Here is a 185,187-nt window from a genome sequence, read left to right as displayed (position 1 = left end):
GGTCGTCGTCGTGGTGCGCGGCCCCCGCCCCGCGCCCGCAACCCCGGCCGCCCGTGTCCCCGGCCCGCCCGCCGGTCACGCCGCACCCCGCGGTGGTCGCGCACCCCGTCCCGCAGCCCCGCCCGCCGGTGGCGCCGCGCGGCGCGGCCCCCGTCCCGCAGCCCCGCCCCATGCCCCAGCACAACCCCATGGGGTACGCGCGACCGCCCGCCCCCGCACCGCCCCGGCGCTCCCGGTCCGGGCTGTGGACGACGGCGATCGTGGTGGCCGTACTGGTCATCCTCTGTTCGGGCGTGATTTCGTTCCTGTACCGGAAATACGGTGCTACCGCATCCGCTCCGGCGAGTGTGAGCGTGACCTCCGGCGCGGTGCGGCCGTACGGAGGCGACTATCCGGTCCGCACGTCGTACCGTCGTGAGGTACGCCTCCTGCCGGCCGACGGCGGTACGACGACGAGCGAAGGACGAGAGACGCGATGACAGCGCAGGCCCGCCTGCTCGGTGGCAGGTACCAGGTCGGCGAGCTGCTGGGCTACGGCGGCATGGCGGAGGTGCACCGCGGCCGTGACCTCCGGCTCGGGCGGGATGTCGCGATCAAGATGCTCCGTACCGACCTGGCCCGGGATGCCACCTTCCAGATGCGGTTCCGCCGTGAGGCGCAGAACGCCGCCTCGCTCAACCACCCGGCCATCGTCGCCGTCTACGACACCGGCGAGGAGACCGCCCCCACGGGCGAGACCCTGCCGTTCATCGTGATGGAGTTCGTCAACGGCCGGACCCTCAAGGAGGTCCTCGGCGTCGAGGGGCGGCTCCAGCCGCGCCGGGCGCTGGAGATCTGCGCCGACATGTGCGCGGCGCTGGAGTTCAGCCACCGGCACGGGATCATCCACCGGGACATCAAGCCCGGAAACGTGATGCTCACCCAGACCGGCCAGGTCAAGGTGATGGACTTCGGCATCGCCCGGGCGCTCGCCAGCGGCGCCACCACGATGACGCAGACCAGCGCGGTCATCGGCACCGCGCAATACCTGTCTCCCGAGCAGGCGCGCGGCGAGGCGGTCGACGCCCGCTCCGACGTCTACGCGGCCGGCTGCGTGCTGTTCGAGCTGCTCTGCGGCCACCCGCCGTTCGTCGGGGACAGTCCGGTCAGCGTCGCCTACCAGCACGTACGGGAACAGCCGCCGACGCCGAGCACGATCAACCCGGACGTCAACCCCGCTGTCGACGCGATCGTGCTCAAGGCGCTGTCGAAGAACCCGCTCAACCGCTACCAGAGCGCCGGCGAGATGCGGGCGGACCTGCTCCGCGCCGCCGCCGGACGCCCGGTGCTCGCCACCCCGGTGATGCCGGCCGACGAGACCATGGCGATGGGTTCCGCCGCGGGCGGCGGCTACCAGCAGGCGCAGCAGACCCAGATGATGGGCCCGCAGACCCGCCAGCAGCCGGTGGCGCGGGTCGGCGACCCGGGCAAGCGCAAGACCTCGTCCTGGGTCATCGCCGCGTTCGCCACGCTCGGTGTGCTCGCGGTGATCGCGCTCGGCACCGCGCTCTGGCTCAACCAGGCCGGCAACGAGAAGGTGTCGGTGCCGCAGTTGGTGGACCGCACGCAGGCCGACGCGCAGGCCGCGCTCAGCCAGGCCGGGCTGCGTTTCGCCCCCGGGGACCCGGTCAAGAACGCCGAGTGCAAGAAGGGCACCGTGGTCGAGCAGAACCCGCCGTTCGGCCAGCGGGTGGAGAAGAACAGCGAGGTCACGGTCCAGATCTGCGCCGGTCCGGACGACGTCACCATCCCGCAGGCCCTCAAGGGTGGCACCTTCACCAGCGTGAAGGCGACCCTGGAAGGCCTGGGGCTCACCGTGGTCCGCAAGGACGTCACCGACAGCGCCCCGAAGGAACAGGTGGTCAACGTGTCGCCCGACGAGGGCAGCACGGTGGCCCCGAACACCAAGGTGACGCTCGAGGTCTCCAAGGGCAACGTCGCCGAGGTGCCGGACGTCCGCGGCTTCACCGAGGACCAGGCGAGGAAGCAGCTTGAGAACGCCGGCTACCGGGTCAAGGTGGTCGACGGCGAAGAGGTCGAACCGGCCCAGGTGGGCAAGGTCAGCGGTCAGTCCCCGTCGCCCAATAGGAAGCTGGCCAAGGGCGAGACGGTGACCATCGAGGTCGACGTGCCGCGCGAGGAGGAGCCCACGAGCCCGACGCCGAGCGTCACCCCCAGCACGTCCCCGAGCACGCCGGGCAACGGCGGCGGCAACGGCGGCGGCAGTGGCTTCCCGTTCCCGACCATCGCGCCGACACGTACCGACCGCTGACCTTCACCTGACCGACCGACGCGGCGGCGTCCCCGATCCCGGGGCCGCCGCCGCGCTCGCATCTCCGCCCTGCTTCTCCCGTTGACCATGAACTTAGCGGCACTGAGCGTCCGATTTATCCCCGCCAACTTCATGATCGACGGAGAGGGAGGCGGATGGGGGCGGGCGGGAGGCGGCCGTCAGGCTGGGGAGAAGGCCGCCTGGCGGCGGGCGTCCACCTCGGCGGCCAGCTCCGGGGCGCGCTCCAGCGCCGCCGGGAAGCCGCAGGCGGCCAGCCAGTTCGCCAGCATCAGGTGACCGCCCTCGGTCAGCACCGACTCCGGGTGGAACTGCACACCCTCGATCGGCAGCGAACGGTGCCGCATCGCCATCACCACGCCGGAGGCGGTCCGGCCGGTGACCTCCAGCTCGTCGGGGAGCGTCTCGGGCAGTACGGCAAGCGAGTGGTAGCGGGTGGCGGTGAACGGGTCGGGCAGGCCGGCGAGCACGCCCACGCCGTCGTGGCGTACCTCAGAGGTCTTGCCGTGCAGCAGTTCCGGCGCGCGGGCGACGGTCGCGCCGAACGCCTCGCCGATCGCCTGGTGGCCGAGGCAGACGCCGAAGATCGGGAGCTTGCCGGCGTACTCGCGGATCACGTCCAGGCAGATGCCGGCCCGATCCGGGCTGCCCGGACCGGGCGACAGCAGGACGCCGGCGGCACCGGCGCGGCCCACCTCGGCGACGTCGATCTCGTCGTTGCGCCGCACGTCGCATTCGGCCCCGAGCTGGCCGAGGTACTGCACGAGGTTGAAGACGAACGAGTCGTAGTTGTCGATCACCAGAACGCGCATCGGGTCACCTGTTCGGGGTGGAGGGTGGGGCGTTGTTCGTCTCGGTGCTGTACGGCAGCTCCTCGCCGGGCGGCCCGCCGTCGCCCGGCACGCCGGAGTCCTGGGTGACCTGCACGTCGTCGAAGGGCAGCAGCGGCTCGGCCCACGGGAAGACCACGAACCAGAGCAGCGCGACGGTGGCGGTGGCGAGCAGCAGCGAGCCGATCAGCTTTCCGGGCAGCCCGAACGGCAGTTTGCGCCAGATCCACGCGTACACGGATCACGCCTCCAACTCGGCCGGGCGGCCCGCCGACTTCGCCTGCGCGTGGTCCAGCCGGGCATGGATGATCAGCCGCTGGTAGTTGTCGAACTTCGGGTTGCAGGTGGTCAGCGTGAGCAGCTTCTCGGTGGCCTTCTGGTCCGGCTTGCCCGGCACCGGCGCGACCACCTCCACCTGGGAGGGCTTGACGATCCGCTGCTCGTAGACGCGGTAGACGAGCCAGTCGGACCTGGTCTCGACCACTATGGCGTCGCCGGTCGTCAGCTCGTCCAGCCGCCAGAACGTGGAGCGGATGCGGTGACCGGCGACGGAGAAGTTGCCGACCCCGCCGGGCAGGGCGCTGTCCGGGTAGTGGCCCGGGGCGTACCGGATGTCCTCCGGGTCGACCCCCTCGACCACTACCCAGTGCTTGTCGAACTTGGGGATGTAGAGGCCGGCGACCGGCTGTCCCTTGGCCGGTGGCTTCGGCGTGGCGGCCGGGCGGCTGGTCGGGCCGACAGTCGGGTCCGCGGGAGTGTCCCACTGCTGGGCGAGCTGGCTGCTCAGGTCGTTCTGGTGAGCCTCGACGAGGACCGACTTGCCCCAGATCTCGTACCCGACGAAGAGGAGCACCACGAGGCCGAAGGTGATAAGCAGCTCGCCGGTGCCGCGCACGACGGTGCGCACCCGGGAGCCGACTGTGGGACGGGTCAGCTCGGAGTGGACGCTGCGGTAGCCGTCGCCGGTCTGCTCCGGCCGCAGTCGCACCACCCGCTCGCCGCGACGGGGACGGGGCGGCTCGGCCGGCGGGCCGTCGTCACCGGCGTCCGGCGCCGGGGGCACCGCGCCCATCAGCCCGGTCGCGTCCAGGCGGGGATCGGCGGGCGGGCGGGGAACGGCGGGCAGCACCGTTGTCGCTCCGGGGTCGACCGGCGGATTGCGGTCCGCGCCGGTCGGCCCGCCGAAACGGGGTACGCCGGGCGGCCGGGGCGTACCCCCGGAAGGCTCGCGCGCCGGTGGGCGGCGCCGGGGGTCGGCCTCCGGGTGGGAGGCGCCGATCGGCTGATGTGCCCGGCTGCCCGGCCACGGCGGCGGCGGGCCGGGCGGCGGAGTGGCCCGGGGCGGTGCGGGCGGTGGGCGGTGCGGCCGGGCGGCCGGGCCGCGCCGGACCGGGGCGGTGTGTGCGGGGCCGGCCTCGGGCCAGGGCAGGTCGAGCGGCCGTGGCGACGCCGGGGCGGGTGCCGGACGCTCGACCCGAGGAAGGAACGCGGTGGGTTCCTCCTCGCGGTCGTGACCGGCACGTGCCCGCGGGTCGCCGCCGGTCACCGGGGCACCGTCGCCGACTGCAACGCGGTGGAGTCCTCGAAGGCGGGCACGGTGACCGTGGAGACGCGTTCGACGTACCCGAGTTGGTAGTGGTCGGCCACTTCCTTGAACACCCGCACTCCCTCAGAGGCGGCGAGCGCCCGCTGGAGTTCCGCGGGATCGCCGATTGCCACGATCTTGAAAGGAGGGGAGTAAACCCGGCCGTGCAGCAGCAGGGTGTTACCGACGCAGCGTACCGCGCTGGTGCTCAGCACGCGGACGTTCATGATTGACATGGCTTCCGCGCCGCCGGCCCAGAGCGCGTTGACCACGGCCTGGACGTCGCCCTGGTGCACCACCAGGTCGTCGTTGCTGGCGCCCTTCGGCAGCGGCTGGTCGGGCCGGCGGTCGGCGTCGTTCAGCTCGACTGTCACGCCGCTGCCGGTGAGCGCGGTGAATCCGGCCGCCTGCCGGCTGGCGGCGGCCCGGTCCCGCTCGGTCTTGATCGGCCCGTCGGCGCCGGCGAGCGCTTCGGTCTGCTCCTCCACCTCGGCGCGGAGCCGGGCGGCCTTGGCCTCGCTGGCGGCGACCTCCTCGCGCCGGTCCTCGATCAGCTGGGTGAGCTGGGGCCGGCGGTCCTCACGCAGCGAGGTGCCGCCCGCGGTGGTGGCGGTCGTGGTGAACAGCAGACCGGCCGCGGCGGCGATCAGGGGTACGCCGACGGACCAGCCCGGGCGGCGCTGGCGTGCGCGCCGGGGCAGCAGGGCGGCTGCCGCGCGGCGGAGGACCTTCTGCCAGGAGGCGGCACCGGACGTGTACTCCACCGGGCGTTCCCTTTCCCGTCGTCTCGTTTCCGGCCCGCGCCGGTGCGAGCCGACCTGCTCGACCCGGAAAGTCCGCTCTTTCCGGTTACTGAGTGCACCGTCCTGGCCCCATTCATGGCCTGGACGGTCCGTCGGGACTACGCTAGCTGTCGAACATTATTGGCCATGGACCGTCGCCCTCGCGCCCGGTTGTCAGGCCGGACGAGGTCGTACCCCCCTCTGGAGAGCGTCGTGCCCAAGTCTCAGGTCCGCAAGAAGAAGGTGTACACCCCGCCGACGGACGTTCGTCCGACGGCGACGGCGTCGACGCGCAAGCCTAGCCCGATCTGGCTTCCGGTCACCGCTGTCGCGTTGATCGTGGTGGGCATCGGCTGGCTGGTCGTCTACTACCTCTCGGAGCAGGCGTATCCGGTCGCCACCTGGGGTTACTGGAACCTCGCTGTGGGGTTCGGCGCGATGGTCTCGTCGCTGATCCTGCTCTCCCGCTGGCGCTGATCGGGCGCTGCCCCGCCACGGCGTAGGTCACGCCACGCCGCCCCTGCCCGGCACTTCGGTGCCGCTGCACCTAAGGTGTGCGCAGGGCGGCGTGGCCTGGTGCGAGAAGACTCACGTTACTGCTGGGTAACCTTGCGCGTAGGCTGCACGGACAAAGCAGCAGACCGGGAGGCCAACTCGATGGGCAGCGTCCAGATCGTCACCACGATCCTCGCGGCCGCCATCACCGCCGTTGCGGTGTGGCTTGCGGTGCGCGCGGTCATGAAGATGACCGCCGTCATCCGGCTCGGCCAGCCCGCGCCGGAACGGTTCGGCGACAAGGGCGCGCGTACGAAGCAGATGCTGGTGGAGACCGCCGGTCACACCCGCATGTTGAAGTGGAGCGTGGTCGGGGCCGCCCACTGGTTCGTGATGGTCGGCTTCATCGTGCTGTCGCTGCTGGTGCTGGAGGCCTACTTCGAGGTGGTCTCGACCGGCGGCGGGCTGCCGATCATCGGGCACTGGACGATCTTCGGCCTGGTCACCGAGTGGATCGGCATCCTCGGCCTGATCGGCATCGTCGTGCTGATGGTGATCCGGCTGCGCAACCGGCCCGGCCGCGCGGAGAACCGGTCCCGGTTCACCGGCTCGACCATGTGGCAGGGCTACTTCGTCGAGTGGGTCGTCCTGCTGGTCCTGATCTTCGGGTTCGTGATCCGGGGCTTCAAGGTCGCCACCGACCACTTCGAGTACCCCGTCTGGGCCGCCCCGCTCAGCCACGCGGTCGGCTCGGTGCTCCCGAGCTGGGAGGCCGGCGTCAGCGTCGCCGCGCTCATCAAGATCTGCATCTCGATGACCTGGCTCATCGTGATCTCGCTGAACGTCACGATGGGCGTGGCCTGGCACCGCTTCCTGGCCTTCCCGAACATCTTCTTCAAGCGCGACCCGGAGAAGCCGGCCGGCTCCGGCCTGGGCCCGCTGCGCCCGATGACCAGCGAGGGCAAGCCGCTGGACTTCGAGGAGGCCGACCCGGAGAAGGACCAGTTCGGCGTCGCCCACGTCGAGCAGTTCACCTGGAAGGGCCTGCTCGACTTCAGCACCTGCACCGAGTGCGGTCGCTGCCAGTCGCAGTGCCCCGCCTGGAACACCGGCAAGCCGCTGTCGCCGAAGCTGCTGGTGCTGAGCCTGCGCGACCACGCGTACGCCAAGGCGCCGTACCTGCTGGCCGGCGGCGGCAAGGACCTGACCGGCGAGGAGAAGGCCACCCAGGAGCAGCTGGCCGGGGTGGACGTGCTCGCGATGGCCGAGGCGGACCGGCCGCTGATCGGCACCGCCGAGGAGGGTGGTGTCATCGACCCGGACGTGCTCTGGTCCTGCACCACCTGCGGCGCCTGCGTCGAGCAGTGCCCGGTCGACATCGAGCACGTGGACCACATCGTCGACATGCGCCGCTACCAGGTGCTGATCGAGTCGAGCTTCCCGTCCGAGGCCGGCGTCATGCTGCGCAACCTGGAGAACAAGGGCAACCCGTGGGGCGCCCCGCAGAACACCCGCGAGGACTGGACCAAGGGCCTCGGGTTCGAGGTGCCGCGCGTCGGTGAGGTCGACGACTTCGAATACCTGTTCTGGGTCGGCTGCGCCGGCGCGTTCGAGGACCGGGCGAAGAAGACCACCCGCGCGGTCGCCACGCTGCTCAACGAGGCGGGCGTCAAGTTCGCCATCCTGGGCGAGGGCGAGACCTGCTCCGGCGACCCGGCGCGGCGTATCGGCAACGAGTTCGTCTTCCAGATGCTCGCCCAGCAGAACGTCGAGACCCTCAACGAGGCGTTCGAGGGCCGGGAGAAGAACAAGCGCAAGATCGTCGCCACCTGCCCGCACTGCTTCAACACCCTGGGCAACGAGTACGGCCAGCTCGGCGGCGAGTTCGAGGTCGTGCACCACACCCAGCTGCTGGCCCACCTGGTCAGCGCCGGCAAGCTCACCCCGGTCCAGCCGGTCGACGGCGGCGTGACCTACCACGACCCGTGCTACCTGGGCCGCCACAACCGGATCTTCGCGGCCCCGCGCGAGGTGCTCGGTGATTCGATCCAGGGCGAGCTGACCGAGATGCCGCGTAACAGCGAGCGCTCCTTCTGCTGCGGCGCCGGCGGCGCCCGGATGTGGATGGAGGAGAAGATCGGCAAGCGGATCAACGTGGACCGGGTCGAGGAGGCCATGTCCACCGGCGCGAAGACCATCGCGGTCGGCTGCCCGTTCTGCTCGACGATGCTGAACGACGGCGTCAACGGCAAGGGCGCGGGCGAGCAGGTCGAGGTGGTCGACGTGGCGAGCGTGCTGCTGCGCTCGGTCAAGCCGGAGGCCCCGGCCGGTGAGCCGGAGGTCGCACCCTCCGCGAGCTGAGGCGTACCCCGGCAGGAGCCGGACCACGACGGCGGCGGCACCAGTGCGGTGCCGCCGCCGTCGCGTCTCAGCCGGACGAGGCGGCGGCCACCGCGGCCGTGCTGGCGACCAGCAGCGCGGCCTGCATCTCCTCGATGGCCTTCTTGGCGGCGTCCGAGGCCCAGTCGCCGGCGGCGATCTCCTCGATCCGCGCCTTGACCCGCTGCCTGGGCAGCTCACGGAAGATCTTGCGATCCAGGCCGACCGCGCGGGTCAGCGTGAGCAGCGCGGCGGTCCGGGCGTCGACCGGGCCGTCGGTGGTGAGCGCCGCCGCCATCCGCTGCCGGGCCGCCGTCTCCGCCGGCGGCTGGGCGCCGGTCGGCGAGGGATAGCGGGTACGCGGGAAGACCAGCAGCACCTTGCCGGACTCCCGGCGCAGCACCCCGGCGTCGACGAGCCCGCCGAGCACCCGGTCCGGCAGCCCCCGGGCGAGCTTGCCGATCCAGTCCTTCGGCTTGCGCGCGCGGCCGGTTCCCACGGTCGCCAGCGCCTCGTCCAGCAGCGGTACGCCGGTCGGGGCGGGATCGGTCACCACGAGCCGCTTGTCCGCCACCTCCACCCGGCCGGCCAGGGCCAGTTCCAGCAGCACCGCCCCGGCGAGGCCGTAGCCGAGGTGCGGGCTGCCGAGCCGGTTGACGCCGTCGTCGTCGTACGCGAGCAGGACCAGTTCGTCGGTGAGCAGCAGACCGTCCATGCACACCACGCTACGGGGGGTCCACCATCGCCGTTCGCGTGCCACAATCACGCGCATCGACGGCCTTCTGCTTCTGACGCTGTTGCCACTGGTCGGTTTCGTGCTGCTGACCGCCGGCAACGCCTTCTTCGTCGCGGCCGAGTTCGCCCTGGTCACCGTCGACCGGGCGGAGATCGACAGGCGGGCCGACGAGGGCGACGGCCGGGCCGCCACGGTACGCCGCGCGCTGCGCGAGCTGTCCTTCCAGCTCTCCGGCGCGCAGCTCGGCATCACGCTCACCGCGCTGCTCACCGGCTACCTGGCCGAGCCCGCCCTGGCCCGCCTCTTCGCGCCGCTGCTGCACCCGTTCGGCGGCGCGGAACGCTTCACCGGCCTGCTCGCGCTGGCCCTGGCCACGCTCATCTCGATGCTCTTCGGCGAGCTGGTGCCGAAGAACCTCGCGCTGGCCCGCCCGATGCCCGCGGCGCTGGCCACGGCCGCGCCGATGCGGGCCTTCTCGCGCACCTTCGGCTGGCTGATCCGGCTGCTGAACGAGTCAGCGAACCGGCTGGTGCGCCGCCTCGGCGTGGAGCCGCAGGAGGAGCTGGCGAGCGCCCGTTCCCCGGAGGAGCTGGGCCTGCTCGCCGCCATCTCCGCCCGCGCGGGCGCGCTGCCGCCGGACACCGCGATGCTGCTGCGCCGGACCATCCGCTTCGGCGACAAGCGGGCTGCCGAGGCCATGACGCCCCGGGTCGACGTGACGGCGTTGCGCGCCACCGCGACGGTGGCCGAGTTGCTGGAGGCGTCCCGGCGGACCGGCCGGACCCGGTTCCCCGTCTACGAGGAGACGCTCGACCTGGTCACCGGTGTCGCGGGGGTGCCGGACGCGCTCGGCGTGCCGCTGGCCCGCCGGGCGGCCACCACTGTCGCCGCCGTGGCCCGGGAACCGGTGTACGTCCCGGAGAGCCTGAACCTGAACGGGGTGCTGGCCGCGCTCAAGGCCGCCGGGGCGGACCTGGCGATCGTGGTGGACGAGTACGGCGGCACCGACGGCGTGGTGACCGTGGAGGACCTGGTCGAGGAACTGGTCGGGGAGATCGCCGACGAGTTCGACCCGGACGCGCTGGACGGCTTCGGGCCGGTGGAGCTCACCGTGCCCGGCGGCGAGCGGACCGTCCTGGCCGACGGCGTGCTGCGCGCCGACGAGCTGGTCGAGCAGACCGGTTTCCGGCTGCCCGACGGGCCGTACGAGACGCTCGGCGGCTTCCTCATGGCGCGGCTCGGCCACATCCCGGTGCCGGGCGAGACGGTGGACGAGGCCGGGTACGAGTTCACCGTGGTGGAGGTCGACCGGCACCGGATCGAGCAGGTGCGGGTGGTACGCCCCGAGGAGCCCGACGACGGTGCCTGAGTTACTCGTCGCAGTGGGCCTGCTGCTCGGCAACGCGTTCTTCGTGGGCAGTGAGTTCGCGCTGATCGCCTCCCGCCGTACGGTGATCGAACCGCTCGCGGCGACGTCGAAGCGGGCCCGGTGGGCACTGGCCGCGATGAACCAGATCCCGCTGATGATCGCCGGGGCGCAGCTCGGCATCACCGTCTGCTCGTTGGGCCTCGGCGCGATCGCCGAACCGGCGCTGGCCCAACTGCTGGAGCCCTCGTTCGCCGCGCTGGGACTGCCCGCCTCGGCGGTGCACCCGGTGGCGTTCGTCATCGCGCTGGCGTTGGTGGTGTTCCTGCACACGGTGGTCGGCGAGATGGTGCCGAAGAACATCACGCTGGCCGGCCCGGAGCCGTCGGCGCTCTGGCTCGGCCCGGCCATGCTGGCGTTCTGCCTGGCCACCAAGCCGCTGCTGCTGGCGATGAAGTGGGCGGCGCGGCAGGTGCTGCGGTGGTGGCGGGTGGAGGCGACAGACGCCGTGAAGACCGTGTTCACCGCCGAGGAACTGGCCGGTCTGGTCTCCCAGGCGCGTACCGAGGGGTTGCTCGACGCCGAGGTGCACGCCCGGATCACCGGCGCGCTGGCCCTGCACAGCCGTACCGCCGCGGACGCGCTGCAACCCTGGTCCACGGTGACCACAGTGGCCGAGGACGTCTCACCGGCGTCGCTGGAGGTGCTGGCGACCCGTACCGGCCGGTCCCGCTTCCCGGTGGTGCAGCGGGCCACCCGCCGGGTGCTTGGGTTCGTGCACGTCAAGGACGTCCTCGGGTACGCGGGGGCGAGCCGCCGGGCGCCGGTGCCAGCCGCCGTCTACCGGCCGCTGGCGGTGGTGCCGCCGGACCGTACGCTGGCCGACCTGCTGCTCGCGATGCGCCGCGAACGCCGCCACATGGTGCTGGTCAGCGACGGGCGCCGGCCGATGGGTGTGGTCACGCTCGACGACGTATTGACGGCCATCGTCGGAAGATGAAACGAATACCCTTGGTGTGCAAACGATTGCGGAAACGTGATTGAGTAAACGGTCGCCTTGATTCCACCGGACGCCTTCCCTAATGTGAGGCACCGACCGCTGTGGGTCGTCTGCCTCGACCTTCCCTCTCGCGAGGCGCCCGGCGGTCGGTTGCAAAGGAGTCCGTGCCGGTGGCAACCACGCCCCCTCAACGTCACGCCCCGAGCGCGCCACCCGGCCGGCGGGCCGGGTTCCGACGGGTGGTTCACCGTCTGGTCACCCTGGTCGCGGCCGCCGCGGTCGGCGCCGGAATGCTGACGGCCCCGGCGCACGCGGCGCCGTCGGTGGACGAGATCGACGCGCAGATCGACAAGCAGTGGCAGCAGCTCGAACCCACCATCGAGCAGTTCAACAAGGTCCGCTCGCAGCTGCGCGCCAACCAGAAGAAGTCCAAGGCGCTGAAGGACAAGATGGTGCCGCTGGAGCTGGCCTCCACGCTCGCCATGAACAAGGTCGGCGACATCGCGGCCCGCTACTACATCCAGGGCCCGTCGCAGGAGCTGGGCGCGTTGCTGGTGAACTCCAAGCCGGGCGCGCTGGCCGAGCAGCTGGTCATGCTGGACCGGATCGCCGAGGACCAGCGCCGCCAGATCGCCGGTGTGCTCAAGGTGCGTGACGAGTACAACAAGCAGAAGGAGAAGCTCGACGCGCTGATCGCGCTGGAGATCAAGCAGCAGAACGATCTCGCGGCGAAGAAGAAGCAGATCGACACGGAGATCAAGCGGCTGACCGCCATGCTGCCGGTCACCTCGATCCGCCCGGCGGGCTGCCCCGCCGTCGACGGTGTGGTGAGCAGCGCCGCGCGGACCGCGATCAAGACGGCGTGCGCCCAGGTCGGCGACCCGTACGTGTGGGGTGCCACCGGCCCTAACTCGTTCGACTGCTCCGGCCTGACCCAGTACGCGTACAAGGCGGCGGGCATCTCGCTCACCCACTTCACCGGCGCGCAGTGGAACGAGGGCCGCAAGGTGTCCCGCTCCGAGGCGAGACCGGGTGACCTGGTGTTCTTCGGCTCCGATCTGCACCACGTCGGGCTCTACCTCGGCAACGGCGTGATGGTGCACGCGCCACGTACCGGTAAACCGGTCCAGGTGTCGAGCATCAGCACGATGCCGATCGCCGGCTTCGTCCGGGTCGCCTGACCGTACCCCGTACCACCGAGAGGCCCCCGGTCCGTCACGGACCGGGGGCCTCTCGCCGTGCGGTGACAGGTCAGCGCGGCGCACCGACCGGGGACGGCAGGATCAGCACGTCGTCCAGGTTCACGAACATGATCCGGTGGCCGAACTGGACCTGCACGTAGCGGTTCTCGCCGCGTACCACGGTCCGGTCACCCGGGGCCGAACCGTCGAACGAGACGGCCCGGTAGTACTCGCCGGGCAGCACCCCGCCGACCGCGTACCGCTGGCCGGCGGCGAACGTGTACTGAAGCGGCGAGATGGTCTGGTACGGGATGGTGTCCGGGTAGGCGGCCTGCTCCGGGTAGGCCCGCCCGTACACCGGGATGGTGGCCTTGCCGGGCCGCGGGGTCACCACGAAGCCGGTGGCCCACTTCGCGGTCGGCGCGGAGGCCGGGTTGAGGAACCACGCCTTCTGGCCGAGATACCAGATCGCCGTCCAGTCACCCTGCCGGCCGGCGAGCGCGTACGTCTGACCGGCCGAGGCGCGGGCGCCGTGGTCGGAGATGTACATCGTGTCCGGCGTGCCGTCCGGGCGCAGCCCGAGGTCGTTGACGAGCGGGGCGTCCGGGCTCGGCGCGGTCCGCAGGATCACCGCCGAGGAGCCGCGCGACGGGCACGGCTCGGCCGGCGGCCTGGGCGTCGGGACGCCCGGCGGCTGCTGGTTGCAGCCGGTGAACGCCGGCCGGTTGGTGGCGAAGTCCGGGTCGATGGTGACCAGGCCGGTCCGCGCGGTGCCGGTGGTGCGGAACGGCGCCTTCATCAGGTCGAAGTAGTGCGACCAGTCCCAGTACGGTCCCGGGTCCCAGTGCATGCCGCCCACCGCGCCGGCGTTGATGCCGGGCACGTTGTCGTGGCCGATGATGTGCTGCCGGTCCATCGGGATGCCGAGCTTCAGCGCCAGGTGGCGCACCAGCTTGGCGGAGGTGCGGTACATCGCCTCGGTGTACCAGGTGCCCTGACCGGCGAAGCCCTCGTGCTCCAGGCCGATGGACTTCGCGTTGACGTACCAGTTGCCGGCGTGCCAGCCGACGTCCTTGGTCTTGATGTGCTGGGCGATGTAGCCGTCCACCGAGCGCAGCGTGTAGTGCCAGCCCAGGTAGTCGGCCCGCTTCACCAGGTCGACGCTCGGGCCGAAGTAGCCCTCGGTGTCGTGGATGACGATGTACTCGATCTTCTGCTGCTTCGGCCGGTCGCCAAGATCGTGGTTGCCGTAGTCACCCGGGTCGTCGCTGAGCTGCTCGTACGGCGCGGGGATCCACTCACAGGCCAGCCGCACCGGGCACTCCAGCCCGTCCGGCCGCTCGGCGTTACGCAAACCGAGCCGGGCCAGCCGGGAGCGGTCCGGCGTCGCGGCGGTGGCGGCGAGCGTGACCCGCTGGCCGTCGTCGGTGGTCCGGCTGGCGCCCTGGCCGAGCTGGTCGTACACCTCGTCGGCGAAGGCCGCCGCGCCGTCGGTGGTGTCCGCGCCGGAGTACCGGGCCACCGCGCCGTACCAGGCCGCCGGGTCGGTGCCGGCGCCGACCGGCCCGCCCAGAGCCTTCTGGTACGACGCCAGCAGCGCCGCGCCACCGCGGATGTTCGCGGCCGGGTCGGTCCGCAGCGTCCCGGCGTCGAGCCCGGTGAGCGCGGCGGCGGCGTCGAGTGTCTGGAGCGAGGCGGGCGGCAGCGGGGCCTCCCGCTCCGGCGTGGCGGCCGTGGCCGGGTCGAGCTTCAGCGGACGGGAGTCGTCGCCGCGCGGGTCCTCGTCCTCGTCCACGTGGGCGCTGCCCGGCATGGCCAGGATGTGCGCGGCGTCGGTCAGGTGCATCGGGCCGTAGCCGCCGCTGGTGCTCGGCTGCCCGGTGTGGGTGTCCCAGCGGGACTCCAGGTAGGAGACACCGAGCAGCACGTTCTGCGGGACGCCGTACTCGGCGGCCGCGGCGGCGTATTGTTGTTGCCTGTCGCTCGCGGGCGGGGACGTGTCCGGCGCGGCGGTCACCGGGCCGGTCGTCGCCAGCGCGGTGGCGGTGGCCACGGCGGCGGCGAGCAGTATCCGTCTGCCCGACGGCGGGGCGGAGAGGTGCATCGAACCTCCTGGACAGGGATGGGGGTCACTGCGTCTCCACCCTCACTCCGCACACCCGTGATGGTCAATACCTTTCCAGTAAGTAATCAGCCGTGAAAGAAAATTTCACCTCCGTCAGTGGTTCGCCGCCGGATCGCGTACGGAGTGTCACGTCGCTGGAAGTTGCGGATCGATAACGGTGGTCCCTACTCTGGTGAATCGTCGGCCGTACGTCTCACCGTCCAACCCGGTCGGTGACGGACCGGCACCGCCGAGTCGCCAGTGGGCGAGCCGGGGAACCAGGTACCTGGGGTGAATCCGCAGCGATGCGGTAGGGCGGCTCCCTTCCCGCCCGAATCCGTCAGCTAACCCGGTAGGCGGAACTGAAGAAGGAGTACGGACGCCGGTGGCACTCCATGCCCCGCGGCCGTCGTCGAGCCGGTCTGTCGACCGGTCCACGGCTGTGCCGCGTACCCGCTGGTCCCGCTTCACCACCGCCCTCGCCGCCCTGGTCGGCACCGCTGTCGTCCTGACCGGTGGCGCCACCGCGGCACACGCCGAACCCTCGGTCGCCGAGATCGAGGCCCAGATCGACCGCGACTGGAACAAGCTCGAACCGGTCATCGAACAGGTCAACGCCGTACGCGAACAGCTCGCCGCGCGGCGCGAGCAGGCCGACGCGCTCGGCCGGCAGATCGCACCCCTCCAGGCCCGGGTGGACGCCGCGCTCGGCCAGGTCGGCGGGCTCGCCGCCGACGCCTACAAGGGCGACAACCTCTCCACCGTCAACGCGCTGCTGGGCAGCCGCTCGCCGGGTGACCTGGTCAACGGCCTGGAACTGCTCGACCGCTTCGCGCACCGCCAGCACGAGCAGGTGCGCTCCGTCGCCGCGCTGCGCGACGAACTGGCGGCGAAGAAGAAGCCGCTGGACGAGATGATCGCCGGGCTGGCGCGCACCGAGGCCCAGCTCGCGGCGAAGAAGAAGCAGATCGACGCCGAGATCGCCCGGCTGCAGAAGCTGCGGCTCAAGGTGTACGGCAAGGGCGGCGGCGGCCCGCTGCGCCCGGCGCCCTGCCCGGCCGGCTACCCCGGTGGCGCGGCCGGTGCGGCGGTCAAGTTCGCCTGCGCCCAGATCGGCAAGATCTACGTCTGGGGCGCGGCCGGGCCGGACCACTTCGACTGCTCGGGCCTGACCCTGGCGGCGTGGGCCAAGGGCGGCGTGTCGCTGCCGCACAACGCACGCCAGCAGCACGGCGTGACGAAGCGGGTCAGCCGTGCCGAGCTGCGTGCCGGTGATCTCGTCTTCTACTACGGCGACCTGCACCACGTGGCGATGTACGTGGGCGACGGCTGGGTGGTGCACGCCTCCCAGTCGGGCAAGCCCATCACGATGAAGCGGGTCGACGACGGCGACATCAACAGCTACGGCCGGGTGTAAGGAAGGGCCCCCTCTTAACGCCTCCGGTAGAGGAGGGGGCCCTTCTTAACAACTGCGGGCGTCCGTCAGCGCGTCGGCCAGGTGCGCCAGCTCTGCCAGGACCGGCTCGGCGTCGGGCCGCGCTGCCCCTGGTAACGCGAGCCGTAGACGGCCGAGCCGTACGGGTGCTCGGCCGGCGAGGAGAGCCGGAAGATGCAGAGCTGGCCGATCTTCATGCCCGGCCAGAGCGTGATCGGCAGGTTCGCCACGTTCGACAGCTCCAGCGTGACGTGGCCGGAGAAGCCCGGGTCGATGAATCCGGCCGTCGAGTGGGTCAGCAGCCCCAGCCGCCCCAGGCTCGACTTGCCCTCCAGCCTCCCGGCGAGCTGGTCGCCCAGCGAGATCACCTCAAGCGTGGAGGCGAGCACGAACTCGCCCGGGTGCAGCACGAACGGCTGTCCCTCCGGCACCTCGACCATCGAGGTCAGGTCGTCCTGCTGCTTCGACGGGTCGATGTGTGTGTAGAGATGGTTGTTGAAGACCCGGAACAGCCGGTCCAGGCGTACGTCGATGCTCGACGGCTGCACCAGCGTCGGCTCGAAGGGCTCCAGCGCGAGCGTGCCGGCCTTGATCTCGGAGACCAGGTCGCGGTCGGAGAGCAGCATCCGAACACCATAGCGACCGGTATGGGTGACCTGCGTGTCGCACTACATCTTCGTACACGTGTTCGATAGAGTGTCCACATGGCTTCCTGGTCCGAATTCGCCGCCGACGAGCCCCGCCTCGCCGACGAGATCCGCCTCCTGATGCAGCAGTATGGGCCGGGCTTCGGCTACCTCGCCACGGTCCGCGCCGACGGCGGCCCCCGGGTCCACCCGGTCTCCCCGGTGATCACCGCCGACGGGCTCTGGTGCTTCGTCGTCGACTCGCCGAAGCGCCGCGACCTCGAACGCGACGGCCGTTATGCGCTGCACTCGTTCCCGCCGGAGGAGAGCGACGACGAGGCGTACATCGCGGGGCGCGCGCGGCAGGTGACCGACCCGGCCACGGTGACGCGGCTGGCCCGGATCGCCCGCGCGGCGCCACAGGGCGACTGGCGGCTGTTCGAGTTCACTGTCGAGGCGGCGATGCTGACCCGGCGCGACCCGGTGGCCCAGCCCGGCGCCGCCCCGCCGCAGGTGCGGGTGTGGCTCGATCCGCGCGGGGCCGAACCGGCCCGGCGTGACCCGGTCGCCGCCGAGGGCCTTCGCGGCCGGCACGGCTTCGACACCCGCCGCCCGGCCGCCTGACCCGGCTCACGACGAACGGTGCCGGCCCGTCCGAGGACAGGGCCGGCACCGGTGTACGCGGTACGACGGTCAGGCTGCGCGGTAGGCGTTCCACGCGGTGAGCATGCGGCTCGCCTGGCCGGCGGTGAACTGGTACATGCAGGAGTCGTACGTGTAGTCCATGAAGTTGGTGATCGGGTCCTTGCCGGCGGTCGAGCAGGTGTCCCGGCCGGTCGGGCACTGGTACGCCGGGGACGCCTCGGCCGGGGTGTCGGAGACGCTGTCGCCCGAGCCGGAGCAGCCGCCCTGGAAGGTGTGGTAGAGGTTCAGCCAGTGGCCGACCTCGTGGGTGCCGGTGTCACCCTGGTTGTAGTTGGTCGCGGTGCCGCCGGGCAGCGACTCGTTGAGCACCACCACGCCGTCCATCTTGTCCAGCGTCCGCTTCGGGAACGTCGCCCAGCCCAGCAGGCTGTCGCTCAGCTCGCCCAGGTAGATGTTCAGCGTGTTCTTGCCGCCCTCACGCAGCGAGGTCTTCATCGAGCGCTCGGCGGAGGAGCCCTGCACGATCGGGTACCACGACGGGTTCGTCACCCGGTTGATCTTCGTGAGCTGGAACCCGAACGCGGTGGCGGCGCCGCCGGTCGAGCCCGCGTACGACTGGTTCAGCACGGTGATCTGCTGGTTGATCATCGAGTCGGTGATGTTGCCACCGGCCCGGGTGCTGTTCTCCTGGATAACGTGCACGACGACCGGGATCGTCACGGTGGCCAGCGGGGCCACGGCGCCGGTCCGGAAGTTGGCCCGCTCGCGCTGCGCGGCGGCGAGGTCGGCCTCACGGTCACGGACCTGCTGGGCGGTCAGGTGGTTGGGGTCGAGCTTGGCGTTGCCGCCCTTCGCGACGCGGGCGTTCGCGTGCTCGTCGGCGTGGGCGTCGGCCGGCTCGGCGCAGGTGCCGGCCGGGGCGGCCGAGAAGGCCGAAGCAGCGGGGACGACGCCGACGGCGGCGGTGCTGAGCAGCAGCGCGAGGGTCGACGTCGCGACACCGGCGGTACGCCGGGTCAGCAGGTTGGGACGGAGTCCCATGGGCCCACCTCTTTCTGACGGCGTGCCAGGGGGTGTGTCACGCCGGTTCGGAAACGTGGGGCAGACGTTACATCCCATCGACGCATTTGAGAACGCCCATACGTTTCCGACGTGCAACTTCGCGCGGGCCGGCTCCGGTGGGTGCTTGACTCACTCCAGTTCGGGGAGGTGGCGGGGTCAACCGCCCGCCGACGCCGCCACCTCGTCGAGGTGGGGCGCGCACCTGACTGCACGGGAGCGGTGACCTTCAGGTAGAGTGGTGCCGCCTGCGGGTGTAGTTCAATGGCAGAACATCAGCTTCCCAAGCTGACAGTGCGGGTTCGATTCCCGTCACCCGCTCCAACGTGAGGCCCCAGCTCAGGACAGGTTCCTGGCTGGGGCCTGTTCGTGTGCTGCCGCTCCGTGCCCGGCGCCTCGGCGACGGTCGCGGAGCGGCTGAGGCGCCTCGCCGGCGGAAGCGCCCCGGCTCCGGGACGGCGAAGACCGTCGACAGCCGCCGGGCCTGTGGAGGGGGCGGGAGGTCGTCCCGCTTGCGTTGACTCCGGCAAGCCGAGAGGGTCGCCGCCCGGCCGCCAGAGTCCCCACTTGCCTCGAAGTGTGCTTCCCGGCGGCGGCCAGGGGAAGTTGCGGGCAGGTGAGACCCTGCTGACGTGCCTACCGCGCATACCTTGAGCGTCGCGATCTCAGTTTTCGCCGCGATCCTTTCTGTCGTCAGCCTCGGCATCTCTGTTCTGATTTATGGACGACAGAGAACCAGGCTCGGTGTCCGGGTGGGGTGGGCGGTGGGAAGGTATCCCGATGGCACTCTTACCCGAGGACTGCAGTTTGAAGTAGCCAACGACGGTCCGGCCGCCGTTCAGATTTCGAGCATCGTCCTTCGGGCGGGCTCCACACTGGGCAGCTCCATGTCCGGGGGGTTGATGATCGGGCCGGATCTCCCGGTCACCATCGAGGGCCACCACTCGCAGAGCTGGACGCTCTTCGTGCCTTCCATGCTGGCCTCGATGACTGAAAGAGACATGTTGTCCCGCCAGTTCAAGGTCTCGGTGTATCACGACGGAGGGCAGCCGGCCATGCTTCGTTTCTCCGGGTATGACTTCGGTGCCGACCTGCGAAAATACAAGGAAATGACGGCGAAGCACGGCAGTCCGCCGACCGTGGAATTGACCTAGCGACTCGATGGGTCAGGTAGACGACTGGTCGTCGCCGTTGCCCGGGGTAGCAGATTCCGAAGCTCCCGCACGATGCTCTCCTTCGGGTCCTCCCCCGCCTCGACATGACCTCCCGGCAGGTCGCACACATTGGGGTAGTGACGGCGTGGCCGTCAGCGGAGATGCCCCCACGGTCGGCGGCTCGACTGACACAATGCGGCGTGCGCTCACGTCTGCGGATGATCAGGGTGACGACCGAGCCGGTCCGCGTACGGGAGACGGCCACCGTCGACCTGCCCACGAGCGCGGAGGCGGCCTTCGGCTTCCTGTGGGACCCGGCCTCGTCGGTCGCGCTGCACGATTCGGTGGAGCTCGGCGTGACGCTGCCCGGCCCGAAGGGAGTCGGCGAGATCCAGGCGTTCGTGCATCGGACCCCCACCGGCCGGATGGGCGTCATCCACGAGGTCGTCGAGATGGAGCCGGGCCGTCGTGCCGTCACCCGTACCCTCATGGTCGGCTGCCCCAGCGGCGGCGAGCTCACCGTTGTGCCGCTCGGACCCGGCTCGTGCCGTCTCACCCAGGAGTTCTGGGTGGAGCTCCCGGCGGGCATGCCGGTGGATGCCGGCGCGCAGATGCGCCGCGAGTACCGGACGCGGCTGGCGGAACTGACCCGGCGGCTCGCCGCCTGGGCCGGTCAGGCGCCCCGGGGCACCGCGCTCTGACACTCCCCCGGGGGAAACTCACTCCGGTCTGCCTCCACGGTGCTCAGCCGGATTGCGATCTCGCGGCCTGCGGCACCCGAATGCGGCGGTGTCGATGCGATGAGTCGCGGGCCGCCGCCGGGTCTGACCGGGAAAGAGCGGCAACCGGAGGAGCGGACCCATGGGCAAGTTGATCGTGACCGAGTTCCTGACCCTTGACGGCGTGGCGCAGGCGCCCGGCGAACCGGACGAGGACCGCGAGGGCGGCTTCAACCACGGCGGCTGGCAGATGCCGCTGCTCGACGACGAGTCCGGCGCGGTGATGTTCCAGCAGGCGAGCAGCATGGACGCGCTGCTGCTGGGCCGCAAGACGTACGACATCTTCGCCGGCTACTGGCCGAAGGCGTCGGATGAGATCCCCTTCACCGGCCTGCTGAACGGCGTGCCGAAGTACGTGGCCAGCCGTACGTTGGCCGAGCCGCTGGCCTGGGCGAACTCGACGCTGGTAAACGGTGACCTGGCCGGGCGCGTCGCCGAGATGAAGGACCGGCACGACGAGGTCCACGTGATCGGCAGCCTGGACCTGGTGCAGTCGCTGCTGCACCTCGGCCTTGTCGACCGGCTCAACCTGTGGCTGTACCCGGTCGTGCTCGGCACCGGCAAGCGCCTGTTCGGCGAGGGGACGGTGCCGAGCGCGCTGCGGCTCGCCGAGTCGGTCACCCACGCCCACGGCACGCTCCAGCTGACGTACGAGCCGGCCGGCGCTCCCGCCTACGGGGACGCCGCCGCTTAGGGCGCGCGGAGGTCGAGCACGTGGCGCAGGCCGGGCTCCCCGGCCAGCTCCACCGGACCCTCGGGTACGAAACCGGCACGCTTGAGCACCGCCAGCGAGGCCGGGTTCGCCAGCGCCGCCGAGGCGACCAGCCGGCGCAGCCCGTACTCGGTGCGGGCCAGTTCGCAGACGCGCCGTACGCCTTCACTCGCGAGCCCGCGCCCGGCGGCGCGTTCGGCCACCCGGTAGCCCAGCTCGGCGCTGCCGTCTGCGACGTCGACCAGGTTGAACCGGCCGAGCACGGTGCCGTGGTCGCCGACCAGCACGTGGAAGTGGCAGGTGCCGCGTTCCTGCTCGTCCAGCAGGGCCGCGTGCCGGGCGGCGTACCCGGTGAAGAAGTCGTCGCCCCGGTCGGGGACGTACCGGGCGAAGTAGGCCCGGTTCTCCCGCTCGAACCGCAGTACGGCGGGCGCGTGGTGGGCGGCGAGTCGTTCCAGCTGCGGCATCGGCTCAGGCTAGGCGCCGGCCGGGTAGCAGCGCAGTTCGATTGTGTTGCCGTCCGGGTCGCTGACGTAGATCGAAGTGGCGGTGCCGCGCGCCCCGAAGCGCGGTACCGGGCCGGCCAGCACGGTGAACACCCCGGAGTCGATCACTCGCTGCCAGTCGACCGGCTCAACCACCAGGCAGAAGTGGTCCACGTTGGACCCGCTCGGGTCGCCCTTGATCAGGTCGATGATGGTGCCGGCGTCGACGCGTACGGAGGGGAAGGGCACCTCACCGGCCCGCCACCTGTCGACCCGAACCGGGGCCAGGCCGAGCGTGCCGCAGTAGAAGTCGAGGGAGCGCTCGATGTCGCTCACCGAAAGCACGAGGTGGTCGAACCCGGTCACCGTCACGAGATGGTTCCGCATGCCGTCTACCCTGGTCCGGCACGCCGACCCGGCCAAGCCCGATCCGGACTACGATCGTTGACCCGCAGGCAACGACGGAGGTGCCCGGTGCTGGAGCGGTACGAGGTCGAGACGTTCCTGACCCTGGCCGAGGAACTGCACTTCGGGCGGACCGCCGCGCGGCTGCGGGTGAGCACCGGCCGGGTCAGCCACGTGGTGCGCAAGCTGGAACGCCGGATCGGCGCGCCGCTGTTCGAGCGCACCAGCCGGGTCGTCCGGCTCACCCCGATCGGCGCCCGCCTGGCCGAGGAGATGCGCCCACTGGTCGCAGGCATCGAGGCGGCGGTGCGGCGGGCCGTGGATGCCGGGCGCGGGCTGACCGGTGAGCTGCGGGTGGCGTACGTCGGCGAGTCGACGGCACCCGTGCTGCTGCGCGCGGTGGCCCTGTTCACCGAGCGTCACCCGGACTGCGAGGTGCGCGTGCACGAGGCGCCCCTGGCCAGCACCCGGTCGAGCCTGATGGACGGCACGATCGACGTGCTGATCGCCTCGTACCCCTTCGACGGCATGGCGAACGGCCCGGTGCTGGTGCGCGAGGGCCGGGTGCTCGCGGTGCCCGCCGATCACCCGCTGGCCCGCGAGGAGTCGGTGTCGCTGGAGGTGCTGGGTGACCATCCGGTGGTGCGGTACCCGGCGGTGACCTCGGCCGCGTTCAAACAGGACCGCACGCCGGACCGCACCCCGTCCGGCCGTCCGGTGCCGAAGGGTCCGGCAGGTGGCAGCTTCTCCGAGATGCTGGCGCTCGTCGCGCTGGGGCGCGGGGTGCTGCCGGTGGGCGAGCAGGCCCGCCAGTTCTACGCCCGCCCGGACGTGGCCTACGTGCCGATCCACGACGCGCCGCCGATCTGTCGCGGTCCGGTGTGGCCGGCCGGGAACACCACCTCCCGGGTACGCGAGTTCGTCCGCGCGGCTGCCGACGCCAACCCGCTTCCGCCGGACTGACGTGTCGTACCCGGATGGCAGCATCGGCCGGATGCGGGACGAGATCCGGGCACTGGTCGAGGAACTGCCACCGGGGGACGATCTGGAGGCGCGGCACCGGGAGGCGGCGCTGGCCTGGCTGGCCGGCACGGAGGACATCTTCCGCCGGGCCAAGCCGCGTACGCCGTCGCCGCACCTGGTCGCGTACTTCCTGCTCCGCGCCCCGGCCGACGGCGCGGTGCTGCTGGTCGACCACCGCCTTGCGGGGATGTGGCTGCCGAGCGGCGGTCACGTCGAGCCCGGTGAGCACCCGGCCGACACGGTGCGCCGCGAGCTGCGGGAGGAGCTGGGCGTGGCGGCGGTCTTCGCGCCGCCGTTCGGTGAGCGCCCGGCGTTCCTCACCGTCACCGAGACGGTCGGCCCGCCGGAGCAGCGGCACACGGATGTCAGCCTCTGGTACGTGTTGTCCGCCGACCGCGGCCAGCGGTTCACGCCCGATCCGGTGGAGTTCGCCGGCATCCGCTGGTGGACGCCGGCCGAGGTGGCAGACGCACCGGCCGGCACGATCGAGCCGCACCTGGGCCGGATGCTGACCAAACTGGCGGCAGCGACGCCTTGACCCGTCCCCTGCGGCAAGGCCCAGCGTGACCGGTGCCGGTCGCGGTGACCGGCACGAGGAGCGCGAGGGAGACACGGTGCGACTGCTGACCATCGGGGCGTTCGCCCGCGCGACCGGCCTGAGCGCCAAGGCGCTGCGCATCTACGACGACTGCGGGCTGCTGCCCCCGGCCGCTGTGGACCCGCACTCGGGCTACCGCTACTACGCGCCGGAGCAGGCGGACCGGGCGCGGCTGATCGCCGGGCTGCGCCGGGCCGGGATGCCGCTTGCCGACATCCGTACCGTCTGCGGTCTGCCGCCCGCTGCCGCCGCCGAGGCGCTCGACGCCTGGTGGCGGCGGGTCAGCGCGGACACCGCGGCGCGCGGCCGGGCAGTCGCGCTCCTCGTCGGCACGCTCAGCGAGAGGGGCACCACCATGTCCGAGACCACCTTCCGGTACGCGACGCGCTGCGAGACCGGCGCGGTCCGCGACTCCAACGAGGACACCGCGTACGCGAGCGCGGCGCTGCTCGCGGTCGCCGACGGCGTACGCGGTCCCGCCGGGTCCACTGCCAGTGCGGCGGCGGTGGACGCGCTGCGGCCGCTGGCGGAGGCGGACGCGTCGCGGGGCGACCTGCTCGGCGCGCTGGCCGACGCGGTGAGCCGGGCCGATCAGGCGGTACGCGCGCACGCCACCGACGCCGACCAGCCCGCCACCACGCTCACCGCGCTCGTGCGGCGCGGCACCCGGCTCGCGCTCGCGCACGTCGGGGACAGCCGGGCGTACCTGCTGCGCGGCGGCGAGCTGTCCCGGCTCACCCAGGACCACACGTACGTGCAGACGCTCGTCGACCAGGGGCGGCTCACGCCGGCGGAGGCCCTGGCGCATCCGCGGCGGGCGCTGCTGGCCCGGGCGCTCGGCGCGGGCGGGGAGGTGGAGGCGGATCTGGCGCTGCGTACCGCGCTGCCCGGTGACCGCTACCTGCTCTGCTCCGACGGCCTGTCCGCGGTGGTGGGGCCGGGTGCGCTGCACGCCGCGCTGACCGAGGCGGACGATCCGGAGGCCGCCGTCGCGCGCCTGGTCGAGCTGGCGTACGCGGCCGGCGCACCGGACAACATCGCCTGCGTGGTCGCCGACCTGGCGACGTGATCCCCGCGACCCGGGTCGGACTGTCCGACCCGGGTCGTACCCTGGCGCTCATGCGAATCGGCATCGTGATCCTGCCCGACCAGCGCTGGTCGGAAGCGCGCCGGCGGTGGGCCCAGGTGGACGAGTGGGGCTTCGACCACGCCTGGACCTACGACCACCTGGGCTGGCGTGACCTGGTCGACGGGCCGTGGTTCGACTCGTGGACGACGCTCACGGCGGCGGCCGGCGTGACGTCCCGGGTGAAGCTGGGGACGCTCGTGGCCTCCCCGAACTTCCGGCACCCGGCGGCGTTCGCCCGGCAGGTCACGGCGCTCGACGACGTGTCCGGCGGCCGGGTGCTGCTCGGCCTCGGCGCGGGCGGCATCGGCTTCGACTCGGCGGTGCTCGGCGGCGAGACTTTGCCCCCACGGCAGCGCGTCGACCGGTTCGCCGAGTTCACCGAGCTGCTCGACGCGATCCTGCGGGAGGACGGCACGACCTGGCGCGGGGAGTGGTTCACCGCTGTGGACGCCCGCAACAACCCGGGGTGCGTCCAGCGGCCCCGGGTGCCGTTCGTGGTCGCCGCGAACGGTCCCCGCTCGATGCGGCTGGTCGCCCGGTTCGGGCAGGGCTGGGTGACCACCGGGCTCGGCGGCGACGACATCGAGGCGTGGTGGGGCACCGTGGCGGAGCTGTCCGACCGGATGACGCGGACGCTGGAGCAGGCCGGCCGTGACCCGGCGACGCTCGACCGCTATCTGTCGCTCGACTCGGCGCCGGTGTTCTCGCTGACCAGCGCCGACTTCCTCGCCGAGCAGGTCGGGCGGGCGGCCCGGCTGGGCTTCACCGATGTGGTGACGCACTGGCCCCGGGCCAGCAGCTGGTACGCGGGTGACGAGGCAGTGCTGGTGGAGGCGGCGGCGCTGCTGCCCGAGCTGCGCCGGGCCGGTTAGGTGCCGACGCCGCCTTCGGTGGAGACGAGCCGGAACCGGAGGCAGACGACGGCTGTGTCGTCGGTGACCGGCGTGCCCTGCCGGGCCCAGTAGGCGGCGTGGCCCTCGCGCCACTCCTCGATCGACCGGTCGCCCTCGCCCTCGGCGCGGGCGAAGTCCCACGGCACGTCGGCGAAGCGCACCACCCCGACGCCTGTCACCTCGATCACGGCGACGAACCGGTCGTCGTCGTCGACGAGCACCTGCCGCTCGCCGACGGTCTCCAGTTCCTCGCCCTCCTCGTCGTACTCCCGCACGAGACCGGCGGTGGCGGTCTTCACGCCGGAGAGCACGAGGGTGTTGAGCCGGGTACGCAGCTCGCCGGGCGTGCCGAGGGCGAGTGCGCGCAATCCACCGATGCGGGGCCACATGCCGCCGACGCTACGGCACCGTACCGCCGGCGCTCACCCGGTTTCCCGGCGTCTCACGGCAGTTCGTCGCCGGTGAGCAGGGCGCGCAGCCTCAGCCGCCCGGCCACCTCGGGTGGGCAGGTCGCCACGAGCGCGGCTGCGCCGATCAGGTCGGCTCCGGCGTCCGCGACGACCCGGCGCAGCGCGTCCAGTTGCGCGCCGGTGTCGACCCAGTCGTCGACCAGCAGCACCCGGTCGCCGGGGCCGAGCCGCCTCCCGTCCACGCCGACCCGCAGCCGCCGTCCCCGGTAGTCGGGGGGTGTGTCGGCCCAGCGCGTCGGCCCGGGCCGGCGTCGCCCGCCACCGTCCTTGTACGCGGGCAGGAAACCCGCGTCGGCGGCGACCGCGACGAGCGGGCCGAGCAGCAGCCCGGTCACCTCCGGCGCGATCACGACGGTCGGACTGGTGCCCGGGAACAGCCCGGCCAGGGCCGGCCCGACCTGGGCCAGCACCTCCGGGTCACGCCACCAGCCGGAGATGTCGCTGACCAGGTGGGTGCTGCCCGGCCCGGGGTCGATCCACCGGAACAGCTCGACCAGGCGACGAGTCAGCACGGGTTCCATCCTGGCGGATCGGTGGGCCGTTCGGCCGATCGACTCTGGCGTGATCGGCTACACGTACCAGGGTAAATGCGGGCATAGCACCATGATCACGTTGACTTCGGAAGTGCTTCTCTCGTTACGGTCCGGGCCGGTTTGTTCAGTTGACGAAAGGACCGGGCCGGTGGCTGCTAGGCACCTTCGTACCCGCAAGTTCTCCTCGCCCGCCGCCATCGCCGCGACCGCCGCGGTCGGTGTGGCCCTCGCGGTCGGCGGCACCGTCGGCGCCGTGCGGCTCACCGCCGGCGAGCCGCCGGCCGAGCCGGTCGCGGTCGAGGCCCTGCCCAGCACTCCCGCCCCCACCTCGGCCGCCCCCTCGCCGAGCGCGTCTGCCTCGCCGAGCGCGAGCCTCAGCCCGTCGCCGAAGGCCACCCCGAGCCCGAAGGCGAGCCGTACCCAGGCGGCCTCCCGGAGCAAGCCCCGCACCACCGCGCCGTCGCCGACGGCGAAGAAGACGAGCGGCCCGAAGGTCGTGAACAGCGGCTCCTGCGGCGCCTCCTTCTACGCCGAGGGCCAGATGACGGCGAACGGCGAGACGTTCAACCCGAACGCGCTCACCGCGGCGCACAAGACGCTGCCGTTCAACACGAAGGTCCGGGTCACCAACCCGGCCAACGGCAAGTCGGTGGTGGTGCGGATCAACGACCGCGGCCCGTTCATCGACGGACGGTGCCTGGACCTCTCCCGCGCCGCGTTCGCGACCATCGCCGCCACCGGCCTCGGCCACGTGAACGTCCGGTACGAGGTGCTGGGCTGACCGGCCACTCGGGCAGAACTTCCACAACCGACGGGCCAGGTTCATTCTCCCGCTCACATCCATCAGGCATGCTGTCCGATGTACGCACGCAACCCTTCCAGCCGGGCCGCGGCCCGCTGAGTCCCGGATCCCGCGCCGGCCTCGGCGCGGCCCTCGCGCTGCTCGCGATCGTGGTGGCGGTGGAGCTGGCCGACGGCCGCCCGGCGCACTACCTCGCGCTGATGGTCGTCGCGCCGTTCCTCGCGGCGGCACTGGCGTCCTGGCGGGTGGTGCTCGCAGTGGGCGGCCTGGCCACCGCCATCGGGATCGCCTTCGCCTTCGCCGAACGGGGCAGCCCGCTGGTGACAGTCGTCAACGTGACGGCGGTCGGGGCGGCCACCGCGATCGCGGCGGCCACGGCGGCGATACGCCAGCGCCAGGCGGAGCGGATCGCGGAGCTGACCCGGCTCGCCTCGGTCGCCCAGCAGGCGGTGCTGAGACCGCTCGGACCGCAGGTCGGCACGCTGGCGGTGGCGGCGCGGTACATCTCCTCCACCGCTACCGCCGAGATCGGCGGCGACCTGTACGAGGTGATGGACACCCCGTACGGCGTCCGCATGATCATCGGTGACGTACGCGGGAAGGGGCTGGACGCGGTCCGCCTGGCCAGCATCGTGCTCGGCTCGTACCGGCACGTCGCGTACGAGCGGGCCGACCTGCGCGCGGTGGTGACCGACCTGGACCGCGCGGTGGCCCGCAACGTCGGCGACGAGGACTTCGTCACCGCGGCCCTGGTCGAGGAGCGCGGCGGCACGCTGACCATCGTCAACTGCGGGCACCCGCCACCGCTGCTGCTGCGCAGGGGCGCGGTGATCCCGTTGGAGCCGCCCGCGCCCGCGCCGCCGCTCGGGTTCATGCCCGTGGTCCGGCCCCGGGTGGAGCGGCTGGAGCCGGGTGACCGGCTGCTGCTGTTCACCGACGGGCTGGGCGAGGCGCGCCGGGACGGCGAGTTCTTCCCCACCGCCGACCGGGCCTGGCGGCTGCTCGGCCACGGCACCGTCGCCGACGGGCTGGCCTCGCTGGAGACCGCCCTGGTCGAGTGGGTGCACGGGCGGCTCGACGACGACATCGCGCTGGTCCTGATGGAGTACGTCGGCCCGCGCAGCGCCCCCGCCGCGGCGGTGCCGAGCTGGGAGGTCGGCGCCGCTGACGGATGAACGGGAAGTGTGTAATCGCTGTCACTTCCGAGATCCGCTTGTCGTTGCCTACCGGCGAGTAATACAGTCTGGAGTTACTGATCGGTAACACCTGTCCGGAAGCGGGGCCAGCGAGCATGACCCACTACAAGAGCAATGTGCGGGACCTCGAGTTCAACCTGTTCGAGGTATTCGGGGCGGACCGGACGCTCGGCCAGGCCCCGTTCACGGACCTGGACGTCGACACCGCCCGCAGCTTCCTCGGTGAGGTCGACCGCCTCGCCCGCGAGGACCTGGCTGCCAGCTACTCGGACAGCGACCGCAACCCGCCGGTCTTCGACCCGGCGACGTTCACCGCGCCGCTGCCGGAGTCGTTCAAGAAGTCGTACAAGGCGTTCATGGACTCCGAGTTCTGGCGCCTGGACCTGCCGGAGTCCCTGGGCGGCACCAACGCCCCGCGCGCCCTCTGGTGGTCGCTCGCCGAGCTGGTGCTCGGTGCCAACGCACCGATCTGGATGTACGCCTCCGGCCCGTCCTTCGCCCACGTGCTGCACGTCGAGGGCACCGAGGAGCAGAAGAAGTGGGCCCGGCTGTTCATCGACAAGCAGTGGGGCTCGACCATGGTCCTCACCGAGCCGGACGCCGGCTCGGACGTGGGCGCCGGCCGTACCCGCGCGATCCAGCAGCCGGACGGCTCGTGGCACATCGAGGGCGTGAAGCGCTTCATCACCTCCGGTGAGCACGACCTGAGCGACAACATCGTCCACTACGTGCTGGCCCGTCCGGTCGGCGTCGAGGGCGTCGGCGGCCCCGGCACCAAGGGCCTGTCGCTGTTCGTCGTGCCGAAGTACCACTTCGACCCCGAGACCGGCGAGCTGGGCGAGCGCAACGGCGTCTACGCCACGAACGTCGAGCACAAGATGGGCCTGAAGGTCTCGAACACCTGCGAGGTGACCTTCGGCGAGCACGGCGTACCGGCCAAGGGCTGGCTGCTGGGCGAGAAGCACGACGGCATCCGCCAGATGTTCATGATCATCGAGTACGCCCGGATGCTGGTCGGCACCAAGGCGATCGCCACGCTCTCCACCGGCTACCTCAACGCGCTGGAGTACGCCAAGAACCGGGTGCAGGGCGCCGACCTCACCCAGATGGCCGACAAGACCGCGCCACGGGTGACCATCACCCACCACCCGGACGTGCGCCGCTCGCTGCTGCTGCAGAAGTCGTACGCCGAGGGCCTGCGCGCGCTCGTCTGCTACACCGCGACCTGGCAGGACAAGGTCTCGATCGCCGAGGCGGCCGGTGACGAGAAGGCCACCAAGCTGGCCAAGCGGGTGAACGACCTGCTGCTGCCGCTGGTCAAGGGCGTCGGCTCGGAGCGGGCGTACGAGCTGCTCGGCCACGAGGCGCTGCAGACCTACGGCGGTTCCGGCTTCCTCCAGGACTACCCGCTGGAGCAGTACGTCCGGGACGCCAAGATCGACACCCTGTACGAGGGCACCACCGCGATCCAGAGCCTCGACCTGATCTTCCGGAAGATCGTCCGGGACAACGGCAAGGCCCTGATGGCGGTCGCCGCCGAGATCCAGGAGCACATCGCCTCCGAGGCCGGCAACGGCCAGCTCAAGGAGGAGCGTCAGGCGCTCGGCAAGGCGCTCGCCGAGATCCAGAACATCCTCGGCGTGATGACCGGCTGGCTGGGCGAGGCCCAGGGCGGCGACACCCGGGCGCTCTACAAGGTCGGCCTGAGCAGCCGCCGGTTCCTGCTGGCGATCGGCGACCTGGTGGTCGGCTGGCTCCTGCAGAAGCAGGCGGACGTGGCGCTGAAGGCGCTGGCCGGCGAGGTCTCCGCCGCCGACAAGTCCTTCTACGCCGGCAAGGTCGCCGCCGCCCGGTTCTTCGCCCGCGAGGTGCTGCCCCGCATCGGCGCCGACCGGCGGATCATCGAGGGCACCGACCTGGAGATCATGGACCTCCCGGAGGACGTCTTCTGAGCCCTTCCGGGGGCTTTCACCCCTGAAGCGTCACTCTCCCCCTCATGACGACGGCCGGCGGGCACCAGCCCGCCGGCCGTCGTCGTGCGCGCGCCAGGGGGTGGATAGGCGGCCCGGTGGCGGGTAACCGTCGCGGACCACGACCGAGTACGCCCAAGGCCATCGCACGGGGGAGTGCAGCGCACATGGGCATTGGTAGCGCCATCTTTCTCATCGCGCTCGGCGCGATCATGACCTTCGCCATCCGGGCCAACGTCTGGTGGATCGACCTGCGTGCGGTCGGCTGGGTGTTCATCCTGGCCGGGCTGGGCGTCCTGCTGACGACGCTGTGGTTCTGGCAGGACCGCCGCAAGCGGGCCCGCACGCTCATCGTGGAGGAGAACCGGCTGTCGCATCCGACAGCGATGATGCCGCCGCCGCCCGACCCGCCGCCGCCGACCGCCCCGCCGTCCTGAGGTCGCCTCTCAGCGGCCGATCCGGTCCAGCTCGGCGAGGTCGTCGCCGGAGAGGGGCAGGCCGGCGCCGGCGACGTTCTCACGCAGGTGCGCGACGGACTTCGTACCGGGGATCAGCAGGATGTTCGGCGAGCGCCGCAGCAGCCAGGCCAGGGCGACGCCCATCGGCGTCGCCCCGAGGCGTGCGGCCACCGCGGACAGCGCCGAGGACTGCAACGGGGTGAAGCCGCCGAGCGGGAAGAACGGCACGTAGGCGACGCCCTGCCGGGCCAGCTCGTCGATCAGGTCGTCGTCGCCGCGGTGGGCCAGGTTGTACTGGTTCTGCACGCAGACGATCGGCGTGATGGTCTGTGCCTCGGCGACCTGTTCCGGCGTCACGTTGCTCAGGCCGAGGTGGCGGATCACGCCCTCCTGCTGGAGCGCGACGAGCGTCTCCAGCGCCTCGGCGAGCGAGCCGGGCTGCGGCCCCGTGGCGTCGCCGAGCCGCAGGTTGACCAGGCCGAGCGCGTCCACGCCGAGCGTCTCCAGGTTCTCCCGGACCTGCCGGCGCAGGCTCTCCGGATCCCGGGCCGTGGGCCAGCCGCCCTGCTCGTCCCGGTCCGCGCCGACCTTCGTGACGACGTGCAGCGATTCCGGGTACGGGTGCAGCGCCTCCCGGATCAGCCGGTTGGTGACGTGCGGCCCGTACGCCGCGCTGGTGTCGATGTGGGTGATGCCGAGCGCGACCGCCTCGCGCAGCACCGCCAGGGCGCCGTCGTGATCGGCCGGCGGCCCCATGACCCAGGGCCCGGCGAGTTGCATGGCGCCGTAGCCGAACCGGGTGACGGTCAGGTCGCCCAGGGTCCAGGTGCCGCCGGGAAGGGTGGTGGGTGCCATACGTGTACCTCTGGCTCTCGTCGTCCGTTGGCGGCTCCGCCGGGGTGACGGCGCCGAGTTCCACTATTGGCGTGTAAGTTTCTGGTGGGAAGTAGGCACCTGAAAGTGCGTAGCTCGCCGGACGGCAGGAGCAGGGATGAGCAAGGCGGAGTACGACGCGTTCCTGGCCCAGTGCCCCAGCCGGCAACTGCTCGCCCGGATCACCGACAAGTGGGTCACGCTGGTGCTGGCCGCGCTGCGCAGCGACGGCTCGCACCGGTTCGGGGCGGACTGCGCCGGTGAACCGTGCCCGAGGCGGTACTCCGAGTTGGCCCGCACCCTCCCCGGGGTCAGCCAGAAGATGCTCACCCAGACGCTGCGCGCCCTGGAACGCGACGGCCTGGTCACCCGCACCGTGGAGCCGACAGTGCCGGCGACGGTCACCTACGAGCTGACCGGCCTCGGGCTCTCCCTGCACGAGACGATCCGGAGCCTGAAGGTCTGGGCGGAGGCGAACATGGACGACGTGCTCGCCAACCGGGCGGCCTACGACAGCCGGGTCGGCTGAAGCCGTACCGCTCAGGCGCGGGCGGTGTGCCGGGCGGTGAGTGGCGCGCCTCCCGGGGCCAGGTCGGCCCACCCGGTCGTCGGCAGGTGCACCACGAGATCCGTGGTACGCAGCCCGTCCGGGTCCGCCCGCTGCGGGTCGAGCAACGCCGAGAGCAGCGAGACGCCCGGGTTGTGGGCCACGAGCAGCACGGTGCCGGCGGTCGGGTCGACCGTCCGCAGCAGATCCAGCAACTGGGCCGGGTGCGCGTCGTACGCGGTCGTCTCGTACCGCACCGCTGGGAGCGGTCCCGCCGGGCCGCCCTCCGGCGGTGAGCCGGTCATGCCCGTCGCCACGTCGTGCCAGGTCTGCCGGGTGCGCCGGGCCGGTGAGCAGAGCACCACGTCGGGAAGCAGCCCCTGCCGGGCGAGCCAGGCGCCGGCCACCGCCGCGTCGGCGTGTCCCCGCGCGGTGAGCGACCGCTCCGCGTCCGGGCCGTTCGCGGACTGCTCGGCCTTGGCGTGCCGCAGCAGCACCAGCGTCCGCTGCCCGTTCCTGCCGTCCGTCATACCGCCCAGCTTGCCTGATTGACGATCAAAGCGCCTGGGTATGTCGATGGGTGCCGCTACCTCATCCATGGCCGCGGCGGGCAGGAAACGCCAGCAGGACGCCAAGGAGGCGACGTCATGGGCATCGGTGCCAGCATCTTTCTCATCGCGCTCGGCGCGATCTTCGCGTTCGCCGTGGACGCCGACCTGGGGTGGCTGAACCTCAACGTGGTGGGCTGGGTGCTCATGCTCGCCGGGGTCGCCGGCCTGCTCACCACGCTCTACTTCTGGAACAGCCGCCGCCGGGTGGTGGCCGCCCCGGTGCGCGAGCAGGTGGTCGCCGAGCCGGTGGTGCCGGTGCGCGACGACCGCGTCGTGCGCGAGGAGTACCGCGAGGTGCGCCGTCCGGGCTCGGGCTACCCGGCCTGACCCCCCGAGAACCCGAGGGCCCCGCAACGGCGCGGGGCCCTCGCGCATGCCCGGGGAGCCGCGCCGGTGACGCGGCCCGGCTCAGGCGAACAGGGCGAAGTAGATCGCGATGTGGTGGCAGATCGCCGCGACGAGCGTGCAGGCGTGGAAGAACTCGTGGTGCCCGAAGACGGTGGGCCACGGATTCGGCCGGCGCAGCGCGTAGAACACCGCGCCCACGCTGTAGATCGCGCCGCCCGCGCTCAGCAGCACCAGCGCGGTGACGCCACCTTCGCGCAGGATCTGGGGCAGCATGGCCACCGCGACCCAGCCGAGCGCCAGGTAGAGCGGGGCGGACACCCAGCGCGGCGCGTGCGGCCAGATCAGCTTGACCGCCACGCCGGCGATCGCGCCACCCCAGACCAGGCTCAGCATGATCGTGGCCTGCCGGGTGTCCAGCAGCAGCGCGCAGAACGGCGTGTAGGTGCCGGCGATGAACACGAAGATCATCGAATGGTCCATCCGGCGCATGATCTGGTAGCCGCGTTCGGACCAGACCCGCCGGTGGTAGAGCGCGCTGGTGCCGAACAACCCGCACACGGTGAAGCTGTAGATCAGGCAGCTCACCAGCGGCGCCCAGCCGGGACGACCGGCGGCGATCGAACAGAGCACGATGCCGCAGACGAGAGCGGCGAAGAACGCGTACGCGTGCAGCCAGCCGCGCATACGCGGCTTCCCGATGTCGGCCGGCCGGAGCCGGAACGGTGCGGAGGTCGTCACCTCAATAGGTTACGACGGCGTAGGTTACTTGTAAGTAGTGTGGACCGTCACCTCACCCGACGGGAGGATGACCGGATGCGGATCCGGCCGGTCGGGGCGTACGCCCTGCTCCTCGACTGTGACGACGCGGCCCAGGCGCAGGCGTGGCGGGCCGAGCTGTGGCACCGGCGCGAAGCGGGCGAGCTGACCGCCACCGAGATCGTCCCCGGCGCGGTCACCGTGCTGCTCGACGGCGTACCGGACCCGGAGGCGACCGCAGTCCGGATCACCCGCTGGCACCCCCGCACCACCGGCTCCGGCACGGCCGCCGCCGAGGTACGGGTGCCGGTCGTGTACGACGGCGACGACCTCCCACTGGTCGCGGAACACTGGCACGTCGACGTGCCGGCCGTCGCCGACCGGCTCCGGCGCACCGAGTTCCGGGTCGCGTTCTGCGGGTTCGCGCCCGGGTTCGCGTACCTGACCGGGCTGCCGCCCGAGCTGGCGGTGCCCCGGCTCGCCACGCCGCGTACCCGGGTGCCGGCCGGCTCGGTCGCGCTCGCCGGCCCGTACGCGGGCATCTACCCCACCGCGTCCCCCGGCGGCTGGCTGCTCGTCGGCCGCACCGATCTGCCGCTGTTCGACGTGCACGCCGACCCGCCCGCCCGGCTCACCCCCGGCACCCGGGTCCGGCTGGTCGACCCCCCGTGATCGAGGTGCTGCGGGCCGGAGCGCTCACCACCGTCCAGGACCAGGGCCGCCCCGGGTGGGCGCACCTCGGCGTCCCCCGCTCCGGCGCCCTCGACCCGGCCGCCCTGCGCCTGGCCAACCGGCTCGCCGGCAACGACGAACGCGCCGCCGGCCTGGAGATCACCATGACCGGCTGCGTACTGCGGTTCACCCGGGCCGTCGCCGTCGCGCTCACCGGCGCCCCGGCCGACGTGACCGTCGAGTGGCGGGCCGGGGACACACAACCGCGCCCGGGGGACGTGGGACGGGCGCTCTCGCTCCCGGCGGGCGCGGTGCTGCGCGTCGGACCGGCCCGCGCCGGGGTGCGGACCTGGTTGGCGGTCAGCGGCGGGATCGCCGTCGAGCCGGTGCTCGGCAGCCGCGCCACCGACACGCTCTCCGGCCTCGGGCCGCCGCCGCTGCGCGACGGGGACCGGCTGCCGCTCGGCACCCCGGCCGGCCCACCCGCACCCGTCGACCTCGCCGTCACCGGGCCGGTCCCCGACGAACTGCGGCTGGCCGTGCGCCCCGGGCCCCGGCAGGACTGGTTCACCCCCGAGGCGCTCGACCTGCTGTGCCGCGCCGCGTACACGATGAGCCCGGACAGCAACCGGGTCGGCGCGCGACTGGCCGGCGCGGCGCTGCCCCGCGCGGTCGCCGGTGAACTGCCCAGCGAGGGTCTGGTGCTCGGCGCGGTGCAGGTGCCGCCGGACGGCCGGCCGCTGGTCTTCCTGGCCGACCACCCCACCACCGGGGGGTACCCGGTCATCGGGGTGGTGGACGACGTGACAGCGCTCGCCCAGGCCCGGCCAGGCACTACGGTGACGTTCCATGGACCTCAACGCTGACCTGGGCGAGGGATTCGGAAGCTGGCGGCTGGGCGACGACCACGCGCTGCTCGACCTGATCAGCTCCGCGAACGTCGCCTGCGGCTTCCACGCCGGTGACGCGGCCACCATGCACCGGGTCTGCGCCGGCGCCGCCGAACGCGGCGTCGCGGTGGGCGCGCAGGTCGGGTACCGGGACCTCGCCGGCTTCGGCCGGCGGCACATCGCGTACGACTTCGCCGAGCTGCGCGACGAGACGATCTACCAGCTCGGGGCGCTCGACGCCTTCTGCCGGCTGTACCGCACCCGGGTCCGCTACCTCAAACCGCACGGCGCGCTCTACCACGCGGCAGCCCGCGACGAGGGCCAGGCCGCCGCGCTGGTGGCGGCGATCAGCGGGTACGACCACGAGCTGCCGGTGCTCTGCCAGCCCGGCACCGTGCTGGCCCAGTTGGCGGCCGGCGCGGGCCTGCGCGTGGTGGCCGAGGGCTTCGCCGACCGCAACTACCTGCCAAACGGCACGCTGGTGCCGCGCGGCTCACCGGACGCGTTGGTGACCGACCCGGAGCAGGTGGCCGCCCGGGCGGTACGGATGGCCGTCGAGCGGACCCTGGTCGCTGTGGACGACACGGTGATTCCCTGCCCGGTCGAGTCGATCTGCCTGCACGGGGACACGCCGGGGGCGGTGCGGTGTGCGGAACTCGTGCGGGCCGCGCTCGTCGACGCGGGGGTCACGCCCACTCCGTTCGCGTGAAAGGAAGGGCCCCCTGTTAACGCCCTCGGTAGAGGAAGGGGCCCTTCTTAACACGCGCCGTCAGGCGTCCATCCCGCGCAGGACCAGCGGCACACGGGTCGCGCCACCGGTGACCACCCGGACCGGCACGCCCCAGTCCTGCCGCGTCAGGTGGCAGGCCGCGTGCTCCACGTCGGCGTCGCAGGTCGCCGCCTGGGCCGTCACCTGAAGCACCCCCTGCGCCACGTCGCCGCTGACCACCAGCCTGCGGGACAGGTCGGTGGTGGTGCCCGCGCCCTCGATTAGCAACTCCGGCGGGGACGCCGAGACCACCAGCCGGGTCGACGGCCCGTACGTCTCGTCGAGCTTCTGCCCCGGCGCCGGCGTGAAGATCACGTCCAGGGTCAGCTCCCCGGCCGCCACGTCGGTCGGTTTCCGTTCCAGCCGGTGCCGGGGGCCGTCCACCGTGTTCGCCCCGGCCGACGTCAGCGCGCCCGGCGCCAGCCGGGTCAGCCGGTGCGCGGCCGACTCGACCACCAGCACGTCGCCCTCACCGGTGAGCACCAGGTCGCTCGGCTCGGCCAGCCCGTCCGCCACGGTGCCCACCCGCCCGGTCTCCGGGTCGAAGCGGCGCACCGCACCGTTGTACGTGTCGGCGATCAGCACCGAGCCGTCGGGCAGCGCGCACACGCCCAGCGGGTGCTGGAGCAACGCCTGGTCGGCCGGGCCGTCCACGTGCCCGAAGTCGAACAGGCCCTGCCCGACGGCGGTGTGCATCACGCCGCCGGAGACCCACCGGATCGCGCTCGTCTCGCTGTCCGCGACCCAGAGCCGGCTGCCGTCGGCCGACACCGACAACCCGGACGGCTGGGCCATCCACACGTCCGGCAGCGGGCCGTCCCGCAGCGCCTCGACGGTGGTGCCGGCGTACATGCCGGCGGTCCGCTTGATCGGGTCGAACCACCAGAGCTGGTGGATGCCGGCCATCGCGACGACCACCCGGTCGTCGTACCAGGCCACGTCCCACGGGGACGACAGGTCGACAGCGCGGGCGTCGTGCGCGTGGTCGTCGACGGTCGAGCGCCACTGCCGCCCGCTGCCCGCCACCGTGACCACCTCGCCGGAGGACAGCCGTACGCCGCGCAGCAGGTGGTTGACAGTGTCCGCGACGACCACGTCGTAACCGGCCACCTCGGCCACGTGCGGCGGCAGCAGGCAGAGCCCCTGCGGCTCGGCGAACGTGGCGGCGGAGGGCGGGCCGTCGGTCCGGCCCCGGGCACCGGTGCCGATGCGGCGGACCACCGTCTCGCCGTCGGCGGCCAGCTCGACCAGGGAGTGCCGGGCCGAGTCGCTGACCAGTAGGTTCCCGCCTTCGAGAGGTACGGCCTTGCCGGGGAACCGCAGCACGGTGTCCGGCTCGGCGGGAGGCACGTACGGGCCCTCGCCCCGGTGCAGCGTGCCCTTCGCCTCGTGGGTGGCGATCAGCTCGTCGACCAGCCGGGCCAGCCCTTCGGCGTGCCCCTCGCCGGCCATGGTGGCGACCACGTACCCCTCGGGGTCGACCACGGCCAGGGTCGGCCACGCCTTGGCCGCGTACTGCTGCCACATGTCCATCTCGGCGTCGTCGAGCACCGGGTGGTGCACGCCGTACCGCTCGACGGCCGCGGCCAGCGCCGCCGGGTCCTTCTCGTGCTCGAACTTCGGCGAGTGGACCCCGATCACGACCAGGACGTCGCCGTACTTCTCTTCGAGCGGGCGCAGCTCGTCGAGCACGTGCAGGCAGTTGACGCAGCAGAACGTCCAGAAGTCGAGCAAAACGATCTTGCCGCGAAGATCGGCCAGCGTGACGGCCTTGCCGCCGGTGTTCAGCCAGGCCCGACCCCGCAGTTCCGGTGCCCGTACGCGTGCGCTCATGCCCTCCATCGTGCCGCACCGGCGCGGCGCGCTCCCGGCGATCCGGGGGTGAACAGACGCACACCGGAAACGGCGGAGCGCCCACCCCGGCGAGGGATGGGCGCTCCGCGTACGTGCGGTTACTGGCCGGCCGGCTTCAGGCAGAGCACCCGGGTGGTCCCGCCGCCCTCCACCGAGACCGATGGCTGCGCCTGGTCGGCGCACTTGTCCTTGTTGTCCACTTTCGACACCACGCTGAACGCGCCCGGCTCGCCGCAGTCGGCGGCCACGGCGCTCGTGCCGGACTGCTTCACGCAGGAGCCGACCGCCGGGTCGAAGCCCGCCGACTTGTCGTCGCCGACCTTGCCGAGCAGCGTCAGCAGACCCAGCGGCACGGCGAGGATGAGCACCGCCGCGATCAGTACGGCGGCGAGCACCCGGCCGTTGCGCACCTTCGGCGGGGGCGCCTCGGTCTGCGACTCGACGGCATCCGGCTTGAACGCGTCGAAGCGGCCCTGCTCCGGCTCGCCGCCGGGGCCGTCCTGCGCCCAGGCGGGCGGGGCCTGCTGGGGCGGGGGCGGGAAGGCGTTCATCCCGCCGGCTGGGCCCTGGCCGGGCACGGCTACCGAGGCACGGCCCCCGGCCGACGGCCCGAACCGGTCCGGCTCGCCGAACGGCTCCGGCCGCCCGGCCGGGCTGCCGAACGCATCCGGCCCGCCGAACGGCTCGGGCCGCGCGGCCGGGCTGCCGAACGGTGCCTGCTGCCCGCCCGGCCCGTCGAACGTCTCCGGCCGGCCGCCCGGGCCGCCGAACGCGTCCTGGCCGCCGGGAGCGCCGTACGAGCCCGGGCCGCCGAATGCGTCCTGGCCGCCGTACGGGCTCTGCGGACCGCCGAACGGGTCACGCACGTCGGGCTGCTCGCCGCCCGGGTGCACGCCGTTTGCGGGACGGGTGTTGCCGGGCGGGTCCACGAAGGACGGCACGCCGACCGGGAACGACGGCGGCGCGGCCGGCTCGGAGGGCGCTCCGGCGTACCCGTGCGGGCCGTCGGCGTCCTCGGACCTCGCCTGCCGGCCCGGCCCAGGGAAGCCGTTGCCGTGCGGCCCGTCCTGGCCGGGGTACCCGGTCTCGTCGGGCTCGTGGGCGTCCTCGGGCTCCGGGCGGGCGGGCCGGCCGTACACCCGGGGCTGCGGCGTCGGGGCGCTGGTCGGCAGCGGCTGGTCGGACGGCGGGGTGACCCGGCTGGCCACCGGGACCGACGCGCTCGCCGAGACCGGGCCGCCCTCCGGGGAGGTACGCGGCGTGGGAACGGCGGGCGACTGCGGCTCCTCCGGGCGGGACGCCCCCCAGGCGCCGTCGCCGCGCTCCGGCTCGTACCCCTGGGGTTCGGTGCCCGGCTGGTCGGCGGGCGGCGCGGCGGCCAGCGCGGCGCCCGGCACCCGCTGCTGCTGCGCCGGCAACGGCACCGCGTTGCCGGGGGAGATGCCCGGCGCGGGCGCTGGCTGATAGGCCGGAGCGGAGTCCTCGGACCGGCCCCACGCCTCGGCCGGCGACCACGGCTCGGGCGACGGTGCGGCCGGACGCTCGTCCTGGTTGCCGCCCCAGCCGGAGGGCGCGTCGGGAGACGGTGCGGGCACGCTCGCGCGGGCCTCGGCCGGCGCGGCGGCACCCCAGGCGGGCTGCGCCGGTTCGTCAGCCGGCCGCCCGCTCTCGTGCTGCCGCGGTACGGCGGCGCCACCCCAGGCACCGCCCTGCTCGCCGGAGTCACGCTGCTGCGGTGCGGCGGGGCCGTCGTTCCAGCCACCGGCCTGCCGGCTCTGGTTCGGCTCCCAGCCGCCCGGCTGCGCCTCGGCCGGGCTTGCGGCGCGACCGGCGGCCCAGCCGCCGGAACGGTCCGGGTCCTCGCTGCGGGCCGGCTCGTCCCAGCCGCCGGACCGGTTCTCGGCCTGCGGGGCGGGCCAGCCGCCGGACCGGTGTCCCTCGTCGTGTTGCGGCGCACCCGACTGCCGCCAGCCGCCGCTGTCCTCCGGCGAGCGGCCGTCCTGATCGGACTGCTCGGCAGCGGACCAGGCGTTGTCCGGCCGGGCGGCGCCGGGCACCGGGACCGCGGCGGCGGCCCGGGCGGGCGGCGACGGGTCGGCCGGCGGCCAGGTGTAGCCGGTCTGCTGACCCGGTGCCCAGGCCGGCTGGCTCTCCCGTGGGTTCCAGCCGCCCGAGCGGTTCGGGTCGTCGGACGCGGCGGGCTGCTCGTCGCGCGGGTTCCAGCCGCCGGAGCGGTTCGGGTCGTCCGGCGGCGGCGCGGCGGCCCAGCCACCGGCGCGGCCGGGAGCGTCGTCGTGCTGCCCGCCGGTGGGCGCGAAGCCGCCGGAGCGGTGCGGGTCGTCCGCCGGGCTGGGCGTGACCCAGGTCTCGTTCGGCACGGTGGCCGGGGCGGGCACGTAACCGGTGCCGCGTGCGGCCTGGTCACCTGCCGGCGACCAGCCCGGCTGATCGCCGGAGCCCCGGCCGGGACGGTTCTGCTCGGCGGTCCAGGGGGCCTGCGCCGGCTCGGCCGGGCTGCCCGGCGGCGTGGCGGCCCAGGCGGGCGGCGACGGGTCGGCGGCGCGGTCCGGTCCGGGCTGCTCCTGGTTGCCCCAGGCGGGGCCGCCGGAACCGGCCCAGGCGGGGTTGCCCTGGTCGTTGCCGCCCCAGGCGGGCTGCGGGACCTGGGCGGTCGCCCGCCCGGTCACCGGCTGGCCGGCGGGCGGGGCCCACGCGGGTGGCTGGTCGTCGTTCGCGGCCCAGGCAGGGGCCGGCTGCGCGGGCCGGCCGGCGGGCGGGGGCGGTGCCCAGCCGAGGTCGGGTGCGCCGTTGTACCCGTTGTCCTGCTGCGCCGGCTGATCGCCGTACGGCACCGGTCCGCCGGTGCCCGGCGACACCTCGCCCGGCTCGTGGCCGGGGCGGTGCGGAGCCTCGGACGTCATGGGTGCGCCTCCTCCATCACAGGTCGGCCGCCGATGCCGGTCGGGAGACCGTCGGCACGGCTGCCGGCGTCGCCGGCGGGTACCGGCCGTGCGGGCTCCCCGCACCGTATCCGGTGGTCGCCCGAGGCCGCTCGGGGGAGCATCAGCGGTCACCGAATGTCACCGGACGACGTCGATGGGTTTCGCTGTCTCTCGTGCGTCCGGAGTCAGCCGGTTGGCGACCGTGCCAACCGTACCGGGCGGTGGAGCGAGGTGGAATCCCGGTGCCGAGCGATACCGATACGCCGAAGACCCGCCCGGTGCCGGGCGGGTCTTCGGACTGGAGGAGGTGAGAAAGGTGTGTGGCGTCAGCTCAGGTGACGCTGGGCGATGGCGAGAAGCTCCTCGCGGACCGCGGGCGAGTTGGCGGACCGCAGCGCGTGCTCGATGGCGCGGGCGCGGCGGTTGGCGTCGCGGCGGGTGCGGATTCGCTCGATCATGCTCATCTCGGGTCTCTCCTCCTGGCTATTCGGTTGTCAGCCCCTTGATGTCTCTATTTAAGCGCACCGGGCCGCCGATCGCCATCGATTATTAGGTGAGCTGAACCACGTACCTAAGGATCGTAGGTCCACACGACTGCGGACCCTTTGATTCTGTTCCCTCAACGGCCGCGGCCGGTGTGCCGGGCGTTCACCCGTGGCACACCGGCCGTGACCGGAGCGGTGGTACGTCAGGTCCAGGCGAGCAGCGCCGCCTCCGGGTCGGCCAGGAAGTCCCCGATGTCGCGGAGGAACTTCGAGCCCAGCTCACCGTCGATGATCCGGTGATCGAAGGACAGCCCCAGCGTGGTCACCAGGCGCGGCTTGACCTTGCCCTTGTGCACCCACGGCTGCTCGCGTACCGCGCCGAAGGCGAGGATCGCCGACTCGCCCGGGGGCAGGATCGGCGTACCGGTGTCGACGCCGAAGACGCCGACGTTGGTGATGGTGAGCGTGCCGCCGGACATGTCCGACGGGGACGTCCGGCCCGACTTCGCGGTCCGCACCAGCTCCGTCATCGCGTCCGCCAGCTCGCGTAGCGAGAGTCGCCCGGCGTCCTTGATGTTCGGCACGATCAGACCGCGTTCGGTGGCCGCCGCGATGCCGAGGTTGACGTACTCCTTCACCACGATCTCGTCGCCGGCCCAGGTCGAGTTGACCATCGGGTGCCGCTTGACCGCCAGCAGCACCGCCTTGGCGACGAGCAGCAGCGGTGAGACGCGTACGTCCCGCCACTCGCGCCGGTCACGCAGCCGGTCCAGCGCCTTCATCGCCCGGGTCACGTCGACGGTCAGGAACTCCGTGACGTGCGGGGCGGTGAATGCCGAGCGGGCCATGTTCTCGGCGGTGAGCTTGCGTACCCCCTTGACCGGGATGCGCTGCTCGCGGTCCGCGCCGAAGCTCGCCGCCGACGCGGCCGGTGCCGCGACCGTCAGCGGCTCGGCCGCCGCCGGGGTCGCCGTCGCCGCCCGCTGTACGTCCTCGCGGGTGATCGAGCCGAGCGGACCCGAGCCGGTGAGCGTGGCCAGGTCGATGCCGAGATCCTTCGCCAGCTTGCGGACCGGCGGCTTGGCCAGCACCGGACCGGAGACCCGGCCGTTGCCGTTCACCGCCGGCGTCACCGGCGCGGGAGCGACAGGCGCGGGTGCCGCCGGGGCGGCGGCCTGAGCCGGTGCGGCCGGCTGCGCCGGCACGTCGCCCCTGCGCGGACGGCGCTTGGCCGGGGCGTTGCGCGGGCCGTAGCCGACCAGCACGGCGGTACGCCCACCCGGGGCCACACCACCGATCAGGCCCGGCTCGACCATGCCCTCGGCGGGCGCGACCTGCACCGCCGCCAGCGACGCGGCCGACGGGGTGGGCAGCTCCGACGTGGGGACGGCGGTGGTCGACTCCTCGATCGGCCCGGCGCCCGGGTCGGTGTCGATCGCGATGATCGGCACGCCGACCTCGACGGTCGACCCCTCCGGGTGGAAGATCGCCTGCACCCGGCCGGCCCACTTCGCCGGGATCTCGACCGCCGCCTTGGCGGTCTCCACCTCGACGATCGGCTGGTTCAGCTCGATGTCGTCGCCGACCTTGACGAGCCAGGCGAGGATCTCGCCCTCGGTCAGGCCCTCGCCGAGGTCGGGAAGGTTGAACTCCTTGATCCGGGACATGCCGCTCACCAGCCGAAGGTGCGGTCGACGGCGTCGAGCACCCGGTCCAGGTCGGGCAGGTACTCCTCCTCCACCCGGGCGGCCGGGTAGGGGGTGTCGAAGCCGGTCACCCGCAGCACCGGGGACTCCAGGGAGTAGAAGCACTCCTCGGTGATCCGGGCCGCGATCTCCGACCCGAGACCCAGGTTGCCCGGGGCCTCGTGCACCACCACGCAGCGGCCGGTGCGCCGCACCGACTCGTACACGGCGGTCAGGTCCAGCGGCGAGATCGTGCGCAGGTCGATGACCTCCAGCTCGCGGCCGTCCTCGGCGGCGGCGGTGGCCGCGTCCAGCGCGGTGCGGACCATCGGGCCGTACGCCAGCACCGTCGCGTCGGTGCCGGCCCGCACGACCCGGGCCGAGTGCAGCGGGTACGCGTCGGCGACCGGCGCGTCCAGGTCCACCGGACCCTTCTCCCAGTAGCGCCGCTTCGGCTCCAGGAACACGATCGGGTCGTCCGACGCGATGGCCTGCTGGATCATCACGTACGCGTCCTGCGGGTTCGCGCAGCTCACCACCTTGAGACCGGCGGTGTGCGCGAAGTACGCCTCGGGCGACTCGGAGTGGTGCTCGACAGCGCCGATGCCGCCGCCGAACGGGATGCGGATGACCATCGGGATCCGCACCTTGCCCTGCGAGCGGTAGTGCATCTTCGCCACCTGCGACACGATCTGGTCGTACGCGGGGTAGACGAAGCCGTCGAACTGGATCTCGCAGACCGGCCGGAAACCACGGATGGCCAGGCCGACGGCGGTGCCGATGATGCCGGACTCCGCCAGCGGGGTGTCGATCACGCGCTGGTCGCCGAAGTCCTTCTGGAGGCCGTCGGTGATCCGGAACACGCCGCCGAGCTTGCCGACGTCCTCGCCCATGATGACGACCTTGGGGTCGTTCTCCAGGGCCCGCCGCAGGCCGGTGTTGAGTGCCTTGCCGAGGGTGAGCGTCTCCGTGGCCATCAGTGCGCGCTCCCCTCGAAGGACTCCATGTACTGCGTGAACCGGGCCCGCTGCTCGTCCAGCTCGGGAGAGCCGTTGGGGTAGACGTGGTCGAACATGGTCACCGGCTGCGGGTCGGGCATGGCGAGCACGCGCTCGCGCAGGTGCACCGACTCGGTGCGGGCCTGCTCGTCGACCTCGGTGAAGAACGACTCGTCGGCGATCTTCTGCTTGGTGAGGAACGCCTTCATCCGGGCGATCGGGTCCTTGGCCTGCCACGCCTCGACCTCGCTGGCGATGCGGTAGCGGGTCGGGTCGTCCGAGGTGGTGTGCGCGCCCATCCGGTAGGTGTACGCCTCGATCAGGCTCGGGCCCTGGCCGTTGCGCGCGTTGTCCAGCGCGTGCCGGGTCACCGCGTACGACGCGAGCACGTCGTTGCCGTCCACCCGGACGCCGGGGAAGCCGAAACCGCCGGCCCGCCGGTACAGCGGCACGCGGGTCTGCCGCTCCAGCGGCTCGGAGATGGCGTACTGGTTGTTCTGGCAGAAGAACACCAGCGGGGCGTTGAAGACGCTGGCCCAGACGAACGACTCGTTGACGTCGCCCTGGCTGGTGGCGCCGTCGCCGAAGTAGGCGATGACCGCCTCGCCGTCCTCGCCGCCGGTCTTGCCGTCCATGGCGACGCCCATGGCGTACCCGGTCGCGTGCAGGGTCTGCGCCCCGATGACGATCGTGTACATGTTGAACTTGAACTCGTTCGGGTCCCAGCCGCCCTGGTCGACGCCACGGAACAGGCCCAGCGGCATGATCGGGTCGATGCCGCGGCAGTAGAGCACGCCGTGCTCGCGGTAGGTCGGGAAGGCCATGTCCTGCGTACGCAGCGCCCGGCCGGAGCCGACCTGCGCGGCCTCCTGGCCCAGCAGGCTGGCCCACAGGCCCAGCTCGCCCTGGCGCTGCAGGGCGGTGGCCTCGGCGTCCAGCTTGCGGACCAGCACGAGGTCGCGGTAGAGCCCGCGGTACTCCTCGTCGGTGAAGTCGACGCGATACTCGGTCCCGTCCGGGCCGAGCGCGGTCTCGATCCGCTCACCCTCGGGGGTCAGCAGCTGTACGAGTTCCGGTTCACCGGTCGCGGCGGCGCGTCTGGTGCGGGGTGCGGCCCGCTTGCTGCGGGTGGCGGCCCCGGGGTCGCCCTTTGCCATCCGTCTCTCCCTGTCTGTCTGCGCCGGCGCCGGGGGTGACCCGAGCCGAGCACCTCGTGCGCCGCCCGGCTGGTGCCGGGTCGGTCCCTGGCGACCGCGCCTCACCCCGGTAGGGGTTGCCGCGCGGCGTGAGCCGGAGTCAGTCGGGGACGGACCCTGGCCCGGGAGCGCCGGCATCGTTCCGCACCAGCCGCGGGGTACGCGGAGGTGCCGGCTGCGTTGCCGTCATGCCTGAATGATTGCAGAGGAGGTGAGCGGGCCCACAGTATGGCCTCCCTCGCAGGTGAGGTTCGGTCGGGTTGACGACGGATAAGCGGGTTTGTCCGCAGTGGCGGGAGGGCCCGACGTACAAAATGTGTGTCGACACGCGGTTGCGGCTGGTGAACTGAGCGTCACTGGGTCAAGCTGACGTCGAGCCCTAGCGCGGCATTTGTCCTAATATCCGCGCGCGCTCTCCCGTCCTGTCCGCACGTGAGGAGTGTGCCGGTGTCCGAACCAGAGGGTCCGCCCGGTACGCCCCTCCTCGGCCGGCACCGGGCGCTGCCCGCCTCGCCGTACCGCCGGATCGTGGGCGCGCACCGCGCCTCCGGAACCGGCGGTCCCAGCCGCGGCTACCTGCTCACCGTGGCCCTGCTCGCCGGCACCGCGTCGATGCCGATCCTCGCCGCGATCAGCACCGGCTCGGCCACCGTCGGCAACAGCGCGCTCCCCGACACGAGCACCCCGTTCCTGCCGACCCCCTCCGTCGGACCGGTGGTCATCCCGATGCCGCACGGCACCCAGGCCCCCGTGCCGTCCACACCCACGCCCGCCGTCGACGTGACCTCGGTGCCCCCGGCGCGACCGTTCATCCCGGTACTCCCGGCGGCGCCGGCCCTGCCCGACGACAGCGACCTCGGCTCCCGGCGCCGGTCCCGCCCGGTCGCCGTACCGCCGCCGCCGTCCACGCCGGTCCGTCCCACGCCGGTACGCCCGCCGCGCCCGTCTCCGGTGCCCTCACCGTCGCCGTCGCACCCGGGTACGCCCGAGCCCAGCCGGACCCCGAGCCCCAGCCCGAGCCCCGAGCCGTCCGTCACGACAGTCGAGCCGACCTCCGAGCCCTCGGACACCGCCGAGCCGACGTCCGAGCCGCCCTCGGACCCCACCACCGAGCCCACCGCCACGTCGTCGTCGGGTTCCACCGCCGAGCCGACAACACCAGCCGATACGCCGACGCCCACAGCGACCGCCTAGGGGCGTGGCCACGCGACGACGGGGCGCCTCGGGTCAGGCCGGGTCGTCGGTGAGGCGGTGACGGTTCGCCTCGATCCACGCGTTCAGCGCCTCCGGGTCGTCCGGGTCCACCCCGTCCGCCATCAGCTGGGCCACCGCCGCGGTGGCCGGACTGCGCCGCTCGCCGGTGCTGTAGAGCCGGGCGAACTCCGGGACCATCTCGGTGATCGCCTCGTCCGTCCGGGCGGCGGCCGGCTGCGACAGCCCGCGTTGCCGGGCCGCGTACGCCGCCCAGGCGCGCAGCACCCGGGGAAGCATCGCCGCGTCGTCCATGTCCAGCACGGCGCGGCGGTGCACCCAGTCGAGCAGGAACAGCTCGGCCACCATCGGGCTCCACCGCATCGGGTCGGCATCAGGGAAGCTGGCCGCGTGGTCGAGCAGCAGGCCGAGGCAGAAATGCAGCGAGGCCAGCTCGCCGTCGGCCACCTCGGGCAGGCCGAACCGGGCCGCCTCCGGCGAGTCGAGGAAAACCCGGACCAGGCGGGTGCGTTCCTCGTCGGTGGGCGGCGGCACGACCGCCGGACCGGGCGGCGGCGTCGGCCCCGGCAGCGCGGCCAGCCGGGCGCCCACCAGCGCCCGGTCGGTGGCGAGCGAGCCCTGCGCGGGCAGCTCGGCGAGGTCGTCGGTGACCGCCAGGTGACGGCTCACCTCGGCGTGCATCCGGGCCGGGTCCTCGGTGCGGAACCAGGTGAACTCGTCCTCGGTGCAGATCTCCCGGGCCTGCTCGACGATCCGTCCGGCCGGACCGCCGACGAAGACGTCCTTGGTGATGCCGATGTTGTGGTCGACGAGGGCCACCAGGGCGTGCTCCGGGCCGCCTTCCTCCTCGTCGTCGTACGCGAAGGTGGCGAGGTAGGAGGTCTGGTCGCCGTACACGTCGCCGTAGGCCCAGGCGCCCGTCACGCGCACCCGGCCGAGCTGGCCGGCCCACGACGGGGCGTACGCGCCGGGCCGGACCCGGGCGGCGCCCTCGGCGTCGGGCACCAGGGCGGCGAAGACGGCCCGCAGGGTGGTCGCGGCGGCGCTGCGGCGCCGGGACGTGGCGGCGAGGAAGCCGCTGACGAACTCGCGGACGGCCTGCTCCCGGTCGTGCTCCGCGACGGCGTAGACGCTGCCCAGCAACGCGGCGCCGAGCATTTCCGCGTCCAGGGCCGAGTCGAGCCTCGTCACGTCGCGCGCGGCGTGCAGCACCGCGTCGTAGGGGGTCTGTGGCGTGGCCATGCGTCGACCCTACGCCGCACGCGCCGCCCTCACACCGGTCAGCACGCCGGGCTCAGCGCCGTCCCGCCTCGCGCAGCGCGTCCCGCGCCGTGCCGTAGCGCGCCAGCACCGCCCAGACCGGGTCCAGCACGTACTTCTCGCTGACGCTGCCCACCGACGTGAGCAGGCGTTCCTCGGCCCGCGACCGGGCCCGCCGGGCCGCCCACCCGACCACCGGCCGGGTCACCGCCGCGATCAGCAGCCCGGCCAGCAGGCCGCCGAGCAGCAGGACGGTCGGCCACGGCACCACGCCGAGCGTCGGGTGCTCCAGCGGCGGCAGGCCGAGCAGGCGCACCGCGTACCCGAGGAGCAGCCAGACCAGGCCGGCCAGCGCGGCGAGGGTGACCACCCACTGGAGCGCGCCCACCACCCGCCACCAGGCCGGTCGCCGCTCCATGCCCAGGTCGGTCGCCGCGACCGCGTGGTCGAGCGCGCCCGGCAGGTCGGCCTGCCGGGCCCGGGCCGCGGCGGTCACCGCGGTGGGCCACGGCACCGGCAGGCCGGCCCCGGACCGCTCGGCCACCGCGCGGATCGCCAGCGTGACGGCGGAGCGCTGCGCGGCCGTCGGATCGGGTACGGAGGTGGCCGCGACCAGGCTCTCCGCCGGCGCGTCCGGATCCCGGCCGGACAGGTGCAGCCGGCGCAGCGGATCCGGCCGCAGCTTGCGCCAGCTCCGCAGCAGCGGCCAGCCGGTGTTGCCCACCGCCCGGTGCCGGTACGCGCCCTCCACCGCCGCCGCCACCGTCGGCACCCCGGCCGCCCCGGCGAGTGCCCGGGTCAGCTCCTGTGCCGAGGCGTCACCGGGCCGGGTGCGCGGCGGCTCCGGCCCCACGAGCGGTTCGAGATCGGCCACCACGGCGTCCACGTCGCCGGAGAGCCGGCGCAGCGCGGCCTGCCGCTCGGCGACCGTGCGCTCCAGCTCGGCCCGCAGCCCGTCCAGCCCGTTCGGGTCCACCGCGACTGTGGGCAGCAGCGGCACCCCGTCCAGCCCGTCGGCGTCGAGCAGCCGGCGCAGGTCGTCGAGGACCTTGGGCAGCTCGGTCGGGTGCAGCCGGTCGGCCTGGTTGAGCACCACGACCGTGACGTCCCGGTGCCTGTGGAACTCGCGCAGGTAGCTGGTGTGGATCACGCGGTCGGCGTACTTCTGCGGGTCGACCACCCAGACCACCAGGTCGACCAGGCCGAGCAGGCGGTCGACCTCCAGCCGGTGGCCGTGCTGCACCGAGTCGAAGTCGGGCAGGTCGAGCAGCACCAGGCCGTGCAGGTTCGACTCGTCGTCGCCGTCGAGCGGGCTCTCCCGGACGAACCGGTGCCGGGGCAGCACCCCCACCCAGTCGAGCAGCCGGACCGCGCCGTCCAGGGGGCCCCACACGCAGGCGTGCGCGACACCGGTGGTGGGCCGGCGCACGCCGACCGGGGAGAGGTCGAGCCGGGCCAGCGAGTTGAACAGGCTCGACTTGCCGCTGCCGGTCGCGCCGGCGAGCGCGACCACCGTGTGCCGGCCGGAGAGCGCGAGGCGGTCACCGGCGCGCTCGACCACCGTGTGGGCGGGGACGAGCTGGGCGTCGGGCACGTGGCCGTCCACCGCGCCGAGGAACCGCTGGATCGCGGTCAGCCGTTCGATCAGGACGTCCGGGTCGACCCGCTGCTCACCCCGCATCGCCTCGCGTATCCGTCCCACGATGTTGCTCACGGTGCCGTCCTTGCCTGCGCTCACGGGCGGCCGTCCTGCTCGGGGGTCGGGAACAGACCGCTGCGGTGCCGGGCCCGCTCGACCTCGACGGCGGCCCAGCGCAGCGCCGCGCCGGCGTTCGCGGCCGGGCGTTCGGCCTCGGTGCGGGTCAGGTAGCGCGCGGCCTCCTCGGCCAGCAGCTTGCCGACCCGGTCGAGCAGGTCGACGCGGGCCGTGCGGGCCAGGTTGCGGACCGCTTGGTCGCCGAAGATCGCCTGGAGCACCGTCTGCCCGGCCACCGCGGTGCCGGTGCCGGCGGCGACCTCCAGCCCGGTGGGGATGAACGCGGTGGAGGCGAACACGCCGATCATGACGGCGAGGCCGGTGGCGTTCACCGCGTACGCGGCCGTGCGGGCCACGAACCGCCGGTCGCCGCCCTCGACCCGGACCAGCTCCAGCACGCCGCGCTGCCAGTCGCGGACGAGCTGCTCGGCCCGCTCGGGCAGGTCGGCCGAGGGGTGGGCCAGGTCCGGTTCCAGCAGCGCCGCGCCCGCCGGGTGCGCCTTCCAGCTGGTGTACGCGTTCTCCGCCGCCTCGGCGGTCACCCCGCGCAGCAGCGTGACGAGCTGGGACTCGATCGCGGTACGCAGTTCCGCGGCGGGTGCGGGCCGTCCGGTGACCGCGGCGACCACCCGGTCGCGCAGCCGCCCGATGCGGGCCTCCAGCCCACGGAAGAACTCGCCGGTGCCGACGAACTCCTGCCAGCGGGCCAGCACTTCGCCGCGCAGCAACCGGCCGTCCTTGAGCCCCTGGTCGACGCTCCGCTCCGCGCCGCGGTACGCGGCCCGCACCCGCTCGTCCAGCGCGTCGGCGGCGGTGACCTGCTCGTCGGCGGCCTCGGCCAGCACCTCCACCACCGGGTGCAGCGCGGCGAGCGCGCCGTCGAGCGTCTGCCGGACCACCGCGGCGCGGGCCTCGGCGTCGGCGGCCAGCCGGGTGAACCAGTCGCTCAGCGGTGCGGTGATCCGGTCCGGCAGCAGCCCCTGCCCGTCCACCCAGGTCTCCGGCAGCACGAACAGCGGCGCGGCGCCCAGTTCCTGCTCGGCGAGCATCTCGGACAGGTGGGTGGCGATCTCGTCGGCCGCCTCCGGGGGTACCCGGTCCAGCACCATCGCCACCGCGGTGCCCCGGGCGCTGGCGCTGCGCAGCAGTTCCCAGGGGACGGCGTCGGCGTAGCGGGCGGCGGTGGTGACGAACAGCCAGAGGTCGGCGGCGGCGAGGAGCTGGCCGGCGAGCGCCCGGTTGGCGTCGACCACCGAGTCGATGTCGGGTGCGTCGAGGAAGGCCAGGCCGGGCGGCAGCGCCGGGGCGGTGACCAGGTGCAGGGTGCCCGGCTGGTCGCTCGGTTCGGTGGTCCGGGTCAGGCCGGGCAGCAGCTCGCCCTGCCGGAACCAGGAGGCGTCGGCCGGGCTGCACACGAGCACCGGGGAGCGGGTGGTCGGGCGGAGCACACCGGCCGCACTGACCCGCGCCTTCACCAGGCTGTTGACGAGCGTCGACTTGCCGGCACCGGTGGAGCCGCCGACGACCACCAGGAGCGGGGCGTCGAGGCGGGCCAGCCGGGGCAGCAGGTAGTCGTCGAGCTGGTCGGTGACGCTCGCCGCGGCGTGCCGGGCCGGCTCGGCCGAGGGCAGGGCGAGCGGGAAGCGGGCCGCGCCGATCGCGGCCCGCAGGCCGGTGAGCGCGGCGGGCAGGCCGTCGGCGGCGTGAGCAGGCTGGTCGTCGCCGGTGGTGGCTCCGGTGCGGGCTGCGACGGCGGGCGCGCCGGCACGGGTGGCGGAATCGCCATGCGTCGTCACCGCTAAAGCGTGCCCGACCGACGCAAGGTAAGACAACCGGACGGTAGTAACGGTCGGGTTGCGCCGGGTCGGCTCAACCTCGACTTGCGGATTGGCGAACGCGTGGCACTATTGAGTCAAGTTCACTCAACTTGTGGTGCGGTCGCTTCCGGGCGGCCCGCCGGGCAGGCCGTCTGACCTGCTCACCCGTTACGAAGCGAGGAAGCGAACATGGCACGTGCGGTCGGCATCGACCTCGGCACGACGAACTCCTGCGTCAGCGTTCTCGAGGGCGGTGAGCCCACCGTCATCGCCAACGCCGAGGGCTCGCGTACGACTCCCTCGATCGTCGCGTTCGCCCGCAACGGCGAGGTGCTCGTCGGTGAGGTCGCCAAGCGCCAGGCGGTGACCAACCCCGACCGGACCATCCGGTCGGTCAAGCGTGAGATCGGCACCAACTGGACCGTCGACATCGACGGCAAGAAGTACACCCCGCAGGAGATCTCGGCGCGCACGCTGATGAAGCTCAAGCGGGACGCCGAGGCGTACCTGGGCGAGCAGATCACCGACGCGGTGATCACCGTCCCGGCCTACTTCAACGACGGGCAGCGCCAGGCCACCAAGGAGGCCGGTGAGATCGCCGGCTTCAACGTGCTGCGGATCGTGAACGAGCCGACCGCGGCGGCCCTGGCGTACGGCCTGGACAAGGGCTCCAAGGAGCAGACCGTCCTGGTCTTCGACCTCGGTGGCGGCACCTTCGACGTGTCGCTGCTGGAGCTGGCCGAGGGCGTGGTGGAGGTCAAGTCCACAAGCGGTGACAACCAGCTCGGTGGTGACGACTGGGACCAGCGCATCATCGACCACCTGGTGAAGACGTTCCGCGGCGAGCACGGCATCGACCTCTCGCAGGACAAGATGGCGATGCAGCGGCTCAAGGAGGCGGCCGAGAAGGCCAAGATCGAGCTGTCCGCCGCCACCACCAGCAACATCAACCTGCCGTACATCACCGCCGGCTCGGCCGGTCCGCTGCACCTCGACGTGACGCTCAGCCGCGCCGAGTTCCAGCGCATGACGCAGGACCTGCTGGACCGCTGCAAGGGCCCGTTCGAGCAGGCCGTGAAGGACGCCGGGATCAAGATCTCCGACGTCGACCACGTCATCCTGGTCGGCGGCTCGACCCGTATGCCGGCCGTGACCGACCTGGTCAAGCAGCTCACCGGCCGCGACCCGAACAAGGGCGTCAACCCGGACGAGGTCGTCGCCGTCGGCGCGGCCCTCCAGGCCGGTGTGCTCAAGGGCGAGGTCAAGGACGTCCTGCTGCTCGACGTGACCCCGCTGAGCCTGGGCATCGAGACCAAGGGCGGCATCTTCACCAAGCTCATCGAGCGCAACACCACCATCCCGACCAAGCGCTCCGAGGTGTTCACCACCGCCGACGACAACCAGCCGTCGGTGCTGATCCAGGTGTTCCAGGGCGAGCGGGACATCGCCGCCTACAACAAGAAGCTCGGCACCTTCGAGCTGACCGGTCTCCCGCCGGCCCCGCGCGGCGTGCCGCAGATCGAGGTCACGTTCGACATCGACGCCAACGGCATCGTGAACGTGCACGCGAAGGACCTGGGCACCGGCAAGGAGCAGAAGATGACGATCACCGGCGGCTCCTCGCTGCCGAAGGACGACATCGAGCGGATGCGCCGGGACGCCGAGGAGCACGCCGACGAGGACAAGCGTCGCCGTGAGGAGGCCGAGACCCGCAACGTGGCCGAGGCGCTCCAGTGGCAGACCGAGAAGTTCCTCGCCGAGAGCGGCGACAAGCTGCCCGGCGAGAACCGCGACCAGCTCAACGAGGCGCTCGGCGAGCTGCGCAGCGCCCTCGGCGGACAGGACATCGAGAAGATCAAGTCCGCGCACGAGAAGCTGGCGCAGGTTTCCCAGCAGGCGGGCTCGCTGCTCTACGCCCAGCAGCAGGAGGGCGAGCAGACCGCCCCGGGTGCGGCCGGGCCGGGCGCGGGTGCCGGCGCGGGTGCGGCCGGTGGCCCGAAGGCCGGTGGCGCCGACGACGTGGTCGACGCGGAGATCGTGGACGAGGACAAGAAGTGACATCCGGTCCCGGACACGATTCGCACGGCAGAGGGATGAGGTAACCGCATGACGGACAAGCCACGAGCGGCCGACCCGGGTGCCACCGGGTCGGCGCCGGGCGCCGGCAAGGACACCGGCGACGAACCCCGGGTCGTCATCCGCGACAAGCGCAAGCTCGGCAAGGCGACCGAGCAGTCGGCGAACGACGCCTCGGCGGCCGACGCGGCCGCCGACGCGCCCGCCGAAGGGCTGGTCGAGGAGGCCGAGGTCGTGGTCGACGAGATCGGCGGCGAGGCCGAGGTCAGCGGTCCGGCAGTGGTCGACTCGCCCGCCGAGCCGAACGGCGGGACCGGCACGGACGCGCCACTCGGCGCCGAGCTGGAGTCGCTGCGCACCGACCTGGAGGAGCGCACCCGCGACCTCCAGCGGGTGACGGCGGAGTACGCCAACTACCGCAAGCGGGTCGACCGGGACCGCAACCTGGTGCAGGAGCAGGCCACCGGGGCGGTGCTGACCGCGCTGCTGCCGATCCTCGACGACCTGGACCGGGCCCGCGAGCACGGCGACCTGGTGGGCCCGTTCGGCAGCGTGGCCGAGCAGCTCACCGGTGCGCTCGCCAAGTTCGGCCTGACCGCGTTCGGCGAGAAGGGTGACCCGTTCGACCCGACCCGGCACGAGGCGGTGGCGCACCAGACCTCCGCCGACGTGACCGAGCCGACCTGCGTACAGGTCATGCGCCGGGGTTACCAGCTCGGCGAGCGGCTGCTGCGGCCCGCCATGGTCGCGGTCGCGGACCCGGAGTAGTGCCGACCCGTGACGTCCCGCCCGCCCGCACCGGGCGGGCGGGACGACCGGGATTCGACCCGTGGAAGGGGGTGGACCGGTGAGTTCCAAGGACTGGATCGAGAAGGACTACTACGCCGCGTTGGGCGTGGACAAGTCCGCCTCCTCGGACGAGATCAAGAAGGCGTACCGCAAGTTGGCCCGGGAGTCGCACCCGGACCACAACCCCGGCGACAGCGGGGCCGAGGAGCGGTTCAAGACCGTCTCCGAGGCGTACGCGGTGCTCGGTGACGAGAAGAAGCGCCGCGAGTACGACGAGATGCGCTCGCTGTTCGGCTCCGGCGCGTTCCGGCGCAGCGCCCGCGGCGGGGGCCAGCCGGGCGGCATGCCGTTCGACGTCTCCGACCTGTTCGGCGGCGGCGCCGGCGGCGGCGACAGCCGGTTCAGCGGCGGCGGTTTCACCGACCTGTTCAGCACGATCTTCTCCGGTGGCGGCGGGGGCGGTGGCCCGGCGCGTCCGCGCGGCCCGGCCCGTGGCCGCGACGTCGAGGCCGAGGTGGCGCTCGACTTCACCGACGCGGTGAACGGCGTCACGCTGCCGCTGACGCTGCGCGCCCCCGGGGTCTGCGAAACCTGCCACGGCAACGGCGCCAAGCCCGGCACCCAGCCGGTGGCCTGCCCGGTCTGCCACGGCGCCGGGGTGACCACCCGCAACCAGGGGTCGTTCAGCTTCTCCGAGCCGTGCCGCAACTGCCAGGGCGTCGGCACGATCGTCGAGGAGAAGTGCCCGGAGTGCCACGGCACCGGCGGGGTCACCAAGACCCGCACGCTGACCGTGCGCTTCCCCGCCGGGGTGGCCGACGGGCAGCGGATCCGGCTGGCCGGCCGGGGCGAGCCCGGCGAGCGGGGCGGTCCGGCCGGTGACCTGTTCGTGCAGGTGAAGGTCCGTCCGGACGAGCTGTTCGGGCGTACCGGGGATGACCTGACCCTGAACGTCCCGATCACGTACGCCGAGGCGGTTCTCGGCACGGACCTGCGCGTACCGACCCTGGACGGGACGGTGACCCTGCGGGTGCCACCGGGTACGCCCAGCGGGCGGGTGCTGCGCGCCCGCGGCAAGGGCGTCGTACGCAAGGACGGCCGCGCCGGTGACCTGCTGGTCACGCTCGACGTGGTGGTCCCGGCGAAGGTCTCGGACGAGGCGCGGGCGGCGCTGGAGACCTTCGCGGCGCAGACCCCGCCCGCCGCGCGGGAACATCTCGAGGCGCGGGTACGTCGATTCAGTTGACGGCGGCAGCGGAGGTGAGCGGGCATGTCGGAGGAGTACGTCGGCTCGGGTGACCCGGCCTACGAGGCCAAGGTCTTGATGATCTCGGTAGCCGCGCGGATGGCGGGGATGCACCCCCAGACGCTGCGCCAGTACGACCGGCTGGGCTTGGTGCAGGCCGGCCGGGCGTCCGGCGGCGGTCGCCGGTACAGCGTCCGGGACGTGGTGCTGCTCCGCGAGGTGCAGCGGCTCAGCCAGGACGACGGGATCAACCTGGCCGGGGTCAAGCGGATCATCGGGTTGGAGCGGCTGCTCGAAGAGGCGCAGCAGCGGGTGGCCCGGCTGGAGGCGGAGCTGGACGCCGCGTACCGGCGGATCGCCGAGCTGGAGTCGCTCGGCGGCTTCCCCCGCGGTGACCTCGTGCCCACAAACCGCACGTCCACAGCGCTCGTCGTCTGGCGTCCACGCCGCGCTCCCGACCGCTGACCTCCTCGTACCGGAAGGCCGGCGCGCCCCGCTCCCCCGGGGCCGCGCCGGCCTTCGTCGTGCGCGGGCCGGTCGGCGGAAACCGGGGTGCGGCAGGGTGGGGTCCACTACGCTTTCCGCAGGGGTAAAAGCCTCAAAGCGGACTCCGGACTGGCGGGGGGAGTCATGACGGAACCGGCGAAGAAGGTGGCCGAGCGCGCGGAAGAACGGCTGGAGAAGGTGGCCGAGAACGTCCGCGAGCGGTTCGACCGGGTCACCGAGGGACGCTTCAGCGACAAGGTCAAGGAAGGGCGCTTCGCCGACCAGACGGACCACGGCGTGGACCGGGCGCGGGACGACGAGCGGCGCCGTAAGCAGGGCGGATCGACCTGACGATCCGCCGACGTGCGGGCCGGGATCCACGGGGGATCCCGGCCCGTTCGTATCCGGGGGATCGCGGCCCGTTCGTATCCGGCGGCGAGGGTCAGAGGCGGCGGTTCTCGCGGACCAGGCCGCCCTCGCACCAGTCCCGGTAGACGAAGAGATCCGGTCGGGCCAGCAGCACCCGGCTGTTGTGCGCCCAGTTGCGCATCAGGTCGTCGCCGGACTTCTCGGCCTGCTCGACCAGCTTGCGGAACCGGCGCTTCGGGTGGGCGCGGAAGTTCGTCCGGATGCCGTCGGCGGCATAGATGTAGAGGCAGTGCAGGGCGAACCGCCGGGCCGGGCAGCTCTGGTCCATCGCCAGGTCGAACAGCGTCTGCACCAGGTGGTCACCGGCGACCAGCAGGTCCCAGTCCGGCGGCATCGAGGTCAGCGGCACCGAGTCCGGTTGATAAGCCCACGCCCGCAGTTCGGTGGGCGAGGGATCGACGGGGTTGGCGAAGCCGCGGAACGTACCTTCCTGCACGCTCACCGGCCGACCTTCCGCTTGCGCTGGCGGGGGGCGCAGGCCACCCGCGGACCCTGGCTGCTGGGCCGAAACGTTAACGCGGTTGGACGGAGCAGTGGTAGACCTTCCCGGGATCAATTTGACAACGCCGGGCCGGATCTGCCCTGCGGCTGATCCGGCCCGGCACCGGGGTCAGTCGCCGGAGCCCAGGGGTAGCGGCGCGGGTGGCCGTACGGCTGCGGCGCGGGTGCGCAGCCACTGCTTGAACCACCGGGTGTCGGGCAGCCGGGCGAGCAGCGGCCCGGTCACCACCGTGATCAACACGTACGCGGTGGCGAGTGCGGCGAGCTTCGGCTCCACCGGGTAGACGGCCGCGACGGCCAGTCCGGCGATGACGATCGAGAACTCGCCGCGCGGGGTCAGCGCCAGCCCGGCCCGCCAGCGTCCGGGCTCGGCGATCCCGACCCGGCGGGCGGCCAGGTAGCCGGTGGCCACCTTCGTCGCCATGGTCACCACTGCGAGCAGCAGCGCGGGCAGCAGCACCGGAGGCATGTCCAGCGGGTTGGTGACCAGCCCGAAGAACACGAAGAAGACCGCGGCGAACAGATCGCGCAGCGGGGAGAGCAGTTCGGTGGCGTGGTGCGCCACCGGCCCGGACAGTGCGATGCCCACCAGGAACGCGCCGACCGCCGCCGACACCTGGAGCTTGGCCGCGACGCCGGCGACGAGCAGGGTCAGGCCGAGCACCCCGAGCAGCAGCGCCTCCGGATCCTTCGCGGAGAGCGCGGCGGAGATCAGGTGGCCGTACCGGATCGCCACGGCCAGCACCACGACGACGGTGAACACCGCGATGGCGAGCGCGATGCCGCCCTTCATCAGGCCGACCCCGGCGAGCAGCGCGGTGACCAGCGGCAGATAGAGGGCCATCGCCAGGTCCTCGATCACCAGGACGGAGAGGATCACCGGGGTCTCCCGGTTACCGACCCGGCCCAGGTCGCCGAGCACCTTGGCGATCACGCCGGACGACGACACCCAGGTCACGCCCGCCAGCACCACGGCCGCCACCCAGCCCCAGCCGAGCAGGAGCGCGAAGGCGAAACCGGGCAGCGCGTTGAACACCGCGTCGATCACCCCGGCCGGCGCGGCCGAGCGGAGGTTGCCCACCAGCTCGTTGGCGCTGTACTCCAGACCGAGCATGACCAGCAGCAGGATCACGCCGATCTCCGCGCCGACGGCGAAGAACTCCTCGCTGGCGTTGAGCGGCAGCAGGCCGCCGTGCCCGAACGCCAGGCCGGCGAGCAGGTACAGCGGGATGGGCGAGACGCCGACGCGGCGGCTCAGGCGGCCGAGCAGGCCGAGCAGGAGCAGCAGCGCGCCGACTTCGATGAGCAGGATTGTGGTTTCGTGCATACGCGTCAGCCGTCCGGATCGGTCTCGGCGAGGATCGCGGTCACGCCGTCGAGGCCCTGACGGGTACCGACCACGACGATCACGTCGCCGGCTTCGAACCGGAAGGTGGGTTCGGGCGAGACGTTCACGGCGCCCTGACGCAGCACGGCCACGATGGACGCGCTGGTCCGGGTGCGTGCCTTGGTGTCCGCGAGCCGCCTGCCGACGTACTTCGAGCCCGCCGGGATGGCGACCTGTTCGGTCAGCAGCCCGGCGGCCTGCTCGCGCAGCCCGGAGAGCTGACCCAGCATCAGCGACGCGCCGAGGATGTCGGCGAGCGCCTCCGCCTCGTCGTCGGTCAGCGGTATGTCATGTTGGCAGGAGTCGGGATCGTCCGGGTCGTAGAGGACCAGGTCGCGACGGCCATTGCGATGGGAGACCACGCCGAGCCGGCGGCCGGACTCCGTCATCAGATCATGACGTACGCCGATCCCGGGCAGGGCGGTCTGTTCGACACGTACTCGCACGCCGGTGAGGCTACCGCTGCGGCGCACGCGCCGATCCCGGGGCCGAACTAAAGATCGGTCGATACGGCTCGTCTAGACCCGCTCGGCCACGAACACGCCGACGCCCTCGAGTGTTTCGGTGAGGCCGGTCGCGCGGAGGATCATCATCGCCTTGCCGACGACCGTGTCCGAAACGCCGTACTCCTTGCACAGCTGGGCGCGGCTCGGCAGCTTGGTGCCGGGTGGCCACTCTCCCGAATCGATCTTGCTCTTCAGCTCGTCTGCGAGCACTTGGTACTGCTGCTTGGGCATACACACTCCCCGGATGGCACGCCCATTCGACCACGCACCCACCTCCAACCTCAAGCAATTGTGGGTCGGTCGTTGACCTACAACTGGTACCGATTGTAGGTTGCTGAGGAACGCTCCCGGATGGCACCTGGAGCTTTCCAGGGTCGGGGCGGGCATCCCCGTGGCTCGTCCCGACCCCCGGTCCTCGGCGAGAAGGGACAGTGTCGTGCGTAATCTCCTGCGAATACGTTCGCGGCGGCGGAACGTCGGTCCGCCCAACTCCGCGCCGGTCGGCGCCTACCGCTCCACGTCGTACCTTCCGCTCCGGCCCTGGCAGGTGCGGGGCCACAGCTTCACGACATGCCGTCGGGGGTTGGACCCCGCCGAGGTCGCCGCGTTCCTCGACCGCGTCGCGGGGGACCTTGCCGCCGCGTACGCCGAAATCGCCCGGAGCCGGGAGGAGACGGCCCGGATCAAGGGTGCGTTGCGCGAGTGGCAGTCCCGTCAGGCTCCGTCGATGCGCGACCTGGCCGGGCGGCAGTGACCGGGCGGTACGTGATCCATCTGCCGGTGCGCGCGGCGGACCTGGCCCGGGCGAAGATGCTCGGTCGCACGGCCGGGCGGTCGTTGGCGTTCCTCGCGGTGGTGGAGATGGGCGGGATCACCGTCTCGGCCGAGGACGACCAGGCCGTACGCCATTGGGTGTTCTGCGACCGCAAGCTGGACGGCGGCCGGCGTTGCGTGCTGCGCGCCGACCACGAGACCCCTTGCCTCGCGCGCCTTCCACGTCGTTGAGATCTTGGTACGAAACGGCCCCTCCAGGGGCCTTTTTGTACCAAGATCTCTCCGGTCGGACCGGCGGACGGTGACTCAGGTCACAGGGGTGGACTTGAGCGGAATAGACTCAACTCTGGTTGTGTCATGTCCAGTGGACACGCCGATCCGGGGGAGCCCATGAACACGGAACGTCTCACCACCAAGAGCCGCGAGGCCATCACCGGTGCCGTCGCGCTGGCGAACCAGCGCGGTCACGCCACCGTGGAGCCCTGGCACCTGCTGCTGTCACTGCTGGACACCGAGGGTTCGACCGCCGCGGGCCTGCTGCGCGCCGTCGGTGCCGACCCCGCCGAGCTGCGCCGCGTCGCGCTGCGTTCGGTGGACGCGCTGCCCGCCGCGCGCGGATCCAGCATCGCCGAGCCGACGCTGGCCCGCGAGTTCGTCAACGCCATCGGCGCCGCCGAGCAGATCGCCCGGCCGCTGGGCGACGAGTACACCTCCACCGAGCACCTCCTGGCCGGGCTGGCCCGGGTCGGCGGCGCGGTCTCGGTCGCGCTGAAGAACTCCGGCGCCACCGAGGAGAACCTGGTCGCCGCGTTCCCGACCGTGCGCGGCGGGGACCGCCGGGTCACCACCGCCGACCCGGAGCAGACCTACCAGGCCCTGGCCAAGTACGGCGTGGACCTCACCGCGAGCGCCCGCGACGGCAAGATCGACCCGGTGATCGGCCGGGACTCGGAGATCCGCCGGGTGATCCAGGTGCTGTCCCGGCGTACCAAGAACAACCCGGTGCTGATCGGCGAGCCGGGCGTCGGCAAGACCGCGATCGTGGAGGGCCTGGCCCAGCGGATCGTGGCCGGCGACGTGCCGGAGTCGCTGCGGGACAAGAAGCTGGTCTCGCTCGACCTCGGCGCGATGGTCGCCGGCGCGTCCTACCGGGGGCAGTTCGAGGAGCGGCTGAAGTCCGTGCTGGAGGAGATCAAGAACTCCGACGGCCAGGTCATCACGTTCCTCGACGAGCTGCACACGGTGGTCGGCGCCGGCAAGGGCGAGGGCTCGATGGACGCCGGCAACATGCTCAAGCCGATGCTGGCGCGCGGCGAGCTGCGGATGGTCGGCGCCACCACGCTCGACGAGTACCGCGAGCACATCGAGAAGGACCCCGCGCTGGAGCGGCGCTTTCAGCCGGTGCTGGTCGGCGAGCCGACCATCGAGGACACCATCGGCATCCTGCGCGGGCTCAAGGAACGCTACGAGGTGCACCACGGCGTACGGATCACCGACGCCGCGCTGGTCGCCGCCGCAGCGCTCTCCGACCGGTACATCACCGACCGGTTCCTGCCGGACAAGGCCATCGACCTGGTGGACGAGTCCGCGTCCCGGCTGCGCATGGAGATCGACTCGCGGCCGGTCGAGGTGGACGAGATCGAGCGGGCGGTACGCCGCCTGGAGATCGAGGAGATGGCGCTGGCGAAGGAGCCGGACGCCGCGTCCGCCGAGCGCCTGGAGCGGCTGCGCAAGGAACTGGCCGACAAGCGCGAGCAGCTCACCGCGCTGTCCGAGCGCTGGCAGACCGAGAAGAGCCACATCACCAAGCTCTCCACCGCCAAGGAGGAACTGGAACGCCTCGGCGGCGAGGCCGAGCGGGCCGAGCGCGACGGCGAACTGGAACGCGCCGCCGAGCTGCGGTACGGCCGGATCCCCGCGCTGCGGACCGAGCTGAAGCAGGCCGAGGAGGAACTGGCCCGGCTCCAGGCCGACGGCGCGATGCTCAAGGAGGAGGTCGGCGCGGACGACATCGCCGCCGTGGTCGCCTCCTGGACCGGCATCCCCGCCGGGCGGCTGCTGGAAGGCGAGACCGCCAAGCTGCTGCGGATGGAGGAGTCGCTGCGCGCCCGCGTGGTCGGCCAGGCCGAGGCGGTCGGCGCGGTCTCCGACGCGGTACGCCGCGCCCGGGCCGGCGTCGCCGACCCGGACCGCCCGACCGGCAGCTTCCTGTTCCTCGGCCCGACCGGCGTCGGCAAGACCGAGCTCGCAAAGGCACTCGCCGAGTTCCTCTTCGACGACGAGCGGGCCATGGTCCGCATCGACATGAGCGAGTACGGCGAGAAGCACTCGGTGGCCCGCCTGGTCGGTGCCCCGCCCGGATACGTCGGCTACGAGGAGGGCGGCCAGCTCACCGAGGCGGTACGCCGCCGCCCGTACTCGGTGATCCTGCTCGACGAGGTGGAGAAGGCGCACCCGGACGTCTTCGACGTGCTGCTCCAGGTGCTCGACGACGGCCGGCTCACCGACGGTCAGGGCCGTACGGTGGACTTCCGCAACGCGATCCTGATCCTCACCTCGAACCTGGGCTCGTCGGTGATCAGCGACCTGACGCTGACCGAGAACGAGCGCCGGGAGGGTGTGCTGGCGGTGGTCCGGTCGCACTTCAAGCCGGAGTTCCTCAACCGGCTCGACGACATCGTGGTGTTCGCCGCGCTCCAGGGCGAGGACCTGCGGTCGATCGTGGACATCCAGCTCGACCGGATGCGAACCCGTCTTGCGGACCGCCGGTTGGCGCTGGACATCAGCGACGCCGCCCGGACGTGGCTGGCCGAGCACGGGTACGACCCGATCTACGGCGCCCGCCCGCTGCGCCGGCTGGTGCAGTCGGCGATCGGCGACCAGCTCGCCAAGGCGCTGCTGGCCGGTGACATCCGCGACGGCGACACGGTCCGCGTCGACCTGTCCGACTCCAAGGAGTCCCTGGCGGTCACCGCCGCCTGACCCGTCCCACCCGCGAAGGCCCGGCCGTCCCTGGCCGGGCCTTCGCCGTCCCCGGCCGCGCCGGCCCGCGTGCCGCCGGCGCTGCATGCCGTGGGTGCTCCGTGCTGCGGGTGTTAACAAGGGGCCCTTCCTCTACCGGAGGCGTTAACAGGGGGCCCTTCCTTGTGGTTGGAGGGGTTGGTGGGGTGGGCACATAGTGGGGTATGAGCGGGACGTGGGAGCGGGAACTGGACGAGGCGGCGCGGGAACTCGACGGCGCGGACACCCTCGCCTTCGGCGGGGTGGGGCTGGCCGGGCAGGTCCTGCCCGCGACCGAGGCGTACCGGCGGCTTGAGCAAGGGCTGCGCGAGCACCCGGAGGCGGCCCGCAAGCGGATCGACAGGTTGCTCCGCAAGGGTTCGCCGGCCGGCCGGGCGTACGCGGCATCGCTGCTGGAGGCGGTCGACCCGGCCGCCGGGCGGGCGGCGTGGATCCGGCTGCGCGACCACGACGGCGAGTTCACCACTTTCTCCGGCTGTCTGATGGGCCGGGCCACGCTGGGCGAGTACGCGGCCGACCGGCTCGCCGGCCACGCCGGTAACTGAGCGGATACTCAGCGTCCAGGACTTCAGCAGGCGTGCGTGCGGTTGTTACCGTTCCCGCCGAGCACGTTGGGGAGGCGGCTGTGAACGGTTCAGTGGCGTGGCTGGTGACGACGCTCGGGTGCCTGGTCGGGGTGGCCGGTGTGGTGATCGCCGTGATCGCGGTGCGGAAGTCCCGGTCCGCGTCCGGCCCGAAGACCAAGGCGGCGCCGGGGGACCCGTTCCGGGACCGGGACGCCGACGCGCTGCGCGGCGACCCGCGCGGGCTCAAGCCCGGCGACATCGTCGAGATCCGCACGGTGCCGTACACCGTGCGCGGCTCGGTGCACCTGGTCGAGGGCGGCTGGAGCTGGGCGGAGCACCTGCTCGACGACGCGGGCGGGGTGAAGCGCTGGCTCTCCGTCGAGTCCGACCCGGACCTGGAGCTGGTGCTCTGGACCAGCGAGCCGGGGGCCACCGTGACGCCGGGCGCCCCGACGCTGGAGATGTCCGGCCGCCGCTACAACTGGGACGAGTCCGGCCAGGCGCGGTACACCGCGACCGAGGGCACCGGCCTCGATCCGCACGGCACCATGCGCTACCACGACTACCAGGCGCCCGGCGGGGCGCGGCTGTCGTTCGAGGCGTACGGGGAGTCGGGCTGGGAGGTCAACCTCGGCGAGGAACTGCGCCGCGCCGAGGTGATGATCTACCCGCAGGGTGGTCCGGAAACGGTGCGCTGACGTGCTCGTCTGCCTGGACGCGCCCTACGTCGACACCAGCGCCGCCGACCTGAGCCTGGCCCTCGGCGGCCCGGAGCTGCCGGCGCTGGCCGTACGCGACCTCGACCTGCCCGGCCTGCCCCGGCTGCGGCTGCGCCTGCTCGGCGCCTCCCATCAGGTGGTGCTCGGCGGGCTCACCGAGACCGTCGCCTGCCTGCCCGGCCGCCCGCCGCACCTGCCGGACGCGCTGCACGACGAAACGGCCGGCTACCGGTTCATGGCCACCGTGCTCCGGCCCGAAGGCGACGGCCTGCGTAGCCGGGTCGCGGCGCTGCGCGCCGAACTCGCGGGCGACCCCTACGCGCTGATCGGGGTCTTCCCCGGCGACGAGGACGCGGTCACCGCGCTCTCCGTCCGGCCCCGGCCGCCGGACGGCGTGCTCGCCTGGCGCACCTGGCACGTCTATCCCCAGACGAACGAGCTGGTCCTGACCGAGACCGTGGTGGAGGAGCTGTGACGTACCGACGGTGGTTCGTGGTGGGCATGGCGGTCGCCGTCATCGGCGCGCTCGTCGCCGCCTTCACGATCTTCTACGGCAACTTCTCGCCCCGGGGCTACGTGGAGGACAACTTCTCCCGCGCCTCCGGGCGGGACATCGGCTCGAACGCGATCGCGTACACCTCGAAGAAGACGCCGAGCGAGGTTTCCCAGCAGATCACCGACGCCTGGCGCCCGGCCGACCAGTACGTCGACGGCAGCGGCGTCTACCTGCGCTACGACGACGACTCGGTGGTGATCCTCCCGCTCGCCGTCGGCTCGGTGATCCTGCTGGAGAAGATGACCACCGCCTACCCCCGCTACCACAACGTCGTCGGCAACAGCTGGGGCTGGGGCCGAGGCAGCACGGTGCGGGGCGGCGGCCCCGGTTCCGGTAAGTAGCCCTCTTCGATCCCCTCACCCTGGAGTCTTCTGTGCAACATCTCGTCACCGATCTGCTGGTCACGCTCGCGTACGGCGTGGTCGGCATCGCTCTGATGGCCATCGGTTATGTCCTGGTCGACGTGGCGACGCCGGGCAAGCTTCACGAGTTGATCTGGGTTGAGCGCAATCGCAACGCGGCGGTGTTGCTCTCGTCGAACCTGGTCGGGGTGGGCACGATCGTGGTGGCGGCGATCGTGGCGAGTGCCGATGATTTCCGGCTGGGTCTGATCGGGGCGGGCGCGTACGGCATTCTCGGTCTGGTGATCATGGCGGTGGCGTTCGTGCTGCTGGACGCGGCGACTCCGGGCAAGCTCGGTGAGTTGCTGGTGGATCCGCAGCCGCATCCGGCGGTGTGGGTCTCGGCGACGGTGCACCTCGCCACCGGCGCGATCATCGCCGCCGCGATCATCTGATGGACGACTGGAATGCCGCCTCGGGGGAGAAGAAGGAGAAGCGCAACCCGGCGTTGACCTTGGCCGGGGAGATGCTGGACGAATGGTTCGTCTCCGCCTCGTCGGACGAGAAGGAGGCGAAGCGCCGGAGGATGGTGGGCCGGTTCACGGGAGCGGCCGACGGCTGGGCTGCCACACCGGAGGACGTGAAGGAGAAGCGCAAGAAGGCGTTCTTCTGGGTCGTGGTGGTGAGCGTGCTCGCCATCTGCCTCCTCGGCGTCTTCGGCCCCGACTCGGACACCTCAGTCCCCGCCCCGGCGGCCGACGAGCGCTCCGGCACCGTGCCGATCCTCAAGGCGGCCACCGACAGCCAGGGCATCTGCTACGGCTGGAGGCTGTCCGACGGGTGGAACGACGTGAGCGTCGGCTCCAGCCACGGTGACGGCATGCCGGCCCCCGGCGCGCCGGGCTGCACGCGCTGGATCGAGGTGACCGCCGAGGTCAGGTACTCCTCCATGACGGGCGAGAGGGAGGACGACGACGTCCTCATCCGGATCGAGGGTTCGGACGGCATCACGTTCACCGACCTCACCGAGATCCGAACCGGGCTGCGCCGCTTCGGGCTGGACGAGGAGACGTTCCTCGACGAACCGGGCTGGGCCGTCACCCGGGCCGCCACGATCCTGCCGCTGCTCGCCGCCGAGCGCGGGCTGGCCGGACCGGCCGCGGCGCCCACCGCCGCGCCGTCCAGCGCCGCCGCGCCGCTGCCGGACGCCGGCAGCGACTTCTGGCGGGACCGGTGGGGTTACATCCTCACCTCGGCCGGGTTCTTCCTGGTCGCCGCACTGTTCCTCGTCGTGGGCCTGCGGCAGCGCCGCAAGCAGCGGGGCGAGGCGACCGCGCAGCGCGCCCGCGGTTCCGGTAAGTAGCCCTTCGCTCGATCCCCTCACCCTGGAGTCTTCTGTGCAACATCTCGTCACCGATCTGCTGGTCACGCTCGCGTACGGCGTGGTCGGCATCGCTCTGATGGCCATCGGTTATGTCCTGGTCGACGTGGCGACGCCGGGCAAGCTTCACGAGTTGATCTGGGTTGAGCGCAATCGCAACGCGGCGGTGTTGCTCTCGTCGAACCTGGTCGGGGTGGGCACGATCGTGGTGGCGGCGATCGTGGCGAGTGCCGATGATTTCCGGCTGGGTCTGATCGGGGCGGGCGCGTACGGCATTCTCGGTCTGGTGATCATGGCGGTGGCGTTCGTGCTGCTGGACGCGGCGACTCCGGGCAAGCTCGGTGAGTTGCTGGTGGATCCGCAGCCGCATCCGGCGGTGTGGGTCTCGGCGACGGTGCACCTCGCCACCGGCGCGATCATCGCCGCCGCGATCATCTGATGAGCGGCAAGCCCGCCAGGCCCGGGGTGGGGAAGGACAAGCGCACCCAGACGGTGATCTGGTCCGTGGTCGGGGGTTTCGTGGTTTTCGTCTGCGCCATCGGCGTGTTCGGCGGCGACTCGGACACCTCCGTCCCCGCCCCGGCGGCCGACGAACGGTCCGGCACCGTGCCGATCCTCAAGGCGGCCACCGACAGCCAGGGCATCTGCTACGGATGGGAACTGCTCGACGTGTACGACGACGTGAGCGTCGGCTCCAACCTCGGCGACGGCACCACAGTCATCGACGCGCCCGGCTGCGCGCCCTGGATCGCGGTCTCCGCGAACGTCAGGTACACCTCGTCCAGCAGCGAGTCGGAGGATTCCGCCACGATCCAGATCAAGGGCTCGGAGGACATCGAGTACTCCGAGCTCTACGCGATCGAGACGGGGCTCGGCCGCTTCGGGCTGGACGAGGGCGCGTTCCTCGGCGACCCGGGCTGGGCCGTCACCCGGGCCGCCACGATCCTGCCGCTGCTCGCCGCCGAGCGAGGGCTCGCCGGACCGGCCGCGCCGCCTGCCGCCGGCCCGTCCACCCCGTCCGCACCGCTGCCGGACGCCGGCAGCGACTTCTGGCGGGACCGGTGGCTCTACATCCTCAGCTCGGCGGCGTTGTTCCTGCTCGCCGCGCTGTTCATCGCCGTGGGTGTGCGGCAGCGCCGCAGGCACCGGGGCGGGGTGCCCGCGCAGCGCGCCGGGGCGGGAGCCGCCGGACGTACCCGGAGCATCCGGTGACCGCCGACGTGGCCGCGCGGCCGCGGTGGCGCCTGGCCCGCGCGGCGGTCCTGCTCGCGGTCTTCGTCTGCGCGGCCTGCGGCCTGGTGTACGAGCTGGCGCTGGTCGCGCTCGGCAGCTACCTGATCGGCGACACGGTCGGCCAGGCGTCGATCGTGCTCGGCGTGATGGTCTTCGCGATGGGCGTCGGCGCGCTGGTGGCGAAGCCGTTGCAGTCCCGGGCGGTGGTCTCGTTCGCGGTGATCGAGCTGACCCTGGCGTTGCTCGGCGGCCTGTCCGTGCTCGGCCTCTACGCCGCGTTCGCCTGGCTCGACCTGTACGGCCCGGCGCTCGTCGGCACCGCGTTCGTGCTCGGCCTGCTGATCGGCGCGGAGATCCCGCTGCTCATGGTGATGCTGCAACGCATCCGGGAACAGTCGGCGGGCAGCGCGGTGGCCGACCTGTTCGCCGCCGACTACGTGGGCGCGCTGCTCGGCGGGCTGGCCTTCCCGTTCCTGCTGATCCCGGTCTTCGGCCAGCTCAAGGGCGCGCTCGTGGTGGGCGCGGTGAACGCGGTCGCCGGTGTGGTGCTCGTCTTCACCGTGTTCCGCGCCGACCTCAGCCGGCGGGCGCGGGCCGCGCTGGGCGCGGCCACCGTCGTGGTCGGCCTGCTTCTCGGGTACGCGTGGGTGACCGCCCACGACTTCGAGGTGACCGCCCGCCAGCAGCTCTACCGGGACCCGGTGGTGCACGCCGAGCGCAGCCGCTACCAGGAGATCGTGCTGACCCGCTCGATGCGCGAGCCCGGCCACTCCGACACCGACCTGCGGCTGTTCCTCAACGGCGACCTCCAGTTCAGCTCGATCGACGAGTACCGCTACCACGAGGCGCTCGTGCACCCGGCGATGCGCGGGGCGCACGGCGACGTGCTGGTGCTCGGCGCGGGCGACGGACTGGCCGCGCGGGAGATCCTCAAGTACCCGGACGTGCGCTCGGTGACGCTCGTCGACCTCGACCCGGCAGTGGTGGAGCTGGCCCGCCGCGAGCCGCAGCTGCGCGAGCTGAACCGCGGCTCGCTCACCGACCCCCGGGTACGGGTGCTCAACCTGGACGCGTTCGCCTGGCTGCGTACCGCCACGGACCGCTTCGACGTGGTGATCGCCGACCTGCCCGACCCGGACGAGACGGCCACCGCGAAGCTCTACACGATCGAGTTCTACACGCTGATCCGGCCGGTGCTGGCCCCCGGCGGGCGGCTCGTGGTGCAGTCCGGGTCGCCGTACTTCGCACCCCGGTCGTACTGGTCGATCGAGCGGTCGGTCCGCGAGGCCGGCTTCGCCACCGTGCCGTACCACGTCGACGTGCCGAGCTTCGGCGACTGGGGATTCGTGCTCGCCTCGCCCGGCGACGCCGCGCCGGAACTGGCGCTGCCGGACGACCCGCCACCGCTGCGGTTCCTGACCCCGGCGGTGCTGGCCGCCGCCGCCACGTTCCCCGCCGACCGGGCCCGGCTGGACGTGCCGGCCTCCACCCTGTTGCGACCGAGGGTGCTGGACTACGCCCGCGAGGAGTGGCGCGGCTACTAGGTTTCGGGATATGCCACCCGAATCGCCGCGCCACCGACCGGGGATCGGCTGGCTGGTCCGCCGGCTGCCGACCCGGGCGATCGAGGCGGCGTCCTACCTCCAGGGGTTCGTGCTCTCCGGCGTGGTCACCGTGCTGGCCGTCCGGGCGTACCTGGAGGCCACCGGCTATCCCCAGCTCGGTGGCGGCGGGCTGCACATCGCGCACGTGCTCTGGGGCGGCCTGCTGCTCGCCGTCGGCCTGGGCATCCCGCTGGTCTTCCTCGGCGACGCCTCGCGCAGCGCCGGGGCGGTGGTCGGCGGCATCGGGTTCGGGCTGTTCATCGACGAGGTGGGCAAGTTCGTCACCACCGGCACCGACTACTTCTACGCCCCGGCCGCCGCCATCATCTACGTCGCGTTCGCGCTGCTGGTCCTGCTCACCCAGGCGGTACGCGGGCGCACCGGACGATCCCGGCTGACTCCGGCCGAGCGCACCGCGAACGCGCTGGACATGGTGCTCAGCGGCCTGCCGGCCGGGCTGACCGATCGCCGCCGGGCCGCCGTGCTGCGGCTCGTGCAGGGCACCGGACCGGCCACCGAGACCGCTGTGGCGCGACTGCTGGACGCGGTGCCGCACCGGGAACCGCCGCCGGTGCGGCTCTGGCAGCGGGCGGCGGACCGGGCCCGGCGTCTCGCCGTCTGGGCGGCCGGGCGCCGCTGGCTCATCTGGCCGGTGGTGGTCTACCTGGTGGTGGAGCCGGTGCTCACCGTGCTGGCGGTGTTCCTCGACGGCGTGACCGGGCACCTGGGCGAGGAGCGGGAGTGGGGCGCGATCCTGGGCGTCAGCGCCAGTGCGCTGATCACCGCCGTGCTCGGCCTGTGGGCCGCCTGGCTGCTGCGCCGCAACCGGACCGAGGCGTTCCGCCTGTTCAAGCTGGCGCTGCTGGTCGACCTGCTGTTCGGGCAGGTCTTCAACTTCACCGTCAACCAGTTCGGCGCGGTCGCCGCTGTCGCGCTCGATCTCGCGCTGCTCGGCGTGGTCACCGCCGAGCACCGCCGGTTGCGCCGCGCCGAGAAGTGAGCCGGTCCAGGGTGCTGAGCTGGTCGGAGATCGCTACGGTGGGCATCTGATCTAGGAAGGGAGAGTCATGGTCGATGCTCCGGGCACCCCGCCCCGCGCGCGTCCCGGTGTGGTGACGCTTTCCAGTTGGCTGCTCATTTTCGTCGCCGCGATCCAGGTGGTGAACCTGATCGTGGCGCTGACCGTCATCGGCAAGATCCGTGACGTGCTCAGCGACGCGTACGCCGGCACGGGCGCCGAGTCGGTCGGCGACATCGCGTACGCGTTCAGTCTCATCTCGGCTGTCGTGTCGCTGCTGATCGCGGCCGGGCTCGTCGTGCTGGCCCTGTTGAACAACCGGGGCAAGAATGGCTCCCGGATCACCACCTGGGTGCTGGGCGGCATCCTGTTCTGCTGCACCGCCGGCGGGCTGGTCAGCGGCATCTCCGGCGGCATGACGGGCGGCACCACCACCGGTGACGCGCCCAGCCCGGAGGAGATCCAGCGCCGGCTGGAGGACGTGCTGCCGTCCTGGTACACGCCCGTCAACCTGCTGCTGGGCCTGGTCGCGCTGCTCGCCCTGCTGGCCGCGCTGATCCTGTTGGCGCTGCCGCAGGCGAACGAGTTCTTCCGCAAGCCCAAGGCCGGCTGGGAGCCGCCGGTGCCGGGTGGCGCCTACCCGGCGTACCCGGGCCAGTCGGGGGAGCCGGCTTACCCGTCGTACCCGCCCCCGCCCGGCACGCCCCCGCCCGGCGGCCAGCCTCCGTTCCCTGGCGGTGGCCAGCCGCCCTTCCCGTCCGGCGGTCAGCCGCCGTCGACGCCTGGTGGTCAGCCGCCGTCCGCACCCGGCGGCCAGCCGGGTGAGCGCCGCGATCCGGAGCCGCCGTCCGGAAGTTGACCTCCGGATTGCGGCGACGCCGACGATCCCTCCGAGTAGGTTGCAAGCCGACGCCTACCGGAGGGATCAGTCGTGTCGTACCCCGATCGGGCCGCACCCCGTCGGCCGGGCACCGTCCTCGCCGCGGCGGCGCTGCTGCTGGCGATGGCGGTCGGCGCCGTGGCGTACGCGGTGCTCAACCTGGCCGTCAGCGGCGGCACGGTGGACCGGTTCCGGGTTGCGGCGGCCCAGCGGACCGGCGCGGGCGGCGGTGACATCGACCAGGTGGCCGGCCTGCTGCGCGGCTCCACAGTGCTGGCCGCCGTGCTCGGCGTGCTCGCCGGGTTGCTGCTCGCCGGGCTTGCCCTGGGCCTGCTCGCGGGCCGTTCCGGCGCCCGGACCGGGACCTGGGTGGTCGCCGGTACGGGACTGCTCTGCGGCTGCTGCGGGCTGGCGGTGCTGGTCGGCCAGCGGGCCGTCCCGCTGCGGCTCGGCGCGGACGACCGGGTCACCGCCGACCTGCTGGAACTCGTCGGTGACGCCTACCCGTCGTGGTGGATCCCGGTGAACGCGACGCTGTCGGTGGCGCAGGTCCTCGGCTACCTGGTGGTGGTCGCGCTGCTCACGCTGCCCTCGGCCGGCGCGTTCCTGCGCCACCGCACCGCACCGCTGCGGCTGTCCGGTTACGGCTCGACCGTGTCCGGCACGCAGGCGCCCGGTCCGACGCCCTGGGGCCCGCCGGCCGGCCTGCACGCGCCGTCCGCGCCGCCCGCCTCCGGGCCGACGCCGCCGCCGGATGGTCCGTCGCCGTACGAACGGCCCGCGCCGCCCCCGTCCGGCCCGCCCGCGCCGCCGCCGGATGGGTTCCCGCCACCTACCGAGGACCGCCGATGACAGGTGACACCCCCTCCCGGCGCCGAGCCCTGATCACCGGCGCCAGCCTGGGCATCGGCGAGGCGTTCGCCCGCCGGCTCGCCGCCGACGGCTGGGACCTCGTCCTGGTGGCCCGCGACGGTGCCCGGCTGGACGCGCTGGCGGCCGAGCTGACCGGCCGGCACGGCGGCGACGCGGAGACGATCGCCGCCGATCTGTCCACCGAGGACGGCTGCGCCGCCGTCGAACACCGGCTGGCCGCCGGTACGCCGGTCGAGCTGCTTGTCAACAACGCCGGCATCAGTCTGAACACCTCCTTCGTCCGCTCGTCGGTGGCGGACGAGGCGCGGCTGGTGCGGCTCAACGTGCTCGCGGTCCTGCGTCTGACCCATGCGGCGCTCGGTCCGATGATCGAACGAGGCCAGGGCGCAGTGATAAATGTCTCTTCCGTTGCGGGCTTCGGTGTCCCCATGCCGGGATCCACGTACTCGGCCAGCAAGGCGTGGGTGACGAATTTCAGTGAGTCGATCGGCCAGTCCGTCGCGCCGCTCGGCGTACGCGTAATGGCGCTCTGCCCCGGCTACACACGAACCGGAAATCACGAAAGGGCGGGCATCGACATGTCGCGCCTGCCTGCCTGGGCCTGGCTACGCGCTGACGACGTGGTCGCCGAAGGGCTGCGTGACCTGCGCAAAGGCAAGTCGGTGAGCGTTCCGGACTGGAAGTACAAGGTGGCGGTGGCCGGGCTGCGGCACGCGCCGAAACGCCTGCTGCGCGGCTTCGGGCGGGACACCAGGGGTGCGGTAGGCCGGCAGCGCGGCTGACCGCACCTGCCCGGCTGCGGGCCGCTGTCGCGGTCGACCGGGATGGACGGTCGCACAGCGTAGCCGCTCATCGCCACCGATCGGTCGCCCGCAGGGTTGACCAGGGCGGACCCGAAGGACGGCGCTCAGACTTGCGAAGTACGCTCTATCGCCATGGGCGACCGCGACGACCTGCGCAAATTCATCACTGACCTCGCTGTGGTGCACGGCCGGGTGGTGCTCTCGTCGGGCCGCGAGGCGGACTGGTACGTGGATCTGCGTCGCGTCACGCTCCATCACGAGGCGGCTCCGTTGATCGGCCGGGTCATGCGGGAACTCACCGCCGACTGGTCGTACGACGCGGTCGGCGGGTTGACCCTGGGCGCCGATCCGGTGGCCGCCGCCATGCTGCACGCCTCGGCGGGCACGGGTCGCGCGGTCGACGCCTTCGTTGTCCGCAAGGAGGGCAAGGCTCACGGTCTTCAGCGCCGGATCGAGGGGCCGGACGTCTCCGGGCGACGGGTGCTCGCGGTCGAGGACACCTCCACCACCGGTGGAAGTGTGTTGACGGCGGTCGAGGCATTGCGTGAGGCAGGGGCCGAGGTGGTGGGTGTGGCGGTTATTGTTGATCGAGGTGCCGGCGACACGGTGCGAGCCGCCGGATTGCCCTATCGGGCGGCCTATACGTTGGCTGACCTCGGCCTTGTGGCGTAAAAGTTTGCCGATTCGGATCTGCTGATATGCAGGCGGATCGATGCTGCTGGTGGAAGGATGGAATACGTGGGAACTGCGTTGGCTGAAATGACCATGCCTCAGATCTCGCCGCTTGCCGGCGAGCCGATCGAACGTGCCGACGCCGAGCGGCTCGCGGGGGTCCTCAAGGCCCTCGCGGACCCCGCCCGGCTGCGGCTGCTCAGCCTGATCCAGTCGGCTCCCGAGGGGGAGGCGTGCGTGTGTGACCTCACCGCGCCGCTCGGCCTCTCGCAGCCGACGGTCAGCCACCACCTGCGTATCCTCACCGAGGCCGGCTTGCTGGAGCGGGAGAAGCGCGGGGTCTGGGCGTACTACCGGCTGGTGCCGTCCGCGATCGCCACGATCGCGGATCTGCTCACCCCGCCGCGGAAGCGGGCCACCAAGAAGGCTCGCTGAAACCTTCCGGGCCGGCCCGCGAGGGTCGTCCCGACCGGGTGACCGGTGGCGTGCGAGGGGTGGCGCCATCAGTGCGCGGGTGACGGCTGCCGTCGTCCCGTGTGACCCGGCTGGAGCAGTGATGTCCGAAGGCCGGTCCTCGTCCGAGGGCCGGCCTTCGGTGTCCGTACGTGCTCAGCGGCGGTGCTGACCGCCGTGCCCGTCGCCGTGCCCGGGCCGGTGCTCCTCGATGCCCTCCCGGGCGGCGTCCACAGTGCCGGCCACGGTCGCCGCGGTGATCACCGCGACCGCCTCGCCGCGCTTGCGTGCCCGCCGGTCCCGCAGGAACTCGAAGAAGATCGGCAGTACCGAGATCACGATGATCAGCGCGACCACCGGCAGGATGTACCTGTCGATCTTGTCGCCGATGGCGTCGTAGATCTGCCGGGCCAGCAGGTAGCCGATCAGCAGGATGCCGTCCACCCAGAGGACCGCGCCCACCACGTTCCACACGAAGAACTGGCGGGCCGGCATGCCGAGCACCCCGGCCACCGGGTTGAGGAACGTCCGCACGATCGGGATGAAGCGGGCCAGCACCACTGCCTTCGCCGGGCCGAACTTCTGGAAGTAGTACTCCGCCTTCTCCACGTACTCCCGCTTGAACAGGCGGGAGTTGGGCTTCTCGAACATGCGGCGGCCGTACCGGGCGCCGAGCCAGTGGCCGAGCTGCGCGCCGACGATGGCGCAGAGCGGCCCGCCGATCATCAGCCCGGCCAGGGAGAGGCGGGTGCCGTCGCCGAAGATGGCGTCGGCCACCGGTGAGGCCGCCACCCCGGCCAGGAACAGCAGCGAGTCGCCCGGGAAGAAGAAGCCGACCAGCAGCCCGGTCTCGGCGAAGAGGATCACCCAGACGCCGATCATGCCGAAGGTGTGGATGAGGTCCTTCGGGTCGAGCGGGTTCAGCGCCACGCTCTCGGAGAACATCCGGGTCTTCTCTGCTGTGTCCACGGCCACACAGGGTACCCCGGCCCGGTCCGGCATATCGGCCGGACCGGGCGTCATCGTCAGAGGCGGGGGTCCACCGGCTCGGACTCGCAGGCGAGGATCGCGAACACCAGCTCGTGGCGGCGCCACAGCGGCGCGTCCTCGGCCAGCGCGTCCAGGGCGGCCAGGCCCAGACCGTGCTCGCGCAACGCCATCCCGCGCTTGCGGCCCAGCGAACGGCTGCGCAACGCGGCGAGCTGAGCCGGGTCGGTGTACCCGGGACCGTAGATGATCCGCAGGTACTCCCGCCCACGGCACTTGATGCCCGGCTGGAGCAGCGAGCCCCTCGGTGACCGGGCGGCCAGGCCCGCGTACGGCTTGACCACCATGCCCTCGCCGCCGGCCGCGGTGAGCGCCAGCCACCACTCGGTGGCGTCGGCCACGGCCGACTCGTCGGCCAGGTCCACCACCCGCCGCCGGGTCGGGGTGAAGAACCCCGGGTCGGCGGCGCAGAGCCGGTCGGCCAGGGCCAGGTGCCAGCCGTGGTCGCGGTCGGCGTAGCTCACCCCGGCCCCGGCCAGCACCGCGAACGGCGCGAGCGTCACCCCGCGCAGGCCGTCGGTCGGGCGGACGTACGCCCGGTAGGCCGCCGAGTAGGCGGTGACCTCGGCGGCCCGCCCGGCCATCCGGTCGCGCAGCCCGGCCACCGGCAGCCCGCGCCCGGCGGCCGTGTCCAGCGCGGCGAGCACCGCCGGCAGGGCGGCCCGCCCGGCCGCGCCGACCCCGGCGTACTGCTCGCGGATCAGCCCGCCCGCCTTCGCCGACCAGGGCAGCAGCTCGGTGTCGAGCAGCAGCCAGTCGGTGTCCAGCTCGGCCCAGAGACCGGCGGTGGTGACCGCGGCGCGCACCCGCGCCAGCAGCTCGCCGTCGAGCGGCGGGCCGAAGAACGGCCGGCCGGTACGGGTGTGCACCACCCCGCCGCCGAAGCGGCCCGGCTCCCGCTCCACGAGCACCACCGCCCGCGAACCCATGTGCTTCTCCTCGCAGACCACCCGGTCCACGCCCGCGCCGCGATAGTCGGCGAACGCCTCGGCCGGGTGCTCCAGGAAACCGTCCACGCTCGACGTGGAGCAGGGCGCCATGGTCGGCGGCAGCCACACCAGCCGGCCCGGGTCGACCGCGAACCGGCTCATCACCTCCAGCGCGGCGGCGGCGTTCTCGGCCGGCACGGTCAGCGACCCGTACGCGTGGGTGAGGTGCCGCCGCCCGGTCACGTCGGCCAGGTCCAGCACGGTGTCCGGACGCGCGGGCGCGACCGGGACCAGCGGACGGGCCGGGGCGTACCACTCCTTGACCGCCGGGACGGCGACCAGCTCCTTCTCCGGGTAGCGCAGCGCGGTCAGCTGCCCGCCGAACACGCAACCGGTGTCCAGGCAGATGGTGTTGTTCACCCACTCCGGCACGGGCGTCGGCGTGTGCCCGTACACGACCATCGCCGAGCCCCGGTAGTCCCGCGCCCACGGGTAGCGCACCGGCAGGCCGTACTCGTCGGTCTCGCCGGTGGTCTCGCCGTAGAGCGCGAACGACCGCACCCGGCCCGACGCCCGCCCGTGGTACGCCTCCTTCAGCCCGGCGTGCGCCACCACGAGCCGGCCGCCGTCGAGCACGTAGTGGCTGACCAGGCCGTCGATGAACGTCTCCACCCCGGCGACGAACTCCGGCGGCTCGGCGGCCAGCTGCTCCATCGTCTCGGCCAGGCCGTGGGTCAGCCGGACGTCCCGCCCGCGCAGCTTGCGCAGCAGCTTCTGCTCGTGGTTGCCCGGCACGCAGATCGCGTTGCCGGCCGCCACCATGCCCATCACCAGGCGGAGCACGCCGGGGGAGTCCGGGCCGCGGTCCACCAGGTCACCGACGAACACCGCGGTACGCCCCGACGGATGCGCCGCGTCCACCGGGCGGCCCGCGTCGTCGCGGCTCAGCACGTAGCCGAGCCGGGACAGCAGCGCCTCCAGCTCGGTACGGCAGCCGTGCACGTCCCCGATCACGTCGAACGGCCCGGTCAGCTCCCGCCGGTCGTTGAACAGCTTCTCGTAGCGGACCTCCGCGGCGTCGATCTCCTCCACCCCGCGCAGGACGTGCACCTTGCGGAAGCCCTCGCGGGCCAGCCGCCCGTACGACTGCCGCAGGTCGCGGCGCATCCGGTTGAGCACCTGCCGGCCGTGCGTGCGGTCGGCGCGCGCCTCGGTACGCTCCCAGGCCACCGCCTCCGGCACGTCCAGCACGATCGCCACCGGCAGCACGTCGTGCTCCCGGGCCACCCGGATCAGCCCGGCGCGGGCGTGCGGCTGGAGATTCGTCGCGTCGACCACAGTGAGCAGCCCTCGGCGGAGCCGGATGGCGGCGACGTGGTGCAGCGCGTCGAACGCGTCGGCGGACGCGGACTGGTCGTTCTCGTCGTCGGCCACCAGACCGCGAAACGTGTCCGAGGAGAGCACCTGGCTGGGCGCGAAGTGCCGCCGGGCGAACGTGGACTTGCCGGAGCCGGAGACGCCGACGAGCGCCACCAGTGCCAGCTCGGGGATGTCCAGGACGGTCATCGGTTCGTCGCCTCCTTCCGGTCGTTGCTGTTGTTCCGCTCTTGCCGGGTGAACACCGCGATCTGGGTCGGCGTGCCCACCTCCGGGTCGTCGTCGCCCACACCGCCGAGGACAGCCGTGTAGCCGTGCGCCGCCGCCACCCGCTCCACCCAGGCGGCGAACTCGGCCCGGGTCCACTCGAACCGGTGGTCCGCGTGCCGGAACCGGTCCGGCCCGAGCCCCTCGTAGCGCACGTTGTACTCGACGTTCGGCGTCGTCACCACCACCGTGCCGGGCCGGGCGTGGCCGAACACCGCGTCCTCCAGCGCGGGGAGGCGCGGCGGATCGAGGTGCTCGATCACCTCCATCAGCACCGCCGCGTCGTACCCCCGGAGCCTGTCGTCCCGGTAGGTCAGCGCGGACTGCCACAGCCGGATCCGGTCCCGCTGCCGCTCCGGCAGCCGTTCCAGGCGCAGCCGCCGGGCCGCCATGCCGAGCGACCGGTCGGACACGTCGACGCCCACCACCTCGGTGAACCGCCGGTCGGCGACGAGCGCGGTGAGCAGCGCGCCGCCACCGCAGCCGAGGTCCAGCACCCGGCTCGCGCCGCTGTCCCGCAGCGCGGCGAGCACCGCCTCCCGCCGCCGTACCGCGAGGGAGGCCCGGCGGGCGTCCTCCGCCGGCGCGACGCCGGACGGCTCGATGCTGTCGTCGGCGGGCGGCTCGTCGGCCAGGCGCAGCTCGGTCAGCCGGGCCATCGCCTCGCCCGCGAGCGCCCGGCGGTGTGCCAGGTAGCGCCGCGTGATCAGGCCCCGCTCGGGGTGCCCGGCCAGCCAGCCGGCGCCCGCGCGCAGCAGCTTGTCCACCTCGTCCGGCGCCACCCAGTAGTGCTTGGCGTCGTCCAGCACCGGCAGCAGCACGTACAGGTGGTTGAGCGCGTCGGCGAGCCGCAGCGTGCCGGTCAGCGTCAGGTCGACGTAACGGCTGTCACCCCACTCCGGGTACGTCTCGTCCAGCGGGATCGGGGTGGCCGTCACGGTCCAGCCCAGCGGCGCGAAGATGCGTACTGCCAGCTCGGCGCCGCCCCGGCAACGCAGCACCGGCACCCGTACGGCCAGCGGGATCGCGCTCGCGGCCAGCTCGGGACGATCGCGCGACTCGCCCCGCAGGGCGGAGCGGAACACCTTCGACAGCGCCGACGAGAGCAGGCTCGACGCCGCGTACGGGCGGTCGTTCACGTACTGCCCGAGCGCGAAGCCCTCCGGCGCGCGGTTCCGGCGGCCGCCGCCCAGCTTCAGCGCATCGACCTCGACCAGCAGCGCCGCCGTGCAGCGCGCCTCGTCCGCCTCCGGGTAGAACACATGCGCGGCACCGGCGGGCAGGTCGAAGCTCTGCACCCGGTCCGGATGCTTCACCAGGAGGTGGCCGAGGTCGGTCGCGGGGCGGTGAGTCGTGGTCAGGGTCAGCAGCACCCGTCGATGATCTCGTGAGTCTCCGGCTCCTGTCGTGGGGGTTTCCGGGCATCCGGCACGCCACCGCAATGTTCCGGCCGCCCGGGACCGTCCATCTATGCGGGACACCCGGGAGGTGCAGTGACGTACGAGGAGTTCGCCGACGCGCGGTTGGGCGCCCTGCTGCGGTACGCGGTCATGCTGACCGGAGATCCGCACCAGGCCCAGGACCTGGTGCAGGAGACCATGGTCCGGGTCCAGCTCAACTGGCGGCGGGTGGCCCGCACCGACGCTCCGGAGCGGTACGTGCGCCGGATGCTCACCAACCAGTTCGTCGACTGGCGGCGCGGATCGTGGGCGCGGCGGGTGCTGCTGCGCGGCGAGGCGGACGAATCCGTGCCCGCGCCGGCCGACCACGCCCAGTCCGCCGTGGACCGGGACCAGATCCGGTCCCTGCTGTCCCTGCTGTCCCGGCTGCCCCGGCGGCAGCGCGCCGCGCTGGTGCTGCGCTACTACGAGGACCTGCCGGACGGGGAGATCGCCGAGGTGCTCGGCTGCGCCGTGGGCACGGTCCGGTCCAGCATCTCGCGGGCGCTGGCCACCCTCCGAGCCGAACACGTGGAGGTCTGCTGATGATCGAGGACGAGCTGCGGGCCGCGTTCGCCCGCCTCGAGGAGTCGACCCCGCCCGTGGGCCCGGTCCGGGCCGCCGTCGACCGGATGGTGATCAGCCGCCGCCGGCGCCGTCGGCGCGTACGCCTGGCCAGCACGGCGCTCGTGGTCGTGGCCGTCGCGCTCGTCGGATTCACGGTGATGGCGCCCCGGCCGCCGGCGCCGGCGCTCACCAAGCCGGTGCCGGAGCCCGGCGGCGCGCTGAACCTGCTGCTGCTCGGCGTCGACGAGCCGGTCGGCAGCAGGCGTGCCGACTCGGTGCTGCTGGTGCACGTGCCGGCCGACCGGAGCCGGCTCTACCTGGTGTCGCTCCCGCGCGACCTGCTGGTGCCGGTGCCGCCGCAGGGCGGGACGGAGAAGCTCAACGCGACGTTCTCCCGCGCCGCCGGGTCGGGCACCGACCTGGCCGCCGGATACCGGGCGACCCGCCAGGCGGTCGCCCGGCTGACCGGGGTACGCGTCGACGCCGGCGCGGTGCTCACGTACCCGGGAGCGCGGGAGCTGACCGACGCGGTCGGCGGCGTACCGGTCTGCCTGCCGGAGCCGGTGCGCTCGGTGCACACCGAGCGGCGTTTCCCGGCCGGATGCCAGCGGCTCGACGGCGCGGCGGCGGTGGACCTGCTGCGGCAGCGGTACGACCTGCGCGACGGCGGACTGGACCGCGACCGCAACGCGGCGCGCTACGCCGCCGGCCTGCTCCGCCAGATGCGCGAGCGGGGAACGATGACCGATCCGGCGCAACTCAGCCGGCTGCTCGTCCGGATCAGCACGGCCGGCACGATCGACGCCGGTGACCTGTCGTTGCCGGCGCTGGTGGGCGCGACCGGCCGGGCCGGCGCCGCCGAACCGGTCGCGCTCGCTCTCCCGGTGCGCGACGAGTGGACCGGCCGCGGGTTCGAGCCGGACCCGGCGCTCGCGCCGGGATTCCTGGACGCATTGCGGGCGGATCGGCTGGCGCAGTGGGCCGCCACCCACCCGGCCCGGGTCACCGCCCTGCGGTGACCCGGCACCGGATCAGCGGTACTCGTCCTCGTCGGCGGTGACGACGCGGGCCTGCTCCATGGCGTCCCAGTCGTCGACCTCCATGCCGCGGTGCGGCTCGCCGTCGGTGTCGTCGGTCACCGTGGTGGCCTGCTCGACCGCGTCGGCCGGCTCGGCCTCCAGATCCCGCTCCTCCGGGGCGAGGTGGTCACCGGGCGCGAAGTCCTCGTCGGGCTGACCCATCGTCCCTCCCTGATCTCCGTGCGGGCATCGTCCCCACCACCGTACGGGCTGGTCCGGGCCGCCGCTGGGTGGCGGGCGGAACGCGGAGTCGGCGATTGTCCCGCTCCCGGCGCGCGGCCGGTGCCAGGATGTTTGGCATGGGCTTTCTGATCCGACTGGCGATCACCGCGGTCGCGTTGTGGATCGCGACGCTGATCGTGCCCGGGGTGGACGTGAGCGGCCGTAACACCGGTAACAACGTGCTCACCCTGATCGTGGTGGCGCTCGTCTTCGGTGTGGTCAACGCGGTGCTCAAGCCGCTCATCAAGGTGTTCGGCTGCGTGTTCTACCTGCTCACGCTCGGCCTGTTCGCGCTCGTGGTGAACGCGCTGCTGTTCCTGCTGACCGACTGGATCGCCGGGGTGCTGAAGCTCCCGTTCCACGTCGACGGTTTCTGGGCCGCGTTCTGGGGCGCCATCGTGGTCGCGGTGGTGAGCTGGCTGATCAGCGTCGTCGTACCGGACCGGCTGGAGAACAGGTGAGCGGCGTCCGGGCCGGTTGCGCCCCGCTCACGCTCCTGCGGGATACTGCCCGCGGTGGACAGCGCGGTCCGGCGCACCGTGGACGTCAGCGACCGGAACGGTCGGCTCCGGGGAAGATCCGGGGCCGGAACGGCCGCCCTCCATGGAAGACAGCGGCCTGCACGGCCGAGAGCGGTAAGTAAGGAGCGTTCGACATGCCCATCGCTTCCCCCGAGGCTTACGCGGAGATGCTGGACCGGGCCAAGGCCGGCCGGTACGCGTACCCCGCGATCAACGTGACCTCCTCGCAGACGCTGAACGCGGCGCTCAAGGGCTTCGCCGACGCGGAGAGCGACGGCATCATCCAGGTCTCCACCGGCGGCGCGGAGTACCTGTCCGGCCCGTCCGTGAAGGACATGGTGACCGGTGCCGTGGCGTTCGCCGCGTACGCGCACGAGGTCGCCAAGAAGTACCCGGTCAACATCGCGCTGCACACCGACCACTGCCCGAAGGACAAGCTGGACAAGTTCGTCCGGCCGCTGATGGCCATCTCGCAGGAGCGCGTCAAGGGCGGCCAGGAGCCGCTGTTCCAGTCGCACATGTGGGACGGCTCGGCCGTGCCGGTGGCGGAGAACCTGGAGATCGCCGAGCAGCTCCTCGCCGAGGCCGCCAAGGGCAAGATCGTCCTCGAGATCGAGGTCGGCGTCGTCGGCGGCGAGGAGGACGGCGTCGAGAACGCCATCAACGACAAGCTCTACACCACCGTCGACGACGGCCTGGCCATGGTCGACGCGCTCGGCCTGGGCGAGAAGGGCCGCTACATGGCGGCGCTGACCTTCGGCAACGTGCACGGCGTCTACAAGCCGGGCAACGTCAAGCTGCGCCCCGAGGTGCTCAAGCAGATCCAGGACGCGGTCGGCGCCAAGTACGGCAAGGACAAGCCCCTCAGCCTGGTCTTCCACGGCGGCTCCGGCTCGCTGCTGTCGGAGATCCGGGAGGCGCTGGACTACGGCGTGGTGAAGATGAACATCGACACCGACACCCAGTACACCTTCACCCGCCCGGTCGCGGACCACATGTTCCGCAACTACGACGGCGTGCTGAAGGTCGACGGCGAGGTCGGCAACAAGAAGATGTACGACCCGCGCGTCTGGGGCAAGGCCGCCGAGGCCGGCATGGCCGCCCGTGTGGTCGAGGCCTGCGAGCACCTGCGCTCCACCGGCACCACCATGAAGTGACACCCCGCGTGTAAGGAAGGGCCCCTTGTTAACGCGTCGGCGTTAACAAGGGGCCCTTCCCCTACCGGAAGCGTTAAGAGGGGGCCCTTCCTTTCACCGCACCAGCACCCGGACGGCGTCGCGGACGTCGTCGGTCAGGTGGACGGTGTGCGACAGGTCGCCGAACGGGGACGCGGCGAACAGCGGCCGCAGCAGCGACTCCACCGGCAGCTCGGTCGTCCAGTACGTGCGGTCCAGGAACACGTACGCCCCGCTCGCCCCGTCGGTGCCGTAGAACGTCTTGGTGGCCGCCTGGAACACCTCCTGCACGGTCCCGGCCTTGCCGGGCGCGAACACGATCCCGCCCCGGGCCAGCCGCAGGATCGTGTCCTCCCGGATGGCGTTGGAGAAGTACTTCGCGATCCGGCCCGCGAACAGGTTCGCCGGCTCGTGGCCGTACAGCCAAGTGGGGATGGCCAGCCCGCCGGAACGGGCCCACTCGGTGCCGGGTGCCGACGGGCGCGGCGAGGGCAGCGACGGGCCGCCCGAGTACCGCTCGCGCACCGCCAGCGCCGCCGCCGTGTACCGGTCGTGGTCGGTGAAGTCCGGCGCGACGGCGAGCACGTCGATCGCGGCGGTCAGCTCCTCGGCCGGCCAGGCCGCGAGGAACGCGCCGAGGTTCGCCGCCTCCATCACGCCCGGACCGCCGCCGGTGACCACCAGGCGGTCGGCCCGCGCCAGCTCCCAGCCCAGCACCGCGGCCATCCGGTACGCGACGCTGCCGCGCGGCACCGCGTGCCCGCCCATCACCCCCACCACCGACTGCGGCCCGTGCGCGGCCAGCCACGACCGGGTGGCGTCGGCCAGCGCGTTGTCCACGCCGTGGTCGTGCAGTCGCTGCCCGAGCGCCTCGCGTACGTCCGGCAGCGCGCCGCCGTGCGCCCGGAAGTGCGCGTACACCCGGGTGTCGTACATCCCGGCGAAGCCGCCCTCGGCGAACCCGGCAGCCAGCTCGTCGGCGGTGTATAGGTGCGACGGCTGCGTCGGGTAGGGCAGCCCGGAGAACGGCGGGACCACGTTGGCGCCCCGGCGGACCAGGTCCGCGCCCACCTCGCGGCCGGCGAAGCGGCAGCCCACGAAGAGGGTGCCGGTGACGTCGACGTCGCGCAGGTCGGGTACCGGGTCGAGGTCGAGACGCAGGCCCTGCACTGTCAGCCCGGCCAGGGTCCCCCCGGCCAGCCGCTGCTCGAACGCGGTGCGGGTCTCGATCTCGTTGACGTGGGGCGCGTGCGGCTCGATGACGTCCGCGGGTGGTGGGGTCGGCACCAGGCCATCCTGCCCCCGCACGGCAAGTGCCGAAACCGGGGGCGAAGACGACAGGAGCCCGGCGGGCACGCCGCCGGGCTCCTGCGTAACCGGGTCCTGGGGAGGCTCCGGATCTGTATTTGTAGTGCAAGAACCACTGCGGCGGCATGGGCCGCGGGTACGTGTGCTCCCGCCGCAGGCGTGACGAAACCCTCAGCCGTTCAGCCAACCGTACGGGCGGGCCCTCTCGCGTACCCGAGGGCGAAGCGGGTTGAATGGGGCGATGCATAACCTGTTGCCTGAGCCACCGGCCACCCTGCTCCCGGCCCACGAGGAGGCCGACGCCGCGCTCGCGGTGGCGGCCGAGCAGGGCACCGACGAGGCGTACGCCGAGGTCGCGGCCCGCTTCCCGACCTACAGCGCGGCCTGGGCCGCGCTGGCCGGCCGCGCGTTCGCCGCGGATCAGGTCGTCACCGCCTACGCGTACGCCCGCACCGGCTACCACCGGGGCCTGGACCAGTTGCGCCGCAACGGCTGGAAGGGCCACGGCCCGGTGCCCTGGTCGCACGAGCCCAACCAGGGCTTCCTCCGCTGCCTCTACGTGCTGTCCCGTGCCGCGGGGGAGATCGGCGAGGCGGACGAGGCGGCCCGCTGCGCCCAGTTCCTCCGGGACTGCGACCCGGTCGCCGGGGACGCGCTGTCCGGCGAGTGACCACCGCCGCGACGGCCGGCCCCGACCCGGGTGCCGGCCGTCGCGCCCGTCCTACAGCCCCTCCGCCACCGACGCGGCGATCTTCAGCCAGGCGTCGCGGGTGGCGGAGGAGAGCTGCCCGTACCGCAGCGGCTCGCCGGTGTCGATGAGCCGCTCGTACGGCGCCAGCAGCACCGCCCGGGTCCGCGCCGCGAAGTGGGCCTGGATGGCGGGCAGGTCGATCTCCTTGCGCGACGGCGGCATCGACACCACGGTGACCGCCTGCCGGACCAGCCGCTGCCGGCCGCTCTGCTCCAGGTGGTCGAGCATCCGGGCGGCGGTCTCGGCCGAGTCGTTACGCGCCGACATGGTCACCACGAGCTGGTCGGTGGCGTCCATCGCGGCCTGCCAGTTCTGCGCCCGGACGTTGTTCCCGGTGTCCACGAAGATCAGCTTGTAGAACCGGCTGACCACCTCACGGATCTCCGCGAACGCGGCGGCGGTGAGCATCTCGCCGCCGGTCGCGGACTCGTCCGAGGCCAGCACGTCGAACATGCCCTCGCCCTGTGAGCGGACGTACTGCGACAGGTCACCGACCCGGCCGTGCGGACCCTGGAACTGGGACAGGTCGCGCAGCATGTCCCGCACCGTACGGGCGTGGAAGTCCTGCTGGGCCCGCATGCCGAGGGTGCCCTGGGTCTCGTTGTTGTCCCAGGCCAGCACGTACCCGCCGCGCTTCTGGCCGAACGTCATGGCGAGCAGCAGGATGGCGACCGTCTTGCCGGCGCCGCCCTTCGGGTTGACCACAGTCACCTGGCGCAGCCCGCCGAAGTTGCGGCGGACCATCTCGATGTCGCGCCGCACCTCCTGCTCGTGCCGCCCGGGCGCGAGCCGGACCAGCCCGATCTTGTTGACCACCGCGCGTACGCCCATGGTGGCCACCGGGTCGACCGGCCGGGCCTGGCGGCGGCGGGCGAAGTCCTCGGCGGTCGGCGGCACCGCCTGCTGAGGCGTCCAGCCCTGCTCCGGCTGGGCATGCGGTGGAGGGGGCACGACGGGGCCGGACACCGGCGCCTGCGGAGGCACCGGGACGCCCGGCTGGGGCGGGCCGGCCTGGGGCGTCCAGCCGGGCGGCGGGTACCAGCCGGCCTGACCGGGCTGCGGCGGGTACCCGGGCTGCGGGTAGCCGTTGCCGTAGGGGGACGGCTGCGCCGGCACGCCCGGCGACGGCGGGAACGGTCCGAGCCGGGGCGGCTCCGGGGTGGGATCGCCCGGCCCTCCCGGCCCCGCGCCGGATTCCGGCGACGGCGGCGGGAGCGCTGCCCCGGCCACCGTGGCACGCCCGGAGACGGGGCCCTCGGCCTGGAAAGTGTCGGGTGGCGGTGGCGCGGTGACCGTGGCCCGGCCCTCGGCCTGGAGGGCGTCGGGTGGCGGTGGCCCGGCGACGGTGGCGCGGCCGGAGACGGTGCCGTCGGCCTCCGGTGCGCCGGGCCACGCAGCCGCGCTGGCGTCGGAAGCGGGATCAGGCGTGGTGGCGCTCTCCGGCGTGGTCCGCTGCGGCGGCTGCGCCCAGGGGGAGGTGGTCCGCCCGTTCCCGGCACCCTCGCCACCGGCCCCCGGAACCGGCGGGGTCTCCGGAACCGGCGTGGCCTGCGGGACCGGCGTGGTTTCGGGGACGGGCGTCACCTGCTGCTGCGTTGGCGAAGGCGGGCTCACCGGCGCCGTGGCCGGCGAGCCGGACGCCGCCGGTTCGGCCGGGCCGGAAGCCGCCTGGTCGAGCGTGAACGGCCGGTCCAGGTCGACAGCGGGCGCCGGGACGTCCGCCGCCGGCGTGGGAGCGTCCGCCGGCGGGAGCGGCCAGGGCACCGACGCCCACGGCGGGATCGCGGCCGCCGCCGCGTCGGTCTCCTCCGGCGGCCAGAGCGGCTCGACGTCCCGCTGCGGCACCTGCGGTCGGCCCGGTACGTGGGCCCGGTCGTCGTTCTCGTGCACCACGGTTCCTCCCCATTCCCTCCGCCGAGGATAGGCGGTTCGGCCAGCGGCGCGAGCCGGGTGGGAATCGACCGAGGTCAGCCCGTCCAGACCGCCCAGGCGCCCGGCTCGGTCCACCAGGAGCGCTTGCGGCTCAGCTCGCCCTCGACGCCGTCGTCGAGGAAGGGGACCTTCTCGTCACGGGGCACGACCGCCACCGCGCGTCCCCGCGCCCGGCGTACCTCCAGCCGGACCTTCTTCCGGCCCAACGCCGACCGGGTGACCACCGGTACGGCGACGCCCACCGTCACCCGCCCGTCGGCCGGATCCGGGTCGGCCAGCAGGTCCACCTCGCCCAGGCGCCCGTACCCGCCCGCGTTTCCGATCGCGCACGCGGTGATCGGCTCGGAGCCGTCGCTGAGCACCGCACCGTCGACCTCGACCCGGGCCCGCCAGTGCAGCGGCCGGCCCGCGTCGTCGGCGGCGCCGAGCAGCGCGCCGTCCAGCGTCACCGAGCCGCCGTCGTTGCGCAGCAGGTCCAGCCGCCGTGCGGTGCCGTCCAGCACCGCGGCGGCCACGCCGGCCGGATCCCGGGGCAGCCCGAGCTGCGCGGCCAGGTCCCGCGCCGTCCCGGACCGGGCCGGATCGAGCGGGAGTACGCCGACCGGCGGCAGGTCGGGCACCGTACGGTTGTCGGCCAGATCGTCGGGGCGGCGGCTCGGCGGCGGAGCGTACCGGCGCACCAGCCGGCGCAGGACGGCGCGCAACTGACCGTCACTGGCGGTGGCGACGATCAGCCGGGTCTTGCCGTCGGAATCCGGCCAGGTGAGGCCGTCGGCACGCGGCGGGCCGTCGAGGCGGGCCAGCACCTCGTCGATCTCCTTGTCCGACCGGGCGGTCACGGTGGTCACCCGCGCGCCCCGGGCGGTCAGCTCGTCCGCGCAGGCCAGCACCGGTACGCGCGGCGTCTCGCAGCGCTCCTCGCCGCTCTCGGCGGCGGTGTCGTCCGCGCCGCCGCAGCAGGCGCCGCCGCTGCCGCAGCCACCGCCGGGAGCGTCCCGCTCCGAGCCGAGGGTGAGCAGCACCACGTCGTACACGAAGGAGCCTCCTGGTTCTTGACCAACCCCTGCTGGTCCCACCGTCACTACTTGTTAGCCTGACACCCCGGGCTCGCTGACCGGTCGCCACCTGGCACCCGAGCCTTCTGGAGGCGAGAAGATGCCAGCGATCGTGCTGCTCGGCGCCCAGTGGGGCGACGAGGGCAAGGGCAAGGTTACCGACCTGCTGGGTGAGCGGGTCGACTACGTCGTGCGTTACTCCGGCGGCAACAACGCAGGCCACACGGTGATCACGCCGGACGGCCAGAAGTACGCGCTGCACCTCATGCCGTCCGGTGCGCTGTCACCGAGCGCGATGATCGTGATCGGCAACGGCGTGGTGGTCGACCCGAAGGTGCTGCTGCAGGAGATCGACGGGCTCGCCGAGCGCGGCGTGGACGTGTCCCGCCTGCGCATCTCCGGCGACGCGCACCTGATCATGCCGCACCACCGGGCGCTGGACCGGGTGGTCGAGCGCTACCTCGGCAGCTCCCGCATCGGCACCACCGGCCGGGGCATCGGTCCCGCGTACGGCGACAAGGTCGCCCGGATGGGCATCCGGCTTCAGGACCTGCTCGACCCGGGCATCCTGCGCAAGAAGCTGGAGCTGGCGCTCCGCGAGAAGAACCAGCTCCTGTTCAAGATCTACAACCGTAAGGCGATCGACGTCGAGGAGACCGTCGAGGAATACCTCCGGTACGCCGAGCGGCTACGCCCGTACATCGCCGAGACCCGGGTGATGCTCTGGGACGCGCTCGACCGCGGCGAGACCGTGCTGCTGGAGGGTGCCCAGGCCACCATGCTCGACATGGACCACGGCACCTACCCGTTCGTCACCTCGTCGAACCCGACGGCCGGCGGGGCGTGCGTGGGCGCGGGCATCCCGCCGACCGCCATCACCAAGGTCATCGCGGTGAGCAAGGCGTACACGACGCGGGTGGGCTCCGGCCCGTTCCCGACCGAGCTGTTCGACGACAACGGGCAGCACCTGCGCAAGGTCGGTCACGAGTACGGCACCACCACCGGCCGGGAGCGCCGCTGCGGCTGGTTCGACGCCGTCGTGGCCCGGTACGCGTGCCGCCTCAACGGCGTCACCGACCTGGTGGTCACCAAGCTGGACGTGCTGACCGGCCTCGCGAAGGTGCCGATCTGCGTCGGCTACGAGATCAACGGCGAGCGCTTCGACGACATGCCGATGACGCAGACCGACTTCCACCACGCCACGCCGATCTACGAAGAGCTCGACGGCTGGTGGGAGGACATCACCAAGGCGCGGACCGAGGACGAGCTCCCCGAGAACGCCCGCCGCTACATCGCCCGCATCGAGGAACTGACCGGCACCCGCGTGAGCGTGGTAGGCGTAGGCCCAGGCCGAGAGGAAAACGTCCTCCGCCACCCCCTCCTCCCCTAACCCCCACCCCTCACCCCCCGGGGCGAGGGCGGTTGCGGGCGAGGGCGGCCGGGGGCGGGGCGGAGGCGGGCAGGGCGTTCTCGTTATCCACAAGGTTGTCCACAGGGGTGTCGGCTGTGGGGTAGCGCGGGAGAGCCTGCGCGGGTGGGTGAATTCGACGAGCTGACGCGGCTGGCCGCGACGCAGGGCGGGTTCGTGACGGCGGGGCAGGCGTTGCGGCTGGGCCTGGGCCGGGAGCGGATCCGGTACCTCGTCCGCTCCGGGCGATGGACGCGCGTCTCACGTGGCTGCTACCTGCCGTTTCCCGCCGTTCCGGCACCGGTGGCGCTACGACAGGCCGTGATCCGGGCGACGATTGCGAGCCTCGGGCCGGGCGCGGTCGCCGTGCTGGGCACCGCCGCCGAACTGCACGGCATCGCCGGCCTTCCGCAGACGGAGGCGATCCACGTCTCGGTGCCGCCGGATCGACCGCACGTGCAGCGGCGGGGGGAGCCCGGCCTGACCGTGCACCAGTTGACGCTCGCCGACGCGGACGTGTGCCGGGCCGGCGACATCCCGGCTACGACCCCGGCGCGCACGGTCGCCGACGTGTTGCTGCGGGCTCGGCGCTACCCGGCGGTGTGCGTTCTCGACTCCGCGCTCAACCAGGGGATCCTGGCCGAGAGCGACCTCTCTGGTGCTCGCGCACCTCACGGGACGCCGGGGGCGGTTGCCGCGCGGGGATTCCTGGCCGAGGCGGACGGCCGGGCCCCGCACCTGACGCCCGAGGCCGTCTACGCGGACCGCTTCCGGCAGAACCGCCTGGTGAACGCCGGTTGGCGGATCCTCCGCTTCACCTGGTCCGACACCCTGCGCCCCGACTACATCCCCCAGACGGTCAAACACGCCCTGAAGCGCCGGTGATCAAGGAGTTTGCGGACCTCGGCACGCGAATCTGAGACGCAAACTCCTTGATCGACGGGGAGGGGTGGGGTGGTCAGTAGGATGCCGGTCGTGCGCGTACTTCTTGTGGGTGGTGGTGGGCGGGAGCACGCTCTCGCGCTCGGGCTCGCCGGGGATCCGGCCGTCGAGGCACTTGTCGCGGCTCCGGGGAATCCGGGGATCGCGGCCGTGGCGCAGCTGCGGGAGGTGACACCCACCGACCCGGCAGCAGTGGCGGCCCTCGCCGTCGAGGTCGCGGCCGACCTGGTTGTCATCGGGCCGGAGGCGCCGCTGGTGGCGGGCGTCGCCGACGCGGTACGCGCCAAGGGCATCGCGGTGTTCGGCCCGAGCGCGGAGGCGGCCCGGCTGGAGGGCTCGAAGACGTTCGCCAAGGACGTGATGACCGCCGCCGGTGTGCCGACCGCACGCGCGTACACCTGCGAGGACGCGGGGGCCGTGGCGCACGCGCTGGACGAGTTCGGCGCACCGTACGTGGTGAAGGACGACGGGCTCGCCGCCGGCAAGGGAGTGGTGGTGACCGACGACCGGGCGGCCGCCGAGCGGCACGCGGCGGAGTGCGGCCGGGTGGTGATCGAGGAGTACCTGTCCGGTCCCGAGGTCTCCCTGTTCGTGGTGACCGACGGCGAGGCGGCCGTGCCGTTGCTGCCGGCGCAGGACTTCAAGCGGGTCGGCGACGGCGACACCGGGCCGAACACGGGCGGCATGGGCGCGTACGCGCCGCTGCCGTGGGCCCCGCCCGGCCTGGTCGACGACGTGATGCGCGACGTGGTGCACCCGACGCTGGCGGAGCTGCGCCGCCGGGGCACCCCGTTCGCCGGTCTGCTCTACGTGGGCCTGGCGATCACCCCGTCCGGCCCACGGGTGATCGAGTTCAACGCGCGCTTCGGCGACCCGGAGACGCAGGTGGTGCTCGCCCTGCTGGAGACGCCGCTGGGTGGGCTGCTGCACGCCGCCGCCGCCGGCACGCTGGGCGCGCACCCGCCGCTGCGCTGGCGCGACGGCGCGGCGGTCACCGTCGTGGTGGCGGCCGACGGCTACCCGGCGGGCCCGCGTACCGGTGATGTGATCACCGGCGCGGACCGCGCCGGGATCATCCACGCCGGCACCCGCCGGGACGCCGACGGCACGTTGCGCTCCGCGGGCGGCCGGGTCCTCTGCGGTACGGCGACCGGGCCGGATCTGGCCGCCGCGCGCGACGCCGCCTACGCCCTGGTACGCGACGTGGAGCTGGCCGGTTCCCACCACCGCACCGACATCGCCGCCGCGGCGGTCGGCGGACGGGTCACGATTCCCCGCTGATCCGGGCAACCCGGCCGGTCGCTTCCTCCGTTTGAAGGGGGAAGCGAGGAGGTGGCCGGGTTGCCGGTGGACATCGAGGGTTACCGCGCGTATGTCGTGGCGCGCATGGAGCCGCTGCGGCGTACCGCGTACCTGCTCTGCGGCGACTGGCACACCGCCGACGACCTGGTGTCGGCCGCGTTGCTCCGACTGCTCCGGCACTGGCGCCGGGTCTCTGCGATGGACGATCCCGACGCCTACGTCCGGCGGATACTGCTGCGCGTGTGGTTGGACGAGCGTCGCCGACCCTGGCGGCGGGAGCGCTCCTGGGCGGAGGTGCCGGACACCGGAGTCCACACCGTGTCGGAGGACAGCGCCGAACGTCTCAGCCTCCTCGCTCTGCTGGCCGAGCTGCCACCACGACGGCGAGCCGTCCTGGTGCTGCGCTACTTCTGCGACCTGTCGGTCGAGGAGACGGCGCGGGAACTCGGCTGCTCCCCGGGGACAGTGAAGAGCCAAGCCGCGCGAGCGCTCAAGACGCTGCGAGGCCGTCTGGAGGTGCGGACCGATGGATGAGCTGATGCGGGAACTGCGGGCGGCGACAGCGGAGGCGCCACCCAGCCGAATCGACCTGGACCGACTGATCACCACCTATCACCGGGATCGCCGGAGGCGTGGATGGATGACGGGTGGTGCCGTGGTGGCGGTGACGCTGGCGTCGGTGCTCGTCGCCCCGCCCGTCCTGCGGGGCCTGGGAGGAGGCGACCCGTCCTCGGGCCGCCCAGCCCCAGGATGGCCTGGGCCCGTCGGCTCTCCCACGACGCCCGCCTGCGCACCGGTGACGCCGAGGCCGAGTGGACCAACCGCGCCGATGCAGTCGGATCCGACGGTGCGGACGCTTCCCACCGAAGCGCCGGCGGCGGCCGTGCAGCGCCTGTCGGCGGAGTTGCGCGAGGCGTTGAAGAACGACGTGCCGTCCGGCGTCACCGTGCGCGGGGTCCTGCCCGGTTGCACCGCGCCGCAGTTCCAGTACGAGCGGAGCTACCGGGAGTACACCGCGGGCGGGCGACTGGCCACGGCCACCGAGCAGGGGCCCCTGCACGTCTCGGTCCGACCCACCGGGGCGGGCGAGCGGCTCGACTGCGAGCAGTACACCCTCGCCCGCGACCGTTGCACGACGACCGAGCTGCCCGACGGCGGTGCGCTGCTGGTCATCGAGACGCCGTACGGGGTGCCCGGGGTGGTGCAGCGCCAGGCGGTCGTGGCGCGGACGGACGGCACCACGGTGACGGTGACCACCAGCAACGCGGAGGTCGGTGCGAACCGCGAGCCGACCCGCGGGGCCCGGAATCCACTGCTCACCGTCGGTCAGTTGGCGGCTCTGGCGCAGGCACCAGGGCTGACGCTCTATCCGTGAATGATGTTCTCCCGCTCGGCGGACAGGGTGGCGGGCGGCCGGAGCCGGTAGCGGCTCGGATCAGGTCGATGTCGTGCGACGCCGGCCGGCCATCCGGTCGAGCACGTTCTCCGTGGCCCGCTCGATGCGCGGGTCACGGTGCCCCTGCCGGTCCAGTGCCATGGTCCAGCCCAGCGTGCCGCTGGCGAAGACCACAGCGCCGCGTGCCGTCTCGTGGACGTGGCTGTTCTGGACCCGCCGCCCGCCCTGCTGGGCCGGGTACGGCGACGAGCTGAGCGTGGTCCCGGCGGGCCGGGCGAGGGCGGTGTGCACCCCGTCCGCCTCGCCCGCGACCACACCCGGGATGCGGTCGCCGTCGGCCACGCCGGTGCCGGCCCACACCCAGTGGTCGGCGCCGCGCACCACGAGCGGCTGCGGGGTCAGCACGATGCCGTTGTACTGCACGCCGAGCAGCGCCTGCTCCGGCTGGTCGAGGTTGCGCCAGGTCAACGTCGGGTCGCTGCCGTCGGCACCCCGGCGGGGGTCGGTCTTGGCGCACTCGACGACCCGGTCGGGCCGGCCGTCGGCGGCGGGGTGGACGCGGGCGTGCCAGTAGACGCTGTTCGCGCCGAGGAACGCCAGGCTTGTGCCCCCGGCCAGGCCGACCTCGGTGGCGCGGCGCATCTCGGCCGACCAGTACTCGTCGTGCCCGCAGAACACCAGGCCCCGGTACCGGGCCGGGTCGAGCCGCCCGGAGTGCAGGTCGAAGCTGGTGGCGTAGGTGACGTCGTAGAGGTTGCGTTCCAGCCACCGGATCGCGTTCTCGTCGCGGTCGGAGTGGAAGGGCCGGCCGGCACCGGAGTAGGGACGGTCGAACGTGACAGCGCGGGCCCGCAGCTCGGGGTCGCGCCGCCCGTCGGGCCGGTAGCCGCCGTAGAGGCTCTTGCCGTTCCGCCGGTCGCGTGGCCACTGGTTGTACGCCTGCCAGGTGGTCACCGGCAGCACCACGCAGAGCGCGGCCGGACGCCTGTCGTCGCGCACCACGAACGGCGTGCACGCCCGCCAGCCGTCGGCCGAGGTGAAGACCGCCTGGTAGAGGCCGGAGGCCCAGCCGTGCGGGACGGACAGCCGCCAGGACACCGGCCACCGGCAGTCGAGCACGCCGGTGTCCGGGTCGGCGTCCGGCACGGGCTGCGGTACGCCGCGCAGCTCGGGGCTGGTCAGCATCGTGCGGGCGCCCGCGCCGCCGTACCAGCCGAGGCGGTGCACGCTGATCCGGAACCGGCCGGCCGGGTTGACCGCGACGTGGAACGTGATCTCCTCGCCGGGGGCGACGCTCGTCGTCGAGGCGTACCCCTGGATCTGGCGCCGCCGGTCGTCGGCGGCCTGGCCGTCGTCTTCCGGCCACCACGGCTCACCGGCGGCGCGGTTCTCCCGCTCGACCGGCGAGACCGGCGGGATCGGCAACCGGTTGGGTGAGTCGCCGGGCCGGCCGCCGAAGACCGGGTCGAGCGGGCCGAGGGCGGCGGCGGACGCGCCGCCGACGAGAAGGCCGAGAGCGGTACGACGCCGAAATCGGTCCATTGTGGCACACCCCGTCTCCCCGTTCGATCGGGGGAGACCGTAGCATCGGGAGGCACCGGCTGTCTGACCGATGTGGATCAGTCGAAGTAGCGGCGCAGCTCCCGGCTGAGCACCTTGCCGGTGGCGTTGCGCGGTAGGTACTTGACGAACACCACGTCGCGCGGCACGGAGAAGCGGGCCAGGTAGCGCCGGACGTACTCGCGGACCGCCTCCGGATCGAGCGTCTCGCCGGTGTGCAGCGCCAGGAACGCGGCCAGCCGCTGACCGTAGTCGGGGTCCGGTACGCCGATCACGGCGACCTCGCGGACCTGCGGCAGCCGGGCGATCAGATCCTCCACCTCGGACGGGAAGACGTTCTCGCCACCCGAGACGATCATGTCGTCGGCGCGGCCGTCGACGAAGAGGAGCCCGTCGGCGTTCAGCCGGCCCAGGTCCCCGGTGTCCAGCAGGCCGTCGCGGCTCTCCCGCCCGGCGCCGGACGTGTAGCCCTCGAACAGCATCTCGTTGCCCACGAAGATCCGCCCGACCTCGCCGTCGCGGACCGGGCGGCCGGTGCCGTCCAGGATGGCCAGCCGGGTGCCGTGCGGCGGGCGTCCCGCCGTGGTGGGCGCGGCACGAAGCTCGGCGGGGCCGGCGATGGAGGCCCAGGAGACCTCGGTCGAGCCGTAGAGGTTGTAGAGCACGTCGCCGTAGCGGTCCATGAACGCGGTGGCCAGGTTGCCGGGCAGCGCGGATCCGCTCACCGCCACCACTTTGAGCGGCGGCCGGGGCTGCGGCGGCGCGACCTCCATCAGCCGTTGGAGCATCACCGGTACGGCGAACATGGCGTCGCACCGCTGGGCGGTGAGCGCGGCGAGCGTGGCGGCCGGGTCGAAACGGCGGTGCAGCACCACTGTGGCGCGCAGCGCGAACGAGACCTGGAGCGCCGCGTACCCCCAGGTGTGGAAGACCGGCGCGGCGATCATCACGGTGTTCCGCGCGTGCAGCGGGATGCGGTCGATGATGGACACCAGCGGGCCGAAGCCGTGCGGGGTGGGCCGGCGGGCGCCCTTCGGCGCGCCGGTGGTGCCGGAGGTCAGCACTATGGTGCGGCCGTCGCGCTCCGGCGGCTGGAGCTTCTCGCCGGGCACGGCGGCGGCGATCAGCTCCTCCTGCCGCCGCTCGTCGACCCGGTACAGCTCGGGCGGGAGGCCGAGGACCCGTTCGGTGAACTCGCCGTCGTGCACCAGGACGCGCAGGCCCTGTTCCTCGGCCACCGTCACGAGTTGCGCGGCGGACAGCCCGGTGTTTACCAGGACGGCGTCCGCGCCGAGCAGCATCGCGGCGACTATCGCCTCGATCAGGCCGTGGTGGTTGCGGCAGAGCACGCCGACCCGGTCGCCGGTCCGCACGCCGAGGTGGGACCGCAGCGACCGGGCCAGCCGCTCGGAGCGGTCGAGCAGTTCCTGGTACGTCATGGTGGCGCCGCGCTCGTCGACCACCGCGACGCGGCCGGGGTCGCGGGCGGCGGCCTGGCGCAGCTCCCCGGCGAGGCTCCAGCCCCACCGGCGTAGCGCGTTCAGTTGGGAGACCACGCGGATCGGTCCGCCCGGGGCGAGTAGTCCACGTCGGGTCAGCGTGGCGGCGATGAACGGCAGGTCCAAGGCGCAACTCCTTCGCGTTCGTGGTTCGTCGACCAGGCTCCGGACGGTCTGCCGTCCGGTTCGGCGTGATCTTGTGCCCGATCGCGGTTCGGGTCGGCCCGGGAGCGGCGGCCCGGCCCGTGACGGCACGAGGCGTCGTCACGGGTCGGGCCGCGGCCCGCCGGCGGTCAGCGGATCTGCATCCCGGAGATGGCCCGGGAGATGACCAGCCGCTGGATCTCGGAGGTGCCCTCGAAGATGGTGTAGATCTTGGCGTCGCGGTACCACCGCTCGACCGGGTGGTCGCGCAGGAAGCCGGCGCCGCCGAGGAGCTGGACCGCCTTGTCGGTCACCGAGACGGCGACCTCGCCGGCCTTGAGCTTGGACATCGAGCCCTCGCCGGCGGTGAACGGCCGGTTGTTGCGGCCCATCCAGGACGCGCGCCAGACCAGCAGCCGGGCCGCGTCGATCTCCATCTTCATGTCGGCGAGCGCGAACGCTACCGCCTGGTTGGAGATGATCGGGCGTCCGAACTGGACCCGCTCCTTGGCGTAGTCCAGCGCGTACTCGTAGGCGGCGCGGGCCACGCCCAGCGCCTGCGCGCCGACTGTCGGGCGGGACAGCTCGAACGTCCGCATCGCCGCCTGGCCGGAGGCACGCTGCCCGGACCGGGCGCGGGCCAGCCGCTCGTCGAGCGCGTCCTTGCCGCCGAGCAGGCAGCGGCCGGGCACCCGGACGTCGTCGAGGAAGACGTCGGCGGTGTGCGAGGCGCGCAGGCCCAGCTTGCGCAGCTTGCGGGTCGCGGTCAGGCCGGGCGTGCCAGGGGGTACGACGAACGCGGCCTGCCCGCGCGAGCCCAGCTCGGGCTCGATCGAGGCGGTGACCACGTGCACCCCGGCGATACCGCCGTTGGTGGCGTACGCCTTCTGCCCGTTGAGCACCCACTCGTCGGTGGCCTCGTCGTAGACGGCGCGGGTACGCATCGACCCGACGTCGGAGCCGGCCTCCGGCTCGCTCGTGCAGAACGCGGCGACGGCCGGGGAGTCGACGTCGCCGAAGCACTGCGGCACCCATTCGACGAGCTGGTCGGGGGTGCCGGCGCCGTAGATCGCGGCGACCGCGAGGGAGGTTCCGAAGATGCTCAGGCCGATGCCGGCGTCACCCCAGAAGAGTTCCTCGCTGGCGATCGGCAGGGAGAGGCCGGTGGGGTCGGCCCAGCAGGTGGCGAGGAACTCGAACCCGTACAGGCCGACCTTCGCGGCCTCCTGGATGATCGGCCAGGGGGTTTCCTCCCGGGCGTCCCACTCGGCCGCGGCCGGGCGCACGACCTCGGCGGCGAAGCCGTGCACCCAGTCGCGAAGGTCCCGCTGTTCCTCGTTCAGGTCGAGCGAGAACTCGGCCATGTCAGGCCTTGGGGATGTCGAACAGGTTGGCGATGTTGGCGGCCAGGCCCAGGTCGCCCTTGGCCTTCAGCTTGCCGGTCATGAACATCATCACCGGGTTGGCGCCGCCGGTGATGATCTTCAGGAACTCGACCGGGCCCATGGTGAGGCTCAGCTTCGGGTCGCGGGTCGGGGTCTCCGAGGCGGTGCAGGTGCCGTTCTCGATGACGACCTCGTAGGTGTCGGTGCCACCGTCCGGGCGGCCGGTGATGTTCCAGTGGATGACCGCGTTGGTGGCGCCGGCACGGTCGGCACGGAACAGCGCGGGCATCCGGTTGAAGACCTCGCTGAGGATCTTGCCGCGCGACTCGCCGGACATGATCTCGGCGATCTTGGCGTCCGGCGTGGACTTGACCAGCTGCGCGAACTCCTTCGGGCCGACGTTCGCGAAGTTGGCGGGGTCGAAGTCAGTCATGGGGGATTGCACCTCTCGGGCGGGGCCATTTTGGTTACTCTGGCGTAACCTTACGCACGGGTAGGTATGCTCGCAAGGGTGTCCAGCACGCCGACCTTCAAGCGCCTCCCCCGGGCCGTACGCGAGCAGCAGATGCTCGACGCGGCGGTGAAGGTGTTCTCCCGCCGCGGCTTCCACGCCGCCAGCATGGACGAGATCGCCGACGACGCCGGCATCTCCAAGCCGATGGTGTACGCCTATCTCGGCACCAAGGAGGAACTCTTCATCGCCTGCCTGCACCGGGAGAGCACCCGGATGATGGAGGCGATCGCCGGCGCCGCCGCCCCCGACCTGCCCGCCGACGAGCGGCTCTGGCGCGGGCTGCGCGCGTTCTTCGGCTTCGTCGGCGCACACCGGGACGGCTGGGCGGTGCTCTACCGGCAGGCGCGCGGCTCCCAGCCGTTCGCCGCCGAACTCGCCGCCATGCGCGGCCGGCTGGTCGAGGTGGTCGCCGGGATGCTCGACCACGCGCTGCGCGCGTCCGGCCGTGAGATCGGCGCCACCGACCTGGAGGTGGTCGCGTACGGGCTGGTCGGCGCCAGTGAGTCGCTCGCCGACTGGCTGGCCGACCACCCCGAGGCCGACGCCGGGAAGACCGCCACGCGGATGATGAACGTGGCCTGGCTCGGCGCCGACCAGCTCCTGCGCGGCGTCACCTGGCACCCACCCGCCGCTGTGTAAGGAAGGGCCCCTTCTTAACGCCTCCGGTAGAGGAAGGGCCCCTTGTTAACAGTCGCGCCGGGCGGCGGCCCGCCGGTGCGCCCGCCGCCGGCCCCAGCGGACGGCCTCGAACAGGCCGGTGACCGCGAGCGAGATGGCGACCCCGGCGAGGAGCCCGGAGACGGGGTTGTGCTCGAACGCCAGGCCGCCGAAGTAGCCGAGCAGCCCGCAGTAGATCCCCCAGGTGACACACGCCAGGCCGTCGTACAGGAAGAACGTGCGTAACGGGTAGCGGACCGCACCCATGGTCAGCGTGACGGCGGTGCGACCGCCGGGGACGTACCGGGCGGTGGTCAGGATCATCCCGCCGCGCCTGTCGACGGCCCGGCGGGCCCACTCCGAGCCGGCCCGCCGCCTGCTGTCCGCCGGGAAGCGGGCCAGCCGGTTCGCGCCGCCGCCCCGGCCGATCGCGTACGAGATGTGATCGCCGAGGAGCGCGCCGAACGCGGCGGTCACGATCACCAGCACCAGGTTCGGCTCGCCGCCCGCCGCGAAGACGCCGGCCGTGATCACCACCGTCTCGCCGGGCACCGCCGGGAAGAACGCGTCGATCGCGGTGACCGCGATGATCAGCAGATACACCCACGGCGAGGTCACCGTGTGGTGCAGCAGGTCGAGCACGTCCCCCATGCACCCATGCTCGGGGGTGCGGTGTTAAGCAGGGGCCCTTCCCATACAAAAGGCGTTAACAAGGGGCCCTTCCTTCTCCTCGGCCGTGGGCCCGCGCGACGTGAGCACCACAGGTGCCCCCAGCGCCTCCGAGACCGCCGCCGGCCAGTCGGCCGGTGACTCGTCCAGCACCGGTCGAGCCCGCAGCAACTGCTCGGTGAGCGCCGCCTGCCGGTCCAGGTCACCGGCCGGGCCGGGAACGAGCTGGTCCAGGCCGTCGTACCGGCGGCAGATCCGCAGCTCGGGCCCGGCCAGGTCGAGGTGGGTGAGCGCCAGCCCGTCGACGCCACCGGCGACCTCCAGCGCGTACCGGTGGGCGACCGCGTCGAAGTGCCCGAACCGGAACCGGCCCTGCCACGGGTTCGTCCCGTTGTGCCGGTCGCGGAACGGCAGCGCCGCGTCCTCGGTGACCAGCGGCCCGGGACCGTGCCGGGTGGTGGTCGTCCGCAGCACGCCGAGCCGCTGCGCGGCCCCGGCCATGCCCGCCTCGGCGAGCAGCGTCTCGGCGTTGGCGAACGTCGTGGTGCTCCACGTCGTGTACGGGTGGAAGCCGTGCCACTCGTCCAGCAGCACCCCCTGCGCGCCCTCGAACACGCAGGTGCCCTCGCGCAGGGCGGATGCCAGCCAGGACCGGTCGACGATCGCCACCCGGCGCGCGAAGGCCGCGTACGCGGGCAGGCAGTCCTCCACCGGCGGCGCGTCGAGCGGTCCCAGCTCGGCGGTGAGCCGGTCGCGCAGCGCGGCCAGCCGGCGGCGCAGCACCGCCGGGCGGCGGCAGTCCGCCACCCGGGGCGCCTCGTCGGGGTGGGCGAGGCCGTACGCGACCGCCTCGCCCACCCCCAGCCCGCAGGAGCCGTGCCGGTCGGCTCCCCGGGCGATCTCCCGGGCCCGGTTGGCGGCCCGGTGGTACGGGGTGGCGAGCAGCGCCTCCCCGTCCACAGTCAGCCGGTCGAGCGCGTCTGGCACGCCGACCGACGCGAGGTGGTCGGCCTCGGCGGCCAGCGCCAGCGGGTCCACCACGACGTGCCGCGCCAGGTGCGTCCGTACGCCCGGACGGAACGTCCCGGCGCCGAACTGCGCGAACGTGTGGTGCCGCCCGTCGCGCAGGACGACGTTGTGCGCCGCCTGCGCGCCCCCGTTGAAGCGGATGACCGTGTGCACCTGCCGGGTGGCGCAGAGCAGGTCCACCACTGTGCCCTTGCCGGCGTCGCCGTAGCCGAGGTCGACCACCATCACGTGGTTCACAGCCGGGTGACCCCGCTTCCGCCGTCGGCCGGGCTGAACGGCAGCGTCGCCACCGCGCGCCGCCCGGAGCCGACCTGGGCGAGTGCCTTCGAGACGGTCCGGGTGGCCGTCGAGCCGGCCCGGTCCAGGTCGCGCAGCCCGGCGTCCAGGTCGATGGCCTGCTCGCCGAGGCCGACGGTGAGCGCGATCGTCTCGCAGACCGCGTCCAGGTCGTCCAGCTCGACCGCGTTCTGCCCGAGCAGGCCGCGCCAGAAGTCCAGCACCTTGCGGTTGCCCGCGTAGTGGCTGCCGGCCGGGAGCAGGTAGTAGGTGTCCCAGCGCGCGGTCACCTCGTCCACGATCTGCCGGACCGGCATGTCCTCGCGCAGGTCGTCGCCGATCAGCCGGGCCACCTCAGCGGCCTTCACCGCCGGGTACGCCAGTTCGTCGCCGATGATGAACAGGTAGCCGCGCCGGCCGCGCTTGTCCCAGCTGTCGGTGGCTGTGTGCCGGGCCATGAAGTAGAGCGCCAGCTCGTACGACTCCATCATCTGGCCGCCTCCGCCGCCCTCCAGCACGATCCGGCCGAGGTCGTCGTCCATCCGGTTGTCGGACTCGAACTGCCCGACCTGCAACGGCACCCGGTCGCAGGTGGCGTCGCCGATCGCGCCGAACATGACCTGCGGGTCCTTCGCGTACCCCTGGCGCAGCAGCAGGCCGAGCAGCTGCGGCAGCTTGCTCTGCAGCACCCGGGGCACGTGCCCCATCGAGCCGGTGACGTCGAACAGCACGGCGATCGGCGTCGACTGGGGGTGTTCGGCGGAGTCGCGGCTCTCCCGCAGCGCGTCGCGCGGGTCGAGCGCCGGGTGCACCTTGCGGGCGCCGCTGTCGCTGTACGAGAACGCGCTCTTGCCGGTGCGGCGCCGGTAGCGGTCGGCGGCGTCGTACACGTCGGTGGACCAGATTCCACTGCCCATGGCAGCCTCCCTAGGGGTTGAGGGTGAAGGGTCGGAAGGTGCGCGGCCCGTACAGCCGGTGCAGCACCTCGTCGAGTTCGCGCAGCAGCCGCCACGCGTCGTCGGGCCGGGTGGCGAGCGCAGTGCCCTGACAGCCGTCGGCGAAGGCGCGCAGCTCGCGCGGCGCGCGGTCGCCCATCAGCCAGGTCATGCAGCGGGCGGCCATCGCGATGTCGGTGCCCGGCCCGCACTGCCGCTTCGCGGCGACCTCCGGCGGATACCAGTCCTCGTGGCCGGGCACGAGTGCCGGCACGAGCCCGCCCGGCTCGGCCGAGAAGCACCAGTCGACGAGCACCAGGCCGTGCGCGTCCGGCTCGATGAGCACGTGCCGGGGCAGCACCGCGCCGTGCACCACGCCGGCCCGGTGGGCCAGGCCGAGCGCCACGAGCAGCCGCCGCCACATCCAGGCCGCGTCGCGCGGGTCCAGCCCGTCGGGGTACGCGCGGCGCACGTCGTCCAGGCTGCGCAGCCCGGGTACGGTGGCCAGCTCGTTGACCTGCCGTTGCACGCCGGTCGACGGGTCGCGCGCCGGGTAGGAGTCGACGAGCCGGGGCACGTACGCGAGGTGCTTGGCGTCGCCGCGCTCGGCGATCCGGCGCAACGCGCGCGCCTCGCGGGCCATCAGGTCGTTGTCGCCGGGGTGCCGGCACACCTTGGCCAGGTGATAAGAAGGGGCCCCTCCTCTACCGGAGGCGTTAACAGGGGGCCCTTCCTTGCGGTCGTGCAGGGTGGCGACGTCGCCGGTGTACGCGGGGGCGGGGGTGCGCCACCGGGTGGTGACGGTGACCAGCGCTTCGGCGGCGGCGGCGCGTACCCGGGGGTCGGCCGCGCCCAGCCGGTCGGGGTGCAGCGCGCCGACCAGTTCGCGGTAGCGGCGGGCCGGCTCCCGCGTGCCGAACAGGTCGGCGTCGGTACGCGCGGCCGTGACCAGCCGGATCGCCTCCTCGGTCCTCACCGCACCGTCTCCTCCCGGGCGGGGCGCAGCAGCGCCGGGTGCAGCAGCCGGGCGTCTCCGGCGCGGTAGAGCTTGGCCCGGGGGCCGCCGCGCGCGCCGCCGCGTTCGGTGCTGGCGCCGGTGCTCTCCACGAAGCCGGGCACCGAGAGCACCTTGCGGTGGAAGTTGCCGGCGTGCAGCGGGTGGCCCCAGACCGTCTCGTAGACCTCGCGCAGCTCGGTGACCGTGAACTCGGGGGCGAGGAACCGGGTGGCCAGCGGCGTGTACTCCAGCTTGGAGCGGGCGCGCTCCAGGCCGTCGTCGATGATCCGGCCGTGGTCGAAGGCGAGCTGCCGGCTGGTCAGCGCGGTCACCGGCAGCCAGATCGCGTCGTCGGCGTCGGTGTCGGCGACGGGATCGGGCAGGTCGGGGGCGAACGCCAGGTGCGCGACCGAGACCACACGCATGCGAGGGTCGCGGTCGGGGGCGCCGTAGCTGCCGAGCTGTTCGAGGTGCACGCGGCGCAGCCGCTCGCCGCCGAGGCCGGTCTCCTCGGCCAGCTCGCGCCGGGCACCCGTGGCCAGGTCCTCGTCCGGCTGGACGAAGCCGCCGGGCAGCGCCCAGTGCCCCTCGTAGGGCGGCGCGCCGCGACGGATCAGCAGCAGGTGCAGCGCGCCCTCGCGGATGGTCAGCGCAACCACGTCGACGGTGACCGCGACCGCCGGGTAGTCCCGGGGGTCGTATCCGGCGAGGAAGTCCTGCTCGTCCACGGCGACTCACTCTCTCAGGTTGAGAACAACTCAATCTGAGAACAACTTAGCGCCGAAAAGAGGGGACGGCAAGTCCCCTCTTTCGCTCAGCGCACCGAACCGACCAGGTGCGGCCTTCCGTCCCGGGCGCTGTGCAGCGCGAACTCCCAGCCCGCGCCGGCCGCCGAGGCGCTGAACGCGACAGTGGACGGCAGCGGCACCGGCAGCTTGAACGACACGTCCACCGTGTACGCCTCGGGCAGTCTGGGCGCCAGCGCGGCCAGGCAGCGGGCCTTGCTCCACATGCCGTGCGCGATCGGGCGCGGGAAGCCGAACAGCCGCGCGCCCACCTTCGAGGTGTGGATCGGGTTGTGGTCGCCGGAGACGCGCGCGTAGTCGGTACCCACCCGGGGCGTCACCCGCCACCGGGCCGAGGAGGCCGGCGGCGCCGGGCGGTCACCCCTGTCGCGCCGCGGGCCGCCGCTGGCGGCGCGCTCCTTCCCGAGGTACGTGGACACGCCGCGCCAGACCTCCTCGCCGCCGATCGACCCGATCAGCACCACGTCGAGCTGGCGGCCCCGCTCGTGCGGGCGCAGGTTCTCCGCGTACGTGTGGAAGTCGACGCGCTCGCCGGCCTCGACCGGGCGGTGGACGGTGATCCGGTTGGCCACGTGCACCACGCCGGTGAGCGGGATGGGGAAGCCGGGGCTCGTCATCAGCCGCAGCGACAGCGGAAACCCGAGCACGTGCAGGTACGTCGCCGGCAGCCGGTCGGTCAGCCGGAACCCGCACACCCGGTCGTAGTCCGCCAGGTGCCGCTGATCCACAGCGACCCCCGAGACACCCAGCTCAAGCCCCGGCACGTCCGCCCCGGGCCGACCTCCGACCCCCGGCACCACCCCGAGCAGCGCACGCCGGTAAAGCGCCCCACTCGCAGGCAACCGCTCCAGCTCCACCCGTCGCCGCCCTGCCCCCTCACCCCGGCGATCATGAGGTTGGCTGCCTTGTGGATCTCCAGAAGTGCCGTCAACTTCATGATCGCCGGAAGCCGGGCGGGTCTGGGCGAGGGCGGCGGCGCGGGCCGACGTCAGGTCGCGGGTGGGGCCCTCGATCAGGTCGTGCAGGCTCAGGTCGTCCTCGTGATCCTGTGCCATCACGCCCCCAGCAGGCTCTGGCCGCAGACCCGGACCACGTTGCCGCTCACCGCGCCGGTCGCCGGCCAGGAGAGCCAGCCGATCGTCTCGGCCACGTCCACCGGCAGGCCGCCCTGGGCCATGCTGTTCATCCGGCGGCCCGCCTCCCGGATGGTCAACGGGATGCGCGCGGTCAGCCGGGTCTCGATGAAGCCCGGCGCGACAGCGTTCAGGCTGATCCCGCGCTCGCCCAGCACCGGGGAGAGCGAGTCGACCAGGCCGATCACGCCGGCCTTGCTGGTCGCGTAGTTGGTCTGCCCCCGGTTGCCGGCGATCCCGGCGATCGACGAGACCGACACGATCCGGCCGCCGGCCGGGATCAGGTCGCGCTCCAGCAGCACGTCGTTGATCCGCTCCTGACTGGACAGGTTCACGTCGATCACCGAGTCCCACCGGTCGGCGTCCATCCGGCCCAGCGTCTTGTCCCGGGTGATGCCCGCGTTGTGCACCACCACGTCGACCCGGCCGTGCCGGGACGCCAGGTGCTCCGCCAGCCGGGTCGGCGCATCAGGCGCGGTCAGGTCGAGCTGCACCGCGCTGCCGCCGATGTCGTTCGCGACGGCGGCCAGTTCGTCCCCGGCCGCCGGGATGTCCAGCGCCACCACCTGGGCGCCGTCGCGGGCCAGCACCTTCGCCAGCGCCGCGCCGATGCCCCGGGCCGCGCCGGTCACCAGCACCACCTGCCCGTCGAGCGGCCGGTCCCAGTCGGCCGGCGCGACGGCGGTGCCGGTGCCGACCCGGATCACCTGGCCAGAGACGTACGCGGACCGGCCGGAGAGCAGGAACCGCAGCGTGGACTCCAGGCTCACCGGGGTGCCGGCGTCACCCTCGCGGGTCACGTACACCAGCTGGGCGGTCACGCCCCGGCCGAACTCCTTGCCGATGCTGCGGGTCAGGCCCTCCAGCGCGCGCTGGGCGGTAGCCTCCCGGGGAGAGCCGCACTCGGCCGGCGGCGTGCCTAGCACGATCACCCGGCCGCTCGGCAGCAGCGAGCGGGCCTGCGGGTGGAAGAAGTCGTAGAGCTGGCGCAGCCCGGTGGAGTCGGTGATGCCGCTGGCGTCGTACACCAGGGCCGCGAAGCGGCGGTCGGCGTCGTGGGCGGCGACCGGGTCGGCCAGCTCGACCCCGGCGGCGGTCAGGATCTTTCCGGCCGGCTCGGCGATCCGGCCACCGGCCGAGGAGCCGAGCAGGACCGGCCCGGGAACGAGCGGGTCGCCGGGCGTGTGCCGGCGCAGTCGGGGCGGGTCGGGCAGCCCGAGGCGCTTGACCAGCGCGCGACCGGCCCCCGTCTGGACGAAGCTCGCGTACCTGTCGGTCATAGGCGTAGCCTACTGGCGAGTAGGGTTCGGGCAACAGTTTCGAGGGAGGCCGATCGTGCAGAGTGTCCGGCGGGTCGCGGTCATCGGGGGCAACCGCATCCCCTTCGCGCGGTCCAACTCGCGCTACGCGCACGCGTCGAACGCCGACATGCTCGGTGCGGCGCTCGACGGGCTGGTGGCCCGGTTCGGGCTCGCCGGCGAGCGGGTCGGCGAGGTGGTGGCCGGCGCGGTGCTCAAGCACTCCCGCGACTTCAACCTCACCCGTGAGGTGGTGCTCGGCTCCCGGCTCGACCCGCACACCCCCGCGTACGACATCCAGCAGGCCTGCGGCACCGGGCTGGAGGCCGCCATCCTGGTCGCCAACAAGATCGCCCTCGGGCAGATCGAGGTCGGCATCGCCGGCGGCGTCGACACCACCTCGGACGCGCCGCTCGCCGTCAACGAGGACATGCGGCGCACCCTGCTCCAGCTCAACTCGGCCCGTACGCTCGGCGAACGGCTCAAGGTCGCGGCGAAGCTGCGCCCGCACCAGCCGTTCAAGCCGGAGATCCCGCGCAACGCCGAACCGCGCACCGGGCTGTCGATGGGTGAGCACGCGGCCCGCACCGCGCTGCGCTGGAACGTCGACCGGACCGCGCAGGACGAACTGGCGCTGCGCTCGCACCAGCGGCTCGCCGCCGCGTACGACAAGGGGTTCTTCGACGACCTGATGACCCCCTACCTGGGGCTTACCCGCGACCAGAACCTGCGGCCGGACAGCAGCCTGGAGAAGCTCGGCTCGCTCAAGCCGGTCTTCGGCGCCTCCGGCGCGGACGCCGAGCGGGCCACCATGACCGCCGGCAACTCATCGCCGCTCACCGACGGCGCGTCCACCGTGCTGCTCGCCTCCGAGGAGTGGGCCAAGGCGCACAACCTGCCGGTGCTGGCCTGGTTCTCCTGGTCCGAGACCGCCGCCGTCGACTTCGTGCACGGCGACGAGGGCCTGCTGATGGCCCCCGCGTACGCGGTGCCCCGGATGCTCGCCCGGGCCGGGCTGAGCCTCCAGGACTTCGACTTCTACGAGATCCACGAGGCGTTCGCCTCGCAGGTGCTCGCCACGCTGGCCGCCTGGGAGTCGCCGGAGTTCTGCAAGGAGCGCCTCGGCCTGGACGCCCCGCTCGGCTCGATCGACAGGGACAAGCTCAACGTCAACGGGTCGTCGCTGGCGGCCGGGCACCCGTTCGCCGCCACCGGCGGCCGGATCGTCGCCACGCTCGCCAAGCTGCTCGACCAGAAGGGGAGCGGGCGCGGCCTGATCTCCATCTGCGCGGCCGGCGGGCAGGGCGTGACAGCCATCCTGGAGCGCTGACGGCGACGCCCGCCCGGCGAGCGGCCGGGCGGGCGTCGGACGTCGTGACGGCTCAGCCGCCGACTGTGAACTTCTCCCAGAGACCGATCGTGGCCCGGTTGGCGATCAGCGGGTTGGTGCCGACGTTGTCGGCGCTGACGTACTTGCTGTTGATCGTCGCCTTGAGGCTGGTGGTGCCGTCCGCGTTGCGGGTCACTGTGAACTTCTCCCACGCGCCCGCGCTGGTGCGGTTGGCGATGAGCGGGTTGAGGCCGACGTTGTCAGCGCAGACGAAGCGGCTGTTGGCGTGCGAGAAGACGCCCACCTGCCCGGAACCCAGATCCGCGAGGTCGAACGTCTCCCACGGGCCGGCGGTGTCGCGGTTGGCGATCAGCGGCTTCGCGCCGGCGCTCTCCGCGCTGACGTACCTGCTGTTGACGGCGGCCTTGAGCGTGCGGTTCGAGTCGGCGACGTTCACCCGGTAGAACTTCTCCCGGTTGTTGATGATGGGCGCGAGAGCGGTCAGCGCGGTGCTCGACGAGACACCCACGTAGCTGCCACCGTCCGACCGGAGGCTGATCGTGCCGTCGGCGTTGCGGAGCAGCTCGAACGTCGAGTTCGAGCCCACCGCCGCGAAGAGCGGCCGAATGCTGTCGCCGCCGTTGTTCAGGTACTTGCCGGTGGCGCGGGAGAGGAGCGCGATCCGCCCGTTGCCGGCGTCCATCAGGTCGAACTGGCTGCCCGCACCCATCGTCGCCTGGTCGGCCTGCACGTTCGATCCGGCGGTGGACGCGTTCGCGAAGCGCAGGTTGTGCAGCGACAGCAGCCCGATCGATCCGGTCCGGGGCAGCACGCTCACGCCCTGGCCGAGCGTGGTGCCGACCCGGTCGTCGCTGCCGGAGACCTTGACCGAGACGGTGAAGGTGCCGGTCCTCGTGTAGGCGCGGGAGGCGACCGGCTTGTCCTGGGTCACCACCGTGCCGTCGCCGAAGTCGAACACGTACGTGGTCAGCGGGACGTACCCGGGGGTCGACGCGGAGGCGTCGAGCGTGACCGAGGAGGTGTCCGCGTCGTACCTGACATCGAGGACGGCGTACGGGTTGCCGAGCAGTTCCGTGGGGCCGCGGTCGGCGTACGGGACCGGACCCGCGCCGGTGTTCGGCGTGGCCGGATTGTCCGCCCGGCCCGCGCCGGTGCGGTCCGTGGCCGGGTAGCCGGGCGCGGCCGAGTTCGCCGAGTCCTCCCGGTCGCCCGGCCCGCTGCCCTCCTTGTCGTGGGCGGCCTGCCCGGACACCTCCCGGAAGCGGGTCAACCCCATCCGGGTTCCGTTCCAGGAGTAGTTCGACGAACCAGGGATGAAGCTGCCGTGCACGGTGTTGTTGTAGTCCACTGTCACCCGCCGGCCCGAGTCGTCGTAGAGCCCGATCTCGGCGGTCTGCTCGGCCGTGCTGTCGCAGTAGGGATCGTTCTGGGCGCCACTGCTGAACAGGACGTTGTTCTGCAGCGACGCGCCGTCCGACGCGCCGTCGACGCGGACGCTCTCGAAGCAGCGGTCCCGGACCTCGTTGTTGGTGATCGCGGTGCGGGCGGCCCCGTTGTTGTGGATGCCGACGCCCTTGCCGCCGGACACCTGGTTGTTCACCACCCTCGTGTCGGCGGCACCCGGCCCGAGCAGGATGCCGGCGCCGGTGAACCCGCCGATGATGTTTCCGTACACCTCGTTGCCCGGCCCGTCGACCCGGATGGCGACGCCGCGCTCGGCCGCGTTGTCGACGACGTTGCTGGTCACGCTCGCGGCCCGGACGGTCACATCGGTCGTCGTGGCGTCGAGGGTCACCCCGGTGACCCCGGTGCCTCCGTTGATCTTGCTCGTCGAGAGGACCGACCGGGTGACCCCGGCGAACCGGACGACAGGCGTGGCGGACGGACCGGCCATGGTGAACGACCCGCCCTGCACCGTAATGGCGCTGGAGTCCCGCAGGTCGAGGCCGGGCACGTCGGCGAGCGCCGTCATCCACAGGTCGCGGAGCACGACGTCGTGCTGCCCGTCGACCAGCACCCCGGCCTCCGGCCCGCTGATGCGGCCGTTGCTGCCGGCGGTGTTGCGGATGGTGACGGGCTGGTCGGGCGTGCCGGAGCGGGCGACCGTCACGCGCTCGGCGTAGGTGCCGGCGCCGATGTCGACCGTCTGCCCGGCCTCGACCCGGGCCACCGCCGGACCGATCGAGCAGAACGGCGCGGCCTCGGTGCCGGGGCCGGTGTCGGAGCACGCGGCCGAGCTCTGCCGGACGTAGAGCGTCGTCGCGTCGGCTGCCTGGGCCGGTGCGGCCAGCGGCAGCAGGGAGCCGCCGGCCAGTGCGGCCACGGTCAGCCCGCTCAGGGACAATCTGCGCATCTGGTTATCCCCCGTGGAGAAAGGAACGGTCGGGCTCGATCCTCGTCCGGCGGCCCCGGCACGGCTGTCCCGCCTGACATATCGGATCGGCCGGATCATGAGCAGCGGCGGAGATCGGTGACGGTCGCCGGCAACCCGGCCGGCACCCCGTTCCGTCCCCTGGGCATGAGGCGAACGAGGGACGGCACTCCGTGACCGGGCGCGACGAGGAGTTCCGCGACTACGTGACCGCGCGGCTGGAGCCGCTGCGCCGGACGGCGTACCTGCTCTGCCGGGACTGGCACACGGCGGACGACCTGGTGTCGATCACGTTGAGCAAGCTCTACCGCAACTGGGCCCGGGCGCTCGGCGCGGACAACCTCGACGCGTACGTGCGGGGGATCCTCACCAACGCGTGGCTGGACGAACGGCGCCGGCCGTGGCGGCGGGAGCGCAGCACGGACGAGGTGCCGGACCGGGCTGACCTGGCTGCGGCGGAACCGGCGGTCGGTGAGCGGGAGATGCTGCTGGAGCTGTTGGGCCGGCTCGCGCCCAGGCGACGGGCGGTCGTGGTGCTCCGGTTCTACTGCGACCTGTCGGTCGAGGAGACCGCGCAGATCCTGGGCGTCAGCACCGGCACCGTGAAGAGTCAGGCCGCCCGTGCGCTGGAGACGCTGCGGCTGCTCGCCTCGCACCATCCGGCAGTGGAGAACGGGAGGCAGAGATGACGTACCGGCAGATCTTCGACGAGGCGATCGGCGCCGCGCCGCCGACGACGGTGGACGTGGACGCCCTGGTGGCGCGGGAGGGACGGCGCCGGCGGCGGCGGGTGGGGGCGTACGCCTCGGCGACAGCGGTGCTGGCGCTGGCGCTCGGCGCCGGCGTGGTCGTGCAGCCGGGAGCATCCGGTGGCCCGGCACCCGCCTCCTCGGCCGCGTCCGCCACCGCGCGGACCCACCCGGAGCGCCTGCGGACGGCGATGCTGGCCGCGCTCGACCGGGAGGCGCCGGGCCTGCGGTGGGTTCGGGGCGCCGCGGCCACCGACCCGGAGACCTGGGGCGGCCCGCTGACCGACGCGCCGCAGTGGTCGGTGCAGCCGCTGCGCTGGGAGTCGATGACGGGCTGGTTCGGGGTGGGTGTCGCCGCCCGGGGCGGGGTCCGGTCGTACCTGACCATCGACGTGGGAAGGCCGCTCCCCGGTCAGGCGAGCGGTCCGGACGAGTGCGAGGACAGCATGGTCAACTGCCGCTCGTTCACCGGGCCGGACGGCGAGCGGGTGGTGACGTTCGACGTGCGGGGCTTCCGTGCGCCGCCCACGTCCGGGCGGAAGCCGATCAACGTGCGGTTCGTGATCGTGAAGCGGACCGACGGCACCCGGGTGAGCGTGCAGACGAACTCGTTCACCGAGCGGCACCTCCTGACCGCCGGGGAGATGGCCGCCGTCGCGCTGGACCGGAAGATCCGGCTGGGCTGAGGGCGTCCCCGGTCCGGCCTGCCCACAGGCCGGACCGGGGACCGGCGACGCCGGGGCCCACCCCGGCGTCATGAAAGACTGAGGTACGTGACGACGATCCCGAACGTGCTCGCCAACCGGTACGCCTCGCCCGAACTGGTCGCCCTCTGGTCGCCGGAGGAGAAGGTCCGGATGGAGCGCCGGCTCTGGCTGGCGGTGCTCAAGGCCCAGCGTGATCTCGGCGTGCCGGTGCCGGACGGGGTGGTCGAGGCGTACGAGCGCGTGGTCGACCAGGTCGACCTGGCCTCGATCGCGGCGCGCGAGCGGGTCACCCGGCACGACGTGAAGGCCCGGATCGAGGAGTTCAGCGCGCTCGCCGGGCACGAGCACGTGCACAAGGGGATGACCTCCCGCGACCTCACCGAGAACGTCGAGCAGCTCCAGATCCGGGCCTCGCTGGAGCTGATCCGGGACCGGGTGGTCGCCACGCTGGCCCGGCTGGGATGGCACGCGGGCGAGTACTCCGCGCTGGTGATGACCGGCCGGTCGCACAACGTCGCCGCGCAGGCCACCACGCTGGGCAAGCGCTTCGCGTCGGCGGCCGAGGAGCTGCTCATCGCGTACGAGCGGCTGGAGGATCTGATCGGCTGGTTCCCGCTGCGGGGGATCAAGGGACCGGTGGGCACCGCCGCCGACCAGCTCGACCTGTTCGACGGCGACGCCGGCAAGGTGGCCGAGCTGGAGCGCCGGGTGGCCGAGCACCTGGGGTTCAGCCGGGTGCTGGACAGCGTCGGCCAGGTCTACCCGCGTTCGATCGACATGGCGGTCGTCGCCGCGCTGGCCCAGGTGGCCGCCGCGCCGTCGTCGCTGGCGACCACGATCCGGCTCATGGTGGGCCAGGAGCTGGTCACCGAGGGCTTCAAGCCGGGCCAGGTCGGTTCCAGCGCGATGCCGCACAAGATGAACACGCGCTCGTCGGAGCGGGTGAACGGCTTCGCGGTGATCATCAGGGGTTACCTGTCGATGGTCGGCGAGCTGGCCGGTGACCAGTGGAACGAGGGTGACGTCTCCTGCTCGGTGGTGCGCCGGGTCGCGCTGCCCGATGCGTTCTTCGCCGCCGACGGGCTGTTCCAGACGTTCCTCACCGTGCTGGACGAGTTCGGCCCGTACCCGGCGGTGATCAACCGGGAGCTGGAGCGTTTCCTGCCGTTCCTCGCCACCACGAAGATCCTCGTGGCCGCCGTGCGCCGGGGTGTCGGCCGGGAGGTCGCGCACGAGGTGATCAAGGAGCACGCGGTCGCCGTGGCGCTGGCCATGCGGGAGAAGGGCGCGGCCGAGAACGACCTGTTCGACCGCCTGGCCACCGACGGCCGGCTGGGCCTGACCCGGGCCGAGATCGACACCCTGGTCGCCGACCGCAACGCCTTCGTGGGCGCCGCCACCGACCAGGTGAACCGCGTGACGGCGAGAATCACCAGGGTGGTGGAAACCCACCCCGAGGCCGCCACCTACTCCCCGCCCCCCATCCTCTGACCGCCCGCCTTCCCTCGGTGATCAAGGAGTTTGTGTCCTGTACGGGGCGCCGCAGTGACACAAACTCCCTGATCAACCGGGGTGGCGAGGATCCGTCAGGTGCCGGTGGGGGTTTCGGCGGCGGAGCTCAGGTTGGGGGCGGACGCGGGTTCGGCGATGCCGCCCGGCGCGGAGGCGATCTCCGGGTCGTGGGCGGTCTCGGCCGCGATCGCCGGCTGGTCCGGCGGCATCACGTCGGGCGTCTTCGGCGCGACGATCACCGCCGTGCCGTACGCGCAGATCTCCATCCACATCTCGCCGCAGTCGCGGCTGTCGAAGCGCATGCCGATCACCGCGTTCGCGCCCAGGCGGCGGGCCTCCTCGCCGAGGCGGGCCACCGAGTCGGTGCGCCAGCGGGTCAGGTTGTCCGGCGCCAACGGGTCGTAGGCGCCACCGCGCAGGTTCTTGACCCCCTCGCGGTACGGGTTGCGGGTCCTCGCCATCGAGGAGACCACCTCGCCGAGGATCTGGCGGATCTCGTAGCCGGGCAGTTGATCCGTCGTCACGACCAGCACACTTCCGATGCTGTCAGCCCTCGGCCGGGTGGTTCGTGACCTGTGTTCAGCTGATCGGATGCTGAAAAACGACGCGGCGCGGACGCCCGGGCCGCACCCGGCCGATCCGCGCCGCACCGGCATCAACCGTCAGACACCGGCCGTCGAGGTGATCCAGGACCGGTTGTACGCGACACTGCCGTAGTTCTGGATGCTCTGGCCGTCGGCGGTGGAGGCGACGCCGACCTGCCGGCCGTTGTAGAACTGCGGGCCGCCCGAGTCGCCCCGCCACGCGTTGCCGTTGACCCGGGTGCTCCGGATCGCCTGGCCGCCGTACGCGTCGGTGACGCTGGTGCTGGTCACCCGTACGCTGGCGGTCTTGAGCTGGGGCGACGCGCCGCAGCCGCTGTAGCAGGTCATGCCCCAGCCGTAGATGGTGTTGGTGGAGCCGACCGGCGGGTTGCTGGTGGCCAGCGACACGGCGGAGGTGCTGACCGTGCTGGACAGGCGCAGCAGGGCCAGGTCGTAGCGGGTGTAGGAGGCGCTCACGGTGCGGGTGACGCCGCCCGAGGCGTAGTAGACGCTGCCGACGCGGACCGACATGGTGCCGCTGACGCAGTGCCGGGCGGTGAGCACCCACTGGGGCGCGATCACGCTGCCGGAGCAGGTGAACGAGCCGTTGCTGAAGACGGCGGCGGCCCACGGCGCCGACGAGACGGTGCCGCCGCCGATGATCGGCTGCGGGCCGGCCGGCGCGGCGGTGGCGCCGGAGGCGGTGGCCAGGACGCCGGCCAGCGCGGTGGTCAGCACGGCGAGCAGGGGACGGAGGCGCATGTCGGGGCTCCTTCTGCGCAGGCGCCCGGGGTTGCCGGGCAGGGGGTGACACCCGCCGGATGGGGTGGGGCCGGCGAGGGAGGTCGATCCAGTGCATCGACATCTGACGATGCATGTTACGGCCGTGCCGCCCGGTGTCACAAGGTGTGGATCGAGTCATGCCGATGACGTGACGCGCGCCGCGCGCCGCGCCGACCTGCTGTCGGATACCGGTCCAAGGTGGGGTGTTTCGCGGCAGAATGCCTGCTGGGAGGTGCTGCCGGGGGTCGCCCGCAAGCGTCGGGCGCAACGAATTCGCATCGACGTCGCAACGAACGGGCAACGACACCCGTTCACCGCCGCCGGGCCCGTCCGTCAGCGCCGGAACTGCCCCCGGCCGGTGCGGGCCGGGCGGTATCTGCCAGGTAGGCTGGCTGCGCTCGCCCGATTGTTGGGCCGGCACCCAACTGCGTACACAGTCAGGAGTGCCCCGTGCCTCGCGTCGTAGTCGACGTCATGCTCAAGCCCGAGATCCTCGATCCGCAGGGCCAGGCCGTCGCAAACGCGCTGCCCCGACTCGGCGTCGACGACGTCGCCTCGGTTCGGATCGGCAGGCGGATCGAGATCGAGTTCACCGGCGAACCGGACCTGGACCGGGCCCGGGAGATCGCCGACAAGCTGCTGGCCAACCCGGTCATCGAGGACTTCACCGTCCGCGTGGTCACCGCCGACGAGACCGCGGGCGCGCAGTCGTGACCGCCCGGGTCGGTGTGGTCACCTTCCCCGGCTCCCTCGACGACGGGGACGCGGCCCGGGCCGTGCGGATCGCCGGCGCCGAGGCGGTCCGGCTCTGGCACGGCGACCCGGACCTGTACGGGGTGGACGCCGTCGTCCTGCCCGGCGGTTTCTCCTACGGCGACTACCTGCGCTGCGGCGCCATCGCCCGGTTCGCCCCGGTGATGGAGACGATCGTCCAGGCCGCGCGTGGTGGCCTGCCGGTGCTCGGCATCTGCAACGGCTTCCAGATCCTCTGCGAGGCGCACCTGCTGCCCGGCGCGCTCACCCGCAACCAGCACCTGCACTTCCGCAACCGGGACCAGGTCCTGCGGATCGAGAGCACCGGCACCGCCTGGACGAACGCGTTCCAGCCCGGCCAGGAGATCCTCATCCCGGTCAAGAACGGCGAGGGCTGCTACGTCGCCGACACCGCGACGCTCGACCGGCTGGAGGGCGAGGGCCGCGTCGTCGCCCGCTACGTCGGCGGCAACCCGAACGGATCGCAGCGCGACATCGCGGCGATCACCAACGAGGCCGGCAACGTCGTCGGCATCATGCCGCACCCCGAGCACGCGGTGGAGGCGCTCACCGGCCCCTCCCTGGACGGCCTCGGCTTCTTCACCTCGGTGCTCAAGCACCTGGTGGGAGCGCCGGCGTGATGGTGGCCGGGAACATCGGTCGGCTCACCCGCCGCACCGGCGGCGAGCGCAGCAAGGAGACGTCATGACCACCCATCCGGACCCGGCCCCGCGCGAGCGCCAGGGCGTGGCGCCGCAGGCCGGCGCGACCGACGACTGGGCGCTGAGCGTGGACACCGTCCCCCGGGCCGCCGGCACGCCGGAGGAGCTTCAGCCGTACGCCGAGCTGGGCCTCCGCGACGACGAGTACGACCGGATCCGGCACATCCTCGGCCGCCGGCCCACCCAGGCCGAGCTGGCCATGTACTCGATCATGTGGAGCGAGCACTGCTCCTACAAGTCGAGCAAGGTGCACCTGCGCCAGTTCGGCGAGAAGGCGCCGCCGAGCGACCGGCTGCTCGCCGGCATCGGGGAGAACGCCGGCGTGGTCCAGGTCTCCGACGAGCTGGCGGTGACCTTCAAGGTCGAGTCGCACAACCACCCGAGCTTCGTCGAGCCGTACCAGGGCGCGGCGACCGGCGTCGGCGGCATCGTCCGCGACATCCTCGCCATGGGCGCCCGCCCGGTGGCAGTGATGGACCCGCTGCGCTTCGGCGCGGCCGACCACCCGGACACCGCCCGGGTGCTGCCCGGCGTGGTCGCCGGAGTCGGCGGATACGGCAACTGCCTCGGCCTGCCCAACATCGGCGGCGAGGTCGTCTTCGACCCCTGCTACCAGGGCAACCCGCTCGTGAACGCGCTCTGCCTGGGCGTGCTGCCGGTCGACCGGCTGCAGAAGAAGGACGCCACCGGCCCCGGCAACATCGTGGTCCTGATGGGCGCCAAGACCGGCCGCGACGGCATCGGCGGCGTATCAGTGCTCGCCAGCGCCACCTTCGACGAGGGCAGCGAGCAGCGCCGCCCGTCCGTGCAGGTCGGCGACCCGTTCATGGAGAAGCTGCTCATCGAGGCGTGCCTGGAGCTGTACGACGCCGAACTGGTCGTCGGCATCCAGGACCTCGGCGGCGCCGGCCTGACCTGCGCCCTCACCGAGACCGCCGCCTCCGCCGGCACCGGCATGCGGGTCTGGCTGGAGCGGGTGCCGCTGCGCGAGCCCTCGATGGAGCCGCACGAGATCCTGGCCAGCGAGTCCCAGGAGCGGATGCTGCTCGTCGTCTCGCCCGACAAGCTCGACGCCGTGCTCAAGACCGCCGAGAAGTGGGGCGTCTGGGCCACCGCCATCGGCGAGGTCACCGCCCCGTCGGCGGACGGCCAGCCGGGCCGGCTCGTCGTCACCTGGCGCGACCAGCTCGTGGTGGACGTGCCGCCGGGCTCACTCGTCGACGACGGCCCGGTGTACGCCCGGCCGATGCGCGAGCCGGCCGACCTGATCCTGCTCCAGGCCGACCGCGCCGAGACGCTGCCCCGGCCGAGCACCCCGGATGCGCTCCGGGAGACCGTGCTGCGCATGATCGCGTCGCCGAACCTGGCCGACAAGACCTGGGTCACCGAGCAGTACGACAGGTACGTGCTCGGCAACACCGTGCTCGCCCAGCCGGAGGACTCCGGCGTGATCCGGATCGACGAGCGCAGCGGTCTGGGCGTCGCGCTCTCCGTCGACGGCAACGGCCGGTACGCCCGCCTCGACCCGTACCACGGGACGAAGCTGGCGCTGGCCGAGGCGTACCGGAACGTGGCGGTGACCGGCGCGAAGCCGATCGCGGTGACCAACTGCCTGAACTTCGGCTCGCCGGAGGACCCGGGCGTGATGTGGCAGTTCGCCGAGGCCGTACGCGGCCTGGCGGACGGCTGCCTGGAGCTGGGCATCCCGGTGACCGGCGGCAACGTCAGCTTCTACAACCAGACCGGTGCCGCGGCCATCCACCCGACCCCGGTGGTCGGCGTGCTCGGGGTCCTCGACGACGTCGCCGAGCGGGTGCCGATGGGCTTCGTGCCGCGCCCGGCCGGCGACCACGACCAGCTCTTCCTGCTGGGCGAGACGCACGTCGAGCTGTCCGGCTCGGAGTGGGCCTGGGTGACCCACGAGCACCTCGGCGGCATCCCGCCGCAGGTCGACCTGGCCCGCGAGCGGCAGCTCGCCGAGCTGCTGGCCGAGGCGGCCCGGGTCGGGCACCTCAGTTCCGCGCACGACCTCTCCGACGGCGGCCTGGCGCAGAGCCTGGTCGAGTCGGCCCTGCGCCGGGGCGTCGGTGCCCGGGTCGTGGTGCCGGAGCACTTCGCCGGCGGGTCGATGCCGTTCGTCTTCCTGTTCAGCGAGTCCGCCGGCCGCGTGCTGGTGTCGGTGCCGCGCGGCCACGAGAAGGCGTTCACCGCGCTGTGCGCCGAGCGTGGCGTGCCGTGGGAGTTCGTCGGCGTGACCGACCCGGCCTCCGGCGCGCTGGAGGTGCACGGCCAGTTCCGCATCGGCCTGGACGAGCTGCGCGAGGCGCACACCGGTACGCTCCCGCGCCTGTTCGGTGCCGCCGAGGCGGCCCGGGTGGAGGTGGCGGCGACCCGTACCGGCACCACCACAGTGCTTCCGGCGACCGCCGAGCAGCCGGTCGGCATCGACCCGGCCGCTGTCGACGCCGAGCCGATCGCCAAGGCCGGCCGGGACACCCCGCCGTCCGACGCCGGGGCCTCCGCGCCCGCCGCCACGGCGGAGCCCGACGCGCCGGCTACGGCGTCGGACGGGGACGCACCGGCCGGCGCGACTCCTGCCGTCGACGGAACCCCGGCCCAGGACGAGTCGGCGCCCGCCGACGGGTCCGACGGTCCGGCTTCCGGTGAGCCGGCGCCGGGTCAGCGCTGAGGCGCTGGCCTTGGCCGTCTTCGCCCAACCCGGCGCCGGTGCCCGGTTCGACTGGGGACTGACCGGGGCGGCGGAGCTCGGCCGGGTCTGCGCCGCCCTGGTGGTGGTGGACGTGTTGTCGTTCACCACCGCCGTGGAGGTGGCGGTGAGCCGCGGCATGCGGGTGCACCCGTTCCCGTGGGGTGAGCAGGCCGCCGACTACGCCCGCCGGGTGGGGGCGGTGGCCGCTGTGGGCCGCCGGAGGACGACCGCGGAGCATCCGTGGTCGCTCTCCCCGGCGGCGCTGCGGTCCGCGCCGGTCGTGGCCGACCTGGTGCTGCCGTCGCCGAACGGCTCGGCGATCAGCGCCGCCGCGAGCGCCACCGGAGTGCCGGTGGTCGCGGCGTGCCTGCGTAACGCACCCGCCGTCGGGCGCTGGCTCCGCGCCGAGGGGTACGGCTCGAACGACGCCCCGGTGGGCGTGGTGGCGGCCGGCGAGCGCTGGCCCGACGGGTCACTGCGGCCCTGCGTGGAGGACCAGCTCGGTGCGGCGTGCGTGCTCGACGCGCTCGCCGAGGTGCCCGGTGGGCTCTCGGTGGAGGCCGCGATGGCGCTCGCCGCGCTGGCGAGCACGCCGGACGTGCCGGCCGCGGTCCGGGGATGCGTCTCCGGGCGGGAACTCGCCGAGGGCGGCTTCGCGGAGGACGTCGCGGTGGCGACCGCTGTGGGTGTCTCCGACGTGGTGCCGGTGCTCCGCCAGGACTACTTCGCCCCCGCCTGAGCGCAGCCCTCTCGCCTGCGGGCAACGCGGCATGTGTTCGGCGCGCTGACGACTGTGGCCGCCCACTTCTCGCGGGCGGCCACAGTTCCTCTGTCTGGTACGGGTCAGTCGTCCAGCCAGTCGAGGCGCCGTCCGGAACGGTCCGGCTGCGCGTCCGGGCGGGCGCGACCGGCCTGCGCCGGGTCGTTGGGGTTGTCGTAGCCGCCCCCGCGCTGCTGCGGCGGCTCCTGGCCGTAACCGCCCTGCTGGCCGTACCCGCCCTGCGGGGCCTGGCCGTAGCCGTCGCCGTATCCGCCGCCCTGCTGCCCGTAGCCGCCCGACTGGTGACCGCCGTCGTATCCGCCGCCGGGGTTGCCGTAGCCGCCGGCCGGCGCGTCGCCGTACCCGCCCTGCTGACGGCCGCCGTCGTAGCCGCCGGTCGCGCCGCTGTCGTAACCACCGGCGCTCGTGTCGTAGCCGCCCGGCGAGCGGGTGTCGTATCCGCCGCTGGGGTTGTCGTAGCCGCCGGTCGGCGCGTCGCCGTATCCGCCCTGCTGGCGGCCGCCGTCGTAGCCACCGGACTGCTTGTCGTAGCCACCAGCGCCGGCGTTGCCGTAGCCGCCGGTTGCGCCGTCGCCGTAGCCGCCGCCCGCCGCCTGGCCGCCGCCGTAGGCCGGAGCGTCGCCGTAGCCGCCGGGCGGGTTGTCGCCGTAGCCGCCGCCCGCGGCGTTGCCGTAAGCGCCGGTGGGCTCGCCGTATCCGCCCTGCTGGCGGCCGGTGTCGTAGCCGCCCGGCGCGGTGCCGTAGCCACCGGCGGCACCGTACCCGTCGCCCTGCTCCGGGCCACGGCCGTACGAGGCCGAGCCGGCCTGGTCGTAGCCGCGGTCCTGCTCCGGCTGGTAGGTGCTGGTCGGGTACGGGTCGGCCGCCGGGGCGTACTGGGTGCTGTCCCCGGTGTAGCGGCCGGTGGGCTCGTCGAAGCGCTCGTTGCCGTAGCCGCCGCCCTGGGCCGCGTAGCCGGCCGCACCGGCAGCGGCGCCGGCGGCGTAGTCCGGGCTGCCGTAGCCGGCGCCCGAGGACGGGCCGTTGCCGTAGCCGCCGCCCGAGGAGGGCGCGTTGCCGTAGCCACCCGCGCCGTAACCGCCCTGGCCGGGCGCGTCGTCGCCGTAGCCGTAACCGCCCTGGCCGCCGCCGACACCGTAGGCCGGGCCGGGCGGTGCGCCGTACGGGTCCGGCGGGACGTCGTCCACGACCGGGCGCTGGAGCATGGTGGGGGCGTCGCTGATCGAGGGGCCACCGACCATCGTCGCGGCCGGCCCGGCGCCCATGCCGTTCACCACCCGGGTCTGGTCGTCAGTGCCGTGGTAGGCGCCCCGGGCCGCCGGGATGGCACCGGCCGCGGCGCCACCGGGGCCACTCGGACCGGCCGGCCCACCCGGACCGTCGCCGTCGCCGTCCTCGTTCTTGCGGCGCAGGTAGAGCAGCACGATGGTGCCCACGCCGACGGCGACGAAGAGGCCACCGAGCAGGATGAGCAGCCAGGAGCCGAAGCCGCCGGAGTCCTCGTTCGCGGTCGGCTGCTGTGCGGCGGGCGCCTCGGCCGACGGGGTGTCGGCCGTCTCCTCCTCGAGCGGCTCCTCGGACGGCGCGGCGGACTCGCTCGCCGACGGGGTGGCGCTCGGGCTCGCCGACGCCCGCACCTGGATGCTGAGCCGGACGCCGGTCACGGACTGTCCGGCGTTCGCGTTCACCGACTTGGCGACGGGCGTGGCGCCGTCGGTGGAGGCACCCACCTCGATCCGCCCGGGTGCGATCGGGTTGGACTCGGAGCCGCTGAAGCTGAAGTTGCCGTTCCCGCTGGTGTTGGTGCGGCGCTCCTTGCCCGCGCTGTCGCGGAGCATGACGAGGGCGCCCTCGATCGGGTCGCCGTCGGCGTTCACCACCTTGCCGGAGACCGTCTTGACCGTCTGCGGCTGCTGCGGCGTGGGCGGGGCAGCAGCCCGGACGGTAACCCGGAGCTGCCGAGGTGGGCCGCCGCTGACCGTGATCCTCGCTGACTGGTTGTTGGCTGGCGCGCTCGCAGCCGCCGTCAGAGTCAGCGTGACCGTCTGATCCTGATCGCCATTGAAATCGACCCGACCGCAGCCCCCACAGTTGACGCCGTCGGGTAGGTCCTGCACGTCGATGTCAGTGGATGTCTCACCACCGGTCGGGCGGACCGTGACCGTTACAGTGCTGTTCTTGCCCGCCTCGACCGTCACGGAGTTGGTGGCGGTGACAATCTGTGCGGCGAGGGCGGGGCTTGCGGGGACGGTGAGCAGGGCGCCGAAGACCAGCGCTACGACCACACCGGCCCGCTGCTTCCAGGCACGTCGGTGTGTTGACACGTCCACCGCCTTCCGGGTCTGACCTCTCCGCCGGCCGCCAGGGCCGAGGTTGATCACTCACGGTACGAATAACGCCGTCGGCAACTATGCCTTGTCTGACCGGATCATCTCTACCCAGGGCCGCCGTCGGGCGGCGTCCCGCCGGGTCGTATCGTCCCGTCGTGTCCTCTCCGCACGCTTATTCCGAAGCGGTACTCGCCGCACTGGCGGCGCTGGACGAGGGGCGTACGCCCGAACGGCCGGTGCTCCGGGAGGCGGTCCGGATGCTCTTGGCTGCCCTCGCGGATCGTGCCCCCGGCCGATCGGTGGAGGTGCGCGTCCCACCCTACGGTGCGGTCCAGTGCGTGAGTGGCCCACGACACACCCGCGGCACGCCGCCGAACGTGGTGGAGATGGATCCGCCGACGTGGCTGGCGATCGCCACCGGCCGCGCGGGTTGGGCGGAAACGGTCACCGAAGGTCGCATCCGGGTGTCCGGAATCCGGGCTGACCTATCCCCGTACCTCCCCATTTAGGCGTTGGGCAGGGAAAATCCTGCTCACGCTGGGCTGACATCTCGTGACTGTCGGTATCGACTGCTGGTCGCGTACACTGAGAACCCGACGACGGTCCCGGCCCATGTGTGCGGAGCTGACCCCCCGACTCCGCCAGGCCAGTCCAGACCCCACTGCGAGGGAGCGGCAGGTGCCCCGAGGCGATGGCCGGCTGAGCCACGACCTTGACCCCCAGCGACCCGGCCCACAGGACGCGTGTGGCGTCTTCGGCGTCTGGGCGCCGGGTGAAGAGGTCGCCAACCTCACCTACTTCGGGCTCTACGCCCTTCAGCACCGCGGTCAGGAGGCCGCGGGCATCGCGGTGAGCGACGGCTCCGGTGTCGTGGTCTACAAGGATCTCGGCCTGGTCGCCCAGGTGTTCGACGAGCCGACGCTGGCCAGCCTGCGCGGGCATGTCGCGATCGGGCACGCGCGCTACTCCACCACCGGCGGCTCGACCTGGGAGAACGCCCAGCCGACCATCCGGGCCACGAGCGCCGGCACCACGATCGCGCTGGCGCACAACGGCAACCTGGTGAACACCGCCGAGTTGCAGCGCGAGGCCGCCGTGCGCGGGCTCGACTCCGACGGCTCGACGAACGACACCTCACTGGTCACGATGCTGCTGGCCAGCCGGCCCGACCTGTCGGTCGAGGCGGCCGCGCTGGAGGTGCTGCCCCAGCTGCGCGGCGCGTTCAGCTTCGTCTTCATGGACGAGTCGACGCTCTACGCGGCGCGCGACGCGCACGGCGTGCGCCCGCTGGTGCTCGGCCGGCTCGAACGCGGCTGGGTGGTGGCGAGCGAGACGGCCGCGCTGGACATCGTCGGCGCGAGCGTGGTCCGCGAGGTCGAGCCGGGCGAGCTGATCGCCATCGACGAGAACGGGCTGCGGTCCAGCCGGTTCGCCTCGCCCGAGCCCAAGGGCTGTCTTTTCGAGTACGTGTACATCGCCCGGCCGGACGCCACCATCGCCGGCCGCAACGTGCACGCCGCGCGGGTGCAGATCGGCCGCCAGCTCGCCAAGGAGCACCCGGTCGAGGCCGACCTGGTGATCCCGGTGCCCGAGTCCGGCACCCCGGCCGCGATCGGCTACGCCGAGGAGTCCGGCATCACCTACGGCCAGGGCCTGATGAAGAACCCGTACGTCGGGCGCACGTTCATCCAGCCCTCGCAGACGCTGCGCGCCCTCGGCGTCCGGCTGAAGCTGAACCCGCTGCGGCAGAACGTGCGTGGCAAGCGCCTGGTCGTGGTGGACGACTCGATCGTGCGGGGCACCACCCAGCGGGCGATCGTCCGGCTGCTGCGCGAGGCGGGCGCTTTGGAGGTCCACGTCCGGATCTCCTCGCCGCCGGTGAGCTGGCCGTGCTTCTACGGCATCGACTTCGCCACCCGCGCCGAGCTGCTGGCGAACGGGCTGGACAACGACGGCATCCGGCGGTCCATCGGTGCCGACTCGCTCGGTTACGTCTCGCTGCCCGGTCTCATCGCCGCGACCGAGCAGCCGAAGAGCCGGCTCTGCCGGGCGTGCTTCGATGGGGAGTACCCGATCGAACTGCCGGCCGGGAACCTGATCGGCAAGCACGTGCTCGAAGGAGTGGGACGCCGGGTCGCCGCCGAGGCGGCCGGGCCGACCGGTCCGCTCGTCGCCACACCGACCCACCACCCGTAGCACCACCGACGCGGGTCCGGCCGCTCCGGGCTCGCGGGAACCACAAAGGGGAGAACCGTGACGCACGTGTCCGAGCGCAGCGGCGCAGGATCCAGCCCGACGGGCGCCGGCGGCGACCGCCAGCCCTGGTCGGCCGGGTCCGGCCGGACGCAGCGCAAACGCTCGGTCTCGTACGCCGACGCCGGGGTGTCGATCGAGGCGGGCGACCGCGCTGTCGAACTGCTCAAGTCCAAGGTCAAGGAGACCCGGCGCCCCGAGGTCATGGGTGACCTGGGCGGCTTCGCCGGCCTGTTCCGGCTGGACACGAAGAAGTACAAGAACCCGATCCTGGCGTCCTCGACCGACGGCGTGGGCACCAAGCTGGTGATCGCCCAGCAGCTCGACATCCACGACACGGTCGGCATCGACCTGGTCGCGATGGTCGTCGACGACCTGGTGGCCTGCGGCGCCGAGCCGCTGTTCCTGCTCGACTACATCGCCACCGGCGAGGTCGTGCCGGACAAGGTCGCCGAGATCGGCGCCGGCATCGCGGACGGCTGCCGGTACGCCGGCTGCGCGCTGCTGGGTGGCGAGACCGCCGAGCACCCGGGCGTGCTGCGCCCCGACGAGTACGACATCTCGGCCACCGGCGTCGGCGTGGTGGAGGAGAGCGAGATCCTCAGCCCGGACCGGGTGGAGGTGGGCGACGTCGTGATCGCGATGCGCTCGTCCGGCCTGCACTCCAACGGCTACTCCCTGGTCCGGCACGTGCTGCTCGGCGCCGGCCGGATGCGGCTGGACGTGGTGATCGACGACTTCGGCCGCCAGCGGACGCTGGGCGAGGAGCTGCTAACCCCGACCAAGATCTACGCGCAGGACTGCCTCAAGCTGATCGCCGAGGCCGAGGTGCGGGCGCTGGCCCACGTCACCGGCGGCGGCATCCCCGGCAACCTGGTCCGGGTGCTGCCCGAGCACGTCGACGCCGTGGTGAACCGCTCCACCTGGAAGCCGCAGCCGATCTTCGACCTGATCCAGTCCAAGGGCCGGATCGAGGACCCGGAGATGGAGGCAACCTTCAACATGGGCGTCGGCATGTTCGCGATCGTCTCCGCCGAGGACGCCGACCGCGCGCTGGCCACCCTGACCGGCCGGGGCGTGGACGCCTGGCAGGCCGGCGAGATCATCGAGGGGTCCGGCAACGTGCAGATGGTCGGGCAGCACACCCGAGGCTGATCACCCTGCGCCCATCGGCCGGGCACCTGATCGGGGGTTCACCCGGGCGGTCGCCTCGGCCTAGCCTGGAGGTTCGGTTTTCAGGCAGGCGGGGGAGGTGCTGATGGCCGCGCGCACGCCTGAGGGTATGCGGGGCATCGCCGTCGTCCCGTCGTACGTGGTGATGCAGCCGACGACGCTGTGCAACCTCGACTGCGCCTACTGCTACCTGCCCCTGCGGGCGGTCGACAGGCGGATGCCGGTGGCCGTCGCCGAGGCGGTGGCGGCGTCGGTGAACCAGTGGGCCGCGAGCGGTCGCTTCTCCGTGGTGTGGCACGGCGGTGAGCCGCTCGCGGCCGGCCGGGAGCACCTGGCCGCGCTGCTGGCGCCGTTCGGGCCGGATGTCGAGCACCACGTGCAGACGAACGCGACCTTGATCGACGACGCCTGGTGCGCGTTCTTCGCCGAGCACCGGGTGCGGGTCAGCGTCAGCGTGGACGGGCCGCGGGCGCGCAACGCCGAGCGGGTCAACCGGGGCGGGCGGCCCGCGTACGACCGGATCGTGACGGGTGTGGCGGCGCTGCGCCGTCACGGCCTGCCGTTCTCGGCGCTCGCTGTGGTCTCGCGGCCGGAGCCGGGCCTGGCGACCGAGCTGTACGACTACTTCCTCGACCTGGGCTGCGACGTGCTCGGCGTCAACATCGAGGAGACCGAGGGCGTCAACACCCGGACGAACGCCCGGGACGCGGGCGCGGTCACCGGGTTCTGGGCGGAGCTGGTGGCGGCCTGGCGGCGGGATCCCCGGATCCACCTGCGTGAGGTGGAGTGGTCGCTGCGGTACGCGGGCGCGGTGCTGGCCGGCACCGCGCACGACCTGCTGCCCCGTAGCCTCGACCCGATCCCGACGGTCGGGCATGACGGCTCGGTGGTGGTGCTCTCGCCGGAGCTGGCCGGGTTCACCGACCCGCACTACGGCGACTTCGCCAGCGGAAACGTGCTCACCACGCCGCTGCGCGACATCCTCGCCGGCGCGGCCGGCACGCCGTGGGTGGGCGAGTTCCTCGCCGGCGTGGAGGCGTGCCGGGACTCCTGCGCGTACTTCGGGTTCTGCGGCGGCGGGCACGCCGCCAACCGTTACTTCGAGCTGGGGCGTTTCGACGGCACGGAGACCGAGCACTGCCGCAACAGCAAGATCCGCCTACTGGAGGGAGTGTTGGAGCATGCCCGAGACCATCAGTGACACCGACCGGGAGGTCGTCGCCGACCGGGTACGGGGGGCCGCTGCGGGGCTTACCGCTCTGCTCCGTGAGGCGGAGGCGGCACGGCTGCTGCGGGCGGAGGTGTCGGGCGACGGTGCCGACGCGGTCTGCGCGTGGAACCACTTCGAGAACATCCCGACGTTCTACAACTGGAACAACCGGCCACGCTGAAGGGCGGTTCCGCGATCAGGGACCTGCCGGCGAGTCGGCACGGCAGGCCCCTGCATCGTCGGTCGTACGCCGGCTCAGCAGAGCACATGCGTGAGCACGCGGGGGTTACCGCGTGCTCAGATGTGACCGGAGGTCAGCGGGTCGGACGAGCCCAGGTGTCCGGGTCGTCGTCCGCGTGGTCCTCGTCATCGTCGTCGACATACTCTTTGTAGTCGTCGTCGAAGTTGTGCTCAGACTTTCCACTACCCGCCAGTTCGCGCTGCAAGGCGGTTAGGTCGGTGTTCGGGGAGTGATACTTCAACTCCCGCGCCACCTTCGTCTGCTTGGCCTTAGCACGGCCGCGCCCCATGGCTCGACCCCCTCGCACAGAATGCGGGGCAGCCCGAAGGCGGGCCCCGATGACGTCAGGCATCTCTCGTGGCTCTTACGGTACATGGGGATGCCATCGTTCGGCACCTCGGGTCACCGTCGACCGGACCTGCGCGTTGCGGTGGTCCAGCCGTCACAAAGTGTACCGGGTAAGGGGTAGGACCCGGGGCTGGCCATGACACCGGACATACCGGCATGAACGGTGCCGATGGTCAGCTTAACGCGCGCGGCCCCCGGGGTGGAGCCGCCGCTCCACCCCCGGGTGAGCTTCACCGCAGATGAATCGCGCGCAGCCGGCCGACCTCCGCCATCCGCCGCTCGGCGAGCCGGTCCGCGGCGACCGCCGGCGGCACGCCCTCGTCGTCGGCGAGCCGGAGGATCTGCCGGGTGGTGTCGAAGATCCGGGTCGCGCGCAGCTTGGCGCGGTCGAAGTTGAAGCCGTCGATCTCGTCGGCCACCTGGATCACGCCGCCCGCGTTCACCACGTAGTCGGGCGTGTAGAGGATGCCCCGGTCCGCGAGCACCTTCTCGATGCCCGGGTGGGCGAGCTGGTTGTTCGCCGCCCCGGTGACCACCTTGGCCCGCAGCACCGGCACGGTGTCGTCGTTCAGCGCGCCGCCGAGCGCGCACGGGGCGTACACGTCGATGTCGGAGGTCACCAGCGCCGCGGTGTCGTCGACCAGGGTGACCTGCGGGTGGGTGGTGCGCGCCCACTCCTGGGCGCGCGGGCTGACGTCGGTCGCCACGACCTCGGCGCCGTCGTCGAGCAGGTGGGCGGTCAGGTACTTGCCGACCTTGCCCAGCCCGGCCACGCCGACCCGGCGGCCGGCCAGCGTCGGGCTGCCCCAGACGTGTTCGGCGGCGGCCCGCATCCCCTGGAACACGCCCCAGGCGGTGAGGATCGACGAGTCACCCGCGCCGCCGTGTTCCACGCTGCGGCCGGTCACGAAGCGGGTCTCGCGGGCGATCACGTCCATGTCCGCCACGTAGGTGCCCACGTCGCAGGCGGTGTAGTAGCGGCCGTTCAGCGACTCGACGAAGCGGCCGTACGCGCGCAGCAGCGCCTCGCTCTTGATCTGCTCGGGGTCACCCCAGATGACCGCCTTGCCGCCACCGAGGTCGAGGTTCGCCAGGGCGTTCTTGTAGGCCATGCCGCGCGAGAGGTCGAGCACGTCGGCGAGGGCGTCGGCCTCGCTGGCGTACGGGTAGAACCGGGTGCCGCCGAGCGCGGGGCCCAGCGCGGTGGAGTAGATCCCGATGATCGCCTTCAGGCCGGACTGCTTGTCCTGGCAGAACACGACCTGCTCATGCCCTGTGGAAACGGGGTCGTCGGTACTGGCGAATACGCTCATGGCTGACTCCTGTGTCGGTGAGCGCCCTTGTGGGGTGCGGAACCTGGTGGCACGCCGGCGGGATGCTGCCGGTGTCGTCGAGCCTAATATCGGCCCGAACCGTACTGTCGCGCATGTCACGCCACGGGCCCAAGGGCGGCGACGGATGGTCCCGTCTCGTGGGAGGATCGCGCCGTGCCGTCGCTCTTCGCTTCATACCTGCGCGTGTACGAGCCGCTCACCGCCTTCGACCGGGATCGGCAGTCGTACTGGCGCCGGTACGTCAGCGAGGGCCGCGCGATAGCCCCGCTGGAGGGACCGGTACGGCAGCGGTCGGCGGTGATCGAGGCGCTCGGCGCCGGCTGGACCCGGCTGCCCGACCTGCCCGACGAGGCGTACGTCCTGGAGGCCGACGACGCGCTGCTGGTCTGCCCGTGGAACCTGCGGATCCGGGTCGCCGAGGCGGCGCTGAGCGCCCGCGACGGCGTGCCCTCGGTGCTGGCCGACGCGTTCGTGCCGCCGGTGCTCGCCGGGCAGGCGAAGGCAGTGGTGGAGGACTGGCGCAGCGGGGCCCGGGTGCTGGAGCACGGGGTGCCCCGGGTGCACGAGCATATCGCCACCTGGGGGGTGCCGCTGCGCTGGTTCGTGCTGTTCGAGGCCGGTGAGCGGCACCTGGTCACCGAGCCGGAGCGGCGGGCGCTGCGCTACCGCACGGAGATCTCCAAGGCGCGTCGCCGGGCGTCCCGGGCGCTGTCGGTGCTGCGCAAGTCGATTGGCGAGGCGCCGATCACCGAGGCGGTCGAGGAGGCGGCCCGGTGGCTGGAGGAGTTCCACCCGCGTTCCGTGGTCGAGCTGGACTACGGCGGCCTGGTGCAACTGCTGCCGGACGAGACGCTCGAGGCCGACGACTCGCCCGAGCTGGTCGCCACCGGACTGTCCGGACTGGGCCGGGGCGAGGCCGAGGAGGCGTCCGCCGCGTACGACAAGCTGGTCGCCCGCTGGCGCGCGGTGCAACTGCTGGAGCGCTGCAACTGACGCCCGGTTTGCCACACTTAGTGGCCTTGGACACGAGTGTGTCTCGTAGTTGATGCATCACGAACCGTGATCATGAGTCCGAATAAGGTAGTTTCTGCGGCATAAAAGTCGTAAAAATCGGGCATGGTTCATCCGTCCGTCTAGGGACCTTCAGCCGTTCGGCCCATGTCGGACATCGGGGACTAGCCGGACCATGGGAGACGCGTCGGCCGGCGGGACCCCGGCCGATGTCTATACATGTGGAGGAGTGACCCCGATGGCATCGCGAACGCACGAACCTGAGCCGCTACTCACACCGGCCGAGGTGGCGTCGATGTTCCGTGTCGACCCGAAGACGGTGACCCGGTGGGCCAAGGCTGGCAAGCTCAGCGCCATCCGGACCCTGGGCGGCCACCGCCGCTACCGCGAGTCGGAGGTTCGAGCTCTGCTACAGGGGCAGATCCCCCAGCAGCGCCAGGGAGACTGACGAACCGGCGTTCTCCGGCGTTCCGATCAGGGGCGGTGCCGTCGCGGCAGCGACGATCCACCGCCCTTAATCGTGTCCGGGCTCAGTCGTTTCCGGGGTCGACCCGTCCAGTACGATCCGCAGTCCCACCGTGCCGCGCTCACCCCGGCGCAGCCGGCTACCGAGCAGGCTCAGCCGCCCGATCAGCCGGTACTTCTGCTTGAGCAGGCCCCGCACCCGGTCGGTGCTCTCCGCGTCGGCGATCGTCGCGTGCCCCGGGACCGCCGCGCCGTGCGGCCGGCCGCGCACGTCGCACGGCGCCACGGTGACCCGGCCGTCCCGCCGGATGCGCTTCACCTTGCCGGAGTCGGCCACCGTCCACACCGCGAGCCCGTCGCCGTCGCGTACCGCCCACACCGGAGTCGGCACCGCCCGGCCGTCCTTGCGGAACGTGGTGAGCAGGACGTACTTCTCCGCCGCCAAGCGGTCCAGGTCGGTCACGCCGCCAAGGATACGGCGTCTCCGGCCCCCGGATAGCGTTGCGGGCATGACCGGGGAACCCGAGATCGGCGACGTGTTCGGCGAGATGATCCGCGACGCGTACGCGGTCGCCACCGGAATCGGGCCGCGCCCGATGGCCGGCGGTCGCCTGCCCCGGCCGGTCATCGAGATCATCGAACGCGACGACGGGCTCGTCAACGGCGCACCCGCCGGGCACTACCTGGACCCGCCGCAGCTGTGGCAGCCGCACGACCACCGGGCCGTGGACCGGGTACGCGGGGACGTGCTCGACGTCGGCGTCGGCGCCGGCCGGATCGCGTTGCACCTGCAGGACCGGGGCGTGCCGGTCACCGGGCTGGACACCTCGCTCGGCGCGCTGCGCGTCAGCCGCCACCGGGGCGTACGCGACCTCGTGCACGGCACCGTCGACGAGCACGCCGCCGACGGCCGCCGGTACGACACGTTCCTGCTGCTCGGCAACAACCTCGGCCTGTTCGAGGGGCGGGAACGCGCCCCGGCGATGCTCGCCGCGCTCGCCGCGCTGGCCCGCCCCGGCGCGCGGGTGATCGCCCACGGCACCGACCCGTACGGCACCACCGACCCGGTGCACACCGCCTATCACGAGCGCAACCGGCAGCGGGGCCGGATCGGCGGGCAACTGCGGCTGCGGCTGCGCTACCGCCTGCTCGGCACCGAGTGGTTCGACTATCTGGTCTGCTCGCCCGAGGAGTTCGCCGGACTGGTCCACGGCTCACCGTGGCGACTGACCGACGTGGACGACACCGACCACCCCTACTACCTCGCCACGCTGGAGCTGCGGCGTTAGGAAGGGCCCCTTTCAAGCGCCTAGGCGTTAAGAAGGGGCCCTTCCTTACATGCTCAGACCTGGACGGTGGGGGTGGTCTGCTCCGGGGGCAGCCCGCCGTCGCCGTCGACCACCTCGTCCGGCGTGCCGTCCTCGTCGATGTCCACCATGGTGATGTCCACCTTGCCGTCACCGTCGGTGTCGAACTGGAACAGGTCGGCCTTGCCGTCGCCGTCGGTGTCCACCACCCACACGTCGGTCTTGCCGTCGTTGTTGGTGTCCGCGCGGAGCAGGTCAATCCGCTCGTCGCCGCGGGTCTCGACCGTCTCGGTGCTCTCCGCGCTCTCCGGTGCCTGGCTCATCTCGTTCCTTCCTTCGGCGTTGACGGCCGTCCTTACCCCGTCCGCTCCGCCCCCACGCATCCCGGCGGCCCGGCCATGCATAGGGTCGCATGCAGGAACGAGCGAGCGGACGGGCCCGGCGGCGGAGACCCCGCGCGCCCCCGCCGCGGCGAGGGGACGTCGATGAGTGGTCGTTTTGTGGTCGTCGGGGCCGGCACCATGGGCCTCGGCATCGCGTACGTGGCGGCCGGCGCCGGGTACGCGGTCGAACTGGTCGAGGTCGACCCCGCCCGGGGCGCCGAGGCACTGCGCCGGCTCGGCGAACTCTGGGACCGGGGTGTGCTGCGCGGCAAGCTGACCGAGGAGGCCGCCACCGCCAACCGGGCCCGCGTCACGCTCCGGGCCGGGCTCGCCGAGGTGGCCGAGGGCGCCGACGTGATCGTGGAGGCGGTGCCCGAGCGGCTCGACCTGAAGCGCGCCGTACTGCGCGAGGCGGAGAGCCGCCGTCCGGCGCTACTGGGCAGCAACACGTCGAGCATCCCGATCACCGACCTGGCCGCCGGGCTGGAGCGTCCCGCCGGCTTCCTCGGGTTGCACTTCTTCAATCCGGTGTGGGCGATGGCGCTGCTCGAGGTCGTGGTCGGCCCGGCCACCGCGCCGGCTACGACCGAGGCGGCCGTCGCGCTCGCCGCCCGGCTGGGCAAGGACCCCGTCGTGGTACGCGACATGCCCGGCTTCGCCACCTCCCGCCTCGGCGTCACGCTCGGCCTGGAGGCGATCCGGATGGTGGCCGACGAGGTGGCGAGCCCGGCCGACATCGACAAGGCGATGGTGCTCGGCTACCGGCACCCGATCGGCCCACTGGAGCTGACCGACCTGGTCGGGCTGGACGTGCGGCTGGACATCGCCCGCACCCTCCAGGCCGCGTACGGGGACCGCTTCGCGCCGCCGCCGCTGCTGGTCGAGATGGTCGCCGCCGGGAAGCTGGGCAAGAAGTCGGGGCAGGGTTTCTACACCTGGAAGGACGGCGTGAGGCAATGACGGGGCTGCGGATCGAGGAGCTGCCGGACCGGCTCGTGGTGACGCTGGACCGGCCGGAGAAGCGCAACGCCATCGACGCCGACCTGGTGGGCGAGCTGCACGCGGTCTGCGCCGACCTGGAGGCGCGTCCCCGGCTGCTGCTGCTCACCGGCGGGACGGCGGGCATCTTCGCCGGCGGCGCCGACATCGCTCAGCTCCGCGAACGCGGCCGGCTGGACGCGCTGGCCGCCATCAACCAGGGCGTCTTCGCCCGCATCCGGGCGCTGCCGATGCCCACCGTCGCGGCCGTCGACGGGCCGGCGCTGGGCGGCGGCGCCGAGCTGGCGTACGCCTGCGATCTCCGGGTGTGCACGGACCGCGCGGTGTTCGGCCAGCCCGAGGTGCGGCTGGGCATCCTGGCCGGCGCGGGCGCGACCTACCGGCTGCCGGCGTTGATCGGTGAGGCCCGGGCCAAGGAACTGCTGTTCACCGGCCGGCGGGTGGACGCCGAGGAGGCGCTGCGGATCGGGCTGGTGAACCGGGTGGTGGCCGAACCGGCGGAGCTGCTGCCCACCGCGCACGGCCTGCTCGACGAGATGGCGAAGGGTTCCGCGTTGGCGCTGCGGCTGACCAAGCTGGCGGTAGACGCCCCGGCGGCCGCGCACCCGCAGCTCGACCTGCTGAGCCAGGCGGTGCTGTTCGAGGACGAGGAGAAGCGCCGGCGGATGACCGAGTTCCTGGAGCGGCGCCGGTCACGCTGAGGACGGCGGGAGACGACGAGGGCCGCACCGGTGTCATCCGGTGCGGCCCTCCACGTCGGTGCGCCTCAGCGCTTGATGTCGACTCCGGCGTCGTCGAGCGCCGGGATGGCCGGCGCGGACTCGGCGAAGCCGATGAGCAGCAGCGCCTCCGGCCCGAAGGCCTTGATCTCCCTGGCGACGCCGCTGAAGTCCACTGGCGTCTTCGGGTCCGCGGGCGGCTCGTAGGTCAGCAGCTTGACCCGGTCCGCGCCGATCCCGGCCTTGTCCAGCTCGGAGCGGACGTTCTCCTGGAGGCCCTCGCCGTAGGAGTCCTTACGGGCCAGGATCGCGATCTTGCGCGGGCCGTCCCGGAGCATCACGTCGGCAAGCGCCCGGCCCTGGAGGCTGTCCGGCGGCGCGGTACGGAAGTAGAGGCCCTTGTCGTCCACGGTGCTCAGCCCGGCGTCGGTGTTCGACGGGGAGAACAGGATCCGCCCGGCGGCCACCACGTCCGGCAGCACAGCCCGGGAGATGCCGGAGCCGCCCGCGCCGATGATGACGTGGACGCCCCTGCTCACGTGAGAGGCGACGGTGACCTTGGCGATCTCCGGGTTGGTGCCGTCGTCGCCCTCGATCCACTTGACCGGCTCACCGAGCGCGCCGCCGGCGGCGTTGACCTCGCGGATCGCGAGCGCGGCGCCGGCCGCCAGCGGTGGGTACGCCAGCGCCAGGTCACCGGTCTTGGGCAGCAGCCCGCCGAGGACCAGCGGGGCGTCCTTCGCCTTGCCGTCACGCAGCTTGCGACCACGCGGCGGGGTTTTGGTGCTCGCCCCGGACTCCTCACCGGCGCCGACGAACTCGGTCTTGCTGTCGTCGATCTTCTGGTTGTCGAAGTGCCGGGTGCCGTAGCTCGCGGTGGCCGGCTCACCGGCGTCGGTGAACCCCGAACGGGTCAGCGACACGCTCCGGTACTCGATGTCCCGGCCGGCGCGGGCGAGCTGGAGGCAGGCCGCCACGTCGTCGCAGCGTTCGCCGCCGGTGGTCACGCCGACGATCTGCTTGGCGATCTCGGCCGGCGCGGTGGTGCCGGCGAGCTGGGCGGCCAGCACGCTGATCACGACCGCGTCGTAGGACTCGGCGGAGTAGAGGAAGTCGGTCAGCTTCGGGTCTACGGCGAGTAGCCGTTCCTTGAAGCTCTCCGGCAGCGGAGTGAGGGGCGTGGTGCCCTTCATCCCGTTCACCAGATCCGCCCGGTCCTTGAGTTCCGTGGCGTACGAATTGGTCATGTTGCCGTCGGTGCCGTAGAGGCGCACCTGGGTGGCGGGCGCTTCCTCCGGCTCGTCGCTCCCGCAGGCGCTCGTGGCGAGCAGGAGCGCCGCGCAGGCCATGGACAGGGCCGCGCGCGACGTGCGTGTTCTCAGCATGGTCGTCCTTCCTCCGGCGAAGGTCCGCTGCGCACCTTAGCGTGCTCGTGCGGCACGCGGGACTGTGGAGTCGGCTGCGTCGGCACCCCGACTGCGGGGGTCACTCTGCGTGCTCAACGGGCTGTTTCCGGGTCACCGCTTGACCCCCGGCGATACTGTTCCGCGGGTGAACGACGAAGCACAGCAGACGCTCGACGACGCGACCGCCGTGCTCCGTTCGGCCCTCGCCGGGGACGGCGCCGGGGTGGTGGGCACGTTCGACGCGGTGGTGGACCGCTCCGGCCTCGCCGGGGCGTACGGAGTGGCGTGGTGCCTCGCCGCGACCATGCTCGGCGACGACGCCCCGGCCGGCGGCGCCGCCCTCGACTTCCCCGGCATCGACCAGGCCGACTACGACACGCGGTGGGTGGCCCGCTTCGTCAGCGCGTGCGCCAACGACGACGCGGACACCGGCGAGGCGTTGTTCGGGGCGGCGGCGGCCGACGGGCTGCTGCCCGACTGCCTCCTCACCCTCGCCGGCTCGACGATCGCCACGCTGCGCAGCCGGTCGGACTGAGCCCGCCGCGCGGCCCGTCGCCCCGGCTGTGGTAGCTCTGGGTGCATGTCCGAGGCGATGCTCAGCAAGGTGCGCAAGCTGCTCGCCCAGGCCGAGGACCCGGCCTGCACGCCCGCCGAGTCGGCGGCCTTCATGGCCAAGGCCACCGAGCTGATCGCCCGCTACGGCGTCGACCGGGCGTTGCTCGCCGCGCGCGATCCGGCGGTCGACCCGGTGGGTGACCGGACCGTCGAGGTGGTCGCACCGTACGCGCGGGACAAGGCCGGCCTGCTCGCGGCGGTCGCCGAACCGCTGCGCTGCCGATGCGTACGCCGCCGGCAGGGCAACGGCTTCGTCATGCACCTGTTCGGCTTCGCCAGCGACCTGGAACGGGTCGAGCTGCTGTTCACCTCGCTGCTGGTGCAGGCCGCGCACGGGCTCGCCGGTGCTGCCGTACCGGCCGGGGAGCATCCGGCGGCGTTCCGGCGTACCTGGCTGGCCGGGTTCGCGTACGTCGTCGCGGAACGACTGCGCGCGGCCGAGAACAAGGCGGTGGCGGAGGCGGGCGGGCCCTCGACGGCGCTGGTGCTCGCCGACCGCTCCGATCGCGTCCAGCACCGGGTCGCCGAGGCGTACCCCCGGTTGCGCACCGCCCCGCGACGGCGGCTGGCGGGCGGTGGCTTCGGTTCCGGCGCGGACGCCGGCCGCCGGGCCGACCTGGGCGGCACCGGCGTGGCCGGCACCGGCGCGGCGCCGGGCATCGCCGGCTGACCCGGTGCGCCCGCTCGGCGCGGGTCAGGCGGCGGTGGTGCGGGCGACCGTCGCCAGGTAACGGCAGAGCAGTTCGTGCCAGCCGGCGGTGAGCGCCTCGCGGTAGCCCTCGGCCGCCGTGCCGTGCCTGTCGAAGTAGCGGTGCTCGACCTCCACCCGGGTGTGCTCCGGGCCGTCGGAGTGGAACAGCACCTCCACCTCGCTGGCCCGCGCCGGATCCGGCACCGGCACCCGATCCGGGCCGATCTGCCAGGTGAACACCAGCCGCCGGGGCGGATCCCAGGTCAGCACGCGACCCCAGTCGTTGCGGAAGCCGTACGGCCCGATCTCGTAGAGCATGCCGCCGGCCCGCGGTTCGATGCCGATCGCGGTGAGCGCCTCCGGACCGGACCAGGTGTATTCCCGCACCCACCAGTCGGCCAGCGCGCCGGTGAAGACGGCGTACGCCCGCTCGGCGGAGGCCGGGACGAGCAGGTTGCTGCGGAGGGAGAAGCGGTCGGATTCCTGCCGGACCTCATCCGGATCGGCCATCTCCTGTCCCATAGGTCCGGACCATACCGGCTCATGTCTCGGTGTGCAGCTTCCGAGGCGGCCGCTTCCGGACACCGGGAACTCCGTTTTCCGACAGCGCTGAGTGGTGGGACAGGCGCTCTGCGCGAAGGGCGGCGGATGCCGTACCGCAAAGCGGGTAAGCGCCGCCGACCGGACCGATGGGGGAGAGCGGGGAGCATGACCGACAGCCGAGCCACCGAACCAGTTCCGGATCCCGGCCACGAGCGGCCCGACTCGCCGGGCGGTTACGAGTCGGAGCCGGACGTCCTGCTCGACGTGCCGGAACTGACCGTCGACGAGATCCGGCTCGCGGTGGACGGGCTCGACGCCGACCTGTCGCTGCGCGCCCGGCTGGCCGACCTGCTCCAGATCGACGCCGGAGTGCGGGTACACCTGAAGGGCGTCGAACTCGACGTCACCGGGGTGAGCGCCGAGGCGCTGCTCAAGGTGCGGCTGGAGAAGCTGGTGCGGATCCTGGACCGGGCGCTGACCACCATCGACCGCAACCCGCAGCTGATCGACGCGCTGGCCCGCTCGGCCACTGCCCCACCGAGAAGAAGCGCGGTCCGGAGCACTCCGGCCAGCCCGCGAGCGCCGCCGCCGAGGCGGCACAACTGGCGGGACAGGCCGGACAGGCACTGCGGCAGGCCGGCCGGAGCGTCTGGGAGGCGATCCAGGGCAACCCCACCCAGAACCGCCAACCCCCCAAACCCTGACCCCCACCCCGTTCCGGCCCCGCCCTTCGCCCCCGGCCCCCCGCCCTCGTTCCGGTGATCAAGGAGTTTGTGTCCGGCTCACCGGCTCCGGCTGACGCAAACTCCTTGATCAACATACTTGTTTCGACGGTTCTCTAGGTTGACAGCCTTCGAAACAGGCGGCAAGGTTGACCCTGCTTCGACAGAAATCTAGATAAGGAGCGCCCATGTCCCGCGTTCAGCTCGCCCTACGCGTGTCCGACCTCGAAGGATCGGTGGACTTCTACAGCAAGCTGTTCGGCGTCGAGCCGGCAAAGCGCCGCCCCGGCTACGCCAACTTCGCGGTGGAGAACCCGCCGCTGAAGCTCGTACTCCTCGAAGGTGAGCCCGGCCTGCCGACGGTGATGGACCACCTCGGGGTCGAGGTGGCCACCACCGAGGAGGTGAACGCGGCCACCAACCGGCTCACCGAGTCCGGCCTGATCACGCTGGAGGAGAACGACACCGAGTGCTGCTACGCGCTCCAGGACAAGGTCTGGGTACGCGGCCCCGGCGACGAACGCTGGGAGGTCTACACGGTCAAGGCCGACTCGCCGCAGCTGGAGAAGGTGACCGAGAGCGCCTGCTGCGCCTCGGACACGGCGGAGCAGCCCGCCGCCGTGTGAGCCGGATGCGGCGTGGTCCCCACCGGCCCGTCCGCCGGTGGGGACCGGCCCGATGGCGAGTGGTCTGGGCGATGGCTTACCCGTACTTGAGCCGCTGAGCGGCTCGCGTTACGCCCTGATCGCGAATTCCCCGACCCGACCGGCGACTTACCGTGCCTCGGCGAACTTCAGCCGTTTGAAGCCCTCGACGTAGACGAACCGCGTCCCGTCGGGCGAGAATCTCGGGTGATGCGCGCGCTCACCGTCGGCGATCCTCGTCTTCCTGCCGCTGCCGACATCGACCGACCAGACCCCGCCCACGTGGTCCGTCGCGACGGCGGCGATCACCGACCGGCCGTCCGGCGACACCGCCAGGTCGGCGAGGCCGGGGAGCTTCGTGACGAACCGGGCTGTGGCCGAGCCGACGTCCCACTCGGTCAGGTGCCAGGTGAGGTCGTCCGGACTCACCTCGGGCGGCAGCGGCAACCTGCCGAGGGAGTCGGGTGCGGTGATGAAGAACAGCCGCTCACCCAGCGCTGCGGGCGACCGTGCCAGCACCGTCGACTCGCAGTCCGTGTCACCGCCGCTGGGATTGAAGGTCAGTCCGCCCACCGTCACCGGAGCGCCGAACTCGTACGCCTTCCCGTCGGCGAGCAGCTGGACTCCGCCCGGACCGCACTCTCGGGGCGCCTGCACATATCCCCCGCCGCCACCGTTCACGAGTGCGGCACCGGCGAGGAAGCGCGTCGACGCCAGAGGCTCGAACGTCTTGTCGGCGGGCGAGTAGCTCAGCAGCTCCGTTCGGTCCCAGCCGCATTCGAGGGCCAGCCCGAGGTCGGCGCCCGGGCCGGCGAAGAGGAAGCTGAACAGGCCCGCTTCGCAGGCGGACACCGCTGGGGCGCGTGTGAGAACGGCTTCCTCGGCGCTCCCGTCGGGCCGCTGCCGCCACACCTCGGCCTGGTCCGAGCCCGAGGTCGAGGTCACCTCCCGCAGGTAGTAGACCCAGCCATCGGTGGACCAGACCGGATGGAACAGGGAGACGGAGTCCAGGAGCCCCGAGATCCGGCCACAGCCGCCGAGCAGCACCACGGCGAGGACGAGGACCGGCGTGAGGGCCGTACGCAGCGCACGCACAGGCGACCTTCCGGTGGCGTTCGGTCCGCCGCTCGGCGGGCCCGCTCACCCTAGACGCGGGACGTGCGGCGCGAGTACCCGTTCCACGTTCCGGAGCACCCGGCCGAGTCCATCAAGCGGCCGGGCTGCGACTCCCGATGCGGCTGTCGCGCATCGAGCCGGCGCGAGGGCTCGATTGCAGAGAGTAGTTGTGGCTTCCTGGGGCCGCAAAGCAGAACGCCGACCCGCGTCTCCGCTGGTCGGCGTTCCTGTAGCCCGGCGAAAGGCTATGTGGCCAGGGGCGGGGTCGAACCGCCGACCTTCCGATTTTCAGTCGGACGCTCGTACCAACTGAGCTACCTGGCCGTGGTGCTCGGCACATGCTACCGCACGGGCCGATACGCAGAACGCCGCGCATCGAGCTGCGCGGCGTCAGCGCTTGCGGTCCTGACGGGACTTGAACCCGCGACCTCCGCCTTGACAGGGCGGCGAGCACTCCAACTGCTCCACAGGACCTGGCTGGTGTTGCATCCGGCGCGAGCCGGACCGTGCCCCCAACGGGATTCGAACCCGTGCTACCGCCTTGAAAGGGCGGCGTCCTGGGCCGCTAGACGATGAGGGCGGCCCCGCCATCATTGCACACTCGCAACTTCAAGCGGACTTGCTCCCATCCGGCCCCGCCGGAGGCAGGAGAAGCATATGTCATGCCTGCGCGGACGACCAAACCGGTATCGGCCTGACCGGGGAGTCGGACAAAACCGCAGTTCAGCGCGGTAGGGCGATGCCGTACCGCCGCTTGATGTCCGGGATCAGGTGCCGGCAGGCGGCCATCGTCTGGGCCCGGTCGCCGCCCGCGTCGTGCATCAGCACGACCGAGCCGTGCCGGGTGGCACCCGTCACCCGCTTGATGATCGCCTTCGCCGGTGGGTGGTCCCAGTCCTGCGGGTCGACGCTCCAGTGCAGTGGGCGCAGGCCCATCTGCCCGGCGATCGTGACCTCCTCGGCCGTCCAGCGGCCGCCCGGCTGGCGGAACCAGGTGATCGGCGCCTTCGGTGCGGCGGCGTGGATGGCCTGGTTGGTCCGCTCCAGGTCGGACCGGATCTCGGCCGGGGAGCGCCGGCCCAGGTTCACGTCGTGGTGCCAGCTGTGGTTGCAGAGCTGGTGGCCCTCCCGGGCGATCCGGGCCACCAGCTCCGGGTAGCGCTTGGCCTGCTTGCCGACGACGCAGAAGGTGGCCTTCACCCCGGCAGTCCGGAGCTGGGCCAGGATCTGCGGGGTGTAGCGCGGATCCGGCCCGTCGTCGAAGGTGAGCGCCACGCCCTTGCTCCCGCTGGCCCGGTGCAGGCCCGCCGGCAGCTTCTTCGGCAGCGGGCGCAGCTTCGGCTTCGCGGGGGTGTGGGTCGGTGAGGGCTTCGTCACCGGCGCCGGTGAGGGCGACGCCGAGGCCGACGGCGGTGCGGCGGCCTTCTCGGGTGACTTGCCGGGATCGCCGCAGCCGGTGACGAGGAGTACCAGGCCCAGGGCGAGCGCCGACAGGGCGCGTGGACGCATTCGTCGCTCCCGGAGGGGTCGGGGTCAGACGGACTTTCCGACCGTAGTGGACGCCGCCCCGGAACGGGAGAGGGGTTCAGCTTGTCGTCGACTGGTCCAGCGAGTCCCGTACCGCCACGGCCAGCGACAGCGCCTCGGCCAAACCGACCGGCCGGACCACGCCGGCCGGCAGCGAGTCGGCCCGCCAGCCGGGCCCGGCGGCGAGCACCAGCAGCGGCCGGCGCGGCACCGCCAGCAACGCGCTGAGCTGGCACGGGTCGGCGGTCGCGCGGATGTGCGACCACAGCACCACAGCCGCCGGCCCGGTCCGGTTGACGGCCTCGACCAGGGCCGGCACCGGCACCCGGGCGCCGAGCATGCGATAACTCACACCGGCCTCGGCCAGCGCGGCGCCGAGCGCCTCGAGCGGCAGCGAGTGCTGCTCCTCGTCGGCGCAGGAGAGCAGGATCCGGGGCGGCCCGGTGGTCCGGTAGGCCCACGCCACTGTGGCGAACGCCTCGGACACGCAGCGGGACATGAGGTGTTCCACCTCGATCAGCGCGGAGGTGGCGGCGTGCCGCTCCCCGATGCCGGCCAGCACCGGCCGCAGCAGCCCCTCCCACGTCGCCACCACTCCGTCGGCGGCCAGCGCGTCGGCGATGGTCTGGCTGATGGTCACCGAGTCCAGCCGCATCGCGGCACGGGCCAGCCCACGCGCCGCCGGCCCGGCCCGGCCGACCGGGATGGTGGTGCCGCCGCCGTCGCGTACCGTCGAGACCCGTGCCTTGAGGCCGAGCCGCTCCGGCGGCAGCACGGCCGGCGCCTGCCGGGCCCAGCGGGCCGCCTCGGCGGGCGCGACCCCCTCGGCGGTCAGCCGGCGCATGATCTCCAGCCGGGCCAGGTCGGCGGGCGTGTAGCGCCTGTGGTGGCCCGGTATGTGCTCGCTGGGACCGAGGCCGTAGCGCTGGTGCCAGGTGCGCAGCGTGGTGACCGCCACGCCCAGACGGCGTGCGACGGCCCCCGCGCTCAGCGCCTCATCGGCCACCCGACCGCTCCGGTGCCTCGGTGGCCGGTACACCCGGCCGGGACGCGTCGGTCGGGTGCAGCAGCCGGTTGACCACGCCGCCCAGCCACGGGGCGTACTCGCGCGGGTGGGCGTCCAGGTCGGCCACCACCGCGCCGGGGTCGACCCAGCGCAGGCCGGCCACCTCGTCCGGGTCGGGCCGCGTGGCCAGGTCGGCGGGTACGTCGGCGCGCAGCACGTGGTCGTACTCGAACTCGACCCGGCCGGTCGCCGGGTCCTCGGCGTAGTAGAGGTAGACGCCGACCTCGGTGAGGTCGACCGGGTCGATGCCGAGTTCCTCGGCGAGCCGCCGGTTGGCGGCCTCGGCCGGCGACTGGCCGGGCAGCGGGTGCCCGCAGCAGGAGTTCGCCCAGCGCAGCGGGAACCGCGTCTTGACCGGGGCCCGCTGCTGCAACAGCACCCGCCCCTCGGGGTCGACGAGGAGCACCGAGAAGGCGCGGTGCAGCCGCCCGGGTGGTTGGTGCGCGGCGGCGACCGTGGTCTCGCCGAGCACCCGCCCGTCGTCGTCGACCAGCTCGACCAGGTGGGTCTCCCGCTCGCTCACGACATCGCCCCGGTGACCCGGGCGGCGGCGAGCTTGCCGCTGATCAGCACCATCGGCACGCCGACGCCCGGCTGGGTGCCGGAGCCGACGAACACCACGTTCTCCAGGGACCGGTGCAGGTTGGCGGGGCGGAACGGGCCGGTCTGGAAGAGGCTGTGCGAGGCGGCGAACGGCGTGCCGGCGGCCATGCCCTGCGCCTCCCAGTCGGCCGGGGTGACCGCCCGCATCACCTCGATGCCGTCGCCGAACCCGACGTAGCCGCGCTCCTCCAGCGTGCCGACGAGCTGTTCGGCGTACCGGTCGGTGAGGTCGCCCGGCCAGTCGAACGGCGCCCGTTCCAGGTTCGGTACCGGGGCCAGCACGTAGTAGGCGTGCCTTCCGGCCGGCGCGACCGACGGGTCGGTGCGGCTCGGGTTCGTCACCAGCAGCGACGGGTCGGTCATCAGCTCGCCTCGGCGGATCACCTCGTCGAACGTGCCCTTCCAGGAGCGCCCGAAGTGGATGTTGTGGTGGGCGATCTTGCCATAGCCCTGCGTCGAGCCGATGTGCAGCACCACGCAGGACGGCGAGTAGGTGAGCTTGCGCTGCCGGCTGGGCGGCAGCAGGTCCTGGTAGGCGACCGGCAGGTCCGGGTTGAGCACCACAGTGTCGGCGGGGACGAAGTCGCCGTCCGCGGTGACGACGCCGGTGGCGCGGCCGTTGGCGGTCTCCACCCGGGTCACCGTGGTGCCGTACCGGATCTGCACGCCGTGCTTCTCGGCGGCGCCGGCCATGCCGCGCGAGACCGCGTGGATGCCGCCGCGCGGGAAGCACACCCCGGCCACCGAGTCGAGGTACGCGATGACCGCGTAGATCGCCAGCGCGTCGTGCGGCGACAGACCCGCGTACATGGCCTGGAAGGAGAAGATCCGCTGGGTACGCGGGTCGCGGAAGAACTGGTTGATCTTCGTCTGGAGTCGCCGGAACGCGCCGTTGGCGAACAGCTTCAGCAGGTTGCCGGTGATCAGGTCGGTCGGCGCGTCGAGGTTGCGCTCGATGAAGTCGGCCCGTTCCCACTGCCACAGGTTGCGGGCGTAGTCGACGAAACGCAGGTAGCCGTCCGCCTCCCGGGGCCCGCAGACCCGGGCGATCTCGGCGGCCATCCGGGTGGTGTCGGTGATGACGTCGAGCGTCGACCCGTCCGGGTAGTACGCGCGGTAGGCCGGGTCGAGCGGGGTCAGGTCGAGCCAGTCGGTCAGCTCCTCGCCCACCGCGCCGAGCGCCTCGGCGATCAGGTCGGGCATGGTGAGGACGGTCGGGCCGGTGTCGAACTCGTACCCGTCGACGCTTAGCCGCCCGGCGCGCCCGCCCGGCACCGGCTCGCGTTCCAGCACCGTCACCTGCCGGCCGCTGCCGGCCAGGTGCAGCGCGCAGGCCAGTCCACCCAGCCCGGCGCCGACCACTACCACCCGGTCGGTCCGTCCCTTGACGGTACGCATTCCGGCCCCCTTGCTCACGAAGTTGCTCATCATGCCCGCCGCGCCGTGGCGGCGGTGGCGAGACCGGTCAGCGCCGTGCGCGCGGTCTCATCGATCGGTGCGGTGTCGAGCGCGGCGAGTGCGTCGGTGACCCGGTCGGAGATCATCCGCTCCACCCGGGCCGCGGCCCCGGTGTCCCGGACCACGTCGGCGAGCCGGTCCACCTCGTGGTCGGCGGTGACCGAGCCGGCCCGGTCCAGGGCCCGGCGCTGCGCCGGGTCGGCGAGCTGCCGGGCCAGCATCAGCAGGGCCGTCGGCTTGCCGGTCCGCAGGTCGTCCCCGGCCGGCTTGCCGGTGGTCTCCGGGTCGCCGTAGACGCCCAGCAGGTCGTCGCGGAGCTGGAACGCCTCGCCGACGGCCAGGCCGTACCTGGTGTACGCGGCGATGAGCGGGTCGTCCGCGTCGGCGCCGGCCAGGCAGGCGCCGAACAGCAGTGGACGCTGGACGGTGTAGCTGGCGGTCTTGTACCGGGCCACCCGCAGTGCCCGGTCGACGGTCCAGCTCGCCGGGTCGTTCTCGCCGAGCACGTCCAGGAACTGCCCGGCGACCGTCTCCACCCGCATCTGGTCGTAGCAGCGGCGTACGTCGAGCAGCCGGTCCGCCGGGACTGCCGCGTGTGCCATGAGCCGGTCGGCCCACACCATGCAGAGGTCGCCGATGAGGACGGCGACGGCTTCGCCGTACCGGTCGGGGTCGCCGGTGTGTCCGGCGGCCCGGTGCCGGGCGGCGGCGGCCCGGTGCGCGGTGGGCAGCCCTCGCCTGGTGTCGGAGGCGTCCATCACGTCGTCGTGCACCAGCGCGAACGTGTGCAGCAGTTCGAGCGCGGACAGCGCCGGGAGCACCGAGCACAGCGGCTCCTCCCCGCCGACCACACCCCGCCATCCCCAGTACGCGAACGTGGGGCGGACCCGTTTGCCGCCGGCCAGCACGCAGTCGCGTGCCGTCGCGGCGAAACCACCCATCGCTGCGTCGATCTCGGTGAGCGATTCGACCTCCGCGGCCAGGAACGCCGTGAGCGTCTCATCGACTCCTTTGATCAGGTCTTTCGTGAACGCGGCCAGTACGCCGCGGACCGGATCGTCCGTCGCCCCGGGCTGAGCCGGCGCGACGCGGAGCGCGTTACCCGCAACTGCGTCGTTGGCCATGTGGGCGAGCGTACCCTAGGGTTACGAGTTGCGTCGATTGCTGCGTCGAAACTGAGGAGGGCCGATGGACACGGATCTGACCGCTGCCTATGACCGTTGCCGCGAGCTGCACCGCCGTCACGGCCGTACCTACTATCTCGCCACCCGGCTGCTTCCCGCCTGGAAACGGCGGCATGTGCACGCCCTGTACGGCTTCACCCGCTACGCGGACGAGATCGTCGACCGCACCGAGGACCTGCCGCCGGCCGAGCGCGCCGCCCGGCTGCGCGAGTGGTCGGATCGATTCGTGGCCGGGCTGCACGGTGCGTCGGTCGACGACCCGTTGCTTCCCGCGGTGCTGCACACCATCGCCGTGTTCGACCTCGACCGCGACGACTTCGCGTCGTTCCTGCGCAGCATGGCGATGGACCTGACGGTCATGTCGTACCCGACCTACGACGACCTGCTCGACTACATGGAGGGTTCAGCCGCCGTCATCGGCACCATGATGCTGCCGATCCTGGGCAGCTCCGACCCGGCCGCCGCCCGCGAGCCCGCCCGTCAGCTCGGCTTCGCGTTCCAACTCACCAACTTCATCCGGGACGTCGCCGAGGACCTCGACCGGGGCCGGACCTACCTGCCCGACGAGGACCTGGCCAAGTTCGACGTCACCCGTGACGACCTGCTCGCGGCAAAGGCCGCCGGCCGCACCACGCCACGTATCCGCGAGCTGATCGAGTACGAGGTGACCCGCGCCCAGGCCCACTACGTCGCCGCCGCGCCGGGCATCCCGCTGCTCCACCCCGCCTCGCAGGCGTGCATGCGCACCGCGTACGCGCTCTACGGCGGCATCCTCGACGAGGTGGCCGCGCAGGACTACGACGTCTTCGTCCGCCGGGCCCTGGTGCCGCAGCGGCGGCGGATGGCGGTGGCCGCGCGGGCGCTGCTCACCCCGTCCGGCACGCCGGTGCGGGTGCCCGGCCCGGCACTGGAACCGGCCCTGGCCGGATGACCGGCCGCACGGCCGTCGTGCTGTTCACCCGTGACCTGCGGGTGCACGACCACCCGGCGCTCGCCGCCGCCTGCTCCGCGTTCGACCGGGTGGTGCCGCTCTACGTGCTCGACCCGGCGCTGCGGAAGCTCTCGCCGAACCGCACCCGGTTCCTGCACCAGAGCCTGGCCGACCTGCGCGAGGCGCTGCGCAGGCGCGGTGGCGACCTGGTGATCAGGCGCGGCGACCCGGTGGCCGAGACGGTGAGGCTGGCCCGGAAGGTGGGCGCCGAGGGCGTCGGGCTCTCCGCCGACGTGAGCCGCTACGCCCACCGCCGGGAACGCCGCCTGCGCGCCGAGTGCGAGCGGCACCGGATGTTCCTGCGCCTGTTCCCCGGCCTGACCATCGTCGAGCCGGGCGCGCTGCGCCCCGGCGGCGGCGACCACTACCGCGTCTTCAGCCCCTACTTCCGGGCCTGGCAGGGCGTGCGCCTGCGGGACGAACTGGCCGCGCCGAAGCGGGTCCGGCTGCCCGACGGCCTCGACCCCGGCCGGTTGCCGGACCCACCGAAGGGCGACAGCCCGGATGCCGCCGTCGGCGGCGAGGCCGTCGCCCGGCGCCGGCTCACCGCCTGGCTGCCCACCCTCGATCGGTACGACGACATCCACGACGACATGGCCGGCGACGAGACCTCGCGGCTCAGCCCGTACCTGCGCTTCGGCTGCGTCTCGCCACTGGCCGTGGCGAACCGGGCCGGCGACCGGGACGGGCCGTTCGTCAGGCAGCTCTGCTGGCGCGACTTCTACCACCAGGTGGTGGCCGGTTTCCCCGACCTGTCCACGGTCGCCTACCGGCGCGGCGCGCGGGAGGACTGGCGCGACGACGCGCACGCGTTCGACGCCTGGGTCGAGGGGCGGACCGGCATGCCGATCGTGGACGCCGGCATGCGCCAGCTGCGCGCCGAGGGCTGGATGCACAACCGGGCGCGGCTGATCACCGCCGGCTACCTGACCAAGCACCTCGGGCTGGACTGGCGGCCCGGCCTGGAGGTCTTCTTCCGCCGGCTGCTCGACGGCGACCGGGTCAACAACTCGGGCAACTGGCAGTGGGTGGCCGGCACCGGCAACGACACCCGGCCGTACCGCGGCTTCAACCCGGTACGGCAGGCCGAGCGCTACGACCCCGACGGCGCGTACGTGCGACGCTGGGTGCCCGAGCTGGAGCCGGTGGCGGGCAAGGCGGTGCACCAGCCGTGGCGGCTGCCCGACGAGACCCGCCGCACGCTCGACTACCCGCCGCCGCTGGAGGTGCCCGGCGCCGACCCGGTCTGGCTCCGCTGAAGCCGCCCGCTGGCTCGCGCGGACGGAAAGCGCCGCCAAGGTCGTCGCCCGCGCACGATACGAACGCCGCTGGCGCGGACCTCCGTGCCGGCAGGGCCGTCGGCCTGCTGCGACAACGGCACGAGCGCTGCTGCAAGGCCGGGTGGTGGCGCGGCTGCGCGGCGCGTCGGGGCTCGGCTTCCTCGGTGACTGCCAGTGATGCGTGCCCTGCCGAAACCTTCCACCTCCGATCCCCTTTGCTCTGCAGCCATATCCGCAGCGGTCGCGGAGCGTGATCACCTCTGCCCCGCGCGGTTTTCGGACCTGCGAGGAAATCCCTGCTCAGGGCGGTGCTGCGTCGATGGCTGCAGAGCAAAGTCGGAAAAGGGACCGCAGGGCCGCCCGGCCAGCCGAATGCGCTGTGTGACGAAGCTCCGATATTACCGAACGTGACGGTCGGTCAGAGGCAGGAGTGCAGCACCTCGGTCAGCTCCTCCACCCGGTCGTGGTCGGCGAGCCGCGCTGTCGCGTACGCGAAGGTGTAGCCCCGCCCGGGGTCGGCCCAGGCGCTGCTGCCGCCGATTCCGCCCATGCCCCAACTGCCGTCCGGCTCCCACTGCATGCCGAGCGTCCAGTTCACCGGCCGCTCCAGCAGCAGGTCCGGGCCGGAGTACTGCACCCGCGTCGCCTCCGCGACCAGTTCCGGGCTGAACAGGCATACCCCGTCCAGGGTGCCGCCGGCGAGCAGGCCCGCGTACAGCCGGGCGAGCCCGGCGGCGGTGGCGTGCAGGTTCACCGCCGGAATCTCGGCGGCCCGCCACAGGTCGCTGTTCACCATCGCCACGTCGCGCCCGCCCGGCGGATTGTCCAGCGCACGCGCCCACAGCGAGCCCGGCTCGCCGCCCGCCCGGTCCGGCCAGGCCGGATCGCCGTACGACAGGTCGGCGCACCGGCGGCGGTCGGCGGCACCCAGGCCGAACGCCAGGTCCAGGCGCCACGGGCCGGCGATCTCCTCGGCCAGGAACCGGCCCACCGAGCGCCCGTCCACCCGGCGGACCAGCTCGCCCACCAGGTGCCCGTACGTCCAGGCGTGCTCGGCCGCGACGGTGCCCGGCGTCCACTCCGGCTCGGCCGTCGCCAGGTCGGCGCAGAGCAGGTCCCAGTCGGCGATCGCTTCGGCGGGCCGGGGCACCGGGAAGGCGGGCAGCCCGGCCGTGTGGGCGAGCACCTGCCGCACCGTGGCCGGGGCGCGGAATCCCGGCCAGTACGCGGACACCGGCGCGTCCAGGTCGACCCGGCCCCGGTCGACGAGCAGCAGCAGGCAGAGCGCCACCACCGGCTTGCCGGTCGAGTAGACGTCGACCAGTGTGTCCGGCCGCCACGCGCGGTCCGCCCCCGCCACCGGGACGACCGCGCCGGGCGGGACCTCCGCCGACGTGCCGCCCACCAGGTCGATCACCGGTACGCCGTCGTGCCACACCGCCAGCGACGCGCCGGTCTCCCGGCCGGTGGCGAACAGGTCGTGGAAGCAGTCCCGGACCGGGGCGAAGCGCGCGTGCATGCGGCCACGGTAGGCGGTCGCCCTCGTCAGCGGCGCGGGAATTCGGGCCCGGTGCGGTGGCCGGTGTCCCGAACGTACGGAATGCTTGCGGAATGGCGGAGCCGGAGCTGGTGGATGTGGTCGTTGTCGGGCTCGGCGTCGGCGGCGAGGAGGTGGCCGGGAAGCTCGCCGAGGCCGGCCTCACAGTGGTCGGCATCGAACGGGACCTGGTCGGCGGCGAGTGCCCCTACTGGGGGTGCGTGCCGAGCAAGATGATGATCCGCGCGGCGAACGCGCTGGCCGAGGCGCACCGGGTGAACGAGCTGGCCGGGTCCGCCCAGGTGCGGCCCGACTGGGCGCCGGTGGCGAAGCGGATCCGGGCCGAGGCCACCGACACCTGGGACGACAAGGCTGCGGTGGACCGGTTCACGGGCAAGGGCGGCCGGTTCGTCAGGGGCAGCGGGCGGCTCGACGGCCCGAACCGGGTACGCGTCGGCGACCAGGTCTTCGAGGCGCGCTACGGGGTGGTCCTCGGCACCGGCACCCGGCCGTCGGTCCCGCCGATCGACGGGCTGGCCGACACGCCGTACTGGACGAATCACCAGGCCATCGAGGTCGAGGAGCTGCCCGCGTCGCTGCTGGTGCTCGGCGGCGGCGCGATCGGGCTGGAACTCGCGCAGGTCTTCGCCCGGTTCGGCGTCCGGGTGACGGTCATCGAGGCGGCCGACCGGGTGCTCGCAGTCGAGGAGCCGGAGGCGTCCGCGCTCGCCGCCGACGCGCTGCGCGCCGACGGGGTGGAGATCCACACCGGGGTCAGGGCCGGCCGGGTCGGCCACGACGGCGGCGCGTTCACCGTGTATGCCGACGGCGCCGAGTTCACCGGCGAGAAGCTGCTCGTGGTGACCGGCCGCAGGGCACACCTGGAGGAGCTGGGCCTGGACACCGTCGGGGTGGACGCCGGGCAGCGCTACCTGCCGGTGAACGACCGGATGCACGTCACCGGCGGGATCTGGGCGGTCGGCGACCTCACCGGCGAGGGCGCGTTCACCCACATCGCCATGTACCAGGCCGGCATCGTGGTGGCCGACGTACTCGACCACATGCGGCGTACCAGGGGCGGCCCGGACGCCAGCGGCACCGCGAGTGTCGTCGGCGGCGCGGCCGGGGTGGTCAGCGCGGTCGGCGGCGCGATGAGCGCGGGCGGCTCGACCGCCGCGCCCGGCAGCGTCCCGGTCGCCGACTACCGGGCGCTGCCCCGGGTCACGTTCACCGACCCCGAGGTCGGCGCGGTCGGCCTCACCGAGCAGCAGGCCCGCGAGCGCGGCGTCAACGTCCAGGTCGGATACGCCGACCTCACCTCGTCGGCCCGCGGCTGGATCCACAAGACCGGCAACGCCGGGTTCATCAAGCTGATCGCCGACGCCGACCAGGGCGTCCTCGTCGGTGCCACCTCGGCCGGGCCAGCCGGTGGTGAGGTGCTCTCCGCGCTCGTCGTGGCGGTGCACGCGGCGGTGCCGATCAGCCAGCTCCGGCACATGATCTACGCGTACCCGACGTTCCACCGCGCCATCGAGGACGCGTTGCGCGCGCTGAAGTGACGCCTCAGCCGGCCGGCGCACCGTGCCGGCCGGCCCCGGCGGCGAACCGGCCGGCGCCGCGTACCCCGTCCGCCGCCAGCGACTCCAGACCGTAGGCCAGCTCGGCCGCCATCGCCTCCGGCTCCGGCAGCCCCGTGCCGTCGAGCACCGCGGCCCGGTCGTTGCGCAGGCACGTCTGCGGAGACCGGGCGATCCCGGCGGCCAGCTCCTCGGCCGCCGCGCGGGCCTCACCCGGCGCGACCAGCCGGTTGACCAGACCCATCGCGTACGCCTCGTCGGCGCCCACCGGGCGGCCGGTGAGGATCAGGTCCATCGCGCGGCTCTCGCCGATCAGCCGGGGCAGCCGGGCCGTCCCGCCGTCGATCAGCGGTACGCCCCACCGGCGGCAGAACACGCCAAGCGTGGCATCCGACTCGGCGACCCGCAGATCGCACCAGAGTGCCAGCTCCAGCCCGCCGGCGACCGCGTACCCGGAGATCGCGGCGATCACCGGCTTGGACAGCCGCATCCGGGTGGGGCCCATGGGCCCGTCGCCGTCGGGCTCGACGCGGTTGCCGCGTGGCGTGCCGACGGCCTTGAGGTCGGCGCCGGAGCAGAACGTGCCGCCCGCGCCCCAGAGCACGGCGACCGCCGCGTCCGGGTCGGCGTCGAACGCGCGGAACGCGTCGGTGAGCGCCCGGGCGGTCGGCCCGTCCACGGCGTTACGTGCCTCGATCCGGTCCAGGATCACAGTGGTCACGGCACCGGTGTGCTCGACGCGTACCCCCATGGGCTCAGCATGCCCGCGACGCACCTGCGAGGGAATTCCCGGGCGTCCGGTTTGGGGGCTCTCCTGCCGGGAAGTCGGAACGGGTGCGCGAACTACTGACGAAGATCGAACAGGCCACCGGTCTCGACCGGGTGGGCGACCGGTTGCAGCGCGCCGTCCAGGGCACGCTGCGTTCCCAGCGCGTACGCGACGCGCTGCACGGCGTGTGGCTCGGCCATCCGCTGCACCCCGCGATGGTGCAGGTGCCGGTCGGCGCCTGGATCTCCGCCGCCGTGGTGGACCTGCTGCCCGGCCAGCGCCGGGCCGCCACCGCGCTGGTGGGTCTCGGTACGGTCAGCGCCGTGCCCGCCGCGCTCGCCGGGCTCAACGACTGGGCCACGCTCTCCCGCGACCAGCGTCGGGTCGGGCTGGTGCACGCCGCAGCCAACACGGTCGGCCTGGCGTTGTTCGCCGGCTCGCTGGCGGCCCGGCTCAACGGGCGGCACGGCCTCGGCCGGGCGCTGTCCTATCTGGGGCTGTCCGCCGCGAGCGGCGGGGCGTACCTGGGCGGGCATCTCGCGTACAAGCAGGGCGCCCAGGCCAGCCAGAGCGTCTCCGAGCTGCACCTGATCAGCGATGGCTGGCACCGGGTCGGCGACCTGGGTAGCCTGCCCCGGCACGAGCTGGTGACCAAGAAGATCGACGACGTCTCGGTGCTCCTCTACCGGGACGGCGACGACGTCACCGTGATGCTGGAGCGCTGCCCGCACCAGAGCGGCCCGCTCGGCGAGGGCAAGGTGGAGCAGATCGACGGCCACCCCTGCGTGGTCTGCCCCTGGCACGGCAGCGCGTTCCGGCTCGACGGCGGCGAGGTGGTGCACGGCCCGGCCGCCAACGACCAGGTCGTGCTGCCCACGCGCGTGGTGTCCGGCCAGGTCGAGGCCCGGCTGCCCTGAGTCAACCCCGCCGGTGCCGCCCGCTCGACAGCGCGCGGGCGGGCGCCGGCCGCTTGCGCAGCCCGAGCAGCGCGCCTATCTGCGCGCCCACGATGCTCGCCACGGCCAGCACCGCGGAGATGGCGAGCGGCCGGTTGATGCCCTCCTCGGCCGTGGCCCGGGACGCTCCCGCCGACATGGCCGGCGGCTGACCCACGGGTGCCTCCACGGTGGGCGTCGCGTCCCGCGGCGTGGGCTTGGGCTTCGCCTTCGGAGTGGTCGACGAGGCGCCGCCCCCACCCGGCTTCGCCGGCGCCGTCTCGGCCGGTTTGGTGACCACGATCCGTCCGGCGGCGTGCCGCCGGGCACCCGAGTCCGTCGCGTCCTCCGGCAACGTGATGAGCTGACCCGGGCGGATCCGGTCCGGGTCGGTGAGCCGGTTCAGCCGGGCCAGTTCCCGGTAGCGGTCGAAGTCGTCCAGATAGCGATCCGCCACCTCGCCCAGGTAGTCGCCCTTCGCCACCCGGTACACGGCCGGATCCCCGGCCTTCGACGCGGCCGGGGCTGGTCCTGCGGCACCTGGCGCTGCGACGGCCGGCGAGGTGACTGCGGAAGCGGCGACGGCCGGGGCGACGACCGCCGGGGCGGTGAGCGCGGCGGCACTCGCCGCGGCCGGGCTCGCGGCCAGGATCAACGCGACCGAACCCACGAGCGCGGCGGCCGCCTTCTGCTGGCGACCCATGCCCGGGAGCTTCGGCGCCGGTCGGTGTACCACCGCCGCACACAGTTCCACCAGCACGGAGAACGCGAACGTCGCCCAGCCGAACCAGCCCACCACCGCAAGCGCCCGCAGGAACAGCTGACCATCGTCGCGGCTGGTCAACGCCGTACCGATCTCGGTCAGCGTGGGCAGATGGTCCGGCAGCGGGTTGCCGGCGAACGCCAGCAACGCGATCGGGCCCCCGGCCAGCACACCGACGAGCACGACGAGGGCGCCGAGCCCGGTGAGGACCTGGCCGGCGCGGCGGACGGGGGAGCGTCGGAGTGCACCCATGGCGGCCTTCCTTCCTACGGTGGTCCGGTGAGCGCCCGGGCGGTGGCCTCACCGGTGACGGTGGCGGTCTTCGACGCGCCGAACAGGCCGAGCAGATCCCGGCGGTAGACGATCCGCACGTGGACCTGGATCTGGGTCTCGGCGCCGACCACGGGAAAGTCGACCTCGTGGTCGTGGACGCCGCCCGCGGCGTCGAGGTAGTCGGCCACGGCCGCGCGGGCGGCGACCTGGTCGATCCGTTTCGGGCCACCCTCGATGGCGCGGGCCCGGTCGATCATCTGGCCGCCGCTGCGGGCCGCCTCGGCGGCCAGGTTGTCCGCGCGTTGCAGGGCGCGTAGCTGCCCGGCGCCGTCGTAGGCGAGGCTGATGACGGCGAGCACACCCGTCATCGCCACGGCCAGGAACAGGCTCACCCGGCCGCTCTCCGCGCCGTGCCGCCCGGTCATCCGCGACTCCGGTACGTGTCCAGCGGCGAGGTGAAGCTCGCCGAGACGGTCTTGCCGCCGGGCACACCGGGCAGGCCGGGGGCGCTCAGGTCGTCGAAGGAGACGGTGCAGGTCACCGTGACCGTCACTGTCGCCGGCACGCCGGCGGCGCTCTCGTACGCGGCGGCGAAGCTCGTCGTCTTGCCGGCCACCGAGCCGGCCAGCTCCAGTTGCGGCGGACCGGCGCAGTTGAGCGCGGCCCAGCCGAGTTGGTCCCGGGCCGCCACCTCGGCGGCCTCCTCACCGTCGTCGGCGTTGCGGGCGAGCGAGGCGGCCCGGGCGGCGTCGTGGGCGGCCGACTCGACCGCCTCGTCCGCGACGGCGGTGCGCCCGGCCACTCCGGCCAGCACCATCAGCCCGATGAAGGCGGGGGCGAGCACCGCCACCTCGATCGAGACGGAACCGCGCTCGCGTCGCCGCCCGGCGCTCATCCGGTGGTCCACCGTTCGGCCGGGCCGCGCGCGGTCTGCGTGACCTCGAACGAGACGCCCGGGACGACGGACAGGGACCGCCCCCGCACCGTGCAGGTGACAGCGGTCTCGGTCTCCTCGCAGGTCGGTCCGGTCTTCTCCCAGCCGACGAGCCAGTCCCCGGAGCGTTTCAGGAAGCTGGTCGCCCGTTCCCGGCCGGCGTCCGGCCCGGCGTCGATGGTGCGCTGGGCGTTCACCCCGGTCTGGGCTGCGTTGAGCGCTGTGGACCGGGCGACGAACCAGACCGCGACCTGGATCGAGCCGAACAGCAGCACCAGGATCACCGGCATCACCACCGCCAGTTCGACCGGGTTGGCACCCCGCTCGCCCTCGGCCAGGCGGGTACGCAGGGCAGCGGCGATCCGCCCCGGACCGGGCGGGCCGGGGGGCCGGCCGGCGGACGCCGGCCGGCTCCGGACCGTACGGGCGGGGCGGGGCATCACTCCGCGCCCGGCTCGACGTGGTCCGGGATGGCGTCCATCCAGTCGTTGGCCTTGGCCAGGGCGACAGCGGTGACCGCCATGGCGACCGCGACCAGGCCGAAGATGATGACGGCGGTCGGCACCGGGCTGTCGCCCCGCTCGCCGTCCCGTCGCAGCTCGGCGAGGCGGCTTCGGGTTGCCACATACAGGTAGGTCAAGAGGTACATGGTCGTCTCCTTCGCGGGATGGGGTTCACAGACGGGCGAGGAACGGATAGATGGCGAAGCCGAGCAGGACGAACACCAGCAGCGAGCCGGGGATGTCCAACTTGCTGGTCACCCCCTCGGCGCGGGCCAGGTTGTCGGTGCGGATCTGGTCGCGCAGCGAGTCGGCACGGGACCGCAACGTCTCGTGCACCTGGGCGCCCTCGCTGCCGGAGGAGCGCATGATGGCGCCCACGTCGCCCAGCTCCGGGATGCCGATCCGCTCGGCCAGCTCCTGCAACTCGTCCCACGGCGAGTGCATCTGGAGCTGGGCGAGCCGCAGCGCCTCCCGGATCCGGTCGAAGACCCAGCCGTCGCAGACCGCCGCCGCGCGCTCCAGCGACTGCACCGGGCCGTGCGCGGCGGAGAGCTGCAACGCCACCAGGTCGAGGTAGGTGCAGACCGCCTGCCGGAACTCGTCCCGGGCGGCGTCCGCCTTGACCAGCACCGAGCGGTGCGCGAGCAGGGCGGCCACGAGCGCCAGGCCCAGGCTGGCCAGCACGGGTACGGCCATCGGCAGCGCCACCCCGCCGACGAAGAGCACTGCCGAGGCGACCGCCGGGGTGGCGAATCCGACGAGCGCGGAGAGCAGGACGGACAGCGCGTACTGCTCGGGGGTGCGGTCGAGCAGGGCCAGTTGCCGGTGCGGCGGGCGCAGCCAGCGGGCGAACCCGCCGAGCCAGTCCGGCCCGGCACCGGCGGCCGGGGCCTGGCCGGGCGGCTGGTGCAGCCGGCGCAGCGCCGGGCCGAGCGCCGGAGTGGCGGGCAGCGCCTCGCGTACCACCAGGAACAGCCCGAGCCCGATCGCACACCCGCCGACCACCGCGACGGCCATCTGCCAGTTGAGTGCGCTCACGCGATCGCCTCCTCCAGGTCGGGCGCCGGCAGGAAGCGCGCCGGCCGGGGCGGCTGGCTCATCGAGCGCACCCAGACCAGCAGGCCGACGAACGCGGCACCGAGGACCGCCATCACGAGCTGGCCGGTCACCGTGCCGTAGGGACGGATGTAGTCGCTGTTCACCAGCCCGTACGCGAGCGTCGCCAGCGTCATGCCGGTGAGGAAGCGGACCGCGAACCGGGGCTGGGTGCGCTTCGCCTCGACCTCGCGCCGGGTCGTCACCTCGGCCGAGGCGGCGGTGGCGATCGACCCGAGCACGTCGCCGAGGCGCTCCCCCCGATCGGTGAGGTGCAGGATCAGCGCGGCCACCACCTGGTCGGCGACCGGGTCGGCGATCTCGTCGGCGAAGGCGAGCAGCGCGGAGCGGGCCAGCCAGCCGGCCTGGAGGCGGGCGGCGAGCGTGCGTACCTCCTCCTGGATCTCCTCCGGCGCGGTGGCGATGGTGCCGATGATCGCCTGTTGGAGGCCCTGACCGGTGGCGGAGATGTCCTTGAGTCGCCGGGTCCACTCGCCTACGGCTTCGACCCGCGCGATGGCCCGCTGCTCGGCCCGACCGACGGCGAACAGCCACGGCACGCCCGGCACCGCGAGCGCCACCAGCAGGCCGACCACCGGCAGCCCGGTGAGCAGGAACGCCAACGCCCCGGCCACCACTGCGGCGCCGAGCAGGAACTGGTAGCGGCGCTGGTCGGCGCGGCTCGCGCCGGACCCGGTCCAGAGCCGGCTCAGGCCCGGCCGGGCGCCCGGTGCCGGGCCCGGTGGACGGCGGGTGCCGACCAGTGCCACCACGGTCAGCACCAGCCCGGCCACGCACGCGGCACCGGAGACCAGGGCGATCAGTTCGATCTGTGTCACGCCCGGCCCCCGTTCGGCCGCGCGCCGAGGCGGGTGTGCCGGGGCCGCCGCCACGCGCCCACGCCGGCCTCGACGAACCGGGTGAGCAGGCGGGCGTCGTAGCCGACTCGCAGCAGCTGGTCGCGGATGCGTTCGGGCAGGTGGCGGGGGACCGCGCGGCCGTCCGGCCCGGGACCGAAGACGGTCGTCGTGGTGATCCGGTTGCCCTCGCCGACGCCGATGACCTCCTCGACGTGTGAGACGAACCGGTACTTACGCCCGCCGATGGCGGTCTCGTCCTCGACCGTGACGTAGACGATCAGGTCGAGCGCGTTGCCCGCCATGCGGCGGGCCTGGTCGACTGTCATCTCCCGGCCGTGCGACAGCGCCAGCTCGATGATGCGTTCGCTCACCCCCGAGGGGGTACGCGCGTGGATGGTGCACATCGACCCGCGGCTGGTGGTCATCGCCTGGAGCATCGGCACGATCTCCCGGGACCGCACCTCGCCGACGATGATCCGCAGCACGCCCATGCGCAGCGACACCGGGATCAGGTCGGCGATGCTCACCTCACCCGCCGGCCGCCCGTCCGCGCCGCGCTCGCCGTGCCCCTCCCGGGACTCGAAGCTCATCACCGCCCGGTGCTTGTGCCCGCGCCGGGCGGGCAGCAGTTCCCGGCTCTCCTCCAGCAGCACGTACGGCTCGTCGGCCGGGATCTCGTCCATCAGCGCACGGATGATCGTGGTCTTCCCGGCCCCGGCGAGCCCGGCGACCATGATGTTCAGCCCGGCGCGCATGGACGCGCGGAGGAAGTCGCGCAGCAGCGGATCGATCATCTCGTCCAGGTCCGGCCGGGTGCCCGTGATGTCCTCCAGGCTGACTTCGAGCGTGTTGTGCTTGCGGATCACCGCGTACGGGCGGTGGCTGACCAGGAACACGGCGGCGAGCCGGCTGCCGTCCGGTAGTTGCAGGTCGAGCGTGGGCTTCGAGGTGGACAGGGACCGCTCGGTGGCACCCGCGCGGCGGGCCGCCGCCTGGAGGATCTCCACCAGCTCGTCGTCGGTCTCGGCGATCGGCTCGGCCCAGTCGACGCCGCCGCCGTGCCGGGTGACGCGTACCTGGTCGCAGCCGAGGATGTGCACCTCCTCGATGCTGTCGTCGACGAGCAGCGTCTGGAGCCGGCCCAGCCCGACGAGTTCGGCGGTCACCTGGTCGAGCAGCAGCCGTTCCTCGTCCGCGGCCATCGGCGTGCCGGACCGGCGTACCGAGTCGGCGTACGCGGAGACCACGGCGACCGCCAGCCGGGCGCGCTCGACCTCCTCGGCGTCGGCGTCGAACTCGCGTCCGCGCTGCCAGTGGGTGAGCCGTTCGCTCAGTTCCCGGCGCAGTTCGCGGACCACGGCGAAGTCGACCCGGGGGCGCGGCGGTGGCGCCGGCGCCGCGGCCGGTGCCGGACCGGGGACGTGGTGCCGGCCGTTCGGCGGGGCGAGCGGCGGGACCGTGGAGAGGACGCCCGGCTGCTGTCCGCGTGGGTCGTGGGAGACCGGCTCAAACCGCACCGGGCACCCCCGGCGCACTCGACGCGGTCACCGCGCGCGGTGAGGTCGCCCCGGGCCAGGCGAGCCGGGCCCGCCGCCGGTCCAGCAGCGCCCGGACGGGCACCTCAAGGGCGCCGGCCGCGCGCATCAGCGGCCGGTTCGCCCGTACGGTGCCGCCGTGGCCGAGCACCTCGGCGGTACGCGGGTCGTGCGGCAGGCGGGCGATCACCGGTAGCCGCAGCACCTTGCTGATCTCGCTGGTGCCGTGCCCGTCGCCGACCACAAGCAGCCGCAGCGTGCCGGGCGGTACGCGGTGCTCGGTGAGGTCCCGCTCGATCGCGCGGGCGGTGGCCTGGGTGGCGGAGAGGTCGGGCAGGTGCGCGCGGGTGACCAGCAGCACCACCGCGGCGGCCCGCAGCAGCGGCCACGGTGGACCGCCGACCGCCAGCCGGCCGCAGTCGACGAGCACGTCGTACGGCGGTTCGCCCCGTTCCAGCCCGACGAAGTAGTCGGCGAAGCGCTGCCAGAGCGGGATGACGCTGCCGGCCTGGGCCGGGTCCACCACGCCCGGCAGCAGCAGCCGCTCGCGGCGCGGCGCGTCCAGGTCGACCAGCTGGGACCAGAACGCGCGCTCCAGGCTGCCGTCGCGCAGCTCGCCCACGGCGAGTTCGCCGATGCCGCGCGGGCCGTCCAGCGCCCCGCCGAGGTAACCGGCGAGGATCGAGCCGCCCGCCGGGTCGCACTCGGCCAGCACGAGCCGCCGGTGCCAGCTCAGCGCGGCGGCGAGTGCCGCCGTGGTGACGCCCGGCGAGCCCTTCGCCGAGACCAGGGCGATGATCGCCATCAGGCCGCCTCGGTGAGGACGAGCGCGATCCGGTCGTCGGCGGCGAGCGCCACGACCGCCGGCACGTCCCGTACGGTCAGCGCCAGGTAGACCACCACGTCGCCGCTCTGCGGCGTGACGCTGTCGATCACCGTGCCCTCGAACCGGGTCCCGCCGCCGCGCGCGGCGTCGGTGCTGTTGGTGCTTCTGCTCGGCGTGCTGACCAGCAGGACCTTGTCGCCGGGGTGCAGCTTGCGGGCCGGCACCTGCTTGGGTTTGAGCCCCAGCGCGATCTGCTGCTGACCGGGGCCGAGCAGCGGGGCCTCGGTGAGCTGCGCCGCCGTGAGCAGCGTGCCCGGGGTGAGCCGGACGGCCGCCCGCAGTCCCAGCACCTCGTCCATCCGGTCGGCGGGTACGGGCCGGAGTTCGCGGCCGCCGGAGACGCGTACCGGCACCAGGTCGTCGGCGGTCAGTTGCCGTCCCACGTCGACCGGCCGGGCCACGGCCAGGTACGTGCCGGTGGAGCGGACCGACGTGACGGCGAACGCCGCGCCCAGCCCGCCGAGGGCGATCAGCAGGACCGCCAGGCCGAGCAGGCCGGGCCGGACGCGTCGTTGCCGGACCACCTTCGGCGGGGCGACCGGCGCCTCCACCGGGGATCCGTTACGGGCTGCCACCACACTCATCGGGTCACCACCTGAAGCTCGTTGATCTGTACCGGGATGACGCCGCTGGACCGGCTCTGGGCGATCACGCCGCTCTCCCCGCCGCCGGACCACTCGACGGTCCAGAACGTGGTGGCGCTGACCCGGTAGGTGCCCGCCTTCGGATAGCCCTGGTCGAGGCCGCAGTCGGGTGAGGCGGAGCCGGCGTTCGGCCCGTCGGCCCGGTACGGCGTGCCCGGCCCGTGGCAGGTGACGTCGATGTCGTCGGACATGTGCCAGACGATCCGGTCCACCCTGGCGGTGATCTCCACGGTCAGCCCCCGGTCGGAGGCGGAGGCGGACAGCGGCCCGAAGTACGAGGCACCCGGGCTGGCCCACATCCAGACCGGCAGCCCGACCAGGCCCGGTCCCTGGCTGCGCCGGGGCGCGACCGAGGCGCGTGGCGGGAGCAGCGAGATCGACGCCAGCGCGCGGCGGGCCAGTTCCTCCGGGTCCGGCGGCGTGCCGTAGCCGGGCGGCGGGGCGTCCAGGAGTGCCTGGCGCATGCTGCCCGTGTCGCCGCCGTTGCAGGTCAGTTGGTACCACTGCTTGCCGGGAGGCGCCTCGTCCTGCGGCTCGGCGAGCTTGTAGTAGCAGCCGTCGGCGTTGTTGAACCAGCCGAGCGCCTCGTTGTAGCAGGGGATGGCGCGGCCGTTCCACTGGCACTTCGCGGTGCCGCCGCCGTTGCCGCCCCCGCCGCCGTTGTCCCCGCCGCCACCGGGGCCACCCGGCCCGCCCGGGGTGCCGGGGTCGTCGTCCCAGACGTCGCAGTCGGTCTGCTCCGGCGGGCACGAACCGCCCGGGTCGGCGGCGCGCACGGGTGCGCCGGCGAGCGTCAGCAACGCGGCCAGGCCGGCGGCGAGCAGCAGCCGGCGGGACGTCCCGGCCCGGGTCGGCCGGGCCGGGACACCCCTTCCTCCCCAGGTCAACACGGCTGGTCCTGGTGTGCGCTGCCGCCGTTGATCAGCCACCGGCCGTCCGGGAAGCGGACCGCCGTGGCGGTGGCCAGGTAGCGCCCGCCGCGGGTGCCCGGTACGGCCTTGCGGTCCTTGGCGTAGACGAGCCGGTAGCCGCTCGAGTCCAGGCAGTCCTGGATCTCGACGGTGGGTGGGCGGGCGGCCAGGTCGACCGAGACGACCTCGGGGTCGGAGAGCAGTTTCCCGGTACGCATCGCGCCGTGCTCCTTCGCGTCGAGAATCGCCATTCGCACCCGGGTCAGCAGCGGGTCAGCCAGAAATCGGGTCAGAGCGGGATGGGACGGATCGCTGCGCGCACTGGCCGCCCGGGACGCGTCGAGATAGCCGGAATATGCGGTCAGAGCCGCTTTTCCGGCCGCGTTCTCCTCGGCGCTGGAATGGGTGGCGGGGGCGGCGGCACGGCCGGCCAGGGGCCCGGTGGCCGCCTCCGGCTCGGTGCAGCAGCCGGCCGAACCGACCGTCAGCGTGAGGCTGAGCAGGAAGATTTTCCATCGGCGGGAGTGCCGTGTGCGCAACGCCGATCCTCCTCGGTGCCGGCCCGGGGCGATCACGCCGACCTGCTCCGGGCATGCGGAAGCGCGCCCGGAACTGTCACTCCGGGCCCCCGTCGCCACCACTGGTATTTACCTGTACTGATCACTGCGGATTCGGTGCCTGGTGCCTACGACGCCAATTGATCGGGGGTTGCGTCGTACCCAAGGGGCGAGCATAGGCTCACGTCCGCCGATGCAACAGAGGTAATTCACGTGAACACGGTGAGTGAAGACGGGAGGTGGTGGTCGGTGTGTGTCACCACGATGACGAGTGGGCTTCGGCGGGGCTTCGAGCCGGATGGCGTGTGCTCGCCCGTACACGCCGCGGCGGTGGTGACGAGCCGCCGGTATGGGTGGGGAGGGTGCCGCTCGTCCGATCCGTCCCGCCGATCCGCCCGGCGCCTGCCCCGGCTCGGCGCGGTCTCCGGCGCGTCGCGTCAGGTGCACGTGTGGCGTGCAACCGTCACATCGCAAGATGAACCAGAATCACTCTGCGTACTCGGTGATGGAACGCACGGCGATCGAACGGGAGGGCCGGCATGATGGCGGAGCGGGTGCGGTGTACCGGATCGGTGGTCGACGCCGGGCTCCCGGCCGCCCTCGCCGTCGTACCCCTGCTCCGGCTGGCGGTGGCGCGCTACTCCGTACCGCAGGGGTGTCCGGACCGGACGGCGTGCGACGGCTGCGGCGCCCCGATCGGGCTGGACCGGCCGCTGCCGGCGCTCGGGCCCGCCGCCCGCTGCCCCGGCTGCCGGGCCCGGGTCGGCGCGCCGCCCGCGGTGGTGGAGGTGGCGCTGCTGTTCGCGGTGGCGGTGCCGCTGTTCGCCGGCGGTGCGCCCGCCGCGCGGCTGGCGCTGGCGTGGTGGCTGGTCTGGGCGGTGCCGATGACGATCGTGGACGCGATGGCGCACCGCCTGCCCGACCGGCTCACCTGGCCGTCCGCCGCAGGCGTGTGGGCACTGCTCGGGGTGGCCGCGCTGACCGGTCCGGGAGCGGGCCCGTGGGTACGCGCCGTCCTGGCCGGTCTGGCGCTGGCCGGCGGCTTCGCCGCGACCACGCTGCTGTTCGGGCGGCGCGGCTTCGGCCTCGGCGACGCCAAGCTGGCGCTCGGCGCGGGCGCGCTGCTCGGCTGGTACGGCTGGCCGGCGCTGGTGACCGGGCTGGTGTTCGCGCTCGCCCTGGCCGGGCTGGCCGGGGTGGTGCTGCTCGCCGCCCGGCGGGTCCGCTGGTCCGGGCACCTGCCGTTCGGGCCGTTCCTGGTGCTCGGCACCGCCGCCGCGATGGTGCTCGTCACCGTGTGATCGGCCACCCGCGGGTGCGGGCGGGTTCGCCACGGGTATCGGAGTCCCAGCCACCTCCCAGCCGGGTCTGGTTCGGTGGCGGTCCAGGCTTCGGACTCGGGAGGGCACGTGTCGCACGGCGACGACGGTTGGCGGATCCGGCGCACCAGCGACGACCTGGACCGGCTGGGTGAGACCGAGTCCGTCTTCGCGCTCGCGAACGGCTGGGTGGGCTGGCGCGGGACCCTCGACGAGGGCGAGCCCTGCGGCATGCCCGGCAGCTACCTCAACGGGTTCCACGAGCAGCACGAGCTGAGCTACCCGGAGAGCGGATACGCGTTCCCGGAACTCAGCGACACCGTGATCAGCGCGCCGAACGCCGCACTGATCCGGCTCTGGGTCGACGACGAGCCGCTGGACCTGGGCACCGGCACGATCCGGCGGCACCACCAGGAGCTGGACCTGCGTGCCGGGGTGGTGCGCCGGGAGACCGAGTGGGTCTCGCCGGGCGGCCGGGGCGTGCGGATCCGCAGCACCCGCCTGGTCTCGCTGACCCGCCGCCCGGTCGCCGCGCTCGACTGGACGGCGGAGCCGCTGGACGGGCCGGTCCGGCTGCGGGCCGGTGCCGACCTGCTCGCCAACCAGCGGGTGCCGGAACGCGCCGACGACCCCCGGGCCGCCTCCGTGATCCACGATCCGCTCACCGGCGAACTCCGCCGCGAAGACGGTCTCGACGGCGTGCTCGTGCACCGGACCGGGCGCAGCGGCCAGCGGGTCGCCGTCGCCGTCGCGCACCGGATCGAGGCGCCCGGCGAGGTCGCCACCGGCACCGAGCTGACCGCCGACCGGTTCCGGCTGGCGCTCACCGGCCCGGTACGCCCCGGCGAGCGCATCCGGGTCACCCGGTTCGCCGCGTACGAGTGCGCCGACGTCGACGGCACCCCGGCCGGTGAGCTGGCCGACCTGGTCGTCGCGGAGGCGGGCGCGGCCCGGGACGACGGATTCGACGCCCTGCTCGCCGAGCAGCGCGCCGCGCTCGACGCGGCGTGGGCCACCGCCGACGTGGAACTGGACGGCGACCCGGAGCTGCAACTCGCGGTGCGGTTCTCGGTGTTCCACCTGCTCCAGTCCGGCCGCGCCGACGGCGACCGGACCATCCCGGCCAAGGGGCTGACCGGCAACGGCTACGACGGGCACGTGCTCTGGGACACCGAGGGCTACGTGCTGCCGGTGCTGACGTACCTGGCGCCGGAACTGGCCCGCTCGGCGCTGCGCTGGCGGCACGCCCACCTGCCGGAGGCCCGCGAGCGCGCGGCCGAGCTGCGCCTGACCGGCGCCACCTACCCGTGGCGGACGCTCAGCGGCCGGGAGTGCTCCGGCTACTGGCCGGCCGGCAGCGCGGGTCTGCACGTCAACGCGGACATCGCCGACGCGGTGCTGCGGTACGTCTCGGCCACCGGCGACACCGCCTTCCTCGCCGAGTGCGGTGCCGAGGTGCTGATCGAGACCGCCCGGCTGTGGCACGGATACGGCCACTTCGACGACGGCGGCGCGTTCCACCTGACCGGCGTCACCGGCCCGGACGAGTACTCCGCGCTGGTCGACGACAACGTCTTCACCAACCTGATGGCCCGGCGCAACCTGCGCGGCGCGGCCGACGCGGCGGAGGACTGCCCCGAGGTGGCCGCGCGGCTCGGTGTCGACGCCGCCGAGGTGGCCGCCTGGCGGGCCGCAGCCGACGCCATGTTCGTCCCGTACGACGGCAAGCGCGGCGTGCACGAGCAGTCGGCCGGTTTCACCGCGCAGCCGGAGTGGGACTTCGCCGGCACCGGCGAGGACGACTACCCGCTGCTGCTGCACTTCCCCTACCTGGAGCTGTACCGCAAGCAGGTGGTCAAGCAGGCCGACCTGGTGCTGGCCATGCTGCGCTGCCCGGGGGAGTTCACGGCCGAGGAGAAGACGCGCAACGTCGCCTACTACGAGGCGCGGACCGTCCGGGACTCCTCGCTGTCGGCGTCCGCGCAGGCGATCCTCGCCGCCGAGGTCGGGCATCTCGACCTGGCGTACGACCTGTTCGCCGAGACGGCGTTGCAGGACCTCGCGGACCTCGGCGACAAGACCGCCGACGGGCTGCACCTGGCGTCCCTGGCCGGCGCGTGGCTGGTGGTGGCGCAGGGCTTCGGCGGGCTGCGCGACGACCGGGGCGTGCTCTTCTTCGAGCCGCGGCTACCAGGGCCGATCAGCCGGCTCGCGTTCCACCTGCGCCGGCACGGGCAGCGGCTGCGGGTCACGCTCACCGAGCGGGAGGCCCGCTACGAGCTGCCGGACGCCGGGCCGGGCGACGCGGTGGAGCTGTGGCACCACGGCGAACAGCTCCGGGTCACCGGCGACGGGCCGGTCACCCGGCCGATGCCGCCGGTGCCCGACCCCGGCCCCGAGCCGCAGGCCCCGCCCGGCCGCCGTCCGGAACGGCGCGCTCAGGAGGCGGCCGGCGGCGACGACTGAGGTGGCAGGCCGGACATCCGGGCGACGACCTCTTCCAGCGCCTCGAACGCGTACGCCCAGTTGTGGCACTTGAAGCTGCGCAGCCCGGTGATCGGGGTGCGGCAGTCGGCACAGTGGACTCCGGGGATCGCGTCCGGCACCTCGGTGTTCACGTACTTGCGGTCGCCGAGGATCACCCGCGCGATCATCGTGTGGTCGTGCACGCCGTGCAGCGCGGACGCGACGATGTCGTACCAGGTGACCCGCCGGCCGCACTTCGGGCAGTCCGGGTCGTCGCCGCTGACCCACAGCGGTGCGCCGATGCTGCGCGCCGGCATGTTCAGCAGCTTCTCCAGCCGCCGTACGTCCGCCTCCGGGGTGGTCCACCGGTGCCGCCCGGGCAGCGACGCGGGCGAGTCGTAGACGGCGCGGAACACCGCCGGCTCGACCTCCACTGTCTCCCGTCCACCTGTCATCGGTACCTCCTCGCGACGGTGTATTCCCACCGTCGTACCAGGTGGGGGGCGGGATCAACCGGATCACCGACACGACGGGTCAGCGGTGTGTCGCGCAGAGTGCTAGACATCGAGGCGTGACGGAGGCTGAGAACCGACCCAATGTCGCCCGGATGTACGACTACTACCTCGGCGGCTGCCACAACTTCGCCGCCGACCGCGCCGCCGCCGAGGAGATCCTGAAGATCTTCCCGGACACCGGCGCCGCCGCGCAGAGCAACCGCGCGTTCCTGCGCCGGGTCGTGCGCTGGGCCGCCGAGCAGGGCGTACGCCAGTTCCTCGACATCGGTGCCGGCCTGCCCACCCAGGGCAACGTGCACGAGGTGGTCCGCACGGTCCGCCCCGACGCCCGGGTGGTCTATGTCGACCACGACGAGGTCGCCGTCGCGTACGCCCGGCGGCTGCTGCCTGCCGACGGCCGCACTGTCGTGCTCCAGGGCGACCTGCGGCGTCCCGCCGAGCTGCTGGCCGACCCGGCGCTGCGGGCCACCATCGACCTGTCCGAGCCGGTGGCGGTGCTGCTGCTCGCGGTGCTGCACTTCGTGCCCGACGCCGACGACCCGTACGCGGCGGTGGCGACGCTGCGCGACGCGACAGTCCCGGGCAGCGTGCTCGCGCTGTCCCACCTCACCCTGGACGGCCTGCCGACGCTGCCCACCGAGCAGGGCACGGCGATCTACCGCCGCAGCAGTTCCCCGCTCGTGCCCCGCACCCGCGACGAGGTGGCCCGCTTCCTCGACGGCTACGAGTTGGTCGAGCCGGGCCTGGTCAAGGTGGCGGACTGGCGGCCCGACGGGGAACCGCAGGCAGCGGTGTCGCACGGCTACGGCGGGGTCGGCCTCCGCCGCTGAGCCGCGCGGTCAGCCCAGGCCGCCGTGCGCGCCCCAGAGCGCGACGGCCCGGTCGGCCGCCGCCGCCACAAGCGCGGCCAGCTCGGGCCGGTCGGGCACCCGGAACGAGACGTACGCGCCCCGGCCGCCGGCGGTGGGCCGGCCGTACGCCTTCGCGGCCAGGCGCCCGTCCGGCAGCAGCCTGATGTTGAGCGTGGTCAGCGTGAACTCCTCGCCGCGCCGGGTGTCGGTCCAGCGCAGCTCCTCGGGCACCGTCACGTTGACGGCGAGGGCGCTGACGTCGGGTGGGGCGGCGCTGCTCATCGCCCGATCGTCGCACGATCGCCGGCTCAGCGGCGCAGCGTCGTCTCGCGGGTCATGTGGGACAGCTTCTCCGGGTTGCGCACCGCGTAGAGGCCGCTGATGCGGCCGTCGTCGAGGCGTACCGCGACGACGGTGTCCAGCTCACCGTCGAGGCGTACCAGCAGCGCCGGGTAGCCGTTCACCTGCGCCGGTTCCATCGACGCGACGGCGGCGACGCGGCGCCACCCACCCGCGAGCAGGCGGGCCACCTTGTCGCCGCCGCTGATCGGCCGAACGATCGCCTGCTTGATCCCGCCGCCGTCGCCCACCAGCACCGCGTCGTCGGCCAGAACGCGGAGCAGCCCGTCCAGGTCGCCGGTCTCGACCGCCCGCCGGAACGCGTCGAGCGCGTCGCGGGCCTCGGCCGCCGAGACGGTACGCCGGGGGCGGCGTGCCGCGACGTGGACCCGCGCCCGGTGCGCGATCTGCCGCACCGTGGCCGGGTTCCGTTCGACGGTCTCGGCGATCTCGTCGTAGCCGACGTCGAACACCTCGCGCAGCACGAACACGGCCCGCTCGGTCGGCGTCAGTGTCTCCAGCACCAGCAGCATCGCCATCGACACGCTCTCGGCCAGCGTCACGTCGTCCGCCACGTCGGGCGCGGTGAGCAGCGGTTCGGGCAGCCACGACCCGACGTACGACTCCTTGCGCCGCCCGAGCGTGCGCAGCCGGGACAGCGCCTGCCGGGTGGTGATCCGCACCAGGTACGCGCGCCGGTCCCGGACCGCGCCGAGGTCGACCCTGGCCCACCGCAGCCAGGTCTCCTGCACCACGTCCTCCGCGTCGGCGGCCGAGCCGAGCATCTCGTACGCGACGGTGAAGAGCAGGTTCCGGTGCGCGAGGAAGTCCTCGGTGGCCGGGTTCGCCATGACTGACTCCTTCGCCGCTCGGGTCCGTTCCCCACCAGACGCCGCCCGCCGCCGCCGTGTGACACCGGGTCGTTGTGGCGGTCCTCACCCGGCGACGCCGTCACGCCGGACGCGTCCCCGGCATCTCGTGGTCGTCAGACACCACCCCAGCAGAGAGGGCGCCACCATGCAGACCCGATTCAACCTGTTCGACAACCCGGTCTCGGCGACGTTCATGAAGCGCTTCGCCGGCGCGGGCCTGGTGATCCACCAGTCGTCGCTGCCCCGCACCGTCCAGGAGTTGGTGTCGCTGCGGGCCAGCCAGATCAACGGCTGCGGCTGGTGCATCGACATGCACACCAAGGAGGCGGTGGCCGGCGGCGAGAGCGCGGTCCGGCTGAACCTGGTCGCCGCCTGGCGTGAGTCGACGGTCTTCACCGAGGCCGAGTGCGCGGCGCTGGCGTTCGCCGAGGAGGGCACCCGGCTCGCCGACGCCCACCAGGGCGTGTCCGACGAGACGTGGGAGCGGGTACGCAAGCACTACGACGACGACCAGATCGCCGCGCTCGTGTGCCTGCTCGGGTTGATCAACGCGGCGAACCGGTTCGCGGTGCTCGTGCACCAGCGCGGCGGCTCGTACGAGCCGGGGATGTTCGCGGCGGCCCTGAGCTGAGCGCGGCCGTCACCGCAGGTTCCAGAAGAACGACCGGACGTCGTCGACGAACAGCTCCGGCACCTCCAGGGCGGCGAAGTGACCGCCCCTGTCGAACTCGCTCCACTGCCGGATCGTGTACGTCAGCTCGGCGATCGGGCGTACCGGCCGGGTGATGTCGTGCGCGAACACGGCCACCCCGAGCGGGGGCGGGCAGGGTGCGGGCGGGCCACCGAACGCGCTCTCCCGCACCAGCCGCGCGGACGAGGCGGCGGTGCCGGTGAGCCAGTAGACCGAGACGTCGGTGAGGACGCGATCCACGCTGACGGCCGACCCCGGGTCGGTCCACTCGGTGAACTTCTCGGCGATCCACGCGAGCTGCCCGGCGGGTGAGTCGTGCAGCGCGTACGACACGGTCTGCGGACGGCTGGCGTAGAGCACCTGGTGGGGGTGCCGCTGCGTCCTGAGCCGCATGATCCGGGCCAGCCGGTCCCGGTCCTCGCTGGACAGTCCGGCCTCGCCGGTCCAGCCCGGTGGCGGGGGCGTGGGCAGGTAGTTGAGGTGGACGCCGACGACGTGCTCCGCGTCGATGCCGCCGAGCCGGGTGGAGATGACCGAACCCCAGTCACCGCCCTGTGCGCCGTACCGCCGGTAGCCGAGCCGGCGCATCAGCTCGGCCCAGGCGCGGGCGACGCGGTCGACGTCCCAGCCGCGTTCCCGGGTCGGCCCGGAGAAGCCGAACCCGGGGATCGACGGTACGACCAGGTGGAACTGCTCGGACAGCGGGCCGAGCACGTCGAGGAACTCGACGACCGAGCCGGGCCAGCCGTGCGTGAGGAGCAGCGGCAGCGCGTCCGGGGCGGTGGAGCGTACGTGCAGGAAGTGGATGTTCTGCCCGTCGATGGTGGTGGTGAACTGCGGGTACCGGTTCAGTTCGGCCTCGGCCGCCCGCCAGTCGTACGCGGTGCGCCAGTGCTCGGCAAGCTCCCGTACCCGGTCCAGCGGGATGCCGTAGTCCCATCCTGCGTCTGGTAGCTCGTCGGGCCAGCGGGTGCGGGCCAGGCGGTCGGCCAGGTCGTCGAGGTCGGCCTGGGGGACGTGGACGCGAAACGGCTCGATCACGGCTTCCGCCTTCCGTTGGTGACATTAACGTTGGTATGGCCAACGGTAACGTAGATCGTTGGGGACGCCAACGGTTTCGGATAGGCTGGGCGCGTGGAGAACCCGGAGCCGGACCTCGTGCCGACACGCCTGGCCGGCCTGCCGAGCTGGCTGATCACCCAGACCGCCGTACGCGCCGGCCGGCTGGTCGCCGACGGCCTCGCGGCTGCCGACGCCCGGGGCTACCACTTCCGGCTGCTCGCCACGCTCGACGAGTTCGGGCCGGCCAGCCAGGCGGCGCTCGGCCGGCGCAGCGGCATCCATGTCAGCGACGTGGTGGCGGCGCTGAACGAACTCGCCGAGCGCGAGTTCGTCACCCGCAGCCCGGACCCGGCCGACCGGCGGCGCAACGTCGTCACCGTCACCGCAGCCGGGCGGCGGCAGCTGCGGCGGCTGGAGAAGCGACTCGCCGCCGTGCAGGACGAGCTGCTCGCGCCGCTGTCGCCGGACGAGCGGGCGGACCTGGCCCGGCTGCTGGCGCGGGTGCTCGCCCACCACACCCGTCCGTCCACCTGACGGCTGCCTTCCGGCACCGTCCTCTTTCGCCGGCCTACCATTATCGTTCTCGATAGTGATAAAGTCTGCGGCGTGACGACGTCGATGGAGCGGTGGGCGGAGATCGCGCTGCACCCGGTGCGGATCCGGATCCTGCGCGCGGTCGCCGGTGCCCGGGTGACCACGCACGACCTGGTCGAGCTGCTGCCCGACGTCCCGCAGGCCACCCTCTACCGCCACCTGGCGACGCTCGTGAAGACCGGGATGCTCGACGTGGTGCGGGAGCGCAAGGTCCGCGGGGCGGTCGAGCGGGTGTACGCGCTGCCCGCGCACGGCGCGGCGCTGGACCCGGCGGCCCTGGCGACGGCGACGTCGGAGGACCACGCGCGCTACTTCACCGCGTTCGTGTCGAGTCTGCTGTCGGAGTTCTCCCGCTACCTCGCCCGGGATTCCGTCGACTTCGTCGCCGACGGCGTCGGCTACCAGCAGCTCGTCCTGCACCTGACCGACGCCGAGCTGCACGAGTTCGCGGCCGGGCTCAACGCGCTGGTCGGCCCGTTCCTCACCAGAGGCCCCGGCGACGGACGGATCCCCCGGCTGCTCGCGACGGTCCTGATGCCCGCCGATCGCCCGGCGACCCCCGGCGACACACCCACGCACACGCACACGTCAGCGCACGACTCCGACACGACGAAGGGCGACGATTGATGGCCTCGACAACGCTTGACGGCGACGTGATCGACATCCGGTTCACCGGATGGGAACGACTGTGGGTCGGGCGGGAACGATTCACGCTGCGCCTGGCTGCCGTGCGGCACGCCGTCCCGGTGGACGAGCCGATCCGGCTGGCCCGTGGCGCCCGGCGCGGGTACACAGTGTCCGGCTTCGCCAAGGTCGGTGTCTGGGGCATCTTCGGCGGCCCCCGGCAGCTCGTGGCGGCCCGGCGTGGTCAGCCCGGCCTGCACCTGGTGCTGGACCGCGCGGCGGCCGGCGGGGAGTTCGACGAGGTGGTCGTCTCCGATCCGGCCGCCGGGCACCTCGCCGAGGCGATCGGGCGTGCGACGAGGGGCCGGCCATGACCGGCGACCGGCTGGCGATCGAGGCGTCGGGCCTGACCAAGCGCTACGGCGACGTCACCGCCGTCCGCGACCTGACCTTCACCGTACGACCCGGCGCGGTCACCGGTTTCCTCGGCCCGAACGGCGCCGGCAAGACCACCACGATGCGCATGCTGACCGGACTGGTGACGCCGACCAGCGGCACCGCCACGATCGGCGGGCAGCCGTACGGCCGGCTGGCCCAGCCGTCGCGGACCGTCGGCGCGGTGTTCGACGGCAACGCGTTCCACCCCGGCCACACCGCCCGTGACCACCTGGGTGTCTACGCCGCGATGGCCGGCTGTCCGGACAGCCGCGTCGCGGAACTGCTGGACCTGCTCGGCCTCGCGCAGGCCGCCGACCGTCGCACCCGGGAATTCTCCACCGGCATGCGCCGACGGCTCAGCCTCGCCACGGCGCTGCTCGGCGACCCGCGCGTCCTGCTGCTCGACGAACCGTCGAACGGCCTGGACCCGGAAGGCATGTCGTGGCTGCGCGGACTGCTGCGCCGGCTCGCCGACGAGGGCCGCACCGTGCTGGTCTCCAGCCACGTCCTGCACGAGGTCCAGCAGGTGGTGGACGACGTGGTGGTGATCCGGCGCGGCGTACTCGTCGCCGCCGGGCCGTGGTCCCGGCTCACCGGCCCGTCGACGGTGCTCGTCACCTCGCCGGACGCCACCGACCTGGCCGCCGCCCTGACGGCGGGCACCGGGTCCGTCGAACCGGCCGGGCCCGGCCGACTGCGGGTACGCGGACTGGACGCGCCGCGCGTCGCCGACCTCGCCGCGGACCACCGGCTGCGGATCCACGAGCTGGTCACCGAGACCACAAGCCTCGAACAGCTCTTCCTCGACCTGACCACCGACACGGCGGAGGCCCGATGAACCTGGTCAGAGCGGAACTTCGCCGGGTGCTGGCCACCCGCATGTGTACCGGGCTGCTGCTCGCCGCCGTCGCGCTCGGCGGCGGCCTGGTCGGGCTCATGGCGCTCGTCGGACCGGAGAACTTCGACCCGCCGATGCCCGGCCTGCACACCGAGGAGGGCCTGCGGTCCATCCTCGGCCTCCTCGGTTTCACCGCCTTCGTGCCGGCCGCGGCCGGGGCCCTCGCGGCGACGTCCGAGTACCGGCACGGCACCGCCGCCGTCACGTTCATGTTCGCGCCGCGCCGAGGGCGGGTGCTCGCCGCCAAACTCGCCACCCACGCGATCGTCGGCCTCGGCTACGGGGTCGCCCTGGCCGGCTCCGCCGCGGTGGCCCTGTTCACCGTCGCCGCCGCGCGTGGCGTGTCGCTGGGCCTGCCCGCTCCCACAGTGCTGGCGCTGCTCGCCCGCATCGGCGTCGCGATGGGGGTGTACCTCCTTGTCGGCACCGGCGTGGGCGCGCTGCTCCGCAACCAGGTCGCTGCCGTGTGCGTCGTGGTCGGCTACCTGTACCTGGCCGAGCCCGTACTGATGATGATCCCCGGCGTCAACGCGCTCTACCCGCTCCTGCCCGGCGGCGCCACCGCCGCACTCACCGACTTCACCTACGTCGCCGACGCGATGTCCGCGCAGCTCGGCAGCGACGCCGTCGCGCTCCTGCCACCGGCGGCCGGCGCGTTGTTGCTGACCGGGTACGCGCTCGCCGCCGCCGCGGTCGCCGTGGTCGTCCCGATGCGCCGCGACATCACCTGAGCGTCGCCATTTCGTCGCCGTCCGGCGTATCAGGGCTGGCGCCGACCGAAGACGATTCGTACTCTGGTCATCCGACGTCGGGGGTCGACGGTGGGGGAGGGTCGACGCTGCATGGAGCCGGTACTCGCCGGTCTGCCGACCGACCGCGTCGTCGCCCTGCCCGGCGCACACGCCGACACGGTCGCCATGACGATCGCCCACGACCACGCGGAGCCGGCCGCCGTCGTGCACCGCCCGGCCTCGGCGTACGCGATGCCGGCCGACTTCGTGCACGCCGCGCTGGACCGGCTCGAACAGGTCGCCGTCGAGCTGCTCCCGGCCTGGCTGCCCGAGACCGCTGACGGCGTCCGCCCGGACGTCTCCGGCCTCGCCGCCGTACGGGCCGCGGCCGCCGCCCGCTCGCGCCGGGACCGCTACCCCGGCTCGTTCCTGACCGACCTGGCCGTCTTCGCGGTCACCGGGCGGCGGCCGAGCGTCACGACGCTCCCGCTACGTGTGCGGGCCGCCGCGCTGGCGCGTCTGGTGGCCGGCGCGTTCGGTCGGCGGAAGGTGGTGCTGCTGGTCGAGCCGGTCCACGGCGACGCCGCCGTTGTCGCGGCCGGTGGGGGATGGCTCGTGCAGCACGGCGGTCCGGCGGTCTGGCTGGTCGGCGCCGGCGCGGCCGGGCTGGACGGTCTTCCGGCGTTCCCCGCGCCGCCGACCGTGCCCGCCGCGCCGCCCGCCGGGCACGCGCCGGCGGCGGGTAGACCGCATCCGGGCAGCGACGCCGAGAAGCGCCTGGAGGCGGCGCTGGCGGCGCAGAGCTGGTCGGCCGGGCGGCGATGGAACCAGAGCTACCAGTCGCACCGCCTGGCCGCGCCGGTACGCCTGGATCTACTGTGGCCGGACGAGCGATGCGTGGTGGAGATCGACGGTCCGGAGCACTGCCGCCCGGTCCGGTTCGAGGCCGACCGGCAACGCGACGTCCAACTGCAACTGGACGGCTACGCCGTCCTGCGCTTCACGAACGCCCGAGTAATCCACGACGTCGGCACCGTGGTCGCGCAGATCGGCACCTGTCTGCGGGCCCGTCGCCGAGACCTGGCGGAAGGACGGCACCATGGCCGGCGATGACCTGACCGCATCCGAGAGCGCGATCCTCGTCGTGCTCATGGCCGAGGCGCGGGAGGTGCTGAGCACCGAACTGCGGGACCGTTACGGCCTGGTCGTACGCAAGCCGCAGCGCGACAAGCTCACCCGCCTGCACTACGTCGCCAGCCGCAGGAGCGGACCGACGTACGCCCTGCAACTGGACGACAAGGGCTGGGTACGGATGCAGAGCGAGCTGGACTTCGCGCTGCGCGGGGCGAGCGCGCTCGGCGCGGCGCTCACCGCCTTGCAGGTGAGCCTGCGCGATCGGGTCCTGGCCCGCAGCGGCTGCGCGACGCTCGCCGAGCTCTTCGCGCTCACCGACGTGCGCGCGCCTGCCGCTGAGCCGTCCGGGTCGATGGAGGCTCGGGTGGTCGCCGCGTACCGGGCGCTCGCCGACGAACCCGGCGCCTGGGTGAGCCTGCGCCGGCTGCGGCCGTTCTTCGCCGACGTGCCGCGCGGCGACCTGGACGAGGCCCTGCGCCGGCTCAGCCGCTCCGAGGGCGTCACCATCGCGCCGGAGTCGAACCAGAAGACGCTCACCGGGGCCGACATCGAGGCCGCGCTTCGCCTCGGCGGGCAGGACAATCACCTGCTGGCGATCGGCGGGTAATGAACGAGGCGGAACGGAACGCGCTGGCCGCCCTGCGGTTCGACTGGGCGCCGGTGCCCGACGACGTGTGGCGCCCGTTGCCCTTCCACGTCGACGGCCTGCACGTACCAGTGGTGCGGGAGGTTCTCGCCGGGGTCGACGAGGCCGCGCAGAACCCGCACGGCAGCCCGCTCGGCCTGGTCGTCCAGGGCCAGCGCGGCTCCGGCAAGACCCACCTGCTGGGCGTGATCCGCCAGCAGGTGCAGGAGCGCGGCGGCTACTTCTTCCTGGTCGGCCTGCTCGACGCCGGCGGCTTCTGGGACGGTGTGCTCGCCGCGATGCTCGACGGCCTGTCCCGGCCGGTGCCCGGCAGCAGCGAGACGCAGCTCAAACTGCTGCTGCGGCGGTTGTCCGCGAAGGTTGGGGCGCCCCGGACGGCACGCCGGGCCGTCATGGGCGACACCGAACTGACGAAGGCGGCGCTCGACGCCTTCCTGGACGGGCTCGGTGACTTCGACAGGCACACCGCCCGCACCTGCCAGGAGACGGCGCGGGCGCTGGCGCTCAGCGCCTCCGAGGACATCGCCCACCGCGACGTCGCGGAGAACTACTTCCTCTCCGGTGAGGAGATGGTCGCCGGGGAACGCGCGGCCTGGGGCATGCGCCGCGTCCCGCGCCCGGCCCAGCAGATCGTGCAGGACCTGTCCTGGCTGCTCGCCCTCACCGGCCCGTCGGTGGTGGCGATCGACCAGATCGACACGCTGATCGCCCAGTTGGCGATCCAGAGCGACCCGGCGCTGGTCGGCGCCGCCGCGATGAGCCCGGAGCAGGCGCTGATGCTGGCCCGGATGGCGGACGGCCTGATGGCGTTGCGGCAGTCGACCCGCCGCACGCTCACCGTTCTCGCGTGCATCCCGAACTCGTGGACCGTCATCAGGTCCGCCGCCGCCGACACCGTGGCCGACCGGTTCCGCGAGGCGCCCCGACTGCGCCGGATCGACGACGCCGACCTGGCTCGGGCGATCATCGAGAAGCGGTTCACCGTCCGCTACCGGGAGGCGGGGTTCGTGCCTCCGTACCCGTCATGGCCGGTGTCCCCGCGCGCCTTCGCCGAGGCCGGCGCGTTCACCCCGCGCCAACTGCTCATCGAGATCGACAGGCACATCCGCGCGTGCATCGCCGACGACGAGGTCCGGGAGATGACCACGCTCGGCGAGCCACCCACCGCCGAACCCCGGGCGCCCCGGCCCGCCCCGGTCACCGCCACCGGCGAGGAGATGGACCGGTACGACGCCCGGTTCGCCGAGCTGCGGGAGGCCGCCGACGTCACCGGGCCGCTGCGACGCGTGTCCGAGGACGAGGTGATGCCGCCACTGCTCGCGGCCGGGCTCACCGCCTGGATCCTGGAGCGGGGCGACGCGGGCGAGGCGTTCAGCGTCGACCCGCCGCCGAGCACCGACCCGCCGCTGCACGCCCGGCTGCGGCTCACGCTCGACGAGCGCACCGAGGATCAGGTGCACTGGTGTTTCCGGGCGATCGCCGACGACCACCACGGCAACGCCGCGCTGGCCCGGCTCCGCAAGGCGAGCGTGTCCGCCGCCCTCGACACCGGATCGGGCCGGCGGAAGCTGTTCCTGCTGCGCAACCGCGCCTGGTCGGCGAGTGCGGCCACCGGCCGGGCGGTCGCCGCGTTCACCGAGGCGGGCGGCCAGACGCTCGGCGTCGACGAGGAGGACGTGCGCATCCTGTCCGCGCTGCGGGTCATGCTCGCCGAGGCCACCATGGACCTCCAGGGCTGGCTGGCCGCGCGCCAGCCGACCCGGGAACTGAAGTTCCTCCAGCACGCGCTGGCCGATGTGGACCGGTGGACCGCCGACGCCGGGCCCTCGCCGGAACCCGCCGGGCCGACGCCGGCCGCCACCGCTCCGGCCGACCCGTCCTTCGTCATCGGGCACGGGTACGACGACGGCGAACCGGTGCCGCTGGCGCTCGAGGCGCTGCGCAAGCACACCACGATCTTCGCCGGCTCCGGCTCCGGCAAGACCGTCCTCATCCGCCGCATCGTCGAGGAGTGCGCGTTGGCGGGCGTCTCCGCCATCGTGCTCGACCCCAACAACGACCTCGCCCGCCTCGGCGAGGAATGGCCCGAGCCGCCGCCACAGTGGCGACCGGGCGACGCGCACCGGGCCCGGGACTACCTCGCGCACACCGACGTCGTCGTCTGGACGCCGCGCCGCAACTCGGGCCGCCCGCTGAGTTTCCAGCCGCTGCCCGACTTCACCGGCGTACGCGACGACCCGGACGAGTTCGCCGAGGCCGTCGAGGCGGCCGTCGCGTCGCTCGCGCCGCGCGCCATGGTGACCGGCCGGGCCACCCGGGCGCACCTCGGGCTGGCCGTGCTGCGCAAGGCCGTCGAGCACTACGGCCGGCGCGGCGGCTCCCGCCTGCAGGGCCTCATCGACACGCTCGCCGACCTGCCGGACGGGCTCATCGACCTGGACGACGCCGACCGGATCGGCCTGAGCCTGGCGCAGACCCTCACCGCCGCCATGGTGAACGATCCGCTGTTCGGGGGCGAGGGCACGCCGATGGATCCCGGTGTGCTCCTCACCCCCGCGCCCGGCAGGAGGGCCCGCGTCTCCGTGGTCAGCCTGGTGGGGTTGCCGTCCGACGACGTCCGGCAGAGCTTCGTCAACCAGCTCCAGATGGCCCTGTTCGCCTGGATCAAGAAGAACCCGGCCGGGGACCGCCCGCTGCTCGGGCTGCTCATCATGGACGAGGCGCAGACGTTCGCCCCGTCCGGCGCGATGACCGCGTGCACCCAGAGCACGCTGGCGCTCGCCGCCCAGGCCCGCAAGTACGGGCTCGGGCTGGTCTTCGCCACCCAGGCGCCGAAGGCCCTGCACAACCGCATCCCGGGTAACGCGGCGACCCAGCTCTACGGCCTGATGAACAGCCCGATCCAGATCGAGGCGGCCCGCGAGATGGCCCGGGCCAAGGGCGGCGACGTGCCGGACATCTCCCGCCTGACGGTCGGCGAGTTCTACCTCGCCGCCGAGGGCGCCGCACCCCGCAAGATCCGGACCCCGCTGTCGCTGACCCACCATCCGCGCAGCCCGCTCACGGTCGAGGAGGTGCTGGACCGGGCCCGTGGCGGTCAGGGGCGCAGCACGTAGCGCCCGCGTACCCCGCCCTCCGCCACCGCGCGGTGCGCGTCCGCCACCTGGTCCAGCGGCACCACCGCGTGCACCCGCGCGGGCAGCTCACCGGCAGCGGTGCGGGCGAGCAGGCCGGCCAGGCGTGCGCCGTCGGGGCGCACGTCGACCGCGCGCACAGTGACTCCGCGCTCTGCGGCCGGCAGGGCGTTCGGCCGGACGCCGACGAACACGCCGCCGTCGCGGACCAGCGCGAACCCCTGTTCCTGCCACCCGGCGGCGTCGGCGACGGCGTCCCAGCCGGGCTCGGCCGCGGTGGTGAAGTCGGCGCCGAGGTCGCGGACGAACTTCTCGTCCCCGGCCCGCGCCAGGCCGGTCACCCGCCATCCCCGGTCCCGGGCGAGCGGCACGACGTAGCCGCCGACCGCGCCGGCCGCGCCGGTGACCAGCAGCCGGCCGCCGTCGGGCGCGTCGCCGAGCAGGTCGACGATCTGCGCCGCGGTCTGGCCGTTGAGCGGCACCGTCGCCGCCGCCGCCAGATCCAGACCATCGGGTACGACGGCCAGGTCGGACACGGGTACGACGAGCTGCTCGGCATACGTGCCGAAGTCGCGGTCGAACCCGCCGACCAGCCCGGCGACCCGGGTGCCCACGGTGAGGTCGACGCCGGGACCGGTCGCGGCGACGACACCGGCGAAGTCCCAGCCGAGTCCGGTGTGGTGCGGCTGGTTGATGAGCCCCAGTGAGTGGAAGAAGCCGCCGACGACCCCGAGGTCGGCCGGGTTGACCGGTGCCGCCGCGACGTCCACCCGGACCTCGCCGGGTCCCGGCTCGCGCTGCGCGACGTCGATGATCTCGATCGAGTCCGGCCCGGCCGGGGTGCGGACGACTGCGGCGCGGAAGGTGGGCGTACCCATGGTTGTGTCTCCTTGTTCGTGAGGGGTGTTCCCGCTCCACCATGGAGGGGTAACTTTCTTTCGGGAAGTACGCACTTCGGAGTGCGTTGGGTACCCCCGGGTAGGAGGCGCGGACGATGCCGACGCAGACGGCGGCGCAGCGGCGGGCGCAGGCGCGGGAGGAGTACGACGCGTTCCTCGCCGAATGCCCGAGCCGGCAGCTCCTGGACCGCATCTCCGACAAGTGGGTGGCGCTGATCCTGGCCGCGCTGGGCCGCGACGGCCCGGACCGCAACGCGGAGCCGCGGGTCATGCGCTACTCCGAGTTGTCCCGCCGGCTGGCCGGGGTCAGTCAGAAGATGCTCACCCAGACGTTGCGCTCGCTGGAGCGCGACGGCCTGGTCACCCGCACCGTGACGCCGAGCGTGCCGGTGACTGTCACCTACGAGCTGACCGACCTCGGTCAGTCGCTGCACCAGCTCATGTACGGCATGAAGCTGTGGGCCGAGGCGCACATGGACGAGGTACACGCCAACCGCGAGCGGTACGACGCCGACGCCGATCGCTGACCGGCCCCGCCGGGATTCTCCGAAACTTTCGGTCCTCGTTGTGCTCTGACGGTCTGGGGCCGAACGTCGCGCCGTGACTGTCGTCCATGGGCTGCTGCCCTGATCCTGCGGGGCGCGCCCATATTCGACGTGGCATCGACATTGACCGATCGTGCCGTCGCGGATATCTTCCCAGGGAAGTTACCGGTACATCTTCGGAAAGTTTCAGGGCAGTGACGCGGAGGGCCTGCGCACCGCCGGCCCCGTCCGCGTCCAGCCGGGCATCGCCAGCGCATCATCGTCCGATATGCAGAGGAGTGTCATGAAACATCTACCGAGGCGCAGCCACCGCGTGGTGCTGGCCGCCGTCACCAGCGCGCTGGCACTTGCCGGTGCCGCGCTCGTGGTGCCCAGCCTGGCCCAGGCGGCGGCGAGCACGCTCGGCGCCGCCGCGGCACAGTCCGGCCGCTACTTCGGCACCGCCATCGCGGCGAACCGGCTGAACGACTCGACCTACAGCACGATCGCGGCGCGTGAGTTCAACATGATCACTGCCGAGAACGAGATGAAGCCGGAGGCGCTGCAGCCCAACCGGGGCCAGTTCAACTTCTCCTCGGGTGACCAGATCTACAACTGGGCCACCCAGCGTGGTCTTCAGGTCCGCGGGCACACGCTGGCCTGGCACGCGCAGCAGCCGCCGTGGATGCAGAGCCTTAACGGCAGCAACCTGCGTCAGGCGATGATCGACCACATCAACGGCGTGATGGCCCACTACAAGGGCAAGCTGGCCGCGTGGGACGTGGTGAACGAGGCGTTCAACGAGGACGGCAGCCGCCGCAGCTCGAACCTCCAGGGCACCGGTAACGACTGGATCGAGGTCGCGTTCCGTACCGCGCGGGCGGCGGACCCGTCGACGAAGCTCTGCTACAACGACTACAACATCGAGAACTGGTCGTATGGCAAGACGCAGGGCGTCTACAACATGATCCGGGACTTCAAGTCCCGCGGTGTGCCGATCGACTGCGTCGGGTTGCAGACCCACTTCACCGGCGGCAGCTCCCTGCCCGGCAACTTCCAGACCACGCTGCAGAACTTCGCCGCGCTGGGTGTGGACGTGGCGCTGACCGAGGTGGACGTCACCAACTCCTCGACCAGCCAGTACGCCGGGCTGACCCAGGCGTGCATCAACGTGCCGCGCTGCATCGGCATCACCGTGTGGGGTGTGCGAGACAGCGACTCGTGGCGCTCGAACGAGAACCCGTTGCTGTTCGACGGCGGAGGCAACAAGAAGGCCGCGTACAACTCGGTCCTCAACGTCCTCAACGCCGCGACGCCCAACCCCACGCCGACCGTGACCCCGACGGTGACGCCGACAGTGACCCCGACCGGCGGACCGACCACGCCGCCGCCGACCGGCGGCGCGAGCCGGATCGTCGGCAGCCAGTCCGGCCGGTGCATCGACGTACCGAACTCCTCGCAGAGCAACGGCACCCGGGTGCAGCTCTACGACTGCCACGGCCAGACCAACCAGCGGTGGACCTACACCTCCAGCCGGCAACTGACCGTGTACGGCTCGATGTGCCTGGACGCCGCCGGCTCCGGCAACGGCTCGGCCGTCCAGATCTACAGCTGCAACGGCCAGACCAACCAGCAGTGGAACGTGAACTCCAACGGCACCATCAGCGGAGTCCAGTCCGGCCGCTGCCTCGACGTCTGGGGCACCGGCAACGGCCAGCAGGTGCAGATCTACGACTGCAACGGCCAGGCCAACCAGCGGTTCCAGCTCGTCGCGGCGAGCTGACCTCCTCGTACGGAAAACGGCTAACCGTCGTGGTCTCGGCCACGGCGGTTAGCCGTTTTCGTGGTGCTCGCGTGCTGCCGGTGTCAGCCGATCAGCAACTCGGTGCGGTAGTCGGCCGCCAGCGCGGCGGCCCGGTTCCGGCGCTCGGCCTGCTCCTCCTCGGTGAGAGCCGGCGGCGGCGAGGTGGGACCGTCCACCCGGTCGCCGACGCGCAGGAAATATTCGTCCTGCCCGGCCGGCGTGCACATGCACAGCAGCCGCGCGGGCTGGTCGAAGGAGTTGCGGAAGAAATGCGGCGCGTTCGCCGGGATGTTGACCGTCTCCCCGGCCCGTGCGGTGATCTGCTCGCCCCGGAAGGTGAACTCCACGGCCCCGTCGAGCACCGTGAACATCTCCTCGAAGTCGTGCCGGTGCGGCGGCGGCCCACCACCCGGCGGAACCCGCATGTCGATCAGGCAGTACCGGCCGGCCGTCTGCTCGCCGGTGACCAGGATCGTGTAGGTGCCGCCTGCGATCGCGAGATGGGATAAGGCGGGGTCGTCGGGACGGGCGTGGACGAGGGTACGGGTCGGATCGTCGGACGGGATAGCACCACTGGCCATCGGCTCTCTCCTCGATCGTCGGTCTGCGTATCGATTCCCCTCATAGCCATCGAGAGTCTCGCTAAACCTGGGGCAGTCTTTATGCCGGGCGGCGCTCTCATACCGGGCGGCGCTCTCATGCCGGGCGGCGGGCGACCACCACCAAGGCCATGCCGAAGAACTTCAACGGCGAGCGTTCGATCGTGTCGGTCACCGGCCGGATCCGACGACCGAAGCGGGACCTGTCGAACGGCGGCATGATGTAGTCCACCGCCACCGTCTCCAGCCCGGCCCGCCGCAGCTGCGCGGACAAGCCACGAGCGGTGAAGGAACGGGCGTCGGCCAGCCGACGGTGCAGCGGCACGATCCACGGCAGGAACGGACCCCGCGCCGGCCGGTATCGCTTCCCCCGGATCAGGAATCCGTGGGTCTCGAACGCGAACCACCTGTTGGGCGTGGTCAGCGCGAAGTGCCCGCCGGGAACGAGCACCCGGTGGACCTGCCGCAGTGCGGCATCGAGATCGTCGATGTGCTCCACCACCTCGATCGCGGTGACCAGGTCGAAGCTGCTGTCCGGGTAGTCCAGCTCGGTGGCGGACAACTCCCGCACGTTGATCTTCCGGGCCGCCGCCGGATCCTCGGCCAGCCGCTGCCGGAACAGTTCCAACCGATCCTGTTGGATGTCCACTGCTTCGATCTGCGTGAACGCGTCGACCAGCCGCATCGTGTACGTGCCGTCCCCGCAGCCGATCTCCAGTAATCGCCGGCCGGTGAGCGAGGTGTGCCGGCTCAACGTGCCCAGCCTCTTCGCCACCCCGCGCTCGCCGAACGCGCTGCCGTGTCCCAACCCGAGATGCCGATCCGCATTCATCATGGTCGCTGACCCTAGCCCTAACGGGCGTTAACGTGGGGGCACTGTCTTCGATGCGATTTTCATCGAGGGCGGGCGCTGCCGTACTGCCGGCAGCGGTGGGGCGGCTTTCCTCGTCCAGCCGAGAAAGCGACGGTGCAACACGCCGGCCGGCATCCAGTACATGTCCTCGGTGGCTTGCACGAGGTGGGCGCCGAGGTAGAGGGCCAGCGACACCGGAGCGTCGGCGTACTCCGCGCGCAGCTCCCGCTTCCGCGTCGGGCACGGCCAGGGCAAGGCGCAGCCGCCACAGCTCCAGACCGGTATGACCGGGCCGTGGGTGGTCACCGCACCCCCTCCAGGAAACGAGCGGTGACCGCGCGGGCCTGCCGGCTGGTCGCCCATTCCACCTGCCAGCACGGGTACGGCGTGAGCCGCGACCACCAGGCGCGGCAGCCGGTGCACATGCCGTCGAAGCCGCGGAGATGCACCGCCAGGATCGCCTGCTCCTGGTCGTCCTTCACTGCGCATCCTCTCCCGGCCAGTGGCCACGATTGATGGGAATTCGATGCCGGGCACGACACGGCAGATCGACACCGCAGCGGCAGGTCCGGCGCCATCTGCGCCAAGACCAGACCGGCCGATGCCTCCGGGCGAAGGTGAGGGTCGTCGCGAGCAGGTTCTCCTCGTACGAGACGCGCCGCCTGCCCGGAGGCACCCGGTCGATCCCGCCGACGGCGATTCGGCTCACCACTGCTTCGTCGGTACGTCCGGCGCAGGACCTCGGTCGCCCTGGGATCGCCGTAGCTGTGCTGCATGGTCGAGTAACCGCTGCCGAGCAGCCGCGTACTCGGCGTCCTGGTACTGCTGCCCCGTTCGGGGCGGCAGTGAAGGCGCATGTTGCCGGAGCAACCATCTGAAGAACTGACCCAGGTAGCCACGCACTGTCACGAGCCTGCCCACTCAGAGCCGGAGGCGGCGTCCAGCTCCCGCACGTCATTCGGGTCATCGGCATCGAAGTCCATGCCGGATACGGTTCCGCCGACTGAGCTGCGGCGACCATGTCGAGAGGTCATGTCACGGTGACATGAGCAGGCTCGACCTGCCACCACACCGACCGTAGGCTCCGGACTGAACACCTTGGGTAGTCGCCCGACAACGCTGGGAGCCGTTGTGCTGGTGGAGAGTCTCCGAATACCTGACGACCTCTGGTCGCGCGAGGACGTGCACACCGCCTTGGCGGGCCGTGACATCGGCGCACTGTTCCGGCTGCTAGCCCGGCATACGGGTGCGAGCCAGACCCGCATCGGTGCGGCTGTCGGCCTGGAGCAGGGCTACGTCAGCCGCATCATCGCCGGCCGGCGGGTGACCTCGATCGACGTGCTGGAACGGATCGCCAGCGGTTGCGGCATGCCCGACGACGCCCGGATGGCGCTGGGGCTCGCTCCCTGCCAGCGGTCATATCGCCCGGTCATGGCGGGGCACTCCCGCAGCCGGCACAGTGACGTGCCGGCCAACCGGTCCTGGCGCGAAGACGTCCGGGCCGCCGCGCAGCTATGGGAAGGCGATGTGAACCGTCGAGACATGCTTCGCCAGACAGTCTTCAGCTCCACCGCCTACACCCTGCCCGCCCTACGCTGGTTCACCGCCACCACAGCGCAGCCCGTCGAGCAGGAGGGGCACCGGGCAGTCGGTCAACCGGACATCGACACCATCCGCCAGATGACCGCCACCTATCGGCGTCTCGACAACCAGTACGGCGGCGGGCACGCTCGCGACAACGTCACCCGCTTCCTGCACCACGAGGTCACACCCCTCATGATCGAGGGCCGGTACGACTTGGCGACCGGCCGCAGGCTGCTCACCGCCGTTGCCGAACTGACTCAACTCGCCGGGTGGCAGGCGTACGACATGGCCGAACACGGCCTCGCCCAGCGCTACCTCACTCTGGCCCTCGACCTGGCCAGAACGGCCGGCGATGCGGGGTTGGGCGCCGAGATCCTTGCCGCGATGAGCCACCAGGCCACCTATCTCGGCCACGCCGCAAGCGGAATCGACCTCGCCCGCGCCGCACGGCAGACGGCACAGCGCGCCGGGCTAGCTGTCCTGACTGCCGAAGCGCTGGTCATGGAAGCTCACGCTCACGCTGTCGCCCTTCACGAACGCGACTGCGCCGCCGCGCTTCACCAGGCAGAGCAAGCCCTCGACCGCGCAGATCGCAGCAGCGACCCGCAATGGCTCGGCTACTTCGACGAGGCGTACCTGTCAGCCAAGTTCGGTCACTGCTTCCATGCGCTCGGTCAACACCGTCGAGCCGAGCGCTTCGCCGCTCGTTCGCTGAAGATGGACGAGCGCTACGTACGCGGGAAGGCATTCAACCTCGCACTGCTGGCCAGCGTCCACGCTCGCCACGGCGAGCCGGAACGTGCCAGTGCTGTCGGCGCGGAAGCGCTCACCCTGACCACGCAACTTCGGTCGGCCCGTGCCGTCCGTTACCTGCGTGATCTGCAAACCGGTCTGGCACCCCACCGCCGCACGCCAGCAGTTCGGCAGTTCATCACCCGGGTCGACGCGGCGCTCGGCCAGCGGCGCTGACTACAGCTCTCCCCGGGCCTTGCGCGCCACCAACTCAAGGACCGCGATCACCGTACCGGCACCCACGATCTCGCCCTCGGAGACGAGATGCCGCGCCTCCTCCAGCGGAATCCAGGCCACCCGCTCGGTCTCGTTGACGTCCACCGGGGCGCCGATGTGCTCCGCCTCCCGGGCAAGGAACAGCAAGTTCTCGGCGTCCGCGGTCGCCACCCAAGGCTGAAACGACAGCAACGGCTCCACTGCCTCGGGCCGCCAGCCGGTCTCCTCCTCGACCTCCCGGACTGCGCACTTTGCCGGATCCTCGCCCTCATCGACGTAGCCGCCCGGTAGCTCCCAGACCCACCTGTCGAACACGAACCGGTGCCGCCGCATCAGCAGCAGCCGCTCCTGGCCGTCGAGCACGGCAACCATGGCCGACCGGGGTGCCCGGATCACGTACTGCTCGAAGCAGGTCCCGTCCGGAAGCTCCACATCCGCGATGCTCAACCGGGAGCGTCTGGTGCCGTCGACAACCCGCTCGCCGTGAATCGTCCAACGTGTCGACCTGCCAGCCCGTCCGTCCGTCACACGGCCAGTATGCGACCTGTGGGATCGGGCGCCAGGGACTCAAACCCTGTACCTGTGGATTGCCGGCGGTCAAACGGTGTTGTGGGAGGTCATGGGGGGTGCTGAGGGCGTCGACTAAGGACTGCGGCCGCTATATGGCCAGGCGCTCGGCCGACGACGACCGGCGCTCCTGGCTCGGCTCAGTCCGCTATCGGTCGGCGTAGTGGTACCGGCAGGCGATGATCTCGACATCGTCCTTGCTGATCCGATACACCAGCCGGTGCTCACGATCGATCCGTCGCGACCAGAATCCGGACAGCTCTCCCCGGAGAGGTTCCGGCTTGCCGATGCCCTCGTACCCGTTGCGCATCACGTCCGCGATCAGGTCGTTGATGCGCTTGACCAGCTTTCGGTCGGTGTGGCTGAGGTACTGGCTCCAAGCCGTCTCGGTGAAGACCAGCCTCACGCGATGTCTCGCACCGAGGCCGGATCGAGCAGCTCTCGCTCGGCCGCGTCACCCTTATCAAGCTCGGCCATCGATCGGCGCAGCGCGGCGGCGTTGCTCGGGTTGCGGAGGAGATACTCGGTCTCCTTCATCGACTCGTATTCCGCAAGCGGCACGATCACCACGGGCTCGTGACCGGATCGGGTCACCACCACTTCCTCCGCGTCGTTGATGACGCTGTCGAGTTCGGCGGCGAGGTTCTGCCGAAGCTGGGTGAAGTTCACGGTCCGCACGGTCACCTCCGAGGCATGTACAGAAAAGTGTACCTCGTTGAGTCGGCGGCACCTCATAGTTGCCTGACTGCTGCGGAAGAGTGGGCCGCCAGGGACTCGAACCCTGAATCCCTCCGGTGGTCTGCGGATCATCTCAGATCGGGCGGATCGGCGTCCTGACCTGCACGAGGCTT

The 185,187-nt window shown here is 72.7% G+C and carries 187 protein-coding genes, 4 tRNA genes, 2 pseudogenes and 1 riboswitch; of the genes and pseudogenes, 101 read left to right on the top strand and 92 right to left on the bottom strand.

The window, feature by feature from the left end; all coding sequences use genetic code 11:
* Window positions 1-475: 475 nt before the first annotated feature.
* Window positions 476-2,311, top strand: a complete 1,836-nt coding sequence (gene pknB / locus AB0D28_RS13125) for a Stk1 family PASTA domain-containing Ser/Thr kinase (protein ID WP_357385310.1) — start codon at window positions 476-478, stop codon at window positions 2,309-2,311.
* Window positions 2,312-2,490: 179 nt separating this feature from the next.
* On the opposite strand, the gene AB0D28_RS13120 is transcribed toward pknB, so the two are convergent.
* From AB0D28_RS13120 to AB0D28_RS13105, 4 genes are read right to left on the bottom strand one after another with little or no spacing between them, the layout of a single operon-like run.
* Window positions 2,491-3,141: an aminodeoxychorismate/anthranilate synthase component II gene (locus AB0D28_RS13120; protein WP_357385308.1), complete on the bottom strand. Its 651-nt coding sequence runs from the start codon at window positions 3,139-3,141 to the stop codon at window positions 2,491-2,493.
* A 4-nt stretch (window positions 3,142-3,145) separates the two neighbouring features.
* A complete protein-coding gene (locus AB0D28_RS13115; protein WP_357385306.1) occupies window positions 3,146-3,397 on the bottom strand; it encodes a hypothetical protein in 252 nt (83 codons plus the stop codon).
* Window positions 3,398-3,400: 3 nt separating this feature from the next.
* Entirely contained in the window at window positions 3,401-4,705 is a 1,305-nt protein-coding gene (locus tag AB0D28_RS13110; RefSeq protein WP_357385304.1) for a class E sortase, read from the bottom strand.
* Window positions 4,702-5,508: a DUF881 domain-containing protein gene (locus AB0D28_RS13105; protein ID WP_145824166.1), complete on the bottom strand. Its 807-nt coding sequence runs from the start codon at window positions 5,506-5,508 to the stop codon at window positions 4,702-4,704. Before AB0D28_RS13105 ends, AB0D28_RS13110 begins: the two co-directional genes overlap by 4 nt.
* Before the next feature lie 231 nt (window positions 5,509-5,739).
* Between AB0D28_RS13105 and AB0D28_RS13100 the strand changes: the two genes are divergently transcribed.
* Both AB0D28_RS13100 and AB0D28_RS13095 read left to right on the top strand, forming a co-directional pair.
* On the top strand, window positions 5,740-6,003 hold the full coding sequence (locus AB0D28_RS13100) for a cell division protein CrgA (protein ID WP_357385302.1): 264 nt from the start codon (window positions 5,740-5,742) through the stop codon (window positions 6,001-6,003).
* Between the two features lie 180 nt (window positions 6,004-6,183).
* A complete protein-coding gene (locus AB0D28_RS13095; RefSeq protein ID WP_357385300.1) occupies window positions 6,184-8,382 on the top strand; it encodes a (Fe-S)-binding protein in 2,199 nt (732 codons plus the stop codon).
* A 67-nt stretch (window positions 8,383-8,449) separates the two neighbouring features.
* Here the strand turns inward: AB0D28_RS13095 and AB0D28_RS13090 are convergent, their stop codons facing one another.
* Window positions 8,450-9,115, bottom strand: coding sequence for a GPP34 family phosphoprotein (locus AB0D28_RS13090; RefSeq protein ID WP_357385298.1), 666 nt, complete (start codon window positions 9,113-9,115; stop codon window positions 8,450-8,452).
* 82 nt (window positions 9,116-9,197) lie between these two features.
* Between AB0D28_RS13090 and AB0D28_RS13085 the strand changes: the two genes are divergently transcribed.
* From AB0D28_RS13085 to AB0D28_RS13075, 3 genes are all read left to right on the top strand, one after another.
* A complete protein-coding gene (locus tag AB0D28_RS13085) occupies window positions 9,198-10,505 on the top strand; it encodes a hemolysin family protein (protein ID WP_357385296.1) in 1,308 nt (435 codons plus the stop codon).
* The gene (locus AB0D28_RS13080; protein ID WP_357385294.1) at window positions 10,498-11,502 is read left to right on the top strand and encodes a hemolysin family protein; all 1,005 of its coding nucleotides are present in this window, start codon (window positions 10,498-10,500) and stop codon (window positions 11,500-11,502) included. The genes AB0D28_RS13085 and AB0D28_RS13080 overlap by 8 nt, the downstream gene beginning before the upstream one ends.
* A gap of 164 nt (window positions 11,503-11,666) precedes the next feature.
* Complete coding sequence (locus tag AB0D28_RS13075) at window positions 11,667-12,683, top strand: NlpC/P60 family protein (RefSeq protein WP_357385292.1); 1,017 nt, start codon at window positions 11,667-11,669, stop codon at window positions 12,681-12,683.
* A 70-nt stretch (window positions 12,684-12,753) separates the two neighbouring features.
* On the opposite strand, the gene AB0D28_RS13070 is transcribed toward AB0D28_RS13075, so the two are convergent.
* Window positions 12,754-14,787, bottom strand: a complete 2,034-nt coding sequence (locus AB0D28_RS13070) for a peptidoglycan recognition family protein (RefSeq protein ID WP_357385290.1) — start codon at window positions 14,785-14,787, stop codon at window positions 12,754-12,756.
* Window positions 14,788-15,025: 238 nt separating this feature from the next.
* A riboswitch (cyclic di-AMP (ydaO/yuaA leader) is annotated at window positions 15,026-15,161 on the top strand.
* A gap of 11 nt (window positions 15,162-15,172) precedes the next feature.
* Here AB0D28_RS13070 and AB0D28_RS13065 point away from each other — a divergent pair.
* Window positions 15,173-16,204 carry an NlpC/P60 family protein gene (locus AB0D28_RS13065; protein WP_357385288.1) on the top strand — a complete coding sequence of 344 codons (1,032 nt, stop codon included), beginning with the start codon at window positions 15,173-15,175 and terminating at the stop codon, window positions 16,202-16,204.
* Between the two features lie 65 nt (window positions 16,205-16,269).
* On the opposite strand, the gene dcd is transcribed toward AB0D28_RS13065, so the two are convergent.
* Window positions 16,270-16,848 (bottom strand): dCTP deaminase, encoded by a 579-nt coding sequence (gene dcd / locus AB0D28_RS13060; protein ID WP_354866296.1) that lies wholly within the window; start codon window positions 16,846-16,848, stop codon window positions 16,270-16,272.
* Between the two features lie 78 nt (window positions 16,849-16,926).
* On the opposite strand from dcd, the gene AB0D28_RS13055 reads away from it, so the two are divergent.
* The gene (locus AB0D28_RS13055) at window positions 16,927-17,472 is read left to right on the top strand and encodes a pyridoxamine 5'-phosphate oxidase family protein (protein WP_357385286.1); all 546 of its coding nucleotides are present in this window, start codon (window positions 16,927-16,929) and stop codon (window positions 17,470-17,472) included.
* 69 nt (window positions 17,473-17,541) lie between these two features.
* On the opposite strand, the gene AB0D28_RS13050 is transcribed toward AB0D28_RS13055, so the two are convergent.
* Window positions 17,542-18,534 (bottom strand): zinc metalloprotease, encoded by a 993-nt coding sequence (locus AB0D28_RS13050; protein ID WP_357385284.1) that lies wholly within the window; start codon window positions 18,532-18,534, stop codon window positions 17,542-17,544.
* Between the two features lie 268 nt (window positions 18,535-18,802).
* Between AB0D28_RS13050 and AB0D28_RS13045 the strand changes: the two genes are divergently transcribed.
* A tRNA-Gly gene (locus AB0D28_RS13045) sits at window positions 18,803-18,876 on the top strand.
* A gap of 326 nt (window positions 18,877-19,202) precedes the next feature.
* Window positions 19,203-19,706, top strand: a complete 504-nt coding sequence (locus tag AB0D28_RS13040; protein WP_357385282.1) for a hypothetical protein — start codon at window positions 19,203-19,205, stop codon at window positions 19,704-19,706.
* Here the strand turns inward: AB0D28_RS13040 and AB0D28_RS13035 are convergent.
* Window positions 19,703-19,840: pseudogene (locus tag AB0D28_RS13035) on the bottom strand (NUDIX domain-containing protein); the annotation flags it as partial. The gene AB0D28_RS13040 and the pseudogene AB0D28_RS13035 overlap by 4 nt on opposite strands.
* An 84-nt stretch (window positions 19,841-19,924) precedes the next feature.
* Between AB0D28_RS13035 and AB0D28_RS13030 the strand changes: the two are divergent.
* Together AB0D28_RS13030 and AB0D28_RS13025 are read left to right on the top strand one after the other, a co-directional pair.
* Complete coding sequence (locus tag AB0D28_RS13030; protein WP_357385280.1) at window positions 19,925-20,407, top strand: hypothetical protein; 483 nt, start codon at window positions 19,925-19,927, stop codon at window positions 20,405-20,407.
* Between the two features lie 160 nt (window positions 20,408-20,567).
* Window positions 20,568-21,179 carry a dihydrofolate reductase family protein gene (locus AB0D28_RS13025; protein WP_357385278.1) on the top strand — a complete coding sequence of 204 codons (612 nt, stop codon included), beginning with the start codon at window positions 20,568-20,570 and terminating at the stop codon, window positions 21,177-21,179.
* Here AB0D28_RS13025 and AB0D28_RS13020 read toward each other — a convergent pair.
* Together AB0D28_RS13020 and AB0D28_RS13015 are read right to left on the bottom strand one after the other, a co-directional pair.
* Entirely contained in the window at window positions 21,176-21,664 is a 489-nt protein-coding gene (locus tag AB0D28_RS13020; RefSeq protein ID WP_357385276.1) for a GNAT family N-acetyltransferase, read from the bottom strand. The two genes, AB0D28_RS13025 and AB0D28_RS13020, sit on opposite strands and share 4 nt — an antisense overlap.
* Window positions 21,665-21,673: 9 nt before the next feature.
* Window positions 21,674-22,069, bottom strand: a complete 396-nt coding sequence (locus AB0D28_RS13015; protein ID WP_357385274.1) for a VOC family protein — start codon at window positions 22,067-22,069, stop codon at window positions 21,674-21,676.
* An 87-nt stretch (window positions 22,070-22,156) separates the two neighbouring features.
* Between AB0D28_RS13015 and AB0D28_RS13010 the strand changes: the two genes are divergently transcribed.
* The 4 genes from AB0D28_RS13010 to AB0D28_RS12995 all read left to right on the top strand — a co-directional run bounded on the left by AB0D28_RS13010 (window position 22,157) and on the right by AB0D28_RS12995 (window position 25,709).
* Window positions 22,157-23,050 (top strand): LysR substrate-binding domain-containing protein, encoded by an 894-nt coding sequence (locus AB0D28_RS13010; RefSeq protein ID WP_357385272.1) that lies wholly within the window; start codon window positions 22,157-22,159, stop codon window positions 23,048-23,050.
* 31 nt (window positions 23,051-23,081) lie between these two features.
* Window positions 23,082-23,648, top strand: coding sequence for an NUDIX domain-containing protein (locus AB0D28_RS13005; protein ID WP_357385270.1), 567 nt, complete (start codon window positions 23,082-23,084; stop codon window positions 23,646-23,648).
* 76 nt (window positions 23,649-23,724) lie between these two features.
* Window positions 23,725-24,777 carry a MerR family transcriptional regulator gene (locus AB0D28_RS13000; protein WP_357385268.1) on the top strand — a complete coding sequence of 351 codons (1,053 nt, stop codon included), beginning with the start codon at window positions 23,725-23,727 and terminating at the stop codon, window positions 24,775-24,777.
* 50 nt (window positions 24,778-24,827) lie between these two features.
* Complete coding sequence (locus AB0D28_RS12995) at window positions 24,828-25,709, top strand: LLM class flavin-dependent oxidoreductase (RefSeq protein WP_357385266.1); 882 nt, start codon at window positions 24,828-24,830, stop codon at window positions 25,707-25,709.
* Here AB0D28_RS12995 and AB0D28_RS12990 read toward each other — a convergent pair.
* Together AB0D28_RS12990 and AB0D28_RS12985 are read right to left on the bottom strand one after the other, a co-directional pair.
* Entirely contained in the window at window positions 25,706-26,119 is a 414-nt protein-coding gene (locus AB0D28_RS12990) for an ASCH domain-containing protein (RefSeq protein ID WP_357385264.1), read from the bottom strand. The genes AB0D28_RS12995 and AB0D28_RS12990 overlap by 4 nt on opposite strands.
* A 53-nt stretch (window positions 26,120-26,172) precedes the next feature.
* Window positions 26,173-26,721: a phosphoribosyltransferase gene (locus AB0D28_RS12985; RefSeq protein ID WP_357385262.1), complete on the bottom strand. Its 549-nt coding sequence runs from the start codon at window positions 26,719-26,721 to the stop codon at window positions 26,173-26,175.
* A 160-nt stretch (window positions 26,722-26,881) separates the two neighbouring features.
* Between AB0D28_RS12985 and AB0D28_RS12980 the strand changes: the two genes are divergently transcribed.
* The 4 genes from AB0D28_RS12980 (at window position 26,882) to AB0D28_RS12965 (ending at window position 31,138) form a co-directional block, all read left to right on the top strand.
* Window positions 26,882-27,514: a septal ring lytic transglycosylase RlpA family protein gene (locus AB0D28_RS12980; RefSeq protein ID WP_357385260.1), complete on the top strand. Its 633-nt coding sequence runs from the start codon at window positions 26,882-26,884 to the stop codon at window positions 27,512-27,514.
* A 68-nt stretch (window positions 27,515-27,582) separates the two neighbouring features.
* Window positions 27,583-28,710 carry a PP2C family protein-serine/threonine phosphatase gene (locus tag AB0D28_RS12975; protein WP_357385258.1) on the top strand — a complete coding sequence of 376 codons (1,128 nt, stop codon included), beginning with the start codon at window positions 27,583-27,585 and terminating at the stop codon, window positions 28,708-28,710.
* A 116-nt stretch (window positions 28,711-28,826) separates the two neighbouring features.
* Window positions 28,827-30,683, top strand: a complete 1,857-nt coding sequence (locus tag AB0D28_RS12970) for an acyl-CoA dehydrogenase (RefSeq protein ID WP_357385256.1) — start codon at window positions 28,827-28,829, stop codon at window positions 30,681-30,683.
* A gap of 185 nt (window positions 30,684-30,868) precedes the next feature.
* Window positions 30,869-31,138 carry a DUF6458 family protein gene (locus AB0D28_RS12965; RefSeq protein WP_013283345.1) on the top strand — a complete coding sequence of 90 codons (270 nt, stop codon included), beginning with the start codon at window positions 30,869-30,871 and terminating at the stop codon, window positions 31,136-31,138.
* A gap of 9 nt (window positions 31,139-31,147) precedes the next feature.
* On the opposite strand, the gene AB0D28_RS12960 is transcribed toward AB0D28_RS12965, so the two are convergent.
* A complete protein-coding gene (locus tag AB0D28_RS12960; protein ID WP_357385254.1) occupies window positions 31,148-32,014 on the bottom strand; it encodes an aldo/keto reductase family oxidoreductase in 867 nt (288 codons plus the stop codon).
* 136 nt (window positions 32,015-32,150) lie between these two features.
* Here AB0D28_RS12960 and AB0D28_RS12955 point away from each other — a divergent pair, with 136 nt between their 5' ends.
* Complete coding sequence (locus tag AB0D28_RS12955; protein ID WP_357385252.1) at window positions 32,151-32,561, top strand: helix-turn-helix domain-containing protein; 411 nt, start codon at window positions 32,151-32,153, stop codon at window positions 32,559-32,561.
* An 11-nt stretch (window positions 32,562-32,572) separates the two neighbouring features.
* Here AB0D28_RS12955 and AB0D28_RS12950 read toward each other — a convergent pair whose 3' ends face one another.
* Window positions 32,573-33,109, bottom strand: coding sequence for a histidine phosphatase family protein (locus tag AB0D28_RS12950; RefSeq protein WP_357385250.1), 537 nt, complete (start codon window positions 33,107-33,109; stop codon window positions 32,573-32,575).
* A 117-nt stretch (window positions 33,110-33,226) separates the two neighbouring features.
* On the opposite strand from AB0D28_RS12950, the gene AB0D28_RS12945 reads away from it, so the two are divergent.
* On the top strand, window positions 33,227-33,517 hold the full coding sequence (locus AB0D28_RS12945) for a DUF6458 family protein (protein WP_318331784.1): 291 nt from the start codon (window positions 33,227-33,229) through the stop codon (window positions 33,515-33,517).
* Window positions 33,518-33,598: 81 nt separating this feature from the next.
* On the opposite strand, the gene AB0D28_RS12940 is transcribed toward AB0D28_RS12945, so the two are convergent.
* Window positions 33,599-34,276, bottom strand: coding sequence for a hemolysin III family protein (locus AB0D28_RS12940; protein ID WP_357385247.1), 678 nt, complete (start codon window positions 34,274-34,276; stop codon window positions 33,599-33,601).
* Window positions 34,277-34,351: 75 nt separating this feature from the next.
* Here AB0D28_RS12940 and AB0D28_RS12935 point away from each other — a divergent pair, with 75 nt between their 5' ends.
* The 3 genes from AB0D28_RS12935 to AB0D28_RS12925 are packed head-to-tail and all read left to right on the top strand — an operon-like array spanning window position 34,352 to window position 36,565.
* On the top strand, window positions 34,352-34,966 hold the full coding sequence (locus AB0D28_RS12935) for an allophanate hydrolase subunit 1 (protein ID WP_357385245.1): 615 nt from the start codon (window positions 34,352-34,354) through the stop codon (window positions 34,964-34,966).
* Window positions 34,963-35,832, top strand: a complete 870-nt coding sequence (locus AB0D28_RS12930) for a biotin-dependent carboxyltransferase family protein (RefSeq protein WP_357385243.1) — start codon at window positions 34,963-34,965, stop codon at window positions 35,830-35,832. Before AB0D28_RS12935 ends, AB0D28_RS12930 begins: the two co-directional genes overlap by 4 nt.
* Window positions 35,816-36,565, top strand: coding sequence for a 5-oxoprolinase subunit PxpA (locus tag AB0D28_RS12925; protein WP_357385241.1), 750 nt, complete (start codon window positions 35,816-35,818; stop codon window positions 36,563-36,565). Before AB0D28_RS12930 ends, AB0D28_RS12925 begins: the two co-directional genes overlap by 17 nt.
* A 60-nt stretch (window positions 36,566-36,625) precedes the next feature.
* Here the strand turns inward: AB0D28_RS12925 and AB0D28_RS12920 are convergent, their stop codons facing one another.
* From AB0D28_RS12920 to pdhA, 6 genes are all read right to left on the bottom strand, one after another.
* The gene (locus AB0D28_RS12920; RefSeq protein WP_357385239.1) at window positions 36,626-38,458 is read right to left on the bottom strand and encodes an NHL domain-containing thioredoxin family protein; all 1,833 of its coding nucleotides are present in this window, start codon (window positions 38,456-38,458) and stop codon (window positions 36,626-36,628) included.
* Window positions 38,459-38,577: 119 nt separating this feature from the next.
* Window positions 38,578-41,400: a hypothetical protein gene (locus AB0D28_RS12915; protein WP_357385237.1), complete on the bottom strand. Its 2,823-nt coding sequence runs from the start codon at window positions 41,398-41,400 to the stop codon at window positions 38,578-38,580.
* A gap of 347 nt (window positions 41,401-41,747) precedes the next feature.
* On the bottom strand, window positions 41,748-41,885 hold the full coding sequence (locus AB0D28_RS12910) for a hypothetical protein (protein ID WP_176730560.1): 138 nt from the start codon (window positions 41,883-41,885) through the stop codon (window positions 41,748-41,750).
* Between the two features lie 224 nt (window positions 41,886-42,109).
* On the bottom strand, window positions 42,110-43,573 hold the full coding sequence (locus tag AB0D28_RS12905) for a dihydrolipoamide acetyltransferase family protein (protein WP_357385332.1): 1,464 nt from the start codon (window positions 43,571-43,573) through the stop codon (window positions 42,110-42,112).
* 5 nt (window positions 43,574-43,578) lie between these two features.
* Window positions 43,579-44,568, bottom strand: a complete 990-nt coding sequence (locus AB0D28_RS12900; RefSeq protein ID WP_357385235.1) for an alpha-ketoacid dehydrogenase subunit beta — start codon at window positions 44,566-44,568, stop codon at window positions 43,579-43,581.
* Window positions 44,568-45,746, bottom strand: a complete 1,179-nt coding sequence (pdhA, locus tag AB0D28_RS12895; RefSeq protein WP_357385233.1) for a pyruvate dehydrogenase (acetyl-transferring) E1 component subunit alpha — start codon at window positions 45,744-45,746, stop codon at window positions 44,568-44,570. The genes AB0D28_RS12900 and pdhA overlap by 1 nt, the downstream gene beginning before the upstream one ends.
* Window positions 45,747-46,232: 486 nt before the next feature.
* On the opposite strand from pdhA, the gene AB0D28_RS12890 reads away from it, so the two are divergent.
* Complete coding sequence (locus AB0D28_RS12890) at window positions 46,233-46,979, top strand: hypothetical protein (RefSeq protein WP_357385231.1); 747 nt, start codon at window positions 46,233-46,235, stop codon at window positions 46,977-46,979.
* 33 nt (window positions 46,980-47,012) lie between these two features.
* Here AB0D28_RS12890 and AB0D28_RS12885 read toward each other — a convergent pair whose 3' ends face one another.
* Genes AB0D28_RS12885 through AB0D28_RS12875 form a run of 3 tightly spaced genes read right to left on the bottom strand, consistent with a single transcriptional unit; the run spans window position 47,013 to window position 51,809 of the window.
* Complete coding sequence (locus AB0D28_RS12885; protein WP_357385229.1) at window positions 47,013-48,239, bottom strand: hypothetical protein; 1,227 nt, start codon at window positions 48,237-48,239, stop codon at window positions 47,013-47,015.
* 52 nt (window positions 48,240-48,291) lie between these two features.
* Window positions 48,292-49,995, bottom strand: coding sequence for a GTPase (locus AB0D28_RS12880; protein WP_357385227.1), 1,704 nt, complete (start codon window positions 49,993-49,995; stop codon window positions 48,292-48,294).
* A complete protein-coding gene (locus tag AB0D28_RS12875; RefSeq protein ID WP_357385225.1) occupies window positions 49,992-51,809 on the bottom strand; it encodes an ABC transporter in 1,818 nt (605 codons plus the stop codon). Before AB0D28_RS12875 ends, AB0D28_RS12880 begins: the two co-directional genes overlap by 4 nt.
* A gap of 210 nt (window positions 51,810-52,019) precedes the next feature.
* On the opposite strand from AB0D28_RS12875, the gene dnaK reads away from it, so the two are divergent.
* The 5 genes from dnaK to AB0D28_RS12850 all read left to right on the top strand — a co-directional run bounded on the left by dnaK (window position 52,020) and on the right by AB0D28_RS12850 (window position 56,778).
* On the top strand, window positions 52,020-53,888 hold the full coding sequence (dnaK, locus tag AB0D28_RS12870; RefSeq protein ID WP_357385223.1) for a molecular chaperone DnaK: 1,869 nt from the start codon (window positions 52,020-52,022) through the stop codon (window positions 53,886-53,888).
* Window positions 53,889-53,936: 48 nt separating this feature from the next.
* On the top strand, window positions 53,937-54,674 hold the full coding sequence (gene grpE / locus AB0D28_RS12865) for a nucleotide exchange factor GrpE (protein ID WP_357385221.1): 738 nt from the start codon (window positions 53,937-53,939) through the stop codon (window positions 54,672-54,674).
* A gap of 79 nt (window positions 54,675-54,753) precedes the next feature.
* The gene (dnaJ, locus tag AB0D28_RS12860; RefSeq protein WP_357385219.1) at window positions 54,754-55,941 is read left to right on the top strand and encodes a molecular chaperone DnaJ; all 1,188 of its coding nucleotides are present in this window, start codon (window positions 54,754-54,756) and stop codon (window positions 55,939-55,941) included.
* A 24-nt stretch (window positions 55,942-55,965) separates the two neighbouring features.
* Window positions 55,966-56,406, top strand: a complete 441-nt coding sequence (locus AB0D28_RS12855; RefSeq protein WP_120572381.1) for a MerR family transcriptional regulator — start codon at window positions 55,966-55,968, stop codon at window positions 56,404-56,406.
* A 165-nt stretch (window positions 56,407-56,571) separates the two neighbouring features.
* Complete coding sequence (locus AB0D28_RS12850) at window positions 56,572-56,778, top strand: hypothetical protein (protein WP_018785523.1); 207 nt, start codon at window positions 56,572-56,574, stop codon at window positions 56,776-56,778.
* A gap of 91 nt (window positions 56,779-56,869) precedes the next feature.
* On the opposite strand, the gene AB0D28_RS12845 is transcribed toward AB0D28_RS12850, so the two are convergent.
* The 4 genes from AB0D28_RS12845 to AB0D28_RS12830 form a co-directional block, all read right to left on the bottom strand.
* The gene (locus AB0D28_RS12845; protein WP_357385216.1) at window positions 56,870-57,298 is read right to left on the bottom strand and encodes a hypothetical protein; all 429 of its coding nucleotides are present in this window, start codon (window positions 57,296-57,298) and stop codon (window positions 56,870-56,872) included.
* A 168-nt stretch (window positions 57,299-57,466) separates the two neighbouring features.
* Entirely contained in the window at window positions 57,467-58,684 is a 1,218-nt protein-coding gene (locus AB0D28_RS12840; RefSeq protein ID WP_357385214.1) for a cation:proton antiporter, read from the bottom strand.
* Between the two features lie 5 nt (window positions 58,685-58,689).
* Window positions 58,690-59,190 carry a cation:proton antiporter regulatory subunit gene (locus AB0D28_RS12835; RefSeq protein ID WP_357385212.1) on the bottom strand — a complete coding sequence of 167 codons (501 nt, stop codon included), beginning with the start codon at window positions 59,188-59,190 and terminating at the stop codon, window positions 58,690-58,692.
* 72 nt (window positions 59,191-59,262) lie between these two features.
* A complete protein-coding gene (locus tag AB0D28_RS12830) occupies window positions 59,263-59,481 on the bottom strand; it encodes a winged helix-turn-helix domain-containing protein (protein ID WP_357385210.1) in 219 nt (72 codons plus the stop codon).
* A 217-nt stretch (window positions 59,482-59,698) separates the two neighbouring features.
* Here AB0D28_RS12830 and AB0D28_RS12825 point away from each other — a divergent pair, with 217 nt between their 5' ends.
* The 18 genes from AB0D28_RS12825 (at window position 59,699) to AB0D28_RS12740 (ending at window position 74,126) form a co-directional block, all read left to right on the top strand.
* On the top strand, window positions 59,699-60,004 hold the full coding sequence (locus AB0D28_RS12825) for a DivIVA domain-containing protein (protein ID WP_357385330.1): 306 nt from the start codon (window positions 59,699-59,701) through the stop codon (window positions 60,002-60,004).
* A complete protein-coding gene (locus tag AB0D28_RS12820; protein ID WP_357385208.1) occupies window positions 60,001-60,255 on the top strand; it encodes a hypothetical protein in 255 nt (84 codons plus the stop codon). The genes AB0D28_RS12825 and AB0D28_RS12820 overlap by 4 nt, the downstream gene beginning before the upstream one ends.
* Before the next feature lie 159 nt (window positions 60,256-60,414).
* Window positions 60,415-63,006 carry an ATP-dependent chaperone ClpB gene (gene clpB, locus AB0D28_RS12815; RefSeq protein ID WP_357385206.1) on the top strand — a complete coding sequence of 864 codons (2,592 nt, stop codon included), beginning with the start codon at window positions 60,415-60,417 and terminating at the stop codon, window positions 63,004-63,006.
* 203 nt (window positions 63,007-63,209) lie between these two features.
* Window positions 63,210-63,590, top strand: a complete 381-nt coding sequence (locus AB0D28_RS12810; RefSeq protein WP_357385204.1) for a hypothetical protein — start codon at window positions 63,210-63,212, stop codon at window positions 63,588-63,590.
* Between the two features lie 80 nt (window positions 63,591-63,670).
* Window positions 63,671-64,309: a DUF4178 domain-containing protein gene (locus AB0D28_RS12805; RefSeq protein WP_357385202.1), complete on the top strand. Its 639-nt coding sequence runs from the start codon at window positions 63,671-63,673 to the stop codon at window positions 64,307-64,309.
* 1 nt (window position 64,310) lies between these two features.
* Window positions 64,311-64,805: a DUF2617 family protein gene (locus AB0D28_RS12800; protein WP_357385200.1), complete on the top strand. Its 495-nt coding sequence runs from the start codon at window positions 64,311-64,313 to the stop codon at window positions 64,803-64,805.
* Window positions 64,802-65,227 (top strand): DUF4247 domain-containing protein, encoded by a 426-nt coding sequence (locus tag AB0D28_RS12795; protein ID WP_357385198.1) that lies wholly within the window; start codon window positions 64,802-64,804, stop codon window positions 65,225-65,227. The genes AB0D28_RS12800 and AB0D28_RS12795 overlap by 4 nt, the downstream gene beginning before the upstream one ends.
* A gap of 32 nt (window positions 65,228-65,259) precedes the next feature.
* Window positions 65,260-65,682, top strand: a complete 423-nt coding sequence (locus tag AB0D28_RS12790) for a DUF350 domain-containing protein (RefSeq protein WP_357385194.1) — start codon at window positions 65,260-65,262, stop codon at window positions 65,680-65,682.
* The gene (locus AB0D28_RS12785) at window positions 65,682-66,590 is read left to right on the top strand and encodes a hypothetical protein (protein ID WP_357385196.1); all 909 of its coding nucleotides are present in this window, start codon (window positions 65,682-65,684) and stop codon (window positions 66,588-66,590) included. Before AB0D28_RS12790 ends, AB0D28_RS12785 begins: the two co-directional genes overlap by 1 nt.
* Window positions 66,591-66,624: 34 nt before the next feature.
* Entirely contained in the window at window positions 66,625-67,047 is a 423-nt protein-coding gene (locus tag AB0D28_RS12780; RefSeq protein WP_357385194.1) for a DUF350 domain-containing protein, read from the top strand.
* The gene (locus AB0D28_RS12775; RefSeq protein ID WP_357385192.1) at window positions 67,047-67,820 is read left to right on the top strand and encodes a hypothetical protein; all 774 of its coding nucleotides are present in this window, start codon (window positions 67,047-67,049) and stop codon (window positions 67,818-67,820) included. The genes AB0D28_RS12780 and AB0D28_RS12775 overlap by 1 nt, the downstream gene beginning before the upstream one ends.
* Complete coding sequence (locus AB0D28_RS12770; protein WP_357385190.1) at window positions 67,817-69,385, top strand: polyamine aminopropyltransferase; 1,569 nt, start codon at window positions 67,817-67,819, stop codon at window positions 69,383-69,385. Before AB0D28_RS12775 ends, AB0D28_RS12770 begins: the two co-directional genes overlap by 4 nt.
* Before the next feature lie 64 nt (window positions 69,386-69,449).
* Complete coding sequence (locus AB0D28_RS12765; protein ID WP_357385328.1) at window positions 69,450-70,445, top strand: hypothetical protein; 996 nt, start codon at window positions 69,450-69,452, stop codon at window positions 70,443-70,445.
* Between the two features lie 67 nt (window positions 70,446-70,512).
* A complete protein-coding gene (locus tag AB0D28_RS12760; RefSeq protein WP_357385188.1) occupies window positions 70,513-71,322 on the top strand; it encodes a hypothetical protein in 810 nt (269 codons plus the stop codon).
* A 72-nt stretch (window positions 71,323-71,394) separates the two neighbouring features.
* On the top strand, window positions 71,395-72,195 hold the full coding sequence (locus AB0D28_RS12755) for a hypothetical protein (RefSeq protein WP_357385186.1): 801 nt from the start codon (window positions 71,395-71,397) through the stop codon (window positions 72,193-72,195).
* Window positions 72,192-72,998 carry an SDR family oxidoreductase gene (locus AB0D28_RS12750; RefSeq protein WP_357385184.1) on the top strand — a complete coding sequence of 269 codons (807 nt, stop codon included), beginning with the start codon at window positions 72,192-72,194 and terminating at the stop codon, window positions 72,996-72,998. Before AB0D28_RS12755 ends, AB0D28_RS12750 begins: the two co-directional genes overlap by 4 nt.
* Window positions 72,999-73,151: 153 nt before the next feature.
* Window positions 73,152-73,691, top strand: coding sequence for an orotate phosphoribosyltransferase (gene pyrE, locus AB0D28_RS12745; RefSeq protein ID WP_357385182.1), 540 nt, complete (start codon window positions 73,152-73,154; stop codon window positions 73,689-73,691).
* Window positions 73,692-73,748: 57 nt separating this feature from the next.
* A complete protein-coding gene (locus AB0D28_RS12740) occupies window positions 73,749-74,126 on the top strand; it encodes a metalloregulator ArsR/SmtB family transcription factor (RefSeq protein ID WP_007454255.1) in 378 nt (125 codons plus the stop codon).
* Window positions 74,127-74,300: 174 nt separating this feature from the next.
* Here AB0D28_RS12740 and AB0D28_RS12735 read toward each other — a convergent pair whose 3' ends face one another.
* Genes AB0D28_RS12735 through AB0D28_RS12725 form a run of 3 tightly spaced genes read right to left on the bottom strand, consistent with a single transcriptional unit; the run spans window position 74,301 to window position 79,137 of the window.
* A complete protein-coding gene (locus AB0D28_RS12735) occupies window positions 74,301-75,146 on the bottom strand; it encodes a DedA family protein (RefSeq protein WP_357385326.1) in 846 nt (281 codons plus the stop codon).
* A gap of 23 nt (window positions 75,147-75,169) precedes the next feature.
* Window positions 75,170-77,686, bottom strand: coding sequence for a polynucleotide kinase-phosphatase (locus AB0D28_RS12730; protein WP_357385180.1), 2,517 nt, complete (start codon window positions 77,684-77,686; stop codon window positions 75,170-75,172).
* Window positions 77,683-79,137 (bottom strand): 3' terminal RNA ribose 2'-O-methyltransferase Hen1, encoded by a 1,455-nt coding sequence (locus AB0D28_RS12725; protein ID WP_357385178.1) that lies wholly within the window; start codon window positions 79,135-79,137, stop codon window positions 77,683-77,685. The genes AB0D28_RS12730 and AB0D28_RS12725 overlap by 4 nt, the downstream gene beginning before the upstream one ends.
* A 120-nt stretch (window positions 79,138-79,257) precedes the next feature.
* Between AB0D28_RS12725 and AB0D28_RS12720 the strand changes: the two genes are divergently transcribed.
* Together AB0D28_RS12720 and AB0D28_RS12715 are read left to right on the top strand one after the other, a co-directional pair.
* Complete coding sequence (locus tag AB0D28_RS12720; RefSeq protein WP_357385176.1) at window positions 79,258-79,749, top strand: SigE family RNA polymerase sigma factor; 492 nt, start codon at window positions 79,258-79,260, stop codon at window positions 79,747-79,749.
* Complete coding sequence (locus AB0D28_RS12715; protein WP_357385174.1) at window positions 79,749-80,789, top strand: LCP family protein; 1,041 nt, start codon at window positions 79,749-79,751, stop codon at window positions 80,787-80,789. The genes AB0D28_RS12720 and AB0D28_RS12715 overlap by 1 nt, the downstream gene beginning before the upstream one ends.
* 12 nt (window positions 80,790-80,801) lie before the next feature.
* Here AB0D28_RS12715 and AB0D28_RS12710 read toward each other — a convergent pair whose 3' ends face one another.
* A complete protein-coding gene (locus AB0D28_RS12710) occupies window positions 80,802-81,011 on the bottom strand; it encodes a hypothetical protein (RefSeq protein WP_357385172.1) in 210 nt (69 codons plus the stop codon).
* 137 nt (window positions 81,012-81,148) lie between these two features.
* Here AB0D28_RS12710 and AB0D28_RS12705 point away from each other — a divergent pair, with 137 nt between their 5' ends.
* Window positions 81,149-81,532, top strand: a complete 384-nt coding sequence (locus tag AB0D28_RS12705; protein WP_184680857.1) for a phage holin family protein — start codon at window positions 81,149-81,151, stop codon at window positions 81,530-81,532.
* A 194-nt stretch (window positions 81,533-81,726) separates the two neighbouring features.
* Window positions 81,727-82,749 carry a class II fructose-bisphosphate aldolase gene (gene fbaA, locus AB0D28_RS12700; RefSeq protein ID WP_013283394.1) on the top strand — a complete coding sequence of 341 codons (1,023 nt, stop codon included), beginning with the start codon at window positions 81,727-81,729 and terminating at the stop codon, window positions 82,747-82,749.
* A 93-nt stretch (window positions 82,750-82,842) separates the two neighbouring features.
* Here the strand turns inward: fbaA and AB0D28_RS12695 are convergent, their stop codons facing one another.
* Window positions 82,843-84,054, bottom strand: coding sequence for a hypothetical protein (locus AB0D28_RS12695; protein WP_357385169.1), 1,212 nt, complete (start codon window positions 84,052-84,054; stop codon window positions 82,843-82,845).
* Window positions 84,055-84,316: 262 nt separating this feature from the next.
* Here AB0D28_RS12695 and AB0D28_RS12690 point away from each other — a divergent pair, with 262 nt between their 5' ends.
* Window positions 84,317-84,745, top strand: a complete 429-nt coding sequence (locus AB0D28_RS12690; RefSeq protein WP_357385167.1) for a DUF3151 domain-containing protein — start codon at window positions 84,317-84,319, stop codon at window positions 84,743-84,745.
* A gap of 51 nt (window positions 84,746-84,796) precedes the next feature.
* Here AB0D28_RS12690 and AB0D28_RS12685 read toward each other — a convergent pair whose 3' ends face one another.
* Both AB0D28_RS12685 and AB0D28_RS12680 read right to left on the bottom strand, forming a co-directional pair.
* Complete coding sequence (locus AB0D28_RS12685; RefSeq protein WP_357385165.1) at window positions 84,797-86,719, bottom strand: chromosome partitioning protein; 1,923 nt, start codon at window positions 86,717-86,719, stop codon at window positions 84,797-84,799.
* A 74-nt stretch (window positions 86,720-86,793) separates the two neighbouring features.
* Complete coding sequence (locus AB0D28_RS12680; protein ID WP_357385163.1) at window positions 86,794-87,792, bottom strand: diacylglycerol kinase family protein; 999 nt, start codon at window positions 87,790-87,792, stop codon at window positions 86,794-86,796.
* Between the two features lie 121 nt (window positions 87,793-87,913).
* On the opposite strand from AB0D28_RS12680, the gene AB0D28_RS12675 reads away from it, so the two are divergent.
* From AB0D28_RS12675 to AB0D28_RS12655, 5 genes are all read left to right on the top strand, one after another.
* A complete protein-coding gene (locus tag AB0D28_RS12675) occupies window positions 87,914-89,203 on the top strand; it encodes an adenylosuccinate synthase (protein WP_357385161.1) in 1,290 nt (429 codons plus the stop codon).
* Window positions 89,204-89,347: 144 nt separating this feature from the next.
* Entirely contained in the window at window positions 89,348-90,106 is a 759-nt protein-coding gene (locus AB0D28_RS12670; protein WP_357385159.1) for a type IV toxin-antitoxin system AbiEi family antitoxin domain-containing protein, read from the top strand.
* A 90-nt stretch (window positions 90,107-90,196) separates the two neighbouring features.
* Window positions 90,197-91,444, top strand: coding sequence for a phosphoribosylamine--glycine ligase (gene purD, locus AB0D28_RS12665; RefSeq protein ID WP_357385156.1), 1,248 nt, complete (start codon window positions 90,197-90,199; stop codon window positions 91,442-91,444).
* A 60-nt stretch (window positions 91,445-91,504) separates the two neighbouring features.
* Window positions 91,505-91,999, top strand: coding sequence for a SigE family RNA polymerase sigma factor (locus AB0D28_RS12660; RefSeq protein WP_357385324.1), 495 nt, complete (start codon window positions 91,505-91,507; stop codon window positions 91,997-91,999).
* Window positions 92,000-92,312: 313 nt separating this feature from the next.
* Window positions 92,313-92,840: a hypothetical protein gene (locus AB0D28_RS12655; protein WP_357385154.1), complete on the top strand. Its 528-nt coding sequence runs from the start codon at window positions 92,313-92,315 to the stop codon at window positions 92,838-92,840.
* Between the two features lie 60 nt (window positions 92,841-92,900).
* Here the strand turns inward: AB0D28_RS12655 and AB0D28_RS12650 are convergent, their stop codons facing one another.
* The 4 genes from AB0D28_RS12650 to AB0D28_RS12635 form a co-directional block, all read right to left on the bottom strand.
* Complete coding sequence (locus tag AB0D28_RS12650) at window positions 92,901-94,403, bottom strand: N,N-dimethylformamidase beta subunit family domain-containing protein (protein WP_357385152.1); 1,503 nt, start codon at window positions 94,401-94,403, stop codon at window positions 92,901-92,903.
* A gap of 77 nt (window positions 94,404-94,480) precedes the next feature.
* Window positions 94,481-96,046, bottom strand: coding sequence for an AMP-binding protein (locus tag AB0D28_RS12645; RefSeq protein ID WP_357385150.1), 1,566 nt, complete (start codon window positions 96,044-96,046; stop codon window positions 94,481-94,483).
* Window positions 96,047-96,213: 167 nt separating this feature from the next.
* Window positions 96,214-97,428: an acyl-CoA dehydrogenase family protein gene (locus AB0D28_RS12640; RefSeq protein WP_357385148.1), complete on the bottom strand. Its 1,215-nt coding sequence runs from the start codon at window positions 97,426-97,428 to the stop codon at window positions 96,214-96,216.
* Window position 97,429: 1 nt separating this feature from the next.
* Window positions 97,430-97,882, bottom strand: coding sequence for an SCP2 sterol-binding domain-containing protein (locus tag AB0D28_RS12635; RefSeq protein WP_357385146.1), 453 nt, complete (start codon window positions 97,880-97,882; stop codon window positions 97,430-97,432).
* Between the two features lie 78 nt (window positions 97,883-97,960).
* Here AB0D28_RS12635 and AB0D28_RS12630 point away from each other — a divergent pair, with 78 nt between their 5' ends.
* A complete protein-coding gene (locus tag AB0D28_RS12630) occupies window positions 97,961-98,602 on the top strand; it encodes a TetR/AcrR family transcriptional regulator (RefSeq protein WP_357385144.1) in 642 nt (213 codons plus the stop codon).
* Between the two features lie 45 nt (window positions 98,603-98,647).
* Here AB0D28_RS12630 and AB0D28_RS12625 read toward each other — a convergent pair whose 3' ends face one another.
* The 7 genes from AB0D28_RS12625 to AB0D28_RS12595 all read right to left on the bottom strand — a co-directional run bounded on the left by AB0D28_RS12625 (window position 98,648) and on the right by AB0D28_RS12595 (window position 105,745).
* Window positions 98,648-99,271 carry a DedA family protein gene (locus AB0D28_RS12625; protein WP_357385142.1) on the bottom strand — a complete coding sequence of 208 codons (624 nt, stop codon included), beginning with the start codon at window positions 99,269-99,271 and terminating at the stop codon, window positions 98,648-98,650.
* A 24-nt stretch (window positions 99,272-99,295) separates the two neighbouring features.
* Window positions 99,296-100,555 (bottom strand): adenylosuccinate synthetase, encoded by a 1,260-nt coding sequence (locus tag AB0D28_RS12620; protein WP_357385140.1) that lies wholly within the window; start codon window positions 100,553-100,555, stop codon window positions 99,296-99,298.
* Complete coding sequence (locus AB0D28_RS12615; protein ID WP_357385138.1) at window positions 100,552-101,511, bottom strand: hypothetical protein; 960 nt, start codon at window positions 101,509-101,511, stop codon at window positions 100,552-100,554. The genes AB0D28_RS12620 and AB0D28_RS12615 overlap by 4 nt, the downstream gene beginning before the upstream one ends.
* Window positions 101,512-101,521: 10 nt before the next feature.
* Window positions 101,522-102,505, bottom strand: a complete 984-nt coding sequence (locus tag AB0D28_RS12610) for a serine/threonine protein kinase (protein ID WP_357385136.1) — start codon at window positions 102,503-102,505, stop codon at window positions 101,522-101,524.
* Window positions 102,502-103,254, bottom strand: coding sequence for an NUDIX domain-containing protein (locus AB0D28_RS12605; protein ID WP_357385134.1), 753 nt, complete (start codon window positions 103,252-103,254; stop codon window positions 102,502-102,504). Before AB0D28_RS12605 ends, AB0D28_RS12610 begins: the two co-directional genes overlap by 4 nt.
* Window positions 103,255-103,340: 86 nt before the next feature.
* The gene (locus tag AB0D28_RS12600) at window positions 103,341-104,387 is read right to left on the bottom strand and encodes a MaoC/PaaZ C-terminal domain-containing protein (protein ID WP_357385322.1); all 1,047 of its coding nucleotides are present in this window, start codon (window positions 104,385-104,387) and stop codon (window positions 103,341-103,343) included.
* A complete protein-coding gene (locus AB0D28_RS12595; protein ID WP_357385132.1) occupies window positions 104,387-105,745 on the bottom strand; it encodes a 3-oxoacyl-ACP reductase in 1,359 nt (452 codons plus the stop codon). Before AB0D28_RS12595 ends, AB0D28_RS12600 begins: the two co-directional genes overlap by 1 nt.
* Before the next feature lie 55 nt (window positions 105,746-105,800).
* Between AB0D28_RS12595 and AB0D28_RS12590 the strand changes: the two genes are divergently transcribed.
* Window positions 105,801-107,093 (top strand): acetyl-CoA C-acetyltransferase, encoded by a 1,293-nt coding sequence (locus tag AB0D28_RS12590; protein WP_357385130.1) that lies wholly within the window; start codon window positions 105,801-105,803, stop codon window positions 107,091-107,093.
* Window positions 107,094-107,145: 52 nt separating this feature from the next.
* On the opposite strand, the gene AB0D28_RS12585 is transcribed toward AB0D28_RS12590, so the two are convergent.
* Complete coding sequence (locus tag AB0D28_RS12585; RefSeq protein ID WP_357385128.1) at window positions 107,146-109,467, bottom strand: PKD domain-containing protein; 2,322 nt, start codon at window positions 109,465-109,467, stop codon at window positions 107,146-107,148.
* A gap of 191 nt (window positions 109,468-109,658) precedes the next feature.
* Between AB0D28_RS12585 and AB0D28_RS12580 the strand changes: the two genes are divergently transcribed.
* From AB0D28_RS12580 to purB, 3 genes are all read left to right on the top strand, one after another.
* A complete protein-coding gene (locus AB0D28_RS12580) occupies window positions 109,659-110,174 on the top strand; it encodes a SigE family RNA polymerase sigma factor (RefSeq protein ID WP_357385126.1) in 516 nt (171 codons plus the stop codon).
* Window positions 110,171-110,920 (top strand): hypothetical protein, encoded by a 750-nt coding sequence (locus tag AB0D28_RS12575; RefSeq protein WP_357385124.1) that lies wholly within the window; start codon window positions 110,171-110,173, stop codon window positions 110,918-110,920. Before AB0D28_RS12580 ends, AB0D28_RS12575 begins: the two co-directional genes overlap by 4 nt.
* Window positions 110,921-111,007: 87 nt before the next feature.
* Window positions 111,008-112,432 carry an adenylosuccinate lyase gene (purB, locus tag AB0D28_RS12570; RefSeq protein ID WP_357385122.1) on the top strand — a complete coding sequence of 475 codons (1,425 nt, stop codon included), beginning with the start codon at window positions 111,008-111,010 and terminating at the stop codon, window positions 112,430-112,432.
* Between the two features lie 95 nt (window positions 112,433-112,527).
* Here the strand turns inward: purB and AB0D28_RS12565 are convergent, their stop codons facing one another.
* Both AB0D28_RS12565 and AB0D28_RS12560 read right to left on the bottom strand, forming a co-directional pair.
* A complete protein-coding gene (locus AB0D28_RS12565; RefSeq protein WP_357385120.1) occupies window positions 112,528-113,109 on the bottom strand; it encodes a YbjQ family protein in 582 nt (193 codons plus the stop codon).
* Between the two features lie 6 nt (window positions 113,110-113,115).
* On the bottom strand, window positions 113,116-113,799 hold the full coding sequence (locus AB0D28_RS12560; protein WP_357385118.1) for a trypsin-like serine protease: 684 nt from the start codon (window positions 113,797-113,799) through the stop codon (window positions 113,116-113,118).
* A gap of 471 nt (window positions 113,800-114,270) precedes the next feature.
* Here AB0D28_RS12560 and purS point away from each other — a divergent pair, with 471 nt between their 5' ends.
* The 4 genes from purS to AB0D28_RS12540 all read left to right on the top strand — a co-directional run bounded on the left by purS (window position 114,271) and on the right by AB0D28_RS12540 (window position 118,744).
* Window positions 114,271-114,534 carry a phosphoribosylformylglycinamidine synthase subunit PurS gene (gene purS / locus AB0D28_RS12555; RefSeq protein ID WP_357385116.1) on the top strand — a complete coding sequence of 88 codons (264 nt, stop codon included), beginning with the start codon at window positions 114,271-114,273 and terminating at the stop codon, window positions 114,532-114,534.
* A complete protein-coding gene (purQ, locus tag AB0D28_RS12550; protein WP_357385114.1) occupies window positions 114,531-115,214 on the top strand; it encodes a phosphoribosylformylglycinamidine synthase subunit PurQ in 684 nt (227 codons plus the stop codon). Before purS ends, purQ begins: the two co-directional genes overlap by 4 nt.
* Window positions 115,215-115,320: 106 nt before the next feature.
* A complete protein-coding gene (gene purL, locus AB0D28_RS12545) occupies window positions 115,321-117,984 on the top strand; it encodes a phosphoribosylformylglycinamidine synthase subunit PurL (protein ID WP_357385320.1) in 2,664 nt (887 codons plus the stop codon).
* 10 nt (window positions 117,985-117,994) lie between these two features.
* Window positions 117,995-118,744 (top strand): 2-phosphosulfolactate phosphatase, encoded by a 750-nt coding sequence (locus AB0D28_RS12540; RefSeq protein WP_357385112.1) that lies wholly within the window; start codon window positions 117,995-117,997, stop codon window positions 118,742-118,744.
* A 104-nt stretch (window positions 118,745-118,848) separates the two neighbouring features.
* Here the strand turns inward: AB0D28_RS12540 and AB0D28_RS12535 are convergent, their stop codons facing one another.
* On the bottom strand, window positions 118,849-121,110 hold the full coding sequence (locus AB0D28_RS12535; RefSeq protein ID WP_357385110.1) for a carboxypeptidase regulatory-like domain-containing protein: 2,262 nt from the start codon (window positions 121,108-121,110) through the stop codon (window positions 118,849-118,851).
* Window positions 121,111-121,271: 161 nt separating this feature from the next.
* On the opposite strand from AB0D28_RS12535, the gene AB0D28_RS12530 reads away from it, so the two are divergent.
* The 5 genes from AB0D28_RS12530 (at window position 121,272) to amcA (ending at window position 125,933) form a co-directional block, all read left to right on the top strand.
* The gene (locus AB0D28_RS12530) at window positions 121,272-121,625 is read left to right on the top strand and encodes a sterol carrier family protein (protein ID WP_357385108.1); all 354 of its coding nucleotides are present in this window, start codon (window positions 121,272-121,274) and stop codon (window positions 121,623-121,625) included.
* Between the two features lie 169 nt (window positions 121,626-121,794).
* The gene (purF, locus tag AB0D28_RS12525) at window positions 121,795-123,312 is read left to right on the top strand and encodes an amidophosphoribosyltransferase (RefSeq protein WP_216931519.1); all 1,518 of its coding nucleotides are present in this window, start codon (window positions 121,795-121,797) and stop codon (window positions 123,310-123,312) included.
* 57 nt (window positions 123,313-123,369) lie between these two features.
* Window positions 123,370-124,524 carry a phosphoribosylformylglycinamidine cyclo-ligase gene (purM, locus tag AB0D28_RS12520; protein ID WP_357385105.1) on the top strand — a complete coding sequence of 385 codons (1,155 nt, stop codon included), beginning with the start codon at window positions 123,370-123,372 and terminating at the stop codon, window positions 124,522-124,524.
* Between the two features lie 127 nt (window positions 124,525-124,651).
* Window positions 124,652-125,743, top strand: a complete 1,092-nt coding sequence (gene amcB / locus AB0D28_RS12515; RefSeq protein WP_357385318.1) for a cyclophane-forming radical SAM peptide maturase AmcB — start codon at window positions 124,652-124,654, stop codon at window positions 125,741-125,743.
* On the top strand, window positions 125,724-125,933 hold the full coding sequence (gene amcA / locus AB0D28_RS12510; protein ID WP_357385103.1) for a multiple cyclophane-containing RiPP AmcA: 210 nt from the start codon (window positions 125,724-125,726) through the stop codon (window positions 125,931-125,933). Before amcB ends, amcA begins: the two co-directional genes overlap by 20 nt.
* Window positions 125,934-126,066: 133 nt before the next feature.
* Here amcA and AB0D28_RS12505 read toward each other — a convergent pair whose 3' ends face one another.
* Together AB0D28_RS12505 and AB0D28_RS12500 are read right to left on the bottom strand one after the other, a co-directional pair.
* Entirely contained in the window at window positions 126,067-126,282 is a 216-nt protein-coding gene (locus AB0D28_RS12505) for a DUF3073 domain-containing protein (RefSeq protein ID WP_013283429.1), read from the bottom strand.
* 289 nt (window positions 126,283-126,571) lie between these two features.
* A complete protein-coding gene (locus AB0D28_RS12500; RefSeq protein WP_357385101.1) occupies window positions 126,572-127,654 on the bottom strand; it encodes a Glu/Leu/Phe/Val dehydrogenase dimerization domain-containing protein in 1,083 nt (360 codons plus the stop codon).
* A 174-nt stretch (window positions 127,655-127,828) separates the two neighbouring features.
* Between AB0D28_RS12500 and AB0D28_RS12495 the strand changes: the two genes are divergently transcribed.
* Window positions 127,829-128,668, top strand: coding sequence for a hypothetical protein (locus AB0D28_RS12495; protein WP_357385099.1), 840 nt, complete (start codon window positions 127,829-127,831; stop codon window positions 128,666-128,668).
* Window positions 128,669-128,924: 256 nt separating this feature from the next.
* Window positions 128,925-129,134, top strand: a complete 210-nt coding sequence (locus AB0D28_RS12490) for a BldC family transcriptional regulator (RefSeq protein ID WP_007073996.1) — start codon at window positions 128,925-128,927, stop codon at window positions 129,132-129,134.
* Window positions 129,135-129,200: 66 nt separating this feature from the next.
* Here AB0D28_RS12490 and AB0D28_RS12485 read toward each other — a convergent pair whose 3' ends face one another.
* Entirely contained in the window at window positions 129,201-129,614 is a 414-nt protein-coding gene (locus AB0D28_RS12485) for a PPOX class F420-dependent oxidoreductase (protein WP_357385097.1), read from the bottom strand.
* Window positions 129,615-129,660: 46 nt separating this feature from the next.
* Here AB0D28_RS12485 and AB0D28_RS12480 point away from each other — a divergent pair, with 46 nt between their 5' ends.
* Entirely contained in the window at window positions 129,661-130,440 is a 780-nt protein-coding gene (locus tag AB0D28_RS12480) for a class I SAM-dependent methyltransferase (RefSeq protein WP_357385095.1), read from the top strand.
* 53 nt (window positions 130,441-130,493) lie between these two features.
* Here the strand turns inward: AB0D28_RS12480 and AB0D28_RS12475 are convergent, their stop codons facing one another.
* Window positions 130,494-130,781, bottom strand: coding sequence for a hypothetical protein (locus tag AB0D28_RS12475; protein WP_357385093.1), 288 nt, complete (start codon window positions 130,779-130,781; stop codon window positions 130,494-130,496).
* A 162-nt stretch (window positions 130,782-130,943) separates the two neighbouring features.
* On the opposite strand from AB0D28_RS12475, the gene AB0D28_RS12470 reads away from it, so the two are divergent.
* On the top strand, window positions 130,944-131,801 hold the full coding sequence (locus tag AB0D28_RS12470) for a 3-hydroxyacyl-CoA dehydrogenase family protein (protein WP_357385091.1): 858 nt from the start codon (window positions 130,944-130,946) through the stop codon (window positions 131,799-131,801).
* A complete protein-coding gene (locus tag AB0D28_RS12465; RefSeq protein ID WP_357385089.1) occupies window positions 131,798-132,541 on the top strand; it encodes an enoyl-CoA hydratase/isomerase family protein in 744 nt (247 codons plus the stop codon). The genes AB0D28_RS12470 and AB0D28_RS12465 overlap by 4 nt, the downstream gene beginning before the upstream one ends.
* 65 nt (window positions 132,542-132,606) lie before the next feature.
* Here AB0D28_RS12465 and AB0D28_RS12460 read toward each other — a convergent pair whose 3' ends face one another.
* Window positions 132,607-133,944 (bottom strand): ABC transporter substrate-binding protein, encoded by a 1,338-nt coding sequence (locus AB0D28_RS12460; RefSeq protein ID WP_357385087.1) that lies wholly within the window; start codon window positions 133,942-133,944, stop codon window positions 132,607-132,609.
* 166 nt (window positions 133,945-134,110) lie between these two features.
* Here AB0D28_RS12460 and AB0D28_RS12455 point away from each other — a divergent pair, with 166 nt between their 5' ends.
* Window positions 134,111-134,500 (top strand): hypothetical protein, encoded by a 390-nt coding sequence (locus AB0D28_RS12455; RefSeq protein ID WP_043327529.1) that lies wholly within the window; start codon window positions 134,111-134,113, stop codon window positions 134,498-134,500.
* 45 nt (window positions 134,501-134,545) lie between these two features.
* The gene (locus AB0D28_RS12450; RefSeq protein WP_357385085.1) at window positions 134,546-135,250 is read left to right on the top strand and encodes a DUF2786 domain-containing protein; all 705 of its coding nucleotides are present in this window, start codon (window positions 134,546-134,548) and stop codon (window positions 135,248-135,250) included.
* 24 nt (window positions 135,251-135,274) lie between these two features.
* Here AB0D28_RS12450 and AB0D28_RS12445 read toward each other — a convergent pair whose 3' ends face one another.
* Window positions 135,275-135,793: an SRPBCC family protein gene (locus AB0D28_RS12445; RefSeq protein ID WP_357385083.1), complete on the bottom strand. Its 519-nt coding sequence runs from the start codon at window positions 135,791-135,793 to the stop codon at window positions 135,275-135,277.
* Between the two features lie 186 nt (window positions 135,794-135,979).
* Between AB0D28_RS12445 and AB0D28_RS12440 the strand changes: the two genes are divergently transcribed.
* Entirely contained in the window at window positions 135,980-136,576 is a 597-nt protein-coding gene (locus AB0D28_RS12440; RefSeq protein WP_357385081.1) for a hypothetical protein, read from the top strand.
* A 148-nt stretch (window positions 136,577-136,724) separates the two neighbouring features.
* A complete protein-coding gene (locus tag AB0D28_RS12435) occupies window positions 136,725-137,162 on the top strand; it encodes an ArsI/CadI family heavy metal resistance metalloenzyme (protein WP_357385079.1) in 438 nt (145 codons plus the stop codon).
* A 147-nt stretch (window positions 137,163-137,309) separates the two neighbouring features.
* Here AB0D28_RS12435 and AB0D28_RS12430 read toward each other — a convergent pair whose 3' ends face one another.
* From AB0D28_RS12430 to AB0D28_RS12390, 9 genes are all read right to left on the bottom strand, one after another.
* Window positions 137,310-138,275 (bottom strand): hypothetical protein, encoded by a 966-nt coding sequence (locus tag AB0D28_RS12430; RefSeq protein WP_357385077.1) that lies wholly within the window; start codon window positions 138,273-138,275, stop codon window positions 137,310-137,312.
* A gap of 271 nt (window positions 138,276-138,546) precedes the next feature.
* A tRNA-Phe gene (locus tag AB0D28_RS12425) sits at window positions 138,547-138,620 on the bottom strand.
* A 76-nt stretch (window positions 138,621-138,696) separates the two neighbouring features.
* Window positions 138,697-138,770 (bottom strand) — tRNA-Asp (locus tag AB0D28_RS12420).
* A 33-nt stretch (window positions 138,771-138,803) separates the two neighbouring features.
* Window positions 138,804-138,876 (bottom strand) — tRNA-Glu (locus tag AB0D28_RS12415).
* A 143-nt stretch (window positions 138,877-139,019) separates the two neighbouring features.
* A complete protein-coding gene (locus AB0D28_RS12410) occupies window positions 139,020-139,805 on the bottom strand; it encodes a polysaccharide deacetylase family protein (protein ID WP_357385075.1) in 786 nt (261 codons plus the stop codon).
* Window positions 139,806-139,881: 76 nt separating this feature from the next.
* Window positions 139,882-140,829: a MerR family transcriptional regulator gene (locus AB0D28_RS12405; protein ID WP_357385073.1), complete on the bottom strand. Its 948-nt coding sequence runs from the start codon at window positions 140,827-140,829 to the stop codon at window positions 139,882-139,884.
* Complete coding sequence (idi, locus tag AB0D28_RS12400) at window positions 140,819-141,412, bottom strand: isopentenyl-diphosphate Delta-isomerase (protein WP_357385071.1); 594 nt, start codon at window positions 141,410-141,412, stop codon at window positions 140,819-140,821. The genes AB0D28_RS12405 and idi overlap by 11 nt, the downstream gene beginning before the upstream one ends.
* Complete coding sequence (gene crtI, locus AB0D28_RS12395; protein ID WP_357385316.1) at window positions 141,409-142,890, bottom strand: phytoene desaturase family protein; 1,482 nt, start codon at window positions 142,888-142,890, stop codon at window positions 141,409-141,411. Before crtI ends, idi begins: the two co-directional genes overlap by 4 nt.
* A gap of 29 nt (window positions 142,891-142,919) precedes the next feature.
* Complete coding sequence (locus AB0D28_RS12390; RefSeq protein ID WP_357385069.1) at window positions 142,920-144,074, bottom strand: polyprenyl synthetase family protein; 1,155 nt, start codon at window positions 144,072-144,074, stop codon at window positions 142,920-142,922.
* 64 nt (window positions 144,075-144,138) lie between these two features.
* Between AB0D28_RS12390 and AB0D28_RS12385 the strand changes: the two genes are divergently transcribed.
* Together AB0D28_RS12385 and AB0D28_RS12380 are read left to right on the top strand one after the other, a co-directional pair.
* Window positions 144,139-145,065: a phytoene/squalene synthase family protein gene (locus AB0D28_RS12385; RefSeq protein WP_357385067.1), complete on the top strand. Its 927-nt coding sequence runs from the start codon at window positions 144,139-144,141 to the stop codon at window positions 145,063-145,065.
* Window positions 145,062-146,384: a deoxyribodipyrimidine photo-lyase gene (locus AB0D28_RS12380; RefSeq protein ID WP_357385065.1), complete on the top strand. Its 1,323-nt coding sequence runs from the start codon at window positions 145,062-145,064 to the stop codon at window positions 146,382-146,384. The genes AB0D28_RS12385 and AB0D28_RS12380 overlap by 4 nt, the downstream gene beginning before the upstream one ends.
* Before the next feature lie 439 nt (window positions 146,385-146,823).
* On the opposite strand, the gene AB0D28_RS12375 is transcribed toward AB0D28_RS12380, so the two are convergent.
* The gene (locus AB0D28_RS12375; protein WP_357385063.1) at window positions 146,824-147,924 is read right to left on the bottom strand and encodes a serine hydrolase domain-containing protein; all 1,101 of its coding nucleotides are present in this window, start codon (window positions 147,922-147,924) and stop codon (window positions 146,824-146,826) included.
* Between the two features lie 92 nt (window positions 147,925-148,016).
* Here AB0D28_RS12375 and AB0D28_RS12370 point away from each other — a divergent pair, with 92 nt between their 5' ends.
* Window positions 148,017-149,501, top strand: a complete 1,485-nt coding sequence (locus tag AB0D28_RS12370; protein ID WP_357385061.1) for an FAD-dependent oxidoreductase — start codon at window positions 148,017-148,019, stop codon at window positions 149,499-149,501.
* Between the two features lie 4 nt (window positions 149,502-149,505).
* On the opposite strand, the gene AB0D28_RS12365 is transcribed toward AB0D28_RS12370, so the two are convergent.
* Window positions 149,506-150,270 (bottom strand): crotonase/enoyl-CoA hydratase family protein, encoded by a 765-nt coding sequence (locus tag AB0D28_RS12365; RefSeq protein WP_357385059.1) that lies wholly within the window; start codon window positions 150,268-150,270, stop codon window positions 149,506-149,508.
* Between the two features lie 83 nt (window positions 150,271-150,353).
* Between AB0D28_RS12365 and AB0D28_RS12360 the strand changes: the two genes are divergently transcribed.
* Complete coding sequence (locus AB0D28_RS12360; protein WP_357385057.1) at window positions 150,354-151,205, top strand: Rieske 2Fe-2S domain-containing protein; 852 nt, start codon at window positions 150,354-150,356, stop codon at window positions 151,203-151,205.
* A 1-nt stretch (window position 151,206) separates the two neighbouring features.
* Here AB0D28_RS12360 and AB0D28_RS12355 read toward each other — a convergent pair whose 3' ends face one another.
* The 12 genes from AB0D28_RS12355 to AB0D28_RS12300 are packed head-to-tail and all read right to left on the bottom strand — an operon-like array spanning window position 151,207 to window position 160,061.
* The gene (locus AB0D28_RS12355) at window positions 151,207-152,238 is read right to left on the bottom strand and encodes a LysM peptidoglycan-binding domain-containing protein (RefSeq protein ID WP_357385055.1); all 1,032 of its coding nucleotides are present in this window, start codon (window positions 152,236-152,238) and stop codon (window positions 151,207-151,209) included.
* Between the two features lie 14 nt (window positions 152,239-152,252).
* Complete coding sequence (locus tag AB0D28_RS12350; protein WP_357385053.1) at window positions 152,253-152,684, bottom strand: hypothetical protein; 432 nt, start codon at window positions 152,682-152,684, stop codon at window positions 152,253-152,255.
* Entirely contained in the window at window positions 152,681-153,154 is a 474-nt protein-coding gene (locus AB0D28_RS12345; RefSeq protein WP_357385051.1) for a TadE/TadG family type IV pilus assembly protein, read from the bottom strand. The genes AB0D28_RS12350 and AB0D28_RS12345 overlap by 4 nt, the downstream gene beginning before the upstream one ends.
* Window positions 153,151-153,633, bottom strand: coding sequence for a TadE/TadG family type IV pilus assembly protein (locus tag AB0D28_RS12340; protein WP_357385048.1), 483 nt, complete (start codon window positions 153,631-153,633; stop codon window positions 153,151-153,153). Before AB0D28_RS12340 ends, AB0D28_RS12345 begins: the two co-directional genes overlap by 4 nt.
* Window positions 153,633-153,842 carry a hypothetical protein gene (locus AB0D28_RS12335; protein ID WP_357385046.1) on the bottom strand — a complete coding sequence of 70 codons (210 nt, stop codon included), beginning with the start codon at window positions 153,840-153,842 and terminating at the stop codon, window positions 153,633-153,635. Before AB0D28_RS12335 ends, AB0D28_RS12340 begins: the two co-directional genes overlap by 1 nt.
* Before the next feature lie 25 nt (window positions 153,843-153,867).
* A complete protein-coding gene (locus AB0D28_RS12330; RefSeq protein ID WP_357385314.1) occupies window positions 153,868-154,713 on the bottom strand; it encodes a type II secretion system F family protein in 846 nt (281 codons plus the stop codon).
* Window positions 154,714-154,730: 17 nt separating this feature from the next.
* The gene (locus tag AB0D28_RS12325; protein ID WP_357385044.1) at window positions 154,731-155,630 is read right to left on the bottom strand and encodes a type II secretion system F family protein; all 900 of its coding nucleotides are present in this window, start codon (window positions 155,628-155,630) and stop codon (window positions 154,731-154,733) included.
* On the bottom strand, window positions 155,627-157,168 hold the full coding sequence (locus AB0D28_RS12320) for a CpaF/VirB11 family protein (protein WP_357385042.1): 1,542 nt from the start codon (window positions 157,166-157,168) through the stop codon (window positions 155,627-155,629). The genes AB0D28_RS12325 and AB0D28_RS12320 overlap by 4 nt, the downstream gene beginning before the upstream one ends.
* Window positions 157,158-157,991, bottom strand: coding sequence for a ParA family protein (locus AB0D28_RS12315; RefSeq protein ID WP_357385040.1), 834 nt, complete (start codon window positions 157,989-157,991; stop codon window positions 157,158-157,160). The genes AB0D28_RS12320 and AB0D28_RS12315 overlap by 11 nt, the downstream gene beginning before the upstream one ends.
* Window positions 157,991-158,656 carry an SAF domain-containing protein gene (locus AB0D28_RS12310; RefSeq protein WP_357385038.1) on the bottom strand — a complete coding sequence of 222 codons (666 nt, stop codon included), beginning with the start codon at window positions 158,654-158,656 and terminating at the stop codon, window positions 157,991-157,993. The genes AB0D28_RS12315 and AB0D28_RS12310 overlap by 1 nt, the downstream gene beginning before the upstream one ends.
* Window positions 158,653-159,606: a hypothetical protein gene (locus AB0D28_RS12305; RefSeq protein WP_357385036.1), complete on the bottom strand. Its 954-nt coding sequence runs from the start codon at window positions 159,604-159,606 to the stop codon at window positions 158,653-158,655. The genes AB0D28_RS12310 and AB0D28_RS12305 overlap by 4 nt, the downstream gene beginning before the upstream one ends.
* Window positions 159,600-160,061 carry a hypothetical protein gene (locus tag AB0D28_RS12300; protein ID WP_357385312.1) on the bottom strand — a complete coding sequence of 154 codons (462 nt, stop codon included), beginning with the start codon at window positions 160,059-160,061 and terminating at the stop codon, window positions 159,600-159,602. The genes AB0D28_RS12305 and AB0D28_RS12300 overlap by 7 nt, the downstream gene beginning before the upstream one ends.
* A gap of 662 nt (window positions 160,062-160,723) precedes the next feature.
* Here AB0D28_RS12300 and AB0D28_RS12295 point away from each other — a divergent pair.
* Both AB0D28_RS12295 and AB0D28_RS12290 read left to right on the top strand, forming a co-directional pair.
* On the top strand, window positions 160,724-161,485 hold the full coding sequence (locus AB0D28_RS12295) for an A24 family peptidase (protein ID WP_357385034.1): 762 nt from the start codon (window positions 160,724-160,726) through the stop codon (window positions 161,483-161,485).
* Between the two features lie 108 nt (window positions 161,486-161,593).
* Window positions 161,594-163,969, top strand: coding sequence for a glycosyl hydrolase family 65 protein (locus AB0D28_RS12290; RefSeq protein ID WP_357385032.1), 2,376 nt, complete (start codon window positions 161,594-161,596; stop codon window positions 163,967-163,969).
* On the opposite strand, the gene AB0D28_RS12285 is transcribed toward AB0D28_RS12290, so the two are convergent.
* Entirely contained in the window at window positions 163,942-164,424 is a 483-nt protein-coding gene (locus AB0D28_RS12285; protein WP_357385030.1) for a hypothetical protein, read from the bottom strand. The genes AB0D28_RS12290 and AB0D28_RS12285 overlap by 28 nt on opposite strands.
* Before the next feature lie 116 nt (window positions 164,425-164,540).
* Between AB0D28_RS12285 and AB0D28_RS12280 the strand changes: the two genes are divergently transcribed.
* Window positions 164,541-165,314, top strand: coding sequence for an SAM-dependent methyltransferase (locus AB0D28_RS12280; RefSeq protein ID WP_357385028.1), 774 nt, complete (start codon window positions 164,541-164,543; stop codon window positions 165,312-165,314).
* Window positions 165,315-165,323: 9 nt separating this feature from the next.
* On the opposite strand, the gene AB0D28_RS12275 is transcribed toward AB0D28_RS12280, so the two are convergent.
* Together AB0D28_RS12275 and AB0D28_RS12270 are read right to left on the bottom strand one after the other, a co-directional pair.
* A complete protein-coding gene (locus tag AB0D28_RS12275; RefSeq protein WP_357385026.1) occupies window positions 165,324-165,617 on the bottom strand; it encodes a hypothetical protein in 294 nt (97 codons plus the stop codon).
* A gap of 26 nt (window positions 165,618-165,643) precedes the next feature.
* Window positions 165,644-166,525, bottom strand: a complete 882-nt coding sequence (locus AB0D28_RS12270) for an RNA polymerase sigma-70 factor (protein WP_357385024.1) — start codon at window positions 166,523-166,525, stop codon at window positions 165,644-165,646.
* Window positions 166,526-166,691: 166 nt separating this feature from the next.
* Here AB0D28_RS12270 and AB0D28_RS12265 point away from each other — a divergent pair, with 166 nt between their 5' ends.
* Window positions 166,692-167,177, top strand: a complete 486-nt coding sequence (locus AB0D28_RS12265) for a carboxymuconolactone decarboxylase family protein (protein ID WP_357385022.1) — start codon at window positions 166,692-166,694, stop codon at window positions 167,175-167,177.
* Between the two features lie 9 nt (window positions 167,178-167,186).
* On the opposite strand, the gene AB0D28_RS12260 is transcribed toward AB0D28_RS12265, so the two are convergent.
* Window positions 167,187-168,278 (bottom strand): epoxide hydrolase family protein, encoded by a 1,092-nt coding sequence (locus AB0D28_RS12260; protein ID WP_357385020.1) that lies wholly within the window; start codon window positions 168,276-168,278, stop codon window positions 167,187-167,189.
* Between the two features lie 93 nt (window positions 168,279-168,371).
* Between AB0D28_RS12260 and AB0D28_RS12255 the strand changes: the two genes are divergently transcribed.
* The 8 genes from AB0D28_RS12255 to AB0D28_RS12220 all read left to right on the top strand — a co-directional run bounded on the left by AB0D28_RS12255 (window position 168,372) and on the right by AB0D28_RS12220 (window position 176,480).
* Window positions 168,372-168,833, top strand: a complete 462-nt coding sequence (locus AB0D28_RS12255) for a MarR family transcriptional regulator (RefSeq protein WP_357385018.1) — start codon at window positions 168,372-168,374, stop codon at window positions 168,831-168,833.
* Between the two features lie 72 nt (window positions 168,834-168,905).
* Window positions 168,906-169,520 carry a helix-turn-helix domain-containing protein gene (locus AB0D28_RS12250; RefSeq protein ID WP_357385016.1) on the top strand — a complete coding sequence of 205 codons (615 nt, stop codon included), beginning with the start codon at window positions 168,906-168,908 and terminating at the stop codon, window positions 169,518-169,520.
* A complete protein-coding gene (locus AB0D28_RS12245) occupies window positions 169,520-169,891 on the top strand; it encodes a hypothetical protein (protein WP_357385014.1) in 372 nt (123 codons plus the stop codon). Before AB0D28_RS12250 ends, AB0D28_RS12245 begins: the two co-directional genes overlap by 1 nt.
* Window positions 169,888-170,793, top strand: coding sequence for an ATP-binding cassette domain-containing protein (locus tag AB0D28_RS12240; RefSeq protein ID WP_357385012.1), 906 nt, complete (start codon window positions 169,888-169,890; stop codon window positions 170,791-170,793). The genes AB0D28_RS12245 and AB0D28_RS12240 overlap by 4 nt, the downstream gene beginning before the upstream one ends.
* Window positions 170,790-171,584: an ABC transporter permease gene (locus AB0D28_RS12235; RefSeq protein ID WP_357385010.1), complete on the top strand. Its 795-nt coding sequence runs from the start codon at window positions 170,790-170,792 to the stop codon at window positions 171,582-171,584. Before AB0D28_RS12240 ends, AB0D28_RS12235 begins: the two co-directional genes overlap by 4 nt.
* 111 nt (window positions 171,585-171,695) lie before the next feature.
* Complete coding sequence (locus AB0D28_RS12230; RefSeq protein WP_357385008.1) at window positions 171,696-172,697, top strand: DUF559 domain-containing protein; 1,002 nt, start codon at window positions 171,696-171,698, stop codon at window positions 172,695-172,697.
* Window positions 172,684-173,325 (top strand): hypothetical protein, encoded by a 642-nt coding sequence (locus tag AB0D28_RS12225; protein WP_357385006.1) that lies wholly within the window; start codon window positions 172,684-172,686, stop codon window positions 173,323-173,325. The genes AB0D28_RS12230 and AB0D28_RS12225 overlap by 14 nt, the downstream gene beginning before the upstream one ends.
* Window positions 173,325-176,480 carry a DUF87 domain-containing protein gene (locus tag AB0D28_RS12220; RefSeq protein WP_357385004.1) on the top strand — a complete coding sequence of 1,052 codons (3,156 nt, stop codon included), beginning with the start codon at window positions 173,325-173,327 and terminating at the stop codon, window positions 176,478-176,480. The genes AB0D28_RS12225 and AB0D28_RS12220 overlap by 1 nt, the downstream gene beginning before the upstream one ends.
* Here the strand turns inward: AB0D28_RS12220 and AB0D28_RS12215 are convergent.
* Complete coding sequence (locus AB0D28_RS12215; protein ID WP_357385002.1) at window positions 176,462-177,376, bottom strand: NADP-dependent oxidoreductase; 915 nt, start codon at window positions 177,374-177,376, stop codon at window positions 176,462-176,464. The two genes, AB0D28_RS12220 and AB0D28_RS12215, sit on opposite strands and share 19 nt — an antisense overlap.
* A 116-nt stretch (window positions 177,377-177,492) precedes the next feature.
* Between AB0D28_RS12215 and AB0D28_RS12210 the strand changes: the two genes are divergently transcribed.
* Together AB0D28_RS12210 and AB0D28_RS12205 are read left to right on the top strand one after the other, a co-directional pair.
* Window positions 177,493-177,924 (top strand): helix-turn-helix domain-containing protein, encoded by a 432-nt coding sequence (locus AB0D28_RS12210; RefSeq protein WP_357385000.1) that lies wholly within the window; start codon window positions 177,493-177,495, stop codon window positions 177,922-177,924.
* A gap of 301 nt (window positions 177,925-178,225) precedes the next feature.
* Window positions 178,226-179,704: an endo-1,4-beta-xylanase gene (locus tag AB0D28_RS12205; protein WP_357384998.1), complete on the top strand. Its 1,479-nt coding sequence runs from the start codon at window positions 178,226-178,228 to the stop codon at window positions 179,702-179,704.
* Between the two features lie 83 nt (window positions 179,705-179,787).
* On the opposite strand, the gene AB0D28_RS12200 is transcribed toward AB0D28_RS12205, so the two are convergent.
* The 4 genes and pseudogenes from AB0D28_RS12200 to AB0D28_RS12185 form a co-directional block, all read right to left on the bottom strand.
* Window positions 179,788-180,306: a cupin domain-containing protein gene (locus tag AB0D28_RS12200; RefSeq protein ID WP_357384996.1), complete on the bottom strand. Its 519-nt coding sequence runs from the start codon at window positions 180,304-180,306 to the stop codon at window positions 179,788-179,790.
* Between the two features lie 115 nt (window positions 180,307-180,421).
* Window positions 180,422-181,159, bottom strand: coding sequence for a class I SAM-dependent methyltransferase (locus AB0D28_RS12195; protein ID WP_357384994.1), 738 nt, complete (start codon window positions 181,157-181,159; stop codon window positions 180,422-180,424).
* Window positions 181,160-181,186: 27 nt separating this feature from the next.
* A complete protein-coding gene (locus AB0D28_RS12190) occupies window positions 181,187-181,483 on the bottom strand; it encodes a hypothetical protein (RefSeq protein ID WP_357384992.1) in 297 nt (98 codons plus the stop codon).
* Window positions 181,480-181,782: pseudogene (locus AB0D28_RS12185) on the bottom strand (hypothetical protein); the annotation flags it as partial. The gene AB0D28_RS12190 and the pseudogene AB0D28_RS12185, both read right to left, overlap by 4 nt.
* A gap of 526 nt (window positions 181,783-182,308) precedes the next feature.
* Between AB0D28_RS12185 and AB0D28_RS12180 the strand changes: the two are divergent.
* Window positions 182,309-183,730, top strand: coding sequence for a helix-turn-helix transcriptional regulator (locus AB0D28_RS12180; RefSeq protein WP_357384990.1), 1,422 nt, complete (start codon window positions 182,309-182,311; stop codon window positions 183,728-183,730).
* Here AB0D28_RS12180 and AB0D28_RS12175 read toward each other — a convergent pair whose 3' ends face one another.
* The 3 genes from AB0D28_RS12175 to AB0D28_RS12165 all read right to left on the bottom strand — a co-directional run bounded on the left by AB0D28_RS12175 (window position 183,731) and on the right by AB0D28_RS12165 (window position 185,005).
* On the bottom strand, window positions 183,731-184,297 hold the full coding sequence (locus AB0D28_RS12175; RefSeq protein ID WP_357384988.1) for an NUDIX hydrolase: 567 nt from the start codon (window positions 184,295-184,297) through the stop codon (window positions 183,731-183,733).
* Between the two features lie 187 nt (window positions 184,298-184,484).
* Window positions 184,485-184,742 (bottom strand): Txe/YoeB family addiction module toxin, encoded by a 258-nt coding sequence (locus tag AB0D28_RS12170; protein WP_357384986.1) that lies wholly within the window; start codon window positions 184,740-184,742, stop codon window positions 184,485-184,487.
* Window positions 184,739-185,005 (bottom strand): type II toxin-antitoxin system prevent-host-death family antitoxin, encoded by a 267-nt coding sequence (locus tag AB0D28_RS12165; protein ID WP_357384983.1) that lies wholly within the window; start codon window positions 185,003-185,005, stop codon window positions 184,739-184,741. The genes AB0D28_RS12170 and AB0D28_RS12165 overlap by 4 nt, the downstream gene beginning before the upstream one ends.
* Window positions 185,006-185,187: the final 182 nt, after the last annotated feature.

Source organism: Micromonospora sp. NPDC048169 (assembly GCF_040652815.1).
Lineage (GTDB): Bacteria > Actinomycetota > Actinomycetes > Mycobacteriales > Micromonosporaceae > Micromonospora.
Note: the sequence above shows the minus strand (reverse complement) of the source record. Positions and strands in the feature narration are given on the sequence as shown.

Coding starts and splice junctions, on each gene's coding strand:
- AB0D28_RS12850 (WP_018785523.1), top strand. CDS start 56,572: ATGACGGAACCGGCGAAGAAGGTGGCCGAGCGCGCGGAAGAACGGCTG.
- AB0D28_RS12470 (WP_357385091.1), top strand. CDS start 130,944: ATGAGTGGTCGTTTTGTGGTCGTCGGGGCCGGCACCATGGGCCTCGGC.
- AB0D28_RS13070 (WP_357385290.1), bottom strand. CDS start 14,787: ATGCACCTCTCCGCCCCGCCGTCGGGCAGACGGATACTGCTCGCCGCC.
- AB0D28_RS12935 (WP_357385245.1), top strand. CDS start 34,352: ATGCGGATCCGGCCGGTCGGGGCGTACGCCCTGCTCCTCGACTGTGAC.
- AB0D28_RS12465 (WP_357385089.1), top strand. CDS start 131,798: ATGACGGGGCTGCGGATCGAGGAGCTGCCGGACCGGCTCGTGGTGACG.
- AB0D28_RS12435 (WP_357385079.1), top strand. CDS start 136,725: ATGTCCCGCGTTCAGCTCGCCCTACGCGTGTCCGACCTCGAAGGATCG.
- AB0D28_RS12295 (WP_357385034.1), top strand. CDS start 160,724: ATGATGGCGGAGCGGGTGCGGTGTACCGGATCGGTGGTCGACGCCGGG.
- AB0D28_RS12635 (WP_357385146.1), bottom strand. CDS start 97,882: ATGACTGACTTCGACCCCGCCAACTTCGCGAACGTCGGCCCGAAGGAG.
- AB0D28_RS12560 (WP_357385118.1), bottom strand. CDS start 113,799: ATGCGCCTCCGTCCCCTGCTCGCCGTGCTGACCACCGCGCTGGCCGGC.
- AB0D28_RS13120 (WP_357385308.1), bottom strand. CDS start 3,141: ATGCGCGTTCTGGTGATCGACAACTACGACTCGTTCGTCTTCAACCTC.
- AB0D28_RS12750 (WP_357385184.1), top strand. CDS start 72,192: ATGACAGGTGACACCCCCTCCCGGCGCCGAGCCCTGATCACCGGCGCC.
- AB0D28_RS12710 (WP_357385172.1), bottom strand. CDS start 81,011: ATGGGTCAGCCCGACGAGGACTTCGCGCCCGGTGACCACCTCGCCCCG.
- AB0D28_RS12235 (WP_357385010.1), top strand. CDS start 170,790: ATGAACCTGGTCAGAGCGGAACTTCGCCGGGTGCTGGCCACCCGCATG.
- AB0D28_RS13055 (WP_357385286.1), top strand. CDS start 16,927: ATGGCTTCCTGGTCCGAATTCGCCGCCGACGAGCCCCGCCTCGCCGAC.
- AB0D28_RS12335 (WP_357385046.1), bottom strand. CDS start 153,842: ATGTACCTCTTGACCTACCTGTATGTGGCAACCCGAAGCCGCCTCGCC.
- AB0D28_RS12985 (WP_357385262.1), bottom strand. CDS start 26,721: ATGGAACCCGTGCTGACTCGTCGCCTGGTCGAGCTGTTCCGGTGGATC.
- AB0D28_RS12210 (WP_357385000.1), top strand. CDS start 177,493: ATGCCGACGCAGACGGCGGCGCAGCGGCGGGCGCAGGCGCGGGAGGAG.
- AB0D28_RS12885 (WP_357385229.1), bottom strand. CDS start 48,239: ATGGCCACGCCACAGACCCCCTACGACGCGGTGCTGCACGCCGCGCGC.
- AB0D28_RS12215 (WP_357385002.1), bottom strand. CDS start 177,376: ATGGGTACGCCCACCTTCCGCGCCGCAGTCGTCCGCACCCCGGCCGGG.
- AB0D28_RS12205 (WP_357384998.1), top strand. CDS start 178,226: ATGAAACATCTACCGAGGCGCAGCCACCGCGTGGTGCTGGCCGCCGTC.
- AB0D28_RS12830 (WP_357385210.1), bottom strand. CDS start 59,481: ATGCCCAAGCAGCAGTACCAAGTGCTCGCAGACGAGCTGAAGAGCAAG.
- clpB (WP_357385206.1), top strand. CDS start 60,415: ATGAACACGGAACGTCTCACCACCAAGAGCCGCGAGGCCATCACCGGT.
- AB0D28_RS12715 (WP_357385174.1), top strand. CDS start 79,749: ATGATCGAGGACGAGCTGCGGGCCGCGTTCGCCCGCCTCGAGGAGTCG.
- AB0D28_RS12285 (WP_357385030.1), bottom strand. CDS start 164,424: ATGACAGGTGGACGGGAGACAGTGGAGGTCGAGCCGGCGGTGTTCCGC.
- AB0D28_RS13095 (WP_357385300.1), top strand. CDS start 6,184: ATGGGCAGCGTCCAGATCGTCACCACGATCCTCGCGGCCGCCATCACC.
- AB0D28_RS12450 (WP_357385085.1), top strand. CDS start 134,546: ATGTCCGAGGCGATGCTCAGCAAGGTGCGCAAGCTGCTCGCCCAGGCC.
- AB0D28_RS12275 (WP_357385026.1), bottom strand. CDS start 165,617: ATGAGCAGCGCCGCCCCACCCGACGTCAGCGCCCTCGCCGTCAACGTG.
- AB0D28_RS12200 (WP_357384996.1), bottom strand. CDS start 180,306: ATGGCCAGTGGTGCTATCCCGTCCGACGATCCGACCCGTACCCTCGTC.
- AB0D28_RS12705 (WP_184680857.1), top strand. CDS start 81,149: ATGGGCTTTCTGATCCGACTGGCGATCACCGCGGTCGCGTTGTGGATC.
- AB0D28_RS12565 (WP_357385120.1), bottom strand. CDS start 113,109: ATGCCGGTGCGGCGCGGATCGGCCGGGTGCGGCCCGGGCGTCCGCGCC.
- AB0D28_RS12385 (WP_357385067.1), top strand. CDS start 144,139: ATGGACACGGATCTGACCGCTGCCTATGACCGTTGCCGCGAGCTGCAC.
- AB0D28_RS12905 (WP_357385332.1), bottom strand. CDS start 43,573: ATGTCCCGGATCAAGGAGTTCAACCTTCCCGACCTCGGCGAGGGCCTG.
- dnaK (WP_357385223.1), top strand. CDS start 52,020: ATGGCACGTGCGGTCGGCATCGACCTCGGCACGACGAACTCCTGCGTC.
- AB0D28_RS12690 (WP_357385167.1), top strand. CDS start 84,317: ATGCATAACCTGTTGCCTGAGCCACCGGCCACCCTGCTCCCGGCCCAC.
- AB0D28_RS12480 (WP_357385095.1), top strand. CDS start 129,661: ATGACCGGGGAACCCGAGATCGGCGACGTGTTCGGCGAGATGATCCGC.
- amcB (WP_357385318.1), top strand. CDS start 124,652: ATGCGGGGCATCGCCGTCGTCCCGTCGTACGTGGTGATGCAGCCGACG.
- AB0D28_RS13005 (WP_357385270.1), top strand. CDS start 23,082: ATGCGGGACGAGATCCGGGCACTGGTCGAGGAACTGCCACCGGGGGAC.
- AB0D28_RS12810 (WP_357385204.1), top strand. CDS start 63,210: ATGAGCGGGACGTGGGAGCGGGAACTGGACGAGGCGGCGCGGGAACTC.
- crtI (WP_357385316.1), bottom strand. CDS start 142,890: ATGCGTACCGTCAAGGGACGGACCGACCGGGTGGTAGTGGTCGGCGCC.
- AB0D28_RS12915 (WP_357385237.1), bottom strand. CDS start 41,400: ATGACGTCCGAGGCTCCGCACCGCCCCGGCCACGAGCCGGGCGAGGTG.
- AB0D28_RS12990 (WP_357385264.1), bottom strand. CDS start 26,119: ATGTGGCCCCGCATCGGTGGATTGCGCGCACTCGCCCTCGGCACGCCC.
- AB0D28_RS12310 (WP_357385038.1), bottom strand. CDS start 158,656: ATGAGTGTGGTGGCAGCCCGTAACGGATCCCCGGTGGAGGCGCCGGTC.
- AB0D28_RS12225 (WP_357385006.1), top strand. CDS start 172,684: ATGGCCGGCGATGACCTGACCGCATCCGAGAGCGCGATCCTCGTCGTG.
- AB0D28_RS12440 (WP_357385081.1), top strand. CDS start 135,980: ATGACCGACAGCCGAGCCACCGAACCAGTTCCGGATCCCGGCCACGAG.
- AB0D28_RS12760 (WP_357385188.1), top strand. CDS start 70,513: ATGGTCGATGCTCCGGGCACCCCGCCCCGCGCGCGTCCCGGTGTGGTG.
- AB0D28_RS12345 (WP_357385051.1), bottom strand. CDS start 153,154: ATGAGCGCCGGGCGGCGACGCGAGCGCGGTTCCGTCTCGATCGAGGTG.
- AB0D28_RS12370 (WP_357385061.1), top strand. CDS start 148,017: ATGGCGGAGCCGGAGCTGGTGGATGTGGTCGTTGTCGGGCTCGGCGTC.
- pdhA (WP_357385233.1), bottom strand. CDS start 45,746: ATGGCAAAGGGCGACCCCGGGGCCGCCACCCGCAGCAAGCGGGCCGCA.
- AB0D28_RS12220 (WP_357385004.1), top strand. CDS start 173,325: ATGAACGAGGCGGAACGGAACGCGCTGGCCGCCCTGCGGTTCGACTGG.
- AB0D28_RS13015 (WP_357385274.1), bottom strand. CDS start 22,069: ATGCGGAACCATCTCGTGACGGTGACCGGGTTCGACCACCTCGTGCTT.
- AB0D28_RS12970 (WP_357385256.1), top strand. CDS start 28,827: ATGACCCACTACAAGAGCAATGTGCGGGACCTCGAGTTCAACCTGTTC.
- AB0D28_RS12840 (WP_357385214.1), bottom strand. CDS start 58,684: ATGCACGAAACCACAATCCTGCTCATCGAAGTCGGCGCGCTGCTGCTC.
- AB0D28_RS12375 (WP_357385063.1), bottom strand. CDS start 147,924: ATGCACGCGCGCTTCGCCCCGGTCCGGGACTGCTTCCACGACCTGTTC.
- AB0D28_RS12445 (WP_357385083.1), bottom strand. CDS start 135,793: ATGGGACAGGAGATGGCCGATCCGGATGAGGTCCGGCAGGAATCCGAC.
- AB0D28_RS12230 (WP_357385008.1), top strand. CDS start 171,696: ATGGAGCCGGTACTCGCCGGTCTGCCGACCGACCGCGTCGTCGCCCTG.
- pyrE (WP_357385182.1), top strand. CDS start 73,152: ATGGGCGACCGCGACGACCTGCGCAAATTCATCACTGACCTCGCTGTG.
- AB0D28_RS12500 (WP_357385101.1), bottom strand. CDS start 127,654: ATGAGCGTATTCGCCAGTACCGACGACCCCGTTTCCACAGGGCATGAG.
- AB0D28_RS12240 (WP_357385012.1), top strand. CDS start 169,888: ATGACCGGCGACCGGCTGGCGATCGAGGCGTCGGGCCTGACCAAGCGC.
- AB0D28_RS12675 (WP_357385161.1), top strand. CDS start 87,914: ATGCCAGCGATCGTGCTGCTCGGCGCCCAGTGGGGCGACGAGGGCAAG.
- AB0D28_RS12740 (WP_007454255.1), top strand. CDS start 73,749: ATGGAATACGTGGGAACTGCGTTGGCTGAAATGACCATGCCTCAGATC.
- AB0D28_RS13090 (WP_357385298.1), bottom strand. CDS start 9,115: ATGGACGGTCTGCTGCTCACCGACGAACTGGTCCTGCTCGCGTACGAC.
- AB0D28_RS12855 (WP_120572381.1), top strand. CDS start 55,966: ATGTCGGAGGAGTACGTCGGCTCGGGTGACCCGGCCTACGAGGCCAAG.
- AB0D28_RS12975 (WP_357385258.1), top strand. CDS start 27,583: ATGCTGTCCGATGTACGCACGCAACCCTTCCAGCCGGGCCGCGGCCCG.
- AB0D28_RS12945 (WP_318331784.1), top strand. CDS start 33,227: ATGGGCATCGGTGCCAGCATCTTTCTCATCGCGCTCGGCGCGATCTTC.
- AB0D28_RS12245 (WP_357385014.1), top strand. CDS start 169,520: ATGGCCTCGACAACGCTTGACGGCGACGTGATCGACATCCGGTTCACC.
- AB0D28_RS12955 (WP_357385252.1), top strand. CDS start 32,151: ATGAGCAAGGCGGAGTACGACGCGTTCCTGGCCCAGTGCCCCAGCCGG.
- AB0D28_RS12330 (WP_357385314.1), bottom strand. CDS start 154,713: ATGGCCGTCGCGGTGGTCGGCGGGTGTGCGATCGGGCTCGGGCTGTTC.
- AB0D28_RS12350 (WP_357385053.1), bottom strand. CDS start 152,684: ATGACCGGGCGGCACGGCGCGGAGAGCGGCCGGGTGAGCCTGTTCCTG.
- AB0D28_RS12995 (WP_357385266.1), top strand. CDS start 24,828: ATGCGAATCGGCATCGTGATCCTGCCCGACCAGCGCTGGTCGGAAGCG.
- amcA (WP_357385103.1), top strand. CDS start 125,724: ATGCCCGAGACCATCAGTGACACCGACCGGGAGGTCGTCGCCGACCGG.
- AB0D28_RS12615 (WP_357385138.1), bottom strand. CDS start 101,511: ATGGGCAGTGGAATCTGGTCCACCGACGTGTACGACGCCGCCGACCGC.
- AB0D28_RS12900 (WP_357385235.1), bottom strand. CDS start 44,568: ATGGCCACGGAGACGCTCACCCTCGGCAAGGCACTCAACACCGGCCTG.
- AB0D28_RS12265 (WP_357385022.1), top strand. CDS start 166,692: ATGCAGACCCGATTCAACCTGTTCGACAACCCGGTCTCGGCGACGTTC.
- AB0D28_RS12950 (WP_357385250.1), bottom strand. CDS start 33,109: ATGACGGACGGCAGGAACGGGCAGCGGACGCTGGTGCTGCTGCGGCAC.
- AB0D28_RS12730 (WP_357385180.1), bottom strand. CDS start 77,686: ATGACCGTCCTGGACATCCCCGAGCTGGCACTGGTGGCGCTCGTCGGC.
- AB0D28_RS12735 (WP_357385326.1), bottom strand. CDS start 75,146: ATGCCGGACCGGGCCGGGGTACCCTGTGTGGCCGTGGACACAGCAGAG.
- AB0D28_RS12600 (WP_357385322.1), bottom strand. CDS start 104,387: ATGGCACAGGATCACGAGGACGACCTGAGCCTGCACGACCTGATCGAG.
- AB0D28_RS12775 (WP_357385192.1), top strand. CDS start 67,047: ATGAGCGGCAAGCCCGCCAGGCCCGGGGTGGGGAAGGACAAGCGCACC.
- AB0D28_RS12380 (WP_357385065.1), top strand. CDS start 145,062: ATGACCGGCCGCACGGCCGTCGTGCTGTTCACCCGTGACCTGCGGGTG.
- AB0D28_RS12390 (WP_357385069.1), bottom strand. CDS start 144,074: ATGGCCAACGACGCAGTTGCGGGTAACGCGCTCCGCGTCGCGCCGGCT.
- AB0D28_RS13025 (WP_357385278.1), top strand. CDS start 20,568: ATGGGCAAGTTGATCGTGACCGAGTTCCTGACCCTTGACGGCGTGGCG.
- pknB (WP_357385310.1), top strand. CDS start 476: ATGACAGCGCAGGCCCGCCTGCTCGGTGGCAGGTACCAGGTCGGCGAG.
- AB0D28_RS12355 (WP_357385055.1), bottom strand. CDS start 152,238: ATGGGTGCACTCCGACGCTCCCCCGTCCGCCGCGCCGGCCAGGTCCTC.
- AB0D28_RS13020 (WP_357385276.1), bottom strand. CDS start 21,664: ATGCCGCAGCTGGAACGACTCGCCGCCCACCACGCGCCCGCCGTACTG.
- AB0D28_RS12460 (WP_357385087.1), bottom strand. CDS start 133,944: ATGCTGAGAACACGCACGTCGCGCGCGGCCCTGTCCATGGCCTGCGCG.
- AB0D28_RS12920 (WP_357385239.1), bottom strand. CDS start 38,458: ATGAGCGCACGCGTACGGGCACCGGAACTGCGGGGTCGGGCCTGGCTG.
- AB0D28_RS12595 (WP_357385132.1), bottom strand. CDS start 105,745: ATGACCGACAGGTACGCGAGCTTCGTCCAGACGGGGGCCGGTCGCGCG.
- AB0D28_RS12785 (WP_357385196.1), top strand. CDS start 65,682: ATGGACGACTGGAATGCCGCCTCGGGGGAGAAGAAGGAGAAGCGCAAC.
- AB0D28_RS12340 (WP_357385048.1), bottom strand. CDS start 153,633: ATGCCCCGCCCCGCCCGTACGGTCCGGAGCCGGCCGGCGTCCGCCGGC.
- AB0D28_RS12575 (WP_357385124.1), top strand. CDS start 110,171: ATGACGTACCGGCAGATCTTCGACGAGGCGATCGGCGCCGCGCCGCCG.
- AB0D28_RS12960 (WP_357385254.1), bottom strand. CDS start 32,014: ATGGCACCCACCACCCTTCCCGGCGGCACCTGGACCCTGGGCGACCTG.
- AB0D28_RS12410 (WP_357385075.1), bottom strand. CDS start 139,805: ATGCGTCCACGCGCCCTGTCGGCGCTCGCCCTGGGCCTGGTACTCCTC.
- AB0D28_RS13030 (WP_357385280.1), top strand. CDS start 19,925: ATGATCAGGGTGACGACCGAGCCGGTCCGCGTACGGGAGACGGCCACC.
- AB0D28_RS12490 (WP_007073996.1), top strand. CDS start 128,925: ATGGCATCGCGAACGCACGAACCTGAGCCGCTACTCACACCGGCCGAG.
- AB0D28_RS12925 (WP_357385241.1), top strand. CDS start 35,816: ATGGACCTCAACGCTGACCTGGGCGAGGGATTCGGAAGCTGGCGGCTG.
- AB0D28_RS13050 (WP_357385284.1), bottom strand. CDS start 18,534: ATGGGACTCCGTCCCAACCTGCTGACCCGGCGTACCGCCGGTGTCGCG.
- AB0D28_RS12365 (WP_357385059.1), bottom strand. CDS start 150,270: ATGGGGGTACGCGTCGAGCACACCGGTGCCGTGACCACTGTGATCCTG.
- AB0D28_RS12650 (WP_357385152.1), bottom strand. CDS start 94,403: ATGGACCGATTTCGGCGTCGTACCGCTCTCGGCCTTCTCGTCGGCGGC.
- AB0D28_RS12475 (WP_357385093.1), bottom strand. CDS start 130,781: ATGAGCCAGGCACCGGAGAGCGCGGAGAGCACCGAGACGGTCGAGACC.
- AB0D28_RS12505 (WP_013283429.1), bottom strand. CDS start 126,282: ATGGGGCGCGGCCGTGCTAAGGCCAAGCAGACGAAGGTGGCGCGGGAG.
- AB0D28_RS12315 (WP_357385040.1), bottom strand. CDS start 157,991: ATGGCGATCATCGCCCTGGTCTCGGCGAAGGGCTCGCCGGGCGTCACC.
- AB0D28_RS12910 (WP_176730560.1), bottom strand. CDS start 41,885: ATGAGCATGATCGAGCGAATCCGCACCCGCCGCGACGCCAACCGCCGC.
- AB0D28_RS12585 (WP_357385128.1), bottom strand. CDS start 109,467: ATGCGCAGATTGTCCCTGAGCGGGCTGACCGTGGCCGCACTGGCCGGC.
- AB0D28_RS12270 (WP_357385024.1), bottom strand. CDS start 166,525: ATGGCGAACCCGGCCACCGAGGACTTCCTCGCGCACCGGAACCTGCTC.
- AB0D28_RS12965 (WP_013283345.1), top strand. CDS start 30,869: ATGGGCATTGGTAGCGCCATCTTTCTCATCGCGCTCGGCGCGATCATG.
- fbaA (WP_013283394.1), top strand. CDS start 81,727: ATGCCCATCGCTTCCCCCGAGGCTTACGCGGAGATGCTGGACCGGGCC.
- AB0D28_RS12640 (WP_357385148.1), bottom strand. CDS start 97,428: ATGGCCGAGTTCTCGCTCGACCTGAACGAGGAACAGCGGGACCTTCGC.
- AB0D28_RS12195 (WP_357384994.1), bottom strand. CDS start 181,159: ATGATGAATGCGGATCGGCATCTCGGGTTGGGACACGGCAGCGCGTTC.
- AB0D28_RS12625 (WP_357385142.1), bottom strand. CDS start 99,271: ATGGGGGACGTGCTCGACCTGCTGCACCACACGGTGACCTCGCCGTGG.
- grpE (WP_357385221.1), top strand. CDS start 53,937: ATGACGGACAAGCCACGAGCGGCCGACCCGGGTGCCACCGGGTCGGCG.
- dcd (WP_354866296.1), bottom strand. CDS start 16,848: ATGCTGCTCTCCGACCGCGACCTGGTCTCCGAGATCAAGGCCGGCACG.